Source organism: Stutzerimonas frequens, assembly GCF_024448335.1.
Classification (GTDB): domain Bacteria; phylum Pseudomonadota; class Gammaproteobacteria; order Pseudomonadales; family Pseudomonadaceae; genus Stutzerimonas; species Stutzerimonas frequens.
Map to the genome: position 1 here is coordinate 56,843 of NZ_JAMOHM010000002.1, position 226,585 is coordinate 283,427.

223 protein-coding genes, 2 tRNA genes, 1 other RNA gene and 3 pseudogenes (2 of these 229 cut by a window edge) are annotated in these 226,585 nt (G+C 62.1%); 68 read left to right on the top strand and 161 right to left on the bottom strand.

The window, feature by feature from the left end; all coding sequences use genetic code 11:
- The 9 genes from NAO55_RS03000 to NAO55_RS03040 all read right to left on the bottom strand — a co-directional run.
- A protein-coding gene (locus NAO55_RS03000) for an ATP-binding protein (RefSeq protein ID WP_011913556.1) crosses the window boundary here: on the bottom strand, positions 1-747 show its 5' portion. The gene continues 705 nt to the left of window position 1, outside the view; the window shows 747 of its 1,452 coding nt (coding positions 1-747); its start codon is at positions 745-747; its stop codon lies off the left edge, out of view.
- Positions 731-1,465, bottom strand: a complete 735-nt coding sequence (locus NAO55_RS03005; RefSeq protein ID WP_063540451.1) for a response regulator — start codon at positions 1,463-1,465, stop codon at positions 731-733. The genes NAO55_RS03000 and NAO55_RS03005 overlap by 17 nt, the downstream gene beginning before the upstream one ends.
- Before the next feature lie 57 nt (positions 1,466-1,522).
- Positions 1,523-2,482 (bottom strand): glucokinase, encoded by a 960-nt coding sequence (locus NAO55_RS03010; protein WP_102840302.1) that lies wholly within the window; start codon positions 2,480-2,482, stop codon positions 1,523-1,525.
- Complete coding sequence (gene edd, locus NAO55_RS03015) at positions 2,479-4,308, bottom strand: phosphogluconate dehydratase (RefSeq protein WP_102840301.1); 1,830 nt, start codon at positions 4,306-4,308, stop codon at positions 2,479-2,481. Before edd ends, NAO55_RS03010 begins: the two co-directional genes overlap by 4 nt.
- A gap of 183 nt (positions 4,309-4,491) precedes the next feature.
- Positions 4,492-5,262, bottom strand: a complete 771-nt coding sequence (gene scpB, locus NAO55_RS03020) for an SMC-Scp complex subunit ScpB (protein WP_102840300.1) — start codon at positions 5,260-5,262, stop codon at positions 4,492-4,494.
- Between the two features lie 19 nt (positions 5,263-5,281).
- A complete protein-coding gene (locus NAO55_RS03025) occupies positions 5,282-6,100 on the bottom strand; it encodes a segregation and condensation protein A (protein ID WP_020307887.1) in 819 nt (272 codons plus the stop codon).
- Between the two features lie 27 nt (positions 6,101-6,127).
- Positions 6,128-7,333: a tryptophan--tRNA ligase gene (locus tag NAO55_RS03030; protein WP_180981645.1), complete on the bottom strand. Its 1,206-nt coding sequence runs from the start codon at positions 7,331-7,333 to the stop codon at positions 6,128-6,130.
- Positions 7,334-7,465: 132 nt separating this feature from the next.
- Positions 7,466-8,089, bottom strand: coding sequence for an L-threonylcarbamoyladenylate synthase (locus NAO55_RS03035; RefSeq protein WP_063540513.1), 624 nt, complete (start codon positions 8,087-8,089; stop codon positions 7,466-7,468).
- A 13-nt stretch (positions 8,090-8,102) separates the two neighbouring features.
- Positions 8,103-8,969: a PHP domain-containing protein gene (locus NAO55_RS03040; RefSeq protein ID WP_102840298.1), complete on the bottom strand. Its 867-nt coding sequence runs from the start codon at positions 8,967-8,969 to the stop codon at positions 8,103-8,105.
- Positions 8,970-9,312: 343 nt separating this feature from the next.
- Between NAO55_RS03040 and NAO55_RS03045 the strand changes: the two genes are divergently transcribed.
- The 5 genes from NAO55_RS03045 to NAO55_RS03065 all read left to right on the top strand — a co-directional run bounded on the left by NAO55_RS03045 (position 9,313) and on the right by NAO55_RS03065 (position 12,785).
- Positions 9,313-9,612, top strand: a complete 300-nt coding sequence (locus NAO55_RS03045) for a YciI family protein (protein ID WP_003294265.1) — start codon at positions 9,313-9,315, stop codon at positions 9,610-9,612.
- A gap of 73 nt (positions 9,613-9,685) precedes the next feature.
- On the top strand, positions 9,686-10,072 hold the full coding sequence (locus NAO55_RS03050; protein WP_102840297.1) for a hypothetical protein: 387 nt from the start codon (positions 9,686-9,688) through the stop codon (positions 10,070-10,072).
- Positions 10,073-10,084: 12 nt separating this feature from the next.
- Complete coding sequence (locus NAO55_RS03055; RefSeq protein WP_102840296.1) at positions 10,085-10,762, top strand: response regulator transcription factor; 678 nt, start codon at positions 10,085-10,087, stop codon at positions 10,760-10,762.
- Positions 10,763-10,920: 158 nt separating this feature from the next.
- Positions 10,921-11,334, top strand: coding sequence for a Spy/CpxP family protein refolding chaperone (locus NAO55_RS03060; protein WP_063540456.1), 414 nt, complete (start codon positions 10,921-10,923; stop codon positions 11,332-11,334).
- A 92-nt stretch (positions 11,335-11,426) separates the two neighbouring features.
- A complete protein-coding gene (locus NAO55_RS03065) occupies positions 11,427-12,785 on the top strand; it encodes a sensor histidine kinase (RefSeq protein ID WP_102840295.1) in 1,359 nt (452 codons plus the stop codon).
- Here the strand turns inward: NAO55_RS03065 and NAO55_RS03070 are convergent.
- Positions 12,779-13,342, bottom strand: coding sequence for an NAD(P)H nitroreductase (locus NAO55_RS03070; protein WP_102840294.1), 564 nt, complete (start codon positions 13,340-13,342; stop codon positions 12,779-12,781). The two genes, NAO55_RS03065 and NAO55_RS03070, sit on opposite strands and share 7 nt — an antisense overlap.
- 91 nt (positions 13,343-13,433) lie before the next feature.
- Positions 13,434-13,805 carry a YkgJ family cysteine cluster protein gene (locus NAO55_RS03075; protein ID WP_102840293.1) on the bottom strand — a complete coding sequence of 124 codons (372 nt, stop codon included), beginning with the start codon at positions 13,803-13,805 and terminating at the stop codon, positions 13,434-13,436.
- A 188-nt stretch (positions 13,806-13,993) separates the two neighbouring features.
- Here NAO55_RS03075 and NAO55_RS03080 point away from each other — a divergent pair, with 188 nt between their 5' ends.
- Positions 13,994-15,445, top strand: a complete 1,452-nt coding sequence (locus tag NAO55_RS03080; protein WP_063540460.1) for a TrkH family potassium uptake protein — start codon at positions 13,994-13,996, stop codon at positions 15,443-15,445.
- Here NAO55_RS03080 and NAO55_RS03085 read toward each other — a convergent pair whose 3' ends face one another.
- On the bottom strand, positions 15,446-16,369 hold the full coding sequence (locus tag NAO55_RS03085; protein ID WP_102840292.1) for a DUF808 domain-containing protein: 924 nt from the start codon (positions 16,367-16,369) through the stop codon (positions 15,446-15,448).
- An 80-nt stretch (positions 16,370-16,449) separates the two neighbouring features.
- Positions 16,450-17,463 (bottom strand): AraC family transcriptional regulator, encoded by a 1,014-nt coding sequence (locus NAO55_RS03090; RefSeq protein WP_102840291.1) that lies wholly within the window; start codon positions 17,461-17,463, stop codon positions 16,450-16,452.
- Between the two features lie 125 nt (positions 17,464-17,588).
- Between NAO55_RS03090 and NAO55_RS03095 the strand changes: the two genes are divergently transcribed.
- The 4 genes from NAO55_RS03095 (at position 17,589) to NAO55_RS03110 (ending at position 21,399) form a co-directional block, all read left to right on the top strand.
- On the top strand, positions 17,589-17,906 hold the full coding sequence (locus tag NAO55_RS03095) for an Mpo1-like protein (RefSeq protein ID WP_102840290.1): 318 nt from the start codon (positions 17,589-17,591) through the stop codon (positions 17,904-17,906).
- Positions 17,907-18,157: 251 nt separating this feature from the next.
- Positions 18,158-19,546, top strand: a complete 1,389-nt coding sequence (locus NAO55_RS03100; protein WP_102840289.1) for an adenylate/guanylate cyclase domain-containing protein — start codon at positions 18,158-18,160, stop codon at positions 19,544-19,546.
- Positions 19,547-19,622: 76 nt separating this feature from the next.
- A complete protein-coding gene (locus tag NAO55_RS03105) occupies positions 19,623-20,381 on the top strand; it encodes a helix-turn-helix domain-containing protein (RefSeq protein ID WP_102840288.1) in 759 nt (252 codons plus the stop codon).
- Positions 20,382-20,520: 139 nt separating this feature from the next.
- Positions 20,521-21,399 (top strand): DMT family transporter, encoded by an 879-nt coding sequence (locus NAO55_RS03110; protein ID WP_102840410.1) that lies wholly within the window; start codon positions 20,521-20,523, stop codon positions 21,397-21,399.
- A 5-nt stretch (positions 21,400-21,404) separates the two neighbouring features.
- Here the strand turns inward: NAO55_RS03110 and NAO55_RS03115 are convergent, their stop codons facing one another.
- The gene (locus NAO55_RS03115; RefSeq protein WP_102840287.1) at positions 21,405-21,686 is read right to left on the bottom strand and encodes an Rdx family protein; all 282 of its coding nucleotides are present in this window, start codon (positions 21,684-21,686) and stop codon (positions 21,405-21,407) included.
- Positions 21,687-21,756: 70 nt separating this feature from the next.
- Here NAO55_RS03115 and NAO55_RS03120 point away from each other — a divergent pair, with 70 nt between their 5' ends.
- The gene (locus NAO55_RS03120; protein ID WP_102840286.1) at positions 21,757-23,946 is read left to right on the top strand and encodes a patatin-like phospholipase family protein; all 2,190 of its coding nucleotides are present in this window, start codon (positions 21,757-21,759) and stop codon (positions 23,944-23,946) included.
- Here the strand turns inward: NAO55_RS03120 and NAO55_RS03125 are convergent.
- Both NAO55_RS03125 and recQ read right to left on the bottom strand, forming a co-directional pair.
- Positions 23,943-24,374 (bottom strand): MarR family transcriptional regulator, encoded by a 432-nt coding sequence (locus NAO55_RS03125; protein ID WP_013983076.1) that lies wholly within the window; start codon positions 24,372-24,374, stop codon positions 23,943-23,945. The genes NAO55_RS03120 and NAO55_RS03125 overlap by 4 nt on opposite strands.
- Before the next feature lie 181 nt (positions 24,375-24,555).
- A complete protein-coding gene (recQ, locus tag NAO55_RS03130) occupies positions 24,556-26,679 on the bottom strand; it encodes a DNA helicase RecQ (RefSeq protein ID WP_102840285.1) in 2,124 nt (707 codons plus the stop codon).
- A 174-nt stretch (positions 26,680-26,853) separates the two neighbouring features.
- Here recQ and NAO55_RS03135 point away from each other — a divergent pair, with 174 nt between their 5' ends.
- On the top strand, positions 26,854-27,441 hold the full coding sequence (locus NAO55_RS03135; RefSeq protein WP_102840284.1) for a UPF0149 family protein: 588 nt from the start codon (positions 26,854-26,856) through the stop codon (positions 27,439-27,441).
- Between the two features lie 215 nt (positions 27,442-27,656).
- Positions 27,657-28,076, top strand: a complete 420-nt coding sequence (locus tag NAO55_RS03140) for a YbaN family protein (protein WP_063540470.1) — start codon at positions 27,657-27,659, stop codon at positions 28,074-28,076.
- Between the two features lie 37 nt (positions 28,077-28,113).
- On the opposite strand, the gene NAO55_RS03145 is transcribed toward NAO55_RS03140, so the two are convergent.
- Entirely contained in the window at positions 28,114-28,698 is a 585-nt protein-coding gene (locus NAO55_RS03145; RefSeq protein ID WP_102840283.1) for a tRNA-uridine aminocarboxypropyltransferase, read from the bottom strand.
- Positions 28,699-28,784: 86 nt separating this feature from the next.
- On the opposite strand from NAO55_RS03145, the gene NAO55_RS03150 reads away from it, so the two are divergent.
- Entirely contained in the window at positions 28,785-29,453 is a 669-nt protein-coding gene (locus NAO55_RS03150; RefSeq protein WP_102840282.1) for a glutathione S-transferase, read from the top strand.
- Between the two features lie 9 nt (positions 29,454-29,462).
- Here the strand turns inward: NAO55_RS03150 and NAO55_RS03155 are convergent, their stop codons facing one another.
- Together NAO55_RS03155 and aceK are read right to left on the bottom strand one after the other, a co-directional pair.
- Positions 29,463-29,588 carry a PA1414 family protein gene (locus tag NAO55_RS03155; RefSeq protein ID WP_256070032.1) on the bottom strand — a complete coding sequence of 42 codons (126 nt, stop codon included), beginning with the start codon at positions 29,586-29,588 and terminating at the stop codon, positions 29,463-29,465.
- A gap of 208 nt (positions 29,589-29,796) precedes the next feature.
- Positions 29,797-31,518 carry a bifunctional isocitrate dehydrogenase kinase/phosphatase gene (gene aceK / locus NAO55_RS03160; RefSeq protein ID WP_063540473.1) on the bottom strand — a complete coding sequence of 574 codons (1,722 nt, stop codon included), beginning with the start codon at positions 31,516-31,518 and terminating at the stop codon, positions 29,797-29,799.
- Positions 31,519-31,642: 124 nt separating this feature from the next.
- Here aceK and NAO55_RS03165 point away from each other — a divergent pair, with 124 nt between their 5' ends.
- The gene (locus NAO55_RS03165; RefSeq protein WP_102840281.1) at positions 31,643-32,560 is read left to right on the top strand and encodes a DMT family transporter; all 918 of its coding nucleotides are present in this window, start codon (positions 31,643-31,645) and stop codon (positions 32,558-32,560) included.
- Positions 32,561-32,584: 24 nt separating this feature from the next.
- Here NAO55_RS03165 and cysK read toward each other — a convergent pair whose 3' ends face one another.
- Positions 32,585-33,559, bottom strand: coding sequence for a cysteine synthase A (gene cysK / locus NAO55_RS03170; RefSeq protein WP_102840280.1), 975 nt, complete (start codon positions 33,557-33,559; stop codon positions 32,585-32,587).
- 124 nt (positions 33,560-33,683) lie between these two features.
- Here cysK and NAO55_RS03175 point away from each other — a divergent pair, with 124 nt between their 5' ends.
- The 4 genes from NAO55_RS03175 to NAO55_RS03190 all read left to right on the top strand — a co-directional run bounded on the left by NAO55_RS03175 (position 33,684) and on the right by NAO55_RS03190 (position 37,426).
- Positions 33,684-34,754, top strand: a complete 1,071-nt coding sequence (locus tag NAO55_RS03175; protein WP_102840279.1) for a DUF748 domain-containing protein — start codon at positions 33,684-33,686, stop codon at positions 34,752-34,754.
- Between the two features lie 144 nt (positions 34,755-34,898).
- Entirely contained in the window at positions 34,899-35,747 is an 849-nt protein-coding gene (locus tag NAO55_RS03180; protein WP_063540477.1) for an AAA family ATPase, read from the top strand.
- Positions 35,748-35,800: 53 nt separating this feature from the next.
- Positions 35,801-36,205, top strand: coding sequence for a GFA family protein (locus NAO55_RS03185; RefSeq protein WP_102840278.1), 405 nt, complete (start codon positions 35,801-35,803; stop codon positions 36,203-36,205).
- A 42-nt stretch (positions 36,206-36,247) separates the two neighbouring features.
- Positions 36,248-37,426 carry a vWA domain-containing protein gene (locus tag NAO55_RS03190; RefSeq protein WP_102840277.1) on the top strand — a complete coding sequence of 393 codons (1,179 nt, stop codon included), beginning with the start codon at positions 36,248-36,250 and terminating at the stop codon, positions 37,424-37,426.
- 60 nt (positions 37,427-37,486) lie between these two features.
- Here the strand turns inward: NAO55_RS03190 and NAO55_RS03195 are convergent, their stop codons facing one another.
- The 3 genes from NAO55_RS03195 to NAO55_RS03205 are packed head-to-tail and all read right to left on the bottom strand — an operon-like array spanning position 37,487 to position 39,293.
- Positions 37,487-38,002, bottom strand: a complete 516-nt coding sequence (locus tag NAO55_RS03195; protein ID WP_102840276.1) for a DUF2937 family protein — start codon at positions 38,000-38,002, stop codon at positions 37,487-37,489.
- Complete coding sequence (locus NAO55_RS03200) at positions 38,002-38,778, bottom strand: class II glutamine amidotransferase (protein WP_102840275.1); 777 nt, start codon at positions 38,776-38,778, stop codon at positions 38,002-38,004. The genes NAO55_RS03195 and NAO55_RS03200 overlap by 1 nt, the downstream gene beginning before the upstream one ends.
- A 38-nt stretch (positions 38,779-38,816) precedes the next feature.
- On the bottom strand, positions 38,817-39,293 hold the full coding sequence (locus NAO55_RS03205) for a hypothetical protein (protein ID WP_063540481.1): 477 nt from the start codon (positions 39,291-39,293) through the stop codon (positions 38,817-38,819).
- A gap of 272 nt (positions 39,294-39,565) precedes the next feature.
- Here NAO55_RS03205 and NAO55_RS03210 point away from each other — a divergent pair, with 272 nt between their 5' ends.
- Entirely contained in the window at positions 39,566-40,006 is a 441-nt protein-coding gene (locus tag NAO55_RS03210; RefSeq protein WP_063540482.1) for a universal stress protein, read from the top strand.
- A gap of 45 nt (positions 40,007-40,051) precedes the next feature.
- Here NAO55_RS03210 and NAO55_RS03215 read toward each other — a convergent pair whose 3' ends face one another.
- Complete coding sequence (locus NAO55_RS03215) at positions 40,052-40,744, bottom strand: DUF6901 family protein (protein WP_102840274.1); 693 nt, start codon at positions 40,742-40,744, stop codon at positions 40,052-40,054.
- Between the two features lie 132 nt (positions 40,745-40,876).
- Positions 40,877-42,787, bottom strand: coding sequence for an ATP-binding cassette domain-containing protein (locus NAO55_RS03220; protein ID WP_102840273.1), 1,911 nt, complete (start codon positions 42,785-42,787; stop codon positions 40,877-40,879).
- A 294-nt stretch (positions 42,788-43,081) separates the two neighbouring features.
- Between NAO55_RS03220 and NAO55_RS03225 the strand changes: the two genes are divergently transcribed.
- On the top strand, positions 43,082-45,004 hold the full coding sequence (locus NAO55_RS03225; RefSeq protein ID WP_102840272.1) for a transglycosylase SLT domain-containing protein: 1,923 nt from the start codon (positions 43,082-43,084) through the stop codon (positions 45,002-45,004).
- Between the two features lie 35 nt (positions 45,005-45,039).
- Here the strand turns inward: NAO55_RS03225 and NAO55_RS03230 are convergent, their stop codons facing one another.
- From NAO55_RS03230 to yegS, 3 genes are all read right to left on the bottom strand, one after another.
- Positions 45,040-45,840 (bottom strand): MOSC domain-containing protein, encoded by an 801-nt coding sequence (locus NAO55_RS03230; protein WP_102840271.1) that lies wholly within the window; start codon positions 45,838-45,840, stop codon positions 45,040-45,042.
- Positions 45,841-45,918: 78 nt separating this feature from the next.
- Positions 45,919-46,851: a chemotaxis protein CheV gene (locus NAO55_RS03235; protein ID WP_102840270.1), complete on the bottom strand. Its 933-nt coding sequence runs from the start codon at positions 46,849-46,851 to the stop codon at positions 45,919-45,921.
- A 99-nt stretch (positions 46,852-46,950) separates the two neighbouring features.
- A complete protein-coding gene (gene yegS / locus NAO55_RS03240) occupies positions 46,951-47,865 on the bottom strand; it encodes a lipid kinase YegS (RefSeq protein WP_102840269.1) in 915 nt (304 codons plus the stop codon).
- 376 nt (positions 47,866-48,241) lie between these two features.
- Here yegS and NAO55_RS03245 point away from each other — a divergent pair, with 376 nt between their 5' ends.
- From NAO55_RS03245 to NAO55_RS03295, 11 genes are all read left to right on the top strand, one after another.
- Positions 48,242-49,669, top strand: coding sequence for an undecaprenyl-phosphate glucose phosphotransferase (locus NAO55_RS03245; protein WP_102840268.1), 1,428 nt, complete (start codon positions 48,242-48,244; stop codon positions 49,667-49,669).
- Between the two features lie 157 nt (positions 49,670-49,826).
- Positions 49,827-50,264: a low molecular weight protein-tyrosine-phosphatase gene (locus NAO55_RS03250; RefSeq protein ID WP_063540490.1), complete on the top strand. Its 438-nt coding sequence runs from the start codon at positions 49,827-49,829 to the stop codon at positions 50,262-50,264.
- A gap of 13 nt (positions 50,265-50,277) precedes the next feature.
- Entirely contained in the window at positions 50,278-52,491 is a 2,214-nt protein-coding gene (locus NAO55_RS03255) for a polysaccharide biosynthesis tyrosine autokinase (RefSeq protein WP_063540491.1), read from the top strand.
- A gap of 129 nt (positions 52,492-52,620) precedes the next feature.
- Positions 52,621-53,700 carry a glycoside hydrolase family 5 protein gene (locus NAO55_RS03260; protein ID WP_102840267.1) on the top strand — a complete coding sequence of 360 codons (1,080 nt, stop codon included), beginning with the start codon at positions 52,621-52,623 and terminating at the stop codon, positions 53,698-53,700.
- 18 nt (positions 53,701-53,718) lie between these two features.
- Positions 53,719-54,906, top strand: a complete 1,188-nt coding sequence (locus tag NAO55_RS03265) for a polysaccharide pyruvyl transferase family protein (RefSeq protein ID WP_063540493.1) — start codon at positions 53,719-53,721, stop codon at positions 54,904-54,906.
- 2 nt (positions 54,907-54,908) lie between these two features.
- Positions 54,909-56,141, top strand: a complete 1,233-nt coding sequence (locus tag NAO55_RS03270) for an oligosaccharide flippase family protein (protein ID WP_102840266.1) — start codon at positions 54,909-54,911, stop codon at positions 56,139-56,141.
- A gap of 64 nt (positions 56,142-56,205) precedes the next feature.
- Positions 56,206-57,456, top strand: coding sequence for a Coenzyme F420 hydrogenase/dehydrogenase, beta subunit C-terminal domain (locus NAO55_RS03275; RefSeq protein ID WP_102840265.1), 1,251 nt, complete (start codon positions 56,206-56,208; stop codon positions 57,454-57,456).
- 44 nt (positions 57,457-57,500) lie between these two features.
- Positions 57,501-58,754, top strand: a complete 1,254-nt coding sequence (locus NAO55_RS03280; protein WP_102840264.1) for a hypothetical protein — start codon at positions 57,501-57,503, stop codon at positions 58,752-58,754.
- Positions 58,714-59,589 (top strand): glycosyltransferase family 2 protein, encoded by an 876-nt coding sequence (locus tag NAO55_RS03285; protein ID WP_102840263.1) that lies wholly within the window; start codon positions 58,714-58,716, stop codon positions 59,587-59,589. The genes NAO55_RS03280 and NAO55_RS03285 overlap by 41 nt, the downstream gene beginning before the upstream one ends.
- Positions 59,582-60,349 carry a WecB/TagA/CpsF family glycosyltransferase gene (locus NAO55_RS03290; protein ID WP_063540498.1) on the top strand — a complete coding sequence of 256 codons (768 nt, stop codon included), beginning with the start codon at positions 59,582-59,584 and terminating at the stop codon, positions 60,347-60,349. The genes NAO55_RS03285 and NAO55_RS03290 overlap by 8 nt, the downstream gene beginning before the upstream one ends.
- Before the next feature lie 449 nt (positions 60,350-60,798).
- Positions 60,799-61,899: a polysaccharide biosynthesis/export family protein gene (locus NAO55_RS03295; RefSeq protein WP_102840262.1), complete on the top strand. Its 1,101-nt coding sequence runs from the start codon at positions 60,799-60,801 to the stop codon at positions 61,897-61,899.
- A gap of 286 nt (positions 61,900-62,185) precedes the next feature.
- On the opposite strand, the gene NAO55_RS03300 is transcribed toward NAO55_RS03295, so the two are convergent.
- Together NAO55_RS03300 and pap are read right to left on the bottom strand one after the other, a co-directional pair.
- Complete coding sequence (locus tag NAO55_RS03300) at positions 62,186-63,370, bottom strand: thiolase family protein (RefSeq protein ID WP_102840261.1); 1,185 nt, start codon at positions 63,368-63,370, stop codon at positions 62,186-62,188.
- Positions 63,371-63,791: 421 nt separating this feature from the next.
- Positions 63,792-65,291, bottom strand: a complete 1,500-nt coding sequence (pap, locus tag NAO55_RS03305; protein WP_102840260.1) for a polyphosphate:AMP phosphotransferase — start codon at positions 65,289-65,291, stop codon at positions 63,792-63,794.
- 337 nt (positions 65,292-65,628) lie between these two features.
- Here pap and NAO55_RS03310 point away from each other — a divergent pair, with 337 nt between their 5' ends.
- Both NAO55_RS03310 and NAO55_RS03315 read left to right on the top strand, forming a co-directional pair.
- Entirely contained in the window at positions 65,629-66,366 is a 738-nt protein-coding gene (locus NAO55_RS03310; protein ID WP_102840259.1) for a 4'-phosphopantetheinyl transferase family protein, read from the top strand.
- 179 nt (positions 66,367-66,545) lie between these two features.
- Entirely contained in the window at positions 66,546-66,953 is a 408-nt protein-coding gene (locus NAO55_RS03315; RefSeq protein WP_046619785.1) for a PA2817 family protein, read from the top strand.
- A gap of 211 nt (positions 66,954-67,164) precedes the next feature.
- Here NAO55_RS03315 and NAO55_RS03320 read toward each other — a convergent pair whose 3' ends face one another.
- The 25 genes and pseudogenes from NAO55_RS03320 to NAO55_RS03440 all read right to left on the bottom strand — a co-directional run bounded on the left by NAO55_RS03320 (position 67,165) and on the right by NAO55_RS03440 (position 99,468).
- Positions 67,165-69,174 (bottom strand): polysaccharide biosynthesis protein, encoded by a 2,010-nt coding sequence (locus NAO55_RS03320; protein WP_102840258.1) that lies wholly within the window; start codon positions 69,172-69,174, stop codon positions 67,165-67,167.
- A gap of 62 nt (positions 69,175-69,236) precedes the next feature.
- Positions 69,237-69,788 carry a sugar transferase gene (locus NAO55_RS03325; protein ID WP_102840257.1) on the bottom strand — a complete coding sequence of 184 codons (552 nt, stop codon included), beginning with the start codon at positions 69,786-69,788 and terminating at the stop codon, positions 69,237-69,239.
- Positions 69,785-70,774 carry a UDP-glucose 4-epimerase family protein gene (locus tag NAO55_RS03330; protein ID WP_102840256.1) on the bottom strand — a complete coding sequence of 330 codons (990 nt, stop codon included), beginning with the start codon at positions 70,772-70,774 and terminating at the stop codon, positions 69,785-69,787. The genes NAO55_RS03325 and NAO55_RS03330 overlap by 4 nt, the downstream gene beginning before the upstream one ends.
- Positions 70,774-71,964: a glycosyltransferase family 4 protein gene (locus NAO55_RS03335; RefSeq protein WP_102840255.1), complete on the bottom strand. Its 1,191-nt coding sequence runs from the start codon at positions 71,962-71,964 to the stop codon at positions 70,774-70,776. Before NAO55_RS03335 ends, NAO55_RS03330 begins: the two co-directional genes overlap by 1 nt.
- 51 nt (positions 71,965-72,015) lie before the next feature.
- Positions 72,016-73,791 (bottom strand): SLC13 family permease, encoded by a 1,776-nt coding sequence (locus tag NAO55_RS03340; protein ID WP_197932474.1) that lies wholly within the window; start codon positions 73,789-73,791, stop codon positions 72,016-72,018.
- A 274-nt stretch (positions 73,792-74,065) separates the two neighbouring features.
- Positions 74,066-74,668 carry an adenylyl-sulfate kinase gene (gene cysC, locus NAO55_RS03345; RefSeq protein ID WP_102840254.1) on the bottom strand — a complete coding sequence of 201 codons (603 nt, stop codon included), beginning with the start codon at positions 74,666-74,668 and terminating at the stop codon, positions 74,066-74,068.
- Positions 74,658-75,317, bottom strand: a complete 660-nt coding sequence (locus tag NAO55_RS03350) for a glycosyltransferase family 2 protein (RefSeq protein WP_197932475.1) — start codon at positions 75,315-75,317, stop codon at positions 74,658-74,660. The genes cysC and NAO55_RS03350 overlap by 11 nt, the downstream gene beginning before the upstream one ends.
- A gap of 157 nt (positions 75,318-75,474) precedes the next feature.
- A pseudogene (locus NAO55_RS03355) lies at positions 75,475-75,720 on the bottom strand (acyltransferase family protein); the annotation flags it as partial.
- A 41-nt stretch (positions 75,721-75,761) separates the two neighbouring features.
- Positions 75,762-76,868: a glycosyltransferase gene (locus tag NAO55_RS03360; protein WP_102840252.1), complete on the bottom strand. Its 1,107-nt coding sequence runs from the start codon at positions 76,866-76,868 to the stop codon at positions 75,762-75,764.
- Between the two features lie 23 nt (positions 76,869-76,891).
- The gene (locus NAO55_RS03365; protein ID WP_180981642.1) at positions 76,892-78,769 is read right to left on the bottom strand and encodes an ABC transporter ATP-binding protein; all 1,878 of its coding nucleotides are present in this window, start codon (positions 78,767-78,769) and stop codon (positions 76,892-76,894) included.
- 8 nt (positions 78,770-78,777) lie between these two features.
- Positions 78,778-79,563: an ABC transporter permease gene (locus NAO55_RS03370; protein ID WP_102840250.1), complete on the bottom strand. Its 786-nt coding sequence runs from the start codon at positions 79,561-79,563 to the stop codon at positions 78,778-78,780.
- A gap of 31 nt (positions 79,564-79,594) precedes the next feature.
- Positions 79,595-81,934, bottom strand: coding sequence for a bifunctional glycosyltransferase/CDP-glycerol:glycerophosphate glycerophosphotransferase (locus tag NAO55_RS03375; protein WP_102840249.1), 2,340 nt, complete (start codon positions 81,932-81,934; stop codon positions 79,595-79,597).
- Entirely contained in the window at positions 81,935-83,242 is a 1,308-nt protein-coding gene (locus NAO55_RS03380) for a sulfotransferase family protein (protein ID WP_146030730.1), read from the bottom strand. It lies immediately after the preceding gene.
- A 61-nt stretch (positions 83,243-83,303) separates the two neighbouring features.
- Positions 83,304-84,278 (bottom strand): NAD-dependent epimerase/dehydratase family protein, encoded by a 975-nt coding sequence (locus tag NAO55_RS03385; protein ID WP_102840247.1) that lies wholly within the window; start codon positions 84,276-84,278, stop codon positions 83,304-83,306.
- A complete protein-coding gene (locus NAO55_RS03390) occupies positions 84,271-85,371 on the bottom strand; it encodes a glycosyltransferase family 4 protein (protein ID WP_102840246.1) in 1,101 nt (366 codons plus the stop codon). The genes NAO55_RS03385 and NAO55_RS03390 overlap by 8 nt, the downstream gene beginning before the upstream one ends.
- The gene (locus NAO55_RS03395) at positions 85,368-87,155 is read right to left on the bottom strand and encodes a CgeB family protein (protein WP_102840245.1); all 1,788 of its coding nucleotides are present in this window, start codon (positions 87,153-87,155) and stop codon (positions 85,368-85,370) included. The genes NAO55_RS03390 and NAO55_RS03395 overlap by 4 nt, the downstream gene beginning before the upstream one ends.
- A 50-nt stretch (positions 87,156-87,205) precedes the next feature.
- The gene (locus tag NAO55_RS03400) at positions 87,206-88,390 is read right to left on the bottom strand and encodes an NAD-dependent epimerase/dehydratase family protein (protein WP_102840244.1); all 1,185 of its coding nucleotides are present in this window, start codon (positions 88,388-88,390) and stop codon (positions 87,206-87,208) included.
- 59 nt (positions 88,391-88,449) lie between these two features.
- Positions 88,450-89,481: an SDR family NAD(P)-dependent oxidoreductase gene (locus NAO55_RS03405; protein ID WP_102840243.1), complete on the bottom strand. Its 1,032-nt coding sequence runs from the start codon at positions 89,479-89,481 to the stop codon at positions 88,450-88,452.
- A gap of 42 nt (positions 89,482-89,523) precedes the next feature.
- A complete protein-coding gene (wecC, locus tag NAO55_RS03410; protein ID WP_102840242.1) occupies positions 89,524-90,792 on the bottom strand; it encodes a UDP-N-acetyl-D-mannosamine dehydrogenase in 1,269 nt (422 codons plus the stop codon).
- Positions 90,793-91,926 carry a non-hydrolyzing UDP-N-acetylglucosamine 2-epimerase gene (gene wecB, locus NAO55_RS03415; protein WP_102840241.1) on the bottom strand — a complete coding sequence of 378 codons (1,134 nt, stop codon included), beginning with the start codon at positions 91,924-91,926 and terminating at the stop codon, positions 90,793-90,795.
- A 33-nt stretch (positions 91,927-91,959) separates the two neighbouring features.
- Positions 91,960-93,440 (bottom strand): annotated as a pseudogene (locus tag NAO55_RS03420) (MBL fold metallo-hydrolase RNA specificity domain-containing protein).
- Between the two features lie 232 nt (positions 93,441-93,672).
- Positions 93,673-93,957: an integration host factor subunit beta gene (gene ihfB / locus NAO55_RS03425; RefSeq protein ID WP_013983116.1), complete on the bottom strand. Its 285-nt coding sequence runs from the start codon at positions 93,955-93,957 to the stop codon at positions 93,673-93,675.
- Positions 93,958-94,215: 258 nt separating this feature from the next.
- Positions 94,216-95,877, bottom strand: a complete 1,662-nt coding sequence (locus NAO55_RS03430) for a DEAD/DEAH box helicase (RefSeq protein WP_102840240.1) — start codon at positions 95,875-95,877, stop codon at positions 94,216-94,218.
- A 332-nt stretch (positions 95,878-96,209) separates the two neighbouring features.
- Entirely contained in the window at positions 96,210-98,372 is a 2,163-nt protein-coding gene (locus NAO55_RS03435) for a methyl-accepting chemotaxis protein (RefSeq protein WP_102840239.1), read from the bottom strand.
- A gap of 346 nt (positions 98,373-98,718) precedes the next feature.
- Complete coding sequence (locus NAO55_RS03440) at positions 98,719-99,468, bottom strand: spermidine synthase (RefSeq protein WP_102840238.1); 750 nt, start codon at positions 99,466-99,468, stop codon at positions 98,719-98,721.
- 134 nt (positions 99,469-99,602) lie between these two features.
- Between NAO55_RS03440 and NAO55_RS03445 the strand changes: the two genes are divergently transcribed.
- Both NAO55_RS03445 and NAO55_RS03450 read left to right on the top strand, forming a co-directional pair.
- Positions 99,603-100,952 (top strand): class II 3-deoxy-7-phosphoheptulonate synthase, encoded by a 1,350-nt coding sequence (locus NAO55_RS03445; RefSeq protein ID WP_102840237.1) that lies wholly within the window; start codon positions 99,603-99,605, stop codon positions 100,950-100,952.
- Between the two features lie 273 nt (positions 100,953-101,225).
- Positions 101,226-102,675, top strand: a pseudogene (locus NAO55_RS03450) (SLC13 family permease).
- Between the two features lie 66 nt (positions 102,676-102,741).
- On the opposite strand, the gene efp reads toward NAO55_RS03450, so the two are convergent.
- From efp to ffs, 3 genes are all read right to left on the bottom strand, one after another.
- Positions 102,742-103,308: an elongation factor P gene (gene efp / locus NAO55_RS03455; RefSeq protein WP_011913626.1), complete on the bottom strand. Its 567-nt coding sequence runs from the start codon at positions 103,306-103,308 to the stop codon at positions 102,742-102,744.
- 97 nt (positions 103,309-103,405) lie between these two features.
- Entirely contained in the window at positions 103,406-104,560 is a 1,155-nt protein-coding gene (earP, locus tag NAO55_RS03460; RefSeq protein WP_102840236.1) for an elongation factor P maturation arginine rhamnosyltransferase EarP, read from the bottom strand.
- A 201-nt stretch (positions 104,561-104,761) separates the two neighbouring features.
- Positions 104,762-104,858, bottom strand: an RNA gene (gene ffs / locus NAO55_RS03465) — signal recognition particle sRNA small type.
- 297 nt (positions 104,859-105,155) lie between these two features.
- Between ffs and NAO55_RS03470 the strand changes: the two genes are divergently transcribed.
- From NAO55_RS03470 to NAO55_RS03480, 3 genes are all read left to right on the top strand, one after another.
- Positions 105,156-106,142, top strand: a complete 987-nt coding sequence (locus NAO55_RS03470) for an NAD(P)/FAD-dependent oxidoreductase (protein ID WP_063539794.1) — start codon at positions 105,156-105,158, stop codon at positions 106,140-106,142.
- A gap of 110 nt (positions 106,143-106,252) precedes the next feature.
- Positions 106,253-107,068, top strand: a complete 816-nt coding sequence (locus NAO55_RS03475) for a motility protein A (protein WP_102840235.1) — start codon at positions 106,253-106,255, stop codon at positions 107,066-107,068.
- Complete coding sequence (locus NAO55_RS03480; protein ID WP_102840234.1) at positions 107,065-107,808, top strand: OmpA/MotB family protein; 744 nt, start codon at positions 107,065-107,067, stop codon at positions 107,806-107,808. The genes NAO55_RS03475 and NAO55_RS03480 overlap by 4 nt, the downstream gene beginning before the upstream one ends.
- A 4-nt stretch (positions 107,809-107,812) precedes the next feature.
- Here NAO55_RS03480 and NAO55_RS03485 read toward each other — a convergent pair whose 3' ends face one another.
- The gene (locus NAO55_RS03485) at positions 107,813-108,745 is read right to left on the bottom strand and encodes a ZIP family metal transporter (RefSeq protein ID WP_102840233.1); all 933 of its coding nucleotides are present in this window, start codon (positions 108,743-108,745) and stop codon (positions 107,813-107,815) included.
- Positions 108,746-108,957: 212 nt separating this feature from the next.
- On the opposite strand from NAO55_RS03485, the gene NAO55_RS03490 reads away from it, so the two are divergent.
- From NAO55_RS03490 to NAO55_RS03520, 7 genes are all read left to right on the top strand, one after another.
- Entirely contained in the window at positions 108,958-110,142 is a 1,185-nt protein-coding gene (locus NAO55_RS03490; protein ID WP_232244555.1) for an efflux RND transporter periplasmic adaptor subunit, read from the top strand.
- A 5-nt stretch (positions 110,143-110,147) separates the two neighbouring features.
- Positions 110,148-111,368, top strand: coding sequence for an ABC transporter permease (locus NAO55_RS03495; protein ID WP_102840231.1), 1,221 nt, complete (start codon positions 110,148-110,150; stop codon positions 111,366-111,368).
- Entirely contained in the window at positions 111,361-112,092 is a 732-nt protein-coding gene (locus tag NAO55_RS03500) for an ABC transporter ATP-binding protein (RefSeq protein WP_102840230.1), read from the top strand. Before NAO55_RS03495 ends, NAO55_RS03500 begins: the two co-directional genes overlap by 8 nt.
- 161 nt (positions 112,093-112,253) lie before the next feature.
- A complete protein-coding gene (locus NAO55_RS03505; RefSeq protein ID WP_102840229.1) occupies positions 112,254-113,117 on the top strand; it encodes an MBL fold metallo-hydrolase in 864 nt (287 codons plus the stop codon).
- Positions 113,118-113,138: 21 nt separating this feature from the next.
- Positions 113,139-114,887 (top strand): bifunctional protein tyrosine phosphatase family protein/NAD(P)/FAD-dependent oxidoreductase, encoded by a 1,749-nt coding sequence (locus NAO55_RS03510; protein WP_102840228.1) that lies wholly within the window; start codon positions 113,139-113,141, stop codon positions 114,885-114,887.
- Positions 114,884-116,659, top strand: a complete 1,776-nt coding sequence (locus tag NAO55_RS03515; RefSeq protein ID WP_102840227.1) for a SulP family inorganic anion transporter — start codon at positions 114,884-114,886, stop codon at positions 116,657-116,659. Before NAO55_RS03510 ends, NAO55_RS03515 begins: the two co-directional genes overlap by 4 nt.
- Positions 116,656-117,036 (top strand): rhodanese-like domain-containing protein, encoded by a 381-nt coding sequence (locus tag NAO55_RS03520; protein WP_063539802.1) that lies wholly within the window; start codon positions 116,656-116,658, stop codon positions 117,034-117,036. The genes NAO55_RS03515 and NAO55_RS03520 overlap by 4 nt, the downstream gene beginning before the upstream one ends.
- A gap of 73 nt (positions 117,037-117,109) precedes the next feature.
- Here the strand turns inward: NAO55_RS03520 and NAO55_RS03525 are convergent, their stop codons facing one another.
- The 4 genes from NAO55_RS03525 to NAO55_RS03540 are packed head-to-tail and all read right to left on the bottom strand — an operon-like array spanning position 117,110 to position 118,491.
- Positions 117,110-117,307: a YgaP family membrane protein gene (locus tag NAO55_RS03525; RefSeq protein WP_063539803.1), complete on the bottom strand. Its 198-nt coding sequence runs from the start codon at positions 117,305-117,307 to the stop codon at positions 117,110-117,112.
- Positions 117,308-117,320: 13 nt separating this feature from the next.
- Positions 117,321-117,740 carry a YeeE/YedE family protein gene (locus NAO55_RS03530; protein ID WP_102840226.1) on the bottom strand — a complete coding sequence of 140 codons (420 nt, stop codon included), beginning with the start codon at positions 117,738-117,740 and terminating at the stop codon, positions 117,321-117,323.
- A 2-nt stretch (positions 117,741-117,742) separates the two neighbouring features.
- Entirely contained in the window at positions 117,743-118,177 is a 435-nt protein-coding gene (locus NAO55_RS03535) for a YeeE/YedE family protein (RefSeq protein ID WP_102840225.1), read from the bottom strand.
- Positions 118,174-118,491 (bottom strand): ArsR/SmtB family transcription factor, encoded by a 318-nt coding sequence (locus tag NAO55_RS03540; protein ID WP_063539806.1) that lies wholly within the window; start codon positions 118,489-118,491, stop codon positions 118,174-118,176. Before NAO55_RS03540 ends, NAO55_RS03535 begins: the two co-directional genes overlap by 4 nt.
- 186 nt (positions 118,492-118,677) lie before the next feature.
- Between NAO55_RS03540 and NAO55_RS03545 the strand changes: the two genes are divergently transcribed.
- Positions 118,678-118,968 carry a metal-sensing transcriptional repressor gene (locus tag NAO55_RS03545; RefSeq protein ID WP_063539807.1) on the top strand — a complete coding sequence of 97 codons (291 nt, stop codon included), beginning with the start codon at positions 118,678-118,680 and terminating at the stop codon, positions 118,966-118,968.
- A gap of 177 nt (positions 118,969-119,145) precedes the next feature.
- Here NAO55_RS03545 and NAO55_RS03550 read toward each other — a convergent pair.
- Positions 119,146-119,221: transfer RNA gene (locus NAO55_RS03550), tRNA-Gly, on the bottom strand.
- A 17-nt stretch (positions 119,222-119,238) separates the two neighbouring features.
- Positions 119,239-119,314, bottom strand: a tRNA-Glu gene (locus tag NAO55_RS03555).
- Positions 119,315-119,544: 230 nt separating this feature from the next.
- On the opposite strand from NAO55_RS03555, the gene NAO55_RS03560 reads away from it, so the two are divergent.
- Together NAO55_RS03560 and NAO55_RS03565 are read left to right on the top strand one after the other, a co-directional pair.
- A complete protein-coding gene (locus NAO55_RS03560) occupies positions 119,545-120,300 on the top strand; it encodes a VHS/ENTH/ANTH domain-containing protein (RefSeq protein WP_063539808.1) in 756 nt (251 codons plus the stop codon).
- 60 nt (positions 120,301-120,360) lie between these two features.
- Positions 120,361-121,041 carry a glutathione S-transferase family protein gene (locus NAO55_RS03565; protein ID WP_102840224.1) on the top strand — a complete coding sequence of 227 codons (681 nt, stop codon included), beginning with the start codon at positions 120,361-120,363 and terminating at the stop codon, positions 121,039-121,041.
- A gap of 70 nt (positions 121,042-121,111) precedes the next feature.
- On the opposite strand, the gene NAO55_RS03570 is transcribed toward NAO55_RS03565, so the two are convergent.
- From NAO55_RS03570 to msrB, 3 genes are all read right to left on the bottom strand, one after another.
- Entirely contained in the window at positions 121,112-122,002 is an 891-nt protein-coding gene (locus tag NAO55_RS03570; protein WP_102840223.1) for an ATP-binding protein, read from the bottom strand.
- 86 nt (positions 122,003-122,088) lie between these two features.
- A complete protein-coding gene (locus tag NAO55_RS03575) occupies positions 122,089-122,571 on the bottom strand; it encodes a glutathione peroxidase (protein WP_011913647.1) in 483 nt (160 codons plus the stop codon).
- A gap of 16 nt (positions 122,572-122,587) precedes the next feature.
- Positions 122,588-122,986 (bottom strand): peptide-methionine (R)-S-oxide reductase MsrB, encoded by a 399-nt coding sequence (msrB, locus tag NAO55_RS03580; protein WP_013983197.1) that lies wholly within the window; start codon positions 122,984-122,986, stop codon positions 122,588-122,590.
- A gap of 270 nt (positions 122,987-123,256) precedes the next feature.
- On the opposite strand from msrB, the gene NAO55_RS03585 reads away from it, so the two are divergent.
- From NAO55_RS03585 to NAO55_RS03600, 4 genes are all read left to right on the top strand, one after another.
- Positions 123,257-124,468, top strand: coding sequence for a pyridoxal phosphate-dependent aminotransferase (locus NAO55_RS03585; protein ID WP_102840222.1), 1,212 nt, complete (start codon positions 123,257-123,259; stop codon positions 124,466-124,468).
- Between the two features lie 3 nt (positions 124,469-124,471).
- A complete protein-coding gene (locus NAO55_RS03590; protein ID WP_102840221.1) occupies positions 124,472-124,933 on the top strand; it encodes a hypothetical protein in 462 nt (153 codons plus the stop codon).
- 97 nt (positions 124,934-125,030) lie between these two features.
- Positions 125,031-125,903: a protease HtpX gene (gene htpX / locus NAO55_RS03595; protein WP_102840220.1), complete on the top strand. Its 873-nt coding sequence runs from the start codon at positions 125,031-125,033 to the stop codon at positions 125,901-125,903.
- An 83-nt stretch (positions 125,904-125,986) separates the two neighbouring features.
- The gene (locus tag NAO55_RS03600; RefSeq protein ID WP_063539815.1) at positions 125,987-126,631 is read left to right on the top strand and encodes a DUF2959 domain-containing protein; all 645 of its coding nucleotides are present in this window, start codon (positions 125,987-125,989) and stop codon (positions 126,629-126,631) included.
- Positions 126,632-126,650: 19 nt separating this feature from the next.
- Here the strand turns inward: NAO55_RS03600 and NAO55_RS03605 are convergent, their stop codons facing one another.
- From NAO55_RS03605 to ccmA, 15 genes are all read right to left on the bottom strand, one after another.
- Entirely contained in the window at positions 126,651-127,310 is a 660-nt protein-coding gene (locus tag NAO55_RS03605; protein WP_102840219.1) for a thiopurine S-methyltransferase, read from the bottom strand.
- Between the two features lie 53 nt (positions 127,311-127,363).
- The gene (locus tag NAO55_RS03610; RefSeq protein ID WP_102840218.1) at positions 127,364-128,758 is read right to left on the bottom strand and encodes a sigma-54-dependent transcriptional regulator; all 1,395 of its coding nucleotides are present in this window, start codon (positions 128,756-128,758) and stop codon (positions 127,364-127,366) included.
- A 2-nt stretch (positions 128,759-128,760) separates the two neighbouring features.
- The gene (locus tag NAO55_RS03615; RefSeq protein ID WP_305123816.1) at positions 128,761-129,888 is read right to left on the bottom strand and encodes a sensor histidine kinase; all 1,128 of its coding nucleotides are present in this window, start codon (positions 129,886-129,888) and stop codon (positions 128,761-128,763) included.
- Positions 129,889-130,081: 193 nt separating this feature from the next.
- Positions 130,082-131,548 (bottom strand): sigma-54 dependent transcriptional regulator, encoded by a 1,467-nt coding sequence (locus NAO55_RS03620; protein ID WP_102840216.1) that lies wholly within the window; start codon positions 131,546-131,548, stop codon positions 130,082-130,084.
- 387 nt (positions 131,549-131,935) lie between these two features.
- Complete coding sequence (gene fliT, locus NAO55_RS03625; protein WP_102840215.1) at positions 131,936-132,232, bottom strand: flagellar protein FliT; 297 nt, start codon at positions 132,230-132,232, stop codon at positions 131,936-131,938.
- Between the two features lie 152 nt (positions 132,233-132,384).
- Complete coding sequence (locus tag NAO55_RS03630; protein WP_102840214.1) at positions 132,385-132,825, bottom strand: hypothetical protein; 441 nt, start codon at positions 132,823-132,825, stop codon at positions 132,385-132,387.
- Positions 132,826-132,841: 16 nt separating this feature from the next.
- Positions 132,842-134,044 (bottom strand): c-type cytochrome biogenesis protein CcmI, encoded by a 1,203-nt coding sequence (gene ccmI, locus NAO55_RS03635; RefSeq protein ID WP_102840213.1) that lies wholly within the window; start codon positions 134,042-134,044, stop codon positions 132,842-132,844.
- Positions 134,041-134,514, bottom strand: coding sequence for a cytochrome c-type biogenesis protein (locus NAO55_RS03640; RefSeq protein WP_102840212.1), 474 nt, complete (start codon positions 134,512-134,514; stop codon positions 134,041-134,043). The genes ccmI and NAO55_RS03640 overlap by 4 nt, the downstream gene beginning before the upstream one ends.
- Positions 134,511-135,041, bottom strand: a complete 531-nt coding sequence (locus NAO55_RS03645; RefSeq protein ID WP_063539823.1) for a DsbE family thiol:disulfide interchange protein — start codon at positions 135,039-135,041, stop codon at positions 134,511-134,513. The genes NAO55_RS03640 and NAO55_RS03645 overlap by 4 nt, the downstream gene beginning before the upstream one ends.
- Position 135,042: 1 nt before the next feature.
- Positions 135,043-137,016 carry a heme lyase CcmF/NrfE family subunit gene (locus tag NAO55_RS03650; RefSeq protein WP_102840211.1) on the bottom strand — a complete coding sequence of 658 codons (1,974 nt, stop codon included), beginning with the start codon at positions 137,014-137,016 and terminating at the stop codon, positions 135,043-135,045.
- Entirely contained in the window at positions 137,013-137,480 is a 468-nt protein-coding gene (ccmE, locus tag NAO55_RS03655; RefSeq protein WP_063539825.1) for a cytochrome c maturation protein CcmE, read from the bottom strand. Before ccmE ends, NAO55_RS03650 begins: the two co-directional genes overlap by 4 nt.
- Positions 137,477-137,653: a heme exporter protein CcmD gene (gene ccmD, locus NAO55_RS03660; RefSeq protein ID WP_063539826.1), complete on the bottom strand. Its 177-nt coding sequence runs from the start codon at positions 137,651-137,653 to the stop codon at positions 137,477-137,479. Before ccmD ends, ccmE begins: the two co-directional genes overlap by 4 nt.
- The gene (locus tag NAO55_RS03665) at positions 137,650-138,405 is read right to left on the bottom strand and encodes a heme ABC transporter permease (protein WP_102840210.1); all 756 of its coding nucleotides are present in this window, start codon (positions 138,403-138,405) and stop codon (positions 137,650-137,652) included. The genes ccmD and NAO55_RS03665 overlap by 4 nt, the downstream gene beginning before the upstream one ends.
- 90 nt (positions 138,406-138,495) lie before the next feature.
- Positions 138,496-139,167: a heme exporter protein CcmB gene (gene ccmB, locus NAO55_RS03670; RefSeq protein WP_063539828.1), complete on the bottom strand. Its 672-nt coding sequence runs from the start codon at positions 139,165-139,167 to the stop codon at positions 138,496-138,498.
- Positions 139,164-139,799 (bottom strand): cytochrome c biogenesis heme-transporting ATPase CcmA, encoded by a 636-nt coding sequence (ccmA, locus tag NAO55_RS03675; RefSeq protein WP_063539829.1) that lies wholly within the window; start codon positions 139,797-139,799, stop codon positions 139,164-139,166. Before ccmA ends, ccmB begins: the two co-directional genes overlap by 4 nt.
- 135 nt (positions 139,800-139,934) lie before the next feature.
- Here ccmA and fliK point away from each other — a divergent pair, with 135 nt between their 5' ends.
- A complete protein-coding gene (gene fliK, locus NAO55_RS03680) occupies positions 139,935-141,464 on the top strand; it encodes a flagellar hook-length control protein FliK (protein WP_102840209.1) in 1,530 nt (509 codons plus the stop codon).
- Complete coding sequence (locus NAO55_RS03685; RefSeq protein ID WP_102840208.1) at positions 141,461-141,793, top strand: EscU/YscU/HrcU family type III secretion system export apparatus switch protein; 333 nt, start codon at positions 141,461-141,463, stop codon at positions 141,791-141,793. Before fliK ends, NAO55_RS03685 begins: the two co-directional genes overlap by 4 nt.
- On the opposite strand, the gene NAO55_RS03690 is transcribed toward NAO55_RS03685, so the two are convergent.
- From NAO55_RS03690 to flhA, 15 genes are all read right to left on the bottom strand, one after another.
- The gene (locus tag NAO55_RS03690; RefSeq protein WP_102840207.1) at positions 141,774-142,217 is read right to left on the bottom strand and encodes a rhodanese-like domain-containing protein; all 444 of its coding nucleotides are present in this window, start codon (positions 142,215-142,217) and stop codon (positions 141,774-141,776) included. The genes NAO55_RS03685 and NAO55_RS03690 overlap by 20 nt on opposite strands.
- Before the next feature lie 130 nt (positions 142,218-142,347).
- The gene (locus tag NAO55_RS03695) at positions 142,348-142,761 is read right to left on the bottom strand and encodes a DUF2802 domain-containing protein (protein WP_063539833.1); all 414 of its coding nucleotides are present in this window, start codon (positions 142,759-142,761) and stop codon (positions 142,348-142,350) included.
- Between the two features lie 3 nt (positions 142,762-142,764).
- Positions 142,765-143,244, bottom strand: a complete 480-nt coding sequence (locus tag NAO55_RS03700; protein WP_063539834.1) for a chemotaxis protein CheW — start codon at positions 143,242-143,244, stop codon at positions 142,765-142,767.
- Between the two features lie 82 nt (positions 143,245-143,326).
- A complete protein-coding gene (locus tag NAO55_RS03705) occupies positions 143,327-144,148 on the bottom strand; it encodes a CheW domain-containing protein (RefSeq protein ID WP_102840206.1) in 822 nt (273 codons plus the stop codon).
- 89 nt (positions 144,149-144,237) lie between these two features.
- A complete protein-coding gene (locus NAO55_RS03710; protein WP_063539836.1) occupies positions 144,238-145,026 on the bottom strand; it encodes a ParA family protein in 789 nt (262 codons plus the stop codon).
- An 84-nt stretch (positions 145,027-145,110) separates the two neighbouring features.
- Positions 145,111-145,953: a flagellar motor protein MotD gene (motD, locus tag NAO55_RS03715; protein ID WP_063539837.1), complete on the bottom strand. Its 843-nt coding sequence runs from the start codon at positions 145,951-145,953 to the stop codon at positions 145,111-145,113.
- 5 nt (positions 145,954-145,958) lie between these two features.
- Entirely contained in the window at positions 145,959-146,699 is a 741-nt protein-coding gene (locus NAO55_RS03720; RefSeq protein ID WP_063539838.1) for a flagellar motor protein, read from the bottom strand.
- Positions 146,700-146,715: 16 nt separating this feature from the next.
- On the bottom strand, positions 146,716-147,822 hold the full coding sequence (locus NAO55_RS03725) for a protein-glutamate methylesterase/protein-glutamine glutaminase (RefSeq protein WP_102840205.1): 1,107 nt from the start codon (positions 147,820-147,822) through the stop codon (positions 146,716-146,718).
- A 53-nt stretch (positions 147,823-147,875) separates the two neighbouring features.
- Entirely contained in the window at positions 147,876-150,110 is a 2,235-nt protein-coding gene (locus NAO55_RS03730) for a chemotaxis protein CheA (RefSeq protein ID WP_102840204.1), read from the bottom strand.
- Positions 150,111-150,121: 11 nt separating this feature from the next.
- Positions 150,122-150,916 carry a protein phosphatase CheZ gene (locus NAO55_RS03735; RefSeq protein ID WP_063539841.1) on the bottom strand — a complete coding sequence of 265 codons (795 nt, stop codon included), beginning with the start codon at positions 150,914-150,916 and terminating at the stop codon, positions 150,122-150,124.
- A gap of 23 nt (positions 150,917-150,939) precedes the next feature.
- Positions 150,940-151,314, bottom strand: a complete 375-nt coding sequence (locus NAO55_RS03740; RefSeq protein ID WP_180981641.1) for a chemotaxis response regulator CheY — start codon at positions 151,312-151,314, stop codon at positions 150,940-150,942.
- A gap of 74 nt (positions 151,315-151,388) precedes the next feature.
- Complete coding sequence (gene fliA / locus NAO55_RS03745) at positions 151,389-152,114, bottom strand: RNA polymerase sigma factor FliA (RefSeq protein WP_102840202.1); 726 nt, start codon at positions 152,112-152,114, stop codon at positions 151,389-151,391.
- A 17-nt stretch (positions 152,115-152,131) separates the two neighbouring features.
- Positions 152,132-152,959, bottom strand: a complete 828-nt coding sequence (gene fleN, locus NAO55_RS03750; protein ID WP_063539843.1) for a flagellar synthesis regulator FleN — start codon at positions 152,957-152,959, stop codon at positions 152,132-152,134.
- Between the two features lie 91 nt (positions 152,960-153,050).
- A complete protein-coding gene (flhF, locus tag NAO55_RS03755; RefSeq protein ID WP_102840201.1) occupies positions 153,051-154,343 on the bottom strand; it encodes a flagellar biosynthesis GTPase FlhF in 1,293 nt (430 codons plus the stop codon).
- 15 nt (positions 154,344-154,358) lie between these two features.
- Positions 154,359-156,479 carry a flagellar biosynthesis protein FlhA gene (gene flhA, locus NAO55_RS03760; protein WP_063539845.1) on the bottom strand — a complete coding sequence of 707 codons (2,121 nt, stop codon included), beginning with the start codon at positions 156,477-156,479 and terminating at the stop codon, positions 154,359-154,361.
- 199 nt (positions 156,480-156,678) lie between these two features.
- On the opposite strand from flhA, the gene sodC reads away from it, so the two are divergent.
- A complete protein-coding gene (gene sodC, locus NAO55_RS03765) occupies positions 156,679-157,200 on the top strand; it encodes a superoxide dismutase family protein (RefSeq protein WP_102840200.1) in 522 nt (173 codons plus the stop codon).
- 39 nt (positions 157,201-157,239) lie between these two features.
- Here the strand turns inward: sodC and flhB are convergent, their stop codons facing one another.
- From flhB to fliE, 18 genes are all read right to left on the bottom strand, one after another.
- The gene (gene flhB, locus NAO55_RS03770) at positions 157,240-158,376 is read right to left on the bottom strand and encodes a flagellar biosynthesis protein FlhB (RefSeq protein WP_102840199.1); all 1,137 of its coding nucleotides are present in this window, start codon (positions 158,374-158,376) and stop codon (positions 157,240-157,242) included.
- Between the two features lie 33 nt (positions 158,377-158,409).
- Complete coding sequence (gene fliR / locus NAO55_RS03775) at positions 158,410-159,186, bottom strand: flagellar biosynthetic protein FliR (RefSeq protein ID WP_102840198.1); 777 nt, start codon at positions 159,184-159,186, stop codon at positions 158,410-158,412.
- 4 nt (positions 159,187-159,190) lie between these two features.
- The gene (fliQ, locus tag NAO55_RS03780) at positions 159,191-159,460 is read right to left on the bottom strand and encodes a flagellar biosynthesis protein FliQ (RefSeq protein WP_003296594.1); all 270 of its coding nucleotides are present in this window, start codon (positions 159,458-159,460) and stop codon (positions 159,191-159,193) included.
- Between the two features lie 11 nt (positions 159,461-159,471).
- On the bottom strand, positions 159,472-160,248 hold the full coding sequence (gene fliP / locus NAO55_RS03785; protein ID WP_063539849.1) for a flagellar type III secretion system pore protein FliP: 777 nt from the start codon (positions 160,246-160,248) through the stop codon (positions 159,472-159,474).
- A complete protein-coding gene (gene fliO, locus NAO55_RS03790; protein ID WP_063539850.1) occupies positions 160,248-160,667 on the bottom strand; it encodes a flagellar biosynthetic protein FliO in 420 nt (139 codons plus the stop codon). Before fliO ends, fliP begins: the two co-directional genes overlap by 1 nt.
- A gap of 1 nt (position 160,668) precedes the next feature.
- Positions 160,669-161,154 carry a flagellar motor switch protein FliN gene (gene fliN / locus NAO55_RS03795; protein ID WP_063539851.1) on the bottom strand — a complete coding sequence of 162 codons (486 nt, stop codon included), beginning with the start codon at positions 161,152-161,154 and terminating at the stop codon, positions 160,669-160,671.
- Positions 161,155-161,194: 40 nt separating this feature from the next.
- Positions 161,195-162,166: a flagellar motor switch protein FliM gene (fliM, locus tag NAO55_RS03800; RefSeq protein WP_013983226.1), complete on the bottom strand. Its 972-nt coding sequence runs from the start codon at positions 162,164-162,166 to the stop codon at positions 161,195-161,197.
- A 13-nt stretch (positions 162,167-162,179) separates the two neighbouring features.
- Complete coding sequence (gene fliL / locus NAO55_RS03805; RefSeq protein ID WP_063539852.1) at positions 162,180-162,713, bottom strand: flagellar basal body-associated protein FliL; 534 nt, start codon at positions 162,711-162,713, stop codon at positions 162,180-162,182.
- Positions 162,714-162,946: 233 nt separating this feature from the next.
- Positions 162,947-164,182 carry a flagellar hook-length control protein FliK gene (locus NAO55_RS03810; RefSeq protein ID WP_102840197.1) on the bottom strand — a complete coding sequence of 412 codons (1,236 nt, stop codon included), beginning with the start codon at positions 164,180-164,182 and terminating at the stop codon, positions 162,947-162,949.
- A 172-nt stretch (positions 164,183-164,354) separates the two neighbouring features.
- Positions 164,355-164,705, bottom strand: coding sequence for an Hpt domain-containing protein (locus NAO55_RS03815; RefSeq protein WP_102840196.1), 351 nt, complete (start codon positions 164,703-164,705; stop codon positions 164,355-164,357).
- Between the two features lie 28 nt (positions 164,706-164,733).
- Positions 164,734-166,425, bottom strand: a complete 1,692-nt coding sequence (locus tag NAO55_RS03820; protein WP_180981640.1) for an ATP-binding SpoIIE family protein phosphatase — start codon at positions 166,423-166,425, stop codon at positions 164,734-164,736.
- A gap of 1 nt (position 166,426) precedes the next feature.
- Positions 166,427-166,732 carry an STAS domain-containing protein gene (locus NAO55_RS03825; RefSeq protein ID WP_102840194.1) on the bottom strand — a complete coding sequence of 102 codons (306 nt, stop codon included), beginning with the start codon at positions 166,730-166,732 and terminating at the stop codon, positions 166,427-166,429.
- A gap of 214 nt (positions 166,733-166,946) precedes the next feature.
- The gene (gene fliJ, locus NAO55_RS03830; protein WP_063539856.1) at positions 166,947-167,399 is read right to left on the bottom strand and encodes a flagellar export protein FliJ; all 453 of its coding nucleotides are present in this window, start codon (positions 167,397-167,399) and stop codon (positions 166,947-166,949) included.
- A 3-nt stretch (positions 167,400-167,402) separates the two neighbouring features.
- Positions 167,403-168,761, bottom strand: a complete 1,359-nt coding sequence (gene fliI / locus NAO55_RS03835) for a flagellar protein export ATPase FliI (protein ID WP_102840193.1) — start codon at positions 168,759-168,761, stop codon at positions 167,403-167,405.
- Positions 168,751-169,524 (bottom strand): flagellar assembly protein FliH, encoded by a 774-nt coding sequence (fliH, locus tag NAO55_RS03840; RefSeq protein WP_102840192.1) that lies wholly within the window; start codon positions 169,522-169,524, stop codon positions 168,751-168,753. Before fliH ends, fliI begins: the two co-directional genes overlap by 11 nt.
- 18 nt (positions 169,525-169,542) lie before the next feature.
- Positions 169,543-170,559 (bottom strand): flagellar motor switch protein FliG, encoded by a 1,017-nt coding sequence (fliG, locus tag NAO55_RS03845; RefSeq protein WP_063539859.1) that lies wholly within the window; start codon positions 170,557-170,559, stop codon positions 169,543-169,545.
- Complete coding sequence (gene fliF / locus NAO55_RS03850) at positions 170,552-172,336, bottom strand: flagellar basal-body MS-ring/collar protein FliF (RefSeq protein ID WP_063539860.1); 1,785 nt, start codon at positions 172,334-172,336, stop codon at positions 170,552-170,554. The genes fliG and fliF overlap by 8 nt, the downstream gene beginning before the upstream one ends.
- 13 nt (positions 172,337-172,349) lie before the next feature.
- A complete protein-coding gene (gene fliE, locus NAO55_RS03855; RefSeq protein ID WP_063539861.1) occupies positions 172,350-172,679 on the bottom strand; it encodes a flagellar hook-basal body complex protein FliE in 330 nt (109 codons plus the stop codon).
- Positions 172,680-172,921: 242 nt separating this feature from the next.
- Here fliE and NAO55_RS03860 point away from each other — a divergent pair, with 242 nt between their 5' ends.
- A complete protein-coding gene (locus NAO55_RS03860; RefSeq protein WP_102840191.1) occupies positions 172,922-174,109 on the top strand; it encodes a benzoate/H(+) symporter BenE family transporter in 1,188 nt (395 codons plus the stop codon).
- A gap of 44 nt (positions 174,110-174,153) precedes the next feature.
- On the opposite strand, the gene NAO55_RS03865 is transcribed toward NAO55_RS03860, so the two are convergent.
- Positions 174,154-174,915, bottom strand: a complete 762-nt coding sequence (locus NAO55_RS03865; protein WP_102840190.1) for an SDR family oxidoreductase — start codon at positions 174,913-174,915, stop codon at positions 174,154-174,156.
- Between the two features lie 218 nt (positions 174,916-175,133).
- Between NAO55_RS03865 and NAO55_RS03870 the strand changes: the two genes are divergently transcribed.
- Entirely contained in the window at positions 175,134-176,138 is a 1,005-nt protein-coding gene (locus NAO55_RS03870; RefSeq protein ID WP_102840189.1) for an NADP-dependent oxidoreductase, read from the top strand.
- 62 nt (positions 176,139-176,200) lie between these two features.
- Here NAO55_RS03870 and pyrF read toward each other — a convergent pair whose 3' ends face one another.
- Positions 176,201-176,896, bottom strand: coding sequence for an orotidine-5'-phosphate decarboxylase (gene pyrF, locus NAO55_RS03875; protein WP_102840188.1), 696 nt, complete (start codon positions 176,894-176,896; stop codon positions 176,201-176,203).
- Between the two features lie 166 nt (positions 176,897-177,062).
- On the opposite strand from pyrF, the gene NAO55_RS03880 reads away from it, so the two are divergent.
- Together NAO55_RS03880 and NAO55_RS03885 are read left to right on the top strand one after the other, a co-directional pair.
- Positions 177,063-177,230: a DUF2897 family protein gene (locus NAO55_RS03880; protein WP_011913707.1), complete on the top strand. Its 168-nt coding sequence runs from the start codon at positions 177,063-177,065 to the stop codon at positions 177,228-177,230.
- Between the two features lie 118 nt (positions 177,231-177,348).
- The gene (locus tag NAO55_RS03885) at positions 177,349-179,916 is read left to right on the top strand and encodes a bifunctional diguanylate cyclase/phosphodiesterase (RefSeq protein WP_102840187.1); all 2,568 of its coding nucleotides are present in this window, start codon (positions 177,349-177,351) and stop codon (positions 179,914-179,916) included.
- A 19-nt stretch (positions 179,917-179,935) separates the two neighbouring features.
- Here NAO55_RS03885 and NAO55_RS03890 read toward each other — a convergent pair whose 3' ends face one another.
- The 7 genes from NAO55_RS03890 to NAO55_RS03920 form a co-directional block, all read right to left on the bottom strand.
- Positions 179,936-180,445 carry a hypothetical protein gene (locus tag NAO55_RS03890; protein ID WP_102840186.1) on the bottom strand — a complete coding sequence of 170 codons (510 nt, stop codon included), beginning with the start codon at positions 180,443-180,445 and terminating at the stop codon, positions 179,936-179,938.
- A 36-nt stretch (positions 180,446-180,481) separates the two neighbouring features.
- The gene (locus tag NAO55_RS03895) at positions 180,482-181,912 is read right to left on the bottom strand and encodes an aminotransferase-like domain-containing protein (protein ID WP_102840185.1); all 1,431 of its coding nucleotides are present in this window, start codon (positions 181,910-181,912) and stop codon (positions 180,482-180,484) included.
- A 110-nt stretch (positions 181,913-182,022) separates the two neighbouring features.
- A complete protein-coding gene (locus tag NAO55_RS03900; RefSeq protein ID WP_305123818.1) occupies positions 182,023-182,802 on the bottom strand; it encodes an OmpA family protein in 780 nt (259 codons plus the stop codon).
- A 14-nt stretch (positions 182,803-182,816) separates the two neighbouring features.
- Positions 182,817-183,173 (bottom strand): DUF4398 domain-containing protein, encoded by a 357-nt coding sequence (locus NAO55_RS03905; protein ID WP_102840183.1) that lies wholly within the window; start codon positions 183,171-183,173, stop codon positions 182,817-182,819.
- Between the two features lie 8 nt (positions 183,174-183,181).
- Positions 183,182-184,006 carry a substrate-binding periplasmic protein gene (locus NAO55_RS03910; protein ID WP_102840182.1) on the bottom strand — a complete coding sequence of 275 codons (825 nt, stop codon included), beginning with the start codon at positions 184,004-184,006 and terminating at the stop codon, positions 183,182-183,184.
- Positions 184,007-184,129: 123 nt separating this feature from the next.
- Positions 184,130-185,059, bottom strand: coding sequence for an electron transfer flavoprotein subunit alpha/FixB family protein (locus NAO55_RS03915; RefSeq protein ID WP_102840181.1), 930 nt, complete (start codon positions 185,057-185,059; stop codon positions 184,130-184,132).
- Positions 185,060-185,809, bottom strand: a complete 750-nt coding sequence (locus NAO55_RS03920) for an electron transfer flavoprotein subunit beta/FixA family protein (RefSeq protein WP_003299612.1) — start codon at positions 185,807-185,809, stop codon at positions 185,060-185,062. It abuts the gene before it with no gap.
- A gap of 330 nt (positions 185,810-186,139) precedes the next feature.
- On the opposite strand from NAO55_RS03920, the gene NAO55_RS03925 reads away from it, so the two are divergent.
- The gene (locus tag NAO55_RS03925; RefSeq protein ID WP_102840180.1) at positions 186,140-187,795 is read left to right on the top strand and encodes an electron transfer flavoprotein-ubiquinone oxidoreductase; all 1,656 of its coding nucleotides are present in this window, start codon (positions 186,140-186,142) and stop codon (positions 187,793-187,795) included.
- 64 nt (positions 187,796-187,859) lie between these two features.
- Here NAO55_RS03925 and NAO55_RS03930 read toward each other — a convergent pair whose 3' ends face one another.
- From NAO55_RS03930 to NAO55_RS03945, 4 genes are all read right to left on the bottom strand, one after another.
- Positions 187,860-188,426, bottom strand: a complete 567-nt coding sequence (locus NAO55_RS03930; RefSeq protein WP_102840179.1) for a DUF1285 domain-containing protein — start codon at positions 188,424-188,426, stop codon at positions 187,860-187,862.
- 50 nt (positions 188,427-188,476) lie between these two features.
- The gene (locus NAO55_RS03935) at positions 188,477-189,088 is read right to left on the bottom strand and encodes a DUF4823 domain-containing protein (protein WP_102840178.1); all 612 of its coding nucleotides are present in this window, start codon (positions 189,086-189,088) and stop codon (positions 188,477-188,479) included.
- Between the two features lie 111 nt (positions 189,089-189,199).
- The gene (locus NAO55_RS03940; RefSeq protein ID WP_102840177.1) at positions 189,200-190,096 is read right to left on the bottom strand and encodes a radical SAM protein; all 897 of its coding nucleotides are present in this window, start codon (positions 190,094-190,096) and stop codon (positions 189,200-189,202) included.
- 21 nt (positions 190,097-190,117) lie between these two features.
- Complete coding sequence (locus NAO55_RS03945; protein ID WP_003299617.1) at positions 190,118-190,738, bottom strand: TetR/AcrR family transcriptional regulator; 621 nt, start codon at positions 190,736-190,738, stop codon at positions 190,118-190,120.
- Positions 190,739-190,814: 76 nt separating this feature from the next.
- On the opposite strand from NAO55_RS03945, the gene NAO55_RS03950 reads away from it, so the two are divergent.
- Positions 190,815-191,948: an aminotransferase class V-fold PLP-dependent enzyme gene (locus NAO55_RS03950; RefSeq protein WP_102840176.1), complete on the top strand. Its 1,134-nt coding sequence runs from the start codon at positions 190,815-190,817 to the stop codon at positions 191,946-191,948.
- 219 nt (positions 191,949-192,167) lie between these two features.
- On the opposite strand, the gene NAO55_RS03955 is transcribed toward NAO55_RS03950, so the two are convergent.
- The 14 genes from NAO55_RS03955 to NAO55_RS04020 form a co-directional block, all read right to left on the bottom strand.
- A complete protein-coding gene (locus NAO55_RS03955) occupies positions 192,168-193,562 on the bottom strand; it encodes an amino acid permease (protein ID WP_102840175.1) in 1,395 nt (464 codons plus the stop codon).
- 85 nt (positions 193,563-193,647) lie between these two features.
- Positions 193,648-194,433, bottom strand: a complete 786-nt coding sequence (locus NAO55_RS03960) for a TatD family hydrolase (RefSeq protein ID WP_063539879.1) — start codon at positions 194,431-194,433, stop codon at positions 193,648-193,650.
- A 114-nt stretch (positions 194,434-194,547) separates the two neighbouring features.
- Positions 194,548-194,904 carry a PilZ domain-containing protein gene (locus NAO55_RS03965; protein WP_037043113.1) on the bottom strand — a complete coding sequence of 119 codons (357 nt, stop codon included), beginning with the start codon at positions 194,902-194,904 and terminating at the stop codon, positions 194,548-194,550.
- A gap of 30 nt (positions 194,905-194,934) precedes the next feature.
- Positions 194,935-195,921 (bottom strand): DNA polymerase III subunit delta', encoded by a 987-nt coding sequence (locus NAO55_RS03970; RefSeq protein ID WP_102840174.1) that lies wholly within the window; start codon positions 195,919-195,921, stop codon positions 194,935-194,937.
- Positions 195,914-196,546 carry a dTMP kinase gene (gene tmk, locus NAO55_RS03975; protein ID WP_102840173.1) on the bottom strand — a complete coding sequence of 211 codons (633 nt, stop codon included), beginning with the start codon at positions 196,544-196,546 and terminating at the stop codon, positions 195,914-195,916. Before tmk ends, NAO55_RS03970 begins: the two co-directional genes overlap by 8 nt.
- Positions 196,543-197,613, bottom strand: a complete 1,071-nt coding sequence (gene mltG / locus NAO55_RS03980; protein WP_102840172.1) for an endolytic transglycosylase MltG — start codon at positions 197,611-197,613, stop codon at positions 196,543-196,545. The genes tmk and mltG overlap by 4 nt, the downstream gene beginning before the upstream one ends.
- On the bottom strand, positions 197,610-198,425 hold the full coding sequence (pabC, locus tag NAO55_RS03985; protein WP_102840171.1) for an aminodeoxychorismate lyase: 816 nt from the start codon (positions 198,423-198,425) through the stop codon (positions 197,610-197,612). Before pabC ends, mltG begins: the two co-directional genes overlap by 4 nt.
- A 2-nt stretch (positions 198,426-198,427) precedes the next feature.
- On the bottom strand, positions 198,428-199,672 hold the full coding sequence (gene fabF / locus NAO55_RS03990) for a beta-ketoacyl-ACP synthase II (protein ID WP_102840170.1): 1,245 nt from the start codon (positions 199,670-199,672) through the stop codon (positions 198,428-198,430).
- 164 nt (positions 199,673-199,836) lie between these two features.
- Complete coding sequence (acpP, locus tag NAO55_RS03995; RefSeq protein ID WP_003283670.1) at positions 199,837-200,073, bottom strand: acyl carrier protein; 237 nt, start codon at positions 200,071-200,073, stop codon at positions 199,837-199,839.
- Positions 200,074-200,267: 194 nt separating this feature from the next.
- Entirely contained in the window at positions 200,268-201,011 is a 744-nt protein-coding gene (fabG, locus tag NAO55_RS04000) for a 3-oxoacyl-ACP reductase FabG (protein ID WP_063539885.1), read from the bottom strand.
- Between the two features lie 14 nt (positions 201,012-201,025).
- Positions 201,026-201,964: an ACP S-malonyltransferase gene (gene fabD / locus NAO55_RS04005; RefSeq protein ID WP_102840169.1), complete on the bottom strand. Its 939-nt coding sequence runs from the start codon at positions 201,962-201,964 to the stop codon at positions 201,026-201,028.
- Positions 201,965-202,027: 63 nt separating this feature from the next.
- On the bottom strand, positions 202,028-203,098 hold the full coding sequence (plsX, locus tag NAO55_RS04010; RefSeq protein WP_102840168.1) for a phosphate acyltransferase PlsX: 1,071 nt from the start codon (positions 203,096-203,098) through the stop codon (positions 202,028-202,030).
- Between the two features lie 3 nt (positions 203,099-203,101).
- A complete protein-coding gene (rpmF, locus tag NAO55_RS04015; protein ID WP_003293518.1) occupies positions 203,102-203,284 on the bottom strand; it encodes a 50S ribosomal protein L32 in 183 nt (60 codons plus the stop codon).
- 12 nt (positions 203,285-203,296) lie between these two features.
- Complete coding sequence (locus NAO55_RS04020; RefSeq protein WP_063539888.1) at positions 203,297-203,824, bottom strand: YceD family protein; 528 nt, start codon at positions 203,822-203,824, stop codon at positions 203,297-203,299.
- Positions 203,825-203,927: 103 nt separating this feature from the next.
- Between NAO55_RS04020 and NAO55_RS04025 the strand changes: the two genes are divergently transcribed.
- Positions 203,928-204,506: a Maf family protein gene (locus tag NAO55_RS04025; RefSeq protein ID WP_063539889.1), complete on the top strand. Its 579-nt coding sequence runs from the start codon at positions 203,928-203,930 to the stop codon at positions 204,504-204,506.
- 2 nt (positions 204,507-204,508) lie between these two features.
- Here the strand turns inward: NAO55_RS04025 and sppA are convergent, their stop codons facing one another.
- The 3 genes from sppA to rluC are packed head-to-tail and all read right to left on the bottom strand — an operon-like array spanning position 204,509 to position 207,114.
- Entirely contained in the window at positions 204,509-205,492 is a 984-nt protein-coding gene (gene sppA / locus NAO55_RS04030) for a signal peptide peptidase SppA (protein WP_102840167.1), read from the bottom strand.
- Positions 205,482-206,168, bottom strand: a complete 687-nt coding sequence (locus NAO55_RS04035) for an HAD-IA family hydrolase (protein WP_102840166.1) — start codon at positions 206,166-206,168, stop codon at positions 205,482-205,484. Before NAO55_RS04035 ends, sppA begins: the two co-directional genes overlap by 11 nt.
- Positions 206,161-207,114 (bottom strand): 23S rRNA pseudouridine(955/2504/2580) synthase RluC, encoded by a 954-nt coding sequence (gene rluC / locus NAO55_RS04040; RefSeq protein WP_063539892.1) that lies wholly within the window; start codon positions 207,112-207,114, stop codon positions 206,161-206,163. Before rluC ends, NAO55_RS04035 begins: the two co-directional genes overlap by 8 nt.
- 556 nt (positions 207,115-207,670) lie before the next feature.
- Here rluC and rne point away from each other — a divergent pair.
- Positions 207,671-210,817: a ribonuclease E gene (rne, locus tag NAO55_RS04045; protein WP_197932477.1), complete on the top strand. Its 3,147-nt coding sequence runs from the start codon at positions 207,671-207,673 to the stop codon at positions 210,815-210,817.
- A 205-nt stretch (positions 210,818-211,022) separates the two neighbouring features.
- Here the strand turns inward: rne and murB are convergent, their stop codons facing one another.
- The 8 genes from murB to NAO55_RS04085 all read right to left on the bottom strand — a co-directional run bounded on the left by murB (position 211,023) and on the right by NAO55_RS04085 (position 217,858).
- Positions 211,023-212,042 (bottom strand): UDP-N-acetylmuramate dehydrogenase, encoded by a 1,020-nt coding sequence (gene murB, locus NAO55_RS04050; RefSeq protein ID WP_102840164.1) that lies wholly within the window; start codon positions 212,040-212,042, stop codon positions 211,023-211,025.
- Positions 212,039-212,506 carry a low molecular weight protein-tyrosine-phosphatase gene (locus NAO55_RS04055; RefSeq protein WP_014597103.1) on the bottom strand — a complete coding sequence of 156 codons (468 nt, stop codon included), beginning with the start codon at positions 212,504-212,506 and terminating at the stop codon, positions 212,039-212,041. Before NAO55_RS04055 ends, murB begins: the two co-directional genes overlap by 4 nt.
- 1 nt (position 212,507) lies before the next feature.
- Positions 212,508-213,272 (bottom strand): 3-deoxy-manno-octulosonate cytidylyltransferase, encoded by a 765-nt coding sequence (gene kdsB, locus NAO55_RS04060; RefSeq protein ID WP_102840163.1) that lies wholly within the window; start codon positions 213,270-213,272, stop codon positions 212,508-212,510.
- A complete protein-coding gene (locus NAO55_RS04065; protein WP_011913743.1) occupies positions 213,269-213,454 on the bottom strand; it encodes a Trm112 family protein in 186 nt (61 codons plus the stop codon). Before NAO55_RS04065 ends, kdsB begins: the two co-directional genes overlap by 4 nt.
- 45 nt (positions 213,455-213,499) lie before the next feature.
- Complete coding sequence (gene lpxK / locus NAO55_RS04070; RefSeq protein ID WP_102840162.1) at positions 213,500-214,504, bottom strand: tetraacyldisaccharide 4'-kinase; 1,005 nt, start codon at positions 214,502-214,504, stop codon at positions 213,500-213,502.
- The gene (gene pocB / locus NAO55_RS04075) at positions 214,504-214,932 is read right to left on the bottom strand and encodes a flagellar polar localization protein PocB (protein WP_063539898.1); all 429 of its coding nucleotides are present in this window, start codon (positions 214,930-214,932) and stop codon (positions 214,504-214,506) included. Before pocB ends, lpxK begins: the two co-directional genes overlap by 1 nt.
- The gene (gene pocA, locus NAO55_RS04080; protein WP_063539899.1) at positions 214,929-215,561 is read right to left on the bottom strand and encodes a flagellar polar localization protein PocA; all 633 of its coding nucleotides are present in this window, start codon (positions 215,559-215,561) and stop codon (positions 214,929-214,931) included. The genes pocB and pocA overlap by 4 nt, the downstream gene beginning before the upstream one ends.
- Positions 215,562-215,632: 71 nt before the next feature.
- On the bottom strand, positions 215,633-217,858 hold the full coding sequence (locus NAO55_RS04085) for a DNA internalization-related competence protein ComEC/Rec2 (protein WP_102840161.1): 2,226 nt from the start codon (positions 217,856-217,858) through the stop codon (positions 215,633-215,635).
- Between the two features lie 146 nt (positions 217,859-218,004).
- Here NAO55_RS04085 and NAO55_RS04090 point away from each other — a divergent pair, with 146 nt between their 5' ends.
- Positions 218,005-218,520: a DUF2062 domain-containing protein gene (locus NAO55_RS04090; protein WP_063539900.1), complete on the top strand. Its 516-nt coding sequence runs from the start codon at positions 218,005-218,007 to the stop codon at positions 218,518-218,520.
- 12 nt (positions 218,521-218,532) lie between these two features.
- Here the strand turns inward: NAO55_RS04090 and NAO55_RS04095 are convergent, their stop codons facing one another.
- From NAO55_RS04095 to NAO55_RS04105, 3 genes are read right to left on the bottom strand one after another with little or no spacing between them, the layout of a single operon-like run.
- Positions 218,533-219,777 (bottom strand): lipoprotein-releasing ABC transporter permease subunit, encoded by a 1,245-nt coding sequence (locus NAO55_RS04095; RefSeq protein ID WP_102840160.1) that lies wholly within the window; start codon positions 219,775-219,777, stop codon positions 218,533-218,535.
- Positions 219,777-220,466, bottom strand: coding sequence for a lipoprotein-releasing ABC transporter ATP-binding protein LolD (gene lolD, locus NAO55_RS04100; protein WP_063539901.1), 690 nt, complete (start codon positions 220,464-220,466; stop codon positions 219,777-219,779). Before lolD ends, NAO55_RS04095 begins: the two co-directional genes overlap by 1 nt.
- 7 nt (positions 220,467-220,473) lie before the next feature.
- The gene (locus NAO55_RS04105; protein ID WP_102840158.1) at positions 220,474-221,721 is read right to left on the bottom strand and encodes a lipoprotein-releasing ABC transporter permease subunit; all 1,248 of its coding nucleotides are present in this window, start codon (positions 221,719-221,721) and stop codon (positions 220,474-220,476) included.
- 33 nt (positions 221,722-221,754) lie between these two features.
- Here NAO55_RS04105 and NAO55_RS04110 point away from each other — a divergent pair, with 33 nt between their 5' ends.
- From NAO55_RS04110 to NAO55_RS04120, 3 genes are read left to right on the top strand one after another with little or no spacing between them, the layout of a single operon-like run.
- Entirely contained in the window at positions 221,755-222,390 is a 636-nt protein-coding gene (locus NAO55_RS04110; RefSeq protein ID WP_102840157.1) for a PilZ domain-containing protein, read from the top strand.
- A 3-nt stretch (positions 222,391-222,393) separates the two neighbouring features.
- Complete coding sequence (locus NAO55_RS04115; protein ID WP_102840156.1) at positions 222,394-222,702, top strand: phosphodiesterase; 309 nt, start codon at positions 222,394-222,396, stop codon at positions 222,700-222,702.
- Positions 222,699-223,421: a glycerophosphodiester phosphodiesterase gene (locus NAO55_RS04120; protein ID WP_102840155.1), complete on the top strand. Its 723-nt coding sequence runs from the start codon at positions 222,699-222,701 to the stop codon at positions 223,419-223,421. The genes NAO55_RS04115 and NAO55_RS04120 overlap by 4 nt, the downstream gene beginning before the upstream one ends.
- Positions 223,422-223,568: 147 nt before the next feature.
- On the opposite strand, the gene sthA is transcribed toward NAO55_RS04120, so the two are convergent.
- The 4 genes from sthA to nqrF form a co-directional block, all read right to left on the bottom strand.
- Entirely contained in the window at positions 223,569-224,963 is a 1,395-nt protein-coding gene (sthA, locus tag NAO55_RS04125) for a Si-specific NAD(P)(+) transhydrogenase (protein WP_003299651.1), read from the bottom strand.
- 150 nt (positions 224,964-225,113) lie between these two features.
- Complete coding sequence (nqrM, locus tag NAO55_RS04130; RefSeq protein WP_063539905.1) at positions 225,114-225,341, bottom strand: (Na+)-NQR maturation NqrM; 228 nt, start codon at positions 225,339-225,341, stop codon at positions 225,114-225,116.
- Entirely contained in the window at positions 225,338-226,261 is a 924-nt protein-coding gene (locus NAO55_RS04135; RefSeq protein WP_102840408.1) for an FAD:protein FMN transferase, read from the bottom strand. Before NAO55_RS04135 ends, nqrM begins: the two co-directional genes overlap by 4 nt.
- A gap of 127 nt (positions 226,262-226,388) precedes the next feature.
- Positions 226,389-226,585, bottom strand: partial view of an NADH:ubiquinone reductase (Na(+)-transporting) subunit F gene (gene nqrF, locus NAO55_RS04140; protein ID WP_174214587.1) — the 3' end only. It continues 1,030 nt past the right edge of the window; the window shows 197 of its 1,227 coding nt (coding positions 1,031-1,227); its start codon lies beyond the right edge, outside the window — the gene reads right to left on this strand; it ends in the stop codon at positions 226,389-226,391.

Below are 226,585 nucleotides of genomic sequence, written 5' to 3' on the forward strand. Positions count from 1 at the left end.
GCCTCCCACCGACAGCTCTCGCGCCGCCTTGGCCAGGCGCTTCAATGGCCGGCTCTGCCAGCGCACCAGCAGGCCGATGAACAGCAGCAGGAAGGCACTGGTCAGCACGATGAACCACAGCTGCTGCACCGGCAGCCCCTCGTCTTCCAGGCTGACGTAGGGTGCCGGCATCAGCGAGGCGAGATAGAGCCATTCCTGCGGCGCGATCTGGATCTGCGTGACCAGCACCGGTGGCGCCAGGGGTTCGAAACCCAGCGCGTAGTGGGCCCAGGAGCGCGGCAGTTCCTCGAGCTTGATGCCACTGTTGAAGATGCGCAGATCGTCGGGGCTGACGAACTCGATGGTCAGGTCCACCGCGCCGCCCAGGCGCTGGCGCAGCACCTGCTCCACCTCGTGCAGCACCGCACGCTTGCGTGGCGTCTCCGGCAGGATCTTCATCTCCAGCGGCTTGTCGTTGAGCGAGACGAAGAAGCGCGTGCCGCCCATGCTGCGCAGCTGGTCCAGCACCAGTGGTCGGTAGCCCAGCGGCAGCGAACGGAAGTAGCTGACGCTTGCCCCCATCGACTGCGCCAGGCTACGGGCGCTGGCCAGCAGCCCCTCCATCTGGCTGGCGCGCAGCTGCGATAGCCAGATCAGGCTCGACAGCCCTTGCGCCAGCAGCACCGCGAGCAGGGTCAGCAACAGCATGCGTCCGAGCAGCGAGCGCGGCACCAGCCGCAGGCGCCGCCGCTCAGTGCGCAGATTCATGGTGCGGCGTCACCTGGGTAGCCAACAAGTAACCGCTGCCACGTACCGTGCGGATCAGCCGCGGCGACTTGCCGGTGTCACGCAGGCGCTGGCGCAGACGGCTCACCGCCATGTCGACGATGCGCTCCAGCGGCATCACCTCGCGCCCGCGGGTGGCGTTGGCGATGGTGTCGCGGTCGAGGATCTGCTGCGGATGATCGAGAAACAGCTTGAGCAGGGCGAAATCGGCACCGGACAGAAAGACTTCCTCGCCATCGGCGTGAAACAGGCGGTGGCTGATCATGTCCAGCCGCCATTCATCGAAGGCCAGCACGTCGCTGCCGCGCTCCTGGGCGAAGCTGACCCGCCGCAGCAAGGCCTTGATCCGCGCCAGCAGCTCGCGTGGGCTGAACGGCTTGCCGAGGTAATCGTCGGCGCCCAGCTCAAGACCGACCACCCGGTCGGCCTCGTCGGAACTGGCGGTGAGCATGATGATCGGCATCGAGGCCAGCCGCTCGTGCTGGCGAATCCAGCGGCAGAGGCTGAAGCCGTCCTCGTCGGGCAGCATCACGTCGAGTATCACCAGATCGGCCGGTTCGGCGCACAGCGCGCTGCGAAACTGCGCGCCGTCCGGCACGCCGCGGACCTGAAAGCCCGAGCGGCTGAGATAGGTCTGCAGCAGTTCGCGGATTTCCTGATCGTCGTCGACCAGAAGGATGTTCTTACCTGCTTGGCTCACGTCACGTCCCTTTTCTTGTTGTTATCCGATCGCCCGTCGCCTTTCCCTGCCAGCCGCCTAGACGCCCTCCAGCAGCGATTGCAACGCCACGCCGGCGCCTTCCAGGCCCGGATAAGGCGCGGTCACCAGCCATACCGGCAGGCGATCGAAATAGCCACTCATTTGGCCCTTCTCGCACAGGGCATCGCAAAAGCCGCTGTGCATGAAGAACTCGGCGAAGCGCGGTACCACGCCGCCGACGATATATACCCCGCCGCGTGCACCGAGCGTCAGCACGTTGTCGCCGACGATGCGCCCAAGCCAGCGGCAGAACTGCTCCAGCACGGCCACGGCGTACGGCTCGCCAGCCAGCGCAGCCTTGGTGATCTCAGCCGGGGAGTCGTGTTCGGCCGCTCGGCCATCCAGCGCGCAACAGGCACGATAGAGCGTCAGCAAACCCGGCCCGCTGAGCACGGCTTCGGCATTCACGTGGCCCTGTGCGCGGTGCAGTTGCGTCCAGATCGCCGCCTCGCGCTCGCTGCCGATCGGCAGACAGATATGCCCGCCCTCGCCCGGCAACGCGCGCCAGCCGCCGACCAGCGGCAGCAGCCCGGCGACCCCCAACCCGGTGCCGGGGCCTATGACCAGACGCGGCCGGCCGGGTTCAGGCTCGCCCTCGCGGACCGTGACGCGCTCGTCATCGCGCAGCCGGGTCATACCGAGAGCCATGGCGGTGAAGTCGTTGATCAGCAGCAGATCCTTCAGGCCCAGTTCGCGGCAGAACGCCTGTCGACTCAGCTGCCAGTGGTTGTTGGTGAAGCGGAAGTGATCGCCGCTCACCGGCCCGGCACAGGCCAGGCATACTGCTTCCAGCGCATCCAGCGGCTGGCCCACTTCGTCGAGGTAGGCGCGGATTGCCAGCTCCGGACGCGCATGGTCTGCCGTGGGCAGCACGCGAATCTGCTCGATCCGCTGATCGCGCCACAGCGCGAAGCGTGCATTGGTACCACCGATGTCGCCAACCAGCGCGGTCTTCACTTGAGCGCCTCCAGACTCTCGGTGAACGCGCTGGCGCCCTGCTCTGCCGTGCTGAAGGACGCGCGCATGAAGGCGAACAGCTCGCGACCGCAACCGATACCCATGTCTTCCGGGCGGATGGCCGCCTGCCGCATCGCCCACTCGTCCGGATCGACCAGCGCGCACAGCTCGCCGGTCTCGCCATCGACGCGGATGATGTCGCCATCGCGCACTCGCGCCAGCGGGCCACCATCCAGCGCCTCGGGGCAGACATGGATCGCCGCCGGCACCTTGCCGGAGGCGCCGGACATGCGCCCGTCGGTGACCAGCGCCACCTTGTAACCGCGGTCCTGCAGCACGCCGAGGAACGGCGTGAGTTTGTGCAACTCCGGCATGCCATTGGCCTTCGGCCCCTGGAAACGCACCACGGCGATGAAATCGCGCTCCAGCTCGCCGGCCTTGAAAGCGGCTGCCAGCTCGCTCTGGTCGATGAACACCCGCGCCGGCGCCTCGACCACACGATGTTCCGGCGCCACGGCCGAGATTTTGGTCACGCCGCGCCCCAGGTTGCCTTCCAGCACACGCAGGCCGCCCTCCGGGGAGAAGGGCCGCTCTGCCGGACGCAGGATGGTTTCGTCCAGGCTCTGAGCGGGCCCATCGCGCCAGACCAGCTTGTCACCGTCGAGGAACGGCTCCTGGATATAGCGGCGCAGGCCCTTGCCGACCACCGTGTGCACATCCTCATGCAGCAAGCCGGCGTCGAGCAGCGTGCGCACCATGAAGGGCACGCCGCCGCAGGCATGGAAATGGTTCACATCGGCCTGACCGTTGGGGTAGACCTTGGCCAGGGTCGGCACCACCTCGGAAAGGTCGGCCATGTCCTGCCAGGTCAGCTGGATGCCGGCGGCGCGGGCGAATGCCGGAATATGCAGGGTGTGGTTGGTCGAACCGCCGGTGGCGTTGAGCGCGACCACCGAATTGACGATGGACTTCTCGTCGACCACCTGGCACAGCGGCGTGTAATTACCGGCCTGATGGGTCAGGCGGGTGACCTGCTGCGCGGCTTCGCGGGTCAGCGCATCGCGCAGCGGCGTGTAGGGATTTACGAACGAGGAGCCCGGCAGGTGCAGACCCATGATCTCCATCACCACCTGATTGGTGTTGGCGGTGCCGTAGAAGGTGCAGGTGCCCGGGCTGTGGTAGGACTTCATTTCCGATTCCAGCAACTCCTCGCGGCTCGCCTTGCCTTCGGCGTAGCGCTGGCGCACCGCGGCCTTTTCCTTGTTGGGGATGCCCGAGGGCATCGGCCCGCCCGGTACGAAGATGGTCGGCAGATGACCGAAGCGCAGCGCGCCGATCATCAGGCCTGGGACGATCTTGTCGCAGATGCCGAGCATCAGCGCGGCGTCGAACATGTTGTGCGACAGCGCGACCGCCGTGCTCATGGCGATCACTTCGCGACTGGCCAGGCTCATCTCCATGCCCGCCTCGCCTTGGGTCACGCCGTCGCACATTGCCGGCACGCCGCCGGCGAACTGGCCGACCGAACCAATCTCGCGCAGCGCCTGGCGGATCATCTCCGGAAAATGCTCGTAGGGCTGATGCGCCGAAAGCATGTCGTTGTACGCGGAAACGATTGCGACGTTCGCCGCGTTCATCAGGCGCAGGCTCTGCTTGTCCTGAGTGGAATTGCAGCCGGCGACGCCATGGGCGAAGTTGGCGCATTGCAGCCCGCCTCGCTGAGGGCCCTCGCTGGCAGCGGCGGCCATCATCGCGAGGTAACGCTCACGCGTCTTGCGGCTGCGCTCGACCAGGCGCTCGGTGACTTCCAGAACTCGCGGGTGCATGCGTCTCTCCTGCTGCGGAATTTTGTTCTTCGACAACCATAAACCATCCGGAGTCGGTTGGCGTTCGGACAGGACGCAAGGCCAATGGTTGCGCGCGCAGCCTAGCAACATGAGCGTTTCGCCGGCAGCGAGCGCTCGACGGGCTCGAGACGGCCGTTATCCGGGTGTCACACGGAACCGCGGCTATGGCGCCGGTGGTTCCTCGTCCGGGTCGATGTCCGCCGCTTGCGCTTCGAGCAAGTCGTCGAAGTCGGTCTTGAGCCCCTGCTCCATGCCATCGAGTTCCGCCAGCAGGCTGCGGAAACTGGTCTGCTCGCGCACAGGCGCCTGCGGCTCGTCCAGGGCCTCGTCGGCGCGGGCCTGCAGCGCGACTGGCACCGCGGCATCCTCGTCGTCCAGCACCGGACGCAGCTCCGGTTCCATCTCGCGCAATACGGCGAGTGGCGGAAGTTCATCTAGGTTCTTCAGGTTGAAGTGGTCGAGAAACTGGCGGGTGGTGGCGAACATTGCCGGCCGACCCGGCACGTCACGATGACCGACCACGCGAATCCACTCGCGCTCCTGCAACGTCTTGACGATCTGGCTGTTGACCGCAACGCCGCGAATGTCCTCGATCTCGCCGCGGGTGATGGGCTGGCGGTAGGCGATCAGCGCCAGGGTTTCCAGCAATGCACGGGAGTAGCGCTGCGGCCGCTCTTCCCAAAGCCGGCCGACCCATGACGAGAAACGCTGGCGCACCTGCAGACGATAACCACTGGCCACCTCCTTGAGTTCGAAGGCGTGCCCCTTGCAGGACTTGTCCAGGACTTCGAGGGCCTTCTTCAGCTGCGCCGACGAGGGTCGTTCATGCTCCTCGAACAGCTCGCCGAGGCGCTCCAGGGAGAGCGGCTTGCCGGACGCGAGCAGAAAGGCTTCGAGCAGCGAAGCGAGATCCTTGGGATCGGACAGGTCCACGGTTGACTCCTGCAAATATCTATTCGGTTCGACTGCGCACATGGATAGGCGCGAAGGGCTCGTTCTGCACCAGCTCGACCAGCGATTCCTTGATCAGCTCGAGTACGGCCATGAAGGTCACCACCACGCCAAGGCGCCCTTCCTCCACATGGAACAGCGCAACGAACGGGACGAAACCACCACCCTTCAGCCGCTCGAGCACCTCGCTCATGCGCTCGCGCGTCGACAGCGCCTCACGGGTCACCTGGTGGCTCTCGAACATGTCGGCACGGCGCAGCACCTCGGCCATGGATACCAGCAGTTCCTCCAGGCTGACATCCGGCAGCAGCTTGCGCGCCCTGGCATCCGGGGCGTCGAGGCGTGGCACCTGCAGGTCGCGACCGACCCGCGGCAGCTCGTCCAGATCCTCGGCGGCGGCCTTGAAGCGCTCGTACTCCTGCAGCCGGCGGATCAGCTCGGCGCGCGGGTCGTCTTCCTCTTCGGCGGCTTCGGCCGAGCGCGGCAACAGCATGCGCGACTTGATCTCGGCGAGCATGGCGGCCATCACCAGGTACTCGGCGGCCAGTTCCAGACGCACCGACTTCATCAGCTCGACGTAGCCCATGTACTGGCGGGTGATTTCCGCCACCGGGATATCGAGGATGTCGATGTTCTGCTTGCGGATCAGATAGAGCAACAGGTCAAGTGGGCCTTCGAACGCTTCGAGAAAGACTTCCAGCGCATCCGGCGGTATGTACAGGTCCAGCGGCAGCTCGGTCACCGCCTCGCCATAGACCAGCGCCAGGCGCAGCTGCTCGCCGGGCTGAGTCGATTCGGGGCTCTGGAGTTCGGTCTGCATGGTCTTCCTCGAAGCTGCGCGGGCGCGTCAGCGGTAATTCAGGCCCATCGCCTGACGCACGTCGATCAGCGTCTCGCGGGCTTCGTCGCGTGCGTGCTCCGCCCCCTCGGCGAGGATGCTGCGCACCAGATCCGGATTCTGCTCGTAATCCAACGCGCGTTCCTGCAGCGGCGCCAGGTCCGCCTTGATCGAATCGATCAGCGGCGCCTTGCATTCCAGGCAGCCGATGCCGGCGCTGCGACAGCCCTGCTCGGCCCACTGGCACACCGCCTCCTCGGAATGCGCCTGATGCATCTGCCACACCGGGCAGCGCGTCGGCTCACCGGGGTCGCTACGATGTACGCGCGCCGGGTCGGTGGGCATGCGGCGGATTTTCTCCTCGATCTCGTTCGGCGTGTCGCGCAGATAGATCGCATTGCTGTTGGATTTGGCCATCTTGCCGCCGTCGAGCCCGGACAGCTTCGGTGACTCGCCAAGCAGTGCCTGCGGCTCCGGCAACAGCAGCTTGCCGCAGCCTTCCAGGTAGCCGAACAACCGCTCCTGGTCGCCGATGGTGATGGTCTGTTGCTCCTTGATCAGCGCACGGGCAGTGTTCAGCGCCTCGACGTCGCCCTGCTCCTGATAGCTCTTGCGCAGGCTGACGTAGAGCTTGGAGGTCTTCTTGCCGAGCTTGCGGATCGCCGCTTCGGCCTTGTCCTCGAAATCCGCTTCGCGCCCATAGAGGTGATTGAAGCGCCGCGCCACGTCGCGGGCGAATTCGATATGCGGCAGCTGGTCTGCTCCCACCGGCACCAGCCCGGCACGGTAGAGCAGGATGTCGGCCGCCTGCAGCAGCGGGTAGCCGAGAAAGCCATAGGTGTCCAGGTTCTTGTCCTGCAGGCTCTGTTGCAGCTCCTTGTAGGACGGCACCCGCTCCAGCCAACCCAGCGGGCAGATCATCGACAGCAAGAGATGCAGCTCGGCGTGCTCGGGAACCTGGGACTGGATGAACAGCGTCGCCGAACTCGGACTGACCCCGGCCGCCAACCAATCCACCGCCATGTCCATCACGTTCTGCGAGATTTCGCCGGAGCATTCGTAGTCGGTGGTCAGCGCGTGCCAGTCAACGATACAGAAGAAGCACTCGTACTCGTGCTGCAGCCTGACCCAGTTCTTCAATACACCGTGGTAGTGACCGAGGTGAAGTCGGCCCGTGGGACGCATGCCGGAAACCACGCGCCGCTGTGAATCCATGGAGCTCAAAAGGGTGTCCTTGGTTAATTGGCTTGCTTGGTAAGTTCAGTTGGTCAACGTTGGCATCCGAACTTGGCTCAACCCACTCACCGCACAGGCCGGATGTTGTACGGGCTCACTCGCCATCCAGGCTCAGGCCATGAAGGGTTCGGGATCGCCGCAGCCGACCCGCACCACCTCGGGCTGGTCATCGACCAGGCTGATTACGGTCGAGGCCTCCAGACCACCGTACCCGCCATCGATGATCAGGTCTACCTGATGCTCCAGCGCGTCGCGCATCTCGTACGGATCGCTCATTGGCAGCTCTTCGCCCGGCAGGATCAGGCTAACGCTCATCAACGGCTCACCGAGTTCCTCCAGCAGCGCCTGGGCGATCGGCTGCGCGGGCACACGCAGGCCGATGGTGCGGCGCTTGGGATGCAGCAACATGCGCGGCACTTCGCGGGTGGCCGACAGGATGATCGTGTAGGGCCCGGGCAGATGCGCCTTGAGCAGGCGGAAGGCAGCGGTATCGACCTTGGCGAACAGGCCCAGCTGCGACAGGTCGCGGCAGGCCAGGGTGAAGTTGTGCTTGTCGTCGAGCTGGCGCAGCCGGCGGATGCGCTCGATGCCGGCCTTGTTGCCCATCGAACAACCGATGGCGTAACTGGAATCGGTGGGATACACCACCACCCCGCCCTTGCGGATGATCTCCACGGCCTGCTTGATCAGGCGTGGCTGCGGGTTGTCCGGATGGATCTGAAAGAACTGGCTCATGGGAACTCCCTGTTCAGCTGGCAGCAGGTAGGCGGCGCTCATGGTCGAAATGTCTCCAGAGTGGTGACAGATCCTCCGGCAGGTTGCGGTACAGCCCCAACTCGGACCAGTCGCCCGGCGCATGGAAGTCGCTGCCCACGGTGGCCATCAGGCCGAACTCGCGCGCCAGGATCGACAATCCGCCAACCTGCTCCAGCGGCTGCATGCCATTGACCACCTCCAGCGCATGACCGCCGGCCTGGGCGAAGTCGATCACCAACCGACGCCGCTTGCTGCGGGTGAAGTCGTATTGCCACGGGTGCGCCAGGCTGATCCAGGCGCCCGCCTCGCGCAAGGTCCGAACCGTCTGCTCGAGGCTCGGCCAATGCTGCTTGACGTCGCCGAGCTTGCCCGAGCCGAGCCACTTGCGAAACGCTTCGGCACGGTCGCGCACATGGCCGGCACGCACCAGAAACTCCGCAAAATGTGGGCGGGCCGGCGCGTTGCCGCTGTCACCCAGCTCCTGCTGGATCGCCCGAGCGCCTTCCAAAGCGCCCGGCATGTCCTTCGCTTCGAGCCGTTGAGCAATCTGCTCGGCCCGGCGCCAGCGCCCTTCGTGCAGCTGCGCGATCGCCTGCTGCAGTGCCGGCGCATCGGTGGTAAACCCATAGCCCAATACATGAATGGTAGCCCCGTTCCACAGGCACGAGAGCTCGATGCCATTGACCAGCTGCATACCCAGCGCCTGCGCGGCAGTCCGCGCCTCGGCGAGGCCGTCGACGGTGTCGTGGTCGGTGAGCGCCAGCAGCTGGACGCCGCGCCCGTGGGCGCGCTCCACCAGCTTGGCGGGCGCCAGCACGCCATCGGAGGCGGTGCTGTGGCAATGCAGATCGACGATCATCAGGTAACGCACTCCAGTGAGGTGCTGGCACCTCGAAAAAAACTGTCCGAAAACCCAGCTCGAGCAAGACAGAGCGGGCGAACGGCTGGCTAGTCTAACGCCGCGCCGGGGCTTTGGCTCGCGCCAACGGTGCCCGCCGCGGCAAACCTTCTGCTTCGACAGCCGATGGCGCTTGCCGTGCGATGCCTCGTAGGTCTCGGCAGTTTCCCGCCAGGCGCCGTTTGCTATGATGCCGCGCTGCCGGCCTGCGGACGTCAACGCCGGGCCCGGCACACGCCCGCGCTGCCCGGCGTGGATGCAAATTTCCCTTTACCGCCGCAACCCACGCGAACGAGGAACGACCATGCTGTACGCCGTTATCGCCACCGACGCACCGAACTCCCTGCAGGACCGCCTCGCCACCCGTCCGGCCCACTTGGCGCGTCTGGAACAGCTGAAGAACGAGGGCCGCCTGGTGCTCGCCGGCCCGCACCCTGCGATCGACAGCAACGACCCGGGCGAAGCCGGTTTCAGCGGCAGCCTGGTGGTCGCCGAGTTCGATTCGCTGGAAGCCGCGCAGCAGTGGGCGGACGCCGATCCATACAAGGCCGCCGGCGTTTACGTGAATGTGGTGGTCAAGCCCTTCAAGAAAGTGCTGCCCTGAGCCGACACAGCGGGGATAGCGAATCCGCCCGGCCGTTGGGCTTCCACGGCCTCGTAAGGAAATAGGAGTTCCGATGCGTCAACGACCGCTTTCCCTGCTGCTTGCCCTGATCCTGCTGGCGCCAGCGCTGCAGGCTGAAGAAGTGCCAACCGAGCCCGCGCCTCCGGTTCTGGAAACCACCGAGCCCGACGAGTCCGCGCCGGCCGAGGCGCAGCAAACCGACCCCGCTCCCCAGGCGGCACGCCTGGCCAGCGATACCACCGAAGCACTGCTGCTGCGCCTGCGCGAGGAAAACCGCCGACTGCGCATGCAGCTGCAGGCCGAGCAGTCGAAGGTTCTGCCGGCGCTGCTGAACGAGCAGCAGCAATGGTTCGCAGTAGGTGGAGCCGTCGGTGTCAGCAGTTTCGTTCTGGGTCTGCTGGTGACGCGCAGCCGGCGTCGGCGCCAGTGGCTCAACTGAGTACAGGCAAACATGAGCGAATTACTGCTTATCGATGACGACCAGGAACTGTGCGAGCTGCTGATCAGCTGGCTCGCACAGGAGGGCTTCGTCGCCCGCGCCTGCCATGACGGGCAGAGCGCGAAGCAGGCGTTGGCGCAGCACCAGCCCGCCGCGGTGGTGCTGGACGTGATGCTGCCGGACGGCAGCGGTCTCGAATTGCTCAAGCAGCTGCGTAGCGAACATCCGGAACTGCCGGTACTGATGCTTTCCGGCCGGGGCGAACCGCTGGACCGTATCCTCGGACTCGAGCTCGGTGCCGACGACTATCTGGCCAAGCCCTGCGACCCGCGCGAACTGACTGCGCGCCTGCGCGCCGTGCTGCGCCGCAGCCAACCGGCGGCGCAGCCCAGCCAACTCGAGCTTGGCGACCTCAGCTACAGCCCAGCCCGCGGCGTTGCCAACATCGGAGGGCATGACATCAGTCTGACGCTGTCCGAGGGCCGCATCCTCGAGGCGCTGCTGGCCCAGGCCGGCGAGCCGATCGACAAGCAGGCCCTTGCCCAGCACGCCTTGGGTCGCAAGCTCACTCTCTACGATCGCAGCCTGGACATGCATGTCAGCAACCTGCGGCGCAAGCTGGGCCCACACGCCGACGGGCGCCCGCGGATCGTTGCCCTGCGCAGCCGTGGCTATCTTTACTCGGCCTGATCGGCATCGGCTGATCGTCTTTACCGAGGCTTTACCCAGGCCTGACCGCCCTTGACCTTGCGCTACGTAGACTGAACTCATCCGGTCACCGAACAGCCACCAGCTTCTTCAATACCGCTGCGGCACGACCGGTTTCCCGACATAGGAGAGTTTCCATCATGCGCAAGTCAGTCGTAGCCCTGTTCATCGCCACCGCCCTGCCCGCCCTCGCCTTCGCCATGCCCGGCGGTATGCACGACGGCCCCCATGGCGGCAAAAGAGCCCCGCACATGTTCCAGGACCTGGACCTGACCAGGGAACAGCAGCGCGAAATGCGCAAGCTGATGGGCGAACAGATGAAGCAGCGCCAGGCGATCACCCAGCGATACCTCGACAAACTGCCGGAAGCCGAGCGTCAGGCCATGCAGAAGGATCTGGACGCCAGCCGCGAAAAGACCCACCAGAGCATGCGCGCGCTGCTCAAACCGGAACAGCAGAAAGCCTTCGATGAAGGCCTGAAGAAAATGGAAGACAAGCGCGCCGAACGCGCCGAGTTCCTCAAATGGAAGGCCGAGCGCGATCAGAAGAACTGATCCGCGGTCCATTGAAGCCCGCCCGGCAGTTTCTGCCCATCAATCAAAAGTGATGGGCGGAAACTGCCGGGCTTTCGCCGTGGAGAGACCCGGTGCGATCACTGTTCTGGCGCATATTCGCAACCTTCTGGCTGGCCATTGCCCTGGTCGCCGGCCTGGCGATGCTGCTCGGCCACGCGTTGAACCAGGATGCCTGGATTCTAAGCCGCCACCCGGGCTTGCAGGGCCTGGCCGAGACCTGGACCGAAGTCTACGAACGACAGGGCCCGCAGGCCGCACAGCGGCTGCTCGAGCAGCACCGCCATCGCGCGCGGGTCGATGTGCAGGTGTTGGCGGAGAATGGCCAGCCGATCATCCGTGGCACCTTTCCGGCCCGGGCTGCGGCCTTCGAGGCCCGTCATCAGAACCGTGACCGACAGCTGCCCTGGCGACGCCTGACGGCCGACTATACGAGCCCAACCAGCGGCGAAACCTACCTGTTCATCTACCGCATCCCGCATCCGGAATTGCAGGCCTGGCATCGTGGCAGCCTGGCCTGGCCGCTCAGCGCACTGGGCATCGCACTGGTGGTACTGACAGGTTTCAGTCTGCTGCTGACGCTCTCCATCACCCGTCCGCTGGATCGCCTGCGCCGGGCGGTACACGACCTTGGCCAGACGACCTATCAGCAGCAATCCTTGGCTCGGCTGGCCAAACGCCGCGACGAACTCGGCGTGCTGGCCAGCGATTTCAACCGCATGGGTGCGCGCCTGCAGGCGCTGATCGGCAGCCAGCGCCAGCTGCTGCGCGACGTGTCCCACGAGCTTCGCTCGCCACTGGCGCGGCTGCGCATTGCCCTGGGACTGGCCGAACGCGCCACCCCGAGCGAACGCGAGGTGATCTGGCCACGTCTGGCCAAGGAATGTGACCGGCTGGAAGCATTGATCAGCGAGATTCTCGAACTCTCACGCCTGGATGCCGAGCCAGGTGCAGCAAGCGCCATCGACCTGCCCGAAATGTTCGAGCAATTGAAGGACAACGCCCGAATCATTGCCCCGGCGCAACGCATCGACAGTCGTGTCGAGCCCGGCGTCTCGTACACCGGCTGGCCGGATATGCTCGAGCGTGCGCTGGACAATCTGCTGCGCAATGCCCTGCGCTTCAATCCCGAGGGGGAGCCGGTAGAGCTTTGCGCGCAGCGCGACGGTATGAATCTGGTGATCAGCATTCGCGACCATGGCCCCGGTGTCGCTAACGAGCATCTGTCCCAGCTTAGCGAACCCTTCTTTCGCGCTCCGGGCCAGACCGCGGCCGGGCATGGCCTTGGACTGGCCATCGCCAGGCGCGCTGCCGAGCGCCACGGCGGCCGCCTGCAACTGGCCAATCACCCCGACGGCGGCTTCGTCGCCAGCCTGCATCTACCGCTGACTGGCGTGGCGAGCAGGACTTCAGAGGACCTGGCGTCTCACTGACCGGTCCAACGCTGGACGAACTCTTCGGGTGCGAGAACCGGCGCGCTGCGCACGCGCCCTTCCGGTGTACCCAGATAGAGGAAGCCCAGCAGGCGCTCCTGCTCGGTCAACCCGAGCCCCTCGAGCACCCGCGGATCGTAGGAAAACTCCCCGGTGCGCCACACCGCTCCGATGCCCTGGGCATGCGCGGCGAGCAGCAGACCATGCGCCGCGCAGCCGGCAGCGAGTACCTGCTCGCCTTCAGGCACCTTTGGATGCGGCTTCACGCTGGCGATCACCAGCACCAGCATCGGTGCTCGCAACGGCATGTTGCGCGCTTTCTGCAGCGCCTCCTCGGCAGCATCGACATTACGCACACGCAGGGCCTCGGCAAACAGCTCGCCGAGCTTGTGGCGGGCATCACCTTCGATGATCAGGAAGCGCCACGGGTGCAGTTGACCATGGTCCGGAGCGCGCAGTCCGGCACGGAACATCAGGTCGAGCTGGTCGGCGGTGGGGGCCGGTTCGCACAGGCGGGTGACCGAAACGCGGTTGAGCAGCAGATCCAGAGCGTCCATCCATTACCTCCTAAGGCGGTCGGACATTCTAGAGGCAGTTGCCGCCTTGTCGCGAGTGATGGCTGGCCGACAGTTCAGTCGATCTCCCGATTCAGGCCACCCGATCCGGCGCCAGATGTGGCTGCAGCGGCGGCACCAGCGGTGGCAGGCCATGGGCAGCACGGGCGGCATCGCAGTGCGGATTGTGCTCGCCGTTCTCCCAGGAGGCCTCGAACTCGCGGCAGGTGCTCGAACGCTGCTCGTACATGCTGCAACGGACCCCACAGCCGACGTCACCGAGCAGGCCGACGCAGCGCGCAGGTTTGCTGTCGGTGCCGAGCATGGCGGCATGGAACGGCGATACCTGGACGGTCAGATGGTCGGGCACCGCGCCGCCCGCCGACACGCATTCACCAAAATAGAAGGACACACGAAAGTACGCGCAGCAGGCGCCGCACGTGAGGCAGGGATTGTCGATGGACATGAGAGGTGAACACCCAGAGACCGGAATGGGCCGGCGCCCGGGCGGCTATTCTATTCATGCCAATGCGCTTGGGAAGAGGCCTCGAGCGCGCCGCGAAAACATTTTTCGCGCAACCGCCGAGCGGTTTACTGCGGCAACGACGCGGGTAGAATGTCCGCCCTCTTCCCCACCGTGCCGAGCACCCCTACATGGCTTTGCCGACCCTGCGCATCATCGGTTTCATACTCGGCATTTTCCTGATCACGCTGGCCGTGAGCATGATCATTCCCATGCTGACCTTGCTCGTATTCGAACGCACCGATGATCTGCAGGCGTTCATCTGGGGTAGCCTGATCACCTTTTCCTGTGGTTTCGCGCTGGTCGCCCCGGGCAGGCCGGCCAATACCCAGCTGCGACCGCGCGACATGTACTTCCTGACCACCATCAGCTGGGTGGTGGTGTGCTGCTTCGCCGCACTACCGCTGATGTTGATCCAGCATGTCAGCTACTCCGACGCGTTCTTCGAAACCATGTCCGGCATCACCACCACCGGCGCCACGGTAATTTCCGGGCTGGACAACGCTTCGCCCGGCCTGCTCATGTGGCGGTCGCTGCTGCACTGGCTGGGCGGCATCGGCTTCATCGGTATGGCCATCGCGATCCTGCCGTTGCTGCGGGTTGGTGGCATGAGGCTGTTTCAGACCGAATCCTCCGACTGGTCGGAAAAGGTCATGCCGCGTTCGCATATTGCTGGCCAGTACCTGCTGATGATCTACGTGGCCTTCACGCTTGCGGCTTTCATCGCCTTCCTGCTGACCGGCATGAGCGCCTTCGATGCCATCAACCATGCGATGTCCACCGTCGCCACCGGCGGTTTCTCCACCTCGGACGCCTCGATGGGCAAGTTCGGCCCCTCCGCCCACTGGGTCGCAGTCTTCTTCATGATCCTCGGCAGCCTGCCGTTCACGCTGTACGTCATGACCTTGCGCGGCCATCGCACTGCGCTGCTCAAGGACCAACAGGTGCGCGGGTTCGTGCTCATGCTGGCCATCACGAGCCTGCTGTTCAGCGGCTGGTACTGGCTGAACAACGATGTGCCGGCACTGGATGCGCTGCGCATCGTCACCTTCAGCGTGGTATCGGTGGTCACCACCACCGGCTTCGCCGTGGATGACTACACCCAGTGGGGCGGTTTCGCGGTGATGGCGTTCTTCTACCTGACCTTCATCGGCGGCTGCTCGGGCTCGACGTCGGGCGGCTTGAAGATGTTCCGCTTCCAGGTGGCCTACTCGCTGCTACGCGCCAACTTCAAGCAACTGATCCACCCCCGCGCGGTCATCCGCCAGCAATACAACGGGCACAACCTGGACGAGGAAATCGTTCGCTCGATCCTCACATTCTCCTTTTTCATCACCATGACCATTGGCGTGCTGGCGCTGTGCCTGGCGCTGCTCGGACTCGACCCCATCACGGCGCTGACCGGCGCAGCAACCGCCGTCTGCAACGTCGGTCCGGGCCTGGGCGAGATCATCGGCCCGGCCGGCAACTTCTCGACGCTGCCGGACACCGCGAAATGGCTACTGTCGATTGGCATGCTGCTCGGACGGCTGGAAATCATCACCGTCCTGGTGCTGCTGACGCCCGCGTTCTGGCGGCACTGATCAGCTGCTGCGCCTGAACAGCCGCCCGCCGAGGCTTACCAGCGCAAGCACCACACCGCCGGCCAGAATGCCGAACGCCGCATCGAGCAGCGTCGGCAGCAGTCCGCCGAGCACCACGCCGACATAGGGCAGCCCGAGCGCATCATGGGCGCTGCTTTCGATGAAATGATGAACAGCGCCGATGCCGTGGGTGAGAATGCCCCCGCCGACCATGAACATCGCGGCCGTACCAACCACTGACAAGGCCTTCATCAACCAGGGCGCGACCACGAGGATGCCGCGCCCGAAGGCGCTCGCCGCGCCGCTGGATTTCCTGCTCAGTGCCAGTCCGAGATCGTCCAGCTTGACGATCGCGGCCACTAACCCGTACACCCCTACGGTCATGACGATGGCGATGCCCACTAGCACCAGCACCTGCTGCGTAAAAGTCGCAGCCGCGACCGTTCCGAGGGTGATCGCAATGATCTCGGCCGAGAGGATGAAATCAGTACGCACAGCGCCACTGATCTTGCGTTTTTCGAACGCGACGATATCCACCGAGGGGTCCGCAAGGGCCTTTACCGTTTCGGCATGCTCCCTGGCGTCATCGTGATGCAGGAAACGATGCGCGAGCTTCTCGAAACCCTCATAGCAGAGGAACGCGCCGCCCAGCATCAACAGTGGCGTGATCGCCCAGGGGATGAACGCGCTGATCAGTAGCGCCGCAGGCACCAGAATCGCTTTGTTGCGAAACGAACCCTTGGCCACTGCCCAGACCACCGGCAACTCGCGATCGGCCTTGACGCCAGTGACTTGCTGGGCGTTGAGCGCAAGGTCATCGCCCAGTACCCCCACGGTTTTTTTCGCCGCGACCTTGGTCATTACCGACACATCGTCGAGCACGGTCGCGATATCGTCGATCAGTGCGAGCAGGCTGCTGGCCAATTGCATGTCTCCATCGGTTGAAATGTTTCGCAGCCGTAGCCGCCCGTCGTAGATAAGGCTATGTACGCCAGAACAGGTTCCTAGGCATGCCCTCGCAGAGCCAGACGGTATTCGCCGGGCGTCACCCCGAACCAGCGCTTGAAGGCGCGATAGAAGTTGCTCGGATCGGCGAAGCCGAGCAGATAGGCGATCGCCAGAGGCGCCAGATCCGGTTGGCAAAGGTACTGTACCGCCAGATCGCGGCGCGTATCGTCGAGCAACTTCTGGAAGCTGCTGCCTTCCTCCTGCAAGCGGCGCTGCAGGGTCCTCTCGGACAGGCACAGCGCCTGCGCCACTGTCTCGCGCCGGGGTTCTCCTTGCGGCAGCATCCGGCACAGCATCTGCCGAGCCTGGTGCATCACCCTCGTATCGACGAAACGCGAGAGGTATTCGCCGGCAAAGCGGTCATGCAGTTGCGCCAGGGCTTCGTTGGCCGTCGGCAGCGGGGCTTCGACATCAGCCTGGCGAAACAGCAGCGCGTAGCGTGCTGCGCCGAAACGAAGCGGGGCCTGGAACAGCTGCCGATAGGGCTCCAGATCATCGGGCGCCGGGCCCTGGAAGCTGACTTCCAGCGGCCGCAAAGCCGTACCGGTCAACCAGCGGCAAAACGTCAGGCAGCCGGCCAGCGAGCCCTCGGCGCTTTGCCGGGCAGGCGGCAGGCAATCGCCGTGGATGGTCAGACTGAGGCGGTAGCCCTGGGCGCAGGGCTGGAAGTCCAGATCAGCCCCCTCGGCGATGATTCTCTGATAGCGCACCAGACGGGCGAACCCGTCCTGCAGATTGCGACTGGACATCAGGGCGTAGCCCACCACGTTCAACGCAGCCGGGCGGGCCTGGCGGGCCATGTCCAGGCCGATCGCCGGGTTGCCGGAAACCTCCACGGCGCGCTGCCACAGGCGAGTCATGTCGTCCTGGGCGAAACGGGCGTCGGCATCGTTGAGGGCCGCGTAGTCCAGGCCTAGCTCTGTGAACAGCTGCCGGCAGTCTACGCCTGCCGACTCCAGCGCCTGGACGATGCCCTGCGCCCAACTGGATGAAGTGGTGCGTTCGCTCATGAGGCTTCTTGTTCTTCGAATGATCGGGCTACGAAGCCCAAGGCTACTAAACTGGCCCTGATTGTCACTGACCGGCCGGACAAGGCAAGGCTAAGCTGGCCGACGACAATAACAGGAGGTACGCCATGAAAACGCAAACCGCCGAACGCTTCACCCGCTTTGCCGATTTCTACCCGTTCTACCTGGCCGAGCACAGCAACCCGACCTGTCGCCGGCTGCACTTCGTCGGCAGCCTGCTGGTACTGACGATCCTCGGCTACGCCCTATTCACCGGACAATGGGCATGGCTGCTGGCGATGCCGCTGGCCGGCTATGGCTTCGCCTGGGTCGGCCACTTCATATTCGAGAAGAACCGCCCGGCCACCTTCCAGTACCCGCTGTACAGTTTTCTCGGCGACTGGGTCATGTTCAGGGACATGCTGACCGGCCGAATCCGCTTCTGAGTGCGACGGTGGCAGCATATCCGACCGATGCCACCATTCTTTTCAACCTCTGGTTTGGCGATGCAGCGCCGCTTGGTTATGATCACCCGGCTATCGCGCAGCCGCTGACCGCCGAGCGGGCTGCGCAATGGCAAGGCTGAGCGCAGCTCGACAACCGTCTCACAGCAGATCGTGCGTGCGACGACCCCCGCCTCAGCCTGCAAGACGCATAGAAAAAGGCGTCGAATCATTACCAGGGATCGTAAGCACACATGACTTCCAGCACGGTTGAGCGCCGCAATGGCCTCGCTACTCGCCCGTTACGCGAGTACTACTCTCGTGTGCTCGCCTACCTGGCCTGCGCCGCCACGCTTGCAGCCGGAACCTACACCCAGTACTTCTCGATAGACCTGCTGTGGATGGTGCCGTACGCACTGCTCTACCCACACCTGGCCTATCACCTGAGCTACCGCTTCAAGCGCGACCATCCCGAGCGGACCTCGCAGGCATTGCTTTGCCTGGATGCGCTGAACGCCGGGGCCGGCATTTACCTGCTCGGTTTCTCGGTCGTACCCAGTCTGATGTTCCTGCTCACCCTCAGTTTCAGTGCGCTGGTCATCGGCAGCCTGCGCAACCTGACGCTGGCACTGGTGTGCGTCGTGATCGGACTCGGGGCCGGTTACCTGCTGCTGCCATTGACCTACCAGGGCACCACACCGCCACTGGTCTCGCTGGTCAGCATCCTCTTCACCACCTTCTACGTCTGCGCCACGGCCTATTTCGTTCATCAACAGGGCCAACGCCTGGCCCAGGCACGCAAGGAGATCGAGACGGAACAGGCCAAGGCCGCTCGCCTCGCCCGCAACCTCGCCAAGTACCTCTCACCGCAGGTATGGGAATCGATCTTTACCGGCAAGCGCAGCGTGCGCCTCGAGACCCAACGCAAACGCCTCACCGTATTCTTCTCCGACATCAAGGGCTTCACCGAACTGTCCGAAGAGCTGGAAGCCGAAGCCCTCACCGACCTGCTCAACAACTACCTCAACGAAATGTCGAAGATCGCCCTCAAGTACGGCGGCACCATCGACAAATTCGTCGGCGACTGCGTCATGGTGTTCTTCGGCGACCCAACCAGCCAGGGCGCGAAGAAGGATGCAGTGGCCGCGGTATCCATGGCCATCGCCATGCGCAAGCACATGAAGGTGCTGCGCCAGCAATGGCGCGCGCAGGGCATCACGCGCCCGATGGAGATCCGCATGGGCATCAATACCGGTTACTGCACGGTGGGCAACTTCGGCGCCGATACGCGCATGGACTACACCATCATTGGCCGCGAAGTGAACCTTGCCAGCCGTCTGGAAAGCGCTGCCGAGGCCAGCGAGATTCTGGTCTCGCACGAGACCTATTCGCTGATCAAGGACGTGATCATGTGCCGCGACAAGGGCCAGATCGCGGTCAAGGGCTTCTCCCGCCCGGTACAGATCTATGAGGTGGTCGACTTCCGCCGCGACCTGGGCGCCACCTGCAGTTTCGTCGAACACGAACTGCCGGGCTTTTCCATGTATCTCGACACCAATGGCGTGCAGAACTTCGACAAGGAGCGAGTCATCCAGGCCCTGCAGCAGGCTGCCGAAAAACTTCGCGACAAGGTCATCCTCTGATTACCTGAGACAAGCTTCTGGCCGTTTTCCGCAGGCTCCGCATTCTGCGATGCCTGCCCCCACGAGAACCAGCTTCATGCTTTCGCTGCGCAACTATCGCCATGATCTCATCGCGCATACCCATGACCATCCGCAACTGGTATTCGGCCTGGATGGCTTGCTGGAATTCGAGATTGCCGGGCGCGGTAGCTGCGTCGGCGAACAGCGCCTGGCAGTGATTCCCTCAGCAGTGCATCACGCCTGCTCGAGCACCAAGGGCAGTCTCTGCCTGGTGCTGGACGTTCCATCCGAGCGCTGGGTGAGTGAACACCTGGGCCGCCACACCGAGCACAGCCTGCGCCTGCTGGACCGACCGAACACCCTGCAGCTGACACCCGCTCAGTGCAACCTCATTACCTGGCTGGCCAACGGCCCGATCAACGATCCACTGGTGGCCGAACAGGGTGGCGTCCTCTTGCTGGCCAGCCTGGCCGGGGAGCCAGTGCAGCCGCGTGGCGGCCGAACGCTCGGGCTGGCGGCGATCGATGCCTTTATCGACCGACATCTGGCGCATCCGCTGCAAGTCACTGACCTTGTACGGGTCGCTGGCCTTTCGGCTGCACGTCTGCACGCACGGCTGCTCGAGGAAACCGGGCGCACACCGATCGACTACGTACGTCAACGCCGCCTGCTCCACGCCGAGAAGCTGTTGCACGAAACCCACCTGCCGATCGGCGAGATCGCCGCGCGGGTGGGCTATAGCTCGCAAAGCGCCTTCACCGCCGCGCTGGTCCGAGAACGGGGCTGTACGCCACGAGCGTTGCGACGCGAGTTTCGCGATAAAACCCGGCAGTAACGCGACAGACTGGCACACCGTCGCGGTCTAGCATGGGGCCTTCAACGGCAATTGCAGGCAACGGCAACCCCATGAACATTTCGCGTTCGATCCATCCACAATCTGGCCGGTGCGCAGCGCCCGGACGCTCGTGCCGGTCATGACACCACGCAACGCCCTGCTGGCGATCCATCTCGGCGCACTGATGTTCGGCCTCTCCGGCGTGCTCGGAAAACTGGCCGACAGTCCGGCGCTGATCATTACCTTCGGCCGCGCGCTGTTCGCCGTACTGGCCCTGCTGCTCGTCGCCCAATTACTCAAGCCCAGCGGTGCGCTGCCGGATTGGCGACAGCGCGGCAGACTGGCGCTCGGTGGCCTGCTGCTCGGCGCACACTGGCTGACGTTCTTCATCGCGGTAAAGATCGCCGGGGTCGGCATCGCCACGCTCGGTTTCGCCAGCTTCCCAGCCTTCACCGTGCTGCTCGAAGGCGTTCTGTTTCGCGAACGCACCCGTGCCGTCGAATTCACAATGGTCGGCCTTGTATGCGCGGGTCTGCTACTGGTAGCACCTACGTTCGACCTCGACAGCGCCCCGACTGCGGGCCTCCTCTACGGCGTGCTCTCGGGACTGCTGTTCGCGTTGCTGTCGCTGCTCAACCGAGCGGTCACCCGCGGTCTGGATCCGGTGCACTCGGCGCTCTGGCAGAATCTCGCGGTCTTCGCCTGCCTGCTGCCGTGGAGCTGGCGAGGCCTTCCCGCCGTGCCAGCACCGGACTGGCTCTGGCTGGCCCTGCTCGGGATACTCTGCACGGGACTGGCCCATAGCCTGTTCGTCGCCAGCTTGCGCGTCCTGAAGGCACGCACCACGTCGGTGATCTTTGCTCTGGAGCCGGTCTACGGTATCGCCTTTGCCTGGTGGCTGTTCAACGAGCAGCCGACTCTGCGCATGCTGCTGGGCGGAGCGATGATCATCGTCGCCAGCATCGTCACCAGCCGGCTGAAGAGCCCGCCTGGCGCCGTTCCGAAGCTGGTCAGCTGATCCGCTCAGCGGTCGTTGTGGCCCAACGACCGCTGCGGGTCGATGCGGTCACGTACCCGCTGCTTCAGCTCCTTGGCCTCGGAAAAGCCACCATCGCGCTTGCGCTCCCAAATCTGCTCGCCGTCGCAGGTGATGTGAAAGGTGCCGCCGGTAGCCGGGACCAGGCACACGCGACCGAGATCGTCGGCAAAGGTCGAAAGTAGCTCCTGGGCCAGCCAGGCCGCGCGCAGCAGCCATTGGCATTGCGTGCAGTAGGTAATGGCGATCTCGGGCTTGGCATGGGTCATGGTGGCGTCTCTGATCGGTGTATGGCGGCCTATAATAGCCGCCCCGCCAAGCTCACCCCGGTCCCAAGCCATGTTCCGCCTGCTCTCTGCCCTGCTATTGCTCGTCGCCCTGCCACTTGCCGCAGCCGAGCCGGCCCAGCCGAAGGTTGGCCTGGTTCTGTCCGGCGGCGCGGCGCGCGGCCTCGCCCACGTCGGCGTACTCAAGGCGCTGGAGGAGCAAGGCGTGCGTGTCGATGCGATCGCCGGCACCAGCATGGGCGCTGTAGTCGGTGGGCTGTACGCGGCCGGCTACAGCGTGGCCGAGCTGGAGCGCCTGGCCCTGACCCTCGACTGGCAACAGGTGCTGTCCGACGATCCGCCACGCCAGGACATCCCTTACCGCCGCAAGCAGGATGATCGCGACTTTCTGATCAAACAGAAGCTCAGCTTTCGCGACGACGGTAGCCTCGGCCTGCCGCTGGGCGTGATCCAGGGCCAGAATCTCGCCCTGCTGCTCGAGCGCCTGCTGGTCCTCCATGCCAGCGATACCCGCAACTTCGACCAGCTGCCGATACCGTTCCGCGCCGTGGCCACCGACATTGCCAACGATGAGAAGGTGGTCTTCCGCAGCGGCCACCTGCCGCAGGTCATTCGCGCCAGCATGTCGATCCCGGCGGTGTTCGCACCGGTGGAAATCGAAGACCGGCTGCTGGTCGACGGCGGCATGGTAGACAACATCCCAATGGACGTGGCGCGCGACATGGGCGTCGATCGGCTCATCGTGGTCGACATCGGTACGCCGCTCAAGCCGCGCAAGGAACTGCTGACCGTGGTCGATGTACTGAACCAGACCACGACGATGATGACGCGGCGCAACTCCGAGGCGCAGCTGGCGACGCTGCAGCCTCAGGACCTGCTCATCCAACCCCCACTGGCGGCTTATGGCTCGACCGACTTCGACCGCGCCGAGCAGCTGGTCGATGCCGGTTACCGCGCCACGCTCGCCCTCGAGGGGCGCCTGGCCGAGCTGCGTACCACAACCGGCGGCAACCCCGCGCTCAGCCTGGCACGCTCAAGCGACCCGCGCACACCCGTGATCACCGCGATCCGGGTGGACAACGATTCCAAGGTGGGCGACGCAGTTATCCGCCGGCACATCCGCCAGCGGCTGGGCGAGCCGCTCGATCTGGAAGACCTGCAGAAGGATATGGGCACGCTCTACGGACTGGATTACTTCGAGCGGGTCGAATACCGCGTCCAGCGCGGCAAGCTGGGCAATACGCTGGTCATCAGTGCGCGCGAGAAGCGCAGCGGCACCGATTACTTGCGCCTGGGACTCAGCCTGTCCGACGACTTCCAGGGCGACAGCGTATTCAACCTGGGCGCCAGCTACCGGAAGAACGGCATCAACCAACTGGGTGCCGAATGGCTCACGCGCTTGCAGCTGGGCGACCGTCAGGAGCTATACAGCGAGTTCTACCAGCCGTTGGATGCAGGCTCACGCTGGTTCGTCGCGCCGAATCTGTTCATCGAAGCGCAGAACATCGAGGCCATTCTCGACAACGATCCGATCGCCGAATATCGCCTGCAGCGCTACGGCTACGGTATGAATCTGGGTCGCCAGATTGCCAACAATGGCGAGATCCGCTTCGGTATCGGCCAGGCCTGGGGCGAGGCAGACGTTCGGATCGGTGAGCGCGACCTGCCGGACTTCAGCTTCACCGAAGGCTACTACGAGCTGCAGTACTCGTTCGACACGCTGGACGATGTCGATTTTCCGCGCGAAGGCGAAGACATTCGCCTGACCCTGCGCCAGTACGACCCCAGCCTGAGCTCGGATCAGCGCTACCGGCAATGGCAGCTCAAGCTGGACAAGGCGCTTAGCCAGGATGCCAATACCTGGGTGCTCGGCGGGCGCTACGGTCGCACACTGGACGATGCCGAGGTCGTGACGTCGAGTTTTCTCCTCGGCGGAGCGCGGCAGTTATCAGGCTTCCGTCAGGACGCGCTGGCCGGGCAGAACATCAGCCTGGGGCGGGTGGTTTACTACCGTCGCATGACGCAACGCAGCTTCCTGCCGCTGGATTTCCCGGTGTATCTGGGAGCATCACTGGAGCGCGGGCGTGCCTGGAACAACGGCAACGACTTCGACAGTGGCTACATCAACGCAGCCAGCGTATTCCTTGGCTACGACACGCCGCTGGGCCCGTTGAACTTCGGCTACGGCGTCAATGACGAGGACGAGCAGGCGCTCTACATGAACCTGGGACGCAGCTTCTAGCGCTTGTCCAGATTGGCGAGAATTCGCGCATGCACCTGCTGGCACTTGCGCAGATCCTCCTCGTCGATGCCGGCAAATGCTTCCTGGCGGACCTGGGTGGAAATCGCCTCGATTTTCTCGATCAGCGGCAGTGCCGGTGCGCCCAGCGATATTCGTTTGGCACGCCGATCTTCCGCCGAAGCCTTGCGGTGCACGAGCCCCTGCGCTTCGAGGCTATCGAGCAGACGCGCCAGCGTTGGGCCTTCCACCGCCACGCTCTGCGCCAGCTCGCGCTGAGTAGGTTCGTGATCGAAACGAGCAAGGTGCAGCAGCACCAGCCAACGTGCCTGTGACAGCCCCAGATCGGCCAGGCGGCGGTCCAGTTCCGCGCGCCAGCCACGCGAGAGTTGTGCCAGTTGCATGGCGAAGCGATGTTGCTCGGCGTACATGTACGACTTTTCCTGCAAAAACTAATTATTAGTGAGCTAATCACAGCTCTGAAATGCAGGCAAGACGACCTTTTGCCGTTGATAGCCCGACAGAAGTCGAAATGAAGGCACTACGCGCCCAGATATAGCCGTGCAATGCCCTCAGCGCTGCGCCTTGCGGCGTTGAATGCGATGCACCCGGTTACAATTCGAACTCGACCTGCAGTGCGGCGCGCACGCAGTAGAGCACCTGCTCCGGCACACGATCGGCGAACTGGGCGGCCACGGCGCTGACCGGCGGCAGCTCGCCCTCGCCATCAAGGAAGGCTTCCTGAATCTCGCCGAGTAGTTCTTCGGGCAGGTCGAGTGCCTGCTCAAGACTCAACTGCTGCTGCCCGATCGCCTCGGCCAGCATGGCGTAGACGTTCTTCTCGCTGCAGTCCAGCTGACGCGCGATTTGCATGGGCGTCATGCCGGCCCGCGCCAGGCTGATCAACTCATGCCGCAGGTCGGCTGGCGACCTCGCCGCCTGCGCAGTTCCTTGCAGCACTTCGAGGAACGCCTGGCCGTAGCGCTCCAGCTTGCGAGCACCGACACCACTGATACGCGCCATGTCCGCGAGCGATGCCGGCTGGCTGCGCAGCATCTCCAGCAGGGTGGCGTCCGGGAAGATCACGTACGGTGGCACGCTGTGCTCTTCGGCCAGCTTGCGGCGCAGTGCGCGCAGCGCCTCCCAGGTCTCCCGCTCTTCGCCGCGCACCAACTGGCTGGCAGCACTGGCAGCCGGTTTCGGCGCCTTGCTGGATAGATCCCGGCGCAGCTCGAGGGTGACTTCACCACGCAGCAGCGGGCGGCAGCTATCGCTCAACCGCAGGCCGCCGAAGCCTTCGAGATCGACATCGGCCAAACCGCGGGCGACCAGCTGGCGGAACAGGGAGCGCCATTCACCCTCGGACAACGCCTTGCCGACGCCGAACACTGACAGATGCTGATGGCCGAGGCCGCGTACCTTGTCGTTGTCGCGCCCAAGCAGCAGGTCGACCAGATGGCCAACGCCGTAGCGCTGGCCACTGCGATAGATCGCCGAAAGCGCCTGGCGTGCCGGCTCGGTAGCGTCCCAGGTCTGCACGCCGTCGACGCAGTTGTCGCAGTGCCCGCATGGGTTGGGCAGTTCTTCGTCGAAGTAGGCCAGCAGCGCCTGACGTCGGCAACGAGTCTCCTCACATAGCGCCAGCATGGCGTCGAGCTTGTGCTGCTCGACGCGCTTATGCCGCTCGTCTCCTTCCGAGTTGTTGAGCATTTGCTTGAGAAAGATCACGTCCTGCAGGCCATAGGCCATCCAGGCGTCCGCCGGCAGGCCATCACGCCCTGCTCGCCCGGTCTCCTGGTAATACGCCTCGAGCGACTTTGGCAGGTCGAGATGAGCGACGAAGCGCACGTTGGGCTTGTCGATGCCCATGCCGAAGGCGATGGTCGCGACCATGATCAGGCCTTCCTCATTGAGGAAGCGCTTCTGGTGATAGGCGCGCAGATCGCTGGACAACCCGGCATGGTAAGGCAGCGCCGGAAAGCCCTGCTCGGTCAGGAATGCGGCGAGATCATCGACCTTCTTGCGCGACATGCAGTAGACGATGCCGGCATCGCCACGGCGCTCGGCGAGAAAGCCGAGCAGCTGCTTGCGTGGCTGCTCCTTCGGCACGATGCGATAGAAGATGTTCGGGCGGTCGAAGCTGGAGAGAAAGCGCTCGGCGTTCTCCAGGTGCAGGCGCTGAACGATCTCTTCCCGGGTACGCTTGTCTGCCGTGGCGGTCAGGGCGATGCGCGGCACCTCGGGAAACAACTCGGCCAGCTGCCCGAGCTGCATGTATTCGGGACGGAAGTCGTGCCCCCACTGCGAGACGCAGTGAGCCTCATCGATGGCGAACAGCGCAATATCCAGCCGCTGCAGAAACGCCAGCATGCGCGGCTGGACCAGCCGCTCGGGCGCCAGGTAGAGCATCTTGATCTCGCCGCGCCGGATGCGCTCGGCGATGTCGCGCTGCTCCTCGGCGCCAAGCGTGGAGTTGAGCGCAACAGCCGCGACACCCAATTCCTCAAGCGTGGCAACCTGATCATCCATCAAGGCGATCAATGGCGACACCACCACTGCCAGGCCTTCGCGCAACAGCGCCGGGACCTGATAGCACAGCGACTTGCCGCCGCCCGTCGGCATCAGCACCAGCGCATCGCCGCCACCGCCGACCCGCTCGATGATCGCGCCCTGGTTGCCACGAAAGGCGTCATAGCCGAATACGTCTTTGAGGATGCGCTGTGCCTGGTCGAGCATGCCGGTCTCCGAAACAAGGCGCGCAGTATACGCCAGCGGGACCGCGAGTTCAGGACCGCGGCCCGCTAACGGACGAGTCGCCCCTGCCCAGGCGGCGCTCCGCAGGCTTGAGTAGCCTGCGCCCCGCGCCTCGTCTAGAATCCGGGTTGTCTTCCCACCCCAAGGTAGTTCCCGATGTCATTCGCCGAGCAACTCGCCCGCCTGCAAGTCTTCCTGGATGCAGATGACCTGCACGAGGAAGCACTGGATTACATCGCCGCCCATGGCTACCTGACGGCTCTGTGCATCTGTTCCGAACAGGTGCCCGAGCGCGAATGGATCGATGCGCTGTTCTCCGAGCCCCCCAAGTACAAGGATGACACCGAGCGCGAGGCCATCGAGGCCACGCTTGTCCAGCTCAAGGCCCATATCGCTCGTCAGCTGGCTAGCGACGAGGACATGGAACTGCCCTGCGAGCTTGACCTGGGTGAGGAGCCCGACGAATCCGACTTGCGAGGCTGGTGCATCGGCTTCATGGAAGGCGTATTCATGCGCGAGGCGGTCTGGTTCGAAGACGCCGAGGAAGAAGTCAGCGAGCTGCTGCTACCGATCATGGTGGGTTCGGGCCTGTTCGATGAACAGCCGGAGTTCGCCGATATCGCCGACAACCCCGATCTGGTCGACGAAATGGTCGCGCAGATTCCGGAACTGCTGACGGCGCTGTACCTCATCTGCCATGCGCCTGAGGAAAAACCGGCCCTGCTCAAGCCGCGTCGCCACTGACCCCGACGACCTCAACAAAGCGCAGATCGAGTTCAGCCGGCGCGGTGCCACCGCGCGCGGCACCGGCCCGCGGCAGCGGGCTTACCAGAGGAGGCTCGTTCAGCATGTCCGTGCATTCTGATTGCCCGCCGCGGCATGGCAGAAACCGATCGAGCAACGGCTGCCATATCCAGAGACTTCACAGCGGACCGGCAAACGGCGAGAGGTAGCCCGGCATGAGCCACCGCGACGTTCGCCAGCATCGTAACCCCCTTATCCGCTCGCTTCTGCTGGCGGCGGGCTGGCTCGCCGTCGCCCTTGGGGTCATCGGCATCTTCCTGCCGGTGCTTCCCACCACCCCGTTCCTGTTGCTGGCCGCTGCCTGCTTCGTGCGCAGCTCGCAACGTTTCTACGACTGGCTGGTTGGTCACCCGCGCCTGGGCCCATGGTTTCGCGACTATCTGGAAGGACACGGCATACCGCTCAAGGGCAAGGTCTACACCATAGCGACCATGTGGCTCAGCATTGGCGTGTCCTGCTGGCTGGTCCCGTTGTTCTGGGCCCGCGTGGGCATGTTGCTCAGCGCCACCCTGGTGACCCTCTACATCCTCCGGCAGAAGACCCTGTCGATCGCCAAGCAACCTGAAGCCAGATAGCACCAGCTTCCGCAGCCTGCCGAATAGGACCAGGTCGCTATCGACTGCCGTGGTTGCGCTGGAAGACCTCCGAGCCCATCGCGCTGATCTGACCTTCGATCAATGCCTCGAACGGGCGTAACAGCTCGTCGTAACGTCGCGGGCTTTCGAGAATATCGAGCGCCGCTACGATCGCCTCGATGGTCGACAACGCGCCGGGCATCGGCGCTTTGCGCAAGCGATAGCGCGACGTCAGCCCCGCTGGTAGCTCAACCCGCGGCAGCGCCGCGAGCCACGGATTGACGTGCAGCAGCTTGCGCGCCTTTCGCCAGGTGCCATCCGGCACGATCAGCCGTAGCGAGCTCCCTGCATCGGCGAGGCTGCTCACCGGCAAGGCGCCCTCCCCGGGAAATAGCAGGTAACTCGGCCGATCGGCATCGACATCCTCTTCGAAGCGCTCGGCGATCTTCAATTGCGCATTGCGAAGCCCGAGCGCCGCCAGCCGCGCAGTATTCAGCGCATGCCCCGCCTCGCTGGGGTGCTGCAGGATGAGCAACCGGGTACGGCTGTCCAACGCCGGGATCAATTCGCACAGGCAATGGGCTAACGGGCGCTGACAGCGCGAACAACATGGACGGGACATGATTCACCTCGGCCGCGGAGTCTGCCATACCGAGCAGCGCTCTGCAGAGCGGCTATGCTTGGGCCGACCCACCAAGAGGAGCCGGCATGATCACCGTCCATCACTTGAACCACTCACGCTCGCATCGCGTGCTCTGGCTGCTGGAAGAACTGGAACTGCTCTACGAACTCAAGCGCTACCCACGTGACCCGAAGACGATGCTCGCGCCTGCTGAACTGAGAGCGATTCATCCGCTTGGAAAATCCCCGGTCATCACCGACGACGACCTAACGCTGGCCGAGTCGGGGGCCATCTTGGAGTATCTGCTGGAGCGCTACGGCAACGGACGTTTGAGGCCGCACGATGCGGCAGACCATCGTCGGTTTCGCTACTGGATGCATTACGCGGAAGGTTCGGCGATGCCGCCTTTGTTGCTGAAACTGGTTTTCGACCGAGTCGCCGACGGCCCTATGCCGTTCTTCGTCAGGCCGGTGGCGCGGGCCATTGCCAAGGGCGCCCAGCGCGCCTTCATCGGGCCGCAACTGAAGACTCATCTCGATTACATGGAGTCGGAACTCGCCCGCTCGGCCTGGTTCGCTGGCGAGAGCTTCAGCGCAGCGGATATTCAGATGAGCTTTCCGATCGAGGCGGTGCGCGCCAGAGGCGGCCTGGACGATAGCCGCCCACGCCTGATGGACTTCCTGCATCGCATAAAGCAGCGGCCCGCTTATCAACGAGCCGTGGAGCGCGGAGGTCCCGCGCTGCCGAACGCCTAGAGCCCGGCCTCAACGAGACTGGCGACGCTCCTGCTCGCGACGGGCGCGTACCGGAATAGGCTGCATGCGCGGCGGCTGGATCAGCCCAAGCGTGACCGCCAACTTCCAGAACGTTTCATAGAGCCTTGCTTTCATGGTCACACCCTCCTGCGAGATAACGGGTTACATCGGAGCCATGCAGGCTTCGTCACCAGCATAATTCAACTTCCACACAAGCGCTCGTGCATGTCGCCAGCGGCAGCCCCGGAGCCGTCAGCGCTTTGTTACGGCGCTTTACAACTGCGACCCAACCCGGCAGGAGGCGTTCAGGATTCGCCGACGGCCGGGACGGCCGCGCAGCCAATCAGTTGCGGTCCGCCTTGCGCCGATAGGGAAACACGTCGATGACCTTCCCATCACGGATCGCATCCTGCAGACCTTTCCAGTAATCCGCGTCGTAGAGTTCACCGTGCAGGCTGGCGAAGAGCCGTCGCTGCCCATGATCGGCGAACAAAAAGCGCGGAAACTCCTCCGGGAAGACATCGTTCGGCCCTACCGAGTACCAGGGCTCGGACGCCATCTCGTCTTCGGGGTAACGCGGCGGCGGGATGTGGCGGAAATTCACCTCAGTAAGAAAGCTGATCTCATCGTAGTCGTAGAACACCACCCGGCCATGGCGCGTGACGCCGAAGTTCTTCAGCAGCATGTCCCCAGGAAAGATATTGGCCGCCGCCAGTTGCTTGATGGCCAGGCCGTAATCTTCCAGCACCTCGCGCACCTGCTGCTCGCTGGCGTGCTCCAGATAGATGTTCAAGGGCGTCATGCGCCGCTCGGTCCAGCAATGGCGCACCAGCACCGTATCGCCCTGCACCTCGACCGTCGACGGCGCGACCTCCAGTAGTTCGGCCAGGCATTCGGGCTCGAACTTCGACTTGGGAAAGCGGAAGTCGGCGAACTCCTGGGTATCGGCCATGCGCCCTACCCGATCGACGCTCTTGACCAGGCGATACTTCTCGATGACGTTGGCTCGATTGACGCTCTTGACCGGTGAGAAGCGGTCCTTGATCAACTTGAACACCGTGTTGAAGCCCGGCAGGGTGAACACCGTCATCACCATGCCACGCACACCGGGCGCCATGACGAAGCGGTCATCGGTGTTGGCCAGATGGTCGATCAGCGCGCGGTAGAACTCGGACTTGCCGTGCTTGTAGAAGCCGATCGAGGTATAGAGTTCGGCGATGTGCTTGCCCGGCAGGATGCGTTTGAGAAAACCAACGAACTCGGCAGGAATCGGCACTTCGACCATGAAATAGGAGCGAGTGAAGGAGAAGATGATCGACACCTCCGCCTCGTCGGTTATCAGGGCGTCGGCGACGATTCCATCGTCCTCGCGGTGCAGCAGCGGTATCACCAGCGGCCATTGTTCGTCGCGCGTGAAGATCCGTCCGAGCAGGTATGCGCCCTTGTTGCGATAGAGGACCGAGACGAACAGCTCGACCATCAACTCGGGATCCTTGCACACCCAGTCGGGCAGGGTTTCCTGCAACTGCGTCTGCAGCCGCCGCAGATCGCCCGACAGATCGCAGTAAGGTACCGAAAACGCATAGTCGCGCAGGATCTGCTCCAGCATGCCCGCCAGATCACCATTGGGTTGGTAGGTGCGGGTTTGTGCCATGCGCTCATGGGCACGCACCGCCGGCCGGGTGGTCTGGATGAACATGGTGCGGTCGCTGATGCAGTCGTGGCTGAACAAGCCGCAGAAGATCGAGTTGTACCAGGTCTCCGACAGCTCATCGTCGAAGCGCGGATTGATCAGATCGATGTAGGCGCTCTTGATCTGCGGCCAGGCCTCGACCTCTAGCAAATCGGCATGATCGAAACTGTCCAGCAAGCGGCGCCGGGTTTCGCCGACCTTTTCTTCGTAGAGATTGATCCGCGCCGCCGAAGCGCGCTGCGCCTCCTGCCACTGGGCCTGCTCGAAGCGTGCCCGCGCACCCTCGGTAATCAGACGGAACTGCTCACGGTAGTCGTCGAAGCCGAGAAGGATCTGCCGCGCTATATCCACGGCCAGTTCATGCTGCACCATGCTGCCCTCGCTGCAGGGTCTGGAAGTCCGCCGAGCTTAGCAGCCCGCGGTTTGAAAGTCGGTTTCGGATTGCCAGTTGCGCCAAGGGCGACAACACTTGCCGCTCCATCGATGGAGCCCCGTCATGCGCCCGCTCGATCTGCTTCGACTGCTCGCCCTTGCTGCCATCTGGGGCGCGAGCTTCCTCTTTCTGCGCATCATCGCGCCGGTACTTGGCACCTTTCCCACGGCGTTTTTCCGTGTGTTGCTGGGCACCGCCGGCCTGCTGGTGATTCTTGTGTTGATGCGCACCCGCTGGGACTTCCGAGGTAAGTTCGGCCTATGCCTGGTGCTTGGCATGATCAATTCGGGACTGCCGTTCGCCCTGTATTCGGTAGCGGCCCAACTGGTGCCGGCGGGCTATTCGGCCATCTTCAATGCGACGACGCCGATGATGGGGGTACTGATCGGCGCGCTGTTCTTCGCCGAGGAGCTGGCTCTGGCGAAGATCGTCGGAGTGCTCAGCGGGCTCGGCGGCGTCGCGCTGTTGATGCGCATTGGTCCGGTGCCACTGGATGCCGATCTGCTACTCGGCGCGCTGGCCTGCCTGGGTGCTACGGCCTGTTATGGCCTGGGTGGATTTCTTACCCGCCGCTGGATCAATCAGCGGGGCGATGGACTGAACAGCGAGATGGTGGCCTTTGCCAGCCAGGCCGGCGCCATGCTGTGTCTGCTGCCCCTGTTCGGCCTCTCGCTGCTGCAGGCACCGCCGCGCAGCTGGGGCGATCAGACCGTATGGCTCAGCCTGCTGGGGCTCGGGCTGGTCTGCACGGCCTTCGCCTACATCCTGTATTTCCGCCTGCTGGCGGACATCGGCCCGGTGAGAACCCTGACCGTGACGTTCCTGATCCCGCCATTCGGCGTGCTGTGGGGCGTGCTGTTGCTCGATGAGCCGCTGTCCTGGGCCTATGTCCAGGGCGGTGCGCTGATCGCGCTGGCCTTGTGGCTGATTCTGCGTCCGGGAACGCCGCTCCAGCCACGAACCGATCTGCGCCGCGGCTGATCCGGCAGCCGCGACGCAAGCGCCTTACTGCACCAGCTCCTGCTCGCTGAACATGTCACTGAACAGCATGCTGGACAGGTAGCGTTCACCCGAGTCGGGCAGGATCACCACGATGTTCTTGCCTTGCATTTCCGGACGCTCGGCCAGCCGCACCGCCGCGGCCATCGCCGCGCCACAGGAAATACCGCAGAGGATGCCTTCCTCGCGCATCAGGCGAAGCGCCATCTGCTTGGCCTCTTCGTCATCGACCAGTTCAACGCGATCGACCATCGACAGGTCGAGGTTCTTCGGCACAAAGCCAGCGCCGATGCCCTGGATCTTGTGCGGACTTGGCTTGACCTCGTCGCCGGCCAGGGTCTGGCTGATCACCGGGGAACTGCTCGGTTCCACGGCAACGCTGAGGATCTGCTTGCCCTTGGTGTTCTTGATGTAGCGCGACACCCCGGTAATGGTGCCACCAGTACCGACACCGGCGACCAGCACGTCGATGCCGCCATCGGTGTCATTCCAGATTTCCGGCCCGGTGGTCTTTTCGTGAATTGCCGGGTTGGACGGATTCTCGAACTGCTGCGGCATGTAGTACTGCTCCGGGTTCGAGGCGGCGATCTCGGCGGCTTTCTCGATAGCGCCCTTCATGCCCTTGGCAGGCTCGGTGAGCACCAGCTCGGCGCCGAGCGCCTTGAGCACCTTGCGCCGTTCCAGGCTCATCGAGGCCGGCATGGTCAGCATCAGCTTGTAACCGCGTGCCGCGGCGACGAACGCCAGGCCGATCCCGGTGTTTCCGGAGGTGGGCTCGACCAGCGTCATGCCGGGCTTGATCCGGCCGCTGTCTTCGGCGTCCCAGATCATGCCGGCGCCGATCCGGCACTTCACCGAATACGCCGGATTGCGCCCTTCGATCTTGGCCATGATGCTGACGCCCTTCGGGCCGAGACGGTTGATCATGACCAACGGAGTGTTGCCGATGGAGCGTGCGTTGTCTGCGTATATGCGACTCATGGGAATGCCCTGTCCGAGGTGTACCAGACCGATCAGACTATGCGCAGTCCAGGCGACAGTCCAGCCGAACTCAAGGGTGCCGGGCGGGGTCCATCGTCAACACCCAGTCATCCTCCGGAATGCCATGACTCGTCGCCTGTTTCCTCTGTGGATCCTGCTCGCGCTCGGCCTGCTGCTGCTCTTGCTGCACCTTGCCCTGCCGCATCTGGTACGCAACTACCTGAACGACAAGATGGCTGACATGGGGGATTACCAGGGCCATGTCGAAGATGTCGATCTGGCCTGGTGGCGCGGGGCCTATCGTATCGAAGGGCTGCTGATCGAGAAGAAGGACAAGCGCGTGCAGGCACCGCTGTTCAAGGCACCGGGTATCGATATCGCCATCAGCTGGAACGCCATCCTGGACCACCAGGAGATCGTCGGCGAAGTGACCTTCGAGCAACCGCACCTGAACTTCGTCGACGGTGGCGACAGTGGCGACTCGCAGAGCGGCGAAGGCGTCGATTGGCGCGATCAGCTCGAGGCCCTGGTACCGATCACGCTGAACGAAATCCGCGTCATCGATGGCCAACTGTCGTTCCGCAACTTTTCCTCCGACCCGCAAGTGCATGTCTATGCCAGCGATATCCAGGCGACCCTGTACAACCTGACCAACACCGACGATGCCGACGGCACCCGTACCGCGACCTTCGAAGGCACTGGCAAGCTGTTCGATCAGGCACCGATCGAAGCCAGCGCCCGCTTCGATCCTTTCACCGACTGGGAAGATTTCGAGGTCGATCTTCGGGTGACGGACGTTCCACTCAAGCAGCTGAACGACTTCAGCCGTGCCTATGGCAACTTCGATTTCGCCGGCGGCACCGGCGACCTGGTGCTCGAAGTGGCAGCCAAAGACAGCCAGCTCGACGGCTACATCAAGCCGCTGCTGCGCGACGTCGACGTCTTCGATTACGAACAGGATGTCGAAAATGATGACAAGGGCTTCCTGCGCGGACTGTGGGAGGCTGTCGTCGGCGGCGGTCAGGAAGTGCTGCAGAATCAGCGTAAGGACCAATTCGCTACCCGCGTCGAGCTGTCGGGTACCACCAAGGACACCGAAGTCAGCCCGTTCCAGGCGTTCATCGCCATATTGCGCAACGGATTCGTCGAGGCCTTCACGGCCCGCTTCGAGCGCGCCATGGGCGACGATGAGTGAATGGCAGCGTCACCAGAAACTCCAAGCCAGCCATTCAGTGACTGAATGATGCGCTCGCGTTCACAGTCGCCTGGCCTTCCCTTATAGTCGACCCCCTGACTACAACGAGCGCCTGCGTGCCAGGCCCCGCCGAAGGAATCCGCAATGAAATTCGAAGGCACCCAGTCCTACGTCGCCACCGACGACCTGAAACTCGCGGTCAATGCCGCCATCACCCTGCAGCGTCCGCTGCTGGTGAAGGGCGAACCGGGCACCGGCAAGACCATGCTGGCCGAGCAGCTGGCCGAATCCTTCGGCGCCAAGCTCATCACCTGGCACATCAAGTCCACCACCAAGGCGCACCAGGGCCTCTACGAATACGACGCAGTGAGCCGCCTGCGTGATTCGCAGCTGGGCGTGGACAAGGTCCACGATGTGAAGAACTACATCAAGAAAGGCAAGCTGTGGGAGGCCTTCGAGAGCGAGCAGCGGGTCATCCTGCTGATCGACGAGATCGACAAGGCCGACATCGAGTTCCCCAACGACCTGCTGCAGGAACTCGACAAGATGGAGTTCTACGTCTACGAGACCAACGAAACCATCAAGGCGACCCAGCGCCCGATCATCATCATCACCTCGAACAACGAGAAGGAACTGCCGGACGCCTTCTTGCGTCGCTGCTTCTTCCACTACATCGCCTTCCCGGATCGCGAGACGCTGCAGAAGATCGTCGATGTGCACTACCCCGGTATCAAGCAGTCGCTGGTCAGCGAGGCGCTGGACGTATTCTTCGACGTGCGCAAGGTGCCGGGTCTGAAGAAGAAACCCTCGACCTCCGAGCTGGTCGACTGGCTGAAGCTGCTGATGGCCGACAACATCGGCGAAGCCGTGCTGCGCGAGCGCGACCCGACTCGTGCCATCCCGCCGCTGGCCGGCGCGCTGGTGAAGAACGAGCAGGACGTGATGCTGCTCGAGCGTCTAGCCTTCATGAGTCGGCGCGCCAACAGCCGCTGATCGGCACCGGGTTCCCGGTGGAGCCGGCCGTGCACTCACTGGAGGAACGAAACATGCAAACGCATACCGGTAGTTGCCTGTGCGGCGTCGTGCGCTATCGCATCGACGCCCCAATCGATGCGCTGACCCATTGCCACTGCAAGATGTGCCGCAAGGCTCACGGCGCCGCATTCGCCACTTACGCGAGCGTGCCGCTGGATGCCTTCCACTTCATGTCCGGCAAGGATCAGCTCGGCGTCTACCACTCCTCTGAACACGTGACCCGCACGTTCTGCATCCGCTGCGGCGCCAATCTGCTGTTCGTCGACAATCGCGAGCACGAGGTCGGCGTTGCCGCCGGCACCCTGGATTCGCCGCTGCCGGTGCCACCGCAATCGCATATCTACGTCGGATCCAAGGCTGACTGGTACGAGATCCGCGACGGACTGCCCCAACACAACGGCGACAGCCCCCGCTGAGCGCCACGTACAGCGCGCCACTCCGGCGCCAGAGGTTTTGCCATGCTGCTTGGCCTGTTCAACGAAATGCGCGCCGCCAAGGTTCCGGTTTCGGTGCGCGAACTGCTGGATCTGATCGACGCGCTCAAACATCGTGTCGTGTTCGCCGACATGGACGAGTTCTATTTCCTTGCCCGTACGGTGATGGTCAAGGACGAGCGCCACTTCGACAAGTTCGACCGGGCCTTCGGTGCCTACTTCAAGGGCCTGGAAAATCTCGACCAGCATCTCGAGGCTCTGATCCCCGAAGAGTGGCTGCGCAAGGAGTTCGAGCGCAGCCTGACGGACGAGGAGCGTGCGCAGATCCAGTCCCTCGGCGGGCTGGATAAGCTGATCGAGGAGTTCAAGAAGCGTCTCGAAGAGCAGAAGGAACGCCATGCCGGCGGCAACAAGTGGATCGGTACCGGCGGCACCAGCCCGTTCGGCTCCGGCGGCTACAACCCCGAAGGCATCCGCATCGGCGATGCCGGCAAACGCCAGGGCAAGGCGGTGAAGGTCTGGGACCAACGCGAATACAAGAACCTCGACGACCAGGTCGAACTCGGTACGCGCAACATCAAGATCGCCCTGCGCCGCCTGCGCAAGTTCGCTCGCCAGGGCGCGGCGGATGAGCTCGATATCGACGGCACCATCGACCATACCGCGCGGGATGCCGGCCTGCTCAACATCCAGATGCGGCCGGAGCGGCGCAATGCCGTGAAGCTGCTGATCCTGTTCGATATCGGCGGCTCGATGGACGCCCACGTCAAGGTCTGCGAGGAGCTGTTCTCGGCCTGCAAGACCGAGTTCAAGCACCTCGAGTACTTCTACTTCCACAACTTCATCTACGAATCGGTGTGGAAGAACAACTTCCGCCGCACCTCGGAGCGCACCTCCACCCTCGACGTGCTGCACAAGTACGGTGCGGACTACAAGGTGGTGTTCGTTGGCGATGCCGCGATGGCGCCCTACGAGATCACCCAGCCGGGCGGCAGCGTCGAGCACTGGAACGAGGAAGCCGGCTACGTGTGGATGCAGCGCTTCATGGAGAAGTACAAGAAGCTCATCTGGATCAACCCCTACCCCAAGGACACCTGGGGCTATACCACCTCCACCGGCATCGTTCGCGAACTGGTGGAGGATCGCATGTATCCGTTGACCCTCAGCGGGCTCGAAGAAGGGATGAAGTTTCTCGCCAAGTGATCGGACCGGCACAGGGACGCGCCGACACCAGGTCCGCGAACACCAATACCGCTGCGGTACTCAGCGAAACGAGCGGTAGCGCCGCACGCGAGAACGAAAGGGAAAGCTCGCCGCCAGCAGCAGGCTTTCCACCAGCCAGGCCAGCAGAACCGCGCAGCTCAGCCCCCAGGCGATGGCTTCGGGCGCCAGCAGTACCTGGAAGCGGTAGCTGTCCCAGACCTGCTGCCGCAGGCTGCGCTCCGCTCCGAACAGGACGTGCACGGCGCGCGCATACCAGGGCCGCTGCATGGCTTGCCACTCACGCTCTAGCATACGGGCACGGCTCACCAGCTGTTCGACGCTCTGCGCATCGCTCTGGAAAACCGGGTCGGTGCTGTCGCGGTAGTGCCGCACGAGCGCATCCAGATCGCCCTCGAAGAAGCGTCGCGCGGTCTCCTGAAAGCCCCGCAAGCCCTGCTCCGCCTCCAGCCGTCGGGCCTCGACATGCTGCGCATAAGCTTCGATGAAGCCAGGTACCTGGATGCCGACCAGCAGACCGAAGGTGAACAGCGTGAGCCGCAGGTAACTTCTCAGCATCAAGCCATCCTGCCCGTCGCCACACGCTCGCCCAGTCGCCACAGGCTCCATTGCCCGGGTTCGTGCAGCGTCCACTGCTCGTTGTCGGTCAGGGGCTCGGTCGCCAGTACGGTGACCACGTCGTCCGGCGTGGTCTCGGCGTGGAAGTTCACCATCAACTCGGCATCCTTGAGCTGGGCCGGACCGAACGGGGCGCGCCGGGTGATCTCGGCCAGCTTGCTGCTACAGAAGCTGAACAGCCATTCACCGTTGCTTAGCAAGCAGTTGAACACGCCCTTGCGACGGTACTCCTGGCAGGCACCCAGCAGAACCGGCAGCAGATCCTCGGCAGCGCAACGATCTGGGAAGTCCAGACGAATGCGATTCAACAGATCGCAGAATGCACGCTCGCTGTCGGTATCACCGACCGGGCGATAGATACCCCGAGGCGGCTCGAAATCGGACAGCTGGCCGTTGTGCGCGAAGCACCAGTGCTGGCCCCACAGCTCGCGAACGAAGGGGTGAGTATTGACCAGGGCGACCTTGCCAACATTGGCGTGGCGGATATGGCCGATCACCACCTCGCTCTTGATCAGGTAGCGCTGCACCATCTTCGCCACTTCGGATTCACAGCTGGCGACCGGGTCCTGAAACAGGCGCAGGCCTCGCCCCTCGTAGAAGGCAATGCCCCAGCCGTCCTTGTGCGGTCCGGTCTTGCCACCCCGCTGCATGAGCCCGGTAAAGCTGAACACGATATCGGTGGGCACGTTGGCGCTCATGCCAAGCAGCTCGCACATGCGTCATCTCCCGATGATTGACTTGAAGCGTCGAGGCCCTAGATACGGGGCTCGGTACGGACACGCCCGCGCGCTGGCGCATAGTCCGGCTCGTAGTGGTCGTCGTCATCCTGCTCGAGGCGCTCACGCAGCGTGCGCGGATCCTCACCGTCATCCGCCGCCTCGCCACGGCGGCCAAAACGCCGTTCGAGCGGCCAGCGGATCGCCACGAGCACCAGATAGAGCGCAAAGGCGATCAAGCCGTACAGGGCCAGATCGGCCACCGCCCGCCAAGCGTTGTTGCCGACCTGGAACAAGATATCCATGGCTGTAATGGCCACAGCCGGGGCAAACAGTTCCTTGGCAGGATCGACGATCGTCGGCGTGAACAACAGCACAGCGGCAGCCAGACGCAGCGATTCGCGCAGCCAGCGCCACATCCAACGTGTCACGCGGAACCAGAACAGCAGGCAGCCCAGCGCAGCGATGCCGTACAGGGCCCAGGCGAGCGAATAGTCGGAGTCGAACATCAGCATGGTGTTTTCTCGATCACAAGCCGTTCACGGAAGCCGCGCGGCAACAGGTCCGACGTCACATGATCGTGCAACGGCTCGACGAGCCGGGACAGTGACGCGGCGCAAGGGCCGCCATCATAACAGCCCGTACCCTGTCGACGTCATCGCTAGTGACAACAAGCCACTGGCACAGCTCGAAGCAAGGTCGTATAAACCCGTTAAACAAAAGGGTACTTACCCATATGAAGCCGGAAAGCCAGCCACAGCCGACCGGTACGCAAGGAGAAAAAACCATGCCCTATCAGCACATTCTGGTCGCCGTCGATCTGACGGAAGAGTGCCACCCGGTCGTCGCGCGTGCCCAGGCACTGGCCAGCACCAGCGGCGCCAAGCTCAGCCTGGTGCACATCATCGAACCCATGGCCATGGCCTTCGGCGGCGACGTTCCGATGGACCTGTCCATGCTGCAGCAGCAACAGTTCGACCAGGCGCGCGAGCGCATGAACGGTTTCGCCGACAGCTACCCGAGCCTGGCGCCCGAACAGCGCCACCTCGCCTACGGCCAGCCGCGCCAGGAAGTGCACCGCCTGGCCAAGGAACAACACTGCGATCTCATCGTGGTCGGCAGCCACGGCCGTCATGGCCTGGCATTGTTGCTGGGCTCAACGGCCAACGACATCCTGCACGGTGCCCCGTGCGACGTGCTGGCCGTACGCCTCAAGAAAGCCGAGTAAGGACAGCTGCAGGCTTGCGCGGATGCCGGCCGCGCAAGCCGTCGCTCAGACGGCTTCGACCCCTTCGCCGGCACACATGACCAGCGGCCGGATCTTCTGCAGCTGGGTCTCCAGCGAGTAAGTTAGGCTCGACGCCATCGAAAAGAAGGTCAGGAAGGCCTTGAGGTTGGAGTCGGCGTGACAGGTATCGTGGATGCGCTGCCAGAACGCCTGATTGACCAGCTGCAGCTGCTGGAAGGAACGCACCAGCCCGCGCAGCTCCCAGTCGGCATGCCGACCTTCGCGCAAGTTGAAGTACTGCCGCGCCAGGTAGAGCGACACTGCGCGCAGAACGAACTCATGATTGCTGGCGAACGGCAGATGTTGCTGGGCCATGGGCTTGAGCCGGCCGAGCACCGGACAGGCACTGGTCGCCATGATTACCCCGAGCAACGCGCGTAGACCTTCGTCCAACCCCACCAGCTTGGTGTACTCGCGTTCCGGCGTGCGCACCCAGACGAGGGCCTTCTTCACCGCCGGCAGGCCCTGAAAGTCCTCGATCACCCGGTGCAGATCCACCGCGGCCGGGCAATGACTGAACTGATCCTTGCTGAGCGGGCAATTCGAGCAACGTTGATGTTCGAGGCGAGTCCATTTCGGCGCCTGTGCGGCGACCTCCCGGTCATAGTCACGATCCAGTTCGATCCGGTAACTGAAATCGTGTTCATCATCCAGGGTGATGCGGTATTCGATTGCCATTGACGCTCCATCATGACTGCATGATCCAATGCGGCTACTTAACTACGCGTCAGCGCGCATGGCATTGATCCATCTCATAAGCCGTGACCGCAGCCTGCCGTGCTCGCTCGAATCGCCTGCGAACGTATCGCCTTACTCCTCCAGCTCGGCCCAGCGCTCCAGCAACCCGTCCAGTTCCTGTTGCAGCGCTTCGAGACGAGCCAGCGCGGCGGCAGTCACGTCAGCCGGCTGCTGGTAGAAGGCCGGCTCGGACACTTCGGCCTGCAGTACCTCGATCCGCTTTTCCAGCTCATCGATCTGCCCTGGCAGCGCTTCCAGCTCGCGCTGCAGCTTGTAGCTGAGCTTCTTCTTCGCTGGCGCGGCCTCGGTCGCGACCGGCGCGACCGGAGCCGGCTGAGGCTTGCTCGCCTCTTTCGTCTCGCCGCCGGATTCGGCAACGCCGAGCAGGCGCGGCGATCCCCCCTGGCGCAACCAGTCCTGATAGCCACCGACGTACTCGCGCACCTCACCCCCGCCCTGAAACACCAGGGTGCTGGTGACCACGTTATCGAGGAAGGCACGATCGTGGCTGACCATCAGCACCGTGCCTTGGAAGCCGAGCAGCACTTCCTCGAGCAGCTCGAGGGTTTCCACATCGAGATCGTTGGTCGGTTCGTCCAGCACCAGCAGGTTGGCCGGCTTACTGAACAGCTTGGCGAGCAAGAGCCGTGCCCGCTCCCCACCAGACAGCGCCTTGACTGGCGTGCGCGCCCGTTGCGGGCTGAACAGGAAGTCGCCGAGATAGCTCAGCACATGGCGATTCTGGCCATCGATACTGATGAACTCGCGCCCTTCGGCGAGGTTGTCCACCACGGTCTTCTCCAGCTCCAGCTGGTGACGCAATTGGTCGAAATACGCCACTTCCAGCTTGGTGCCGAACTCGATCGCACCGCTGCTGGGTTGCAGCTCGCCCAGCAGCAGCTTGAGCAGGGTGGTCTTGCCGGTGCCGTTGGCACCGAGCAGCCCGATGCGGTCGCCGCGCTGAATAACGATGGAGAAGTCGCGAATCAGCGGCTCGCCACCTGGATGGGCGAAGCTGATGTGCTCCGCGACAACCACCTGTTTGCCCGATTTTTCCGCGACTTCCACTTGAAAGCTGGCCTTGCCCTGCCGATCACGCCGCTCGCCGCGCTCGGCACGCAGCGCCTTGAGCGCACGCACCCGACCTTCGTTGCGGGTGCGTCGAGCCTTGATGCCCTGGCGAATCCAGACTTCTTCCTGAGCGAGCTTCTTGTCGAACAGCGCGTTGGCGGTTTCCTCGGCGGCGAGCTGCTGCTCCTTGTGCACCAGGAAGCTGGCGTAATCGCCGTTCCAGTCGATCAGGTGGCCGCGGTCCAGCTCCAGAATGCGAGTGGCGAGGTTCTGCAGGAAAGCACGATCGTGGGTGATGAACAGCACGGCACCGTTGAAGCCGGTCAGCGCCTCTTCCAACCAGGCGATGGCACCGATGTCCAGATGGTTGGTGGGCTCGTCGAGCAGCAACAGGTCGGGCTCGGAGACCAGCGCCTGTGCCAGCAGCACGCGGCGGCGCCAGCCACCGGACAGCTCGGCCAGAGTCCGGTCGGCCGGCAGCTGCAGGCGGCTCAGCGTGCTTTCCACCAGCTGCTGCAGGCGCCAGCCGTCCTTGGCTTCCAGTGCCTGCTGCACATGCATGAGCTTGTCCAGGTCGTCCTGATCCTGAATGTTCATGCTCAGATGATGGTACTCGGCGAGCAGCTCACCCACGCCCGCCAGCCCCTCGGCGACCACGTCGAAAACCGTGCGGTCGTCGGCGCGCGGGAGCTCCTGCGGTAGCTCGCCGATCTTCAGCCCCGGCGCGCGCCAGATCTCGCCGTCATCTGCCGAGCGGTCGCCCTTGACCAGGCGCAGCATGCTGGATTTGCCCGTCCCGTTGCGGCCGATGATGCAGACCCGCTCGCCCCGTGCGATCTGCCAGGACACGCCATCGAGCAGCGGCGTGGTGCCGTACGCGAGAGATACATCGGTGAACTTGAGCAGGGTCATGACTACCTCCGGAAAACAGGGCGCGCATTCTAGCAGATGCCGCTCGCTGGGCCCCGATCACATTGGCTGCTCCCCCTTCGACGACGCGTGTGTGCGCCCCCAGCGAAACGGCGATTTCGCTGTTTGGGAGCTACGCTCGTCGGAAGTCCGCCATTGTTTGTTTCCAGAGCTTAAACCGCGTTTAACTGGCCGATCCGGCACGCTAAGCTAGTTGCTGCAGCAGGCCGTTCCTGAGCCCCCCCCCCGGCGCAGCAAGCCGCCTGTTATCCAAAGCCCCCGTTTTACGGATGTACCATGCGCGGCCGACTCTCCAGTTTGTGTTTCTGCCTGTTCGTTGCAGCTCTTGGCCTGGACGCGTCCGCCGCCACCCTCAGCCAGCAGCGCCAGTATTACGATGAGGCCAAGCAGGCCCTGGCCAAAGGCGACAGTGGACCCTATCGCCGCCACCTCAATGCCCTGCGCGACTATCCCCTGACGCCGTACCTCGCCTACGACGAGCTGACCAACCGCCTCAAAAGCGCCAGCAATCAGGAAGTCGAGAAATTCCTTGCCGAGCACGGCGACCTGCCGCAGATCAGCTGGATGAAGTTGCGCTGGCTGCGGCTGCTGGCCGCCCGCGGCGACTGGCAGACCTACGTCCGCCACTACGACCCAAAGATGAACTTCACGGAACTGGACTGCCTGTTCGCCGGATACCAGCTGCGCAACGACCTGCCGGGCGCCGATGCTGCCGTGGAGCGTCTCTGGCTGGTCGGCAAGTCCCAGCACAACTCCTGCGACCCGGCGTTCGAGCTCTGGCAGGCAAAGGGATTGCTGACCGAGGAGCGGCGCTGGAAGCGCACCAAGCTCGCGGTCGAGAGTGGCAACTACGGCGTCGCCAGCTATCTGGTCAAGCGGCTGCCGACGTTGCAGGCGCAAGGCCAGCTGATGATCGATGTCGCGCAGAAACCGCAGATGCTTCGCCAGCCGGAACGTTTCGCCTCGACCAGTGCGACCATGGCCGATGTCGTCTCGATCGGACTGCGCCGGCTGGCGCGACAGGACCCGGAACAGGCGCTGACCCTGCTCGACAGTTATGCGCGTCGCTTCGCCTTCTCGAGCGACGAGAAGGTCGCGATCGCCCGGCAGGTCGGACTGACTCTCGCCAAGCGCTTCGATAGTCGCGCCCTGAAGGTCATGGCCGAGTACGATCCGGAGCTTCGCGACAATACCGTCAGCGAATGGCGTGCACGCCTGCTCCTGCGCCTGGGCCAGTGGGACGAAGCCTACCGGCTGACTCAACGCTTCCCCGACGAACTGGCCAACACCAATCGCTGGCGTTACTGGCAGGCGCGTAGCCTGCAACTCGCCAAGCCGGAGAGCAAGCAGACTGCCCTGCTCTACAAGCCGGTGGCACAGGAGCGCGACTTCTACGGTTTCCTCTCGGCCGATCGCATCCAGGCGCCTTACAAACTCAACCACCAGCCGCTGGCGCTCGACGCTAAAGTCGTGCAGAAGGTACGCAACACCGCAGGCATCCGCCGCGCGCTGGAGTTTCACGATCGCGGCCAGATCGTCGATGGCCGTCGCGAGTGGTATCACGTCAGCCGACTGTTCAGTCGCGACGAACTGGTGGCCCAGGCGCGGCTTGCCTATGAAAAGGAATGGTATTTCCCGGCCATCCGCACCATCAGCCAGGCCCAGTACTGGGACGACCTGGACATCCGCTTCCCCATGGCTCATCGCAGCGCGCTGGTCCAGGCCGCCCGTACCCGGCAGATTCATCCGAGCTGGGCGTTCGCCATCACCCGCCAGGAAAGCGCATTCATGTCCGATGCGCGCTCGCACGTCGGCGCCACCGGCCTGATGCAACTGATGCCCGCCACAGCCAAGGAGACCGCCAGGCGTTTCGGCATCCCGCTGTCCTCAACGCAGCAGGTGCTCAATCCGCACACCAACATCCAGCTGGGCACCGCCTACCTGAGTCAGATCTACGGTCAGTTCAACGGCAACCGCGTCCTGGCTTCGGCGGCATACAACGCCGGACCCGGGCGTGTCCGGCAATGGCTGCGTAACGCCGAACATCTGTCGTTCGATGTCTGGGTGGAAAACATCCCGTTCGACGAAACCCGCCAATACGTGCAGAACGTGCTGACCTACTCGGTGATCTACGGACAGAAGCTGAACTCACCACAGCCACTGGTGGAATGGCACGAACGCTTCTTCGAGTCGCAATGAGCGCGCAGGCCTGCGCTGCACGCAGGTCAGGCGTGCTACTCCAGCACCTCCAGCGGCATGCCGACCGCCAGCTCGCCACAGCCCTCGGTGATCAGGTTCTGCCCGAAGAAGACGCCACCCGGTCCCTTGCGATAGCTCAACAGCGTGGTCAGCGGTTCCCGATCGGCCGCCCGCTCGGCGGTCAGCGGGTCGAGGGTGGGAATGACGCATCGCGAGCAGGGCTTGACCACGCGAAACGTGAGTGCACCGATGCGAATGCGCTTCCAGCTGTCCTCAGCGTAGGGCTCGGCACCGCTGACCACCAGGTTTGGCCGAAAACGCAGCATCTCCAGCGAACGGCCGACGCGGCGGCTCAGATCGTCGAGTGACGCCTGCCCGATCAGCAAAAAAGGAAAACCATCACTGAACGCCGTGCGCTCGCCCAGCCGCGCGTAATCCAGATCGACCTGGATGCCATCGTCGATAGGCAGATGCACCAGCCGACAGGCCTGGCCAAGCGCTTCTGACAGCCAGGCCGCCGCGGCCTCGCCGGCATCGGGGACCACCGGGTTGGAGTTCCAGATCTGTACACAGCGTAGCGTCGTATCGTCCGGCACCGGCACGAGCAACTCCGGCATCCCCGGCGCGCCCAGACGCAGGGTCATTTCGTCCTGCCAGTGCGCTTGCAGCAGTGCCATGCGTGGCACCGCGCGCTGCGTCAGGAACCGACCAGTCCCGGCCGCGACGACCATCCAGCGGCGATCACCGAGCAGACCCAGAGCATCGCTCGGGCACTGCTGCAACGATTCGCCAGCGGCAGATTTCAGAGGAAAGCGATAAAGCGAGGAGAGATGCATGCTGCGCCTCCTGGACCAAAGCACAGCAGCATACAGCGCAGCCCGGCGGATTTCAGCCGCCGGGCCGGTGTCGATCGGTCAGGCGTCTTTGCCCTGCTGCAAGCGATCCTGAATGACGTCGACGAGCTTTTCCGGCTGGAACTTGGAAAGGAAGTTGTCACAACCAACCTTCTGCACCATCGCCAGGTTGAAGCTGCCGGACAGCGAGGTATGCAGCACTACGTAGAGATCGCGCAGGCGCGGATCGTGGCGGATCTCGGTGGTCAACCGGTAGCCGTCCATCTCCGGCATCTCGGCATCGGTAAAGACCATCAGCAGCTTGTCGGTCAGCACCTCACCGGCGTCGGCCCAAGCCTTGAGCATGTTCAGGCCCTTCAGACCGTCACTGGCGGTGTGAACTTTCAGGCCGAGCTGGCTCAGGGTCTCGCGCAACTGCGCCAGGGCGACGGTAGAGTCGTCCACACAGAGCACTTCACGGCCGCGGGCTCGCTCGAGAATAGGGTCGGCCAGGCGCTCGGCGGAGATACTGGTGTCGTACGGCACGATCTCGGCCAGCACCTTCTCCACATCGATCACTTCCACCAGCTCGTCGTCGACCTTGGTGATGGAGGTCAGGTAATGCTGGCGGCCGGCGGTGCTCGGCGGCGGCATCACCTCATCCCAGTTCAGGTTGACGATGCGGTCCACACCGCCGACCAGGAATGCCTGCACGGTGCGGTTGTATTCGGTGACGATGATGGTGCTGCGCTCATCCGGTACCAGCGGTCGCAGGCCGATGGCACGGGACAGGTCGATGACCGGCAGTGTCTGGCCGCGCAGATTGACCACGCCACAGACCGAGCCGTGTCGATGCGGCATGAGAGTCATCTTCGGTAGCTGGACGACTTCCTGCACCTTGAACACATTGATGGCGAACTTCTGCCGTCCGCCGAGCCGGAACATGAGAATTTCCAGGCGATTCTGCCCCACCAGTCGGGTGCGCTGATCGACTGAATCGAGTATGCCGGCCATATCCAGGCTCCTTGGGAAAACATCGTAAAGCACATATCGGCCGTATCCGGCCTGGCTTTAAGCGCCAAGGACAATAATTCAGCCAGCCAACCGCAGCCCTCACGCCGGGCCGGCATCGGGGCGCACCAGCAGCGGCGAATCCGCCGGCAGGTGCATGCGCAACGCACCGGCGCGCACGCCGAAATGCAAAGTGGCGCCGGAAAACGGTTCGCCGTCGAGGTTGATGTCGATTGCCTTCGGCGCCTCGACGTTCAGCCAAGGGACGCGCGCACTGACCGACACGGCATCGACGCCCAGCAGCCCCCCGCTTAGCAGGGTGCCGAGGGTGCCGACGGTATCCGCCGGAGCAGGCACGATGCACAGATCGAGCAGACCGTCGTTGATGGTCGCCTGCGGACAGAGCAGCTGACCGCCGCCGGCCTGCCGACCGTTGCCGATACCAAGGGCGAGGAAGTCGCCTTCCCAGTCGAAACCCGGACCGCTGAAGCGACCTCGCGCCGAATGGATTTCCGAAAAGCGGGTGAGGCCAGTCAGCAGATAGGCGCCGCCACCGAGGAAGCGCTTGAGCTCCTCGGACGTGCTGGCCGTGACCTGCGAACCGAAGCCGCCGGTGGCCATGTTGACGAATGGTTGGCCATCCATCTCGCCAACATCGACCGCCTGCGGCGGCTCACCCAGCAATGCCAGCGCCTCGAACGGATCGAGGGAAATGCCCGCAGCCCTGGCGAAATCATTGGCACTGCCGAGCGGCATCAGCGCCAGGCTGGCATCGGTGTTGGCCTCGAGCATCGCCTCGGTGACCTCACGCAACGTGCCGTCACCGCCTCCTGCGATCACGATAGGGTATCCGGCGGCCAGCGCCTCACGGACCAGCCGCTGTGCATCACCCGCCTCCCATGTCACGCGCACCGCCAGCTCCCAGCCGAGCTCACGCTGCTGCCGTACAGCCTCACGCACCTCATCATTGAGCGCCTGTTTCCCATGCAATATCAGCAGCGCCTTGGCGTCACTCATGACAGTAGTTCCCTTCGCAGATACACCGCTGCTTCAGACACGGCACACGGGCCGAAGTTGTATGTGCCAAACGCAGCGGTATTAATCCAAATGTTCGATCAATCGTGCCGCCGGTCAGCCGCTCAACACCGCCACGCCAGCCCTAGCCCGCCTCCCGCCTTCGATAAAACCTTTGCAAAACAGCTGTTTGCGCCGCTCGAGTGAAAAGCGTCCTTTTTCTGGTAGCCGGCTGGCTAGTACTGAACTCATTCTGAGAGGCACGGTCGGAGCAGGAGTCCCGATCACGGTTGCGATGGCGGCCTGCTATCAAACCCCCGCGTACCGCGGCGATTAATTCGAGATTTGAGCCAGCTTTGAGCTGAGGATGGAGCCTTGTATGCGCGTACAGTCTGTTGGAACCCTTGAATATGCTCACCCGAGTTTCGTCGATTACTTCCTGGCCAGTGTCCGCCTGATCCATGGCCTGACAGCCATCCTGCCCGGCCTGTTGCTGCTGGCGTTTCTGGAGCTTCCCGCGAGCGGTCCGTTCAGTGCGTTTCTCGGGTTCTTCGCGGTACTCAGCATCATCATCTTCCAGACGGTAGGCATCTATAGCGAAGAGGTGTTCAGCACCCTGCTGCGCTTCCGCGTGATGTTCGTCGCCTGGGCGGCGGCCTTCAGCTTCCTCATCTTCATGCACCAGGGCATGGGGCTGTTCAGCTACCTGAACGCCCAGCACCTGGCTTTCTGGTTCTTCACCAGCGCCGTCCTGTTCGGCGCCGAGCGCCTGGCCATGCTTGCGCTGTTCCGCCGGCTGATGGCCCGCGGCATGTTCCTGCAGAACGCGGTGATCCTCGGCGGTACGGAGAACGGCATGCGCGTTGCGGAATACCTGCAGCACAACCGCGACATCCGCACCGGCGTGCTCGGTTTCATCGATGATCGCCTGGAGCGCCTGCCGAACCAGCTCGCCAACCTGCCGCTGCTGGGCAACACCCGCGACCTCGAACAGATGATTCGTGAAGAGAAGGTTACCCAGGTGCTGGTCGCCCTGCCCTGGTTTGCCGACAGCCGCATCGGCCAGCTGATCGCCGAGCTGCGCAAGCTGCCGGTCAACGTCCTGCTGGTGCCGGACATGGTCGCCTTCCGTCACGCCGACAAGCGCATCACCGAGGTCGGCGGCCTGCCGACGCTGATCGCCTCCGATCTGCCGCTGCGTGGCTGGTCGCCGTTCTTCAAGCGTCTGGAAGACATCGTCATCTCCAGCATTGCGCTGCTCGCCGCAGCCCCGGTCATGCTGCTGATCGCTCTGGCCATCAAGCTCGATTCGCCCGGTCCGGTGCTGTTCAAGCAGAAACGCTACGGCTACAACAACCGCCTCATCGAGGTTTTCAAGTTCCGCTCGATGTACCACGAAAAATCCGATGCCAATGCCGACCGCCAGACCACCCGCGGCGACGACCGCATCACCCGCGTCGGTCGCTTCATCCGCAAGACCAGCCTGGACGAGCTGCCGCAACTGCTGAACGTCTTCCTCGGCAGCATGTCGATGGTCGGCCCACGCCCCCATGCGACCGCGACCAAGGCCGCCGGCGTGCTGTTCGAAGACGCCGTGGCCGAGTACTCGGCACGCCACCGGGTCAAGCCGGGCATCACTGGCTGGGCCCAGATCAACGGCTATCGTGGCGAAACCGACACCCTGGAGAAGATCGAGAAGCGGGTCGAGTTCGACCTCGACTATATCGAGCGCTGGTCGGTCTGGTTCGACCTCTACATCCTCGTGCGCACCCCGCCAGCCCTGCTGCTCAACAAGGACGTGTACTGATCGGCGAGCGCACCCGCGCAGCGCTGAAAAGACTGGAACAAGTCACGTTCAAGGCGCGTGACAGGACGGAACTAATGATGCTCCCAAAAATCTCATTTTCGTTCACCCCGGGGGGTTTCCCGGAGGCTGCGAATACGCGGCCGCGAGGGTGAACAGCATGTTCAAGAACATCTTGATCGTCTGTGTCGGAAACATCTGCCGAAGCCCCACGGCCGAGGCGTTGTTCCTGCACAGACTCGGCGACCAGGGCCTGACGATCAGTTCGGCAGGCATTGGTGCACTAGTAGGTAACCCCATGGACAAAACCGCTCATGAAGTATTGCAGGACCATGGACTGGAATTTCCGGCCCACTGCGCGCGCCAGGTCGACAGCCACATGTTGCACGAGGCGGACCTGATCCTGGCAATGGAGCATAGCCATATACAGCATCTTCGCCAGATCGCACCCGAGGTGCATGGCAAAACGTTTCTCATCGGCAAATGGCAAGACGATCTGGAGATTCCGGACCCCTACCGTCAATCCAAACCCGCTTTTGAACACGTCCACAATCTCCTGACGAAATCCGTCGAGAGCTGGCTTCCTTACCTGAAATGAAGAAGGAACTTCGATGACAACCATGCCCCGCCCAATCTATGAAACCAAAGAGGACAAGGACATCGATCTGGCCCACCTCTTTGACACCTTCATCAATAACCGCGTGCTCATTCTCGGGATCACCGGCTTCTTCGCCGCGCTCGGGATCGCCTATGCGCTGCTCGCGACGCCGGTTTACCTGGCCAGCGCGATGATCCAGATCGAGCCCAAGAACGGGTTGCCGAGCCTGACCGACGTGGTCAACACCAACCCGCCGGTTTCGCCCGCACAGACGGAAATCGCCCTGCTCAAGTCGCGCTCGGTGGTGGGTGGCGCGGTGAGCAACCTGAACCTCGACATCATCATCAAGCCGCATCACTTCCCGATCATTGGCGGTTTCATGGCGCGCCGTTTCGAGCCGAGCGAGGAAGGTGAGCTGGGCTGGCATCCGGCCGGGCTGGGCGGCTACGCCTGGGGTGGCGAGACACTTAAGGTCACTCAGCTGGAAGTGCCGGACAAGATGCACGGCAAGGAGCTGACCCTGGAGGCGGCCGAGAACAACGGATTCATCCTGCGTGACGAAGATGGCGAAGTGCTCATCCAGGGCATCGTTGGCGAGCCGGTCGAGAACGAAGACTATCGGGCTACCGTGGCCGAGCTGAACGCACGCCCCGGCACCACCTTCACCGTGATCAAGAACCGGACCTACAACACCACCGAGAGCTATCAGCAGCGTCTCTCGGCCGCCGAGCGCGGCAAGCAGTCCGGCATCGTCAACGTGACGCTCGAGGATCAGGACCCGGCCCATGCCATTCGTGTGCTGGAGGAAGTCGCCAACCTCTATGTCGAGCAGAACGTTGCTCGCAATGCCGCCGAAGCCACGCAGAGCCTGGAATTCCTCAACGAGCAGGTTCCGGCGGTACGCAAGAAGCTGGAAGCCGCACAGACCGCTCTCAACAAGTACCAGACCGGGTCCGGCTCGGTGGACATCACCGCCGAGACCCAGTCGGTGCTCGACCGCATCGTCGATCTGGAGAAGCAGATCTCCGAGCAGAACCTCAAGCGCACCGAGATGGAGCGCCGCTTCACCCGTCAGCACCCGAACTTCCAGGCCCTGATGAACCAGATCAACCAGCTGCAGATGCAGAAGGAAGAGCTGGAGAAGCAGATTGGCACCCTGCCCTCCACCCAGCAGGAACTGCTGCGCCTGAACCGTGATGTCGAGGTCTCCTCGGAAACCTACTCCATGCTGCTGAACAAGACCCAGGAGCTGGACATCATCCGCGCCGGCACCGTGGGCAACGTGCGCATCATCGACCATGCCGCAGCTGACCTGGAGAACCCGGTCAAGCCGAACAAGCCGCTAGTGGTGATCGTCTTCACCCTGCTCGGCGCCCTGCTCGCCACGGCCTTCGTCTACGTACGTGAAGCCCTGAAGCGCGGCGTGGAGAATCCGGAAGACATCGAGCGTACCGGCACCCCGGTGTATGCCTCGATTCCGTTCACCGACAAGCAGGCCGCGCTGGAAAAACGTCTGGCCAACTTCAAGCGGGACAAGAGCACCGCCTCCTACCTGCTGACCATCAACGAGCCCGCCGACCTGGCCACCGAAGCGATGCGCAGCCTGCGTACCAGCCTGCACTTCGCCATGATCGAGGCCAAGAACAACGTGCTGATGATCACCGGCCCGAGCCCGGCGGTGGGCAAGTCGTTCGTCACCACCAACCTGGCTGCCGTGGTCGCGCAGTCCGGCAAGCGCGTGCTGCTGATCGACGCCGACATGCGCAAGGGCTACCTGCACAAGGTCATGCGTTGCGATGGCGACAAGGGTCTGTCGGATATCCTCTCCGGCCGCATCACCCTGTTCGATGCCATCCAGAAGACCCAGCTCAACAACCTGCATGTGATCACCCATGGCCAGCTGCCGCCGAACCCGTCGGAACTGCTGATGCACGAGAACTTCTCGCGCTTCGTCAAGGAGATCAGCCACATGTACGACCTGGTGATCTTCGATACCCCGCCGATCCTGGCCGTCACCGACGCCGCTCTGGTCGGCAGCCAGGCCGGCACCACGCTGATGGTCACCCGCTATGGCCTCAACGGCCTGAAGGAAATCGAAGCGGCCAAGCGTCGTCTCGAGCAGAACGGCCTGCTGGTCAAGGGCGTGATATTCAACGCCGTGGTACGCAAGGCCTCCACCTATGGCGAGTACGGCTACTACCAGTACGAATACGCCAGCACCAAATAACAGGTGAGCCGCATGGCGACGGTTATCCCGTCGCCTTGCCGAACCCACCGGTTCGCATTCTTCCTCTGCCTTTGCAACTGACCAAGCGCGTCAGTAGACGTTTTTTTGCCTGAAGATAGGTGTTAGCTAATGATCAGACACCCCAACCGGCCCGCCAGACGTTCTACGCGACTGGCCCTGGGATTGACGGCCGCGCTGTCGGCCATGGGCGTCTGCGCCGCCGATTGGCCGAAGGGCGATGACGGCCTCGCGTTATTGGGGGTCAATCTGTCCGGTGCCGGCTTCGCGCCCCATATCACCCCCGGAAAGAACGGTACCCATTACTTCTATCCGCAAAAGAAGCATTTCAAGTACTACGCCGATCAGGGGATCAAGCTGATCCGTTTCCCCTTCATCTGGGAGCGGGTTCAACATTCCTTGGATGATGGATTGAACTTCGACCAGATCCGGTTGTTGAAGAAGACCCTGGATCTGGCCGCGATGAATGGCCAGAAGGTCATTCTCGATATGCACAACTACGGTCGTTACCACGGCGAGCTGATCGGCTCGAGCAAGGTGCCCTACGAAGCCTATGCCTCGGTCTGGCGACAGCTGGCCGAACGCTTCAAAGGCCATCGCGGCCTGCTCGGCTACGACATCATGAACGAGCCGTACGGCACCGTCGGGCTCTGGCCAGGCGCGGCGCAGGCGGCGGTCGATGCGATTCGCGAAGTCGATGATCAGACGCTGATCTTCGTCGAGGGCGAGCGCTGGTCGAGTGCGTATCACTGGCCACAGGTGAACGCCAACTTCCTGATCAACGACCCGGCCGAGCGCATCGTCTACGAAGCGCACCTGTATTTCGACCAGGACTTCTCCGGCAAATACATGGCGCAGACCAGCCGCGACATCGACCCGATGATCGGCGTCGAGCGCGCTCGCCCGTTTATCGAGTGGCTGAAGAAACACGGCCAGCGAGGCTTCCTCGGCGAATACGGCATTCCCGACGACCTGCCCGAAGCGGCCGTCGCCATGGACAACCTGCTCGCCTACCTCAATGACAACTGCGTACCCAGCGCCTACTGGGCCGGCGGCCCCGGCTGGGGCACCTACAAGCTTGCAATCGAGCCGCGCAAGGGCGAGGACCGTCCTCAGATGGAGCTCATGCGCAAACACCTGGCGAACGACTGCACTGCCATTGGCCCTACCCCCGCGCACACCGCTGACTGATTCTGGAGTGACTCGAACATGAAATTCGGACTGCTATGGCACTCGTTCTCATCCGGCAACCTCGGGGTTGGCGCCCTGAGCATTTCCAACATGCTGCTGATCGACGAGGCCGCGCGCAAATGCGGGATCACCCCGGAGTTCCTGATCATCGGTTCGTCCGGCCCCTGCGACTACCCGCCGTCCACCGAGCGTTTCAAGTACGAATTCATCGAGTTCAACGAGAAGGCGCTGCTGAAGAATCCCCACGGCCTGTACCAGGCGATCAGCTCCTGTGATGCGGTCTTCGACATCGGCGAGGGCGACAGCTTTTCCGACATCTATGGCGCCAAGCGCCTGATCAAGCTGCTGGTCAGCAAGGGCATGGCACTGGGTGGCCGCGTGCCGCTGATCCTGTCGCCGCAGACCATCGGCCCGTTCAAGTCCGATTGGGGTACCAAGGCCTCGGCCTGGGCGATGAAGAAGAGCACCATGGTCTTCGCCCGCGATCACCAGTCCTTCGATGTGCTCAAGCAGCTCAACATCCCCAATCGCGACGAAGTCATCGACGTCGCCTTCGCCCTGCCCTTCGAGCGCCAGAGCGAACAGCGCGATCCGAGCAAGCTGGCTGTCGGCCTCAGCGTCTCGGCACTGCTGCATCACGGCGGATACGAAGGCACGGCCAATCAGTTCGGCCTGCGTGCCGACTACAAGGCGCTGACCGACCGGCTGATCCGCACGCTGCTCGAGCGCGGCCACGAAGTACACCTGGTACCCCACGTGATCCCGATCGGCTTCCCGGCCGAGGATGACTACACCGTGTCCCAGCAACTGCAGCAGCAGTATCCCGAGCTCAAGCTGGCGCCACGCTTCAAGGGGCCGATCGAGGCCAAGTCCTACATCAGCGGCATGGACTTCTTCGTCGGCGCACGCATGCACGCAACCATCGGCGCGTTCTCCGCCGGCGTACCGGTCGTGCCGCTGGCCTACAGCCGCAAGTTCGCCGGGCTCTATCAGTCGCTCGACTACCACCGTGTGGTGGACCTCAAGACCGAGGACACCGAGAGCGCACTGGAACTGGTTCTGTCGCACCTGGACAACCGCGAACAGCTCAAGACTGAAGTCGCCGCCAGCGGTGCGATCATCCGCCGCAAGCTGGACGCCTACAGCGTGGCGCTGGAACAGATCCTCGCCAGCCTGCACCAGCCCCAGGCCGCGTATCAGAGATAATCATGCGCGATCACGCCCTGATGGGGGTTACCACGGCGGCTCGCACCGCCGTGCAGCTCGGCACCCTGCTGATCCTCGCGCGAACGCTGGGGCCGAGCGATTTCGGCTTCATTTCGATCGTGATCACCTGGTCGACCATCGTCGCCCTGGTGACCGACTACGGCTTCGGCATGCGCGCGCTGCGCGACATCGGCGCCGAGCGCCATCGCGCGGGCGAGATCATGTCCGCCAGCCTGGCGGCGAAGTCCGTACTGGTAGGGCCGGCCTGCATCGTGCTGCTGCCGATCATCCTGTTCGTCCTCGACCTGCACACCACCGAGCGCTTTGCCGCGGTGTTGTTCCTGCTCGGCACCCTGGCCTCGTCCTACGGCGACCTCGGCCTGACGGTGTTTCGCAGCATCGGCCAGTTCCATCGCGAAACGAAGATCGTGGCCGCGACGGCACTGGTGCACTTCATTTTGATCGGCGCCGCGATCCTGCTGCGCAACGACGTGCTGGCCATCGGCCTCGCTTTCCTGGTTTCGCGCCTGATCTACGCCACCTTCGCTCTGCGCGCGCTGTCGAAGATCCTCGAACTGGGCGGCATCCTGCGCAACTCCTGGCAGGTGCTGGGCGAGCGCTTCAAGTCTTCCACCAGCTTTGCGGTGGACAGCGGCGCGACCAACATCTTCGCCCAGCTCGACGTCATCCTGGTCAACCACCTCGCCGGGCGCGAAGCGGCGGGCATCTACTTCGCCGGCTCGCGGTTGATTCAAGGCGCGGTGCCGTTCAGCGTGCTGCTGGCCAGCGTGCACATCCCGCGCTTCGCCTACCAGCTGCACAACAAGACCGCCGGGCTGGCCCGCTACGGCCTGCGCATCCTTGGCGAGTACGCCGGCATGGGACTGATCTTCGCCCTGGCGTTCTTCTTCATCGGCCCGCTGTTCACCGACTACTTCCTCGGCGCCGAGTACGCCGAGCTGAACACCCTGTGGCTGGCTTTCGCCTGCTTCACCGCGGCGCGCTTCATCGCCGCCGGCCTGGGTGTGCAGCTGATGGCCATGGGCACGGGCTTCTTGCGTACCTTCGGGATCATCGCCTCGGGCGTGATCACGGTGCTCTGTTACTGGATTTTCATTCCGTCGCACGGAATACAGGCGGCCCCCTGGGTGTCCACTCTGGGCATGGTCGTCCTGACAGTTATCTACGGTTATGCGGTGCTCGCCATCTACCGCAAGCGGCGCCAGCCCGCATGACCGGACTCGTCAAATACTGCCGGTCACGCCATGCGCTCGACCGGCCGCTCAAGGGAAGGCAGGTATGAAAGCTCTACTGAACCGCGTACTGAACAACGACCTGTGCAGTGGCTGCGGCATGTGCAGCTCGGTCGCCGAGGACGATGCCATCAAGATTCGCCTGACCGGTGATGGTTATCACCGCCCGGTGCTCAACAGCCAGTACCAGGACAAGCCGGTGGCCAGCGAACAGACCAGCGCGGCCTTCGCCAAGTCCTGCCCGGCACTGAACCTGGACATCCGCCCGTACAAGTCGGCGAACTATCACCCGATCTGGGGCGAGATTCTCGACACGCTCAAGGGCTACGCCGCTGATGACGAGATCCGCCAGGCCGGCTCCTCCGGCGGCGTGATCTCTGCTCTTGCACAGTACTGTCTGGAACACAAGCTGGTCGATGGCGTGATCCAGATCCAGGCTTCGACCACCGATCCGCTGGAGAACGTCGCGACCATCAGCCGCTCGCGGCAGAACGTCATCGCCTCCTCCGGCTCGCGCTATGCGCCGGCCAGCCCGGGTGAAGCGCTGAAATGGGTCGCCATGTCCACCGAGAAATACCTGTTCATCGGCAAGCCCTGCGACGTGGCCGCGGTGCGCCAGATACAGCAACACAACCCGCGGCTGAAGGAAAACATTCCCTACATCGTCTCCTTCATGTGCGCCGGCACGCCGAGCCTGCAGGGCACCGAGCAGGTGCTGGACAAACTGGAAGTCGAGCGCAAGGACGTCACCGCCTTCCGTTACCGCGGCGACGGCTGGCCGGGGCTGACCAAGGCCACGCTGAAGAACGGCGACGAGCGCACCATGACCTACAACGATTCCTGGGGAAAGGTGCTCAACCGGCACCTGCAGACCCGCTGCAAGATCTGCCCGGACGGCATCGGTGAGTTCGCCGACATCGTCTGCGCCGATGGCTGGGAAGGCGACGAGAAAGGCTATCCGTCGTTCGAAGAGCGCGAGGGCAACTCGCTGATTCTGGTACGCACTGCAAAAGGTCGCGAACTTTTTCGCAACGCGGAGGCTGCTGGCGTTGTCAAAGCCGAGGCTTTCGATACCGGCAGCATCTTTGCCATCCAGCCGTTTCAGTACTACCGCCGCACGACGATCCTGCCGCGGTTGCTGGCAATGAAGCTGCTGATGCTCAAGACCCCGGCGTACAAAGGCTTCGAGCTTGGCAAAGGGGCAAGGGAAATCGGGTTCTACCAGAGCTTCAAGGCGTTCACCGGCCTGCTGGTGCGGCGCAAGAAGATCAAGAAGCGAGCGCTGGAGACGGCATGAAAGGCCGTAGCGCTCAGGGAACCAATACCTAAGGACTCAGGTTGATGACGAATTTCACCTCACGCTTCTTCTTTTTTCCGCTGCTGATCCTGGCGATCGTGCTGCATTTTTCCGTGTTCGGTGACAGCCCGCACAACCCCTACGGCATCAAGGGGCTGAACGAGGCGTATCTCGCGGTCTGCATCATCTTCACCATTTTGCTGTTGCTGGCCTCGGCGGAAGACGCCCCGCGTGAGTTTCGCATCCTGATGTACTACTGCCTGTACAGCACAGTGGTCTTCCTGCTGATGCCGGCGGTGTTCGCCTACTTCACCTATGGCCAACCGATCGTCTTCGGACTCATCGAAGAGCGAAGGGTACTGTTCTGCCTGGGCTTCGCGCCCCTGTTGTTCCTCGGCAAACGTGTCAGCACCCTGCAGTTCGAGCGCGCCCTGCTCTATGCGGCACTGGCCGCTGCGTTCTTCTCCTGGTGCTTCAAGTTCGGTGTAATTCCCGACATGCGCCCGGAAGTTCGTTCGGATGACCGCCCGGACCGCTCGTCGATCGGCCCTTACCTGCTCTGCCTGGGCTACTTCTACTGCATCCAGATCTGGTCGAAGGGCGCCTCGCCCATTAACGGCGCTGCTCGCAGCAAGACCTTCTACCTGGTGATCGCCGCACTGTTGCTGCTAACTCTCGTGTTCGCCACCCAGACCCGCCAGCTGATCGTGCTGTGCCTGGCCTTCACCCTGTTCTGCCTGCGCGCCAAGGCAGTCATCTGGGCCGCCTCGCTGGCGATCCTGCTATCGCCGTTCTATTTCTATCCGAGCCTGCTGGAGATTCTCGGCCTCAACGTCGAGTTCTATGACAGCTCCCTGGAAAGTGTGGAAGACGGCGCTCGCTCCCATACCATCGCCGCGATCTTCGCTCACCTCGACCAGGTCAACTGGCTGCCCAGCGGTTCGCTGTCGCTGATGTGGCAGGACGGCTTCATTCCCTATTTCGGAGAGCATTTCTTCCTCTCGGACGTCGGCATTATCGGCACGCTGTTCCGCTTCGGCTTCCTCACCTTCCTGATCGTACCGATGACGCTGTTCGTCTATCACCGCATTGCCAAGAACATCGCCAGCGACATGACCTTCATCTACGCGACCATGCTGGCGTTCTTCGTCATCTGGCCGCTCAACGGCTTCTTCGAATACGGCCAACCGGTTTTCGCATTGCTGTTCGTCATTCATGCCCTAAGGGCCCGTCATCTTCGCAGCCAGGAACGTATCCATGAACGTCGCGCTTATCCTCAACTACAAGGCAGCTACTGAAACCATCAGTTGCGTTGAGAGCCTGCTCGCTCATTGCCCGGCTCTCGACCATGTGGTGGTCATCGACAACGACTCCCAGGACGGCTCCGTGGTGGCGCTCCACCAGTGGCTGGAGGCACAGCCACGACACAACGTGACCGTACTGGCCAATCCGGAAAATAACGGCTACGCCGGTGGCAACAACTACGGGCTGCGCTGGGCGCTGGATAACCTGCCAGTGACCAATTTCTGGATCGTCAACAACGACACCTATGTCGACAGCGACGCGCTCTCTCCGCTGCTGGCAGCCTTGGCGGAGAACGACCGCCAGTTCGTTGGCTCGGTCATCCTCAGCGCCGATACCGGGCGCCTGGAGTGCTACGGCGGCGGCAAGCTCTACCCGCTGCTGGGCAAGGCCAAGCTGCTGGGCAAGGACCAGTCGCTCGAAGCCATGGCAAACAACAGCGAGCAGCCCGACTACCTGATGGGCTGCAGCCTGGCGTTCTCGGCCAAGCTGATCGACCGCATCGGCATGATGGACGAGGCGTACTTCATGTATTCCGAGGAAGTCGACTGGCAGTTTCAGGCGAAGAAGAAAGGCGTGTCGATCCGCGTCGTGCCCGAGAGTCGCCTGTTCCATTACGGCTCGCTCAGCTCGGGCGGCCGTTCGGCCTTCTACCACTACTACCGCAACCGCGCGGCGACCCGTTTCAACAAGCGCTTTTACGGCCAGGGTTTCGCACTGGCGTCGGCCTGTTTCCTGTCGGCGATCACCGTCATCAAGGAGTACAACCACCCCAGCCTCGCCTGGTCCGGCATCAAGGGCGCATTCAAGGGAGTAACGATGAGTGTCTAACCAGACTAACCACGCGTTCGGTGTGAACTTCTATACCGGCAGCAAGGCAGCCCTGCTGGACTGCATTCGCGAAGGGGTCAGGCAGCCCTACTCGTTCGTGGTGACACCCAACGTCGATCACCTGGCACAGCTGCAGGATAACCCTGCCCTGCGCGAGGCTTACGCCAAGGCTCGCCTGCGCCTTTGCGACAGCCGGATCCTGCAGCCGCTGCTGCAGCGGCTCGGTGTGCAGATCGAGGAAGTCATTCCCGGCAGCGACCTGACCATGGACCTGCTCGACTGGGCCAATCGCGAGCATCTGCGCATCGTACTGATCGGCGCCACCGAACAGGAATGCAGCAAGTTGCGCGCGCTCTATCCTGGCATCACGGTGTACCACCATAACCCACCCATGGGTTTCATCAACAAACCGGAAGAAGTGCAGCGAGCCCTGCAGTTCGTTCGCGAACATCCTTCCGAACTGGTGTTCTATGCGGTCGGCGCGCCGCGTCAGGAAATACTCGCCAGTTCCATCGAAGGTCACGAACGAACCGGCATGGGCTTCTGTATCGGCGCATCCATCTCGTTTGCCACCGGCAGTATTAAGCGTGCACCCGTATGGATGCAGAACTGCAAACTCGAGTGGCTGCACAGGATGCTTTCCGAGCCCAAACGATTGGTAAAACGTTACGCCCATGATGCGCTGTTCATAGTTCCGGCATTCATGCGGGAGAAGAGCTACCGGATGGACAAGGCCAAACCGGCCAAGCAGGACAGTTGAGTCATTCATCGAAAAAATGGCTGCAATTGCACTGAAACACGATGAACCCCGCCTGACCGGGACGGTCTATCCCTACTGTGAAAAGTGCGACGCGATGGCAATTCAACATCGAACTAACCACGCGCGTCGCGCGTCCCAGGCAGAAGGCAGCGGTGCTTACTCTCAACGAATAAAGGATTAAACCCTGCCGAATTAAACCGCAGTCTTACTGCCAGGAGGAAAAGCAATAACGCTTCCGCGTAGCTGAAATAAAAAAGCTGCAGGAGATGAACATTCAGGAAGGAGAGAAACTTTGGCTACCGATCCGATTTGGTCGCTGAGGAGTATGGAGTAATGACTCCGATCCTCTTGGAAAGGCGAAACAACAACTCGAATGCCTCAGGCAGAACAGTGAATCCAGCCGTCTCACTCTTTGAACAACAACCACTCCGTCAAGGATGAACAACCCCATGAAACCATTTATTGCTCTTGCTTTTACTTCCGCACTGGCGCTGCAGGGTTGCGCCTTCGCCCCTGGCCAGTATCTCGATCCCGATGAATTCAAGGATGGCGCCGAAGCCGAGCACGGCACGGTCCAGCTGATCCGCATCACGCCGGAGATGCTCAAGGGCGACCTGGCCTCCGACATGGGTACCTCCAGCAAGCAGGAACTGCTCAACTACAAGCCCAGCGCCTACCGCATCGGCGCCAATGACCTGCTCTACATAACCGTATGGGATCACCCGGAATTGACTGCACCCTCCGGCCCGCAGCAGCAGCTAGACGCCAACGGTCGTCTGGTGCGCCCTGACGGCACCCTCTTCTATCCGTACATCGGCAACGTCGAGGCCGCTGGCAAGACCATCGAAGAGCTGCGCTCCACCATCGCCCGTCGCCTGACCAACTACATCGACAGCCCGCAGGTCGACGTCTCGATCCTGCGCTTCGGCAGCCAGCGCGTGGTGGTCTCCGGTGCGTTCGATACCGCCGGTGAAGTACCGATCACCACCGCGCCGATGACCATCACCCAGGCCATCGGCCAGGCCGGCGTGGACACCGAAACGGCCGACCTCACTGGCCTGACCCTCAAGCGTGACGGCCGCGAGTACATGCTCGACGTCGACTCGCTGAACCGCCCGGACTCCTGGCTGCATCAGGTTTACCTGAAGGACGGCGACCAACTGCACCTGCCGTACAACGACCAGCGCAAGATCTACGTGTTGGGCGAGGTAAACCTGCCGCAGGCTCTGTCCTTCAAGGCCACCAGCATGAACCTGATGGATGCAGTGGGCACCGCTGGCGGCATTCGTCAGGAGACCGCCGATGGTGAGGCGCTGTACGTGATTCGTGGCGCGGAAGACATGATGACCGAGCCGGCCAAGGTCTTTCAGCTGAACGCCAAGTCGCCGACTGCCTTTGCCCTGGCCAAGCACTTCCCGCTACAGCCGCAGGACGTCGTGTTCGTCGGGCCGGCCAACATCACCCGCTGGAACCGCTTCATCAGCCAGCTGCTGCCGTCGGCCAACGTCATCGGCATCGGTGCCGCAGCGGACTACAACCTGAACCGTTAAGCAGCATCGCTTGATCGCCTGACGATCAGGCAATAAAGAAGCCGCAGAGTCATCGCCGATGCTCTGCGGCTTTTTCGTATGTCAGCGGTAGCCATTGCAACAAGCTGCCTGCACGGCAATGCATCCAATGGCAACCGGATGCAAAGCCGCCATCGGCGGCGGCACTCGCCCCACCGCCCCCGCCAGTCCGCAGCGGCTGAGCAAGCACACGGGACTCACCCCGAACGAAAAACGGGCCTGCTACAACTCGGTATCAGGCCCGTTTCGCTAAACGGTTTCGATGGCGTTAACGCACCGCCTCGAACAACCCGGCAGCGCCCATGCCACCGCCCACGCACATGGTCACTACGCCGTAACGCAGATTGCGCCGCTGCAGTTCGCGCACGATGTGCCCCGCCGTACGCGAGCCGGTCATGCCGAACGGATGACCGATGGAGATCGAGCCGCCGTTGACGTTGTACTTCTCGTTGTCGATGCCCAGCGCGTCGCGGCAGTACAGGCACTGCGATGCAAAGGCCTCGTTGAGTTCCCACAGGTCGATGTCGTCGATCTGCAGCCCCTTGGCCTTGAGCAGACGCGGCACGGCGTATACCGGCCCGATGCCCATCTCTTCCGGCTCACAGCCTGCCACGGTGAAACCACGGAAAAAGGCGCGCGGCTTGAGGCCAAGTTCGATGGCCTTGTCCAGGCTCATCACCAGCGTCATCGAGGCGCCGTCCGACAGTTGCGACGCGTTACCGGCGGTGACCGAACCATCCTCGGCGAAGGCCGGCTTGAGCCCGGCCAGGCTTTCCAGCGTGGTATCCGGACGGTTGCAGTCGTCACGGTCGACCACGCCCTGGTGCAGCATACGTTCGCCGGTGTTCTTGTCCTCGGTGAAGTACTGCACGTTCATCGGCACGATCTCGTCGCCGAACAGCCCATCGACCTGAGCGCGCGCGGTGCGCTGCTGGCTCTGCAGGGCATAGAGGTCCTGCTGCTCGCGGGTGACGTTGTAGCGCCGCGCCACCAGCTCGGCCGTCTGCCCCATGGTGTGGTAGATACCTGGCACGCGCTCCTGGATGATCGGGTTGAACAGGTGATCAGTGTTGCGGCTCTTCAGCGTCAGGGTGATGGACTCGACCCCGCCGGCGACGATGATGTCACTGCAGCCCGAAGCGATCTGGTTGGCCGCGACCGCGATGGCCTGCAGGCCCGACGAGCAGTAACGGTTCAGCGTCATCCCCGAGCAGGCGATGCCCAGGCGTGACAGCACGGCCACGTTGCGGCCGATGTTGTAGCCCTGCGCACCTTCATTCGAGCCGGCACCGACGATGCAATCCTCGACCAGCGCCGGATCGAGGTCGTTGCGCGACAGCAGCGCATCGACGCAATGCGCCGCCATGTCGTCGGGACGGGTCATGTTGAACTTGCCGCGGAAGGACTTGGCCAGGCCGGTCCGCACGCTATCGACGATCACTACTTCACGCATGGGATACCTCAGTTATCGAGGCGGTCGCGGGGATGTTATGACGGCGCCGGGCGCACGGATTGTTCCACGACCGCTGGGTGGACGGTGATCCGAGCATAGTTCCGGCGTCGCGAGCATGGCGACGACCATTCAGCAAGCATATGCACGGCCATCGCCTCGCCGGCCGGCCCCCTTTTGCGCAGGCTTGCCGGCAATCCCGAAGGTGAGCGCATAGCGCCTGACCAGCGGCCTCGCTGATTCGCGGGCAAGTCCGCCCCCACAGAGGCGTGGTGCGCCGGACCAGGGATCGTTCCTAACGCTTAACAGGGCAGCGGAATTACCCTTGCCCACAGGAACGATACGAACGACAGAAGCAGGCCCGGCGTGGGAGCGGTCTTGACCGCGAACAACCCACCGGCAGCTCGGCGGTCACAGGGCGCGGTCAACGCCCCTTCTCGATCGCCGCCTCCAGCGCCTCGTTCAACGTCCGCAGTACCTTCACCCTGGCGAAGCGCTTGTCGTTCGCCTCCACCAGCGTCCAGGGCGCGATCTCGGTACTGGTGCGGTCGACCATGTCCGCCACAGCGTGGCCGTACTCATCCCAGCGCTCGCGGTTGCGCCAGTCTTCATCAGTGATCTTGAAGCGCTTGAAGGCGGTCTCTTCCCGCTCCTTGAAGCGCTTGAGCTGGGTCTTCTTGTCGATGCTCAGCCAGAACTTCACCAGCACCACATCCCCGTCCACCAGCTGCTCTTCGAAATCATTGATCTCAGAATAGGCACGCAACCACTCGTCCGGCGTGCAGAAGCCTTCGACGCGCTCGACCAGCACACGCCCGTACCAGGAACGGTCGAAGATGGTGAACTTGCCGCGTTCCGGCACATTGCGCCAGAAGCGCCAGAGCCAGGGCTGCGCCAGCTCTTCATCGGTTGGCGCAGCGATCTGCACGGTGCGGTAAAGGCGTGGGTCGAGCGCCCCGGTGACGCGCCGGATCGCACTGCCCTTGCCCGCCGCATCGTGTCCTTCGAACAGCGCGAGCACCCCGCGTTTGCGCAAGCGGCGGTCGCGCAGCAGTTGCGACAGGCGCGCCTGCTCCGTCACCAGCTGCTGCTGGTAGTCGTCCTTGGTGAGCTTCTGGCTCAGATCCAGGCTGTCCAGCAGGCTCAAATGATCCAGATCGATCTGTAGCGGCGCCGAATGCGGCTGCGACGCCGCCTGCCCAGGCTGCTCCGCAGCGGCCAGCGCGGCCTGCAGACCTTCAAGCAGGATGCGGCCGACGGTCAGGCTGCGGTAACGCTCGTCCGCACCCTCGATCACATACCAAGGCGCAAAATCCCGGCTGCTGAGGCGCAGGATTTTCTCACCATGGCGCACGAACTTGTCGTAAGTCTTCGACTGTTGCCAATCCAACGGGCTGATGCGCCAGCTGTGCAGCGGGTCATTCTTCAGCGAATCGAGCCGGGCGTTCATACGCTCCTTGGACAGATGGAACCAGAACTTGAAGATCAGCGCGCCCTCGTCACAGAGCATCCGCTCCAGGCGCTGCGCCCGCGCGGTGGCGAGTTTCAGCTCGGCACCATCGATGCGCCCGTGCACACGATCCTCGAGCATCTTGCTGTACCAGTTGCCGAAGAAAATCCCGGTGTGGCCCTTCGGCGGCAGGCGTCGCCAGAAACGCCATGCCGGTGGATGCGCGAGCTCTTCGTCGCTGGGCACATCGAAGCTGTCGACACGTATCAGCCGCGGATCCATCCACTCGTTGAGCAGCTTGATGGTTTCCCCTTTGCCGGCGCCCTCGATGCCATTGATCAGTATGAGGACCGGGAACCGCGCCTGGGCCTTGAGCCGGTACTGCGCCTGCAGCAGCGCTTCACGCAACTCGGGCACCGCCGCATCGTAGGCCTCCTTGCCGATGGAGTGACCAATTTCGGCTGATTCGAACATCGCTTTCTCCGTCCAGGTGATGCGCTCAACCCTAGCAGGCACCCTGAAGGCATAGCGAGCAGCGCGTGAAAAAATAACCGCAGCCTTGATACGGTTTATTCCTCCTGAAGCGAAGCTGCAGCCGTTATCGAAGATGGCGTGCTGTTGAATTTGCACACCCCTCTCCCTGCGGGAGAGAGACGGCGGGAAGCAGTCCAGATGCCCAAGCATCAACCTGGAGCGGGACCGATGCCGGCGAAACAGCGCGAGGAGCAACGGGTAATTCGCCGTGCGAAGTACGGCGCGTCCGCCGCAGCGCGATGACATTCACCGCCTGCCTTGAGGCAGAATAGCGACCATGAACGATCTGCCTTCCTACCCGAGCTGCTGCACGCCACTCACCGACCACTGGCCGCTACCGCAAGCCTTGGCGGGTGTCAGCCTGATGAGCACACGCTTCGACCCGGCATTGCTCGACCCCGAGGATTTTGGCCGCTGGGAGATTCCCGCACAGAAAGGCGTCAGCAAGCGGCGGGCCGAGTTTCTCGCTGGACGCTTGTGCGCTCGGGAGGCCCTGCGAGGCCTGACCGGCACTGCATTCGTGCCGCCAGTGGGTGAAGACCGCGCGCCGCAGTGGCCGCGCGGCGTCGTTGGTTCCATTACCCACGGCGCAGGATGGGCAGGCGTGGTGGTGGGTTCCAGTCAGCAATGGAGCGGACTGGGACTGGATATCGAGCGCATTCTTGCTCCCGAACGAGCCGACCGCCTGGCTGCCGAAATCCTCACACCCCGTGAACTGGAACTCTACTCTCCGCTAAACGAAGACGAGCGCTCCAAACTGGTTACCCGAACCTTCTCGTTAAAGGAAAGCCTGTTCAAAGCACTGTATCCGCTGGTGAAGCGACGCTTCTACTTCCAGGATGCCGAAGTGCTGGACGCCACTCGTCAAGGCGTGGCGCGCCTGCGTTTGTTGATCGATCTGTCCGCAAACTGGCGCAACGGCATCGAGCTTGGCGGCCAGTTCACTACCTTCGAAGGCTACCTGCTCAGCTTGATCAGCATTCCAGCCCAGCCCGGCGAGATCGAGCCAAGCTAGTCGCGCTGTCGACAAAGCGATAGACGACCCCGTTTTTCAGCGCTGGCAAGCCGACGAGCCAACCATCACCTCATCCGAAAAACCGAACCTGCGAGCTATAAGCGAGTCAACCAGACACCCCAATTCACCGGCGCGCACGCCTATAATCGCGCCTTTCAGAAACCGACACAGGTGAACACATGGCCAATCCATACCACGATCACAACCTGGCCCTGCTGGCCCATCTGCGCGGCATCCTGCTCGCCATGGGCGAGGCCGAACAAGTCTCGGAAGAAAGCCACGCATTGTTTCTCGAACGCTTCGACGAACTGATCATGAACCTGCAGAACGTCCCGGAAGAGCGCCACATGGGCCAGGACCTGATCTGCCAGGTCTTCCACCGCTATCCCCAGATCGCCCACCTGGTTCCGCGCGATTTACTGTGGTACTTCGGCGGCGACTGCCTGCACTTCATGCCGGATGACGAGATTGCCGTCTTCCAGCAACTCGAAGAGCGCCGCTACGAAGCCGAGCAGAACGACGAACCGTTCGACTGGAACCGTGAAAAGCAGCTGTTGAGCATGTCGGATGAGGGCGCACGGCACTGATATCCGACACCAGCCAGCCGAATGGCGAGGAGTATTTGACCAACAGAGAGGCAATCAACAACCGCTAATGGTGGGGGCTGAAGCCCCCTTGGGAAGGGAGGTACTCTCACGGTGGAGGCTGTTGCAGAGGAGATTTAAAATCGCGCCTTCCCAACCAGCAGGGCTGTTCAGAAGCAGCCAGAAGACTAGGCCACCCCTGACGTAACTCTACTTACTCAGGCTCTACCCGCCGCTGCTGGTAGATCCAATCGACGATCTCACCCTCCGGCACATACCCGCTCACCACTTCACGAAGCAGTTGCCGCACCTGGGGGTAATCGTCGCTCTCCACCGCCTTGAGCAATTTCGCCAGCCGGTCCTTGAGCACATCCCAATCAAGATGCTCCTCATCGGCGCGCATGATCATAGGATGCTCGGTAGGGCTCACGTTGTCGCCGATCAGCAGCTCTTCATACAGCTTCTCGCCGGGGCGCAAGCCGGTGTACTCGATCTTGATATCCCCATGCGTGCACCTCTCGGATCGCACGCTCAAGCCGGAAAGATGAATCAGCTTTTCGGCCAGCTCGGCAATACGCACCGGCTGCCCCATGTCCAGCACAAACACGTCACCGCCCTGCCCCATCGACCCCGCCTGGACAACCAGCTGCGCCGCCTCGGGAATGGTCATGAAATAACGGGTGATCTTCGGATGCGTCACCGTCACCGGCCCGCCCGCGCGAATTTGTTGATAGAAGCGCGGAATCACCGACCCGGAAGAACCCAGTACATTACCGAACCGCACCATCGTGAAACGGGTCTTGTTGACGTGATGCACGGCGTTCGCAATGCCGAACAGGCTTGGCGCCGGTTCACGGCTGAGCGCCTGCAGGATCAACTCCGCGACACGCTTGGTACTGCCCATGACATTGGTCGGCCTAACGGCCTTGTCAGTGGAAATCAGCACGAAATTGCTGACACCCGCCTGCACTGCCGCCTGGGCAGTGTTCAATGTACCCACCACATTGTTCAGCACACCCTCAGCAACGTTGTGCTCGACCATGGGTACATGCTTGTACGCAGCAGCGTGATAAACCGTCTGCACGCCCCAGGTGCGCATTACATCCAGCACACGGTCGGCGTTACGTATCGAACCGAGAATCGGCACCAGGCGAGTCGAGATAGCCTCCCGCTCAACACGTCGTTCCAGCTCAAGATGAATGCTGTAAAGGTTGTACTCACTGTGCTCGAACAACAACAACACCGCGGGCTGGCTCGCAATTATCTGCCTGCACAGCTCGGAGCCAATGGAACCACCAGCCCCGGTAACCATCACAGCCTGGCTGCGGATGCACTTTTCCAGTAGCTCTTGGACTGGGGGAACGGCGTCACGTCCAAGAAGGTCGGCAATGTCCACTTCTTGAATGTCATCAACCTGGACCTTGCCACTCGCCAAGTCCATAAACCCCGGAACAGATCTGACGTGGAGCGGATAATGTTCAAGCATTTCAAGTATCTGCCGCCGCCTGGCTCGGGTAGCCGACGGAATGGCGAGAAGTATTTCAACCGCGCCGGTGTCTTCGACCATCTGTTCAATATGTTTGGCTGAATAGACGTGAAGACCGGCGATGGAACGGTTGTACAGATTCGGGTCGTCGTCGATAAAAGCGACCGGCCGCATCGCGCGCCCCATCCGAAGCGCAGCCACCAACTGATTTCCTGCCGCACCAGCACCGTAGATCGCAACTTTAGCCAGCCCGGCATCTCGAGCTTTGAATTTGCTCAACGACGCAGGTGTGAACCAATTACCCATGAAGTAATGGCGCATTACGAGCCGCAGCCCGCCAATGAGCACAAGACTCACCCACCAGTAATTAAATACCATGGACCGGGGGATAAGTTTGGGCGCATCGGTATACCAATAAATGGCAAGCGATAACGACAAAGCTGAAAGTGAGACAGCTTTAACGATGGTCATCAGCGCGTCATTACCGAAATAGCGCATGACGGCACGGTACATACCCAAGCGTACAAAAAAGGGAATCGAAACGACCGGGGCTATAGCGAACAACCAGGAGTGGCCGCCAAATGGTTCTGCAAACTCGGCATTACCAAGGCGGACATAGAAAGCCAGCCATAGCGCCAACCAGACCAGCAGAACGTCCACAGCAACCTGAATCAGGCGTTTCTGCCGCCGCGGCAAACGAACCAGATGGGTTCTCACTTTCTCAGCGAACCTAAGCATAAAAGTCTTGTTCTTCGGCGAATGGGGCGGCACTGGAATTGGATACAAGCCAGGCCAATAGGTTAGTCGAAAATGCGATCTCCAGAGCCCCCACCAGTTAATGTCTGGACGATATATTTCACGTAAGTCGCCAGCGTAAGGCTGGAAATCATTTTCTGATCCATTTCCGCAAGCAACGCCGGGGTCGACATATCTACCCCTCGCACTTGCGCGAGCCCGGTGATGCCGGGCCGAACGGCAAACACACCACGCTTGGCGCGCTCATTAGTGAGTTCCTCCTGATTGAACAAACCCGGTCGAGGCCCTACCAAACTCATTTCGCCCTTGAGCACGTTCCACAGCTGAGGCAATTCATCCAGCTTCGTCCGGCGCAGGAAACTACCAAATCGAGTGACCGAGGCGCTGCTGGCAAGATGAGTTGGTACGGAGGCGGTGCCTTGCGCCATGGTGCGAAATTTGACCAAGGTAAAAGGCTGCTGGTGCCTCCCTACACGGACCTGCCGAAATATCGGTGAGCCTGTATCAAACATACCGATGATCGCCAGCGCTATAAGCACCGGCGCACCAACAACCAGCCCTAGAAGGGAAAGCACTATATCGAACGTCCGAATCACACGCGGCCTCCCTGGCTTGAGGTAACGAAACAGCGGCGGAGGCCATCCTCGACCGAATGGCGCGGCTGCCATTCGAGCAGCTCGCGCGTCTTGGTGATATCCACCTGGAGCGAGCCCAACAGTCGGTGGGCCAAAGCACGTTTGCCCAGCAGCGTAGCAGCGAACTTGAGAATTCCGGCCGGAAGGGGAATCAGCCGCGCGCGCTTGCCCATCGCTATGGCCAGCCCGCGGATCAACTCAGGGGTCGACAGATCCTGTCCGTCGCCGGCAAGGAATATCTGATTGGCGGCAGCGGGATGATCAATGCAGCGAACGATCAGATCGACGAGATTGTCGATGCCCACCAGCGAGCGCTTATTGTGGATTGCACCGAACGGAAGCGGAACCTCTTTCTCGACCAACTTGATCAGGCTCCCGAAATTGCCTTTGACGCCGCTCCCATACACAAGCGGAGGACGGATAATTACCACTTCCATGCCGGTTTCGGCGGCCAGCAGCTTCAACCCTTGCTCAGCCTCCAGCTTGGAAAGCCCGTATGCATCCTCCGGCGCAGGCAAGTCATCCGCGAGGAAAGGCTCGCCCGATACTGTCGCTTCACCATTGACCTTGATGGTGCTGATAAAGACGAATCGCTTCACACCTACAGATGAAGCCTGTTTTGCCAGATTGAGCGTGCCAACAACATTTACCGCCCGGAAGGCAGAGAGCGGGTCCACGTCCGACTCGTTCATTACATGGACACGTGCGGCGCAGTGAACGACTGCATCAACCCCATTGAAAACGCAGGGATCGAACGCTCCGTTCGCCAGATCGCCAAGTTCGACGTATCTCACTGCTTTTCCAATACAAGCGCTGTTGGACAAAATCGGCTCAGTGGATGGAAGCGTTCGAACTGCAGCAATTGGTTGCCAGCCCTCCAATTCCGCCAAGCGAAGCAGCAAGGCCCCACCAACGAATCCATTCGCCCCGGTCACGAGTACGTCCATCAATCGGCCTCCCGGACGAGCTCAAGAACGTCTTCCGCCATGGCCCCCATGATTCGGCGACGGGAGAAACGCTCGACGAACTCCGGACGCGCCTTTGGCTCCAGGCTCAATTTTTCCATTGCGGCAATTGCACCCTCGACATCACAGGGCGCAAACACCTCTGCGTTTGTAACTTCCGTCCTGACAAAGTCCGCTGCAAAGCCGGCAACGCCCGCCAATACAGGCTTACCGGTCGCCGCGTACTCGAACAGTTTGGACGGCAATACTCGTCGAAATGCGCTGAAATCGTTCAAATGTAGAAAAAGCACATCCGCCTGTTTGTACATCTCGAGCAACCGCTCGCGCTGAACTGGCGGGATCAATTCCACGTTGGTCAGATCGCCTCCGGCCACAGCATCTCGCAGGGCCTGAGAGCGCCCTCCGGCACCAACGATACAAAAATGAGCCCGCGCGCCCAGACGTTGCGCGAGCGCCGGAATGATCAAATGCAGCCCCTGCCCATCGCCAATGTTTCCGGCATACAGAATACATAGACGCTTGTCGGGAGCGTTAACGGCAAGCCCAGTCCCCGGGAAGTTTAGAAAATCATCATCCACCCCATTCGAATACAACGAGAACCGTTGCTTCGGATATCTAGGCTGGAAATAGCCCAGGAAGCCAGCCGTAACCAGATTTACCTTCTCGGCCCGTCCAACCGCCCAGCGCTCGAGTGCAGCAAAAGCAACCGAAAAAAGCTTTCCAAGCGGAGCGGTAAACAGCTCTCTCAAGTTTTCAACGAAGATGTCACGGATATCCAAATACAACCGCGCCCGCTGGCGACGAGCGATCCAGCTTCCCAATACAGCCGTCATCAACCTCGATGACGTCGCCACCACAACGTCATAGTGACCTTCGCCAGCAATTCGATTGGCCTGCAAAGCAAAAGCTGCAAACGCCTTTGCCTGATCGACAAACCCGCTCTTATGCACTGGCAGCTGGACGCGCCGGATGCGTAAACAGCCTTGCTCCTCGACAGCTAGCGTCTCACTGGCGTGGGAGTGGTAGCGGTTGGGCTGTGTGGTCAGCACGTCGATATCTACTTGCCCACCGGCCTGCTCACAAAGCGCATCAACCAATGCCTTGGCGCGAAAAGAGCCTGCAGAGAGATCCGGCGGATAGAAAAAAGTAAGTAGCAGAATTCGTTTAGGCATTACATATCACTGATCCAACCGAGGCGGAATTTAATAAAAAGCCACACCCCATTAAAAATGCCAAATAAAAGGAATAACCAGAACCACCACAAACCCCGAAATCAAGCTCAGTGGGATACCAAGGCGGGCATAATCGGAAAACTTATAACGACCTGGCCCATAAACCATCATATTAGTTTGATAGCCCAGCGGCGTAATAAAGCTAGCGGAAGCAGCAAACATCGTCGCAATCACAAACGGCAGGAACGACACACCCAGCTTTTCTGCGACCGCCATCGCGATGGGAAACATTAAAATCGCCGCCGCATTATTGGTAATAACCTCAGTAAACGCCGCAGTGAGCAGATACACAAGAGCCAATGCTACCCATGGCGTTATTTTATCGGAGACAATCAAAAACTCTGCAATACTTTCCGCAGCGCCAGTCAACGTCATCGCGTTGCCAAGGGAAAATGACGCGGCGATCGCTACCAAAACGGGCAAATCGATATAACGCCGAGCCTTACTTGCCGTAATGCAACGAGTAACGAGCATAGCACCGGCAGCCAGGAACGCAGCCTCCATGATCGGCAACAGTCCGAACGCTGAGAGCAATACCATTAACAGCAATATTCCCAGAGCCAAGGGTGCCTTGTGGAAATTGGGCGGGGTTGAATCGTTCAACGCACTGACCAATAGAAAATCACGGCGAAAACGGTACTGCTCGACAAACTGGTGACTGGCCTCAAGCAACAACGTGTCACCCACACGCAACGAAATATCGCCCAGCTTTCCGGGAATCCGGTTGCCATTGCGAGATATCGATAGTATCACTGCATTGAAACGCGTACGGAATTGAGATTCACGCACGGTTTTGTTCAGCGCTGAAAACTCCGTCCCAAGCACCACCTCAACCAAGCAACGTTGATGATTAGCCAGCTCCAGCTTATGAATGCTGCCATTGGCCGGTTTTAAACCTTGGATTCGGCGCAGCTCGCTGGCGCACTCCGGCGCCCCGATAAAGTACAGCTTGTCTCCTGGCTGCAAGGTTCGGTCAGGCTCTGCCGCCGTGATCAGGCGCCCCTGCCGGTTGATCTCCGCTAGATAGCCATAGGACAAATGACGCAAACCTGCCTGCTCAATAGTCTTGCCAATTAGAGGGCCGGGGCTTACCACCTCCACCTCGACCCCATACTCTCGGACCTGCTCTAATTTCTCCCTTACTCCACCGCGGCTAGGAAGCAGCCTGTCAGCAAATAGTACGAGGAAGCTGATGCCAACAAGCAACAAGGCCCCCCCTACCCAAGCAAGCTCGAACAAGCCGAGGTGCGTGCCGGTTTTAGCCCGCAATAAACCGTCCACAACCAAATTAGTACTAGTTCCAATTAGCGTGCAAGTTCCGCCCAAGATGGTCGCATAACTAAGCGGCAGCAAGAGCTTAGACGCAGGTATCCGTAGACGCTGAGACCAGTCCTGAATTGCTGGAATAAACATCGCAACCACAGTGGTATTGTTCATAAAGGCGCTAAGCAGACTGGTTGGTACGAGCATTCGTACCTGCGCGCCACGCACAGATTGCGGCTGCCCAAGCAAGCGTGAAGCCACCCACTGCACCGCACCGGTTTCCTTCAAACCAGCGGCCACCACATACAAGGTGCCGATAGTAATAACCCCCATATTGGCAAAACCTGCCAACGCATCGTGAGGAGGCAGAATGCCGCTGATCACCAGAAAGGCCAGCGCAGCCATCAGGATCAGATCGGCAGGGATTCGAGTAGCGGCCAGTGACAACAAGACTCCGACCACCACCGCAAGGGTAAAAATGGCATCCAATTCCACAGGATTCATCCCAAGTCAGTATCACGCCTTCGCGCGACAATAATTGATATCGCTTGCAGCTTGGCAGCACTACCAAAGGAAATTAACATGCCAGTTCATCAGCTTCCCTACAGTCATTCAAGGATGCACGAATAGTGAAGAAAAATTTCTTTAGGAAATTTCAGATATAAAAAATTCTTGATCGAAACACGATTAAGCAATTTTCCATTGATACAATAGCATCCACACCAGCACTGGATATGATTTCAGCATAGCGTCGAAAACGCCACCAATCTGCATTCTATTAGATATACTTGAGAATGCCTCGCTTCCTTAGAAAAGCAACAATCTGTTCGACAGATTGATCTAGCGACTGCACTGATGTATCTATTTTCAACTCCGGGTTCTCCGGCAACTCATAATCAGAATCGATACCCGTAAAATTTTGAATTTCACCGGCGCGAGCCTTCTTATACAGACCTTTAGGATCACGCTGTTCGCAAGTGCTCAGCGGCGTAGCTACATGAATCTCGATAAACTCGCCGGGCTCTACTAGCCCACGCACCATTCGGCGCTCAGCCCGAAATGGTGAAATAAATGCCGCGAGAACCAGTAGACCCGAATCTACAAAAAGTGCAGCCAACTCACCTATACGACGAATATTTTCCTGACGGTCGGCATCCGAGAATCCAAGATCCTTATTCAATCCTTGCCTTACGTTATCGCCATCGAGCAGATACGTATGATGATTAAGCCCGAATAATTCCTGCTCCAGAGCATTGGCCAAGGTAGATTTTCCCGACCCGCTGTAGCCAGTAAACCAGAGGATGCATGGCTGCTGACGCTTCTGGGCTGAACGCTGTTGCTTAGTTATCAAGCTTTTGCTCCAAAGCAAATTATTTTTCATCTTGCATTCCCTGCCCTTTAAATGAACGAACCAACCAAGGAATAAGATAAAATAATTGCCTAACATGAAACCATGCAATTCGCCTGGGCTTGGCCACAGCTTTTAAAAAAATTGGTACTTCTTGGACCCGCCCTCCGTTGGCGAGCACCTCCAAAGTCAGAGTTCCACAGATGCAAGCGCCCTTCAACTCCAACCGCTTGGCAAGATCACTACGTATAGCCCTCATCCCGCTACCGGAATCGCCTACGGGTCCTTTCAAGGAAGCGAGCCACGTAAGGAAGCGCTCAGACGGTCTGACGATCTGTTGGCGATGCCCTTGCACCATGTCAGCTACGCCTTCACGAATGGGAGCAACCAAAGCGTCAATGCGTTCCAAAGGCATTTCACCATCTGCATCAATGGTGACGATAACTTCGGCGCGGGCAGCGGCAATACCATGGCGCAACGCCGCTATATAACCCTGATTTGAAGCCTGCCTCAGCACTCTTGCTCCGGCCGCCTCTGCAATAGCAGCCGTATCGTCGCAGCTGCCGTCGTCAACCACGATCACCTCGTCGACTCGGGACGTCAGCGCAGCAACCACCGCACCGATACGTTGCGCTTCGTTGAAAGCCGGCACTACCACTGTGACCCCATCAGAGTTCAACACTAAAGCCCCGCAACACGAGATTACTACCATCTCTAATTAAATGATCAGTATTTCTGTACAGCTTTCTATGTCCGATGGTCTCACGACATTTTTTCGCCCCACACAGGTAAACCACCAGATGGATAAAGCTCACTCCCAAAGTAACGCCTCGCTCGGACACTTTCGCGAAAAGCGCCGGGAACAGCCTGCGGGCACGTCGCGCGTAAAACTCGCCGAAGCTGAAACGCCCCTCCTCGATCTCATCCTTGATCAGGCGCGTGATTAGAAAACCACTGATCACGAAGAATACGTCCACCCCGACATAGCCGCCGGAAAAGGACGCGAACCCGGCGTGAAAGAGCAGCACGCTCATTACAGCGATAGCGCGAATGCCGTCAATATCCGGCCTGTAGTGTCTTTTCATCAACCTCACCAAAGTTGCAATCACATCGACCGCAGGACTATTCAGCCCATACGTCGACTCAATTTCTCGTATAACGACAGCAGATTCTGCTGCTCCTCGCCCCAGTTGAAGCCTGCGACGAACTCGCCTCCCTGCGCGGCCAGCTCTCGTCGCCAGGCATCGTCCTCGAGTAGCGCGAATAACGCCTCGAGCAACCCCGCAGGGTCATCCGCTCGAACCCAGAGGCCGCCACGGTCACCGACAAACTCGCGCCACAAGGGGAAGTCGCTGGCCACGAACGGCAAACCGCAGGCCATGTACTCGAACAACTTGGTGGGCCTGGCCGCTGCATGATCGCCTTCATCGGCGAGCACCGCCAGACCAACGTCGGCACGCATCATATGCGCCAGCACGGTTTCGTGCGCCTGCAGACCCAGGTAGTCCACATGCAACCAGGCCGGATGACGCATCGCCTGGTCAAGACAGGGCTCCAGCTCCGGGCCCAGCAACCACAGGCGGGTGGCCAGGCCCCGTGCATTGAGGCCCTGCAGTGCATCCAGCGCATTGAACAGCCCGCGAGCCCGGGACAGGCCGCCGGCATAGATCAGTCGATAGGGCCTAGCCTCGCGCGCCAGGGCCTCTGCCTGAGCGCGTACGCGCGCCATCAGCGTCGCGGACAGCACCGGGGCGTTGCGCAACAGCCGGCAGCGTTTGGAGAAACGCGGCAGCTGGCGCTCCTGCGTGACCAGCGTGGCATCCACACAATGGCTGAGCCCGCGCTCGGCCAGCGACAGCAGATACCCCATCGGCCAACGCAGCGGTTTCGGCAGCCAACTGCGCAGCAGCAGCCGCTGCGAATAATCCTCATGGGTGTCGTAGATCACCGTCTTGCCCAGCAGCTTGAGCAGCAGGGCCAGCGGGATCATATCGGGGTTGTGCAGGTGATAGATGTCGGCGCGCTGCGCCAGCGCCATGTGCAACACCCGCGGCAAATTGAGAAAGCGCTGCAGGCGGTTGCGATAAGCCGGAGCCGGCAGGAAGGTCACACCCTCGGCGACATGCTCCTGCTCGCAGCGCATCAGTGCCCTAACCCGGTAGCCCGCCTCGGCCAGGGATACGCATTCGCGTACAACCCGATTGCCCCAGGCCCGGTGGACCGGGGCAAGCATCAGCACGCTCGGCGGTTCGTGACTCACTCCTGCAGCCTCGCCGCGACATTGGGGTGACGCCGCAGCCACTTCTCAGGGCTCTGGCAAAACGCCTCGTACTCGGGCATAACCTGCTTCGGCCGGCCATCGAGTATCAGATGCCCCCGCTCCAGCCAGACCACCCGGCTGCAGAGCTTCTTGATCTGGTTGGCGCTATGAGAAACCATCACCACGCATTTCGCCTTGCCCTTCATCTCGCGCATGCGCGCCTCGGCCTTGTGCCGGAAGGAGTCGTCCCCGGTGGAGAGCACCTCGTCGAGAATCAGCACATCGGGCTGGATCACCGTGGCGATGGCGAACGCCAAGCGGCTGCGCATGCCGGCCGAGTAGGTGCGGATCGGCTCGTCGATGAACTCGCCGATCTCGGAGAACTCGATGATCTCGTCCAAGTGCTGCAGCACCTCGCGCCGCGATAGGCCCAGCAACGCCGCGTTGACGAACACGTTGTCGCGCCCCGACAACTCGTTGTTGAAGCCGATGCCGAGCGACAGCAACTGAATCCGCCCATGTCGCTCGATACTGCCCAGGTCGGGCTGCAGGATACCGGCCAGCAGCATGCCCATGGTGCTCTTGCCCGAACCGTTACGCCCGACCAGCCCCAGCACCTCGCCCTCGCGCAGGGTCAGCGACACGCCCTTGAGCGCTCTGAAATCTCGATCCTGGCGCTGGCGCAGCCAGGTATGCAGGCGCACCCCGCGCCGATAGGACAGGCTGACGTCGGCAACCTCGATCACCGGCTTGCCGAGCGGCTGTTCCTTGCGCACCGCTGCCGACTTCTGCACCGCGACGACCGGAGCCTTGACCACAGGTAGCGGAAGCTCTGCGCGCGGCGCCTCCACGACCGGCGAGGCCGGGCAGGACTGCGGCCGGGTGGCATCGACCAGCAGCGGTGAGTCGCCAACGACGCGGCAGATATCCGCCGCAAAGGGGCTCAGATAGAATGGCGCCGGGAAACGGAAACCCGCCACCTCCGGCAGCAGATAGAGTTTGTCCTGTGCACCGCTGCGCGGATCGAAGCGGACGATCTGCGACGCGACCTTCTTCTTCTCGTCCTTCTCGAAGTTGAAGAACCCCGCGTACAGGCCTTCGCTGTCGCCGGCCAGCCCGCGCAGATTGATCTTCAACCCACGCGCGGCGAAGCTCTGGTTCGTCGCCTTGGCCTGCAATGTCTCGCCACCGGCGGCCAACGGCAGGCCCAGCAGGCTGCCGCGCTGCACGTCCAGCACGAAGTAGCGACCATGGAGGAACAGACCCGAATGCGGCGTCTCCAGTTGGTCCAGCAGCAACTCGCCGGAGTCGTAGCCGATCACGCTGCCGGCATCCGACCAGTTGCGAAACGCCACGGTCAGGAACAGCTCCCCGGCGGGATTCTCGCAAATACCGCGGATATGCCCGAAACCACTCTTGCCCGAGGCCTGGGCCGGCACCTGAAAGTGCTTCGGGGCGATCTGCCAGAGGTGGCGACGACCGAGGAACTCGCCCTCCAGGTCAAACTCCTCGATGCTCGCCAGAGCATTGCAGGCCACCAACAAACGCCCCTTGCCGGCGGCGTAGTGCACGGCCAGCAGCCCGGCGTCGGGGCGCTTGTCCAGCACCCATTCCGGCAGCACCACCTCGCGCTGCAAGCGGAACCAGGCCTGGCCCGGCCCCGGGCTAGGGTCGATGGCGTAGATCCGCAGGCTCGACGGCGTCGTCACATACAGCCGGTTCCCCACGCAGCACAGGCCGCGTAGCTGGGGTTGGCTCAATGAATTGGAGAGATCCTCGATCTGCAGGTACTGCAGCCCCTGCTCGCTATCGAACACACCGATAGCCGACTTGTTGTCGAATTCCGAATGCAGCGAAAGAACCAAACGTGCCACATAAACCCCTAGAGCATCTTCACGATTCGATTGCTGCACAGCCGCAGATACAGCAGCCCCACCTGCACCAGCAGCAACGCCAGCGCCAACTGCACGCCGTACTGCAGCCAGTCGAACATCCCCCCGTCGAGAATCACCCGGCGAAACGCCTCGATGATCCAGCCAATGGGGTTGAGCTCGAACAGCAGCTTGGCAAAGGCGGGAATGTTATCCGCATCCAGCACCCGTGAAGTGGGGTACAGCACCGGGCTGAGGAAGAACCCGGCACGAATGCCATACGCCACCAGCTTCGCGGTATCCGCGAAGAACACCTGGGTCACCGCCACGAACAGGCTGACCGCATAGGCGATAAAGAACACCAGCAACAGCAGCGGCAGCACCGCCAGGGATTGCACGCCGAGGGTCGCATAGGACCAGCACATGACGATCAGCATGCCCACCGAGGCGAAAAACAGCTGCACCGTACAGGGCACGGCGATCAGCAGGCCCATTGGCGTGCTGGTCTGGCGGATGATACCGCGGTTCTTGCTGATCGCCGTGACCGCAGCGGTCAAGGAGCGCGCGAAGAACTGCCAGGCGACGATGCCGCACAACACGAACAGGTGGTAGTTCTCCCCCCCGCGCTGAAACACCACTCGGATGATGAAGAAGTAGATCGCCATCATGATCAATGGGTCGAGAAACCACCACAGCCAGCCTAGGCGGGCCGAGGCTACGGTGGTCTTAACATTGACCGAGAATAGCGTTACCAGGGCATGATGGTAGTGCCGCAGATCCTTAAGCAGTTGCAGCATCAGCGGCCCCTGCCCTGTTCGAGTGTGCTGTTCATGGCTGAGCCAGTTCCTCGACCACGGCCCGGTAGATACGCTCGCAATTGCCGCCGTCGCGGTGGCTGAACAGTTTGTCTAGACGACCGCGCTTGTCGGCAGACATCTCGCAGCCGCCCTCCAGGCACTGCTGCAGTTGCTGCAACAACGCGTCCTCGGTAGTGACCAGTTCCAGCGCCAGATCGCGCTCGTAGTCCAGGTGCGGCGGCCCCGGCGGCTGCACCTCCCACTCGTAGCGGTCGAACATGTAGCCCAGCACCGGCTTCTCCTGATAGAAGAAGTCGTACATCACGCTGGAGTAATCGGTGATCAGCAAATCCGCCTCGCGAATCAGATGATGCAGCGGCTGATCGAGATCGCGGATCACATGAACCCGCGGCGAACCTTTCTCGAACTCGTCGATGAAATGCATCATGTTGAAATGCGGACGGAAATACAGCTCCATCTGGTGCCGCTCCAGCAGTTCGGCCAGGCGCGCGCTGGTGAGGAAGCTGTTCCAGGCGTGGTAGTAGCGGCTGGCCTGAATCTGATTCTGCCCCTTGAGCCAGCGCCGCCAGGTGGGCGCCACCAGAATCTTGCGCGAACGCTCGGGGCCGCGCCGAGGCGCCAGGGCATCCAGCCGGGCGATGCCGGTAAGCTTCACCTGCTTTGGAGTGAAACCATAGTGACCACTGAAAAACGCCTGCTCGATGCCGTTGGAAACGATCACCTGCGAGAAGTAAGGATAGTTCTTCCGCGTGTAGGTCATGGTCTTGTTGCCGGCCACACCATGCTGCAGGAACACGTTCAAGGTCTTGCGACGCAGGCGCGGCAGTGACTCGCTCGCATAGTCCAGGCCTCGGAAACTGTCGGTTGACAGCATCACCCGCGCGCGCCACAGCAGATAGGCGTGCTTCCAGGAGTACTGCGCCACCACGTTGCCCAGCGGCGCCACGATGCTCCAGTGCGGCGAGCTGCGCTTGAGCACGTAGAAGACCGGCAGTTGCGGGTAGGTTTCGCGCAGGTACTTGAACAAGAAGTAGCCGTTGTCCTCGGCACTGCTGGCAATCCGCTCGTCCATCAGCCAGATGGCCTTGTTCGGCTGCAACGCCCCGGCCAGCTTGGCCACCGGCGCCGCCGCGAAGTACTTGAGCATCGGCAGGCCCTTGACCGTCGACGCCAGCTTCAGGCATTTCGCCGCCAACAGGCTGATACGCGAGGCCACGGCAAATACCCGGGAGTTCTGGATTTTCTGCACCCGCTCGAAACGGGCCAGGCCCTGGAACTGCATACGCATCATGGGTTCGAAAAGCTGCGCCTTAGCGGCATCGGACTTGAGCAGGGTCAAGTAGCGCGGTGAGCGCGGGGCATTTTCATAGGCCACCAGCGCGTCGTACTCCTGAGCGCTGAGCATGATGATGCGCACTTGCTCACGCAGCGCATAGTCTTCCGCGGAGCGCATATCTTCCGGTGACAACTTTTTCACCAGGCGGCCGATGATGCCAAATATCTGCAGTTGCTCGTCGTATGCAGACTGCTTGATCACTTTCAAGAAGCGATTGCCTACCAGCTTCCTGACTTCGGAACGCAGCAAGCGCTGGTAGATATCCAACGCGCCTTTCTCGGCAAAAGGCCGCTCAAGGCTTTCAGTGACCGCTACGCGATCCTCGAAGAACTGCGGAGATATTCGACTGGTGCGCGAATCATCACGCCCGCGATAGTTGTAAACCACCTCGGGCAAGATAGTGATCACATCGCACTTCAAATACATCCTGGCCATGAAATCCAGGTCTTCGCCAGCCGTCCCCTCGGGGAAACGCATCGCGTGTTTCTCAATGCTTTCCCGACGGATCAGGCGATTGCAGGCACTGATGTCCTGTATCAGCGTCGGCATCTCGCCGATGGTGGTGCACTCAATCAGACGATTGAACTCACGCTGATGGACAGGGACCCCGATCCATTTGCGCCATTGACTAAAAGACTGCTGAATGCCGCAGACCATGTCGCTGCCATATTGCTTGGCGACTGCCACCATCTTCTCGTAGGCATCGACAGGAATAGTGTCGTCGGAGTCCAGAAAAGAAACATATTCGCCATTGGCATGGGCAAGTGCCAGATTCCTTGCTGCGCCCTGCCGCTTACGCTCCTGACGCAGCAGTTTGACTTGCGGATATCGCGCGCAATATTGCTCAACCAGTTTGTCGCCGCCATCCGTAGAACCATCGTCGACGACGATAACTTCGACTTCTTTCAACGTCTGGGCCAATACCGAATCGAGACATTCGGCGATATAGTCCGCTGTATTGTAGAGCGGAACCACCACTGTAACTTTTATGCCTGCATCAACCAAAGCAGTCATCTACTTACGCCCCGCCAGAACAGCCACAATCAAACTCAAAGCCCTGAACGGCAACATGACAGTATTCTTTCCGGGCTGACGTATAGCCTTAACACATAGAAGGGAAAACTGATAAGAAGTAGAGGACTTAAGAGCAAACAGCCTCCGACTCAATTGATCATTTTTCTTACGCTGCGCCTGAAGTCGCTGGCGAACATCCGATATATCTTTGGACAACCTAGAACTCTGCGCTTCGACTTTCGCCAAACGCAAAGACTCGACGCGCAACTCGGAATTCTCTTTAACCAAGCCGTCACTTCGCTCCCTCGCACTCTGAAGGGACTTGCGAAACTCGATAACTGACTTCTCTCGTTCAGAGAATTCTATACGTAAAACTCGTAACTGCTCCTCTAGGGCTATCTGTTTTTGCAGAAAATTTGCATTTTCTGCCAATGCCTGCTCTAGGGCGCCAGTTATACGCTCATCCACCGCAGCCTGCGGCTCTCTTTTGCCTTGTGCGTCTACTGTAGCCCGCAACGCATTACTTTTTTTATAGAAGGTCAATGCCAGCTCTGCCCAACCACTAAATTGATGCATAGCTGATCGGCACTCGAGCACCACATTCATCAGCGCGGCCCTATCAAAATCGGCTCCTCTGCACTTAGAAAGCTCAAAATACAGCTTCCGCACTAACGGATTTTGAACTTGATATTCACTGTAGGCCGAACGATTGAGAGCGGGTTTTACCTTTGACGTCGAAACAAACTCAGAGCTAGCCAAGTGCCCTTCTGGGTATATGTAGCCTTGCAGTTCCCGGCACAAGGAATCCGCTTTACCAGAGAAAAAATCCTCGTAGTGAACAACCATACAATTACCGCCAGTATGGAACAAAGCGTCACAGACCCTGATCAACCACACCAACTCGGCCATAATAAATGAATCGTCATATTGACGATTCATTGAAACGGCTACCGCGGCAGGGTCCCGCACTGCGAGCAAATAAATTGGCGCAAGTTTTTCCGTGTTGAAAACGCGCACCCAAAGCGGCATCAGTGAAGCCGTCAAAGGATCCTTGAACGCCCATCGATCAACGCCGGCCAAGCGCGCCGAAACGATTTCCCGAATGCTTCCTATGTATCTCCTCGAATTGAACATATCGAGAAAACCATCTGGAACAGGTAAATAGGGGTGCCCACCTATCTTTTTCAGGATTTCATGGTTGATGGCTACCAACTCGCGATCTTCATAATCCCCTTCGGGATTCTGATCACCAGTAATGGTACTCGCACCGGAAACGGTAGACACTCCCATTTCCGCCAGAACGCTCATCAACATCGACGTGCCGGATCGGCCAGGCCCCAAAACTATTACTGGACGGCTTTGCATAAAATCAACTCAGCGAACGATTAACGAAGTATTCGACTGTTCTATCGAGGCCATGCTGCAAATCGAACTGCGGCTCCCAGCCCAGCACCTCTCTGGCCTTGCGAATATCGGCATAGTTTCGCAGCACATCACCAATACGCGAATCCGTATTGGTGACACGCATATCTATTCCGTATCGAAAGAGCGAAGCCCGGATCTTCTCCACCAACTCCAACAACGTAACCTCGGCTCCGACAGCAATCTGAAAGACCTCACCGCCTATAGGCCGTTGCATAGCGCAGATAATCGCAGAGACCAAGTCGTCAATATAGATGTAGTCTCGAGTTTGACCGCCGCTACCATAAATTTCGCAGGTTTCATCATTCATTGCCTGCCGAATGAATTTCGCAACAACACTGCTCTTTTTCGCTGAATTAGGGCCATACACATTGCCGAAGCGCAAAGCGATCGTATTAATACCAAAGCTGTGGTAATAGGCCGAACAATATCCTTCACCGGCCAGCTTGCTGGCCCCATAAGGTGACACCGGATGCGGAGCGATCTCTTCGTGAATCGGCGGCTCCACAGCACCCGCCGGGGCCCCAGAAGAAGCGAAGACGAACTTTTTTACGCCTGAATGCCTGGCAGCTTCAAGCATATTCAGAGTCCCAATTACATTACTCTCCATATCGAAGCGCGGCTCTTCGACCGAGGGTCCAACGCCTGTATTTGCCGCCAAGTGGACAATGCAACCCACATCTTCGGTAGCAGCTTGAACACAAGCGAAATCCCGAATATCACCTCTGACGACATGAACGCCTGCAGCAATGCCTCCGACCCAGTCCTGTACTGAGCACACACCTTGCAAATCTTCAGGAGAGCCGACCGAAAAATTGTCAAGAACTCGAATATGCAGACCGGGGTTCAACTCAAGAAGTCTGCAAATAAGAGAGCGCCCAATAAATCCGGCCCCGCCTGTAATCAAAACAGCATCAGTCATGCTGGGTCATTTCCTTATAAGCTGGCAGTAGCTGGTCTCGCACAATGCTGGACCAATCAAAACGTTCGACACATTGCAGGTTCACGGCAGGGTCGGAAAGCGACTCGGAGTCACAGTAGATACGATCCAACGCGGCGACAATTGATCGAATATCGTTGCGAAAAAAAGCAAACTGAAAACCAAATCGCTTCGCATAATCTCGGTGTCCCACGGTATCAGACGCCAAGATCCTGATGCCTGCCGCAGCATATTCAAGAGACTTTAGCGAGGGAGCCTTGGCAAATAGATCGTCAGGGACATAGGCCACTCCGACATCATAGCCAGGTAATTTCTCGAGCAGGCTTTGTTGATCAATCGCGCCATGAAACACAACGCAGCTCTCGCCTCCAGCCTGGCTGACCCGTGCGCGTAACTCATCCAGTGCGTTACCCGCCCCATATATATCCAAATGCACCGGCTTTCGTAACTGTCGCGACCATGTGACAAAAGCGTCCACTAATATATCCAATCGCCTAGACGCAGTAACGCTGCCAATATATACAAATCTTTCTGGGCTACCACCACAACTCTCATGTCGACCACCTATTGAAGCCAACTCTACCCCGGGGCAAACCTCCCGAACCCGCCTGATACGCAGCGGTAGATTTTGGCTGATCGTTCGATGCGAATGCGTGAAAATGTGGTCATACAGCATCTGGCACGCAAAGTATCTAAACCTAACCCTAAGTCTATCGCGCCAAGCTGGGATTATAGGTGGAGACCTGAAATCCAACACCCACTTAGCGCTAGGCAACACGCCCTTCAATTTTTGTACATAAAAAAGACAATTAGGGGAGTGAAAGACATGCACAACATCGGGCCTGAAGTCCGCAAGCAAACGATACACCTGATACAGCGCGTCTTCCCCTTGCCCGGCTGGCACGGAGCAAACCCGCACTCGACCAACAGGCATGATTACCTTCTCATTGCCTTTTTTGGGAGTAGGCGCAATAACCATAACCTCGGCAAACTGAGAAATTTTCTCGGGAAAAAAATAACTAGCTCCGCCACCAAGAACACCGTATGTCGTACGAGTAATATAGGCGACTCTCATATAATCCCCAACACATCAGAAATGCCGCCACGAACAAGCTCGGCTCCTCGCTTTAGCTTGTCATGCCCCATAGCCCAAGTATGGCTTGACAAATCTGCACGCCGACTAACCACGATGTTCATTACATCCATACACATAACCTTTAGGCCATAATCAGCTGCAACCAGAGCTAAAAATGTATCTGCAGTAGCTACGCTAGCGTCCGGATACCTGGGCATGTTAGCGGCGGACTTCCTCAGCCCTATTGTATTCCCAGCTAGCCACAAGCTTTCACCTCCCAACTTTTCTGAGGGAAAAACCTGCAAATCCCGCATTTGTACACTCCGCGCATACAACTGTCGGTCTTCTTCAAAATATACAAACTTTGGTGGCTTGCCGTACATATCGCAATCAACAATACCAAGATGCAACATACTATCAAATAGATAATAAGGCCCGTAGTAGTCATCATCATCCATTCGAAATGTATGAGTACCGATTGCCAGTTGATATGCCAGATTCAAGCATGCGCCAGCAGACATCTCGCCCGGCAACGCAACAATCCTCTCGTTAGCGGCCAAACCAAAATCCTGATTCGCCAGGTCTGCCATATCGCCGTTATAGACAATAACTAGCTCTTTCTTCTCGTACAGCTGCCCTCGAAAAGTTTCCAACACTCGCGGAATGAAATCCTTCCTGTAGGTTGGCGCCAACACAGACGCCATAAAATCCGGTCCATTTTTTTGTTCCAGACCAAGATCTTGGGCAATCGTAGCCAGCCGCATCGCGTAGGTATGTTGAGCATTTACCTCACGCCAGGCTAGATGCGCCTGATGCTGCCAGGAAAGGTAGTCCTCCGCATCACGTTCAAGCTTAAGCCCTAATTCATCGAGTGAGGACGTCGAATAGCAGAGCCCCCCCCTGATATCGTCGCTCGGAATTTCCCCCAAATGATAAAGAGGCACTCGACAGGCCGCCGCTTCAACCATCATCCATTGCTGCTCAGTCTTTGCGATCACGGACTGGCTTGAGCTTAAAACTCCTTTAGAAAATTTAATCAGGTCCGGCTTATGCGCAATATCGACACTACCAAGTACACGCCAGCCCTCGACAGACAAAGAATTTAGCTTGCCGGCAAACAGCTGATTATTAGAGTCGCACAAGCTAATTCCTGCGCGCCTGAGATAATCAAACTTCTCCGCAGACTTTATGATATCTATTAGACCGTCGTAGACCACCCCAATATCGTCTTGCTCAGAATGAGATGATCTGTAGGGATTGAAAATCCTAGGCTGAACGGCAGGCAGCAGCAACTTGGCTGAAATACCCTGCCGCTCAAGCAGTATAAGTTCTTCTGGATCAGCACAGTAAACATGGTCCGCCAGCGCCGCAAAGGCAGCATAATTACTGTGGTACTGGCTATCTTTGGTAAACCAGTAGACTGTTGGAATCTCGTTACCCCTAGCAAACCCCAGTAATTCTCGCAGCTCAGCATTGGCGTCATTCTGCGTCAACTGAGCCATATACCAGTCGCGCGTAACGGTCTCAAAACACGACTCAATCAGAATAAAATCAAGCTTGGAATGCTCAAGAACAAATTTCCAGTTACTTGGCGTCAGAAGATGCACATTCGACTCGTAACGAAGTGCAGCATTCAACCGACCCGTCACTAGAGCGCCAATACTAAGCTCACCGCCAATAGCGTCAGAGCCAATAACCTCATCATTTCGCGGCGGGCAGTAGAACTTAATTCGACTCAACAACGAATCGTTGAGATCGCCATAACGATCAACAACATCGGACATCTTCTTCGCCTTATTAGTTGGCGCGGCTCAAGGCCGCGCCTTTTCCTTGTTTACCACTTGATGCCTTTGAAGATCACATCCTTGCGGATGTTTTCCTTGAACTTGCCGACTACCTGGAACATCCCGGCCATGACCTCGTCGGTGAGGTAGTGCGGCTGCACGCCCAGGTCGATCAAGCCCTGGTAGGTCGGGTTGTAGTAGTGCTCTTCGGCTTCCTTGCGCGGGTTCTCCAGGTGGTTGACCTTGACGTCGTAACCCAGGGATTGGCCCACACGCTGCACCATATCGGCCAGTTGGTTGGCGGAGAAGGTTTCCATGATCTGGTTGAAGATGCGCAGCTCACCCTTGGCGGCCGGGGCCTTCTCGGAGTGGTGAACGCACTGCAGGGTGTCCTTGATATTGAGGTAGCCACGGGTCTGGCCGCCTTTGCCGTATACGGTCAGCGGGTAGTCGACCACGGCCTGGACGATGAAGCGGTTGACGATGGTGCCGAACACTTCGTCGTAGTTGAAGATGGTGTTTAGGCGCGGGTCGATGGCGGCTTCGTCGGTTTCGATGCCGTAGACCGGGCCCTGCATCAGGTCGGTTACGCGCAGGTCCCACATACGCACGCCGAACCACATCAGGTCGGTGTCCATCACCTTGGTGGTGTGGTAGATGGAGCCGGCGGCACGCGGGAACAGGAACTTGCCCTTGCGGCCCTTGTGCTCGATCTCGAGCCAGCCTTCTTCGATGTCGATATTCGGGGTGCCGTACTCGCCCATGGTGCCCAGCTTGATGATGTGGGTATCGCGGGAGAAGTCGCGCACGGCGAACATCAGGTTGTTGGTCACGCGCAGGTTGTTGACGATGGTCTGGTCAGCGTGTGCGTAGTCGATCAGCGAGTACGGCGCGGAAGGCTGCTCGGCATAGTGCACGACGGTTTCCGGAATGCCGGTGAACGCCGGGTTGACGCACCAGTTGTACTTGACGCTGCCATCGAACAGCGAGCGCATGACCTGCGGCTCGGCCAAGTCGCCGATCACCACCTTGATCTCGTAGCCGGTCTTTTCGTGCCAGATCTTGGCCCGCTCCATCAGGGTGGGGATCGGGTAGAGCATGCCGACGTCCAGGTCCTGGCAGTTGTTGCGGCGCAGGTAGTTGTCGACCACGGTGACTTGATAGCCGCGGGCCGAGAAGTACATGGCGGAGGGCCAACCCAAGTAGCCGTCGCCGCCGAGAATCAATACGTGCATGTTTCACTCCTGAAAAGTTTCCGGCGAGCGCTGCCCGCCGGCGGTTGCTGCGATCTTCTTCAGATCAGGTTGTTTTCGACGAGGAACACCGCCAGTTCGTCCTGGCTCAGCTTGGGCTCGTTCGCCGAGTTGTAGGGGTTCTCCACCTGTTCGGAGACCACGCCCTGGTAGCTGTAGTCGATGTCGGTGAAACGCTTCATGATCGCCGGCTTGACGACGAAGTAACGTTCGAGCTCCAGCGCGCGACCGGTTTCTTCGCCGGTCATCAGCTCTTCGTAGAGCTTCTCGCCCGGCTTGACGCCGATTTCCTTGATCTCGATCTTCGCCGGGTCCTGGCCGTACTCGGGGGCCAGCTTGCGGATCATCACTTCGGCGAGATCCTTGATGGCGATGACCGGCATCTTGGTGACGAACACTTCGCCGCCCTTGGCCAGCATGGCGGAGTCGACGATCAGCTGGACCGACTCTTCGACGCTCATGATGAAACGGGTCATTTCGCGGTGGGTCAGGGTCAGCGGGCCACCCTTGCGCAGCTGCTCGCGGAAGATCGGGATGACCGAACCACGCGAGCCGAGCACGTTGCCGAAACGGGTGGAGGCGAAGATGCAGCCGGACTTCTTGAACTCGACGTTGGCGGCGGTGATCAGACGCTCGCCCATCAGCTTGGAGGTGCCCATCACGTTGGTGGGGTTCACCGCCTTGTCGGAGCTGGTGAAGATGACCTTGCTCACGCCGGAGTTGACCGCGGCACGAACGATGTTGTCGACACCGAGGATGTTGGTCTGCACCGCCTCGTGCGGCACCTGTTCGCAGAGAATGACGTGCTTGAATGCCGCGGTGTGGAAGACGATATCGACGCCTTCCATCTTGCGGGTCAGCGCGCCTTCGTCGCGGATGTCGCACAGGTAGAAGTGCACGTTGTGATGATCGCGATAGGCCTCGGTCTGGTAGAACAACTCGCTTTCGTTGTTATCCAGAACGACAAGCTCCTTGACGCCATACTTGTACACCAGCTGATTGACCAATTCCTTGCCAACCGTGCCGCAACCGCCAGTGACCAGCACCTTCTTGTCTTCGAAAAACATCGTCATGTCGATTTCCTGTAATTTGCTCGCCTGGGGGGCTTACTTCGTTTAGATCGCAATACCTTTCCAGGCACCGCATGTATCCAATACCGCCTGGTTGGCGTTATTGCCTAGCTGTACCGACTGGAAGTCCTTGTGGGCTACCAGCAGTACGAGAATATCGGCCTTTTGTAGGGCCTCCTGCAGTTCCACGAACTGCGCGTTTGGATGCAGGGCGGCGGGCGCAGCCGTCAGGTGCGGCTCGACAGCAAGGACTGCGTCGAGATACTTCGCCGAAATCGTATTGACGATAGTAAGCGCTGGGCTGGAACGTAAATCATCAATATTCGCCTTATAACTCAGGCCAAGGAACGCTACTTTGGCCTGTCGCCCGCCATGTTGGGCTTGCCAACTTGTCAAAATATCCTCAACCTGTCTCACAATCTGCAGCGGACGCTCGTCGTTGATCGTGCGCGCCTGGCGGATGATTCGCGCCTGATCGGGGACGGCATCGACAATGAACCACGGATCGATGGCAATGCAATGGCCACCAACACCTGGGCCGGGCTGAAGGATATTGACGCGCGGGTGACGGTTGGCCAGAGCGATCAACTCCCAAGGGTTGATCCCCAGCCTCTCGCAGATGGCGGCCAGCTCATTGGCGAAGGCGATGTTTACGTCGCGAAAGCTGTTTTCCGTCAATTTGCACATCTCGGCAGTGCGCGCATTGGTGATCACGCACTCGCCTTCGACGAATATCTTGTACAGGCTCGTCGCCACTTCCGAACAGCGCGGCGTCATCCCGCCAATCACTCGGTCGTTATGCACCAGCTCGCTCAGTACGTGCCCAGGCAATACGCGCTCGGGGCAGTGAGCAATCCGAATGTCAGAGGCTTCGCCAGCCGTTTGAGGAAACGTCAGATCAGGGCGCGCTTCAGCGAGCCAGGCCGCCATCCGTTCAGTGGCTCCTACCGGAGACGTAGACTCAAGAACCACCAGATCCCCAGCTTTTAATACAGGGGCGATCGCCTTGCTGGCCGATTCGATGTAGGAAAGGTCAGGCTCGTGATTGGCGTTAAAAGGCGTAGGCACAGCAATTAGGAATGCATCTGCGGGTTCTACCACCGTAGTGGCGCGCAGATACCCTTCGGTCACGGCTGCGTGCACGAGGATGTCGAGGTCAGGCTCGACGATATGCACCTCTCCGCGGTTTATCGTCTCAACAGCGTGGGTGTTGATGTCGATGCCAATCACCTTGCGCTTGCGGGACGCAAATACAGCTGCCGTGGGCAGGCCGATGTAACCAAGCCCGACCACAGCAATGGTGCCAAAAGTCATTTATGGTCTCTTAATCACGGAATTGAGTGTGTCGATGATCCGCAAGCACGCCTTGCCATCCCCATACGGGTTATGAGCGTAGGCCATGGACTGGTATGTGCGCTCATCAGTCAGCAGGGTACTTAGCCCATTCCTGATCGCTGCTACATCCGTACCCACCAGCTTTACGGTACCGGCTTCGACCGCTTCGGGTCGTTCAGTGGTGTCACGCATGACCAGAACAGGCTTGCCCAGCGAAGGGGCTTCTTCTTGTATGCCACCTGAGTCGGTAAGAATCAGATAGGCGCGGTTCATCAGGTAGACGAAAGGCAGGTAATCCAGCGGCTCGATCAAATGGATATTGTCGATGCCTGCCAATAGACGATTGACGAGCTCGCTCACGTTCGGATTCAGGTGGACCGGGTAGACAATGTCGATATCCGGAAAAGCCTTCGCCGTTTCGGCCAGCGCTTGGCAGATTCGCTCAAACCCACCACCAAAGCTTTCGCGTCGGTGCCCGGTGACCAAAACCAATCGGCTGTCCGGGCGGATAAAGTTGAATTTCCGATCAAGGCTCTGCTGCAACGTCACCTCCTTCTGCAGCTTCGTCACCACTTGCAACAGCGCATCGATAACTGTGTTGCCTGTCACCTCGATGCCATTCTTGATGCCCTCGCGCAGCAGATTTTGGCGGGAGGTTTCGGTGGGTGCGAAATGCAGCGTGGCGAGCGCGCCTGTTAGCTTGCGGTTGCCCTCTTCCGGCCAGGGCGAATACATATTGCCGGTTCGCAGCCCTGCCTCGACATGAGCAACGGGTATCTGGTGATAGTAAGCGGCAAGCGTGCTGGCAAAAGTCGTGGCGGTATCACCATGAACCAGCACCACGTCGGGCCTGAAGTCGGAAAATACCTGCTTCATGCCCTTAAGAATTGCGCTAGTGATATCCGACAGGTCCTGACCGGGCTTCATGATGTTCAGATCGAAATCAGGGATCAGATCGAACAGGCCCAGTACCTGATCAAGCATCTGCCTATGCTGCCCGGTAACACAGACCTTAGCGTCGAAACGCGAGTCGGCATTCAGAGCGAGGGCCAGCGGGGCCATCTTGATCGCTTCCGGCCGTGTCCCGAAGACGCATAGGGTTTTGACTGTCATACCATATCCATAGCTTGAGCCGGCGCGAGGGCCTTATTGCGGGATTTCCAGCTGCAACGGTTGTTGCTTGTCCTGATAAATAGCGGCGAGCCTTGCGGCCAATGCTTGCTTTGCTTTTGATTCGCCGTGAACGATGCGTATGTGAGATGGCCGTCGCCGCATGCTGGTTACAAATTTCACCAACCATCCTGGTCTGCATGAGCAGAGTAGCCGCCAATGGTCGTCACACCGGCTCTGATTGCCAAACGCTCACCGTCGAGATCGACGTAACCGCCTTTTGGGCCAAAGCTTTGAATAGCATGACCAGGCGTGCCTGCCGCCTGGTAACCAACGAACAATACGTTGTGCCTCTGGTTGCCCAGCATCGCTTTCAGGTAATTGACGATACGCCCACTAGAGCACATGCCGTTACCGGCGATAACGATTGCCGGATGGGCGCTGCGTGCCAGATATCCAACCATTCGTAGATGTTCGGCATGGCTGTCGACTGTCAGTAGCTGCTCGAACCCCAGCGGGCGGCGGCCGGATTGTACACGCTTGATGGCCTCCTGATTCCAGAAGGGCTTCAGTTCCCGATAGGCTGCAGTGAAGCGATTTGCGAGCGGAGAGTCGAGGATGATGGGAAGCTCTGGCCAATTCTTTTCCAGACCAGACGCCTGAGCACCATCAGGCCCGCTGGCTTCAACCCCATCCCGGGATGATGCTGCGGACTTGGTTTGAGCGCGATGGATAATGTCTTCCAGCTCATATAGCAGCTCCTGGGTACGGCCAATGCTGAACGCAGGAATCAGTACTGTCCCGCCATCTTGCAAGGCCCGCTGGATAACATGCTCGAGGCGCTGACGGCGGGTGCAGCGATCCTCGTGCTGCCGATCACCGTAAGTGCTTTCGATAACGAGGATGTCTACACGATAAGGTGCTTTCGGGGCGGGCAGCATCGGTGCGTGCGGCGCACCAAGGTCTCCGGAAAACGCAACTCGCTTGTTTTCACCGGTCTTTGGATAAGTCAGATCTAGCTCGACGTACGCCAAGCCGAGAATATGCCTGGCTCTCTGCAAGCGTATACGACAGATGAGATCACTGGCCTCGCGCAAGTTGAACCAAGTGTTGTAGGGCAAGGCAATGATGCGCCGCTCAATCAGCTTGATATAGCGCTCGACCTGCTTCTGGTCTCGACTCACCCCAATCTTGAAAGCATCTTCGAGCACAATGGGCAGCAATTTGGCGGAGGGCTCGCTGCATAGAATAGGGCCCTTGAATCCAGCAGCGAGCAGATAGGGGATCCGGCCAACGTGATCAATATGTACGTGCGTTACGATGAGTGCCCGAATCGTATCGATCGGAAATGCAATACCTAGACTGCCCCCCCCCGTCTGTCCCTCATTGGCGGTGTCACCACCCTGAAATACACCGCAGTCGATCAGGTAGCTGTTGACGGCATCGGCATGCAATTCGTGGCACGAGCCGGTCACTCCGGTAGTCGATCCGTGGTGATTGATTAGGGGGGAAAGCATCGGTTAGTTCCTTTAACCTCGCGCTGTGACGGACATCGCAAAACGGCCGGCATTTTGCCATGCGGCTGCCCTTACACCAAGTGTGGCCACCGCAAATAACTGGCCAAGTGGGGAACCATCGATCTACAGCTTCGCAAACAAATCTGGCGCGACCAGCTCGAAGCTCTAGATGCCGGGGCAACTCGCTAACTTGCACATGCTGCACGGCCCGCCTTTTACAGAGGCCAGGGCTCTAGTCCTCCTCGTTCACCCGATCCCGCAATTCCTTCCCCGGCTTGAAATGCGGAACGAATTTGCCGTCGAGGCTGACGGACTGGCCGGTTTTGGGATTACGGCCGATGCGCGGGGCGCGGTAGTGCAGGGAGAAACTGCCGAAGCCGCGGATCTCGATCCTCTCGCCGGTGGCCAGGGCCTGAGCCATTTGCTCGAGCATGGTCTTGATGGCCAGCTCGACATCCTTGGATGAAAGCAGCCCCTGCTGGGTGACGATTCGCTCGATCAACTCCGACTTGGTCATGGTTTTCCCTTCGTTTTCAAGCGGCTAGATCATTCGGGTTGCGTTCGTTTGTAGCATGTTGTTCAGAGTTTGAACAGCCCGAACGGGATTGACGACGAATGAGTGCTTGGTTTAGGAGACCGTGACACAGATCGGAAATCTGGCTCGCCCGCCCGCTCATGGGCGGCGCCGGTCGAAGGCAGGATTTCTGCCAGATCTTTTTTAAGGGAATAAAAAAGGCGGGCTCTAGAGCCCGCCTTTCGTTTTGCCTACTGCAAATCAGTCTTCGCGATAACGGCGCAGCTTGAGCTGCTTGCCACCTACGCGGGTGTCCTTGAGTTTACCGAGCAGGCGATCGAGGCCATCTTCCGGCAGCTCGACCAGGCTGAAGCTGTCGCGCACCTGGATACGGCCGATGGCTTCACGGGCCAGGCCGCCCTCGTTGAGGATAGCGCCTAGCAGGTTACGGGCGGCGATGCCGTCACGCGCGCCCAGCGGGGTGCGGCAACGGGCGCGGCCTTCTGCCAGAGGCATCGGCGCACGACGCTCGCGGTCACCGCTACGCTCCGGACGATCGGAGCGTTCGCGCGGACCGCTGCTCGGGACCAGCGGTTGCTCTTTCTCCACTTCGGCCAGGGTCAGCGCCTGGCCATTGGTGGCCTTGCGCAGCAGCGCAGCGGCCAGTGCACGCGGACTGCAGCCGATGTCGGCAACCAGTTTGTCGAGCAGCTCGCCATGGGTGGCTTCGGCATCGGCGACCAGCGGCGCGAGGCTGTTGGTCAGCTTCTTGATGCGCGCGTCCAGCACCTGCTGCGCATTGGGCAGACGGGCTTCGGCGACCTTCTGGTTGGTCACACGCTCGATAACCTGCAGCATGCGACGCTCGCGCGGCGTGACCAGCAGCAGCGCGCGGCCTTCGCGACCGGCACGACCGGTACGGCCGATACGGTGAACGTAGGACTCAGGATCGTACGGCATGTCCACGTTGAACACGTGGGTGATGCGCGGTACGTCGATACCACGGGCGGCAACGTCGGTGGCGACGACGATGTCCAGACGGCCATCCTTGAGCGATTCGATGACGCGCTCACGCTGGTTCTGGGCGATGTCGCCGTTCAGCGCAGCGGCCCTGTAGCCCTTGGCTTCCAGCGCGGCGGCCAGGTCGAGGGTGGCCTGTTTGGTGCGCACGAAGGCGATCAGCGCGTCGAAATCCTCGACTTCCAGCAAGCGCAGCACGGCCTGGATCTTCTGATCGGCATGGACCATGAGGTGCGCCTGCTCGATGCGCGCGACGGTCTGGGTCTTGGCAGCGATCTTGATGTGCTGCGGCTCGCGCAGGTGCTTCTCGGCGATGGCACGGATGGAGTGCGGCAGCGTGGCGGAGAACAGCACGCTCTGGCGGCTTTCCGGCATGGCTTCGAAGATCACTTCCAGGTCGTCCATGAAGCCGAGCTTGAGCATCTCGTCGGCCTCATCGAGGACCAGGAAGCGGATGGTCGACAGCAGCTCGCTGTTGCGACTCAGGTGATCGACCAGGCGGCCAGGGGTAGCGACGATGATCTGCGCGCCCTGACGGATGGCCTTGAGCTGCGGGCCCATCGGGGCACCACCATAGATGGCGACGACGCTGACGCCCGGCATCTGCTTGGAATAGGTCTCGAACGCGGTGGCAACCTGCAGCGCCAGTTCGCGGGTCGGCGCGAGAATCAGCGCCTGCGGCTCACGCTTGGCCGGATCGATCTTGGACAGGATCGGCAGCGCGAAGGCGGCGGTCTTGCCGGTGCCGGTCTGGGCCTGACCGATCATGTCGTGACCACCGAGGATCACCGGGATCGCCTGGGCCTGGATGGGGGATGGTTCTTCGTAGCCGACTGCGCTGATGGCAGCCAGAACAGCGGAGTGAATACCGAGTGCGGCAAAGCCGCCGATTTCCTGGGTCATGGGTCTTGTCTCTGATGCTCCGCAAGACCCATTGCTCCGAAGCTGCGCATGCCGTGCAAAACCCGAAGGTCACCCTGGCAGCCTGGTCGGCGGGGTTGCGAAAACGTATGGATGATGAATCGTCAAGATAGTCCGCTCGAAGCGGACAGCAGCCGAAGCGGCGCTTCGTGTGTTGCAGTACCTGAACGCAGGCTGGGTTTCAGCCGGCGCGTACTATACCGGATTAACGTGAAGCTGTGCGGATATTTTACGGCGCAGCGGATAGCGCGATGCCTCGGGACTACCCGCGGCTGCGCCTCCCACCGGAACTGGTGGAAGGCGCGGCTTGGGGGTCAGGCCGCTTCGCTGTTGGCGGCACTGACACGGAAGCGGCCGACCAGCTGATGCAGTTTTCCGGCGGTGTGGCGCACGCGTTCGGCGCTGTCCTGCAGCACGCCCAACGTCTGCCCCATTTCGCTGGAGGCCTGGTCGACGCCACGAATGGTCTGACCGTAATGCAGGCTGCGCTCGTTCAGCCCCTTGATGATCTCGAACATGCGTTCCACGGTTTCGTGCAGATGGACGTTTTCCGATGTCGCCTCCTCCGTCAGTCGCAGGCTGCTGTCGACATCCTGCACGCCGCCCTGCATGAACGACACCGCCTGGCGCGTCTCGCCCTGCAGGCTCTCGACCTTCTCGCGGATGTCCTCCGCGGCCTTGGCCGTACGCAGCGCGAGCGAGCGCACCTCCCCCGCCACCACGGCAAAGCCGCGCCCGTGATCGCCGGCGCGAGCGGCTTCGATCGCGGCATTGAGCGCGAGCAGGTTGGTCTGGTTGGTGATATCGCTGATCAGGCGGACGATCTCGTCGATCTCGCCCATGCGGCTGTCGAGCAGCTGCACGCTCTGCGCCGAGCGCTGCACCACGTCGCGGATGGACTCGGTGCCCTCACGTACGGTCGCGAAGCGCGCGCGGGCACGACTCATCACCTCGTCCATCGCCGCCTTCATTTCCTCGGCGGTCATCGAGGCCTGCTGGATCTCGCCCAACTGCTCTTCGACCAGCAACAGCAGCTGATGTATGGATTCGGCGACGTCGCTGGTGGTCTGCCCGGCTTCGCTGCTGCGAGCAAGCATCAGCTCGTTGTCCTGGCGCACGTGTTTCGACACCTGGATCACCTGACCGACCACGCCATCCAGGCTGTCGATGAAGCTGTTGATCCAGCGCGCCATGTCGCCGCTCTCGTCGCGCGGCATGGCGCTGCTGTCGACGCGCTGACGCAGATTGCCCTCGCCCTCGGCCAGGGTGCGGATCACCCCGGTCATCGCCTGCATGCGCGCCGCCAGCCGACGCGGCCCGAATGAGGCGAACGCCCAGGCGCCGAGCACGAGCAGCACGCCGTTGAGCAGGTAGAGCGCCGTCTCGGACAGCCCGCTGAAGGCCTGCAGCAGGCTGCCCGTGACGAACAGCGTGATTACTGTGAGCAGGTACGTCTTCATAAGGCCAACGCTCAGCGAACGCCGGCGATACACCTCTTCCAGATCGGCCTCGCACATCATGCCCCAGCGATCCGGGGAGCCCGGCAGCTGGAAGGTGACGCCCTTGCCGATCACCGGAATGTGGCGGTAATCGGAATAGCCGGGATAGGTGACGAACAAGTTCGAACCCCTGGCGATGGTTTCCCGCACACCGGGGTGCAGCTGGCCGGTGGCCGGATCGGTGAAGCGCAGTTCCAGCTCGGTGTGCTGCTGTACACGGACCGTACCCCAGCGGGTGTGCACCCCGCTCTTGAGGTTTTCGCCGTGGCTGAAGGTGGCGTCCTCGAAGCGCGAGCGCGACAGGGCCGTGCCGGGCTGAATGCGACTGTCGAAGCGCGAATCGACCATGAACAGGTAGTTGTCGCCGGATTCCGGATAGACGTGCCCGGCTTCGCGTTGGATCAGATCCCCCAGCACATCGTTCGGCACACGCGCGCAAAGGCAGCCGAGGCGTTTACCTCCCACCTGCACTGGTTGGTAGAGCATCAGCGTCACCGCGTCATGAAAACGCGAGGTGGTCGGGCCCAGGCGCTCGGTCAGCGGATCACGATAAGGCCCATGCAGGAACGGCTCGCTCAGCCCCTGCGCCACGGCACGGGCATCGAGATCCTGCTGACCGACATGCGCGGCACAGGTCGAGGTCAGCACCCGCCCCTGCGGGTCGATGACGAACAGCTCGGACAGATCCGGCAACTGAGCGCGCTTCTTCTCCAGAGTCTGGACATCGACATGTGCCAGATCCTCGCCCAGGCTCGCGGCCAGGTCAGCCAGATGCTCCCAGTGGGTGTTCACCCAATTCTGCAGAATGCGCACCCGCGATTGCGCTACGCCCTCGAACACCTGCTCTATGGTCGCGTAGACGCCGCGGTTCAACCAGCAGGACCAGCGCATCGACAGCTTGCCAGTGCGCCCCAACCAGGGCAGCCAGTGACGTTCGCTAGGGGAAAGTTGCATCTGCAGGCTTTGAAGCTGGGGCACCGGGTGTTCCTTATTGCCGAGAAGACATACTGGCAAACTGCAATTAGCAGACCAGCATGCAGCTGCGCGACGGTACCGTCGCGCAGACTTGGGCCTTAGCCCACCACTGATGCTCGGCTATTCCAGTGGGCTGAAGCCCACCCTGCGGGCTGCTTACGCACCAGGAACGCCCATGATCGCCTCGGAAGCCGATGCAAGTAACGCTTGGGACAGCGCAGCGCTCTGCGCAGGGGGATGTGGCGAAACGCCGCGGGCTGATATCCCGGGGCGAGCGCGCTGCAAGCGCACCAATTCGGGTCCCGCAAACCATCACGGTGCATCGCCGCGCACCGCTTTGTCGCACTGCTCAGCTGGCTGGGCGCAGTGCCTCGATCAGCGAATCCAACGAATAGCCAAGACGCGGCGCGAGTGCCTCGGCGCGCTGGCGCAGATCGGCAACGTCCAGCATTTGCTCGAGGTCGGCCGGCACCAGCACGACCACATTGCCCTCCTTCACCGGACACTCCCAGTAATGCCGGTGGTACAGCCCGCGAATCAGCGCCGCACCGAGCGGACGATCATCATCGGTGCCCCACTGGTTGATCACTAGCCAGCCTCCCGGATTGAGCTTTTCCTGACAGCGCTTGAGGAACGTCCAGGCCAGGTGCGCGGCATCCGGGCCGGCATCGTTGTAGAGGTCGACAAAGATCAGATCGGCCGTTTCGGCGGTTTCCAGCAGCTCGGTTGCATCCCCGATGCGGATATACAAGCGCGGGTCGTCCTGCAGTCCGAGGTAACGCATGGCCAGTTCGGGCACCGCCGGGCGCAGCTCGATGACTTCGACATCCTCCAGCGGCAGGAACTTGAGGCACGCCTGGGTGAGATTGCCTGCACCCAGCCCAAGAAACAGCGCGGTCTCCGGCTGCGGATGACAGAGCGCCCCGAGCAGCATGGCGCGGGTGTAGTCGTACTCCAGCCAGGCCGGATCGGCAGTGAACACGCAGCTCTGCTCGACTGCGGCGCCGAATTCAAGAAAGCGGTAATCGCCCACCTCGAGCACCCGAATGAGGCCGAACGCGTCACGCACCTCTGCGAGCAAACGCTCCTCTTTTTCCATCGCTGCACTCCGCAAGGTCCGGCCCGCCGGCTGGCAATCGGCGCATATTACGCAGCCCGATAGGCCATCGCTATCTCCAGCGGCGAAGCGCTTCGGGTAACATCGGCGGACTTTCTGCGATAACTGGAACGATCATGAGCCAAGCCTGGAGCCCTTCGAGCTGGAGAGACAAGCCGATACAGCAACAGCCGGTGTATCCGGACGCCGAGCACCTCAAGCAGGTGGAAACGACGCTCGCCGGGTTGCCGCCGCTGGTCTTCGCCGGCGAAGCACGCGAGTTGCGTCGACAGTTCGCGGAGGTGACCCAGGGCCGGGCGTTCCTGCTGCAGGGTGGCGATTGTGCCGAAAGCTTCGCCGAATTCTCGGCGACCAAGATTCGCGACACATTCAAGGTGCTGCTGCAGATGGCCATCGTCATGACCTTTGCCGCCGGTTGCCCGGTGGTGAAGGTCGGACGCATGGCCGGTCAGTTCGCCAAGCCGCGCTCGGCAGGCGACGAAACCATCGACGGCGTGACGCTGCCGGCCTACCGCGGCGACATCGTCAATGGCATCGACTTCAACGCCAAGAGCCGCGTCCCTGATCCGGAGCGCCTGCTGCAGGCCTACCATCAGTCCACCGCCAGCCTGAACCTGCTACGCGCCTTCGCCCAGGGCGGTTTCGCCGACCTGCATCAGGTGCATCAGTGGAACCTGGATTTCATCGCCAACTCGCTGCTGGCCGAGAAATACCACCAGCTCGGCGCGCGCATCGATGAAACACTGAAATTCATGCGGGCCTGCGGCCTGGACGGCGCGCCGCAGTTGCGCGAGACCAACTTCTTCACCGCCCATGAGGCGCTGTTGCTCAACTACGAGCAGGCCTTCGTGCGCCAGGACAGCCTCAGCGGCGGCTGGTACGACTGTTCCGCACATATGCTGTGGATCGGCGACCGTACCCGTCAGCTGGACGGCGCGCACGTGGAGTTTCTGCGCGGCGTCGGCAACCCCATCGGGGTGAAGGTCGGCCCCAGCATGGACACGGATGAGCTGATCCGGCTGATCGACATCCTCAATCCGCAGAACGACCCCGGCCGCCTGAACCTGATCGTGCGCATGGGCGCCGACAAGGTCGAAGCCGGCCTGCCACGTCTGGTTCGCGCGGTGCAAAACGAGGGTCGCCAGGTGCTGTGGAGCTCCGACCCGATGCACGGCAATACCATGAAAGCATCCAGCGGCTACAAGACGCGCGACTTCGAGCGCGTACTCGCGGAGGTCCGCCAGTTCTTCGACGTGCACCGCGCCGAAGGCAGCTACCCGGGCGGCATCCATATCGAGATGACCGGGCAGAACGTCACCGAATGCATCGGCGGCTCGCGCCCGATCACCGAGGCCGGCCTCTGCGATCGCTACCACACCCATTGCGACCCGCGCCTGAATGCCGACCAGTCATTGGAAATGGCTTTCATGATCGCCGAGACGCTGAAGCAACTGCGCCCCAGCTGAGGTCCAATCCAACTGCGATACGGCGGCCCGCCGTCGCCGTAGTCGAACAGGTTGGCAAAACATGACGAGCTATCGACCGTCGCAGGGTGGCCGTTGGTCTCGAACGGCCCAGACTGGCTCGGCATCCGGATACGTATGCCTCATGCAGTTCATAGCACACTAATAATTAGCAACACCGTTTATTCGGCAGCTATCTATTGGCTGCTAGAATCCGCGACGTTTTGACCCAGGCCGGCGCCCTGGCAGCCGGGTCAGCTGATTGAAGGGAACTGCATGACCGATTCATCCCAGAACAAGGGGGCCGTTATCGCGGCCTCCATCGGCCTGTTCCTCGGGCCTCTGCTCTTGCTGCTGTGCATTCTCACCGAGCCACCGGCCGGCCTTTCGGAAACCGCCTGGCTCACCGTCGGCATGGCCGCGCTGATGGCGGTGTGGTGGTCCACCGAAGCCATCCCGATTCCCGCCACCTCGCTGCTGCCGATCCTGCTGATTCCGGTGCTGGACATCGACACACTGGCCAAGGCCACTGCGCCTTACGCCAACCCCACCATCTTCCTGTTCCTGGGTGGCTTCCTGCTGGGTCTGGCGATGCAGCGCTGGAACCTGCACAAGCGCATCGCGCTGGCCACGCTGCTGGCGGTCGGCAACGCGCCGAGTCGACAGATCGCCGGCTTCATGATCGCCACAGCGTTCATCAGCATGTGGGTCAGCAACACGGCCACCAGCATCATGATGCTGCCGATCGGCCTGTCGGTGATCGGTTTGCTGGTTGCCGGCAGCGACAAGCGCGATGGCGAGCGCTTCGCCGTGGCCTTGCTACTCGGGATCGCCTATGCCGCCAGTGTCGGCGGCATCGCCACGCTGATCGGCACGCCGCCCAATGCCTTGCTCGCCGCCTTTCTGCGCGAGAACTATGACGTGCACATCGGTTTCGGCCAGTGGATGCTACTGGGGCTGCCGGTGAGCCTCGGCATGCTGCTGTTCATCTGGTGGTGGCTGACCCGCGGCGGCGTCAAGCTGTCCGGTGGCGACAGCCGCGCCATGCTGGAACAGGAGATGGCTGCACTGGGACCGATGAGCAGGGCCGAGAAGCTGGTCGCCGTGGTGTTCACCCTGGCGGCACTGGCCTGGATCTTCCAGCCGCTGCTGGCCGAGTACGTCGATGGCGTGAACGACACCAGCATCGCCATGGCCGCCGCGCTTTCGCTGTTTCTGATTCCTGTGAATCCGCACCAGCGCGTATTCCTGATGGACTGGGAACAGGCCAACAAGGCGCCGTGGGGCGTGCTGCTGCTGTTCGGTGGCGGCCTGTCGCTGGCCGGAGTGATCGGTGCGTCCGGGCTGGCGCAATGGATTGCGCAGAGCCTCGGCGGCTTCGGCACCCTGCCGCTGATCCTGATGATCGGCCTGGTGGCGCTGGTCATCACCTTTCTGACCGAGATCACTTCCAACACCGCCACGGCCGGGGCCTTCCTGCCAGCTGCTGGGCGCCCTGGCGGTGGCTCAGGGGCTGCCGCCAGAGATGCTGGCAATTCCGGCCGCGATCGCCGCCAGCTGCGCCTTCATGATGCCGGTAGCCACGCCACCCAATGCCATCGTGTTCGGTACGGGGCAGATGCACATCCAGTCGATGATCAAGGCCGGCTTTGCCATCAACCTGTTCGGCGTGATGCTGGTTACCCTGCTCTGCTACGGCCTGGTCGGCTGGATCTGGGCAAGCTGACACACGCACAGAAACGAAAAAGCCCAGCATCGAGCTGGGCTTTTTTTGTCCACCGCAGGCCGAGGATCAGGCCTTGACGCGGGACTTGTACTCACCGGTGCGGGTGTCGATCTCGATCGAGTCGCCGATTTCGCAGAAGGCGGAAACCTGCAGCTCGGCACCGTTCTTCAGGCGGGCGGTCTTCATGACCTTGCCGGAGGTGTCGCCACGTACGGACGGCTCGGTGTAGGCGATTTCACGAACGATGGTGGTCGGCAGTTCGACGGAGATCACCTTGTCGTTGTAGAAAACGGCTTCGCAGACGTCGGTCATGCCGTCTTCGATGAAGGTCATCACGCCTTCGAGGTCGTCTTTTTCGATTTCGTACTGGTTGAACTCGTTGTCCATGAAGACGTACAGCGGGTCGGCGAAATAGGAGTAGGTCACTTCCTTGCGCTCGAGGATGACCGGCTCCAGCTTGTCGTCAGCCTTGTACACGGTCTCGGTAGCCGAACCGTTGAGCAGGTTCTTCAGCTTCATCTTGACCACGGCACTGTTACGACCGGACTTGTTGAACTCGGCTTTCTGGATGACCCAGGGTGCGCCGTTGATGATGGCCACCTGGCCGGCACGGAACTCTTGTGCGGTTTTCATAGAAATATCCGAAGGAATTAGAGACAAAAAACAGGCCGCGTATCATAGGGTCTGTTCCCATATCGTCGCAAGCCGCGTGACGGCGCGCGGCCCTGCGTCAACCGTGAACAGCCTCCAGCCAGTCGGTGAAGAAGAACATCAGCTTGCCGGCCAGATCGCCGTTGGCGACCTGCGCGTGCGTCCAGGTCTCGGCATGCTCGAGCAGCGCCGGGTACTCCCGCAGCAGATCAGCCCAGGCTTGCGCGGCGCCCTCCCCGGCGTTCCAGGCGTGCCAGAACGCGCGCAACGCCGAGTCGGCCGCCGGCGCAAGGCCGTTCGCATAGAGGTCGAGAAACGCGTTGAGCTTGTCCCAGTGCGCGTCGTCTTCCTGCGGGTAGATGTGCCACACCAGCGGGCGCCCGGCCCACTGCGCACGAATGAAGGATTCCTCGCCACGCACGGCATTGAAATCACAGCTCCACAACAGCAAGTCGTATTCGTCCTGCGTCATGAACGGCACGATGCAGATCTGCAGGCTGCCGCGCTGATAACGCTCCCCCGCTTTCAGCCCGGGCACGCCGAGCCAGGCCGCGACATCACCCAGCACCCGCCCTTCCGGAACCAGCAGCTGATTGGTCCGCACGTCAGCCGCCAGCGCGTCCAGCCAGCCCGCAACTGCCGGGTTTTCGTAGGCGAACAACGACAGCAAGCGCGCATCCGCCTGCCGCACCACGCCAAGCGTGGCGAGAAAATCGGCCTGCTGCTTCCGATCCCGCTGGAAGCTGGCCCGACGCAGCATCAGATCGGCTTCGCGGATCAGGCCGCCAGTGGCAGCCTCGAATCCTGGAAAGAAGAAGTACTTTTGCACACCGTTGGGCTGCAGCGACGGCAGCGCATGACAGCCGACGATCCAGTCCTCGGCGCTCAGGTACTCCAGATTCAGCCAGAGAATCCGCCGCCCGCTGCCGGCCATGGCATTTATATATTGCTGCGGCAGGTTGCAGGCGAACGCCTCGATGACCACATCGGCCGGCTCGACTCCCGGCCACTGGCGGGACCAGCGCCTGACATCCACGCCCTCATGGAGCTGCTGGTCGGCATCGGCACTGGCGGCCGGACAGAGCCGTGCAAAGGTTTCCAGATCGTCGACCCACAGCCTGACGCGCTGGCCATGCTCGGCCGCCAGCTGTCGCGCCAGGCGCCAGGTAACGCCAATGTCGCCGAAGTTGTCCACGACCGCACAGAAGATGTCCCAACTCGCCTTGACCGACAAACCCATGCTCCTCGAACCGATACGGCGTTTTCGTGCCACTGAAATAGCCGCGCAGCATACATGAGCCGCAGCCACGGCCAAACGGACTCGCCGACTACGAGGCAGCCGAGTGAACGTAGAGTAGACATGCGAAAGAGCCCCGACGCATGAGCGCTCGGAACTGAAAATCTGGAGGGAAAAAGAGAGCGTTATGGAGGTGAACCCTACCAGCCACACCCCGGCACACAATGTCACCGCTGCGGCTGCTCCCTTCCGGGCCTGACCGGGTTCACGGCTGATCGTTGCGAGGGGACCGGCAGGGCCCACCATAACGAAACCCGCCTGGCGGCGAGCGGCGCCATTGTACCGGCTTATCAGCAACTTACAACCAAAGACTGCGGCAAGCGCTTTTGCTATGGCCGGGACAGCCCGGTACCGCCGGTCAGCAAGCCACGAAAGCGCGTGCTCGTTTGCCGCATTGCGTCGAAACCCTCTAGCCAAAGGACGATCTCTGTCCGAGGATGGGGAGGCTCAAGCGGTATCGAACGCTTGTCATGAAAACATGCTACGCAGCACTTCCACTGCGTGGCCGATGGCACCAGCACACGAGGTAATCATGAGCAAGGCTCCAATCGCCATCATCGGAACCGGAATAGCGGGACTGTCGGCCGCTCGCGCGCTTCACGAAGCCGGGCAAGCCGTACACCTGTTCGACAAGAGCCGCGGCAGCGGCGGCCGCATGGCGAGCAAACGCAGCGATGCCGGCACGCTAGACCTCGGCGCGCAATACTTCACGGCGCGTGATCGCCGCTTCAGCGAGATCGTGCGCCAGTGGCAGGAAAGCGGCTGGGTAGAGCAATGGGCCCCTACCCTGTTCCAGTCCCGCGAAGGCCAGTTGAAGCCTTCGGCCGACGAGCAGCTGCGCTGGGTCGGCACACCGACCATGAGCGCGATTACCCGAGGCTTGCTGGGTGAACTGCCGGTGACCTTCAGCTGCCGCATCACCGAAGTATTCCGCGGCGAACGCTTCTGGACGCTGGTCGACGCTACGGGCGCCAGCCATGGCCCGTTCAGTCATGTGATCATCGCCGCCCCTGCTCCGCAGGCCGCCGCATTGCTGTCCGGTGCGCCAAAACTGGCTGCCGTGGCCGCGAGTGTAGCGATGGAGCCGACCTGGGCGGTGGCCCTGGGTTTCGCCAATCCGCTGGATACCGCGCTGGAAGGCTGTTTCGTCCAGGACGATGCGCTGGATTGGGTGGCACGCAACCGCAGCAAGCCAGGCCGGGACGGCGCGCTCGATACCTGGGTGCTGCATGCCACCAGCAACTGGAGCCGCCAGCATCTGGACCTGCCCAAGGAGGCGGTCATCGAATGCCTGCACGGCGCCTTCGCCGAGCTGATCGACTGCGTGGTCCCGGCGCCGGAATTGACCGTGGCGCATCGCTGGCTCTACGCCCGCCCGGCACAGGCACACGAATGGGCCGCACTGGCCGATGCCGGGCTGGGCCTATACGCCTGTGGCGACTGGTGCCTCTCCGGTCGGGTGGAAGGCGCCTGGCTCAGCGGCCAGGAAGCCGCGCGCAGGCTACTGGAAAACCTCTGATCCTCCTTGCCCGCATGAGTGGCTGACCGGGCTCTGATCCAGGTCAGCCGAGCGCGCGGGCCAGCTGCTATCATCGCGCGCTTTCTGAACGCCCCTTCAGCGGAGTCCCGATGAATCCCTCCACTCTGATCGGCATCGTCGCGAGCATCGGCCTGCTGGCCGTGGTTGTGCTGTTCGCCGCGAAAGAACCTGCGCTGTTCATCGATTTTCCCAGTCTCGGCATCGTTCTGGTCGGCACGCTGGCCGCCACCTTCATCAGCTATCCGCTGCGCGAGGTGACACGGGTGTTCGGGCTGCTGTGGACGGTCATGCGCAACGAGCGGCTGTACACCCGCCAGGACCTCGAGGAACTGGTGCAGATCTCGCGGCTGTGGATCAGCGGCGACCTGCCGGCGGTGGAAAAGGCCGTAGAACAGGTCAGCAACCCGTTCCTGCGCACCGGCGTGCAGCTGGTGATCGACAACACCCCCGAGGAAGACATCCTGGAGGTGCTGCAATGGCGCATCGCCCGCCTGCGCGCACGCGAGAACGCGGAAGCACAGCTGTTTCGTGCCATGTCCAGCTACGCCCCGGCATTCGGCATGATCGGCACCTTGGTTGGGTTGATCAACCTGATGTTCATGCTCGGCAGCGGTGACATGGAACAGATCGGCCGCAGTCTCGCCGTGGCACTGATGACCACCTTTTATGGCGTGCTGCTGGCCAACCTGGTGCTCAAGCCGGTCGCGGTCAAGCTCGAGCGGCGCACCGAGCAGCGGGTCGCCCTGATGAACCTGGTCATGCAGGGCATCTCGATGATGTGCAACCGCCGCAGCCCGGCGTACATGCGCGAGACGTTGAAATCGTTCATCGCCCATCACGATGACGAGATCCGCGACGGTGGCCCCGGCGTGCCGCGCAGCAAGCCGCAGGACGCGGCATCTTGAACGGCGCGACGTCCTCGGGCAGCCGTTTCTCGAAATGGCACATCGATCCACAGCGCGACGAAGAACAGGAAGCCTGGCTGATCACCTACCTGGACATGCTGACGCTGTTGCTGGTCATGCTGGTGATCATGCTGAGCATGGCCGGCAAGGCTGACGGCGAAGGCGACAGCCGGGCCGCCATCGCGACACCCACCGCAATGGCGACACCCGAGCCGCTGGCCATCGAGGCGCAGCCGACCAGCGCACCGATTCCGGCCATTGCTCCGCTGCCGGAGCCGGCGATCGACGCCCCCGTATCCGATGCGCAAAGCGGCGATACTGCAGAGGCGCTGGCGCTTGGCGAGGACATTGAAGTGATCGTCAACGACGGCAGCATCAGCTTCCGCATCAGCAGCGAAATTCTGTTCGGCTCAGGCCAGGCGGAGCTCGAAAATACCGGACTGGACGTCATCGATCGGCTGATTCCGACGCTGGCCGCGAGCCCGCACCGGATCATCGTCGAGGGCCACACCGACAATCTGCCGATCCAGACCGAGCGTTTCCCCTCAAACTGGGAGCTTTCCGCCAGCCGTGCCAGCAGCGTGGTGCGCTACCTGCAGCTGGCGGGCATCGAGGCGACCCGCCTGAGCGCAACCGGCTATGCCGACACCCGGCCGATTGCCGACAACGGTAGCGGGCCTGGCCGCGCCAGCAACCGGCGTGTCGAGCTGGTGATGCAGACCGAGCCGGATAAACCCTGACGCGTCAGCCCAGGGCGGTGTCGAGGAACATCATCACCGCGAACCCGACCATCAGCCCCAGCGTGGCGGGCGTCTGGTGGCCGTTGCGGTGGGTCTCGGGAATCACCTCATGGGACACCACGAAAATCATCGCCCCTGCGGCAAGGCCGAGGCTGATCGGATAGGCGATGGCAAAGCCACTGGACATGCCGATGCCCACCAGCGCACCGATCGGCTCCATCAAGCCCGATGCCGCGGCCACCAGCACCGAGCCCAGTGCCGACAGGCCGGTGGTGCGCAGCGCCAGCGCCACCGCCAGGCCTTCGGGAATGTCCTGAATGGATATCGCCGTGGTCAGCGGCAGACCGACGCTCATGTCGCCATTGGCGAAACTCACGCCGATGGCCATGCCTTCGGGGATGTTGTGCAGGGCAATGGCGAGTACGAACAGCCAGACTCGATTCAGACGCTCGCACTCGGGGCCGCAAGGCCCGGTGCTCTCGTGCTCGTGCGGGGTGAAGTAATCCAGCCCGAGCATCAGCAACACGCCGAGCCCAAGGCCCACCACCACGGTCAGCGCAGCCGCCGGCCCGCTGCCGAACAGCTCACGACCGGCCTCCAGTCCCGGAAGGATCAACGAGAACGCACTGGCGGCAAGCATCATCCCCGCTGCGAAGCCGAGCATGCTGTCCTGCGTTCGGGTCGAGATGTCGCGCAGACCGATCGCCAGAAACGCACCGACCGCCGTTGCGACGAAGCCCGCGCTGCCGCCAAGCAGGGCGTAGCGCACATTGATCGCCTCGCCGCTCTGCAACGCATTGACGGCGCCGGCAACCAACAGGAGCAGAACCGCGGCTGCGGTCGCGGCGAGGCCAAAGGTTATCCAGGGGTTGGCCTGGGCCTGTGCGAGCCAGGCGGCGCGCAGGGTGGCGGCGGGGTTTTGAACGGTAGTGGCCATATCGCGGATCCTGGGAGCGGGCCGCCATTGTACGCCGTCCATCGCCGCAGCGAGGCTATGGCCTCGATAGACGCGGCCATTGGCTTCGCCCGTACCGGACCTCGCCAGGCAGCACGAACGCGACACTCCGGGCAGTATTCATGCAAGTCGTTTGGCCGTAAGCTTGTGGCGTTTCGATGGCCGTCTCGGGCCGTATCAGGGAGAGGTCCGTCTTGCCTGTCGCCAAAAACTTCCGCCGCGCTTGGCCACTGCTCGTCGTGCTCGCGCTGGCTGCCGGCTGGTTGATCCGCAGCCAGCTGCAAGGGCCGCAAGTGCCGGCCTATCGGCTGGAAACGCGACCGCTGGTGCAACGGGTGGTAGCCAGTGGCGAAGTGGACAGTCAGTCGCTGGCTCAGGTGGGGAGCGAGATTACCGGTGTGGTTGCCGCTCGCCATGTGCGCGAGGGCGATGAAGTAAAGGCCGGCGACCTGCTGCTGGAGCTGCGCGACGATGAACAGCGTGCCCGCCTGCGCGAGGCGGAAGCGGCCCTGCAGCAACTGATCGATTCCACCCGCCCGCAGGCACAGGCCACCCTGCGCGAAGCACAGCACAATCTGGAACAGGCCAGCCGCGAGCTGAAGCGACGCGAAACATTATTCGAGCGCAAGCTGCTCGCCTCCGAACCGCTGGAGCAGGCACGCCGCGCGGAACTCACGGCCCGCGTGATTCGTGACCGCGCGCGTTTTGCCGCCGCGGCACTCGCCGAAGGCGGCAGCGAGGAACAAGTCCTCCGGCAACGCCTTGAGGCCGCGCGCGCGACACTTGCCAAGACACGCATCCACGCACAGGTAACGGGGATCGTGCAGACCCGCGATGTGGAACCGGGTGATCTGGTCCAGCCTGGACGTACGCTGCTCAGTATCGCCCGCTCGGGCAGCAGCGAGATTCTGCTGCCGCTGGATGAAAAGAACCTGGCTCCTGTGCGGCTCGGCCAGGCCGCGAGCATCATTGCCGACGCCTACCCGGAGCGTGTGCTGCCGGCGCGGGTCAGCTTCATCGCCCCTGCGGTCGATACGGCACGCGGCACCATCGATGTTCATCTCGACCTGTTGGAACCCGCCGATTTCCTACGCCAGGGCATGACCGTATCGGTCAATATCGAAACCGGTCGCCGCGATCAGGCCCTGGTACTGCCCAACGATGCCCTGCGCGCCCGCAGCGGCCCGCGCGCCCAGGTGCTGCGGGTTCGGGACGGTGTGGTCGAGCGGGTCGACGTTCGTCTTGGCCTGCTGGGTACTGCCCTCAGCGAGGTCGTCGAGGGGCTCACCACCGGCGACCTGGTTCTACTCGACGATGCCGAAGAGGGAAAGCGCGTGCGGGTGACTGAACGGCCGATTCCCAGCAGCATCCGGGACTGACGACCGTGCGCCTGAGCGAGTCGCTATGGATCGAATGGAAGATCGCGCTGCGCTTCCTGCTCGACAACCGGATGCAGACGCTGCTGATCGTCTTCGGGATCGCCGTCGGGTCTGCGGTGATCGTGTTCATCACGGCGCTGATCACCGGCCTGCAAGCCAATGTCATAGAGCGCACCCTCGGCACTCAGGCCCATATTCGTATCCTCCCGCCGGACGAGGCCAACCGGACCCTGCCTGTCACTCCCGACAGCTGGTCCCTGGTACTGGAAAGTCCGCGGGCGCAGCGTCTGCGCTCGATCATCAACTGGCAGGACATTCGCGACGTGCTCGACCAGGACGCGCAGGTGCTGGCAGTGTCACCGGTCATCAGCGGCCCGGCCATCGCCCGGCGCGGCGTGGCGCGCGCTTCGGTGGCGCTGCTCGGCATCGATCCGCCGCGCTATCAGCGCATCATCCCCCTGGCCAACGATCTGATTGCCGGACGATTCATGGTTGGCGCAGGCAATGCGGTGATCGGCAAGGAGCTGGCCAAGGACCTCGGCCTCGGTATCGGCGACAAGCTACGGCTGGACGCCGGTGAAGGCCGTGAGGCAGTTATCGATATCGCTGGCATCTTCGAACTTGGCGTGCGCGAGCTGGATTCGCGCTACGTTTACCTGGACCTCAAGCAGGCGCAGACACTGCTCGACCTGCCCGGCGGCATCACGGTCATCGATACGACGGTCGCTGACATTTTCCAGGCCGATCGGGTGGCCGAGCGTCTGGCGCGTCTCACCGGGCTGCGTGCCGAAAGCTGGATGGAAACCAACGGGCAACTGCTCAATGCGCTCAGCTCGCAGAGCATGACCACCGAGATGATCCGCGTGTTCGTCGGTATCTCGGTGGCATTCGGCATCGCCAGCGTGCTGGCGGTCAGCGTGGTCCAGCGTACCCGCGAAATCGGCATCCTGCGGGCGATGGGCAGCCCGCGCGGACAGATCCTGCGGGTCTTCCTGCTTCAGGGCGGCGTGCTCGGCCTGTTTGGCTCGGCCTGTGGCGGGGCAGTCGGCTGGGGGCTGGTGCAGGTATTCAACATCGCCGGCCCGCGCCTGTTCGAGATTCCCGTCGATCCTACGCTGGTGCCGCTGGCCATGCTTGTCGCCACTATCACCGGTGTGCTGGCCGCGGCGATGCCGGCCCGGCGCGCGGCACGTTACGACCCCGCCGTGGCGATCCGCTATGTCTGAAGCGCTGCTGACGAGCCATGCCGCCGAGGTCCTGCGCCTGGAGCAGGTACGCAAGGCATTCAATGTGGGCACTGCGCTGGAAACCGAGGTGCTGCATGGCATCGATCTGCGATTGTGTCGCGGTGAGCTGACCGCCCTGATCGGACCGTCGGGATCGGGCAAGAGCACGCTGCTGAACCTGATCGGCCTGCTCGACGCGCCCAGCTCAGGCGAGCTGTACCTGCTCGGCCAGGCGACACGGGATAGCGACGACGAGGCGCGCACCCACCTGCGCAACCAGGCGATTGGCTTCGTCTTCCAGTTCCATCACCTGATTTCGGCGTTCAGCGTGCTGGAAAACGTGCTGATGCCTCTGATGATCCGCCACGGCAAGCCATCGAGCGCGGACATCGACCTCGCCCGTACCTTACTCGACGAAGTTGGGCTGGGAGCGTTCGCCGACAAGAAACCTACGCAGATATCCGGCGGCCAGCAGCAGCGGGTCGCCATCGCCCGGGCGCTGGTGACACGCCCGCCGCTGCTGCTGGCCGATGAGCCGACCGGCAACCTCGATACGCGAACCGCGCAAAGCGTGTTCGAGCTGTTCCATCGCATCAACGCCCAATTCGGCTGCGCGGTGCTGGTGGTGACGCATGATCCACGCCTGGCCGCGGACTGCGCGCGGACGATTCAGCTGGTCGATGGACGCATCGTCAGCGATCAGGCCAACCCGGCGACCAGCTGAGCCTGTCGATCAGGCGACCTGAGCCGCTTCAGCTATACACACCACGGATGGCGCTCGCCCCTCTAATAACAATTAATTCTATGCATATAACTTAATGCAGGACTAAGATCAGCCCAGAGAACATACCCCTACCGGTATCGAGCACAGAGAGGAGAAGCACCATGAATGCCCACGTCGAACCCTTCTTCGATCCCGCCACTTTCACCTACAGCTACGTGGTCAGTGACCCCGAGACCCGGCAGTGTGCCGTGATCGATTCGGTACTGGATTACGACCCGGCATCCGGGCGCACCTCCCATGCGACGGCTCAGCGCCTGGTCGACTATGTTCGGGAACAGGACCTCAAGGTGCAGTGGCTGCTGGAAACCCATGTGCATGCCGATCACCTCAGCGCCGCGCCCTATCTGAAACAGCAGCTGGGCGGTCGTATGGCGATCGGTGACCGGATCACCGTGGTACAGAACACTTTCGGCAAGCTGTTCAATGCCGGTACCGAGTTCGCCACCGATGGCCGCCAGTTCGACCACCTGTTTCAGGACGAGGAAACCTTTCAGGTCGGCAACGTGCCAGCTCGCGCCATACACACGCCCGGCCACACACCCGCCTGCATGACCTACGTCATCGGCGATGCCGCATTCGTCGGCGATACGCTGTTCATGCCCGATTACGGTACGGCCCGGTGCGATTTTCCGGGTGGCGATGCGCGGACGCTGTACCGCTCGATCCAGAAGCTGTTCGCCCTCCCGGGCGAGACACGGGTGTTCATGTGTCACGACTACAAGGCCCCCGGGCGCGACGAGTTTCTCTACGAAACCACCATCGCTGCCGAGCGTGAGCACAACGTGCACGTTCACAGCGGCATCAGCGAGCAGCAGTTCGTCGACATGCGCACCGCGCGCGATGCGACCCTGACGATGCCCACGCTGATTCTGCCCTCGGTGCAGATCAACATGCGTGGCGGCGAGCTGCCGGCGCCCGAAAGCAACGGCACACGCTATCTGAAGATCCCCCTGGACGTGCTGTGACCCCAAGCGGAGGACGTCGACATGCAAACCATAAAGCGACTGACCCCTTTTCTCTCCGTCGCCGCCCAGCTGCAACCGACGGACATGGCGTTGCTGGCCGGCAGCGGCTTTCGCTGCGTGATCAACAACCGTCCGGACAACGAGGGTGAAGGCCAGCCCAATAGCGAAGCGATACGGCAGGCCGCCGAGGCCTCTGGCCTGGAGTACCACCATCTGCCGGTGATATCCGGGCAGATAGGTGACGCCGATGTCGATGCCTTTCGCGCGCTGCTCGGGCGGATCAAGGGGCCGGCATTGGCATTCTGCCGGACCGGCACACGCTCCGCGTCGCTCTGGGCGCTGGCCGAAGCGCATCATCTGGATCCCCAGGTGCTGCTGCAGACCGCACGACAGGCGGACTACGACCTGAGCGGGCTATTGCCACGCCTGGAGCAGTACTGGCAATCCACTGCGGATGAACCGCTGAACACCTCGTCACGGCTCGCGGCAACGCCCCGCTACGATGTCCTGGTCATCGGCGGCGGCGCCGCCGGGTGCGCGGTGACCGCAAGCCTGCTCAAGCGCGACCCGAACCTGCGCATCGCGGTCATCGAGCCGCGCGAGCAGCACTACTACCAGCCCGGCTGGACGCTGGTCGGCGCTGGCGTGTTCGACCGGGCCAATACCGAACGTGCCATGAGCCGCTGCATTCCGTCCAAGGCACAGTGGATTCATGCCGCTGCTGAGGCCTTCGAACCGGAACACCAGCAAGTGGTGCTGGAGGATGGCAGTCGCATCGGCTATCGCGCGCTGGTGGTGTGTCCGGGTCTGGCGCTCGACTGGGACGCCATCGAAGGCGCACGTGACAGTCTCGGCAAATACGGCGTGACCTCCAACTACGCCTTCGAACTCGCTCCTTACACCTGGCAGCTGGTGCAGCAGTTACGCCATGGTCGGGCGCTCTTTACCCAGCCGCCCATGCCGATCAAATGCGCCGGCGCACCGCAGAAGGCCATGTACCTGTCCTGCGATCACTGGCTCAGACAGGGCGTGCTGAAGGACATCCAGGTCGACTTCTGCTCGGCCGGCGCCGTGCTGTTCGGCGTGGCGGATTTCGTGCCCGGCCTCATGGCCTATGTCGAACGCTACGGCGCTGAGCTCAACTTCAACAACCGGCTGACCGCTGTCGATGGCCCGGCTCGCAAGGCCTGGTTCGACGTCGTCGACAGCAATGGCCAGAGTCGGCGCGTCGTGCGCGAGTTCGACATGCTGCACCTGGTTCCACCCCAGCACGCGCCGGATTTCATCCGCCAGAGTGCGCTGAGCACCGCAGACGGCTGGTTCGAAGCCGAACACGAGACCCTGCGCCATCCACGCTTCGGCAACATTTTCAGCCTTGGCGACGTGTGCTCCGCGCCGAACGCCAAGACGGCCGCAGCGGTGCGCAAGCAGGCACCGGTCGTGGCCGAGAACGTGCTGAGCGTGCTCAGCGGCGCCGGGCCTCGGGCGATCTACGATGGTTACGGCTCCTGTCCGCTGACCGTCGAGCGGGGCAAGGTGATCCTTGCCGAGTTTGGCTATGGCGGAAAACTGCTGCCCACCTTTCCGCTCGATCCGAAGGTACCGCGCCGGCTGGCCTGGAAACTGAAGACCAGATGGATGCCGTCGATCTATTTCGACATGATGCTCAAGGGCCATGAGTGGCTGGCCGAACCGAAACACCTGGACTTCGAGCCGCGCCCCGCCGAAGCCCCCAACGCCTGCGATTTCGGCCAGGAGAAGAAAGGATGAAACAGCGGCTGGCCAGCTACCTGCCGTTCCTGACGTGGGCTAAGCACTACGACCGGACGGCGGCAGCCAAGGATGGCCTCGCAGCGCTGATCGTGACGCTGATGCTGATCCCGCAGAGCCTGGCCTACGCCATGCTGGCGGGGCTGCCGCCGGTGACAGGTCTGTACGCCAGCATGCTGCCGCTGATTGCCTATACGCTTTTCGGTACCAGTCGCACGCTCGCGGTGGGGCCGGTAGCGGTGGTATCGCTGATGACGGCGGCGGCACTGGGGCCGCTGTTCGCCGTCGGTAGCGCCGAATACGCTGGGGCTGCAATGCTGCTGGCCATGCTTTCCGGTGCCGTACTGTTGGCAATGGCGGTGCTGCGGCTGGGTTTTCTCGCCAATTTCCTGAGCCACCCGGTCATCTCCGGATTCATCAGCGCCTCGGGCATTCTCATCGCCCTGGGGCAGCTCAAGCACATCCTTGGCATCCCGGTAACCGGCGAGAATGCCCTGGAGCTTGCCCATGGACTGATCCTGGGCCTGCCAAGCACGCATCTGCCGACGTTCATCATTGGCACCCTGAGCCTGCTGTTTCTCTTTCTGGTGCGCAGCCGACTCGGCGGCTGGCTGCAGAAACTGGGCATGAGCGTACATATCGCCGGCACGCTCACCAAGATCGGGCCGGTCGTGGCGCTCCTTTTGGCAATAGCAGCGGTCGGCGGGCTCGGGCTGGCCGACACCGGCGTCAGGGTCGTTGGCGCAGTGCCGCGTGGCTTGCCGTCGCTGAGCCTGCCGACGCTGGACCTGGAGCTGGCGATGGCCCTGCTCCCGGCCGCCGTGCTCATCAGCCTGGTCGGCTTCGTCGAATCGGTCTCGGTGGCGCAAACCCTGGCGGCCAAGCGCCGTGAACAGATCGAGCCGAATCAGGAACTGGTCGCGCTCGGTGGCGCCAACATCGCTGCCGCCATGAGCGGTGGTTTTCCGGTAACGGGAGGCTTCGCCCGCTCCGTGGTCAATTTCGATGCCGGTGCCCAGACCCCATTGGCTGGAGCCCTGACCGCAGCGGGAATCGGCATCACCGTGCTGCTGTTCACCCCGCTCTTCCACAACCTTCCGCACGCGGTGCTGGCGGCGACCATTATTGTCGCCTTGCTCAGCCTGGTGGATCTGGCTGCACTCAAGCGGACCTGGCGCTATTCGCGCCAGGACGCCGCTGCCATGGCGGCCACCATGCTCGGCGTTCTGCTGGTCGGCGTGGAAAGTGGGATCATGCTGGGCGTCGGCCTCTCGTTGCTGTTGTTTCTCTGGCGTACCAGCCAACCGCATGTCGCGGTGGTCGGCCAGCTGCCGGGCAGCGAGCACTTTCGCAACATCGAACGCTTCGCCGTAGTACAGAGCCCCAAGGTGCTTTCGGTGCGCGTCGACGAGAGCCTTTACTTTCCCAATGCACGCTACCTGGAAGATCGGATTGCCGAGCTGATCGGCCGCTATCCACAGGCCGAGCACCTGGTGCTGATGTGCCCTGGCGTGAACCTGATCGACGCCAGCGCGCTGGAGAGCCTCGAGGCGATCAGCGCCCGGCTACATACGGCAGGTATCCAGTTGCACCTGTCGGAAGTGAAGGGCCCGGTAATGGATCGGTTGCGACGCAGCGACTTCCTGGAGCACTTCGGCGGGCAGGTTTTCATCAGCCAGTACGAAGCCCTGCGAGCCCTGGATCCGCAAACCACTCACCACGCGCTTGAACGGCAGCGTGATCATTTATGCAGCAAGGAGAAAGCGGGATGAAGAACGCACACGACCTCGTCGAACAGGCCAGAACCCGAATTCAGGAGGTGTCCATTGCCGACGCCGACGCGGCGATCCAGGCCGCGGATGTGCTGATCGACGTACGCGAGGCGGACGAGTTTCACGAAGGCCATATCAATGGCGCCCTCAACATTCCCCGCGGGCTGCTGGAATTCAAGCTCAGCGGCACACCGGAGCTAGGGCCGCGCGACCTGAACCTGGTGTTGTACTGCAAGACGAGCGGCCGGGCTGCCCTGGCCGCGGCATCGCTGCAAGACATGGGCTATCTGAACGTCAGATCGATCGCCGGCGGTTTCGATGCCTGGACCGCCGCCAACAAACCCGTCGTGAAGCCGAGCCTGCCCAGTTTCGAGTAAGCGAACCGGGCAGATGCAAGAAGGCCGACATCAATGTCGGCCTTCTTGCGTTGCAGCGTCGTTTGGTGTGATTTCAGGCCTTGTTGCAGCTCTTGCACGTTTTGATGCCAAGCAGCGTGTACGCTGGGCAGAAACGGAAGACGCCCGTAGCCAGCGGCAGCAGGCCAATCCAACCCCAAACACCGATTACGCCTGCCAAGGTCAGGCCGATAAGCACAAGGCCGACGATGATGCGCAGGGTCCGATCAATGGTTCCAACGTTGGCTTTCATAATGACCTCCCGGTCAGCAAGTGCGCCGGCGTTCCAGCGCAGAGAACAAAAGCATTCCGCCCAGCATGGCGAGTACGAACAGCACGACCTGCCAGTGCCCGCTGAGCAGTACGGCGATCGCCGGCCCCGGACAGATGCCGGCTACCCCCCAACCAATCCCGAACACCAGGCTGCCGCCAATCAGTCGTCCGTCGAGATCGCGCTTGCTCGGTAGCTGCATCGGCGCGTCGAGCAAGGAGCGCTCTCGCCGCTTCGCCCAGGTGAAGGGGACCAGGGCCGTGGCTATGGCACCAACCATCACCAGCGCCAGCGAGGGGTCCCACGCGCCCGCAAAATCGAGAAAGCCAATGACCTTGGCTGGGTTGGCCATCCCGGAAAGCAGCAGACCCAGCCCGAACAGCAAACCAGCGGCAAACGAAGTCAGTTTGCGCATATTCAGCCTCCGAGCAGATGACGCAGGACATAAACGGTGCCGAAGCCGGCCCCCATGAACGCCAAAGTCGCGACGATGGAGCGTGCCGATAGCCGCGAAATCCCGCACACCCCATGGCCGCTGGTGCAGCCTGAGCCGTATCGGGTTCCTACGCCTACCAGCAAGCCGGCAATCAACAATCCGAACCAGCCGGATTGGAATTCCAGCACCGGCAACCTGCCGAACAGCACCCACAGGAGCGGCGCCAGCAGAAGACCGAGCAGAAACAACAGCTTTTCGCCTCGACCTTCAGCACCCGGTTCCAGAAGACTTGCCAGCAGGCCGCTGATACCGGCGATACGGCCATTGAGCAATACGAACAGGCTGGCAGCGGCACCAATCAGCACACCGCCTGCAAGCGCCGTCCACGGCGTGAAGTTCGCCCAATCGACAGTCATTGCTGCCCCCTCTCGCAAAATAATTGGTAGAGCGTGGCGATTACCGCCAGCGCCTCCGGACTGCTGATCCGGTAATGGATCAACTTACCCTCGCGTCTTGTCGCCACCAGCCCTTCGCGACGCAGCACGCCCAGCTGCTGTGACAGCGTTGGCTGCTGGATACCCAGGAGCTGCTCGAGCTCGCTCACGCTACGCTCGCCCTGGGAAAGCTGGCACAGCAGTAACAGGCGATCCGGGTTGGCCAACGCTTTCAGCAAAGCGCTTGCGGAAGCCGCGTTGGCTTTCAGGCTGTCTATATCCAGGTCGGGAGTCATGGCCAGAGCGATTAGTTAAGACAAAAACAATATATTTTTTTATATATCGTCATGCAAGCACTGTACGAAAAGAAGTTGGCCATGTGGTTGCGGGCCGCTAGCATGCCCCTACCCGTATGCGAGTCGGTGCGCTCCGCTTCAGCTGCCCCGCTGCAGTTACCCCTTTTGTGACTTTCGAGGTATCTCATGAACGACCAGACGACTGCCGTCGTATCGGCAGACCTGCAGGATCAGCAGCAGGCCATGCTGAAACGACTGGCGCGAGTCGAAGGCCAGGTCCGGGGCATTCAGGCAATGATTCGGCGTGGCGAGGATTGCGAGGCGATTGCCCAGCAGTTTTCAGCCGCGCGCAGCGCGTTGGACAAGGCGTATCGGTTGATGCTGACCTGCCTGATCGAGGAAGCCCTTCACGACCAGGCGCAGGATACGTCTGAAACGCTGGAGCGGGTACGCGGCATTTTCACCAAGTACACCTGACTGGCCGCGGCCAGCCGCCGCCGAGCCACTAACGGCCGGAGCGGACGCGCATTCCGCGCCCCATGCCAGTCACCGCAGCGACGGCGGGGCTGGTTTTGCCGCCGCAGAAACGAAAAAAGCGACCCTAGGGTCGCTTTTTTCAAACCAGAAATTCCGTATGGAACCTCATGGCAAATTTGGAGCGGGAAACGAGACTCGAACTCGCGACCCCGACCTTGGCAAGGTCGTGCTCTACCAACTGAGCTATTCCCGCATTACTTGCAGCAAAAGTGGCGTCCCCTAGGGGACTCGAACCCCTGTTACCGCCGTGAAAGGGCGGTGTCCTAGGCCACTAGACGAAGGGGACGCTGCCCGGAAGCTACTGCTTTACTCCGGCTTTCAGCGTGTTGCGTTTGGCGCTTCACGCTGCAAGTGGCGCGCATTCTATGGAGGCCTCGAATAGCCGTCAAGCATTGTTTTCAAAAAAAATTTCATCTCATCCTCGACCAACAACCAGAGCTATCGGCCACACCGTCAAGCCACTACACTCAGGCAAAAAGCCAGCGGCTCGAGAGGTACAGTCAAGTGTCTCCATTAATGATCACAGGGTTAGTCCTGGCCGGTCTGCTCGTTCTAGTCTTCATCGTCTACTCCATCCAGATCGTCGAGAAGAACAATCTGGAAAAAGCCCGGAAACGCGCAGACCTCACTGACCGTTGTCGCCGCTGCGCCAACCTGTCCGAAGGTCTGCCTGGCCAGATGGTTACCCCCGCGTTGAAGCTGCTGCTGACTCGGATGGAGCTGAGCCTTAGCGAGCGCCTGCTACCGCTGGACAAGGGCAACGACAAACTGGCTGCGCGTATCCAGGCCCTGCGCGCCGACGTGGCCAAGGGTGATGCGCTCGAGGTCCGCAACCCGCCAAGACAGATACTCACCGAAGCGCAGGCCAAGGAAAGCCGTTTCATGCTTGAGGATCTGCATGCCCAGATCGTTCACGCGACCAAGGAAGGGCTGCTTGAGCAGGCAGAAGCCAAGCGCTGGGTGCAGGATATCCAGCGCATGTTGGCCATTCTGCACATCGAGTTCTTCACCGGACTGGGCAAGCTGGCGCTACAACAGAACCAGCCCCAACGTGCACGCCTGGCATTCGAACGAGGGATTCAGCATATCCGCCGTCAGGCAGTACCGGCTCCCTATCAGGCCCAACTGAAACAGTTGGAGGCGCTGCTCGAGCACGCCAATGCGCTGGTGCTGAAGAACGAAGTACCCAAAGCAGACGAATCCAGTGAGCTGGCCGAAGGCATGAAAGCCTTCGACGATGAAGACCTGTGGAAGAAGAACAATGTCTACTGATTGCGCCTGTGCAGCCCAGCCCGCCAGATCGCACGCAAACAACCACAGCGGAGTGTAATGATGTCCTTGACCGTGTTTGGCGCCCCCCTCTCCCCATTCGTTCGCAAAGTGCGCGTTTGCCTGAACGAGAAAGGCCTCGATTACCGGCTCGAAACGGTGATGCCTTTCACGCCACCCCAGTGGTACTACGAACTCAATCCCCTGGGCCGTATTCCAGCGCTCAAGGACGGCGAAGACTGCACACTCGCCGACTCCAGCGTCATCTGCCAGTACCTGGAGGAGGCCTATTCCGATACGCCGTCCCTGTATGGCGATGAGGCCCAGCAACGTGGTCAGATACGCTGGCTCGAGAAATACGCGGACTACGAACTGGCACCACTGACCACGTTCACCGTGTTCCGTAACCGCATCCTTAAACCGATGTCAGGCCAAGCCTGTAATGAAGAAGCGGTGCAGGCGGCATTGCAGCAAAAATTGCCGCCGCATTTCGACTATCTCGAGCGGCAGCTGGGTCAGCGGGATTTCTTCGTTGGCGACGAGCTATCGATGGCGGATATCGCCATAACCTGTCAGTTGATCAACATGGCACATGGCGGCGAGAGCCTTGATGGCCAACGCTGGCCGGGCCTGACTGCACACCATGCACGCATGCTCGAGCGGCAGTCGGTCAGTAGCCTGTTGCCGGACGAGCAGCGCATGAACAACAAGCTCAAGGAGATGGGCAAGGCCGCTGCGACCTGAGTCGCCACGCCACGACCGGTGCCTGCAGCGGACGCGGCAGGCACCGCAGAGCGTTCAGACAATCGCCTGTTCAGTCCCGCCTTTCCAGCAGCTTGCTGCCGACCCATTGCCGAGCATACTGATAGGCGCAGCGCCCGTTGCGATTGCCGCGCCCGGTGGCCCAGCGAATCGCGTCCTTTTCCAGCGCTTCGTCCCAATCCCACTGCAAGCACGCCCTGCCCGCCAGCGAATCGATCCAGTGGCGCACCACACTGAGGTAGTGCTGCTGGCTGAAGGGATAGAACGACAACCAGAGGCCGAAACGATCGGACAAGGCAATCTTGTCCTCCACCGCCTCGTTCGGGTGCAGCTCGCCGTCCACCATCTGCCAGTTCTCGTTGTCGCTCTGGCGCTCCGGCACCAGGTGACGGCGGTTCGACGTGGCATACAGCAGCACATTCTCCGGCGCACGCTCCAGGGAACCGTCGAGCACGCTCTTGAGCACCCGGTAGTCACCCTCGCCCGCCTCGAAGGACAGGTCGTCGCAGAACAGCACGAAGGCCTGGCGCTGCCCTGAAAGCAGCTCCACCACGCGCGGCACATCCGCCAGGTGGTCGCGCTCGATCTCGATCAGGCGCAGCCCACGGCCGGCATACTCGGCCAACAGAGCGCGAATCAGCGACGATTTTCCAGTACCACGGGCGCCCCAGAGCAAGACGTGATTGGCGGGCAGGCCATCGACGAACTGCTGGGTATTGGCAGCCAGCAGATCACGCTGCCGGTCGATGCCGATCAGGTCGTTCAGACGCAGATCGAGATTGACCTCGAGCGGCGCCAGATAGCCGCTTCGGCCGTCACGCTGCCAGCGCGCCGCCAGCGTATGCTCCCAATCGATAACGGGCGGCTGCGCGGGCAGCAACGGCTCGATACGCGCCAACAGGCCTTCGGCACGCTGCAGGAAGGCTTTCAACTCGACATCCATGATTGACTCCAAACAGAAAAAGTCCGGCCGAAGCCGGACCAGACATCAACGCCTGCAAAAGCTATCGATCCCGCGCCGCTCGTGTTTCAGAGCAGCGCCTCGATATCCGCCGCCAGCGCCTGCGGCGCGGTACGCGAGGAATAGCGCCGCACCGTGCGGCCCTGATCGGCGATGAGGAACTTAGTGAAATTCCACTTGATCGCCTTGCTGCCCAGCAGGCCGGGCGCGCGCTTCTTCAGCTCGATGAACAGCGGATGGGCGTCGCCGCCATTGACCTCGACCTTGGCGAACAAGGGGAAGGACACGCCGAACCGGCGCTCGCAGAAGGTGGCGATCTGCGCCTCGCTATCCGGCTCCTGTCCGCCGAACTGGTTGCACGGAAAACCGAGCACGACCAGGCCGCGCTCGCCGTAGCGCTGCCAGAGTTCCTCCAATCCCTTGTACTGGGGGGTGAAACCACATTGGCTGGCGGTGTTCACCACGAGCAGCACCTTGGCATCGAAATCGGCGAGCGTCTTGTGCTCGCCGTCGATGGTGACGCAGGGAATATCTAACAGAGGATCGCGCATGCTGGTTCCTTGCGGCTCAGGCTTCGCGGGGCTTCAAGTCGAGCGAGGCCGAATTGATGCAATAGCGCAGACCGGTCGGTTTAGGGCCATCGGGGAACACATGCCCCAGGTGGGCGTCGCAGCGAGCGCACCTGACCTCGATCCGATGCATGCCATGACTGAAGTCATCCAGGCTGGCAATGGCCGTATCGCTTACCGGCTGGAAATAGCTGGGCCAGCCACAGCCGGAGTCGAACTTGGCATCGGCATCGAACAGTGGCGCATCACAGCAGACGCAATGGTAGACGCCCGGCGTCCGGGTATCGTTGTACTTGCCGGTGAAGGGGCGCTCGGTGGCGCCGAGCCGGCAGATCTGGAACTGCTCATCGGACAGCTCCTCACGCCAGGCGTCGAGCGGTTTTTCCAGCTTGTCCATCGGTAGCCTCCTCGGGGTCTGTTCGCGTTTCGTCCCATGGCCACGACCTGGCGCACCGGTTGTTTGGAACGCACACGAAGCGCAACAGCACGCTATATAAAAAAGGCCGATCTGTACCTTTTCCGGTGGTCGGGCCGCACGTATCATGCCTCCCTCTTCGACGCCTAGTCTGGCAGCGGGGTTTCCGACTGCCAAGGCGCCCGGGTTCATGCCAAACGTGACCAGCCATTTCCGGAACTGGCACGTTTTCACTTCGGGACACTCAGGATCATGCAGGTCAGCAAATCGAACAAGCTCGCCAATGTCTGTTACGACATCCGTGGGCCAGTGCTCAAGCACGCCAAACGCCTGGAAGAGGAAGGCCATCGCATCCTCAAGCTGAACATCGGCAACCCGGCGCCGTTCGGTTTCGAAGCACCGGAGGAAATTCTCCAGGACGTGATCCGCAACCTGCCCACGGCCCAAGGCTACAGCGACTCGAAAGGCCTGTTCAGCGCCCGCAAGGCGATCATGCAGTACTACCAGCAGAAGCAGGTGGAAGGCATCGGCATCGAGGACATCTATCTCGGCAACGGCGTGTCCGAGCTGATCGTGATGTCCATGCAGGCGCTGCTCAACAACGGCGACGAAGTGCTGATCCCGGCACCGGACTATCCACTGTGGACTGCTGCCGTGAGCCTGGCCGGCGGCAAACCGGTGCACTATCTCTGCGACGAGCAGGCTAACTGGTGGCCAGACCTGGCCGATATCAAGGCCAAGATCACGCCGAACACCAAGGCCCTGGTGCTGATCAACCCGAACAACCCGACCGGCGCGGTCTATCCGAAGGAAGTGCTGGAAGGCATGGTGGAGCTGGCACGCCAGCACAAGCTGGTGCTGTTCTCCGACGAGATCTACGACAAGATTCTCTACGACGACGCGGTGCATATTTCCACCGCCTCGCTCGCGCCGGACGTGCTCTGCCTGACCTTCAACGGCCTGTCCAAGTCCTATCGCGTCGCCGGCTTCCGTTCGGGCTGGGTGGCGATTTCCGGCCCCAAACACAAGGCACAAAGCTATATCGAAGGCCTGGATATCCTCGCCAACATGCGCCTGTGCGCCAATGTGCCGTCGCAGCACGCCATCCAGACCGCACTCGGCGGTTACCAGAGCATCAATGATCTGGTACTGCCGCCGGGTCGCCTGCTCGAACAGCGCAACCGTACCTGGGAGCTGCTCAACGACATTCCGGGGATCAGCTGCGTCAAGCCCATGGGCGCGCTGTACGCGTTCCCGCGTATCGACCCGAAGATCTGTCCGATCCATAACGACGAGAAGTTCGTGCTCGACCTGTTGCTCGCCGAGAAGCTGCTGATCGTTCAGGGGACGGCGTTCAACTGGCCGTGGCCTGACCACTTCCGCGTGGTCACCCTGCCCCGAGTCGATGATCTGGAGCAGGCCATCGGGCGCATCGGCAACTTCCTCAAGACGTACCAGCAGTAACCGATGGATCTGCAGATCGACGACTTCTACAGGGACGCCGCAGGCGGCCTGCTCGCGTTGTACCAGGCGTTTCCGCGCAAGATTGCGCTTTACGTGGAAGACCTGATCGGGCGGGAAGAGCCGGATGAATTCGGCCTTCCCTCCAAACGCCATCAAAGCTGTCTGGGCGCCCTGCTCTGGCTCGCCGACGAAGGTTATCTGCGCTTCGAAAGTACCATCCAGTTCCAGGCTCTGGACCAGGCCGTGCTTACCGAGAAGGGCTTCATCCGGCTCACGCGCGCCGTTCCCAGGCAGTCACCGGACGACCGCACCCTGCCTCCCAGCGTATTGCGCATCCAGGCCAGCCTCGCCCACCAGCTTCGCGACGCGCTGAAAAGCGGACACAGCGAACGCATCGCCCATCTAGCCCGCTTGTTGTTCGAGAACGATCCCGGCTCGCCGCAGCACTCCAGCCTTGGCACGTAAGCGACATAGCTTGAAATAGTCGTTCGGTTGAATAGCTCAAGGGCGCGCCTTATATAGCCTATCGTTCTTCCATTCCTACCCTGGAGTCTGCCGCAACATGATGCGCATTTTCTTGTTCCTGGCCACCAACCTTGCGGTCCTGGTCATTGCCAGCATCACCCTGAAGTTGCTCGGGGTCGATCGCTATACGGGGCAGAACTACGGCAGCCTGCTGGTTTTCTGTGCAGTGTTCGGCTTCGCCGGATCGCTCATATCGCTGTTCATCTCGAAGTGGATGGCCAAGATGAGCACCGGCACCGAGATCATCAGCCAGCCGCGCACCCGTCATGAGCAGTGGCTACTGCAGACTGTCGAGCAGCTTTCCCGCGATGCCGGCATCAAGATGCCCGAAGTCGGTATTTTCCCGGCCTATGAGGCCAACGCGTTCGCCACCGGCTGGAACCGTAACGATGCGCTGGTCGCCGTGAGTCAGGGCCTGCTCGAGCGGTTCTCTCCTGACGAAGTGAAGGCCGTGCTGGCCCATGAAATCGGCCACGTTGCCAATGGCGACATGGTCACCCTGGCGCTGATCCAGGGCGTGGTAAACACCTTCGTGATGTTCTTCGCACGCATCTTCGGCAACTTCGTCGACAAGGCGATCCTGAAGAACGAAGACGGCCATGGTATCGGCTACTTCGTCGCGACGATTTTCGCCGAACTGGTACTCGGCCTGCTCGCCAGCATCATCGTTATGTGGTTCTCGCGCAAACGCGAGTATCGCGCCGATGAGGCAGGGGCTGAGCTGGCCGGCACGACTGCGATGATAGGCGCCCTGCAGCGCCTGCGCGCCGAGCAGGGCCTGCCGGTGCATATGCCCGATACACTCAAAGCGTTCGGCATCAACGGTTCGCTAAAGCATGGCCTGGCCGGTCTGTTCATGACCCACCCGCCACTTGAAGACCGTATCGAAGCCTTGCGTCAGCGCGGCTGACAGCACATCGACATACCAAGGGCGACGTAAGTCGCCCTTTTCATTGGTCCCATGCAGACCGTCACCGCATACAAGGAATCGCCATGCGCCGTCTTATGTTCATCTGTTGTGCCCTGCTCGCGCTTGCCGGCTGCCAGAGCGCCTACTACTCGGCAATGGAAAAGGCGGGCATCCACAAGCGCGACATCCTCGTCGACCGGGTCGAGGATGCAAGAGACTCGCAACAACAGGCCAAGGAGCAATTCAAGGACGCGCTGGAGCGCTACCGCAGTGTTGTTGAGGTCAAAGGCGGCGACCTGGAGAAACGTTACGACGCGCTGAATCGCGAGTACGAGGCTAGCGTGGCGAGTGCCCAAGATGTGCGCACGCGCATCGAAGACATCGAGGACGTCGCCGAAGCGCTGTTCAAGGAATGGGAAAGCGAGCTCAAGCAGTACAGCAATGCCAGCCTGAAGGCTGCCAGTGCCAAGGAGCTCAGCCGGACCCGAGCCGAGTACCGAAGCCTGATACAGCGCATGAAGGCAGCTGAGCAGCGTATCGAGCCGGTCTTGAGCGTATTGCGCGATCAGGTGCTGTTTCTCAAGCACAACCTCAACGCGCGCGCCATCAGCTCATTGCACGGCGAGTACCGAACGCTGCAGGGCAATGTCGATCAGCTCATGAATGACATGCAGCGCGCGATCGACGAAGCCGACAGCTTCATCCGCCGCCTGCAGGCCGAAGGCTGATCGGCCTGCGGCGGGCGGCTCACTTGCGCCGCTGCAACCGATAGAACTGCTCTTCGAGGCGCTGCAGACCCCGCTCACGCATGCGCGGATTGTTCTGCAGCACTTCCTTGGCTTCCAGTTGCTCGACCTCCCAGGCCGAAGCATAGAGTGCATTCACTTCACGATGATTGACCGCGAACGGCGGGCCATCCATCTCGGATTGTTCATAATCCAACGTGACCAGCAGTTGTTGGCAGCCTGCTGGCAGGATAGCGGTCAACTGCTCGGCATAGCGCTGTCGCATGGGAGGCGGCAGCGCAATCAGTGCGGCGCGATCATAGACAGCTCGACACGCCGCAACGTCGTCAGACGCAAGCGCGAAAAAGTCTCCGCAGCGGATCTCGAGTGCGCCGCAGCGATAGACCTTGAAGGCTCCCTCGCAGGATACGCTGGGCTCCAACCGCTGCTCGCTGAAGAATGCCTGGACAGCCTTCTCGCTCAGCTCCACGCCCAGAACCCGATGCCCCTGACCGGCCAGCCAGGCGAGATCCAGACTCTTGCCGCACAGCGGCACCAGGACTGTCGCCCCTGCCGGAAGCGCGAGCGCAGGCCAGTGGCGCCGCAGACCTGGATGCACATCGTCGAGGTGGAAACCGATCTCGTTGCGAGCCCAACGCTCCTGCCAGAATTGTTCGTGCACCAGCCATTCTCCATTGCGTGATGGCGGCAGCTTACCAGAGCGATGCAGGAGGCTCAGCCGGTGTAGAGCTCTGCCTCGACGTCGACCCCGGCATCGCGCATCTGCGCGAGCTTGTAGCGCAAGGTGCGCGCGCTGATGCCTAGCCGATCGGCGGTTTCCTTGCGGCGCCCACGTTCGGCACGCAATGTATCGATGATCAGCTGAAACTCCCGGCGGCGCAGGTCATCGCCCAGAGCCGAGGCGACTTCGGCGATCGGCGGGACGGACTCCGCGCATGCCGGCAGTGAGACTGGAGCCGCGACGCCGCCTGACGGCATGCCTGGCGCCGTCAGACACAGGTCCTGAGGCTGGATCAGGCCACCCTGCTGAAGTATCAGCGCGCGCTGGACGGCGTTGTCCAGCTCGCGCACATTGCCCGGCCAGGCGTACTCGATCAGGCAACGCTGCGCAGCCGCGGACAGCCTCGCCGGCGGCTGGCGCATCTTGCGCGCATGATTGGCCAGCAAGCGCTCCGCCAGCGGCAGGATGTCCGCCGGCCGCTGACGCAGCGGCGGCCAGGCCAGCGGGAACACCGACAGTCGATAGAACAGATCTTCACGGAAGCGACCCGCTGCCACCTCGCCGGCCAGGTCGCGGTTGGTAGTCGCCAGTACGCGGATATCCAGGGCGATGGCCTTGCGTGCACCGACCCGTTCAACCTCGCGCTCCTGCAGCACACGCAGCAGCTTGGCCTGCAGTGCCAGGGGCATCTCGGAAATCTCGTCAAGCAGCAGCGTGCCGCCATCGGCCTGCTCGAACTTCCCCGGCTGGCTGGCGATGGCGCCGGTGAATGCGCCTTTCTCATGCCCGAACAAGGTCGCCTCCAGCATGTTGTCGGGGATCGCCGCACAGTTGATCGCGACAAAAGGTTTGCCGGCACGTGGCGAATGCTGGTGGATGTAGCGCGCCAGCACCTCCTTGCCGGTCCCTGATTCACCGGAGATCAGTACCGTCGAATCGCTCTGCGCAACCCGCGAAGCAAGGCCTAGCAACTGCTGGCTGGCTGGCTCGCATGCCACCGGCCCGTCAGCCTGCCCGGACCCGCACACACCGGCGACGTGCCGATCGACCAACTCAAGCAGAATCTGCGGCTCGAACGGCTTGACCAGATAGTCCGCCGCACCCTGCCGCATGGCATCGACGGCCCGCGCAACAGCCCCGAAGGCGGTCATCAACAGCACCGGAACCTGCGGGTGATACTGCCGGATCAAGGCCAGCAACTCGTGGCCATCCATACCCGGCATATTCACGTCACTCATCACCAGGCCGAATGGTTCCTGCTGCAGGGCAGCTAACGCAGCCTCGGCACAATCGACCGCGCGATATGGATGGCCAGCCAGCTCAAGCGTATCGCCCAGCGCTTCGCGCAGCGCGTGATCATCCTCGACCAGCAGAATCTTGGCAGTCATGATCACTCCGTTCCGACTCGTGGGAGCAAAGGCAGCGTCAGCAAGGCACAAGTGCCCCGATCCGGGCGTGATCGGAGCTGCAGCCCCCCCCGATGCGCTCGGGCAACCGCCTGTGCCACCGCCAGCCCCAGGCCGGTTCCGGTCGCGCGAGTAGTGAAAAAGGGTTCGCCGAGGCGCGCCAGGACATCGGCGGCTATTCCGCAGCCGTTGTCGCTGATACAGATGCGCAACGTCGAGGCGCGGCGATAGAAGTGGACTTTCAGGCGAAGGTCGCCGTTGCTGGCCTGTCGCGCGTTCTCGATCAGATTCAGCAGCGCGCCAACCAGCGTGTCACGATTGCAGAGCAGCTCACCGTCACGTACTTCGCACTGCCAACGCACCGCAGCACCCTGAACCTGGGTATCGGCCGCCGAGCGCAGGGCAGCCATCAACGCAAACGGGCTCAGCCGATCATTCAGCGGAAGGTCCCCTCGCGCGAACACCAGCATGTCGCGGACCTGATGCTCAAGCTCGTGCAACCGCGCCTTGATATTTCCAGCGAAGCGCTGCTGCAACTCCTCGCTGAGTCCGCCCTGCTCCAGGTGACTGGCATACAGCAGGGCACTGGACAGCGGCGTGCGTACCTGATGCGCAAGCGACGCAACCATCCGCCCGAGCGCAGACAACCGCTCATGACGAGCCAACTGATCCTGCAGACGACGAGTTTCAGTGAGATCGGTCAGCAGCACCAGCTGTCCCGGCTCGCCACTAAGCGAGCGCGTGGCGATGGAAAGCCGGCGCCCGCTGCGCAAGGAAATCTCGTGGCCGTCGTCGCGACGCGGTGCGAAGCTGCGCGCGATCACCTCACGCCACAAGGCGCCCGTTAGCGGCTCCCCAAGCAACTCCAACGCCACCGGATTGGCATCGCATACCACGCCTTGGCCGTCGATCACGACTACACCGCCCGGCAGCAGGTCGAGCACGTTCCGTAGCCGCTGCGCCAGTCGTTCCTTCTCTTCGAATTCCTGGCGTCGCAGCTCGCCAGCTTCGGCCAGCCTCCCCTGAAGCTCGGCGACCCGCGTATGCAACAGCCCCTCGGATTCGCTCAGTTGGCCAGATATCCGATCGAACAGCCTCAAAGACTGCGCCAGGGTACGCTCGTCGTTGCGCTCGCACGGCCCGTTGGAAGGCTCAGTGACAGCTTTCAAGATTCACTCACGCCTGTCAAAAGATGGTCGGTGAGTGGAGGCGAGCAATCTTCGTGCCCACCAGAGATCAGCGGACAGCTAACGTTGCAATGAAAAAGGCCGCCCGATCAGGCGGCCTTGACTGGCTTTGCAGGTGCTATTCGGCCTCGTCATCCCGACGATTCATGCCGTACTTGCGCATCTTTTCCACCAGCGTGGTTCGCCGAATACGCAGGCGTTCGGCAGCCCGCGCCACAACGCCGCCAGCGTCTTCCAACGCCTGATGGATCAAACCCTGCTCGAGATTGCCGAGGTATTCCTTGAGATCCAGTCCCTCCACCGGCAGCATCGCCTGAGCTTCCGGGACGACCATAGGTGCGCTGATGGCCGCGCGCTCCTCCATTTCCTCGTTGAGGCTGGTGGCGTATTGCTCGTCATCATCGTCGACATGGCGAAATTTCTTCGGCAGTTCCATCACACCGATAACGCCATAGGGATGCATGATTGCCATGCGCTCAACGAGGTTGGCCAGCTCACGAACATTGCCCGGCCAGTCATGTCGGCACAACGACATGATCGCAGCCGAATTGAAGCGGATGGAACCGCGCTTCTCATGCTCCATGCGCGAGATCAGCTCGTTCATCAACAGGGGGATATCTTCGACACGCTCGCGCAGAGGCGCCATCTCGATCGGGAAAACGTTGAGTCGATAGTAGAGATCCTCGCGAAAGGTCCCCTCCTCGATCATTTTTTCCAGGTTCTTGTGGGTGGCTGCGATGATGCGCACATCCGCGCTCTGAGTACGGTTGCTGCCCACCCGCTCGAAGGTGCGCTCCTGCAGAACGCGCAGCAGCTTGACCTGCATCGGCAGCGGCATGTCACCGATCTCATCGAGGAACAGGGTTCCGCCCTCGGCCAGCTCGAAACGCCCTGAACGAGCCGTAATGGCTCCGGTAAAGGCGCCTTTTTCGTGACCGAACAGTTCGCTCTCGAGAAGCTCCGCGGGAATCGCACCACAGTTGACGGGAACGAACGGGCCCTGCCGGCGCTTGGAGTGGTAATGCAGATTGCGCGCGACGACTTCCTTGCCGGTTCCTGACTCACCGAGGATGAGCACGCTTGCCTCGGTGTCGGCGACCTGCTGCATCATTTGCCGGACATGCTGTACCGCACGACTGGTGCCGACCAGGCTACGAAACAGATTCGGCTCACGCTGCCGGCCTCGGGATTTGGCCTGATCGTACATCTCCCGATAGATCTGCGCGCGATGCAGGGAATCGAGCAGCTTGTTATAGCTGGGTGGCATCTCCAGGCTGGTCAGCACCCGACGGCGTATCTCTTCCGGCCAGTCAGCCGGTGCTGGCTCGCCAATGAGCATCAAGGGAACATTCTCGTCCCACTTGCCCATCTGTTTGATCAGCTCGACCGCCCCCCCACGAGCACTGACATCGCCGAGCAAGACGCCGATGACAGCGCGACTGGACTCTAGGCCAGCAACCGCCTCCTGCCACTCGCTACTGGAACAAGCCAGATGATCTTCGCTGAGGAAGTTCAGGATGACCGCAAGGTCTCGGCGGCGGTCTTGATCATCGTCTATCAACAAAATTTTGGTTTCACGCCACATCTTGTTTATAGGGCTCTAAGAGGCTGAAAAGAAAGCCTGCGCTCGCATCCATGGGAAATAAAGGCGATCACATTTATGGCAGATGGAAGCTAGATTAATGAAAAAATGAACTGAGTCAAATTTATGGCGTGAAATAGCGACCAAAGAACAAGCGGAAAATCAGCGCTTTGTGCGAAGAGTTAAAGCAGGGAGGGAATGTTAGACACACGTTAGCGTGATTAGACGTCAACTACGCGACAGTAGCCGACAGAACTGCGCTATGCAGAAAAGGCGTGGCGACATAATGCCACACACTTTGTAATGCTTTGATGAGGCCGATATTGGCATCACAGGCACCTGGACGCGTCGCCAGCAGGCATGCGCCCCAGCAAAGACTTATGCCGCGACTCAGCCGAACAGCTGATACACCTTCGCCCCTTGCTGCGATTGGTTCAGCTGCCGCAGCTCGCCGGCAATCCGCCGCTGCTCGACCTGACAGGTGCTGACCATTTCGCGGTAGAGCTCAAGTAGCTCCTGGAGGCGCTGGCGAAGCACAACGTTGTCGCGCTCCGAGTCCCTCATCACGTCGTCGACGGCATTGCGGCATTCACGGTCGAGCATACTGATCGCCGCCCAATCCTGCTGGCTAAGCGCGTCGCGCAAAGCAGAACCAGTTTCTTCAAGGCGTTTGACGGAAGCGTTCATGCTCGACTCCGGGGGCTGTGCCCGATACGACGGCTTATGCCGAACCAGCTGAGAGGTATTCACCAACGGTGCTCCAGCTATATCGGCCACCCCTCGACGGCCTTTAGACCGGGTCGCCAAAAACTATACCGACGCTACCGCGACCGAGAGATTCAGTGGCGGTTGCGCAAGCCCGGCGGGACACTTGGCGGCGCCACTGGCTCCCAGGGTCCATCAGGCTGACCGGCACAGAACCAATCGCCGTCCCAGCGATAGTAAAGACGCTCCCGATAGTACAGCTCGCGTCCTTCGACGACATACACCCCGAGCCGGTTATCCCAGTGCGCCGCAACATGCGGCGGCGGCGCATAACGAGGATGGCTTTTCTGGGTCGCCGGCGCGCGCGGTGCAGGCGGCGCCTTGATCGGTGGCGGCGAAATGACCGGAGCACTCGGCTCGGGGGCTCGCGGTACCGGCTTCGCCGCGGGCGGCTGAGGGCTCGACTCGTAGGGGGTTCCCGCGCAAGCGCCGAGCAACACGCTCAACCCCACCAGCACGGCGTGTCGCCAGGTAGTCCGGAACGCGCGGCGACCGGGGGCTAGCTTCGCAGTCATTTGTATCTCTTGGGCGTCAGGGAGTGTCGGCACGATCGATGACGAGTCGTACGCTCCGCTCGTCACCCTTGGTGTCGAGCGCCACGCTTCGACCCATCCACTCGCCTTTGGTTGCATCACCTGTGCTGGAAATCCTGGCCATCAGCACCACCTGCTCGACACTGGATATCTTCAGGGACGGGATCATCGCATCGGCATCGCTCAGGCTGATCGACGTCGGTAGATCGGCGACCGTCAGGCGCTTGGCCGCGAGTGGAGCAGGCGGGCCGGCGACGGCACGTGCGAAAACGAATACGCTGTCCTGCGGCGAAACAGCCTTGGCCACCTCAGGATCGAGCTGGACCTCGACCTGCAGCGTGATGCCCGCTACCTCAGGCTGTGACGCCGTTTCGGCAGGTTCACCAAGCTGCTCACGAGCGCGGTTGATTCCTCCCCGAATCGCCTCCCGCGACGGATCGTTCTCCGGAAGCGCAGCGACCAGCTGCTCCCAGAAGCGTACCGCATCGGCATAACGCGCCTCTTCGAACGCCGCAATTCCGAGTAGCCCAAGGCTGGTTACCTCCTGAGGATCTCCCCGCAGCGCTTCGTCGGTCAGCGCCTGCAGGTCAGGAGTCCATTGCCGATCCCGCGCGAAATACAACGCCTGCGCCCACTGACCGAGCAGCTCCGGCTGACGCCCGGCAAGCTCGACAACCTGGGCAAAAGCCTTCGCCGCATCCGCTGGACGCTCCTGGTTCATGTAGGTGCGGCCAAGGAAGTACCAGGCCTCGGCCGAGTCCGGCTGCGCCTTCACTGCCTGTTCGAGGCGTGCGGTCATTTCCTCGACGGTGCGCGGCTGCTCGCTGAACTGTCGCGCCAGCTGCACCTTGTCGCTGGCGCCCCAATGCAGGTATAGGCCATAGCCCATCAGCGGCACCAGAAGCGCCGCGACCAACGGGACGCTGCGACCAAGCCTGGCGGTGCGCGGTGCACCGCTCTCTTCGGTATCCTCAAGCAACTCACGAGCGGCATCCGCTCGCCCCGCCTCCAGCTGCTCGGCACTCAACGTGCCGGCCTCGTGCTGGGCGGTGAGCTCTGCCATGCGCTCCTCATACAACGCCACATTGAGCGCGGTGCGGTCTTCTTCTGCCTGGGCACGGCGGCCGCGCAGAATCGGAAGCAGGAGAAAGGCCAGCGCCACCAGCAGCAAGCCGGCGGCGGCAATCCAGAAATCGATCATGGTTCTTTTTTATCCAACAGCTTGGCGAGACGTTCGCGTTCTGTCTCGGAGAGAGTGTGCGATGCGGGGGCGTTCTCGAACCGGCGACGACGAACCAGAATGACCGCCAGTACGCCAAAACCCAGCACCAGCAGCGCGACGGGCCCATACCAGAGCAGCATGGTCTTCGCATTCATCGGCGGCTTGTATCGAACGAAATCGCCATAGCGCTCGACCAGGTAATCCACGATCTGCTCGTTGCTCTGCCCCTCTTCGAGCATGCGGAAGATTTCCTGGCGCAGGTCCATGGCAATGGGTGCGTTCGAGTCAGCGATGTTCTGGTTCTGGCACTTCGGGCAGCGCAGCTCTTCGGTCAGGGTGCGATAACGCTCGCGCTCGGCCTCGTCACGAAACTCATAGGTATCGATTGCGCCCTGCGCACTGGTCACCAGCGCAAGCCCGAGAAGCGCGGCGTGGATCAGTCGTTTCATTCGTCCACCAGCTCCTGATAGAGCGCCGCCAGCTGCTCACGCCAGACCTGATCGTCGATGACCCCTACGAACTTGTGGCGAATGACACCCTGCTTGTCGATCAGGAAAGTCTCCGGCGCGCCGTAGACGCCCAGGTCCAGCCCCAGGCTGCCCTGCTCGTCGCGAATGTTCAGTTGATAGGGGTCGTGGAACTCGTTCAGCCACTTCTGCGCCGCCGCGTTGTCGTCCTTGTAGTTGACGCCATGGATCACCACGCCCTGCGCTGCGAGACGGTTGAGCACAGGGTGCTCGACCTTGCACGCGACGCACCAGGTCGCCCACACGTTGAGCAACGCCGGCTTGCCCTTGAGGTCGTCCTGGCTGATCAGACGCTGCTCATCCTCCACCGAAGGAAGCGAGAACGAAGGTACCGGCTTGCCGATCAACGCCGAAGGCAGCTCCGACGGATCGAGAAACAAGCCGCGATAGAGAAACACCGCGATGATCAGAAAGACCACCAGTGGCAGCAGCATCAACAGTCTTTTCACATCAGGCTCCTTGTGCCGCCATGCCGAGGGCTTCGCGCACCCGGGTCTTGACCTTCACTCGATAGCGGCGGTCGCTGGCTGCCAGCACACCGCCGAACGCCATCATCAGACCGCCGAGCCAGATCCAGCGCACGAACGGCTTGATATGCACCCGTACCGCCCAGGCGCCGCCATCCAATGGCTCACCCAGCGCCACATAGAGGTCACGGGTGAAGCCGGCATCGATGCCCGCCTCGGTCATCGGCATCTGCTGCACGGTATAGAGACGTTTCTCGGGATGCAGCGTGGCAACCTGCTTGTCGCCATCGAGCACACGGATAGTCGCCTTGTCCGAAGTGAAATTCGGCCCCTCATGATGCACGGCGCCTTCGAAGACGAACCGATAGCCACCCAGCTCCAGCGATTCGCCGGGCGCCAGCCGCAGATCCCGCTCAGCGCTCTGGTGGCTGGTCAACACAACACCGATGGCACAGACGACCAGGCCAATATGCGCCAGGTGCATGCCCCAATAGCTCGGCGACAGACTGCGCATGCCCTTGACCAGCCCCTTGTGACGGGTCTTGTCGAGCAGATCGCGAACACTGGCCAGTACCACCCAGGCCCCAAGCAGACACACCGCCAGTACCGCCCAATTGAAATCGCCGAACAACAGCGAACCCAGGCCGCCGAGGATCACGCTGGCGATCAACACCGGCGTGAGCATGCCGAGCAGCCACTTGAATGGGGTGTCTTTCCAACGGACGAGGATACCTACGGCCAGGGCCAACATCAGCGCCGCCACCAACGGAACGAACATCGCGTTGAAGTACGGCGGGCCGACCGAAAGCTTGGCGCCGGACAGCGCGTCGAGCAGCAGCGGATACAGCGTGCCCAGGAGAATCATGGCGGTCGCAACGACCAGCAGCAGGTTGTTCACCAACAGCAGCGTTTCCCGGGACCAAAGGCCGAAACCGACCTGGCTCTTGACCACCGGGGCGCGCATGGCGAACAGGGTCAGGGAACCCCCCACGACCATTAGCAGGAAAACCAGAATGAATACGCCGCGCTCCGGATCGGTAGCGAATGCATGTACCGATGTCAGCACGCCGGAGCGGACCAGGAAGGTGCCGAGCAGACTCAGGGAGAACGCGGCAATGGCCAGCAGCACCGTCCAGCTCTTGAATACGCCGCGCTTCTCGGTGACTGCCAGCGAGTGGATCAGCGCGGTGCCGACCAGCCACGGCATGAAGGAGGCGTTTTCCACCGGATCCCAGAACCACCAGCCACCCCAGCCCAGCTCGTAGTACGCCCACCAGGACCCCAACGCGATACCCAGCCCGAGGAAGGCCCAGGCCACCAGGGTCCAGGGACGCGACCAGCGCGCCCAGGCGGCGTCGAGCCGCCCGCCCAGCAGCGCGGCGATGGCGAACGCGAATGCCACGGAAAAGCCGACATAGCCCATGTACAGCATCGGCGGATGGACGATCAGACCGAAGTCCTGCAGCAGCGGGTTGAGATCCCGACCGTCCATCGGCGATTGCGGCAGCAGCCGCTCGAACGGGTTGGACGTGACGATCAGGAACAACAGAAAGCCGATGCTGATCAGCCCCATTACACCAAGCACCCGGGCGAGCATGTCTTCCGGCAGCTGGCGGGAGAAGATCGACACGGCGAAGGTCCAGCCGGCCAGGATTAATGCCCAGAGCAGCAACGAGCCTTCGTGGGCGCCCCAGACCGCGCTGAACTTGTAGTACCAGGGCAGCGCACTATTCGAGTTCTGAGCGACATAGGCGACCGAGAAATCATCGACCATGAAGGCATAGGTCAGGCAGATGAAGGCGAATGCGAGAAACGCGAATTGCCCCCAGGCCGCCGGCTGCGCAAGCCCCATCCACTGCCGGTCACCCCGCCAGGCACCGATCAGTGGCAGCGTCGCCTGCACGACCGCCAGGCACAGCGCAAGAATCATCGCCAGGTGGCCGAGCTCGGGAATCATTTCGCGTACTCCTTCTTGCCGCCTTCGTAGTGTTTCATCATGCCGCTCTGCTCCAGCGCCTGGGTCACTTCGGGCGGCATGTAATTTTCGTCGTGCTTGGCCAGCACCTCATCGGCGACCAGGACACCATCGGCATTGACCCGGCCCAATGCGACGATGCCCTGTCCTTCGCGGAACAGATCGGGGAGGATGCCCTGATAGCTGATGGTCACCGTCTCCACTCCGTCGGTCACTCGGAACGATACGCTGAGTGAATCGTTGGTGCGCTGTACCGAGCCTTCCTCGACCAGCCCGCCGGCGCGAATACGAGTGCCTTCCGGCGCCTCTCCCGCCGCGATCTGGGTCGGTGTGTAGAACAGGTTGATGTTCTGCTGCAGAGCGGACAACGCCAGCGCCACGGCAATACCGACACCGGCGAGAATCGCCAGGACGATGAAAAGACGCTTCTTGCGCACCGGATTCACTTCGACTCCTCCCGGCGCAAACGACGCGCCTCATCTTGCAGATAGCGCCGGCGCGAGAGGGCCGGCAGCACGACATTGAGAATCAGGACCGCCAGGCTTATGCCGTAGGAAGTCCAGACATACACGCCATGATTGCCCATGGCGATGAATTCGGCGAAGGACGAAAAGTTCACGAGTTGTTTCCCACCAGAGCCTTGACCTCGGTCTTCACCCAGCTCGCACGCGATTCACGGCGAAGGACTTCCAGGCGCATGCGCATGAGCAAAACCGCGGCAAAGAAGCAGTAGAAACCGATCACCATGATCAGCAACGGCAGCCACATCTCTACCGGCATCGCAGGCTTCTCGGTGACCTTGAAGGTGGCCGGTTGATGAAGCGTATTCCACCACTCGACCGAGTACTTGATGATCGGGATGTTCACCACGCCGACGATCGCCAGCACGGCGCAGGCCTTGGCAGCACTGTCGCGGTTGCTGATCGCCTGGCCCAGCGCGATGACACCGAAGTACAGGAACAGCAGAATCAGCATCGAGGTGAGTCGTGCATCCCAGACCCACCAGGCGCCCCAGGTCGGCTTGCCCCAGACCGCGCCGGTCAGCAGTGCAATAAAGGTCATCCAGGCGCCAATGGGGGCCGCCTGCTGCAGCGCAACGTCGGCGAGCTTCATCTTCCAGACCAGCCCGACCACGCCGGCGACGGCAAGCATCACGTAGATGGACTGGGCCAGAAATGCTGCGGGAACATGAATGTAGATGATCCTGAAGCTATTGCCCTGCTGATAATCCTCCGGTGCGAACGCCAGCCCCCAGACCGTTCCGACGCCGATCAGCAATACCGCAGCCCACCCCAGCCAGGGCAGCCAGCGCCCGCTGATCTCGTAGAACCACTTGGGTGAACCCAGCTTGTGAAACCATGTCCAGTTCATCGGATGACTCGTCGTTCTGCGAGTGCCTGATCTCAGGCCTCGACATTCGCTATGTCGACCGGGCACAGGCGCCGGCCATCAGGTGTACCGCTACTCGCCAACGCTGATCTTCAGCCCGGCGGCTATCGCAAAGGGTGTAAGAGTAACCGCCAACGCGGTCAGACTGGCCAGCCACAGCAGGTGCCCGACCGCCGGAAGCCCCTGCAAAGCGGCCTGCAACGCGCCGCTGCCCAGAATCAGCACGGGGATGTAGAGCGGCAGAATGAGCAGAGCAAGCAGCAACCCGCCTCTTTTGAGCCCCACCGTCAGGGCCGCACCGACCGCGCCGAGCAGGCTGAGAATGGGCGTACCCAGCAGCAGCGAGATCAACAGTACCGGCATGGTGTCGAGCGGCAATCCCAGCATCAGCCCAAGCAAGGGTGCCAACAAGACCAGCGCCAGACCTGAAAACGCCCAGTGTGCCAGCACCTTGGCGAGCACCAGAAGCGCAAGCGGGTGCGGCGAAACGACCCACTGCTCGAGCGAGCCATCCTCGAAGTCACTGCGAAAAAGGCCATCCAGCGAGAGCAGCACGGCCAGAAGCGCGGCGACCCAGACCAGCCCCGGAGAAATCGTTTGCAACAGTTGCGTCTCGGGCCCGACCGCCAGCGGAAACAGCGCGATGACGATTGCGAAGAACACCAGGGGATTGGCCAGCTCGGCCGGACGACGAAACAGCAGGCGCGCCTCGCGAGCCAGCAGAAGCGTGAAGACGCTGCTCATGCGGCTCGCTGCCCCAGATCCAGTTCACGGTAGCCAGCAGGCATCTCGGTGAGACTGTGGTGAGTGGTCAGCACGACCAGTCCGCCCTGCTCGCAATGGGCCGCCAGGTGTCGCTCCAGTTGCGCCACACCATGCTTGTCAAGCGCCGTGAACGGCTCGTCGAGAATCCACAGCGGCGGCGGGGAAAGGTAGAGTCGCGCAAGCCCGACACGACGCTGCTGCCCTGCCGAAAGGGTGTGGCAGGGCACGTCTTCGAAACCGCGCAGTCCTACGGCAGCAAGCGCCTGCCAGATCGCTTCGCGACTTGCCGGTTGATGCAGCGCGCACAGCCAGGTCAGGTTTTCTTCTGCGGTAAGCAGGCCCTTGATGCCGGCAGCGTGCCCGATCCACAACAGGTTGCGGGCCAGCTCGCCACGTTGCGCGTCGAGTGGCAGCCCCTTGAGCCTGACCTCGCCGGCGGTGGGCTGCATGAGGCCGGACAGCAGGCGCAGCAGGCTGGTCTTGCCGCTACCGTTGGGGCCGGAAATCTGCAGCATTTCGCCGTTCTCGAGGCGCAGATCGAGCTTGTCGAACAACAGCCGCCAATCCCGCTCGCAGGCGAGCGCCACAGCTTCGAGGAAGGGAGTTGACACGCTGGCGACACCTCAAGATGAAAAAGGCCTGGCCGCTATACTCAGGTGGGTAGGCCAGGCGGGCGGAATTATACATGGCAACCTTGAGTGCCAAAGGCCGCAAGCACGAAAGGTTGTAAGAGCATTTGAGGAAAGATGACCGAGATCAAGAGTACCACCGCTCTGCCCCAGGCCGGCATGCCACGCCAGAGCGCAGCCTCCAGCGAGCTCGCACTGAAGCTTCTGCAACCGATGCAGGGTCTGCTGGCAGCCGGCGAGCAGGCCGAGGCCGAGGTGGTCGGCATCAGGGAGGCAGCGCAGGCCTTTCGCCTGGTGCTGCGTCTGACCATGACCGGGGGACGCCAGGCCACTGTCGAGGTCAGTAGCAACAAGGCGCCAGCTCTCGGCGCGGCCTATGTCATCACCGCGCTCTCGGACACCCGCCTGCTGGCGTCGCAACAGGCAGCCGGACGCCAACCCGCCTCCTCGCTCGATCTCGAGCAGTTGCCGGTCGGCAGTGTGATCCAGGGCCGCGTCGTCGCCAGCAGCGAACATCGGCTGGACGACGGACAGAAGCTGTTCAAGGTGGTGATCAGCCTGCTCAACTCACCACTCAGCGGCCAGAAGCTGAACATCGAATCGAGCACCCCGCTGGCGCTAGGCAGCCTGCTGACAGCCCAGGTAAAGGGGAGTCAGGCATTGAGCTTCTTGCCGTTGAGTGGCCGGCTCGATCAGCTGCATCTAGGCGAGCAGCTCAGCGCGCAGCAGCAGCGCCAGGCTTCGCTCGAAGGTTTGTTCAAGGCGCTGCAAGGTGCCTCGGGCACGCTGCCCGGCGGCCTGAAGGGCGCGGCCGAAGCCTTGCTTGGCCAGGTTCCCGACATGCAGCAGCTGACCGATGCCAAGGCACTGGCTGCGGCACTGGCCAAGAGTGGCGTCTTTCTCGAGGCGCGACTGCTGGCGGGACAAACCGAGGGCCTGCAGGGAGATCTCAAAGCTGCCCTACTGCGTCTGCTTGCGCAAATGCCGAGTCTCCCTGGCAGCACACCGCTGACTGGAGCCCACGCCGGCGCCGCCATGGGACAAGTGCTGCCGGCGTTCGCACGCCAGGCCCTGGGCGCGTTGACCCAAGGCAGCACCCGCCAGCTCGCGATCGGCTTCCCCCTGCCCAGCAAGCTTCCACCGGGCATGGAAGAGGAAGCCGACCTGGAGCTGCTGCTCAAGCTTGCCGCGGCAGCAGTCTCGAGACTGCAAACGCACCAGCTTTCCAGCCTGGCGCAAACACAGGTCGGGCCAGACGGTGCCCTGCTCACGACGTGGCAACTGGAACTGCCGATGCGTGACGGCCGGGACTTCGTGCCGTTGCAAATCAAGCTGCAGCGCGAAGACCCGCCAAGACGGCAGGAGAAAGAACGCGGCGAGGCAGTTTGGAAGATCGAACTGGCATTCGATATCGCGCCGCTGGGCCCGCTGCAGGTTCAGGCACAGCTGATGCGCGGCACCCTGGCGAGCCAGCTCTGGGCCGAACGCAGCGCCACCGCACAGCTGATCGCTACCGAACTCACGCACTTACGCGAACGCTTGCAAGCCGCGGGATTGAGCGTGGGCGAGCTGACTTGCCGTCAGGGCGTGCCGCCGCAAGGGCCAAGTACCACACTCGAACAGCGCTTCGTGGATGAAACTGCATGACCGACAAGCAACCGCCGCGCCAGGCCATAGCGCTCAGCTACGATGGCATCAACGCCCCGAGCCTTACGGCCAAGGGCGACGATGAACTGGCCGAGGCCATTCTGGCCATCGCGCGCGAACACGAGGTACCGATCTACGAAAACGCCGATCTGGTGCGCCTGCTTGCGAAACTGGAACTGGGCGACGAAATCCCCGAGGCGCTCTATCGCACCATCGCCGAGATCATCGCCTTCGCCTGGTACCTGAAGGGTAAGTGCCCACCTGGTTTCCGCGAACCGGTCAATGACACGACCCAGACGCCGCCACTGCTCAGTGGGCCTGGGCGTTGAGCACAACGGCTGCTCGGTCCTCGCCGGTCACCTGAGGCAGGTCGTGCAGCTGCCAGGCAAAGTAGCCGGCTCGAAAATAGAAAACACGCTGATAGCCCCAGGCGACGGCCATGCGTGCGGCTTCCGCACTGCGGGGGCAGATCTCACTGTCGCAGTAGATGACCAGAGGCAGCTCCCGCGGCCATTCGGGGCCTGCCAAGCTAACGAAATCGCTGGCCAGCTCGAAGTGCACCGCCCCCTCCACATGGCCCCATAGCCACTCGCGATCCGAGCGCACGTCGATGAACACCGCACCCAGTTCGTGCAAGCGCTTGGCCTGGAAGACATTGATGGTCATGGCGCCATCCACTTCGTCCGGTGCTTCAACGGCGTGAACCGTGCCCAGGGAGGCCATCAACAATAGAAAAACGAGCACGCAGCGCATCACCGCCCTCCTCGTTCCGAAAAACGGAACCGCACCCTGCCTGGTCGGACCAGGCCGATACGAGTTGGAATGCAGTGGCTGGAGGAGGTTCCGATCACCCGGGAGGAACCGATGGGCGATGTGCGCCAGCTCAGGGTTTTTGACGCGCCTGATGCAGCTTGCTCATCAGCTCGGCCTCGGACTGGGAGAGACCGCAGGATTGGGTGAGATCATCGATGCTTGCCCCCATGCCGACCAGCTTGGCGGCCTGAGAGAAGGAAAAATTGTTGGGATCACGCAGTTCCAGCTGGTTGAGCTTGTCCGGCAACGGCGCAACGACGCGCGCCAGCTCACGCAGCTCGTCACCAATGCGCATGTTGCCTTCGAGATAGGCATCCAGACGATTGCTCAGCTCCTTGATGCGCTTGTCCCGCGCCGCGTCACGCTGGCGCTGCTGCTCAGCCAGCAACCGCTGTCGCTTGAGCAGCCAAAGGCAGAACCCCAGCAGGCCCAGACAGCAGAATGCCAGCGCGATCAGCGATGCGACCAGCGACGCGATCAGCATGTATCAGATGCTCTCAAGCTCGGCCCACTCTTCTTCGCTCATCATCTTGTCGAGTTCGACCAGAATCAGCAGCTCGCCGTTCTTGTTGCACACGCCCTGAATGAACTTGGCCGATTCATCGTTGCCGACGTTGGGGGCGGTTTCGATTTCCGACTGACGCAGGTAAACCACCTCAGCGACGCTGTCGACCATGATGCCGATCACCTGCCGATCCGCTTCGATGATCACGATACGGGTATTGTCCGAAACCGGGGCCGGGGCCAGACCGAAACGCTGGCGCGTATCGATTACCGTGACCACGTTGCCTCGCAGATTGATGATGCCCAGCACGTAGCTCGGCGCCCCGGGTACCGGCGCAATCTCGGTGTAGCGCAACACTTCCTGAACCTGCATCACGTTGATGCCGTACGTCTCGTTATCCAGACGGAAGGTTACCCATTGCAGAACAGGATCTTCGGAGCCCTGCGCAGACGTCATCTTCATAATCCCACCTTCTTCAATTACCGCTCGCGGCGGTCGATTCTATCGCCAGGCCGCACACCGCGTGCGACCGTCATTCATTCTTTCAGCGCTTGTGCGGCTTTGCCGTGTCGTGCATCTGCTTGACCGCACCACTGGCGATCAGCTCGGCCAGTGCCGTGACATCGACCAGCGCACACATGTGTTCGATAACCGTACCGGCCAACCAAGGGCGCTGGCTGCGCTGTGTACGCCACTTCACTTCGCTGGGGTCGAGACGGATCGACCGGCTGACCTGATGTACCGCCAGCCCCCATTCATAACCCTGCACCGAAATCACGTACTGCAGGCCCTGGCGAAAATCGTCGCGATAGCGATCAGGCATCACCCAGCGCGCCGTGTCCAGCACCTTCAGATTGCCCGCCTGGCTCGGCAGTATGCCAAGAAACCAGTCGGGCTGGCCGAACAGCGGCGTAAGCTCCTGTCCCGCCAGCGGGTAGATGGACCCCAGGCAGACCAGAGGCACCGCCAGCGTCAGCCCGGCGACATCGAACAGCAGACACTCGAAGGGCTCGTCGCCCCAGCCCGGATGCCGATCAGCGACGATAGCTGTCAGTTCATCGACAGGCTGCGCAGCGGCCGCCAAGGCAATGATTGGCGCTGCGGCATGCACTGGCGCGGGCGCAGGTATTTCAGGGGCTTCAGGCGCGACGACCACAGGCGGCGCGGGCGGCGTGGGCTGTACGATCTCCAGGCGCGGCGGCTGGCTGATTCGCGCATCGCGCAGCTGTTCCTCGAGCACGGCAGCCTGGAATTCGTCCTGACTGACCGAGTCCGCCAGTTCGATGGCCGCATCCTGCAGCAGCCCGTCGAGATAAGACTGCAGCGCTTGCTGGGATCGGGTTTCGGTAAGGACGGTGCGACTCATGGAAAGACTCGTAAGGAGAAGCTGAACAGGCTATCGGCTGCCGACGCAACAAACTTGAGGCGCCAAGCGCCGAGCGGTTGTCCCTTTTGTCAAGCCACCTGCGGCGACGGTTGCAGCGCCAGCAGGTGCTTCAGCAAGGCACGATAGGCAAGAACGGCGCGGCTGGCGGGATCGAACTGCGAAGGTGTCAGACCGGCACGACTGGCGTCGCGCAGCCGCGTATCGATTGGAATGAAAGCCGGCCAGAGATGGTCGGCGTAGCCGGCACGCAAGACCTTGAGCGTGTTCATCGAGGCCTGGGTACGACGGTCGAACAGCGTCGGCACGATGGTGTACGGCAGCGCCTGCTTGCGCGAGCGGTTGATCATCGACAGCGTGCTGACCATGCGCTCGAGGCCCTTCATCGCGAGAAACTCGGTTTGTACCGGGATCACCAGTTGCTGGCTGGCAGCAAGTGCATTGACCATCAGCACGCCGAGCAGCGGCGGGCTGTCGATGACCGCGTAATCGAAGTCCTGCCAGAGCTGCGACAGACTCTTGGCGATCACCAGTCCCAGACCGTTCTGCCCTGGCGACTGACGCTCCAGCGTCGCGAGCACCGTGCTCGACGGCATCAGCGAGATTCGCTCATGACTGGTGGAGAGTAGAAGCTGCCAGGGCAGACCTTCTGGCACGGTACCCTGGTGCTGGAACAGGTCGAAGACGCTGTGCTCTAGGTTGTCCGGATCGTGACCAAAATAGCTGGTCATCGACCCGTGCGGATCCAGGTCCAGCACCACGACACGCTTGCCGGAGTCGGCCAGCAAGCCCGCCAGCGCGATCGACGTGGTGGTTTTGCCCACCCCACCCTTTTGATTGGCAACAGCCCAGACTCTCATGGTTCCCCACCCGGCGAAGCTGACCGGCAGTTCCCACCTGAAACGGCGGGGCGACGGTGTTTTGACGATTGCACCCTCAGGCGCTCACATGGCTGCAGCCGGTGCAGATTGTGTGCCAGCCCGACGCAGTGCCTCGTTGGGCCTGGCATTTGCGCTACCGACGCCGGAAACGCTGCGGCGCACATCGAGATTGCGCGATACCACGAGGATCACCCGTCGGTTACGCGCGCGCCCCTCGGCCGTCGAATTGTCAGCCACCGGCTGAAACTCGCCGTAGCCTACGGCCGCAAGCCGGGACGGGGCGACTCCTTGCGCGGCGAGCATGCGTACGACGCTGCCGGCTCGCGCTGCGGACAGCTCCCAGTTGGTCGGGAACTGGCTCGTGCTGATGGGCAGATTGTCGGTAAAGCCTTCGACATGGATGGGGTTGTCGTAAGGCGCCAGGATGGCCGCGACCTTGTCGATCAACTGGAACGCCTGATCATTGGGCAGCGCGTCACCGCTGGGAAACAGCAGACTGGAGTTGAGCTCGATCTCGATCCACAGCTCATTGCCGCGAATGGTCAGCTGCTCGTTGGCAATCAGTTCGCCGAAGGTCTCGCGCATGCTTTGCGCGATACGCTCCAGCGGATCGAACGTCGGCGCCCCGGATGTCGAGGACGGGCCGGAAAGGTCTTGCACCTGCGAAACATCCGACTCGGTGGTCCGCGGCCGCTCGTCACCAATCGGGATTGGTTTCACGGCCCGATCGACCTGGTTGAACACGCCGACCAGCGAGTCGGAGAGAATCTTGTACTTGCCCTCGTTAATCGAGGAAATCGAGTACATCACCACGAAGAAGGCGAACAGCAGCGTGATGAAATCGGCGTACGAAACCAGCCAACGCTCGTGATTCTCGTGCTCTTCCGGCGCTCTGCGTCTGGCCATGGCGATCAGTCCATGAAGCCTTGCAGCTTCATCTCGATGGAGCGTGGATTTTCGCCTTCGGCGATGGATAGCACACCTTCGAGCAGCATCTCGCGATAGGCCGTCTGGCGCTGAACGACACTCTTCAGCTTGTTGCCCACTGGCAGGACCAGCAGGTTGGCGAAGGCGACCCCATAGATCGTTGCGACGAAGGCCACGGCGATGCCGCTGCCGAGCTGGCTGGGATCGGCCAGATTGCCCATTACGTGGATCAGACCCATCACCGCACCGATGATGCCGATGGTCGGAGAATAGCCACCCATGCTCTCGTAGACCTTGGCGGCCCGAAGATCGCGGCCTTCCTGGGTGTAGAGGTCAACTTCGAGAATACTGCGGATGACTTCCGGCTCGGCGCCGTCGACCAGCAGCTGCAGCCCCTTGCGTGCGTAGGGATCGGGTTCAGTCTCGGCAACCGGCTCGAGGCCGAGCAGTCCTTCCTTGCGCGCCGTATTGCTCCAGGCGGTGACCATGGCGATGCCGCGAGCCAGATCGATGCGCGGCGGAAAGAAGATCCAGCGACCGATGCTCATGGCACGCATGAACACCGCGATGGGTGTTTGCAGCAGTACCGCGCCGAGCGTGCCGCCCAGCACGATCAACGCGGCAGGTCCGTTGAGCAGCGCCGATATGTGGCCACCCTCGAGAAAGTTGCCGCCGACGATGGCGACGAACGCCAGCAGCAACCCGATGAGGCTGAGAACATCCATCAGCGGCCAGCCTTCATCAGATGCAGGCCTCGGCCAGATTGCGCCCGATGTCGTCCAACCCATAAACGGCGTCACTCAGATTGGCTTTGACCACCGCCATCGGCATTCCGTAGATCACGCAACTGGCCTCGTCCTGAGCCCATACCTGACTGCCGCTCTGTTTGAGCAGCCGCGCGCCCTCGCGGCCATCGGCACCCATACCGGTGAGCACCACTGCAAGCACCTTGTCGTGAAACGACTTGGCCGCCGAACCGAAGGTGACATCGACACAGGGCTTGTAGTTGAGGCGATCGTCGCCGGGCAGAATGCGCACCGCGCCGCGCCCGTCGATCATCATCTGCTTGCCGCCGGGCGCGAGCAGCGCCAGGCCGGGTCGCAGCACATCACCATCCTCCGCCTCCTTGACGCGAATGCGGCAGAGCTTGTCCAGGCGGTCGGCGAATGCCTTGGTGAACGCCGCAGGCATGTGCTGAATAAGCACGATGGGTGCCGGGAAATTGGCAGGCAGTTGAGTCAGCACCCGCTGCAGCGCCACCGGGCCGCCGGTCGAGGTACCGATGGCCACCAGCTTGTAGGCCTTGCGCTTGGGCGCCGGCGCACGCGCGGGTGCTGCCGGGGTCGCGCCAGCACCGGTGCTACGGGCAGTGGCCAATGCGGCGGGTGTTCCGCGGACAGAGGGTGCCGGGGCGCTGACGCTGGAACTGCAGAAAGTGCTGTAGCGTCGGTTGCTGCGCGAAACGGTGTGCACCTTCTCGCACAGCAGCTGCTTGACCTTGTCCGGGTTGCGCGAGATGTCCTCGAAATTCTTCGGCAGGTAGTCGACGGCACCGGCGTCGAGCGCATCGAGAGTGACCCGCGCACCTTCGTGCGTCAGCGAGGAGAACATCAACACCGGCGTCGGACAGCGCTGCATGATCTGCCGCACCGCAGTGATGCCGTCCATCATCGGCATCTCGTAATCCATGGTGATGACGTCCGGTTTCAGCGCCAGCACCTGGTCGATCGCCTCGCGCCCGTTGGTAGCGGTGCCGACGACTTGAATATTGGGATCAGAGGAAAGGATTTCCGAGACACGCCGGCGAAAGAAACCGGAATCGTCGACGACCAGGACCTTGACTGCCATACATCACTCCTAGCGGCAGCGCGCCCCTCCCGGAACGGCGCTGCCTGACCGAATCAAATCCTGCGTGCGTAGCGCTTGAGCATGCTGGGAACGTCGAGAATCAGAGCGATGCGGCCATCACCGGTGATGGTCGCGCCGGACATGCCGGGCGTACCCTGCAGCATCTTGCCCAGCGGCTTGATGACCACCTCCTCCTGCCCAACCAGTTGATCGACGACGAAGCCGATGCTCTGGTTGCCGACGCTGAGAATCACCACATGACCTTCGCGCTGCTCTTCCTGAGCAGCATCGTGAACCAGCCAACGCTTGAGGTAGAACAGCGGCAGCGCCTTGTCGCGCACGATCACCACTTCCTGGCCATCGACGACATTGGTCCGCGACAGGTCCAGGTGGAAGATTTCGTTGACGTTGACCAGCGGGAAGGCGAAAGCCTGGCTGCCGAGCATGACCATCAGGGTCGGCATGATCGCCAGAGTCAGCGGTACCTTGATCACCACCTTCGAGCCCTGTCCCTTGGTGGAGAACACGTTCACCGTACCGTTGAGCTGGGAAATCTTGGTCTTGACCACATCCATGCCGACGCCACGACCGGACACGTCGGAAATCTCGGTCTTGGTCGAGAAGCCCGGCGCGAAGATCAGGTTGTAGCACTCCAGATCGCTCAGGCGATCGGCGGCATCCTTCTCCAGCATGCCTTTCTCGACAGCCTTGGCGCGCAGGACGTTGGCATCCATGCCCTTGCCGTCATCGCTGATGATCAGCAGGATGTGGTCGCCTTCCTGCTCGGCCGACAGCACCACACGGCCGGTACGCGGTTTGCCGGCCGCCTCGCGCTCCTCGGGCATCTCGATGCCATGGTCGACGGCATTGCGCACCAGGTGCACCAGCGGGTCGGCCAGGGCTTCGACGAGGTTCTTGTCGAGGTCGGTTTCTTCGCCTACCAGTTCCAGATTGATCTCTTTCTTCAGGCTGCGCGCCAGATCGCGTACCAGCCGCGGGAAACGGCCGAACACCTTCTTGATCGGCTGCATGCGGGTCTTCATCACCGCGCTCTGCAGGTCGGCGGTGACCACATCGAGGTTGGAAACGGCCTTGGCCATTGCCTCGTCGCCGCTATTGGAGCCCAGGCGCACCAGACGGTTACGCACCAGCACCAGCTCGCCGACCATGTTCATGATCTCGTCCAGCCGCGCGGTATCGACGCGCACCGTGGTCTCGGCCTCGGCCGGAGCCTTCTCGGCCGCGGCTGGCACGGCGGGCTTGCTCGCTGCGGCAGCCACCGGCTTGGCAGCAGCCGGACGAGCCGGCTCAGCCTTCGCGGGAGTCGGTTTGGTCGGCGCCTTTTCTACTGATGCAGCCGCGGCGGATTCGCTGACGCCGGCCGGACTGGCGCCAACGACTGGGGGTTCGAACTTGCCTTTGCCATGCAGCTGATCGAGCAGTGCTTCGAACTCGTCATCGGTGATCTCGTCGCTTGCGCCTGCCCCACTACTGGCCGTTGCAGGCTCGGCAGCCGCCGGCGCGGTCGCTGCGGTGGTTGCCGGCTCGAACTTGCCCTTGCCGTGCAGCTGATCGAGCAGTGCTTCGAACTCGTCATCGGTGATCTCGTCGCTTGCGCCTGCCCCGCTACTAGCAATCGCAGGCTCGGCAGCCGCCGGCGTGGTCGCTGCGGTAGTTGCCGGTTCGAACTTGCCCTTGCCATGCAGCTGATCGAGCAACGACTCGAACTCATCATCGGTGATTTCGTCAGCCACGGTGCCTGTATCGGCGGATGCCAGGGGCTCGACAACGGGCGGTTCGATCGCGTCCAGCAGCTGCTCGAAATCGCTGTCGACGCCTTCGCTCACAGGCTCGGCGATGGCCTGGGGCGCTGCGGCGGCAGGTGCTTCGTCGTCGGATGCAGGCTCGGCCAGACGGGCCAATGCGGCCAGCAGTTCCGGCGAGGCAGGAGTAGGTTCGACGCGTTCACGGACCTGGCTGAACATCGCGTTCACGGCGTCGAGCGCCTGCAGAACGACGTCCATCAGTTCGGAATCGACTCGACGCTCACCCTTGCGCAGGATGTCGAAGACGTTTTCGGCAATGTGGCAGCATTCCACCAACTCATGAAGCTGGAGAAAGCCCGCACCGCCCTTGACCGTATGGAACCCGCGAAAAATCGCATTGAGCAACGCCATGTCATCGGGGCTGCTTTCCAGCTCCACGAGTTGCTCGGACAATAATTCGAGAATCTCGCCGGCCTCTACCAGGAAGTCCTGGAGAATTTCTTCATCGGCGTCGAAGCTCATATTCACTTCCCCTAAAAGCCCAGGCTTGAAAGCAGATCATCGACATCGTCCTGGCCGGAAACGACGTCTTCACGCATATCGGCATGCATCTGCGGACCTTCACCATTGGAAGGCGATTTTTCTTGTTTTTTCTTCTCTTGCTCGGCGCGCATGGCATCGCGGTCGTGCTGGATGCCAGCCACGCGGTCGACCTGCCCCGCCATCAGGACGAGATTGAGCAGATTGCTTTCAAGCTCGGTGATCAGTCGGGTGACACGCTTGATGACCTGACCGGTCAGGTCCTGGAAATCTTGGGCCAGCATGATTTCGCTGAGGTTCTGCGACAGCTGGCTGCCATCGTTCATGCTGCGCTTGAGGTACTGGTCGATGCGCTTGACCAGCCCACGGAACTGTTCAGCATCCATTTCGCGGCGCATGAATCGCTGCCAGTCAGCCGTCAGGCTCTGGGCCTCGTAGCTAACGTAGTTGACCAGCGGCGCCGATTCCTCCACCAGATCCATGGTGCGGTTGGCGGCCTTCTCGGTCATCTCCACCACATAGGACAGGCGATCGGTCGCGTCGGTGATCGGTGACGGATCGCCGCCGGTGGCACAGGTATCCATCTCGAGTTTGACGATGGCGTTGTGCAGCTCGCGGGTGAGCTTGCCGACTTCCTGATAGAGGCTGTGATTACGCGCCTGGCTGAGTTCATTGAACATCTGCGTCGCTTCATCGAAGCGGCCCTGCTGCAGGCTTTCAATCAACTTCGGGGCGTTGGCCTTCAGAGTCGCTTCGAACTCTGCCAGGCTCTGATCTGCTTGCGTCATAGTGCCCTCGCGGCGTTGCTGCTTCAGCCGTTGACGCGCTCGAAGATCTTCTCGATCTTCTCCTTGAGCACCTGGGCAGTGAAAGGCTTGACCACATAGCCGTTTACGCCGGCCTGTGCCGCCTCGATGATCTGGTCGCGCTTGGCTTCGGCAGTGACCATCAGCACCGGCAGGTGCTTGAGGCGCTCGTCGGCACGCACGGTACGCAGCAGATCGATACCGCTCATGCCCGGCATGTTCCAGTCGGTGACGAGAAAGTCGAAGCTGCCGCTTTTCAGCATCGGCAGCGCGGTGTTGCCATCGTCCGCTTCGGCGGTGTTGGTGAACCCCAGGTCACGCAAGAGGTTCTTGATGATTCGTCTCATCGTCGAGAAGTCATCGACGATGAGGATTTTCATGTTCTTGTCCAAGTCGACCTCCGTAAGTCCCAAAATGCCTCAGCAAACCGAGCACGTCATACCGCAAACAATCGTCAATTGGCGCGCCATTCACCGAGGCGCGCACGCAGGCGCGCCGCACATTGGCTATGCAACTGGCTCACACGCGACTCGCTGACTCCCAGCACCTGACCGATTTCCTTCAAGTTCAGCTCTTCGTCGTAATACAACGACAGCACCAGCTTCTCGCGCTCCGGCAGGTTGGCGATGGCTTCTGCCAGCGCCAACTGGAAACGTTCGTCCTCCAGATCGCGGAAAGGCTCGGGGTGCGTACTGCCGGCATCCTCCTGCAGCTCGCCATGCTCGCCTTCCTGCAGCAGGTCGTCGAAGCTGAACAGTCGGCTGCCGAGGGTATCGCCGAGGATGCTGTAATACTCATCGAGACTAAGCTTAAGTTCGGCCGCAACTTCATGATCTTTAGCGTCACGACCGGTTTTCGCTTCGATGGCGCGGATCGCCTCGCTGACCATGCGCGAGTTGCGATGCACCGAGCGTGGCGCCCAGTCGCCCTTGCGCACCTCGTCGAGCATGGTGCCGCGGATGCGGATGCCGGCGTAGGTTTCGAAACTGGCGCCCTTGCCGGCGTCGTATTTCTTCGCTGCTTCCAGCAGTCCGATCATTCCAGCCTGGATCAGGTCGTCCACCTGCACGCTTGCAGGCAGACGCGCCAGAAGGTGGTAAGCGATACGCTTGACCAACGGCGCGTACTGATCGATCAGGCGATATTGAGCATCCTTTGCCTGAGCCTTGCTGTAATACATAGCGGATCCGGCACCTGTCATTCGTGGCTTTCTGAAGCGGGACTGATGAGGCGCTCGACGAAGAATTCGAGATGGCCGCGCGGGGTAGCAGGCAACGGCCAGGTATCGATCTTCTGCGCAATGGCCTTGAAGGCCAGCGCGCATTTGGAGCGCGGATAGGCTTCATAGACGGCACGCTGCTTTTGTACCGCTTTGCGTACGGCCTCGTCGTAGGGCACGGCGCCGACATACTGCAGCGCCACATCGAGAAAACGCTCGGTGACCTTGGTCAGCTTGGCGAACAGGTTGCGACCTTCCTGGGGTGCATGCGCCATGTTGGCCAACACCCGGAAACGACTGATGCCGTAGTCACGGTTGAGCAACTTGATCAGAGCATAGGCATCGGTGATGGACGTGGGTTCATCTGTGACGACCAGCAGCACTTCCTGCGCGGCACGCACGAAGCTGACCACCGAATCACCAATACCGGCCGCGGTATCGATGATCAGCACGTCCAGCTCATCGCCCAGTTCACTGAATGCCTGGATCAGACCGGCATGCTGCAGGGACGACAGCTGTACCATGCTCTGCGTCCCGGATGCCGCGGGCACGATACGGATACCGCCGGGACCCTGGATCAGCACATCGCGCAGATCGCACTCACCGGCGATCACATCGGCCAGGGTTCGCTTGCTGGTCAGGCCAAGCAGGACGTCGACGTTGGCCAGACCCAGGTCGGCGTCGAGCAGCACCACACGCCGGCCCAGATCGGCCAGCGCCAGCGCCAGATTGACCGACACGTTGGTCTTGCCGACGCCACCCTTGCCGCCGGTCACCGCAATCACCTGTACGGGATGCATACCCATGTTCACACGCCTATATCTTGCTGGGGCCATACGGCCGGCGATGCGCCCGCATGGCACGCATCTGGTTCATTCTGGTACCGCACTCGCTTGATCATCCGGCCCGCCGTGACGAGCCGTTGTACAACCCGGCGAACATGTCGGCCATGGCCTCTTCGCTCGGCTCCTCGCCTGATTGCAGGCTTACCGCACGGCTGACCAGCTGGTGGCTACGGGGCAGATGCAGGTCATCCGGAATCCGCGGACCATCGGCGAGGTAGGCTATCGGCAAATGCTGGCTGATCGTGAGGCCGAGCACATCGCCGAGGCTGCCTGCCTCGTCCAGCTTGGTCAGGATACAACCCGCCAGGCCACAGCGACGATAGTTGTGCCATGCCGCCTTGAGTACCTGACTCTGGCTGGTCGCCGCCAACACCAGATAGTTCTTGGATTTCACACCGCGATCCGACAGCGCTTCGAGCTGCTTGCGCAAGGTCGGATCGCTGGCCGGCAGGCCGGCGGTGTCGATCAGGATCACCCGCTTGCGGGCCAGCGGCGCCAGCGTCTTGCTCAATGGCTGGCTCGGGTCGATCTGCAGCACCGGAACGTCGAGGATACGCCCAAGCGTCTTGAGCTGCTCCTGCGCGCCGATCCGGTAGTTGTCCATGCTCGCCACGGCGATGTTCTGTGCGCCGTACTTGAGTACGTAACGGGCCGCGAGCTTGGCCAGGGTGGTGGTCTTGCCAACACCGGCCGGGCCGACCAGCGCGATCACTCCACCCTCTTCCAGCGGCTCCTGCTTGCTGACCTTGATCGCCTGCGCCATATAGGCCAGCACCATGCGCCAGGCCTGACGCGGATCGTTGATGGTCGCGACCTTTTCCAGCAGGCTGCGCGACAGTTCGGCCGGCAGGCCGAGGCGCTGGAGCCGGCGCCAGAGGCTGGCCTGCTGTGGACGGCGGCTCTGCTCCTGCCCCCAGGCGATCGAGCCGAGCTGCACCTCGATCAGCTCACGCAGACCGTGCAGCTCCGAGTACATCGCCTCGATCGCGCGCGGATCGACGGCAGCAGATGGCGCGGCAGCCGGCTCGGGCTGAGCGCTCGGCGCCACGGCGGCCGGCTTCTCGTCAAGCAGTTGACGATCCTGCATCTTCGCCTGCGGCGTGGCGCTCAGTTCGGCATGGGCACTGGCCAGGCGCGATTGGGTCTTGCGCAGCTCAGCTTCAAGCGCAGGATTGGGCTTGGTCGCTGCCGGCGCGGACTGCATCGGGTAGTCGAGTACGGCCGTCAGCTCGACGCCACCGGCCACCCGGCGATTGCCGATGATCACGGCATCGGCGCCCAGCTCGTCACGCACCATCTTCATGGCGATGCGCATATCGGCGGCGAAGAAACGTTTGACCTGCATGGCCTGTACCCTCGGTTAATTCTGACCCACCGTCGAGACGATGGTGACCTGCTTGTTGTCCGGTATTTCCTGGTAGGCCAGAACATGGATATTCGGCACTGCCAGCCTTGCGAACCGCGACAGCATCGCCCTGACCGGGCCGGCGACCAGCAGAACCGCCGGTTTGCCGAGCATTTCTTGACGCTGTGCCGCTTCTACCAGAGACCGTTGCAACTTTTCGGCCATTCCCGGCTCCAGCAGGATGCCGTCATCGGAGCCCTGCCCAGCCTTCTGCAGGCTATTGAGCAAGATCTGTTCCAATCGGGGCTCGAGGGTGATCACAGGCAGCTCCGGCTCTAGTCCCACAACGTTTTGCACGATTGCGCGGGATAGCGCAACGCGCACCGCAGCCACCATCGCGGCGGGATCTTGACTCTTGGCGGCCACGTTGGCGATAGCCTCGGCGATGGTGCGGATGTCGCGCACGGGAACCTGCTCCTGCAACAGCGCCTGCAAGACCTTGAGCAGCGTGGAGAGCGACACCATGCCTGGCACCAGCTCCTCGGCGAGCTTGGGCGAGCTCTTGGCCAGCAGCTGCAGTAGCTGCTGCACTTCCTCGTGCCCCAGCAGCTCGTGCGCATGCTTGTACAGCACTTGGTTGAGGTGCGTGGCGACGACAGTGCTGGCATCCACCACCGTATAACCCAGCGACTGTGCCTGATCGCGCTGGCTGGTCTCGATCCACACCGCCTCGAGCCCGAATGCCGGATCCTTGGCGGCAATGCCGTTGAGTGGGCCGAACACCTGGCCCGGATTGATCGCCAGCTCACGATCCGGATAGACCTCCGCCTCGGCCAGGCTCACGCCCATCAGCGTCAAGCGATAGGCGTTGGGCAACAGGTCGAGGTTGTCGCGGATATGGACCGAAGGCATGAGAAAACCCAGGTCCTGCGAGAGCTTCTTGCGCACACCCTTGATTCGCGCCAGCAGCTGCCCCCCCTGATTACGATCGACCAGCGGGATCAGACGATAACCGACCTCCAGGCCGACCATATCGACCGGAGTCACGTCGTCCCAGCCCAGCTCCTTGGTTTCGGCGGCTCGTTGCGCGGGCAGCATCTCCTGCTGCTTCTGCACCTCCTGCTCGGTCTTCTTGACGGACTGCTTCTGGCGGTGCCAGATCCAGTAGGCACCCGCTGCAGCCGCGGCACCAAGGCCGAGGAAGGACATATGCGGCATGCCCGGGACCAGCCCCATGGCAATCATGATCGCTGCCGACACCGCCAGCGCCTTGGGCGAGGCGAACATCTGCCGCTGCACCTGCTGCCCCATATCCTCCGAACTGGTGACACGGGTCACCATGATGGCTGCTGCGGTGGACAGCAGAAGGGAAGGAATCTGTGCGACCAGACCATCACCAATGGTCAGCAATGCATAGACCTGGCCTGCCTCACTGAAGCTCATGCCGTGCTGCGCCATGCCGATGCCGACGCCGCCGATCAGGTTGATGAAGAGAATCAGCAGGCCGGCAATGGCATCACCGCGCACGAATTTCGAAGCACCGTCCATAGAACCGTAGAAGTCGGCCTCCGAGGAAACCTCGCTGCGGCGCTTCTTGGCTTCTTCCTGGTCGATCAGGCCGGCGTTGAGGTCGGCGTCGATCGCCATCTGCTTGCCGGGCATGGCGTCGAGGGTGAAGCGGGCGCTGACTTCCGAGATGCGTCCGGCGCCCTTGGTGACCACGACGAAGTTGATGATCATCAGAATCGCGAAGACGACGATACCGACGACGTAATTGCCGCCGATCACCACGTTGCCGAAGGCCTCGATCACATGGCCAGCGGCCGAGCCGCCTTCATGGCCGTTGATCAGCACCACCCGGGTCGAGGCAACGTTAAGCGCCAGACGCATCAGGGTCGCGACCAGCAGGATCGTCGGGAAAACGGCGAAGTCCAGCGGCCGCAGCGCATAGACGCTGACCAGCAGTACGACAATCGACAGCGCGATGTTGAAGGTGAACAGCAGATCCAGGAGGAGCGGCGGCACCGACAGCATCATCATGCCCATCATCACGAGCAACAGCAGCGGTACGCCGAGATTGCCGCGCCCCGCGCCTGCCAGGCCGTTGCGAATATTGACGAGTTGCGTGCGATCCACAGAAACCCCGGAAATACAGAACGAATTCTTGACGCGAAATGCGCCCTGCCGGAGCTATAGCAAGAAGGGGTCCAACTCTTTGCCGCATTGGCTACCAGCGCGCTCTATACCGCGGGGCGGTGCGAACGCCATGCAGCGTCGGCAGTCACAGTTGCTACCGGCGGCACTCCGTCGCCGTCTGCGCAAAAGGAGCTTTCAGATGAAACAGTGGATCATCGCCGCCCTAGCCGGCTGCACCGCCTTCGCCGCCCAGGCGGAAACGCTGAACGTCGAGATCAACGCCGTCACCGCCCAGGGCATCGGAGAATCCGTGGGCAGCGTGAAGATCGAAAGCAATGAGTACGGTCTGGTATTCCGCCCCGAGCTTGCCGACCTGCAGCCCGGCATCCATGGCTTTCATATTCATGCCAAAGGCAGCTGCGAGCCGGCCGAAGTCGACGGCAAGCCAACCGCGGCGGCTGCTGCGACCGGACACTGGGACCCGAAGAACAGCGGCAAGCACGGCGAACCCTGGGGCGACGGGCATATGGGCGACCTGCCCGCGCTCTACGTCGACAGCGACGGCAAGGCCAGCCAACCGGTACTGGCGCCGCGCCTGAAGAGCCTGGGTGACATCAAGGGCCTGGCGCTGATGGTCCATCAGGGCGGCGACAATCACTCCGACCATCCGCAGCCCCTGGGCGGTGGCGGCGCACGTGTCGCCTGCGGCGTAATCGAATAAGCGCTGCGGCCGGGCGACGCAACCCGTCACCCGGCCGGATCACTCGTCGCGCCGCAGGTCCGGCGGAATCGGCAGATTGTTCAACGGCTCGGGTCGGCGCCCCTTGCCCGCGCGGTACTGACGCAACTGATAGACGTAGGCCAGCACCTGTGCCACGGCCAGATAAAGGCCAGCCGGGATCTCATGATCCAGCTCGGTGGAGTAGTACACCGCCCGCGCCAGCGCCGGCGACTCCAGCACCGTCACCTTGTGCTCCTGGGCGATCTCACGAATCTTCAACGCCACGAAGTCACCGCCCTTGGCAACCAGCCTTGGCGCGCCGCCCTTGTCGCCGTCGTACTTCAGCGCAACGGCGAAGTGCGTCGGGTTGGTGATGACCACATCGGCTTCCGGCACCGCCTGCATCATCCGCCGCTGCGCGGCCTCACGCTGCAGCTGGCGGATGCGCGACTTGACCTCCGGCTTGCCCTCGGAATCCTTGTATTCGTCCTTGACCTCCTGCTTGGTCATCATCAGCTTCTGCTTGTTGCTCCAGAGCTGAAACGGCACGTCCACCGCAGCAATGATGATCAGCCCACAGGCCATCCACAGGGCGCACCAGCCGACGATCTCGACGCTGTGCATGATGGCGAGGTCCAGCGGCTGCTTGGCGATGGACAGCAGGTCGTCCTGATACGCCGACAACACCAGCAGCGCAACGCTGAGCACGACGAGGAACTTGCCCAGCGCCTTCAGCAGCTCGACCAACGCTTGAGTGGAAAACATGCGTTTGAGGCCGGCCGCGGGATTCATCCTGCTGACCTTGGGCGCCATCGCCTTGGCCGAGAACAGCCAGCCGCCCAGCGCCACCGGGCCGACGATCGATGCGATCAGCAATGCGATCAGCAGGGGCATGATCGCCTCCAGCGCCATCAGACCGCTGCCCATCAACAGGCTCGCCATGGAGCCCTCGTCCAGCAGCGCTTCGCGGCTGAGCTCGAACGTGCCCTGCATCATGGCCATCAGGGTTTGTGCCAGGCCGCCACCGGACGCCAGCAACCCGCCGATACCTCCCAGCGTTACCGCCACCGTGCTGAGTTCGCGGGAACGTGCCAGCTGCCCTTTTTCGCGCGATTCGCGCAGGCGTTTCTCTGTGGGTTCCTCGCTTTTGTCGGCGCCGCTTTCGCTCTCAGCCATGCGCGACCTCCGTCAGGTACAGGGCACACTTCATCAGCGTGCCCCCGCCAGCTCGCGCAGCATCATCAGTGCCTCGCTGACGAATATCTGGTATTGGGCGAAGATATCGGCCATGCCGATCCAGACGATGATCAGGCCGAGCACAAGGGTCAGCGGAAAGCCGATGGAGAAGATGTTCAACTGCGGCGCCGCACGGGTCATCAGGCCAAACGCGAGGTTGACCACCAAAAGTGCGGTGATCGCCGGCAGCACCAGCAGCAAGCCGGCACCCAGTACCCAGCCCAACTTGCCGGCCACTTCCCAGAAGTGATTGATCGACAGGCCAGCCCCCACCGGCAGGGTGACGAAGCTCTCGGCGAGGATTTCCAGCACCACCAGGTGGCCATTGACCGAGAGGAACAGCAGGATCACCAGCATGTTGAAGAACTGGCCGAGTACGGGCACCGAGATGCCGTTGGCCGGGTCGACCATCGAGGCGAAACCGAGGCCCATCTGCATCGCCAGCAGCTGGCCCGAGACGATGAACACATGAAAGAACAGCTGCAGAACGAAGCCGAGCATTACGCCAATCACCAGTTGCTCGGCAATCAGCAGCAAAGACCCCAGGCTGAGCGAATCGACCGCGGGCATCGGCGGCAGCGTCGGCACCAGGACCAGCGCGATCGCCAGAGCCAGATACAGGCGTATACGCATCGGCACCAGCTGGGTACCGATCAGCGGCATGCTCATCAGCAATGCGGCTATGCGAAACAGCGGCAGCAGAAACTGCGCCACCCAGCCGCCGATCTGTGCATTGCTCAGCTCCAGCATCGGGCTAACCGATCAGCAACGGGATGTTCTGCACGAGGTTCTGCGTGTACTCCATCAGCTCACGCACCAGCCAGGGGCCGGCCCAGATCAGCGTCAGCAGCATCACCAGCAGGCGCGGCAGGAAGCTCAGGGTCTGCTCGTTGATCTGCGTTGCGGCCTGAAACATCGCCACCACCAGACCGACCAGCAGGCTCGGCACCACCAGCACGCCGACGATCATCGCGGTCATCCACAGCCCTTCGCGAAACAGGTCCACCGCCACTTCCGGTGTCATTCGCGTCCCTCCTACAGGGTGCCGAAGCTGCCGGCCAGGGTGCCGATGATCAGCCCCCAGCCATCGACCAGCACGAACAGCATGATCTTGAACGGCAGCGAGATGATCAGCGGCGAGAGCATCATCATGCCCATCGCCATCAGTACGCTGGCCACCACCATGTCGATGATCAGAAACGGGATGAAGATCATGAAACCGATCTGAAACGCCGTTTTCAGCTCGGAGGTGACGAACGCCGGCACCAGGATGGTCATCGGTGCCGCCTCGGGCGAGGTGATGTCGGTACGCCGTGACAAGCGCACGAACAGCTCCAGATCGCTCTCGCGGGTCTGCGCCAGCATGAAGTTCTTCAGCGGCACCTCGGCGCGGCTGATCGCTTCCTGTGCCGGAATCTGCTCGCTCAGGTAAGGCTGCAGCGCCTCCTGGTTAATCCGGTCGAACACCGGGGCCATGATGAACAGCGTGAGAAACAGCGTCAGGCCGACGAGGATCTGATTCGACGGCGTCTGCTGCAGACCCAGGGCCTGACGCAGGATGGAAAACACGATGATGATCCGAGTGAAGCTGGTCATCAGCATGACGAACGCAGGGATGAAGCTCAGCGCCGTCATGATCAGCAGGATCTGCAGGCTGACCGAATACTCCTGTTGCCCCTCGGCATCGGTAGTCAGGGTGATCGCGGGGATCGACAGCGGATTGTCGCCCTGCGCCAGGATGCCGGACGACTCCTGCGCGACAGCGAGAGGGCCGACCAGCATAAGCGCGGCCAGCAGCAGAATGCGCAACATCAAGGCTTGTCCTTGTGGTCCTTGCCGAGCAGCTCCATCAGACGCTGGGCGAATTCGGGATTGGCCGGCTCGGCATCCGGCAGGTGCACGGGCTCCTTCATCACGTGCAGCGGCGTGATGCGGCCGCCGCTCAGGCCGATGAGGATCTGTTCGCCGCCGACCTGCACCAGCACCAGCCGCTCGCGCGGACCCAGCGCCTGGCTGGAGATCAGCTTGATCACCTGGGTGCCACGTGGGTTCAGCTGCTGCACGCGACGCAGCAGCCAGGCGAGCAGGAATATCAACCCGATCACCAGCAACAGGCCGAGCAGCAGCTTGCTCAGCTGTGCGCCCATGGCGCTGCTGTTCATGCTCGCAGTCGGCTCCGCCGCCCACACCGGGAACGCCAAGAGCGCCGCCAGCAATGCCAGGCCGCGCATGTCAACGCAACTTCTTGATGCGTTCGGTGGGGCTGATCACATCGGTCAACCGGATCCCGAACTTCTCGTTGACCACTACCACCTCGCCATGAGCGATGAGCGTACCGTTGACCAGCACATCCAGCGGCTCGCCGGCCAGGCGGTCGAGCTCGACCACCGAGCCCTGATTGAGCTGCAGCAGGTTGCGGATGCTGATTTCCGTGCTGCCCACTTCCATCGAAATGGAAACCGGAATATCCAGAATGACATCCAGGTTCGGCCCCTCAAGCCCCAGCTGAACACCTCCGGAGGACTTCGGCGCACTGGCGAAATCCTCCAGCGGTGCGCGCGGCGCAGTCGGTGCGGCAGGCGCCGCCGCTGCCGGCCCCTGGTTCAGCAGCGCATCGATATCGTCCTGGCTGGCATCGCCGGCTTCGGCCAGGGCCGCGGCCCACTCGTCGGCCAGCGCCTGCTCCTCGGGGGATGTATTGTCGTGTTCGTCTGCCATCGCTAGTCCTCGAACGGCTCGAATTGAGTAAAGGGCGGAGTCAGCGTGGGCGAACCACGGGCTCCAGCACCTGCAGCGCCAGGTTGCCCTTGTGGGCGCCCAGCTTGACCTTGAAGGCCGGCATGCCATTGGCACGCATGATCATGTCTTCCGGCATTTCCACGGGAATAACGTCCCCTGGCTGCATGTTGAGGATGTCGCGCAACTTGAGCTGGCGGCGCACGACGGTGGCCCCCAGCGGCACGTTGACGTCGAGAATGTCCTCGCGCAGCGCCTTGACCCAGCGCTCGTCCTGGTCGCTGACATCCGACTGGAAGCCGGCGTCGAGCATCTCGCGAATAGGCTCGATCATCGAATAAGGCATGGTCACGTGCAGATCGCCGCCGCCACTGTCCAGCTCGATATGGAAGGTGGAAACAACCACCACCTCGCTGGGGCTGACGATGTTGGCCAGCGCCGGGTTCACTTCCGAGTTGACGTACTCGAAGTTGACGTCCAGCACCGCGTGCCAGGCTTCTTTCAGGTCGGCGAAGGCCTGATCCAGCACCATGCGCACCACGCGCAGCTCGGTCGGGGTAAATTCGCGACCCTCGATCTTGGCGTGGCGGCCGTCGCCACCGAAGAAGTTGTCCACCAGCTTGAACACCAGCTTGGCGTCGAGAATGAACAGCGCCGTGCCACGCAACGGCTTCATCTTCACCAGGTTGAGGCTGGTCGGCACGTACAGCGAGTGCACGTACTCGCCGAACTTCATCACCTGGACGCCACCGACCGAGACATCGGCCGAACGCCGCAGCAGGTTGAACATGCTGATGCGGGTATAACGGGCGAAACGTTCGTTGATCATTTCCAGCGTGGGCATGCGCCCGCGCACGATGCGATCCTGACTGGTCAGGTCGTAGCTCTTGATGGACCCCGGCTCGGAATCGCTTTCGGTATCCACCAGACCGTCGTCGACCCCATGCAGGAGCGCATCGATCTCGTCTTGCGAGAGCAGGTCTTGAACAGCCATCTGCGGCAGCCTTCTATTGCAATACGAAGTTGGTGAACAGCACTTGCTCGACGGCAAGTTTGCCGATTTCCTTCTGCGCCAGTTCCTGCACGCTGGCAGTGGCCTGCTGACGCAGCATTTCCTTGCCTACCGGCGTTTTCAGCGCCTCGAAATCCTGACTCGAGAACAGCATCACCAGCCGGTTACGCAACAACGGCATATGCACCTTCAGCGCATCCAGAGCGGCCTGGTCACGCGACATCAGCGCAATGCTCACCTGCATATACCGCTGCCGCCCCTTGTGGCTGTAGTTGACCACGAAGGCCGGCATCAGCACCTCATAGATCGCCGGCTGCTTACCCGAAGCGGTGGCTGGGGCTTCTTCCGCCTTGTCACTGTCCAGGCCATCACCCTTGCTCATGAAGTAAAGCGTACCGCCGATCGAAAGCCCCACAGCCACCAACATGGCGACCACGATCACCAGAATGAGTTTCAGCTTCCCTTTGCTTGCCTGAGGCGCTTCCGGCCCGGTTGGCGGCACTACCGGTGGAGCCTGTTTCTTAGCCATGCCAAATATCCGTCATCAACAGCGTTTCAACCCGATTGTGCGAAGTTAGGAGCAACAGCTGTGCCAACGTGCCGACGCCAGCGCGCTAGGGTATGTCGTTCGCCATTAGCGAAAAGGTATCAGGAAAAGGCTGCAGTCACGGCGACCGCAACGGGCCGCGACGGCTATCCAGACAGACGGCGGAAAACCGACGCACCCCGATGCTGGACGCGCCAGAGTGGAGGCAAAAAGACTCAGGCGTAGTAGTCGACCAGGCCGCGATCGCCACCGGTGCGGGTACTCGAAATCTCGCTGATACCGTTCTGCTGATCGTCCTCGCTAGCCATATCGGACGCACCGGAGGATCCGCCCCTCGACGAACCGCCGTCCGCCCCGCCCTGCCAGCCGCGCGCCAGCGACTGATCGGAGACATTGACGTCCATCAGGCTCATGCCCTGCTGGTTGAACATTTCGCGCAAACGCTGCATCTGTCCTTCAAGCGCGTCACGTACGCCAGCGTGAGGACTGAGGAAGGTGACCTGCGCCTGGTCCTTGGTCATTTCGATGCGCACTTCCATGCGTCCAAGTTCCGCGGGGTCGAGCTGAATCTCAGCCGATTTCAGGTTCTGGCTGGACATCCACATCACCCGATCCACCACGGCCTCGCTCCAGCCGGATTGCTGCACCTGGACCGGCTGTCCCGGCACCAGCGCCGGTCGCTGGGCCTGCTGAATCTGCTGCGTGATCGCCTGGCTCAACGGATTGACCCGGGCGGCGGCAGACTCGCCAAGGCTCGAGGCACGACTCTCCTTGGGCGCATCAACCGTTTCCAGCAGCTCCTCGGCTGTCAGCTTCAGCTCTGTCTCCGCATCTTCGAGCGACTCGCTGCCAGCCAGCAACGCATTGGCGAAGCCATCATCGTTGTCGGCCTTGAGCTGTGCCTGGGCCAGCGGATCGCGCAGTTGCGCGGCCGCTTTCTGCATCCCCACCGGCTCATCGCTCACCAAGCCCGTGCTGGTCATGGACGGCTCGGCGAGCTCGCCGTCATGACTGACCAGCCCCTGCACGGCCGGCAATCCGGAGAGCAGGGTCTCTGGCTGAACTTCGCCGATTGGCTGAATCTCGCTCGGCGCGACGGACTGGCCGCCAAGGCCAAGCATCAGCAGCGGATCCAGTTCGGCCTCCGGCACCTCGTCCGATTCGCTTGCGGCAGGCAAGGCATTGCCGCTTTCGGCAACCGCCGGCTTTTCGTCACCGCTCGCCTCTGCCGCTTTTGCCTCGCCTTTTTCATCGACAGGTTTGTCGCGAGACGAATCGCCACGTTCGGCGCGCTCGGTCGGCCGGGTCTGGCGCTCCCGTGCGTAGACGTCGGAAAAGCTCGCTGCGCCGCCGTCGCGGCTCTCGCGCGGCGTGTCCGGCGCTTTTGCCGAAGCCTTGGGACGCACATCGACGGTGGGGGTCTTGAGCAGCAGGTCGGGGGTAACAGCCATGGAATGAGTCCGCCACGAATGATCGTGAGCGTGACAGAGCAATTTCTGGGCCATAACTTGAAGAAGGCGCCTAGAGCGCGACAGGGTCCACCGGCAGCGCGACTTACCCTACCGCGCGAGATGAGAGTCCTTCGACCGTCACTTGACCGAACTGCGCCAGAAAGTCGTCTGCTCAGCCGTAACGCTGTCGCTCCGCGCGGAACAGGATACCGATGATGGCGAACTCGCGCTCGATGGACGCTAGCAGCGCAGGCGCATCCTCCAGCCGCTCATTGCGGGCGGCACTCTCCAATTGCTGGCAAAGCTCGGCGAGCAAAGTCGCGCCCATGTTGCTGCAGCTACCCTTGAAGCTATGCGCGGCACGCCGCAGTGACTCGCTCTGATCCGAATGCAGCGCCTGGCGAAGCAGCCGGACGCGCTCCTCGGAATCTCTCAAGAAGGTATCCAGCAGCGCCGGGTACTCACCCTCCATCACGTCCTGCAGCGTGGCGAGCACGGCACTATCGAGATGAGTGTTGGTCACCGGGACACTCCTGCTTCAAAGGGCCGGATTATGCCTCAGGCGGCCAGCTGAACTCTACGCTCAGACCTCGCCCGTCCGGCCGCCACTCGAACCCATCGCTCAGCTCGCGTACCAGATGCAAGCCGCGCCCGCTGAACTGGTCTCGGCCGAGCCCTAGCCGCAATGCCCGGGCCACATCGAACCCGCTGCCGCTGTCGCTGATAGCGACCCGCAATCGCCCGCCCTGCGGGCCGGTCTTGATGCTCAGCTCGAGGTGCACATGGCCCTCGGCTAGCGTCTGCAAACGCTGCTGACGCAACTCGTAGTAGCGCTTGAAGCCGTCCCCATCGCACTTGAGGGTCGAATCGAGCCCGAGCACGCCGTGCTCCAGCGCATTGGAATAGAGTTCGCCAAGCACTGTATAGATCTGACCGGCTCGCGGACGCAGCTGGTTGACCTGCAAGAGAACCTGCAGCACGGAGGGCAGCGGATTGCCGCCGCGCAGGCTGTCGGCGCGCAGTTCGATCCGAAACGACCAGTCCATCGGACGTACACGACTTGCCGAAGCCGGCGCCGCCAGCGGCATCGGCACCGCTTCGTCGCTGACCACGACCTCGACCAGGCTCAAATCGTCGTGGGGCTGGCCATGAAAGTCGAGCAGCGCCTGCTCGATCTCGTCGAACAACCGCGACGGATCGCGGTTGGCAGCCAGGACGGCCAGCAGACGCTGCTCGCCGAACAGCTCGTCCTCGGCATTGCGGCTCTCCACGACCCCATCGGAAAGCAGCAGAAGCCGATCGCCCGGCGCCACAGGATAGTGTTCGAACTTGTCATCCAGCTTCGCAGCCGAGACGACGCCCAGCGGTAGATGCCGGGACACCAGCGGGGTCTGCCGACCATCCGCCGAAATCAGGTAGCCATCAGGAAGACCGCCGTTCCACACGCGTAAACGCCCCTGCTTGGGGTCGATGTCCAGCAGCGTTGCGCAGCAGAACATCTCCACCGGCAGGATCTGTTTGAGCTTGGCATTCATCTCGCGAAGGATGTCGTTGCTCGAATGGCCCTTGGCGGTCATGCCATAGAAGGTTTCCGCCAGCGGCATGGCGCCGATCGCCGCTGGCAGTCCATGGCCGGTGAAATCACCGAGCAGAACGAACATCTGGCCTGCCGGCGCCTGCGCGGCCAGCAGCAGATCGCCGTTGAACAGCGCCTGGGGTGATTGTCGGTAACGGATGTTAGGCGCGCTGAGACAGCCAGCGTGGGCAACCTTGTCGAAGATCGCCTTGGCCGCGCGATGCTCGTCGAGCAGCTGCTGGTTGCGCCGGACGATCAGATCGCGCTGCTCGAGCACGGTCGCCTGCAGACGGCGCAGGCGATGCATGGCCTGGATCTTGGCTTCGAGAATGATCGGGTTGTAGGGCTTGGCGATGAAGTCGTCACCCCCTGCCTCGAGGCAACTGACCAGCGCCTGATGCTCGGTCAGCGACGTCAGGAAGATGATCGGCACCAGCTCGTCGCCGGCCAACTGCTTGATGCGCCGGGCCGCCTCGAAGCCATCCATCACCGGCATCAGCGCGTCCATGAGCACCAGCTGCGGTTTCTCCCGCTCGAACAGCTGTACCGCTTCAAGTCCATCGGCGGCGGTCAGCACGCGATGCCCCTGCTTGGCGACGATGGTCGAAAGCAGCATCCGATCGACCGGGCTGTCCTCGGCGATCAGGATTGACAGCCCCATGGGCATTTCAGGCGATCACGAACAGCTGTTCGAAGTTGGATACCGAGAGGATCTTGCGCACGTCGGGGCTGCAGTTGAGCAGGCGAATGTCCGCTTCGTCGCCCCCGGCATGGTCACGCAGCAGCAGCAGCATGCCCAGCGCCGAACTGTCCATGTAGGTCGCGCCCTGTAGGTTCACCACGTAGCGCTGCGGATGGACGTCCTGACGCTGATAAGCATCGCGGAAGGCCTGATGCGCATTGAAGTCGAAGCGTCCACTGATGGAAATGGTCAGCTCCTGGCCATCCGCCGAAGGCTGCGAAGTGATGGTCATGTGGCACTCCTGATCCGGTACGTCGTGAAGCTCGCTTGCGAGCGGTTGCCGCTAAGGCGAAATGAAACAGCCGTGTACCGGCTGAAAACGACGAACCGCCATCAGGACCTCGCCTGGCAAGGCCGCAGGCCCGACCGGGGTCGCCGCGCTGAAACACCGCCAAGATTTAACATTCACGCCGCGGTACGGCAAGCGTGAATCCGGCCGGTTCGGGTCAATGCTCACGCCCTCTTCCGGCCAGCCGCTGGGCAAACTCGTCGAGCAACTTCTGCTCACGCTTGTCGGCAGCGATACGGGCCTCACGCTGATAGCTCTCGACCAGCTTGCTCAGCCCCTCGACACGCGCATGGCGCTGCTGCCACTGCTCACGCAGTTTGCGCAGATTGTCGCGGTACCAGTTGACGCTACGCTGTTGCTGAGCGATGGCCGACTCGAGCTGGGACAGAAAGCGCTGGTAGTTCATCAGCCACTGGCCGGAAACGCCCTGGCTGCCCTGCTGCATCCATTGCTCCTGGTAGTCCCTGAAGTATTGCTCCAGCTCTCCCAACTTGGCTTCGGCCTGATTCAGTTGCGTCTGGCCCTGCCCGAGCAGGCGCGCGGCATCCTGCTCGGCCTTCTCGGCCATCTCGATCACCGGCGCCAGGCGTGCCGCTCGGCTGGCCGCCATCGATTAGCCGCCTTGCCGCGCGGCGAAGACCGCTGCGAGATGCGCCGAGCTGCGCGCCAGATCCTCGCTTTCGTCGAGTCCCTGGCGCAGGTAGCTGACCATCTCGGCCTGCCGCGCGATAGCCATATCCGTTTCCGGATCGCCACCCGGCACATAGGCGCCGACACTGATCAGGTCGCGACTCTGCTGATAACGAGACCAGAGCTGCTTGAAGCGCTGCGAGGCGCGAACGTGCTCGGCGCCCACCACCTGTGGCATTACACGGCTGATGGAAGCCTCGATGTCGATAGCCGGATAGTGGCCTTCCTCGGCCAGGCGGCGCGACAACACGATGTGCCCATCGAGCACACCGCGAGCAGCATCAGCGATCGGATCCTGTTGGTCATCGCCTTCGGACAGCACCGTGTAGAACGCCGTGATCGAGCCGCCACCCTGCTCGGCATTGCCGGCGCGCTCAACCAGGCTGGGCAGCTTGGCGAACACCGATGGTGGGTAGCCCTTGGTAGCCGGTGGCTCGCCGATGGCCAGGGCGATCTCGCGCTGGGCCTGGGCATAGCGGGTCAGCGAATCCATCAGCAGCAGTACGTTCTTGCCCTTGTCGCGGAAATACTCGGCGATACGCGTGCAGTACTGCGCGGCACGCAGGCGCATCAGCGGCGCTTCGTCGGCCGGCGACGCGACCACTACCGAACGTTTGATGCTCTCTTCACCGAGGATATTCTCGATGAACTCCTTGACCTCGCGACCGCGTTCGCCGATCAGCCCGACCACGATGATGTCGGCTTCGGTGAAGCGGGTCATCATGCCCAGCAATACCGACTTGCCGACACCGGTACCGGCGAACAGACCGAGACGCTGGCCGCGCCCCACCGTGAGCAGCCCGTTGATACTGCGGATGCCGACATCCAGCGGCTCGCTGATCGGGTGACGCTTGAGCGGATTGATCACCGGGCCGTCCATCGGTACCCAGTCCTCGGCTTTCATGCCGCCCTTGCCGTCCAGGGCACGCCCTGCTCCGTCCAGCACCCGGCCGAGCATGGACATGCCCATGGGCAGACGTCCGGTGTTGACCAGAGGCACTACACGCGCGCCAGGGGCGATGCCTGCCAGGCTGCCGACCGGCATCAGATACAGCTTGCCACTGGAAAAACCCATCACCTCGGCCTCGACCTCGGTGGGGTGATAGCTGTCGTCGTTGATCACCAGGCAGCGGCTGCCGACCGCCGCACGCAGCCCCTCGGCCTCGAGGGTCAGGCCGACCATGCGCAGCAGGCGGCCCTCAAGCAGCGGTTGGCTGGGCAGCTTGATCGCCGCTTCATAGGTTTCGAAACGTTTGGCGAAACTGACCCGCTCAAGGCGCATCGGACACGTCCAGATCGACATTCAGGTCGGCAGCCGGCGGATGGGTGGCGTTCTCCCGCTGCTGCTCGAACAGTTGCTTGATGGCCTGGGTCAGACGCGTTTCGATGCTGGCATCGATGCGGCTGTGCTCGGTTTCGATGTGGCAGCCGCCCGGCAACAGGCTGCTGTCCTCGAGAATCCGCCAGCTCTCCTCATGGCGTTCGCGCAACGCCTTGATCAGTTCGAAGTCCTGCGGGTTGACATGGATACGCACGTTACTGGCACCCATGGGCAGCAACTTCAGCGCCTCGCGCAGCACCTGACGAATCTGGCTGGAATCGATCAGCAGATCACGCTGGATCACTTCACGGGCCATGTGGCTGACCAAGGTCGCCATGGCGTGCTCGAGATTGCGATCCTGATCGGCGATCGGATCGAGCAAGTGCGTCATCAACCGCTCAAGGCTTTCCAGGCGTGGCGCCAAAGCGGCTTCGGCTTCCTGACGAGCCTTGAGCTGGCCCGCGTGGAAACCATCCTTTTCACCGGTGGCAAAGCCTTCGTTATAAGCCTGCTGGCGAATCGCCTCGAGTTCGTCGAGCGTCAGCGGTTTGACTTCCTCGACCGGCACATCCTCACTGTGCGCCAACTCTTCGACTGGCTCGTCGACGTTCGGCTCCGCAGGCGGTTCCTCTTCGCCCTGCGGGTCGAAGCTGGGCAATGACCAGCGATCGAACAGACTGACGTCTTTTGCGCGAATGAGGTCGCTGGGGTTGTCCTTCGCCATCTATGCAGTGTTGTCCTGTTAGATCATCTCTTCGCCGCCCTTGGAGCCGAGAACGATTTCCCCGGCTTCGGCCATGCGACGAGCAATGGTGAGAATTTCCTTCTGGGCGTTTTCCACGTCGCTGACGCGCACCGGCCCCTTGGCTTCGAGATCGTCGCGCAGCAGTTCACCAGCGCGCTTGGACATGTTCTTGAAGACCTTTTCCTTGATGCCGTCGTCGGCGCCCTTGAGCGCCATCACCAGCACGTCGGAGGATACCTCACGCAGCAGCACCTGGATGCCACGGTCGTCGACGTCGGCCAGGTTGTCGAAGACGAACATCAGGTCCTCGATCTGGCTGGACAGGTCCTCGTCCACATCGCGAATCGCATCCATCAGCTGGCCTTCGATGGAGCTGTCCAGGTAGTTCATGATATCGGCCGCACGCTTCACGCCGCCCAGGCTGGCGCGACTGGTGTTGGTGTTGCCGGAGAACTGCTTCTCCAGGATCAGGTTCAGCTCTTTCAATGCCGCGGGCTGAACGGTATTGAGCGACGACACGCGCAGGACGATGTCCAGCCGCACCTTGTGATCGAAGTGCGAGAGCACCTCGCCGGCCTGGTCCGGGTCGAGATAGGCCACCACAATGGCCTGGATCTGCGGATGCTCGTAGCGGATCACATCGGCCACGGCGCGCGGCTCCATCCACTTCAGGCTGTCCAGACCACTGGTATTGCCGCCCAGAAGGATGCGGTCGATCAGCCCGCCGGCCTTGTCCTCGCCCAACGCCTGAGTGAGCATCTTGCGGATATAGCCATCGGAGCCGACGCCGAGACTGGTCTGGTCGCCGACGATTTCGACGAACTCGCTCATCACCTGTTCGATCTGCGCCTTCTGCACGTTGCGCATCTGCGCCATGGCCGTACCGACGCGCTGCACTTCTTTCGGACCGAGGTGGCGCAGCACCTGGGCCGCGTCGGTCTCACCCAGCGAGAGCAGAAGGATGGCGGCCTTGTCGACCTTGTTGAGCTTGGCTTGAACTCGATTGTCATTCATCGGCGTTGATCCACTCTTTCACCACCTGGGCTACCCGTCCCGGGTCATCGGCCACAAGGTTCTTGATCGCGTTCAGCTGGGCTTCATATCCCTCGCTGGGGCTCGGCAGCAGAATGTTCTGCGGGCCGCTCAGGCTGACCCGGTCGCTGGCCAGGCCGGAATCCAGTCCATCATCGTCACCCAGTTCGCCCGGACCGCTGGCGACCTGCAGCTCCTTGCCAGCCGAGGGGTTGGTCAGGCTCTTGAGCACCGGGCGCAGTACGCCGAACACCAACACCAGGATGAACAGCACGCCGAGCACCTGCTTGACCACATCCCAGAACCAGGGCTGCGAGTAGAACGGTATCTCTTCGAAGGTCTCTCCGGCGCTGTCGGCGACGAACGCGGTGTTGATCACGCTGACGCTGTCGCCGCGGCTGGCATCGAAGCCCACCGCGTCCTGCACCAGACGGGTGAAGCGCGCCAGATCATCGGCGTTCCAGGGCACGCGAACCATCTCGCCGGCCGCATTGAGCGTCATCTGGTCATCGACCACGACGGCAACCGACAGCCGACGCAGGCGGCCCTGCTGCTGCTTGGTGTAGCTGATGGAGCGATCGAGCTCGTAGTTGCGGGTGGCCTGCTCGCGTTTGTCGGCCGGGAACGGCGCCAGCATCGGCTGTCCGGTTACCGGATCCATGATCTGTTGGCCATTGGCGTCGAGCAGCGGCTGGCCAGGGGCGACGGCACCAGCGGCGGCAGCGGCCTGGTTGGCCTGCTCCGGTGCTGTCGCCGGACCCGGTGGCTGGTTGCTCAGGGCACCGGGTACGCCCTGTGGCGGCAGGCTGCTCTGGCGTTGTTCGTTGACGCTTTGCTCGCTGCGCAGCGCCGGCTGGTCCGGATTGAAGGTTTCCGATGTGGACTCGACCGCACTGAAATCCACGTCCGCCGAAACCTCGGCCTTGTAGCGACCGCTACCGAGCACCGGCTGCAGAATGTTGTGCACGCGCTGGGTATAGAGACTCTCCATGCGGCGGCTATAGTCGAACTGCTTGCCCGCCATGGTCAGCTCGGACAGCTCCTGCTGGTCGGACAGCAGGTTGCCCTTCTGATCCACCACAGTGATCTGCGACTTGCTGAGCTCCGGCACGCTGGTGGCGACCAGGTTGATGATTGCCATCACCTGGCTCGGCTCCAGTGCACGCCCCGGATAGAGTTCCACCAGTACCGAGGCGCTGGGCTTGCGCTCGTCGCGCACGAATACCGAGCTCTTCGGGATGGCCAGGTGCACGCGGGCACCCTTGACATTGTTCAGGCTGGAAATGGTGCGCCCCAGTTCGCCCTCGAGGCCGCGCCGGTAGCGGGTCGCCTCCATGAACTGGCTGGTACCCAGCCCCTGGTCCTTGTCGAGGATTTCGAAGCCGATGTTGCTATCGGCCGGAGCGATGCCGGCGCCTGCAAGTTTCAGGCGCGCGCGCGCCAGGTCATTGGCCTTGACCAGCAACGCGCCGGAATTGGGTTCGACGGTATAGGCGATGTCCGCCGCGGCAAGCGTCTCCATCACCTGATTCGCGTCCATCCCGGCCAGACTGCCGAGCAATGGGCGGTAATCGGGCTGCTGCGACCAGAGCACCACGGCAAAACCGATGGCCACGCTGGCCGCCAGTCCGACCAACAGGCCGACCTGCCGCAGCATGGACATTTCCGAGAGATTCTCCAGGAACGACAGTCCCAGCAAGGGCTTCTTGCCAGCTTCGGGGGTTGCTGGTACCGGAACGTTGCTCACCGCTTCAGCCATGATTCAATCCGCCTCACACCGGCATCTGCATGATGTCTTGGTAGGCCTGAACCAGTTTGTTACGCACCTGGGTCATGGCCTGAAAGGAAACGCTGGCCTTTTGCGAGGCGATCATCACTTCGGTCAGGTCGACGCCGCCCTGCCCCATCTCGAAGGCTGACGCGAGCTGGCTCGAAGCCTGCTGGGTTTCGTGTACCTTGTTCACCGCCTGGCCGAGCATGTCGGAAAAGCTCGGCGCGCCGACCTCCTGGGTCTGCACCTCCGGCTTGGTACGCGCCATGGCATCGGTCTGCATGGCTCGCATTTCCAGCATCAAGCGATTGAATTGGACACCCTGACTCATCTAATCCTCCAACAGCCGCGGTTTTTTTGACGCATCGCGGCGAGCACTGACTAGATAGCAACAAGGGTGCCAGAACCCCATGCGCCATTCCGCGTGGCGATGGGTTGCATGGACACGGGCGACGACTGTTACGTCCAATGCACCCGTGGCTGTACCGGGACGCCCACCAGTACTGCCCAATAGGCTAGCGATGAGCCGGATGGCAGCGTCCCTTTGCAATCTCGATAAATAGAAGAGCAAGAATGAATGAAACCAGCCGCATCGCCCTGCGCCCTCTGAGCGACAGCTCGCCCTCCACCGTCGTTGCCGGCTTCGTCGCCATGCTCACCGGCTATACCAGCTCGCTGGTGCTGATGTTCCAGGCAGGCCAGGCGGCCGGGCTGAGCGAGGCGCAGATCTCGTCATGGATCTGGGCACTGTCGATCGGCATGGCCATCTGCAGCATCGGCCTGTCGCTGCGCTATCGAACGCCAGTGGTGGTCGCCTGGTCGACGCCGGGCGCGGCGCTGCTGATTACCAGCCTGCCTGGGGTTCCCTATGCCGAAGCCATTGGCGCGTTCATTTTCGCCTCGGTGCTGATCGCATTGAGCGGCCTGACTGGCAGCTTCGATCGCCTGATGCGTCGAGTGCCGGCTTCCCTGGCCGCCGCTCTGCTGGCTGGGGTGCTGTTCAATATCGGCAGCGAAATATTCCGCGCGGTTGGCGTTCAACCGGTGCTAGTGCTCGGGATGTTCTTCACTTACCTGCTGGCCAAGCGGATGCAGCCGCGCTTCGCCGTACTGGCCGCCCTGGTAGTCGGCTGCCTAATCGCCGGCGTCTCTGGCCTGCTGGATTTCCAGCGCTTCAGCCTGCAGGTAGCCGTGCCGGTGTGGACCACGCCGGCGTTTTCCTTCGCCGCCATCTTCAGCATCGGCATTCCGCTGTTCGTCATCGCCATGGCCTCGCAGAACATGCCGGGGCTGGCCCTGCTGCGCGCCGAAGGCTATCAGGTGCCGGCCTCCCCGCTGATCTCCACGACCGGCATCGCCTCGGTATTACTGGCCCCGTTCGGCTCCCATGGCATCCACCTGGCAGCAATCACCATGGCCATCTGTGCCGGCCCCGAAGCACATCCCGATTCACAAAAACGCTACACCGCCGCGGCCTGGTGCGGCGTGTTCTACGGCATTGCCGGCATCTTCGGCGCGACGCTGGCGGCATTGTTCGCGGCGTTTCCGGCGGCGCTGGTGTTGTCCATCGCGGCGCTTGCCCTGCTCGGCTCGATCGGCTCAGGGCTGACCCAGGCGATGCAGCAGCCCGACGAGCGGGAGGCGGCGCTGATCACCTTTATGGTCACGGCTTCGGGACTGACGCTGTTTGGCATCGGAGCTGCGTTGTGGGGGTTGATTGCAGGGGTAATCGCCCTGCTGATTCTACGCCGCCGCAGCTGAGCGGCGCAGAATAAAGGGTGCCCGGCGAGACACCGGGCGCGCCCTCAGATCGCCGTCGCCCCGCCATCCACCGCCAACGCGTGGCCGGTGGTGAACGCGGCGCCGTCACTGCATAGGTAGAGCACGGCCGCGGCGATTTCGTCGACCTTGCCGATGCGCCCGACCGGATGCATGGCGGCCGCGAACTCGGCCTTGCGCGGGTCCGCCTCGTAGGCGCGGCGGAACATGTCGGTATCGATCACCGCTGGGCAGACGGCGTTCACGCGAATCTGCTTCTTGGCGTACTCGATCGCCGCCGACTTGGTCAGGCCAATCACCGCATGCTTGGACGCGGCGTAGATGCTCATCTTCGGCGCAGCGCCGAGCCCGGCGACCGATGCGGTATTGACGATCGCGCCGCCGCCTTGGGCCAGCATCACCGGCAACTGATGCTTCATGCATAGCCAGACGCCCTTGACGTTGACGCCCATGATCGCGTCGAACTCAGCCTCGCTGCCCTCGGCCAGACGGCCCTGCTCGATCTCGATGCCGGCGTTGTTGAACGCGTAATCGAGCCGGCCGAACTGCGTCAGCGTCTGCTCGATCAGCGCCTTGACCTGCTCGTCGCGGGTCACATCACAACGAACGGCGATCGCCTCGCCACCGGCAGCGCGGATGGTTTCGGCACCGTCGCGGATGCCCGCTTCGTCGATGTCCGCCAGCACCACCTTGAGGCCCTGCTGGGCGAAAGCCAGTGCCGTGGCGCGACCGATACCGGCCGCCGCGCCCGTCACCAGGGCGACCTGACCGGAGAATGTCATGCTCATGATTGTTCTTCCCGAAGATTTCGACTCGCCTCGTGACTGTGAAATGACCACTGAAGGCGTCCCGGTCAGACTTATACCCTCATGCGCTCGCGTATTTCATCGCCGCCGCGGTCATATCACCGAACTGGATGCCAGTGCATTCCAGCGCTCCGACGTTCCTTGCAGCTGTGCGCCGGGCGAGCTACACCAAACCTTTCGCATACACGAGGCAAACGTTCATGACCCTGCTAAACCAGCAATTTCTGCTCGCCCAGCGACCCGTCGGCGCACCGACCCGGGATACCTTCGAGTTCGTCGAGAAACCGGTGGGCGAACCCGGGCCGAATCAGATTCTGGTCAAGGTCGAGTACCTCTCCATCGACCCGGCCATGCGTGGCTGGATGAACGACGCCAAGTCCTACATTCCGCCGGTGGGCATCGGCGAAGTGATGCGCGCGCTGGGCGTCGGCAAGGTGATCGCCTCGCAGCATCCCGATTACAAGGAAGGTGATTACGTCAACGGGGCCCTGGGCGTGCAGGCGTACTACCTTGGCGAGCCGAAGGGCTTCTACAAGGTCGATCCGCAACAGGCACCACTGCCGCGCTATCTCTCGGCGTTGGGCATGACCGGCATGACCGCCTACTTCGCGCTGCTCTCGGTCGGCCAGCCCAAAGCCGGCGAGACCGTGGTGATCTCCGGGGCTGCGGGCGCGGTCGGCAGCATTGCCGGGCAGATCGCGAAGATCAAAGGCTGCCGCGTGGTCGGCATCGCCGGCGGTGCGGATAAGTGCCGCTTCCTCACGGAAAAGCTCGGCTTCGATGGCGCCATCGATTACAAGAACGAAGACCTGGCGGCGGGCTTGAAGCGCGAATGCCCGAAAGGAGTGGACGTGTATTTCGACAACGTCGGCGGCGACATCCTCAACACGGTGCTGCAACGCATCAGCGTCGGCGCACGGGTGGTGATCTGCGGCGCCATCAGCCAGTACAACAACAAGGAGGCGGTCAAGGGCCCGTCCAACTACCTGTCGCTGCTGGTCAATCGCGCACGGATGGAAGGCATGGTGGTGACCGATTATGTGTCGCGCTACCCGGAAGCGATGCGCGATATGGCCGAGTGGCTCGCCAGCGGCCAACTGAAGAGCAAGGAAGACGTGATCGAGGGTCTGCAGACTTTCCCGGAAACGCTGATGAAGCTGTTCACCGGCGGCAACTTCGGCAAGCTTGTACTCAAGGTCAGCTAAGCATAGACCCCGGAGGTTAAAAAGGCTGAGCCTGCATGGGTCTCAGCCTTTTTCGTGTGCGCTTAACTCAGCTCAGCGACCACATTGGCCAGCGCGCTCGCCGGGTCCGCGGCCTGGCTGATCGGGCGACCGATCACCAGATAATCGGAGCCCGCCGCCATGGCCTGAGCCGGAGTCAGGATGCGGCGCTGATCGTCCTGGGCACTGCCGGCCGGCCGAATGCCCGGGGTGACCAGTTGCAGCTCCGGGAACTGCGCTTTCAGCGGCACAGCCTCCTGCGCCGAACAGACCAAGCCATCCAGGCCTGCCTGCGAGGCCAGACCGGCCAGACGCAGCACCTGCTCCTGCGGGGCGATATCCAGGCCGATGCCGGCGAGATCGGCCTGTTCCATGCTGGTCAGCACCGTGACGCCGATCAGCAGCGGCGCGGGCTCGGCCATGCCAGCCAGGGTTTCGCGACAGGCTGCCATCATCCGCAGGCCACCGGAACAATGCACGTTGACCATCCATACGCCGAGCTCGGCGGCCGCTTTTACCGCCATGGCCGTGGTGTTGGGGATGTCGTGAAACTTGAGATCGAGGAACACTTCGAAACCCATCGCCTGCAACGCCTCGACGATCGCAGGCCCGCAACGGGTGAACAGCTCCTTGCCGACCTTGACTCGGCACAGTCGCGGGTCGAGCTGCCTGGCCAGTGCCAATGCGGCATCGCGGGATGGGAAATCGAGCGCTACGATAATCGGAGTCTGGCAGGTCATGACACGTCCTCGGAAAAGTCGGCGCGCATTGTGGCAGAAAACACATTGCGCGACGAAAGCCAAGCCTTACGGTCCAAGTAGATGCCGGCTTTCAGGTCTCGGCGCTCCGACGTAAAGTGCAGGCCAATTGCCTACAAGTTATCGAACACCCACCTGGAGAGAACTCATGCCCTGGTATTTCTGGCTGATTCTGGTCGTCGCACTAGGCTCGATCGTCGGCAGTCTGTTGATGCTGCGTTCCACTGCCCGGAAAATTCCGCTGACCGACGAGCAGAAAAAGCGTATTGCCCAGCGCAATGCCGAAGCCGATGCGCAGGAGTCGCGCGATCGCTGACCGATGCTGAACGCAGCTGCCGGTTGGCTACCGGCTGACGTTTGCAGATGCCCGCCGCCCTCAATAGTGGCACTATGCCCACTTGCCGCGATCATGCAGTTCTGGCAGGACTCCCCTCATGCAATCCTCCCTCTCCGTTGACGGCCCGACCAAACCGAAGGCCAAGGCGATCTTTGCCCGGCGCATTCTCCCCGGCATGGTCGCGCTATTGGTGGCAGCGATCGTCGCAGCGGCCTATGCCGTTATCCATATCGCCCGCGAAATCGACCAGGATGCCCTGCAGCAGAGTCGTTTCCTGTCTGGCAAGGCGCTACAGGCACAGCACGACTGGATGAACCGCTCCATCGTCGACTACGCCTTCTGGGGCGACGCCTACGTACACCTGAGCAAGCAGGTCGATGTTGATTGGGCCTATGCCCAGGCCAATCTCGGCCCCTCGCTGTACAAAGACTTCGGCTACGACGCAGTGCTGGTGATCACCCCGGCGGGCACTACCTCGTATGCAGTCATCCGGGGCAAGCTGCAGCCGGTAGATGCTTTCCAGTATCTGCAACACGGCTTGCCCGAACTGCTGGCACGGGCCCGCGAGGCCGCCGAAGACGACGCAGGCGCCTCGACCCTGCTCTGGGCTGAAGGGCAGCCTGCTCTGGTTGCCGCTGCCTCGCTGACCACTGGCGGCACGAATATCGAAGAACACGAAGGGCCGCCATCCATTCTGGTCTTCGTCGATCTGCTCGACGCCGCACGACTGGAGGCAATCGGCGAGCAGTACGCCGTGCACAAACTGCAGCTGCTTGCCGATCCATCGGCCCAGGCCGGACCGATCATCAGCCAGGCGCTGGAGGATGGAACGCCCGTTCACTTCACCTGGACGGCGGCAAAGCCGGGGCGCCTGCTGCTTCTGGTCACCCTGCCCGTTCTCACCGCCGTGGCGCTCGGTCTTGGGCTGCTCGCCTGGCTGCTGGTACGCCATGCGCTGCGTGTCGTGCACCTGCTCGACGTCAGCTATGCACGGCTCGCCTCCAGCCGCAGTGCGCTGGCCGAGAGCGAGGAGCGCTTCCGCGATGTGGCCGAAGCGGCCTCCGACTGGATCTGGGAAACCGACGAACAGGCCCGCCTGACCTTTCTCTCAAACCGATTCCAGCAGATCACCGGCTATCAACCGAAGCAGTGGCTGGGCCGACCCCTGCTGGAGCTGCTGATCACCGACAGCGCCGCGCTGCAGAGCTGGCTCGAGGCGCCCCACAGCGCACCGCTGCGCAGCAGCTACCGCGCCGCCGATGGCTGCGAGCGCTATTGCCGGCTGGCTGCACGGACCATCCGGCACGATGGCAAGCTGCTCGGCTACCGCGGGACCGCCAGCGACGTCACCGAGGAGACCCGGGCACAGGCGCGGGTTCAATACCTGTCGCAGCATGATGCGTTGACCGGGCTGCCCAACCGCAGCCGCCTGCGCGACTACCTCGAGCAGAACCTCGCCTCGCTGCGCAGCGGCTCGACCCTGACGCTGCTGTATATCGACCTCGACCGCTTCAAACCGGTGAACGACACCCTTGGCCATGCCGCCGGCGACGAGGTGCTGATCGGCGTCGCGTCACGTCTGCGCGAGCGCACCCGCGACGGCGACTTGGTGGCGCGCCTGGGCGGCGACGAGTTCGTCGTCGTGCTCCATCGCATGGGCGAGGACGACGATATCGATCGGCTGTGCAACCGCATCATCGATGCGCTGAGCGCTCCATTCACCTACGAGGATCAGCAAATCAGCATCGGCGCCAGCATTGGCGTGGCTCTGGCACCGAGCGACGCCAGCCAGGCCAACGAACTGTTGCGCTGTGCCGACATCGCTCTCTACCAGGCCAAGGACGCCGGCAGAGGCACATGGCGCGCCTACGGCCAAGAGATGGATCAGCGCCTGCACGAACGGCTGCGCCGCGAAGAGGAACTGCGCGTAGCGATCGCCGAACAGCAGCTTGAGGTGCATTATCAGCCGCGCTACCAGAGCCACGATCTGCACATCATCGGCGCCGAGGCACTGGTGCGCTGGGAACACCCACAGCGCGGCATGCTGCTGCCCGAGCAGTTCATCCCGCTAGCCGAGGAAACCGGGTTGATCATCCAACTCGGGCGCTGGGTGCTGCGCCAGGCCTGCCAGCAGGCGGCGCGCTGGCCGGGCAACACGGTGGTATCGGTCAATCTCTCACCGCTGCAGCTGCATGATGATCGTCTGCTGGAGGAAATCACCCAGGCTCTGGCGGACAATGGTCTTGCCGGCGACCGACTAGAACTGGAAGTGACCGAAAGCGCACTGCTGCGCGAAACCCAGAATACCCTAGAGCTGCTCAAGCGCATCAAGACGCTGGGTGTTCGCCTCGCGGTGGACGACTTCGGCACCGGCTATTCGTCGCTGACCACCTTGCGGCACTACCCCTTCGACGTGATCAAGATCGACAACAGCTTCGTCGCCGGCATCGGCCAGTCTATCGAAGATCACTCCATTGTCCGCGCCCTGATCGAGCTGGGCCGTGGCCTGCAGATGCGGGTGACGGCCGAGGGCGTGGAAACCGAAGAACAGCTGCGCCTGCTGACCGACGACGGCTGCACCGAGGTGCAAGGCTTCCACATGAGTCATCCATTGCCCGCCGAAGAGCTGCACAGGATGCTGTACACAGCGGAGCGCCAGCGCTAGTCGCGGCGCCCGGACAGCTTCAGCGCTTGAGTTCGAACTGGATTTCAGCACCTTCGATCAGCGATTCGTCTTCGGCTTCGCCCGATATCAGGCGGCCGCCGATCTGCATCGATCGCGACGGCTCCCCCTTATCGAAAAGCGGTGGCAAAAGGCGGATGGATTCGCTGCTAGGCGCCGGTTTCAGCTCTTCGGCCAGTTCTTCCGGCAAGCGCAGATCAAGCACCGGCTCGACAAGCTCGACCTCGGCCGGCTTCTCCGGCTGCTTTGGCGGCGCAGGGCGCGATCGCGCGGCAGGCTGAGCTTCAGGCTCAGGAATGTCGATCTGTACAGGCGGCGGCTCAGCTTCCGCCGCCTGATTCACAGGCGCCACCTCGATCTCCAGATCAGGTGGCGCCTCTGTCGCGTCAACGGGCTCCGATATCGACTGCTGCGGCGTTTGCGCTGCTCGTTCGGCTTCCCGAGCCTGCTCCTCGCGCTCGCATCCACTCAGCAAGGCCAACAACAGCAACAAAAACAGCGGCCTCGACATCGGCATCATTCCTCGCAGCGAAGGACTCAGGAGCGCCTATTGTGCGTCCCGGCACAGCTCCGACGCCAGTTGCCCGAGCGTACGCAAGGCGCGTTCGGTCTCGTGGTTCCAGGGCAAACCGCAGTTGAGCCGTATGCAGTGGTTGAACTGCTCGGTGTTGCTGAAGATCAGCCCCGGCGCAATGCTGATGCCCTGCGCCAGCGCCCGCACGTGCAGCTCCTGGGTATTGACCCGCACCGGCAGACTGACCCAGAGGATGAAGTTGCCCTTGGGCCGCGTCATCTGCGTGCCTTCCGGGAAATAGCGCTGCACCGCCAGCTGGAAGGCGCTGAGGTTCTTGCGATACTCCTGGCGGATCGCCCGCAGGTGCCGGTCATAGCCGCCATTCTCCAGGTACGCCGCCACGGCCATCTGCGTCACGCTGCAGGCGGAGTGTGTACTGAACGTCTGCAGGCGCTCGATCTCCGGTTGATGGCGACCAGCGATGACCCAACCGATACGCACGCCCGGCGACAGCGTCTTGGAAAAGCTCGAGCAGTAGATGACCCGCCCCTCCCGGTCATTGGACTTGAGCGCCTTGTACTGGTCCTGCTCGAACATCAACTCGCCGTAGATATCGTCCTCGACGATCTGGATGTCGAACCGTGCTGCCAGGCTCAGCAGCTGTTTCTGTCGATGGTCGGGCATGCTCACGCCCAGCGGATTGCTCAGCCGCGCCGTGAGCACCAACGCCTTGATCGGCCATTGCCCGGCTGCAAGCTGCAGCGCCTCGAGGCTCATGCCGGTATCCGGGTCGCTGGGAATCTCGATGACCTTGAGCCCCAGCAGATCCGCCAGTTGCAGCAGACCGTAATAGCTCGGCGACTCGGCGGCAATCAGATCCCCTGGCCGCGTCAGCACCCGCAGCGACATCTGCAGCGCATCGACGCAACCATGAGTGATGACGATCTCGCCGGGATCGACCACCACACCGGCGTCGCGCATACGGATCGCCACCTGACGGCGCAACGGCTCATAGCCAGGACTGAACATGTAGCTGAACGCCCGCGGGCTCTGGAAGCGCGTGACCTTGGCCAGCTGCTGGTGCAGCGCCCTGACCGGCAGGTAATCCACATGCGGCACGGCGGCGCCCAGCGGAATCAGCCCTTCACGGCGGGACTCGCTGAGTACCTGGTTGATGATGCTGCTGCGCGTGACCAGCGTGGGCCGCTCGACCCGCGCGATATCGGGTGTCGGCGCGGTGAGCACCGGGGTCTGGTGGACATAAAAGCCGGACTGCGGGCGCGCCCTGATCATGCCCTGATCTTCGAGATTGGCGTAGGCCTGGAGCACGGTCGCATGGCTGACGCTCAGCTGCCGGCTCATCTTGCGTACCGAAGGCACACGTTCGCCGGGTCGATACACCCCGCGCCGGATATCCTCGGCGAGCTGCTGGGCAATGCGCTGATAGAGCAACAGATTGGTCATCTCACCGGTCTCCCGCCAACTGAACCGTAACAGTAGCTCAGCGAAACATCAGCAGACCAATACAGTTGCGCAGCATGTGGGCGAAACAGTCCAGCCTCTAGCCCACGATTTCAGCGATCGGGCGCGAGATTACCTTCCCCGTCGGAAAACAGGATCTCGACCCGGCGATTCTGCGCACGGCCACGTGCCGAAGCGTTTTCCGCCAGCGGAAACTGCTCACCGTAACCGCGAACTTCGATACGCTCGGCGCTGATTCCCAAGCTAACCAACAGATCAGCCACCATCTGCGCCCGCGCGCGCGACAGTTCCAGATTCGCCTGCGGGTCGCCACGGCTGTCGCTATAGCCCTCGATACGTACCTTGCGCTGCGGGTTGCGCTGCAGGAACTGGACGAGCTTGAGCAGGGTTCGGTTCGCCGTATGGCTCAGCTCCGCACTGTCCGGACTGAAAAGCACGTCACCGAGCGTCATGACCTGGCCACGGTCGGTCTCGCTCGCCGCCAGGCTCATCAGCTGGTCTTCGAGCCAGCGCCCCTGCTGTTCATCGGTCATCAGCCTGGCGTCCTGCAACATCCGCCGCAGTCGGTCCCGCTCCATTTCCAACCGCGCCACCCGCTCCTGCTGTTGCAGCAGCTTGCCCTGCAGCCCGGCGATCTCGCTGTAGCGCCTACTGAGATAGGCATAATGGCGAGCATCCTCGGCACCGCCCCAATACTCTTTGAAGCGCTCGGATCGCTGCAGGGTTTCAACCGCGCGCTGCAAATCCTTTGGCGCACTGCGATGGACGGCAGGATCGGCCTCAATCCGCTGCAATGCCGCAGAGGCCTCGCCGATCTCCCGCTCGGTTTCCTGGCTGGCGCAGCCGACCAGCGCCAGCCCAGCCAGCAGCATTGCGAATCGCCGTGTCACCGTACGTCTCCTAACTGCTGCCGTAGACGCTGAATGCGCCGATTGAGATCGCCGACCTGCGCCTCACGCTGATCACTGAGCACGCGCAGCTCCGCCAGCCGGGCGTCCAGCTCGGCCTGCTCGGCCAACAGGCGCGCCTCACGGTTCTCGCCGGCCTCAAGCGCCGAGCGGGCAGCAGCCAACTTGGTTTCGGCCTGCACCAGTTCCTCGTAGACCAGAGCGGTTTCGATCGAGCGGGCCTGGGCAACAGCCGCCTCCGTCAGGCGCAACTGCGCCACAGGAGCAGGATCACTTGCACACCCCAGCAGAACCAGCAACGGCAACGAAAGGGCACAGGGAAGTAGTCGTCTCACGGTGGATCCTATTTTTTCGAAGCGCTGCCACGGCCAGTCTGCTGGTTCTTCCACACCGTCAGGTTGTGCACCAGCAACTGCTCTGGCACGCCGGCGGCGCGCAATTCTGTCATTTTCCGCGCCAGTTGTCCGCGCAACCAGGGATCGTTGCACGCCGAATCATGGGAAATCGCCAAATGCATGTCACGGCCAATAACCGGAGGATCCAGGCGTTGCACCTTGTCCAGCAGTCCCAGCGCGTCAGCCACAGCAATCGTGCTGTAACGCTCATGCAACAGGTACTGGCGATCGCCCTCGATCAACTGCAGCAGCCCCTGCTCGAGTCCGGGCGCCTGCTGCAATTGCAGATTTGCCTTGGCGAAGGCGTCGAACTCGCTGCCATAACGGCTGCCAGCGACAACCACGCCCGGATGACCTCGCAGGTCTTCGCGGCTGGAGTAGAAGAAACCGGGTTCATTACGCACCCATGCAACTGTTTGCAGCTGGACGATGGCCGGATGTATGAAGTCCAGTTCTTCCAGTCGCTGGATGGTCAGCGTCGCATCGGCAAGAACATCCACGCGTCCACTGCGTACCTCATCGAGCGCCTTGGCGCGATCGCCGGTGTAGAGCAGCTCCAGCTTCAAGCCGAGGGACTCGGCGATCTGCCCCAGCAGATCGGCGTTGGCACCCACCAGGCGCTTGGGGTTCTGCGGATCGCGCCAGAGAAACGGCGGGTTATCTGCCGCACCGGTTGCCACCAGGCGATCACATTTTCCCGCTGCCGTTGCCGTGAACGGCGCCGCCAGGGCCAGCGCGATCAACGCAGATTTCAACGCAAAGGCGAAACGCATGAATATCCTCTTAGTGCGGTAAAGCTGGTGCGAAACGGTTGCGCCGATGGTACACCGACGAGCCCACTGATCGCCCATGAAAAAACCCGCTACATGAGCGGGTTTCTTCAACAGCGATCAGCTTCAGACCAGCTTTTCCAGCTCCGGCACGATCTCGAACAGATCGCCCACCAGGCCGTAGTCGGCAACCTGGAAGATCGGCGCTTCCTCGTCCTTGTTGATCGCGACGATCACCTTGGAGTCCTTCATGCCGGCCAGGTGCTGGATGGCACCGGAGATACCGACCGCGATGTACAGCTGCGGTGCAACGATCTTGCCGGTCTGGCCGACCTGCATGTCGTTCGGCACGAAGCCGGCATCGACCGCGGCACGGGAGGCACCGACTGCGGCGCCGAGCTTGTCGGCCAGCGAGTACAGGTGCTTGAAGTTCTCGCCGTTCTGCATGCCGCGACCGCCGGAAACGACGATCTTAGCAGCGGTCAGCTCAGGACGATCCGACTTGGCCAGCTCTTCGCCAACGAAAGCGGACTTGCCGGCATCGCCAGTCCCGGACACTTGCTCAACCGCAGCCGAGCCGCCGGTGGCATTCACCGCATCGAAGCCGGTCGCACGCACGGTGATGACCTTGATGGCAGCGCTGGACTGCACGGTAGCGATGGCGTTACCGGCATAGATCGGGCGCTTGAAGGTATCGGCACTTTCAACCGCGATGATCTCGGAGATCTGATCGACATCCAGTTGAGCGGCAACGCGCGGCAGGAAGTTCTTGCCGTTGGTGGTCGCTGCAGCCAGCACGTGGCTGTAGTTCTTCGCCAGGTCGGCGATCAGCGGCGCGACGTTTTCCGGCAGCTGATTGGCGTAAGCTGCGTCGTCAGCGACCAGGACCTTGGCCACGCCTTCGATCTGCGCGGCGGCTTCGCCGATGGCACCGCAGCCGCTGCCGGCAACCAGTACGTGGATGTCACCACCGATGGCCTTTGCTGCAGCAACGGTGTTCAGGGTAGCGGCCGCGAGGACGGCGTTGTTGTGTTCAGCGATAACCAGGATAGTCATTTAGATTACCTTCGCCTCGTTCTTCAGTTTCTCGACCAGTTCAGCCACGGACTTGACCTTGATACCGGCGCTGCGGGCTGCCGGCGCTTCGACTTTCAGGGTCTTCACGGTGGAAGTGGTGGTGACACCCAGTGCATCCGGAGTCAGCGTTTCCAGCGGCTTCTTCTTGGCCTTCATGATGTTCGGCAGCGACGCGTAGCGCGGCTCGTTCAGACGCAGGTCGGTGGTGACGATCGCCGGCAGGTTCAGCGCGACGGTCTGCAGGCCGCCGTCAATTTCGCGGGTGACGTTGACCTTGTCGCCAGCCACTTCCACCTTGGAGGCGAAAGTGCCCTGGGCATAGCCGGTCAGCGCGCCGAGCATCTGGCCGGTCTGGTTGTTGTCGCTGTCGATCGCCTGCTTGCCGAGGATGACCAGCTGCGGCTGCTCCTTGTCGACCACGGCCTTGAGCAGCTTGGCAACCGCCAGGGAGTTCAGTTCGTCGTTGGACTCGACCAGCACGGCGCGGTCGGCGCCCAGCGCCAGCGCGGTGCGCAGCTGCTCCTGGGCAGCGGTCGGACCGATGGAGACGACAACGATTTCGCTCGCCACGCCTTTCTCTTTCAGGCGTACTGCCTCTTCCACGGCAATTTCGCAGAAGGGGTTCATCGACATCTTGACGTTGGCCAGGTCAACGCCGGAATTGTCCGCCTTGACGCGAACCTTGACGTTGTAATCGACCACTCGTTTGACAGCTACAAGAACCTTCATGGATTCCTCGTTACTCTCCGGTGAATAGAATTCCGCCGAGGCGAACCGAGCCTTGCTCGTGGCTTGGGTTTTGATAGCCGCTGCCCTGTTCGGCGAGTGCAAACCGTCCGTATCTTGACCGCAGGCCGCGGACGGGGTCAACAACGCATATGACCCGTCATAACGACGCGGTTCGAGCGATTCTAACAGGCTTCCAGAAAATTCAAACAAACGTTTGTATTGGACCGATTCGAGCGTCTATATATAATGCGCCGGCCCGGCTCGGTCAGGGGCCGATCACAGCCCTCCACCACTTATATAACAACCAAGCCCTGAGTAGGAGAAAGCCTAATGGAACGCGAATACATGGAATTCGACGTTGTCATCGTCGGCGCCGGCCCTGCAGGCCTATCCGCAGCCTGCCGCCTGAAGCAAAAAGCCGCCGACGCTGGTCAGGAAATCAGTGTATGCGTCGTCGAGAAAGGCTCCGAAGTAGGTGCCCATATCCTCTCCGGCGCGGTCTTCGAACCTCGCGCGCTGAACGAACTGTTCCCCGATTGGAAAGAACTCGGCGCCCCGCTCAACACGCCGGTCAAGCGTGACGACATCTACCTGCTGAAGACCGCCGAAGCGGCCAGCAAGCTGCCCAATGCGCTGGTCCCCAAGACCATGCACAACGAAGGCAATTACATCATCTCCCTGGGCAACCTGTGCCGCTGGCTCGCCCAGCAGGCCGAGAACCTGGGTGTCGAGATCTACCCGGGCTTCGCCGCTCAGGAAGCGCTGATCGACGAGAACGGCATTGTGCGCGGTATCGTCACCGGTGACCTGGGCGTCGACCGCGAAGGCAATCCCAAGGAAGGCATGTACACCCCAGGCATGGAGCTGCGCGCCAAGTACACGCTGTTCGCCGAGGGCTGCCGCGGTCATATCGGCAAGCAGCTGATCAACCGCTTCCAGCTCAACGCCAACGTCGACCCACAGCACTACGCCATCGGCATCAAGGAACTCTGGGACATCGACCCGGCCAAGCACGAGCAGGGTCTGGTGGTGCACACCGCGGGCTGGCCGCTGAACGACGATAACACCGGCGGCTCCTTCCTTTATCACCTGGAAAACAACCAGGTGGTCGTCGGCCTGATCGTCGACCTGTCGTACAGCAACCCGTATCTGTCGCCGTTCGACGAATTCCAGCGCTACAAGCACCATCCGGTGATCAAGCAGTACCTGGAAGGCGGCAAGCGCGTTTCCTATGGCGCACGTGCGATCGCCAAGGGCGGCATCAACTGCCTGCCGAAAATGGTATTCAACGGCGGTGCACTGATCGGCTGCGACGCCGGCACCCTGAACTTCGCCAAGATCAAGGGCAGCCACACGGCGATGAAGTCCGGCATGCTGGCTGCCGAAGCCGCTGCGGACGCACTGCTGGCCGGACGCGAAGGTGGCGACGAACTGACCGCGTACGAAGAGGGCTTCAAGTCCAGCTGGCTGTACGATGAGCTGTACAAGAGCCGCAACTTCGGCGCTGCCATTCACAAGTGGGGCGCAATCAAGGGTGGCGCCTTCAACTTCATCGATCAGAACATTTTCGGTGGCAAGATCCCCTTCACCTTGCACGACACCAAGCCGGACTACGCCTGCCTCAAGACGGCTGCAGAGTCGAAGAAAATCGACTATCCCAAGCCGGACGGCAAGCTGAGCTTCGACAAGCTCTCCTCGGTATTCCTCTCCAACACCAACCACGAGGAAGAGCAGCCGGTTCACCTGAAGCTGGCCGACCCGAGCATTCCGATCGAGAAGAACCTGCCGATGTACGACGAGCCGGCACAGCGTTACTGCCCGGCCGGCGTCTACGAAGTGGTCAGCAACGACGATGGCAGCAAGCGCTTCCAGATCAATGCGCAGAACTGCGTGCACTGCAAGACCTGCGACATCAAGGACCCGGCGCAGAACATCACCTGGGTGGCGCCGGAAGGTACCGGCGGGCCGAACTACCCCAACATGTAAGCAACGAAAAAGGCTCCCTCGGGAGCCTTTTTTTATCGGTGCTGACAGTGAAATACAGCGATCACTATTCGGCACGGCCGATGGGAAAGAACACGCCGCCGCTCCATACGCCGAGCCAGCTCTCACCCTCCACATCACCGGGCACAGCCAGGTCCACCAATTGATAGAAGACGTTGCGATGAATCAGCGCCTCGAGATTGGCGCGCACATGAATGTACGGCGACGGCTCTTGGGTTTGCGGATCGAGGCTGACGCGCAGCGGGTGCTCCTGGCCGGCCTCCACCACATCGTCGACGTTGGTGACGAAACGGAGCAGCTGCGCTTCGCCCTCCCCACTCACGTCCAGCCGCACCGCGACGAAGGGCGCATCCTCGACCTGGATGCCGACCTTTTCCACCGGCGTGACCAAGAAGTAATCGTCGCCGTCGCGTCGAATCACCGTGGAGAACAGACGAACCATCGCCGGCCGCCCGATCGGCGTGCCCTGGTAAAACCAGGTACCGTCACGCGCGATACGCATGTCGAGATCGCCGCAGAACGGTGGATTCCACAAATGCACCGGCGGCAGCCCCTTCTTCTCGTTGGCCGAGAGCTGAGCCAGCAAGTCGCCCGCCTTGCCTGTATCGTTCATCCAGATCTCCTCGCTTCGCAGCTATGTCCGCTTCGATACTGCCACATCGCTCAGCGTGACAGGCCCAGCAACCGACGAGCATAGTCCTCAAGCGGCGGCCGCAGAAGATGCTCGGGCCGGGCGTCATAGATCCCTAGCAGTCCTCCGCGGCTGCGAATACGCGCGGTGTCGACCAAATAGCGGGTCCCCGTCTCGATCAGCATCAGTTGCACCACGCCGGAGTCCACGCCGAGTCGATCCAGCGCGCGCTGCTCATTCAGTTCGTCGAAGCTACCGATACGATCATCTGCGGCCGCATAGCGCAGATAGAGAAGGTAATGGGCGCCGACCGCCGAGGCCTGTGCCATGGCTTCCTCCAATCCGGCCGGCTCGCGAGCACGGCGTACCAGCGGGAAGTATTCGACGAAACCGTTGAAGGCTTCCTCCGCCACCACATTCGGCCGTGGATAGACATCACCCGACGGGACGAAATGGCCCTGCGCGATATAGATGAAGGAATCCGGTTGCAGACGCCATGAGCTGGAGCGACGCGTGTCGCTGTGGTCAAGAACGCCAGCGTCACGAAGGTGATAGCGGGTACCCTCGGCCATATCACTGACCTTCATGCAGCCAGCCAGGACAAGCAGCGCCAGCAAACCTGGCACGCCTAACAGGAAACGCATGGACTCATCCTCCAGGAGGCCGGCGACGGAAAACCGGCAATCGCACCGGCAATGCAGCATCCACGCCATATTGCCTCTTCGGCAGTTCACGGCGACCATGCGCATCTGCGGTCATAGTCCGCGCTGCCACTCCTGGCGCAAAGGCGCGTTGCGGGGGTCGTCGATCGCCTCGCGTAGCTGGCTCATCAGCCGCAGCTTGTCGGCACCCAGGGTGCCCTTGAGCACCAAGTAATTAGAGGCGTGATCGCTGCGGAAAACCGTGTCGCGCAATTCGAGATCGCCCAGTAGCCACTCCAGTTCGACGAGCAGGCCAGTCAACGTCAGCGGCTCGAAGTTTTCGTATCCCTCGCGAAAGCGCGCATCGCCCTGCGGGAAGCTGACCACCAGGGTAGAAAGAAACTCTGGCTGCGCCGCATTCATCAGACGTGCGGAATTGCGTGCATGCTGCCGGCTCAGCGCCCTTCCACCGAGACCGTTGAGAATCATCACCGAACGGGCAATTCCCGCCTGGCCGAGCTTGGCCAGCGCACTCAGGGTCGAGTTGTAGGTTTCGCCCTTGTTGACCCGCGCCAGAACCTCGTCGTCGCCGGATTCGGCGCCGACGTAGGCCATGCCAAGCCCGGCGTCCGCCAGCTCGCGCAACTCCTCGACCGACTTCTTGCGCAGGTTTCTCGGCAGGCAGTAGCTGGAGACCCGCTGCACCTCCGGCAGGCACTGACGAATCTGCTCGAGGATCGTCAGCAGCCTTCGGGTCGGCAACACCAGCGCGTCGCCGTCGGCCAGAAATACCCGCTGAACGATCAGCTGTTCACCGCAGCGGCGGATCTCCTCGAGCACCTCGGCTTCATCGCGGGCGCGAAATTTCTTCTGCGGCGAGGTGTACATCTCGCAGAACGTGCAGGCGTTCCAGGAGCAGCCATTGGTCACCGGCAGGATCAGCGAGTGCGCCTCGCTGGGTGGTCGGAAAACCGGCTCGATGTAGCGGATGGGGAAATCGCGCATGCTCATCGGTTCTTGCCCGTCGCCCAATCAATCGCGCTTGCGCTTGTTGCCCATGCGCACACCGATATCCATCAGGAACTGGAAGAAGCCGTCCTGATCTTCCAGCACATTGCTCCAGAACGGCGAGTGGTACAGCGCCACGGCTCCGTGCACCAAGGCCCAGGCGGCGCAATAGTGGAAGTACGGCGGGACGTCTTCCAGCTTGCCCTCGGCGATGCGGCCCTTGATCAGCTGGGTCAGGTGTTCGAAGTTGGAGGCGCGGATGCTGTGCAACTGCTCGACCATCTCCGGCACCTGGTTGCCCTTGACCACTTTCTCCTCGAGGCGGTCGAACAGCCGATAACGTTGTGGATCGCGCATGCGAAACTCGAAGTAGGCGCGCGACAGCGCTTCCTTGTCGCGGTCCAGGTCAGGAGAGTGGAGGATCTGGTTCAGGTCGCGCTCGTAGTCGAGCATCAGGCGCAGGTAGATTTCGGCCTTGGACTTGAAATGCTTGTAGATCGTGCCTTTGCCGATGCCGACCGCATCGGCAATCATCTCAACCGTAACGCTGTCCTCTCCCTGATCGAGAAAAAGCTGCAACGCGGTATCGAGGATTTCCTGTTCGCGGCGACGAAATTCGCGGACCTTACGAGGTTCATTCTGCATAGGAAGGCTGCTTTGAGGTGAAAAACGAGGCAGCCATTATGCCTAACCGGTCATCAAATGCACGGGGCATCCAGCGATGATTCACATAAATGACGAATTTCCACAAATAGTCGATTTGCGATATCTGAACCATGCTGCCGTCGCACCGTGGCCCCGTCGAGCTGCCCGAGCCGTCAGCGCCTTCGCCGAGCAGAACGCCACTCTCGGTGCACGGGACTATCCGCAATGGCTTACGGTGGAGCGCAGCCTGCGTCAGCGCCTCAAGCGCCTGCTCAACGCGCCGAGCAGTGGCGACGTAGCACTGGTCAAGAACACTTCCGAAGCGCTGTCGTTCGTCGCCTTCGGCCTGGACTGGAAACGCGGCGATCGCATCGTCATCAGCGATGAGGAGTTCCCGTCCAACCGTGTCGTCTGGGAGGCGCTGCGCCCACTCGGTGTGGAAGTCGTCCAGGTCAGCCTGAAGGGCGACGATCCGGAAGGCGACCTGTTGGCGGCCTGCGGACCACGGGTGCGGCTCATGGCAATCAGCGCCGTGCAGTACGCCAGTGGTCTGCGCCTGGATCTTGCGCGCTTGGGCGAAGGCTGCGAGCAACGTGATGTGCTGCTGTGCATCGATGCGATCCAGCAGCTCGGCGCCCTGCCCTTCGACGTTCAGCACAATCGCTGCGCCTTCGCCATGGCCGACGGCCATAAATGGATGCTCGGTCCGGAAGGACTGGGTGTCTTCTATTGCCGCAGCGATCTGCGCGACCAGCTGAAACTGCACGAGTACGGTTGGCACATGCTGGAGCATACCGGCGATTACGATCGCACGGACTGGGAGCCGGCGCGCAGCGCGCGGCGCTTCGAATGCGGCAGTCCCAATCTGCTCGGCGCAATGGCCCTCGAGGCAAGCCTGTCGTTGCTGGAGGAGGTTGGCATGGAGCGGGTCGCAGCCGAGCTCGATGAGCGAATCGAGTGGCTGTGTCGGGGGCTGGGCGATCTGGACGGCGTCGACATCCTGTCGCCGACAACGCCTGACCGCCGGGCCGGTATCCTCACGTTCCGCCTGCAAGGCTGGGACAACGCGGCGCTATTCGAGCGGCTGAAGGCAGAGCAGGTCGTCTGCGCCCTACGCAGCGGCGGCATTCGCTTCTCGCCGCACTTTTACACACCGCAGCGCGTCATCGATGAAACCGTGGCACTCCTGCAGGAGCTGGCAAGGCACTGACGGCGATCAGTCAGCGAGACATGTATTCCAAAAGCGTTTAAAAAGCGCGGAAATCCGCCAGCAGATAACTAATGCAGCGTTAATACTTGAGTCACTGGCTAGGCAATCCCCCCACTGCCTGGCCAGATGAGGTCGCCTGGATTGCGATTTCATACTCCTAATGGTCTTGGCCCGGCTTCTCAGGAATCCGGGTTTTTTTTGCGCCCCTGAAAGACCTCATCATGCCGACGCATCGCGTAAATGCGCTCGCAATCGGAAACACAGCCAGAGGAAGCCAATCCAGAACGGGATGGCGAAAACCGACAGGCGAATACCGGGAATCCACAACATGATCACCAGAATACCGCTGACAAAAGCCAGGCACAGGTAATTGCTAAATGGGAACCAGAACGCCTTGAAGCTCGGCACCACGCCCTGGCGCTGCATTGCCCGCCGGAACTTCAGGTGGGCCAGGCTAATCATCGCCCAGTTGATCACCAGCGCGGCCACCACCAGTGACATCAACAGCTCCAGTGCGCCCCGTGGCAGCAGATAGTTCACCAGCACACAGAGCAGCGTCACCAGCGCCGAGACCGCAATGGCGAGCACCGGCACACCGCGAGCATTGACCTTCATCAGGCTGCGCGGCGCATCCCCCTGTTCGGCCAGGCCGTAAAGCATGCGGCTGTTGCAGTACACACCGCTGTTGTAGACCGACAGAGCGGCGGTGAGCACGACGAAATTGAGCAGGTGAGCTGCGGTTTCACTGCCGATCAGCGAGAAGATCTGCACGAAGGGGCTACCACTGTAGGGATCGCCCGCTGCCCCCAATGTCTGCAGCAGCCCATCCCACGGATAGAGCGCAAGCAGCACGGTCAGTGCGCCGATATAGAAGATCAGGATGCGGTAGACGACCTGATTGATCGCCCTGGGAATCACCGTCTTCGGATCGGACGCCTCTGCCGCTGTGATGCCGACCAGCTCCAGGCCGCCGAAGGAGAACATGATGATCGCCAGCGCCAGCACCATGCCGCTGAAACCATTGGGGAAGAAGCCGCCATGGCTCCAGAGATTGCTGATGCTCGCCTGCTCGCCGCCCTGCCCGCTCACCAGCAGGAACAATCCGAGCAGGATCATGCCGATGATGGCGGCGACCTTGATGATGGCGAACCAGAACTCGGTTTCGCCGAAGGCCTTCACGTTGCTCAGGTTGATCAGATTGATCAGCACGAAGAAGGCGGCGGCGGTTGCCCAGGTCGGCACCTCCGGCCACCAAAACTGCACGTACTTGCCCACCGCGGTCAGCTCTGCCATGCCCACCAGCACGTAAAGCACCCAGTAGTTCCAGCCGGACAGAAAGCCCGCATAGCCTCCCCAGTACTTGTGCGCGAAGTGGCTGAAGGAACCGGCTACCGGTTCTTCGACGATCATTTCCCCGAGCTGACGCATGATCAGAAAGGCGATGAAGCCGCCGATGGCGTAGCCCAGGATCATGGACGGACCGGCGCTCTTCAGCACCCCGGCGGAGCCCAGGAACAAGCCGGTGCCGATCGCCCCGCCCAGGGCAATCAGCTGGATATGGCGGTTTTTCAGGCCACGTTGCAACGGGCCGGTGTGCAGCGTCTCAGCGGTCATTACGCCACCTTGCGGATAAAGTACGGAGTGCGCAGTGCGCGCAGCAGATCAGGCAGGGTGCACAGCACGGAAATAGCGGTCGTCGTCAGCCGCGAACCCGCGCCAGCGGAAACAGGGATCTGAAGTTGGCGGTGGTCTGCTCCGCGAGATGTTCGAAGGAAACACCACGCAACTGCGCAAGGAACTCCGCCACCTCGCGCACGTACTGCGGCAGGTTGGCCTTGCCACGGTACGGAATCGGCGCGAGATATGGGGCGTCGGTCTCCACCAGCAGCCGATCGGCAGGGACTTGCCGAGCGACCTCGCGCAAGGCATCGGCATTACGGAAGGTGACGATGCCCGAAAGCGAGATGTAGAAACCGAGGTCCAGCGCGGCCTTGGCCATCTCCCAATCCTCGGTGAAGCAATGCAGCACACCGGCCTGGGGTAGCTGAGCTTCGCGCAAAAGGGCCAAGGTGTCTGCGCGCGCGGCGCGGGTATGCACGATGACCGGCTTGCCGGTGACCCGAGCAGCTTCCAGATGCAGGCGGAACGACTGTTGCTGCAGCTCGGCCGCTTCGGGCTCGTAGTGATAGTCCAGCCCCGTCTCGCCGATGGCAACGGCATGCGGATGCTGCAGCTCACTCAGCAGCCAGTCCAATGCCGGCTGACTGGTCGGCTCCAGGTCGAGCGGATGAACGCCAATCGAACAGTCGACATCGGCATAACGCTCGGCCAGCGATTTGACCGCCGACGCGTTGTCGGCGCTGACCCCGATGCACAGGAAGTGCCCGACTCCGCGCGCGCGGGCTGCATCGAGCGCTGCATCGAGCGAGCCGTCATGGGCGGTCAGGTCGAGTCGGTCAAGGTGACAGTGGGAATCTACCAGCATGGAGGGGCGCAACTTGCTATCGCGGAAAAGAGGCGATTGTAGAGCAAATGGCTGGGAAGCAGAAAAGGCAGGCGGCACAATGGCGCCTGACGTACGGCACCGGGACGCCGCCGATCACATGGTATGGGTCGGCCGATCGGATTTCAGCGCGCCGGCCAGATAGGTTTCGATCTTGTTGCGCGCGGTGTTGTCACCCTCGTTGAACTGCACGCCGATGCCTGCGGCACGACTGCCCTGGGCACCCTTGGGGGTGATCCAGACCACCTTGCCAGCCACCGGAATCTTCTCCGGCTCGTCCATCAGGTTCAGCAGCATGAACACTTCGTCGCCGAGTTTGTAGCTCTTGTTGGTCGGGATGAACAGCCCGCCATGCTTGATGAATGGCATGAACGCGGCATAGAGCACCGATTTGTCCTTGATGGTCAGAGACAGGATGCCGTTACGCGGACCAAGGTTTGCTGGCAGGCTCATGCGGTGTTCCTAACGAAAAGTCGGTCGATTCTAGCCCGCGCCTGGCAGCGTTGCCCACTGCACCAGCAGCGCTTCGAGAAGCAACACACGGTTGAGGTTGGCTTTGCCCAGCACTTTTTGTCGATGCTCGAGCAACCAGTCCTGCAGCGCGATCACTTTTTGCTGCGAGGATTTCTGTGCAAGATACTGCAGCACCTTCTGCATATCGGCCGCGCCGAGCTCCGCTTCATCGCCGGCCATCTGGTAACGCAGGATCAGATGCGCCCATTCGCAGAACCAGTCGAAAAGCAGGATCAGTGGCAGCGCGTTCCAACCTTCGGCGAGTTGGCTGGCCGATTGCTGTTCCTTGAGCAGCTTCTTCACACCGTCGACCACCTGCGCACGCAGCTCCAGAACCTTCTGCTCGTGCAGTTTGAGTGCCGCCAGCGGCGACCCAGCGGCAAGGGTCAGCAACTGCTCACGAAGCTCGGGAGCAAGATCAGGTAGCTGCGCGGCGAGCCAGTCGAGGCACTGCTGTCGCCCCGGCAATGGGCAGGCCTGCTGCACGCAGCGGCTCTTGATCGTCGGCAACAGGCGGCTGGGCTGATGGCTGATCAGCAGTAGCACCGTATCGCCCGATGGCTCCTCGAGGCTCTTGAGCAGCGCATTGGCAGCATTCAGGTTCATGGCCTCGGCGGGTTCCAGCAGGATCACCTTGCGCCCACCCAGCTGCGCCGTCTGGCTGACGAAGCCGACCAGATCACGGACCTGATCGACCCGGATAGCCTTGTCGACCTCCTCGGGCTCGAGGATGTAATGATCCGGGTGGGTCTGCGCGGCAAGCAACTGGCAGGACTTGCATTCACCACATGCGCGGGCATCGACCGGCCGTTGGCAGAGCAACAGCGCCATCAGCTGCTCGGCCAGCAGGCGTTTGCCGATACCTGCCGGGCCATGCAGCAGATAGGCGTGCGCATGCTGAGCACGCCCCGCCAGCTGCCGCCAAAGATCAAGCTGCCAGGGAAGCACGTCAGTCATCGAGACGCACCAACAGCTCAGGGATCAGCGCCTCCACATCGCGCTGAACCGCATTGAGCGCTTGGCCCGCATCGATCACCCGATAGCGCGAAGGTGCCGCTTCCGCGCGCTGCAGATAGGCGCTGCGTACCGCTTCGAAGAAGCGCATGCCTTCCTGCTCGAAACGATCCAGACGTCCTCGCGCAGCGGCTCGGGCCAACCCCACGTCCACCGGAAGATCGAAGATCAGGGTCAGATCAGGGCGCAGATCGCCCTGCACGAAGGTCTCCAGCTGAGCGATCCGCTCGAGCGACAGCCCGCGACCGCCACCCTGATAGGCATAGGTGGCATCAGTGAAGCGATCGCACAACACCACCGCCCCTCGTGCCAGCGCAGGACGGATGACCTGCGCCAAGTGTTGCGCACGCGCGGCGAACACCAGCAACAGCTCGGTATCCACTGCCATCGGCTCGTCCGCTGGCGTCAGCAACAGTTCACGAATGCGCTCGGCCAGTGGCGTGCCCCCGGGCTCTCGGGTCAGCACCACATCCAGCCCCCGTGCCCGCAGGCGTTCGGCGAGGTACTCGCGATTGGTACTCTTACCCGCGCCTTCGGGGCCTTCGAGAGTGACGAAGAGTCCTTTCATTGAGCGTTCTCGCTATTGACCGGGGCCTGCCGGCGCGGCGGACTGGAGCGGTAGTCGGCGCGGCGCTTGAGCTGATACTCGCGCACCGCACGGTTATGTTGCTCGAGGGTGTCGCTGAAGACGTGGCTACCATCGCCACGGGCGACGAAATAAAGACTGGAGCCGTCGACCGGATGCAGTGCGGCCCGGATAGCCTCACGTCCGACCATGGCGATCGGCGTCGGCGGCAGGCCAGCGTTGGTGTAGGTGTTGTATGGCGTCGGCGTCCGCAGATCGTTGCGAGTGATGCGCCCCCGGTAGGCTTCGCCCATGCCGTAGATCACCGTCGGGTCTGTCTGCAGAAGCATGCCGCGCGCCAGTCGGCGCACGAAGACGCCGGATATCTCGCCCCGCTCTTCCGGCACACCGGTTTCCTTTTCAATGATCGAGGCCATGATCAATGCCTGATAGGCATCGTTGTATGGCAACCCCTGCGCACGCTGTTGCCATTCCTCCTCAAGCACCTGTTCGAGGCGCGCGAAGGCACGGCGCAACAGGTCCAGGTCGGACGTTCCGCGAGTGAAACGGTAGGTATCCGGGAAGAAACGCCCTTCAGGATGCAGCTCCGGCGCGTCAAGTTTCGCCATGATCTCCGCATCGGATAGGCCACCCAGGGTCTGCTCCAGCTTTGGCTGGTTCTGCAACGCAATACGCAGTTGGCGGAAATTCCAACCCTCCACCAGGGTCAGGCTGTACTGCACAACCTCGCCCCGCTGCCAGAGTCCGATCATGTCCCGCGCAGTCATGCCTGGCGCGAGGCGATACTCACCGCTGTGCAGGCTCTGCCCGGACAGGTTCAGGCGCCAGTACAGACGCAGCCAGAACGCATCTTCCAGCACGCCGTCGGCCTCCAGCCGTTGAAATACGCCGCTGGGCGTATCGCCTGGCCGCACATCGAGCAGCAAAGGCTCGTCAGTCACAGCCAAGGGCTGCTCCAGCGCAGCATGTTGCTTCCAGGCGATCAGCCCGAGCGCAATTGCTGCCAACACGAACAGCGTCAGCAGCAAGACAAGAAGTTTACGGATCACGAATCACTCAACAGGTTGGCAACAACGGTCTGCAGTTTACGGGTCAGCGGACCGACCGGCCAGACGCACTCGGCCAAACCTGTGACCGGCCAGATGCCGTAGAGGCTGTTGCAGAGAAAAACCTCGTCGGCCTGCATCAGTTCGGCATAGCTGACGTCGCACTCGCTGAGCGGCAGCGCCAGTCCGGCGGCGCGAGCCATGATTTCAGCGCGCATCACGCCGGCAACGCCACACCGGGAAAGCGAAGGTGTCCGCAGCTGGCCATCGGCAACCAGGAAGAGATTGCTGAACACGCCCTCGATCACCCGGCCGGACAGATCCCGCATCAGCCCTTCAGCAAAAGCCGGATCCTGCCACTCAGCACGCGCCAGCACCTGTTCGAGTCGATTCAGATGCTTGATCCCCGCGAGCCTCGGCTGCTCCGCCAGGCGCGTGTCACAAGGAAAGAGCCGAACACCGTCTTCGGCATGCTGCGCTGGGTACGCGGGAAGCGGCGATCCCAGCAGCAGGCGCCGCGGTTGACAGGGCTGTGGAAGTGCATAGCCGCGCTGACCGGTGCCGCGTGTGACGATCAGCTTGGCGACACCCTGGCCGAGCGCCTGGCAGAACTGCAGTAGCTCATTGCGCAACTCATCGATGTCGACGGGAATGGCGAGGCGTCGCGTGCCTTCACCCAGACGCTGGAGATGCCGGTCCAGCAGATGCGCCCGGCCGCCCGTCACGCGGATCGTTTCGAACAACCCATCGCCATAGGCCAGTCCGCGATCGTGAACGGGCAACCCTTCTGCGGGCCGCCCGTTCAACCAGCTCAACGTCACTCGGCGAACCGGCGGAACACCAGCGAGCCGTTGGTTCCACCGAACCCGAAAGAGTTGGACACGACGACGTCGATCGGCCGCGGCTTGGCCTGATTCGGCACAAAGTCGAGGTCACAGCCCTCGTCCGGCTCCTCCAGGTTGATCGTCGGCGGCGCCACCTGATCCCGGATGGCCAGAACGCTGAAGATCGCCTCCACGGCACCGGCCGCACCGAGCAGGTGACCGACCATGGACTTGGTCGAACTCACCGACAGCTCGTAGGCGTGGTCACCGAATACGCTGCGAATGGCGGCAGCCTCGGCCTTGTCGCCAGCCGGCGTCGAGGTTCCGTGAGCGTTGATGTACTGCACCTGCTCGACGTTCAGCTGGGCGTCGTTCAGCGCATTGCGAATGCAGCGCGCCGCACCGGCTCCGTCGTCGGGTGGCGAGGTCATGTGGAAGGCGTCTGCGCTCATGCCGAAGCCGATCAGCTCGGCATAGATATGCGCACCGCGTGCCTTGGCATGTTCGAGCTCTTCGAGCACCAGCGCCCCGGCTCCGTCGGAGAGCACGAAGCCATCGCGCCCCTTGTCCCACGGCCGGCTCGCCCCTGCCGGGTCATCGTTGCGCGTGGAAAGCGCGCGCGCCGCGGCGAAGCCGCCAATGCCGAGCCCGCAGGCCGCCATCTCGGAACCGCCGGCAACCATCACGTCGGCCTCGCCGTAGGCAATGTTGCGCGCGGCCATGCCGATGCAATGGGTGCCTGTGGTGCACGCTGTGGCGATCGCATAGTTGGGGCCTTGCAGGCCAAGGTGAATCGACAGGAAACCGGACACCATGTTGATGATCGAGCCAGGCACGAAGAACGGCGAAATACGCCGCGGCCCCTGCTCCATCAGTGCCTTGCAGCTGTTCTCGATGTTGGTCAGGCCACCGATACCCGAGCCCATTGCCACGCCGATTCGCTCGCGATTGGCATCGGTGATCTCCAGACCCGAGTCACGCACAGCCTGAAAACTCGCAGCGAGGCCATACTGAATGAAAAGGTCGAGCTTGCGAGCTTCTTTCGCTGGCAGGTACTGCTCGACATCGAAGCCTTTGATCGACCCGCCAAAACGAGTGGAGTAGGCCGAAAGATCCATGTGCTCGATCAGGCCGATACCACTGCGACCAGCAAGAATACCCTGCCAGCTGCTCGGCACATCGTTACCCAGAGGCGAAAGCATGCCCATCCCGGTGACTACGACGCGTCTACGCGACACAGCGATTACTCCTATACCTAAACGTACTTGGCTCACTCCTGCCGCGACAGGAACGGTTCGAGCGCAAGGCAAGCGCCCGCAGTCTCGATAAAACCCCTCTCAAAGAAAAGCCGCACTACCCGATCAAGGCAGTGCGGCTTTCTTGATTCCGAGCGGATTACAACTTACTGCGCGTGCGCGTTGATGTAATCGATGGCTTCCTGAACGGTGGTGATCTTCTCAGCCTGCTCGTCCGGGATCTCGGTCTCGAATTCCTCTTCCAGAGCCATCACCAGCTCAACGGTGTCAAGAGAGTCGGCACCCAGGTCTTCGACGAAGGAAGCGCTGTTGGTTACTTCCTCTTCTTTAACGCCAAGTTGCTCGGCAACGATTTTCTTGACGCGTTCTTCGATGGTGCTCATACCTTGTTTTCACTCCTATGGAAAAATCAGGCAGCTGGTTTGCGCGGTAGTGTATAGAAAGCGTTTTCCGCATTTCAAGCTGGAAGCAGGCAAGCATGACGCCGCCTTCAACCATCTATCTATAAATCAGCTGCAGTTTTATAGCTAATTTAAAGACAGCCGTTATGACTGTCCTCCTGCGTTTGGCGTCACACTCAGCTCATGTACATGCCGCCATTCACCGGCACCGTGGCACCGGTAACATAGGCAGCGCCGTCAGAAGCAAGGAAAGCAACGACCTTGGCAATCTCTTCGGCCTGACCGAGACGCCCCAGGGGAATCTGCCCCAAGAGCGCATCACGCTGGGCTTCCGGCAACTCGCGAGTCATGTCGGTGTCGATGAAACCAGGCGCCACGGAGTTCACCGTAATGCCACGCGAACCGACTTCCCGCGCCAATGCACGGCTGAAACCCTCCAGTCCGGCCTTGGCTGCGGCGTAGTTTACCTGCCCGGCGTTACCCATGGCACCAACCACCGAACCGATATTGATGATCCGCCCCCAGCGCGCTTTGGTCATGCCACGCAGCACGGCCTTGGAAAGGCGATACAGACTGTTCAGATTGGTATTGATGACGTCATACCATTCGTCATCCTTCATGCGCAGCATCAGGTTATCGCGGGTGATCCCGGCGTTGTTGACCAGAATCGCCGGCTGCCCGAGGTGCTGCTGAATGTGCTCCAGCGTGCTGCTGACCGATTCGTCATTACCGACATCGAGCACCAGACCTGCACCTTCGATACCGTTTTCCTTCAGCGTTTCGGCGATGCGCTCGGCGCCTGAAGACGTGGTCGCCGTCCCGATCACGATGGCACCCTGACGGCCCAGCTCAAGGGCAATGGCCTGGCCGATGCCGCGGCTCGCACCGGTTACCAGTGCCACCTTACCTTGCAGATTCATAGCGTTCTCCTTGTTCATGCCAATGCACCACGGGTCGCGGCAAAGGCTTCGGGGGTGTCGAGATTGTAGGTGCTGACGCCCTTGACGCAGCGCTTGTTGAGACCGGACAGCACCTTACCGGGGCCGCACTCGACCAGCGAAGTCACGCCGCGATCACCCAGGACCACCATGGATTCGACCCAGCGCACCGGGCTGTACAGCTGAGCCAGCAGATCGCGCTTGAGCGTATCCAGATCGGCCACCACCGCGGCACTGACGTTCTGCACCAGCGGGATCTGCGGCGCCTGCCAGGCGATCGCCTCGACCGATGCGGCGAAGCGCTCGGCTGCGGGGCGCATCAGATCACAGTGCGATGGCACGCTGACCGGCAGCGCCATCGCGCGCTTCGCGCCTTTGGCCTTGCAGGTCTCGATGGCGCGCTCCACGGCCGCAGCACTACCGGCGATGACTACCTGACCCGGTGCATTGAAATTGACCGCACTGACCACCTCACCCTGAGCGGCCTCGGTGCAGGCAGCCAACACATCGGCATCTTCGAGACCGAGGATAGCCGCCATGCCACCCTGGCCGGCCGGCACCGCCTGTTGCATCAGCTGACCACGCAGCTCGACCAGCTTGACTGCATCGGCGAACGGCAGGCTACCAGCGGCAACGAGTGCGGAATACTCGCCGAGGCTATGTCCGGCAACGAAAGCAGGCCGCGCACCACCCTCCGCTTGCCACAGGCGCCAGAGCGCAACAGAAGCAGCGAGAATGGCCGGCTGGGTCTTGTCAGTCTGATTCAATTGCTCTTCCGGGCCCTGCTGAGTCAGTGCCCACAGGTCGTAACCCAACGCAGCGGAAGCCTCGGCAAAGGTATCGATTATCACGCTCTGCTGAGCACCAAGCTCGGCCAGCATGCCGAGCGATTGCGATCCTTGGCCAGGAAAGACGAAAGCGAGTGATGCAGACATGAAAACGACTCTCTTATAGGTTCTGTTCGTCTGAAGAACACGCCCGTGCAGGCGTACCGAATTTCAGTTGGATGACCAGCCATCTCCAGCGGTCACATCATCCGCCCCACTGGATAGCCTATCGCCAGAGAGAAATTGCCCCAGACGACTGCGCAGCTGCTCCGGAAGATCATGCTCGACATCCTGCGTCGCACGACGAATGGCCGCCTTGAATCCATCCGCGCCGGCGCTACCGTGACTCTTGACCAAAATTCCCTGCAACCCAAGAAAACTAGCACCGTTGTATTGCGCCGGGTTGAGTTCCGCACGCAATCTACGCAACAGCGGCAACGCAGCTGCGCCGACGATGCGCGCCGCGACCGAGCGACGGAACAGCGCCTCAACCTTGGCGACCAGCATCCCGGCCAGTCCCTCACTGGATTTGAGCAACACGTTACCTACGAACCCATCGCACACCACGACATCCGCTTCGCCGCGATACAACCCATCACCCTCGATGAAGCCACGGTAGTTGAGACCAGGAGCCTGCTGCAGCAGCGCAGCGGCCAGCTTGACCTGCTGGTTGCCCTTTATCTCTTCCGTACCGACGTTCAACAGCGCAACGCGCGGCTGCTCTGTCCCGAGGGACTCCGCGGCCACAGCGCCCATTATCGCGAACTGGTAGAGCTGCGCGGCCGGGCAATCGACGTTGGCGCCGAGATCCAGTAGCAGGCAAGGCGCGCCTTGCGTCGGAAGCGCGGTCACCATAGCCGGCCGATCGATCCCGGGAAGGGTTTTCAGCACCTGACGCGCCAGCGCCATCAGCGCACCGGTATTACCGGCGCTCACACAGGCTTGCGCATTACCGTCACGCACCTGCTCGAGCGCCAAACGCATCGACGAACGAGGCTTGCCGCGTAACGCTTGAGCAGGACGCTCGTCCATCGCGACCATCTCAGGTGCATCGACGATTTTCAGGCGCGAGTGATCGACGCCGGAATGCTTGGCAACCAGCTGTTCAAGAAGAGAGGATTGGCCGACGAGGACCAGATGCAGCGAGGAGTTTTCAGCCAGACAAGAAAGACTGGCCGGAACAATGCAGTGGGGACCGAAGTCCCCACCCATTGCATCGATCGCGATGACCGGAGCGGACAAGGATTACTCGTCAGCGCCCTTGTCGATCACCTTGCGACCACGGTAGAAACCGTCCGGGGAAACGTGGTGACGCAGGTGAACTTCACCGGTGCTCTTTTCCACGGACAGAGCGTTCGGCTCGAGCGCGTCGTGAGAACGACGCATGTCACGGGCGGAACGGGATTTTTTGTTCTGCTGAACAGCCATTTGGATCAACTCCTAAACGTTTGGGTCACGCTTTAACTGCGCCAGTACGCTGAACGGGTTGGACCGCGTTACCTCGTCCTCACTCGGCTCAGGCTCATCTGGCCCAACCGGCGGCTGGCAAATTTCAGGGTCATGGAGTGGAACAATGGGCAGAGCGAGCAACAACTCGTCTTCGACCAGCGCCAGCAGATCCAGAGGATCCTCTCCCACTTCCAGCACGTCGTAGCCCTTGGGCAGGTGCTGACTGCTCGCCCCTTCATTCACAACGGCATAATCGCACTCGCTATGAATTGGCAGAACAACCGGCTCCAGACAGCGCTGGCAGATCATCTTGACCTCAACGTCGAGCTGACTGTGGATCACCACAGTACGCTGCTCGTCGCGCCCAAAGGCAAAACTGGCGCGCACCACACCCTGATCATCTTCGAGAGGATCGGCGAGCCGCTTGAGCTGCGACAGCTGCAGCTCACCCTCAAGAGTGGCCGCTCGGTCAGCGAGCTTGCGCGGATCAACGTGCGGAGGTATCGGTCCTTTCAACATAAGCGCGGCATTCTAGGGAGGAGCCTTTCGGCTGTCAAAGGAATTCCGCCCATACGCGCCGCCCACTTACAATTGCCGACCCATGCATATAAAGGAAGGACTCATGCGCCATCTGCTGCTTGCCTCCAGCTCCCGCTACCGCCAGCAATTGCTTTCGCGCCTGCAGGTTCCATTCGACAGCTGCTCTCCCGATATCGACGAAACCCCCATGCCAGGAGAAGGTGCGGAGCAACTGGTGCGTCGACTGGCCGAACATAAAGCCCGAGCCCTGGCAACCAGCCACCCGAACCACCTGATCATCGGATCCGACCAAGTGGCCGTGCTGGATCAAAAGATTCTCGGCAAGCCCGGGTCGACAGAGCGCGCAAAGGAGCAATTGCAGGCTGCCAGCGGCAAAAGCGTTCGATTCCTGACCGGCCTGGCCGTGCTCGATAGCGCAACCGGCCGAATCCAGGTGGACTGCGTACCATTCACCGTGCACTTTCGAACGCTGGACGAGGCACTGATCGAACGCTATATCAGCATTGACCAACCCTTCGACTGCGCCGGCAGCTTCAAAGCAGAAGGGCTGGGCATCAGGCTGTTTAGGGCAACAGAAGGAACAGACCCGACCAGCCTGATTGGACTACCACTGATTCGCCTGACGGACATGCTGCTGAACGAGGGGATCGAAATCCCCTGACACTACCTCAGCATTGGCCCCTGCACACCGACCAGCATTGCCAGACGCTCGGCGACGCCCGCCCCGAGCTTCTTGGTGAACCGATCGAGCGGCGATTCCTTGACCGTATAGTCGACCATTTCCGGCTCACCGATCACTTCGCGCGCGACGTGAGCGGTACTTCCCAGGCCATCAACAAGCCCCAGCTCGAGAGCCTGCTCGCCCGACCAGATGAGCCCCGAGAACAGTTCGGGGTGCTCGGCATCCTGAAGCCGCTCACCCCGACCGCGCTTGACGCTATCAATGAACTGCTGGTGAGTAGTGGCCAGCACCTCACGCCAGAACTCGGTCTCCTCGGGATTTTCCGGCTGAAACGGATCCAGGAATGCCTTGTGCTCGCCTGCCGTGTAGACCCGACGCTCGACACCCAGCTTCTGCATGGTATCGACAAAGCCGAAAGTGGCTGCCGTAACGCCGATCGACCCCACCAGACTGGACTTGTCGGCATAGATCTCATCTGCCGCACTGGCGATGTAATAGGCACCCGAGGCACCCAGATCGGTGATCACGGCATAGACCTTGATGGCCGGGTACTCGCCGCGCAAACGGCGAATTTCGTCATAGATGTATCCCGACTGCACCGGACTGCCGCCGGGGCTGTTGATGCGCAGGATCACGCCTTTTGTATTCGCATCTTCAAACGCTGCCTGCAAGGCCCCGACGACGTTGTCGGCACTAGCCGACTCTTCATCAGCAATCATGCCTCGCACATTGATGACCGCGGTGTGACTCTCCCGCACAGCCTTGTCTTTTCCGAACTGCAGTGCAGGCAAAAACAGCGCCAGCGCCCCGAACAAATAGATAAAGGTCAACAACTTGAAGAATATGCCCCAACGCCGAGCACGCCGCTGCTCCTGAACACCCGCAAGCAGGGTCTTCTCCAGCAACTTCCAACTGTTGCGATCGTCCTTGGACTCATCCACCGGAGCTTTCCATTCATCCGACATACGTATTCACCTCGGAACCAGCCATGGAGCGCAGCCAACTGCCGAGCCCCGAAAAACAATCGATCACCAGGCGCGGCTCGAACTGCTGCAGGACATGCAGCGGCTGCGCGCCGTAGCCAACCGCAACACTGTCCACCCCAGCGCGATTAGCCATCTGCAGATCGAACACCGAATCCCCGATCATCAGCGCCCGCTCCGGCCGAACACCGCAGTGCGCGAGGATCTCTTGAACCATCAGTGGATCAGGCTTGCTAGCCGTTTCATCCGCGCAACGCGTGATGTCGAACAGATCCTCCCACCCCTGCCCCGCCAGCACACGGTCAAGCCCACGGCGCCCCTTGCCGGTCGCAACCGCGAGCAAATAGCCAGCCTCGCGAAACTCCGAAAGCGCCTCGGTGACACCGGGGTATGGCATCGAAGGCTGAGCTTCCAATCCCAAGTAATGGTCGGCGTAGTGCTGACGAAACGCCTCGACCAGCGCCGTATCGACCTGATTCGGGTACAGCATCTCGATAGCTTCAGGGAGCGCCAGCCCAATGATGCCCTTGACCGCCGCATCGTCGACCTGCGGCAGACCACAGATCCGAGCAGCAACATGGATCGATTCGACGATACGCCCGATCGAGTCGACCAGCGTGCCATCCCAGTCGAATATCAGCAGCTGGTAGTTACTCACCAAGTCGCTCCAGCGTCCTCGCCCACATTTCATCCACCGGGGCCTCCAGCGACAGCTCGCCACCATCAGGGAGCGGCACCTTCAAGGCATAGGCGTGCAGAAACAGCCGTTTGCCGCCCAGATCGCGGATCTCACGAGTGAACTCTTCATCGCCGTACTTGCTGTCACCGGCGATACTGTGGCCTGCATGACGAGCATGGACTCGTATCTGATGGGTACGCCCCGTCACCGGCTTGGCCTCGACCAGAGTGGCAAATTCGCCAAAGCGACGAAGTACGCGAAACAGCGTCAGCGCCTCCTTGCCGTCGTCGGTCACTTCGACCATCCGCTCGCCGGAGCGCAGGGTGTTCTTCAACAGCGGCGCACTGACCTGCTTCTTCGATGTCTCCCAACGCCCGCGCACCAGCGCCATGTAGCGCTTGTCGACACCATCCCCTCGCAGGGCCTGGTGCAGATGGCGAAGCATGCTGCGTTTCTTGGCCACCATAAGCAGGCCGGACGTATCCCGATCCAGACGATGGACCAGTTCGAGCTCCTTGGCGTCAGGACGGAGCTGACGCAAGGCCTCGATCACTCCATAGCTCAGCCCACTGCCGCCATGCACGGCGATACCGGCGGGCTTGTTCAGCACGATAAGCGACTTGTCCTCATAGACGATGGCGTTTTCCAGCCGCTCCAGCAGTCCCTGCGCAAGCGGCTCCGGCTCATCGCGCTCCGCCAGCCGCAACGGCGGAACGCGCACGAGATCGCCCGCCTGGAGCTTGTACTCAGGCTTGATCCGCCCCTTATTCACCCGCACCTCGCCTTTACGCAGAATGCGGTAGATCAGCGTTTTGGGGACCCCTCTGAGCTGGGTTCGAAGGAAGTTGTCGATGCGCTGGCCGGCAAGTTCCGGCGCGACCTCGAGTATTTGCACACCGGAGGTCTGGGAGGGGGTATTGGTCATCGCGGCATGATACCAATTTTCATGGAATTGAAGCACTTAAACATTGCTGTTATAGTCGCGAACGCCGCCAAAAGCGGTCAGGTCACAGGATGCCAGCGATATCGCCATCCGTGACCGGCAAACAATGTTCGAGGACGTGAGGCCGTCCGACGGAGCTTCCCTCAAGTAGCGGTGAAGTTGCGAAACAAGCCTTGAAGACATGATGCGTGCCCCTTAGGGGAATCGCGATAATCGACAACCCGCTCCCCGGATTCTGCGAGCGGCACCCGATTTTCAAAGTATGCGTGTTGGGTGGAGATGCACAGCATCGGATTGCGTAGCAAAGGCTTTCACAGACGTTTCATTCCGTCCGCTACCGATGCCTGATTCCTCCTCCCGAACCATTGCTTCTGTTCCGACAGCAAGCAGGAGACGTCGTCGCGACGCCGGCCCATTTGGCCGCACATCGCTGGACACTGGAGTGCCTTACAACCATTCCTGACTCACCTGACACCGACCGCGAGAGTCGTGTGTGCCGAACGCCGTTTCCGGATGCCACGGAAACCGACGGTACTACATGAAAAGAATGCTAATTAACGCAACTCAGCCTGAAGAGTTGCGTGTTGCACTGGTCGACGGCCAACGCCTGTTCGATCTGGACATCGAATCCGGTGCCCGCGAACAGAAAAAAGCCAACATCTACAAGGGCAAGATCACCCGCGTCGAGCCCAGCCTCGAAGCCGCTTTCGTGGACTTTGGTGCAGAACGCCACGGCTTTCTTCCTCTCAAGGAAATCTCCCGCGAGTACTTCAGCAAGGCACCTGAAGGCCGTGTGAACATCAAGGACGTCCTGCGCGAAGGCCAGGAGGTCATTGTTCAGGTCGAGAAAGAGGAACGCGGCAACAAGGGCGCCGCCCTTACCACCTTCATCAGCCTTGCCGGCCGCTACCTGGTGCTGATGCCGAACAACCCCCGTGCGGGCGGCATTTCGCGCCGCATCGAGGGCGAAGAGCGCAACGAGCTGCGCGAAGCGCTGAATGGCCTCAATGTCCCTGCCGATATGGGCCTCATCGTACGCACCGCCGGCCTGGGTCGTTCCAGCGAAGAGCTGCAATCGGATCTGGACTACCTGCTGCAACTCTGGACCGCGGTCAAGGAGGCGTCCCAAGACCGTGCTGCCCCGTTCCTGATCTATCAGGAATCCAACGTCATCATTCGCGCCATCCGCGACTATCTGCGCCAGGATATCGGCGAAGTGCTGATCGACAGCGTCGAGGCACAGGACGAAGCACTGAGCTTCATCCAACAAGTGATGCCGCAGTACGCCAGCAAGATCAAGCTCTACGAAGACTCCGTTCCACTGTTCAACCGTTTCCAGATCGAAAGCCAGATCGAAACAGCCTTCCAGCGTGAAGTGAAGCTGCCTTCCGGCGGTTCCATCGTTATCGACCCGACCGAAGCCCTGGTGTCCATCGACATCAACTCGGCGCGAGCTACCAAGGGTGGCGACATCGAAGAAACGGCGCTGCAGACCAATCTGGAAGCGGCCGAGGAAATCGCACGCCAGCTGCGCCTGCGCGACATCGGCGGCCTGATCGTGATCGACTTCATCGACATGACGCCAGCCAAGAACCAGCGCGCCGTCGAAGAAAAGATGCGCGAAGCCCTGGAAGCCGACCGCGCACGCATCCAGGTCGGCCGCATCTCGCGTTTCGGCCTGTTGGAGATGTCGCGCCAGCGCCTGCGCCCATCCCTGGGCGAAACCAGCGGCATCGTCTGCCCACGCTGCAATGGCCAGGGCATCATCCGCGACGTCGAATCGCTGTCATTGGCAATCCTGCGCCTGATCGAAGAAGAAGCCCTCAAGGATCGCACCGCCGAGGTTCGCGCCCGCGTGCCCTTCCAGGTCGCAGCATTCCTGCTCAATGAAAAGCGCAACGCGATCACCAAGATCGAACTGCGCACCCGCGCACGTATTTTCATCCTGCCGGACGACCATCTGGAGACGCCGCATTTCGAAGTGCAGCGCCTGCGTGACGACAGTCCCGAGGTCGTTGCCGGTCAGGCCAGCTACGAGATGAGCCAGAGCGAAGCCGAAGAAGTCCAGCCGGTCAGCTCGACTCGCACCCTGGTTCGCCAGGAGGCCGCGGTCAAGACCGCACCGCAGCGCAGCGCCCCCGCCAGTGCCGCTCAGGCACCTGCCGAAGCACCCGTGGCCACGCCTGCACAAGAACCGAGTCTGTTCAAGGGCCTGATCAAATCACTGGTCGGCCTGTTCGCAGGCAAAGCCGAGGAGCCACAGGCCGCTGCGCAAGTGGAGAAGAAGCCGGCATCCGCCCGCCCGCAGCGTAACGACGAGCGCCGTAGCGGTCGCCAGCAGAACCGCCGGCGCGACTCGCGTGGCGGACGTGATGACGAGCGCAAATCGCGTGAAGAACGCCAGCCGCGCGAAGAGCGCCAATCCCGCGAGGAACGCCAGCCTCGTGAAGAGCGGCAAGAGCGCCAGCCGCGCCCACCTCGCGAGGAGCGCAAGCCCCGCGAGCAGGCAGAGGCCGGCGAAGCCCAGCCACGTCGCGAACGTGCCCCGCGTGAAGAACGCAAGCCCCGTGAAGAGCGCAAGCGTGAGCTGCGTGCACCGATCGACGAGGCACCGACAGTAGCGCAGGAAGAGCAGGCCGAGCGCCAGCCTCGCCCCCCGCGTGAAGAGCGCAAACCGCGTGCCGAGCAGCCGGCCGCAGCTGCGGACGAGCTGCTGCAGCAGGCCGTCGAAGCGGGCGAAACCGAAGACGCTCAGGAAGCCAATGAAGGCGCCGAAGGCAACGAGAGCGAGCGCCCACGTCGTCGCTCCCGTGGCCAGCGCCGTCGCAGCAACCGCCGTGAACGCCAGCGCGATGCCAACGGCAATGAGATCGAGGAAGTCGATGAGCGCAATGCCCCGGTGAAAACCGAAGAAATCGCCATCGCTGCAACTGCTGCCGCTCTGGCCGCCAACACCGCCGATACCGAGGCTGCGCCGCAGGCAACGCTGGCCGAAGACTCAGTGATTCAGACCAGCAGCGAAGGCGTCGCGACGATCGTCGAGCACGCACCGGCCACCGAGGCCCCTGTTACCCAGGAAATGGACGAGCGCAAGGTTCTCGAGGAGCCGACCGCGCCCGAGGCCACGGTCGAGGCTCCGGTACAACCGGCTGAAGAAGCGCCGAAAGAGGTAGCGCAGCCCGCTCAGCAGGCAGCGGCTCCGCAGCCTACGCCCGAGCCGGTGGTCGAGAAGACCGAAGCGGCACCGGTTGCCACCCCGGCGTTGACGCCGAGTGGTCGCGCGCCCAACGATCCGCGTGAGGTCCGTCGCCGTCAGCGTGAAGCCGAGCGCCTGGCCAAGGAAGCGGCTGAAGCCGAAGCCAAGGCCGCTGCGGAACAACCGCTCGCTAGCCCGGAAATCGTCGCCAGTGAACCTGTCGTCGAAGCCCAGCCGGAACAGCCAGCCGCTGAGCAGGTAGCCGACGTCCAGCCCGAGCAGACAGTAGAGCCGGTGCTTGCCGAGGAACAGCCTGCGGCTGAAGAGAAGCCGATCGAACCGACCACCGAGCAGGCACCATCTGCCGATGCAAGCGAGCGTGATCCGCTGGCATCGCTGACCGGCGAGACGCCTCAGCCTGCTACCGATGAATCGGAGCAGCCTGCTCAAGGAACCGAGCCGGACAGTCGTGAGAAGCCGCAAGGCTAAAACGACACTGCTGTTGAAAGGGGATGCTTCGGCATCCCTTTTTTATTTCTGTTGTCCCGTCCTGAACAAGGTCTACACCTCGCTCGAGCACAGCGGAGCGGGCGAACGGAACAGCACATACGAAAACGCCCAATGCATCGCATCGGGCGTCAGGTACGGGGGCTGTCATTGGAACCAGGCTGCCGCCCAGGCCATCGAACGACCATCAGAGCACGTTCGGCTCGATCTCCAGGGAGACACCGAAGCGCTCGATCAGGTCGGCCTGAATTCGTCGCGCCAGCTGCAGCAGCTGCTCACCGGTGGCCTGTCCATAGTTCACCAGCACCAGCGCCTGCAGCCGATGCACACCGGCGTCGCCATCACGAAACCCCTTCCAGCCCGCCCTTTCGATCAGCCAGCCGGCCGCCAGCTTCACCAGGCCGTCATCCTGTGGATAAGCCACCAGATCGGGATACGTCTCGCGAAGTGCATGCGCCGTCTCGGCGGACACCAGCGGATTCTTGAAGAAGCTTCCGGCATTGCCCAGCTCTCGTGGGTCCGGCAGCTTTTCACTGCGAATGGCGCAGACCGCACGACTCACATCCATTGCCGTAGGCTCGACGATCCCCTGCTCCGCCAGCCGCTGGCGGATCGGGCCGTACTCGAGATGCAAGGAGGCCTGGCGGCGCAGAGCGAAACGCACCCGCAGGATCAGATAGCGCCCCGGCCGCTGCTTGAAAACGCTGTCGCGATAGGCGAATGCGCAGTCGGCCAGCGCGAAGTCCCGAAGCGCCCCGGTTTCGATATCCAGTGCCGTGAGACCGGAGAATACATCCTTGATCTCGACGCCATAGGCGCCGATGTTCTGAATCGGTGAAGCGCCCACGGTCCCGGGGATCAGGCTCAGGTTCTCCAGCCCGATCAGGCCCTGCTCCAGACTCCAGAGCACAAAGGGATGCCAGGGCTCCCCGGCTTCCACCTCGACGATCACCTGACCGGTCGACTCGTCGATGATCCGCTTGCCTCGACTGGCCATGTGCAGCACCAGGGCCGACACATCGCGAGTCAGTAGCAGGTTGCTTCCGCCACCGAGCGGCAGAAGCGGCACCCCGAGCTGGCGCGCACGGGCAATCGCCTCATGCACATCGGCATCACTGTGGGCCTCGGCGAAGTACCGGGCGCGCTGGTCGACGGCAAAGGTGTTGAACGGCTTGAGGGAGCGGTTGGCTTCTATGGTGAGGCTCACAGTCGTCCCTTTATCTCGGCGAGCAGCGCATCACTGGCTTCTTCGATGAGATTCAGCACGTTGTCGAAACCGTCTGCTTCGCCATAGTAAGGATCGGGCACTACATCGCAGCCAAGCCCGTAGCGACGCAGCAGCAGGTCGACTTCCGCCTTGGCGCCGTGCTTCGGGCGCAGAGCCTGCAGCCGTGCCAGATTGTCGTGATCCATTGCCAGGATGAGATCGAAGCGCTGGAAGTCCGCAATGGAAACCTGCCGGGCGCGCAAGGCGTCGAGCGTGTAACCACGCCGTCTCGCCGCCTCGCACGCGCGCTGGTCTGGCGCCTTGCCGACATGCCAGTCGCCGGTTCCGGCCGAATCGATTTCGACTCGCGCGCCAAGGCCGGCCTGCTCGATCCGCTGGCGGAACACACCCTCGGCCGTGGGCGAACGGCAGATATTGCCCATGCAGACGAACAGCACCTTCATGTCAGCCACCCAGCAAACGGCGAACCCGATCCAGGTCCTCAGCCGTATCGACCCCGGCGGGAGGAGCTTCGACGGCATCGGCGACATGGATGCGCCGCCCATGCCAGAGCGCACGCAGCTGCTCCAGACACTCCGTATCCTCCAGCCAGCACGGCCCCCAGGACACGAAGTCGGCCAGGAAGCCGGCGCGATAGGCATAGATGCCGATGTGCCGCCGGTAAGGGACTGCGGGCGGTAGCTGGCTGCGGTCCACGGCAAAGCTGTCACGCGCCCAGGGCAGCGGCGCGCGGCTGAAGGTCAGCGCCAGGCCGTTGATATCCGAGAGCACCTTGACCACGTTGGGATTGAACAGCGCCTGCGCATCTGCCAGCGGTTCGGCCAGCGTAGCGATGGCCGCCTCCGGATGCTCTGCAAGGTTGGCGGCGACCTGGTCGATCACCGCTGGAGGAATCATCGGCTCGTCGCCCTGCACGTTGACCACGATGGCATCGCCAGGCAGCCCGAGCTGCTCGGCCACCTCGGCCAAACGATCGGTGCCGGAGTTATGCTCGGCGCGGGTCAGCACGACCTCTGCGCCAAACGCTGTGCAGGCATCGACGATGCGCTGATCATCGGTGGCAATCACTACACGCTGGGCCGCGCTCTTGCTCGCCTGCTCCCAGACGTGCTGAATCATCGGCTTGCCGGCGATGTCCTGCAGCGGCTTGCCGGGCAATCGGGTCGATGCGTAGCGGGCCGGAATGACGACGGTATAGGCGGTGCTCATTTGTCCAGACGCTCATCCACATCCAGAGTACGCGCTTCGCTCTCGAGCATTACCGGGATGCCGTCACGCACGGGAAAGGCCAGGCCATCGGCCTTGCAGATCAGTTCCGACTTGTCCTCGGCGAGCTTCAACGGCCCCTTGCATAGTGGGCAGGCCAGAATGTCGAGCAGTTTGGTATCCATGCGCAGTCCTTGGAAGCGATCGACCGCGGCAGCAGGTCGAGCGGCTTAAGAGAGATCGGGCAGCAATCGCGCCAGCTGATCGTCGAACCAGGTAACGAACGCCGTGGAGGGCACGGCCTGCACCTGCAGATACGACCAACCCGGGGGTGCGAACGCCCGGCATTTCACCGCGTCCTTCTCGGTCATCACCAGTGGCAGCTCGGGGCTGAACTTCAGCTGCTCCAGGCTGTAATCGGCGTGATCGGCGAAGGCGTGCGGAATCGGTCGCCAGTGTAGCGTCTCGAGCGTGTCGAAGAAACGCTGCGGGTTGCCGATACCCGCCACCGCATGCAACTGCTGGCCGGCCGGGTAACGACTGAGCGGCCAACACTCGCCGGAGCTCAACTCCACCAGCGCCACCGGGCGGAGGTTGAATGCATATCCATCATCGGAATCAGCCGTGGCGCCGTTGAACAGTACGGCATCCACCTCGTTCAACCGCACAGGCGGCTCACGCAGTGGACCGGCCGGTAGGCAGCGCCCGTTACCCAGCCCACGCGCGGCATCGATCAGCACCAATTCGAGATCGCGCGCCAGCCGGTAGTGCTGCAAGCCGTCGTCGGAGAGGATCAGATCGAGCGGCTCCTGCTCCAGCAAAGCGCGGACGGCGCGCGCGCGATCAGGATCGACCATCAGCGGCACACCAGTGCGCTGGACAATCAGCAAGGGCTCGTCACCGCAGTACTGCGCCGGATGCCCGGCGCGGACCCGCCACGGCAGCTCCGGCGGCTTGGCACCGTAGCCGCGGCTAACGACGCCGACACGCAGCCCGCGACGTTGACAGTGTTCGATCAACCAGAGGATCAGCGGCGTCTTGCCGGTTCCGCCGACGGTGATATTGCCTACGACGACAACCGGAACAGGAGCGCGATAGGCGGTGTTCGGATCTTCGAGGAAACGCCGGCGCCTGGCTCCGACCACGCGCCGGTACAGCAGCTCCAAGGGCGCCAACAGACGCAATGCCGGATGCCCCTGATACCAGGCACGTTGCAGGCGCTCGGCAAAGGACATCAGGGCGACGCCTGCGCCTCGACCGTGGTGATCCGCAGTTGGCCGAAGCCAAGCTTGCCAGCGGCATCCATCGCGGTGATGACAGCCTGATGCGGCGTCTTGCCGTCGGCGCTGATGATTATCGGCAACCGGTTGTCGCCGCCGGACTCCTTGCTCAGCGCAGCCATCAGCGAGTTCAGATCGCTCTTGAGCAGCGCCTTGCCGTTGAGCGAATAATTGCCAGCCACATCGATCAGCACCTCCAGCTGGCGGACCTCAGCATCCTGCGGTGGTGTGCCGCTGGCCGCTTCCGGCAGATCGACCTTGAGCTGCGTTTCACGGGTAAAGGTGGTGGTGACCACGAAGAACAGCAGCAGGATGAACACCACATCGATCAGTGGTGCCAGCCCGATCTCCACGTTCTCCCGGGGTTTGCGACGGAATTTCACGCCTTGTCCTCACCCAGATCGACATCGCGGTCGCCCTGTACCACTTCCACCAGCTTGATCGCCTCCTGTTCCATGCCCACCACCAGTTCGTCGACGCGACGCTGCAGGAAACGATGGAAGAACAGCGCGGGGATACCGACCATCAAGCCCGCAGCGGTGGTGATCAGCGCCTTGGCGATGCCTCCTGCGAGAAGCGGTGCGTTGGCCATGCCCGAGCCCATGAAGGCGCTGAAGATCTCGATCATGCCCAGCACGGTCCCCAGCAGACCGAGCAAGGGTGCAATGCCGGCGATGGTGCCCAGGGCGTTGAGATAGCGCTCCAGATCGTGAACGACGCGGGCGGCGGCCTCCTCGATGCATTCTTTCATGATCTCACGGCCACGCTTGGAATTGCTCAGGCCGGCGGCGAGGATCTCACCCAGCGGGGAGTCGGCACGCAACTCCTTGAGTTTCTGGTTGCTGAGCTTCTTCTCCTTGATCCACTTCCATACCTGGCCCAGCAGATGCGGAGGCGTGACACGGCTGGGACGCAGCGTCCAGAGGCGTTCAGCAACGATACCGGCGGCTGCGATGGAACACAGGATGATTGGCAGCATTATCCAGCCGCCTGCTTTGACCAGCTCCCACACGAGATGAATCCCCCTCGAAAAAGTGGCGCCACTCTAGCATAGGGTCGCTGGGTCGCCGACGGCCGCCGTTCTCATTTTTCCCGCCAGAATCGTCGCTGCGAGCGTTGCAGCTCTGGCGGCGAAAAACCGCCCAGATCGATCCGGATGGCGCCATGCAACGCGGTGTCGTAGGCCTTGATATCGAACGCCTCGAGCCGCGCGGTCACGCTCGGGTGCGGGTGGCCGAACGGATTGTGCAGACTTCGCGAGATCAGCGCGGCTTGCGCGGCCACGCCACGCAGAAACGGCTCCGACGAGGAGCTGCGGCTGCCGTGATGGGGCAGCAGCAGCCAGTGCGATGACATCTGCTGCTCACTTGCCAGCCAAGCCTGCTCGGCGGACTGGTCGATGTCGCCGGTGAGCAGGATTCGCTCACCGTTGGCCTCGACTTGCAGCACGCAGGACTGCTGGTTGCTGTCCTGCGCCGCCTGCCATTGCCACAGACTGAAGCGCACATCGTTCCATTGCCAAGCGCTGCCGCTTTCGCAACGTTCGGCGCCCAGATCCGGCGCGTGGCGAGACGGCTCGCCACTGACCACCCGCTCGACCCGGAGCAGCCGCTGGACCGCCTCCGCACCGCCCGAATGATCATTATCGGCATGGCTAAGCAACAGCAGGTCCAACCGGCTCGCGCCAAGGGTGCGGAGCGATGGGACCACCACCCGCTCGCCTGTGTCGAACTCGCCCTGCTTCGGCCCGGCATCGTAAAGCAGTGCATGCTCGCGGGTGCGCACCAGCACCGCCAGGCCCTGGCCCACATCCAGCACCCAGACCTGCGCTCGGCCCTCCGGGACCTCGACACGAGGCGGGAATGCCAGCGGCAACAACAGCACAAAGCCCAGCGAACGCAGCGGAATACCGGCTGGCAGCAACAGCAACAGCACACCCAGCCCGATCATCGCCAGAGCCCAGGGCGGCAGGCCGACCGCAATCCAGGCGGGCTGCCACGACGCAATCGCTGCCAGCACATCGAAAAGTAGTGCCAGCGAAAAGCCCACCATCGACAGCAACGCTTCGCCAGCCCCACCCAGCGGCAGCAGCAGCGTACCAAGCAACGCAAAGGGCACGGCGAGACTCACCCAAGGCACGGCAAGCAGATTGGCCAGCGGCCCGCTCGCGCTTATCGGCAGCCCCAGGGCGAGCAACAGCGGAAGCAGGCCGAGGGTGGCCGCCCACTGCGCCCGGGTCAGGGCCTTCCACCAGCGCCATGAACCGAGCCGCCCCGAGAACGCCAATGCCAGAACCGCCACCGCTCCAAACGACAGCCAGAACCCGGGCTGCAATGTCACCAGGGGATCGATCAGCAGGACGCCATCGAGCGCCAGCAGCAGCGGCAACCAGACGCCCAGATGGCGAAAGCGCAACCGCCAGACAAGCACCACCGTCACCATCAGGCAGGCACGACGCACCGGCACCTCGAAACCGGCCAGCCAGCCATAGGCCAGCGCACCGCTTAACGCCAGCCCGCACGCCCAAGGCAACCATGGCAACCACCGCGGCCACACGCCCAGGCGAGCCAGCAATGCGACCAGACCATAGAGCAGCCCCGCCAACATGCCGATGTGCTGCCCGGAGATGACCATCAGGTGGACGGTGCCGGTGTCCTGCAGCACCTGCCAGTCGCCGCGGCTCAAACCGGAATCGTCACCCACCACCAGTGCCGCGATGGCGCCCTGCCGATCGGATGCCGGAACGGCCATGAGCCGCGCCCGAAGCCGATCGCGCCATCCGTCGCTTGCCCTCGACGCCGTTAGGCGCTCACCCGCCTTGATCGTGCCGGTGGCGCCGATACGTCGCGCCAGCAACCAGGCTTCGTAATCGAAGGAATGCGGGTTGACCATGCCATGTGGCCGTTTCAGTCGCGCCGCCAGCCGCCAGCGCTCGCCGGCTTGTAGCAGCGGACCGTCATACCAGGACAGCCGCACCTTCGATGGCAACCCGGCATGGCGCGATTGGATGTCGTCGAGCTCGAAGCGCACCACATTGCCGATACGGCTGGGCAACCCCACTACCCGCCCCTCAATCCAGAACGTGCGACCGTCCATGGGCGCTGGCAACCGGTCGTCGATGGCGCTCTGGCTCTGGTAGCAGGCCCAGCTCAAGCCCAGCAGAAACAGGCCTGGCGCCACCCAGCGGACGCGCAGCAGCAGCAACAGTCCGACAGCCGCCAGCGCCGCACAGAACCATTGCGCGGGCAAGGCTGGAAGGAAGCGTGGCAGGACCAGGCCCGCGGCGAGCGCAAGCATCCATGTGCGCATTTTTTCAGACTCCAGAAATCCTTTCCGGACCGTTATCGAAGCGGGGCAATCTGTCGCAGGCGCAGATGTAATGTCACAAAACTACTGTCAGCGTCGCACCGCGATTCAAGGCATAATCGCCGGGCTGCTGCCTTCAGAGAACCTTCATGCCGCGTCGTTTTTTCAAACGCTACATGCCGCACCCCGATCGCATCAAGACTAACAAGTCTCTGCGTTTTCTCGGCGCGCTGATTCACGATCCCAATCTCTGGCATCTCAATCGACACTCGGTATCCCGCGCGATGGCGATCGGCGTGTTCTGGGCCATGATCCCGATGCCGATGCAGATGCTTGCAGCGGCCGTCTGCGCCCTGCCCTCCAGAGCCAATCTGCCGATCGCAGTGGGGCTGGTCTGGCTGACCAATCCGCTGACCATGCCGCCGGTCTTCTATTGCAACTACAAGATCGGCACCTGGCTGCTGGATACTCCGGCCTCCAGCATGCCGGCCGAACTGAGCCTGGCCTGGGTGCGCTACATGCTGCAGCACAACTGGCAACCGCTGTACCTGGGTTCCCTGGTCAGCGGGCTGGTGCTGGCCGTGCTCGGCTATGTATTGACTCAGGCCTACTGGCGCTGGTGGGTCGGCCGCAGCTGGCGGCGGCGGCAGAACGGCCGTCGTTGACGGCCGAGCCGGTCATTCGTAGCGTAGGGCCTCGGCAGGCTGGGTCTGCGCGGCGCGCCAGGCCGGGTAGATCGTGGCGAGAAAACTCAGGGTAAGCGCCGCGACCGACACCAGCACCACGTCATCCAGACGCAGCTCCGAAGGCAGCGTACTGATGAAATAGACGTCGGAGCTGAAGATGTGCTGGCCGGAGACCCTTTCCAGCCAGGCTACCAGCTCGCTGACGTTCAGCGCGCCGAGCACGCCCAGGACTACGCCGATCACGGTGCCGCTGAAGCCGATGATGCTGCCCTGGACCATGAAGATCGCCATGACCTGCCGCGGCGTCGCCCCCAGGGTCCGCAGGATGGCGATGTCGGCGCGCTTGTCGGCGACCACCATGATCAGGGTGGCGATGATATTGAACGCCGCTACCGCGACGATCAGCATCAGGAGCAGGCCAATCATGGTCTTTTCCATCTTCATCGCGCTGAACAGACTGCCCTGGGTGTAAGACCAGTCCTCCACGCGGTAGCCTTCGCCCAGCGTGGCCTGTACCTGTGCCGCCACCTCCGGCGCACGGTAGAGGTCATCCAGCTTGAGTCGTACGCCCTGGACCTGTTGCGGCGTCCAGCGATGGATCTGCGCGGCGTCGGCGCGATGGATCATCCCCAGGCTGCCGTCCAGGTCGGCACCCACCTTGAACACCCCGACCACATTCAGCCGCTGCATACGCGGCGTGACGCCACCGGGAGACGAACTGACCTCAGGGACGATCAACGTCAGCTTGTCGCCCAGCTTCAGCCCGAATCGCCGCGCGGTCATAAGACCGATGATCACACCGTACTCGCCGGGCTTGAGCGCATCCAGGCTGCCGCCGACCAGGCGCTCGCCGACGATGGAAACCTGCGCCTCGGCCTCTGGATCGATGCCGCTGATCTGGATCGGCTGCATGCTGCCCTTGAACGACAGCATGCCTTCGAGCTGCGTCACCGGCGCCATGCCGACGATCTGCGGGTATGTCGACAGACGCGCGGCAACCGCCTGCCAGTCATCCAGCGGCTGCTCGCCGATGACCGTCGCATGCGGCACCATGCCGAGAATCCGCGCGCTCATCTCGCGCTGGAAACCGTTCATCACCGAAAGGACCATGATCATCGCCAGCACGCCCAGCGCCAGGCCGATCAGCGAGGTCAGGGAAATGAACGAGATGAAATGGTTGCGCCGCTTGGCACGGGTGTAGCGGCTGCCGATGAAAACGCTGACGGGCCTGAACATCATTCGACCACCAGGCGCCCGTCTTCCAGCCGCAGCACCTGATCCATCTGGGCGGCGAGCTGGCGGTCGTGAGTGACTACCAGAAAGGCGGTATGCAGCGAGGTGCTGAGTTCGAGCATCAGATCCTGAATGCCCTGCGCGGTGTGATGGTCCAGGTTGCCGGTTGGCTCATCGAGCAATACCAGTGCCGGCTCGTTGACCAATGCCCGAGCGATGGCCACGCGCTGTCGCTCACCACCGGACAGCTCTGCAGGCTTGTGCTCCAGGCGATGGCCGAGGCCGACCCGCTGCAGCAGAGCCGACGCTCGCTGCCGCGCTTCCGGGATCGGCGTGCGCCCGATCAGCAGCGGCATGCAGACGTTTTCCAGCGCGGTGAACTCGGCAAGCAGGTGATGGAACTGATAGACGAAGCCCAGAGCCCGGTTGCGCAGCAGCCCACGGTCCTTCTCGTTGAGCGCCGACAACTCCTCACCGGCCAGCCAGACGCTGCCTTCGCTCGGCGTATCGAGCCCACCGAGCAGGTTCAGCAGTGTGCTCTTGCCCGAGCCGGAGCTGCCGACGATGGCCACGCGCTGACCGGGGAACAATTCCAGCTGGAGCCCGGACAGGACCTCCACCGATTCGGGGCCCTGCTCGTAGCGCTTGCCCAGGTTGCGGCAACTCAGCACCGCCTGCTTTTGCTCGTTCATTACCCGCTCACTCATAACGTAGCGCCTCTGCCGGCTGGGTGCGTGCGGCACGCCAAGCCGGATACAGGGTCGCGAGGAAACTCAGGATCAACGCGGCGACGCAGACCTGGATCACATCGGCTGCCATCAGCTGGGACGGCAGGTAGTCGATGAAATACACGTCGGCACTCAGGAACTTGTGTCCGATCAGCCGCTCCAGCGCGGCGATCCAGCTGCTGACATTGACGGCGGCAAACATACCAAGCAATGCGCCGACCAAGGTGCCGACCACGCCGATCACGGTGCCCTGGACCATGAAAATCGCCATGATCTGCTTCGGCGTAGCACCCAGCGTGCGCAGGATGGCGATGTCGCCGCGCTTGTCGGTCACCACCATCACCAGCGTGGAGATAATGTTGAACGCGGCGACCGCGACGATCAGCAGCAACAGCAGACCGATCATGGCCTTCTCCATGCGGATCGCCTGATAGAGGTTGCCGTGGGTGCGGGTCCAGTCGCGGGAATAGAAGTCGTCGCCGAGCTGACCGGCCAGCTCCCAAGCGATACGCGGCGCCTGGAACAGATCGGCGAAACGCAGACGCAGCCCCTGCACCTGATCCGGCTGCCAGCGTTGCAAACGCGCCATGTCGGCAATGTTGGCCAACGCGACGTAACCGTCGATCTCGCCAGCACCGACATGAAAGATTCCGGTCACGGTGAAACGCTTCATGCGCGGGAACATCCCCGCTGGAGTCACGGTGACCTCGGGCGCCACGAAGGTAATCTTGTCGCCGACGCCGACACCGAGCTTGGCAGCTGCCTTGTCACCGATGACGATGCCGAACTCGCCGGCCTTGAGATCATCCAGCGAGCCCTCGCGGAAGAACTGATCGATGATCGAAACCTGGCGCTCCGCCTGAGGCTCCACCGCATTGATCAGGATCTTGGTCACCTGGCCCTGATGGGTCAGCAGCCCCTGGCTCTGGATGAACGGCGCAGAGGCCAACACCTGCGCGTGCTGCTCGACGCGCGAGCCCAGCGCCTGCCAATCGTTGATCGGCGTCGGGCTTTCGATGGTCGCGTGGGGCACCATGCCCAGCACGCGGGTGCGCATTTCATGATCGAAGCCATTCATCACCGACAGCACGACGATCATCACCAGCACGCCGAGAGCGAGCCCAATCATGGAAGTCAGGGAGATGAAGGAGACGAAGAGACTGCGACGTCTGGCGCGTGTGTAGCGCGCCCCGATGTACACGGACAGCGGTCTGAACATAGATCGACGGGTTCGCTGGCGGGGGAAAACAACATGCAGCTGACGCCACCGCGGGGCCTGATACACTCTGGCCATCAACGCTACCCGGGTATCGCCATGCCGACACAAGACACTGAAGAACGCCGCGAATACTACCGTATCGAGGATCGCGTGGCACTGGAAATCATCCCGGCGAGCCAGGACCACCCCGCCGCCAGCGAGCCTCTGCCCGCGCTGTTCAACCTGCTTGGCGAGCTTCATCAGCTGGACTTCGAGGCGCAGCATTTGTTACGCCAGATTGCCGAGAGCAACCGCACGCTGGCCAATTACCTCAAGGTACAGAACAAGCGAATCGAGCTGCTGGGGCAGGCATTGGCGCAGGACCTGCTGAAGGATCAGAGCGCACCGCAGCCGGTGGTGCTTTCCGAAGGTGGCATCAGCTTTGTCAGCGAACAGCCATTGGCGGAAGGCGAGGTCATCACGCTGAAGCTGGTCCTGCTGCCGCAAGGGCTCGGCCTGCTGTTGCCGGCACGGGTGATCTACAGCACCGCGATGCAGGACGGCCGCTACGACATCGGCACCGAGTTCGAAGCGTTGACTGATGCACAGCGACAATTGCTTGCTCGGCATATCCTGCAGAAACAGGCGCTGGAGAGGCGCCTGGCCCTGGAAAACCTGCAAGGAGAGTGACCAATGCGCCGCCTGGCGACCCTGCTGTTCACACTGACATTCAGCCCGTCGGTGTTCGCCGAAGAAATTCGCATACCCGTCGGCCAGCAAGGCCAGCCCGAGATGGCGATGCCCGCGCGTGGCGACTCCAAGATCAAGGTTCTGGACCGTTTCGGGCTCGCCGACGAGGAGCACCCGGCCGTTGGCCAGCCGCCGATCACCCGCTGGGATTATCGGGAATTCTCCGTATATTTCGAACGCGACCGAGTCATCAACAGCGTCCGTCACCACCAGCGCGCTCAACCACCCATGAAGGAAGATCAACAACCGTGACACTCATCTACGGCCACCGCGGCGCCAAGGGCGAAGCTCCGGAGAACACCCTGGCGAGCTTCGAGCAATGCCTGCAGCATGGCGTACGCCGCTGCGAGCTGGACCTGCACCTATCCCGCGATGGCGAGTTGATGGTCATCCATGATCCGACGCTCAAGCGCACCACCGGCCGCCGAGGCAAGGTTGCCCAGCACGATGCCGAAGAGCTGGTAAAGTACGACGCCCGCCAGGGTGGCCCGGGCTGGAAGACACCCTGCCCCATCCCGCGCCTCAGCGAACTGTTCGAGAAGTGCGACTTCGAGCACTGGCAACTGGAAGTCAAGAGTGCTTCGCGCGATCGAGCAGCGCGCACGGTGCTGGCAATCAAGGCGCTGGCCGAGCGTTATCAGCTCATGGAACGAATCACCGTCACCTCCAGCTCACGGGAGGTTCTGCGGGCTCTGAATCGGCTGGCGCCGGAAATCTCGCGTGGCCTGGTAGCCGAATACAACTGGCTCGACCCGCTCAAGGTGGCCCGTCAGTACGGTTGCGATCTGCTGGCGCTGAAATGGACGCTGTGCACCCCGGAGCGCCTGGAGAAGGCAAAAAAACAGGGGCTGCATGTTTCGGTGTGGACCGTGAACGAGCCGGCGCTGATGCGGCGCCTGGCGGACTTCGGCGTGGACAGCCTGATCACCGATTATCCGGGCATCGCCGTCAGTACACTGGCTCAGGGCTGACCTACAGGCCTTGCACCCATGCGACGATTCGACAGCGCTGGCGCTGCCGAACCGTCTCACCTGATCAGAAGCTCTCCCGGTTCGGCCAGTGCCAATCCCGGGAGTCCCAACCCTCTCCAGCCGGCTCAGGCCGCCGGCCGGAGCCGCTCAAAAAAGCCGGTTGAGCCCGTCGAACGCTGCCACCCGATAGGCTTCCGCCATGGTCGGGTAGTTGAAGGTGGTGTTGACGAAGTACTTGATGCTGTTCGCCGGCCCCTTCTGGTTCATGATCGCCTGGCCAATGTGGACGATCTCGGAGGCCTGATAACCGAAGCAGTGCACACCGAGCACCTCCAGGGTTTCGCGATGGAACAGGATCTTCAGCATGCCCACCGGCTCAAAGGAGATCTGCGCCCGCGCCATGCTCTTGAAGAACGCCTTGCCCACTTCATAGGGAATCTTCGCCTGGGTCAGTTCGCGCTCATTCTTGCCGATCGAGCTGATCTCCGGAATGGTGTAGATGCCCGTCGGCACGTCATCGACGAAACGCCAGGAGTCGTTCTCGACGATGCTGCCCGCAGCCGAGCGACCCTGGTCATAGGCGGCGCTGGCCAGCGATGGCCAGCCGATCACGTCGCCGGCTGCGTAGATGTTGCCGATCTCGGTGCGGTAGTGCTCATCGACCTGCACCTGACCACGGCTGTTGGCCTTGAGGCCGATGTTCTCCAAGCCGAGCTTGTCGGTATTGCCGGTACGCCCGTTGCTCCAGAGGAATGCGTCGGCCTTGATCTTCTTGCCGGACTTTAGATGCAGGATCACTCCGTTCTCCAGCCCCTCGACCCGCTCGTACTCTTCGTTGTGGCGAATCAGCACGTTGTTGTTGCGCAGGTGATAGCTCAACGCATCGGAAATCTCGTCGTCGAGGAAGCTGAGCAGTTGCTCGCGGTTGTCGATCAGGTCGACCAACACGCCCAACCCGCTGAAGATCGAAGCGTACTCGCAGCCGATGACGCCGGCTCCGTAGATGATCATCCGACGCGGCGTGTGGCTCAGGGTCAAGATGGTATCGCTGTCGTAAATGCGCGGGTGGTTGAAGTCGATATCGGCCGGCCGATAAGGACGGGAGCCCGTGGCGATGACGAACTGGCTGGCAACCAGCTTTTCCACCATGCCGTTAAGGCAGACCACTTCAACGCTCTGCTCGTCGGAGAAGCTGGCGGTACCGAAAAAGGTGTCGATGCGGTTGCGGGCGTAATAGCTGGTACGGGAGGTGACCTGCTTGCTGATGACCTTCTCGGCGCTTTTCAGCACGTCGGGAAAGGAGAACCAGCGCGGCTCACCGATCTGGCGGAACAGCGGATTGGTGTTGTACTGCATGATCTGCCGCACCGAATGGCGCAGCGCCTTGGACGGGATGGTCCCCAGATGCGTGCAGTTACCTCCTACGAGCGGACGATTGTCAACCACGGCGACCTTGCGCCCCGCCTTCACGGCGTTGATGGCCGCGCCCTCCCCGGCGGGACCGGAACCCAGTACAACCAAATCGTAGTTATAGACCGCCATATACACTCCTGAAAACGCAGCGGAAGACGCCGCCGCTGTCAACGAATTCGCCGATGTCCAAGGACGCAAACCAGCATTGCCCGCACGCCTTCTCAGCGGGACCGACCAGACATCTCCGCTCACGGCTGCCTGGGCGCGCGAAGGGTTACATCAACGCTTTGTCGCGTCGTAGGCGAGATCGGTATTGCCCGCGTTCTTCGCCTCGTTCACTTCTTCGCATTTCTCGCGGCTACCGCCACAGATGGAGCATTCCTTCTCGATGCCCAGATTGGCAATGCCCCCACAGGAGCCCGCGATGGGCTTGCGCCCCATGATCACACCGATGGCCATGCCGAGTACCACAAGCAGCATCACCAGAAAAACCAGTAACCAAGTCATTGCTCTACTCCCGCACCAAACAGCTCGTCGAAAGCCTTGGTGCTCGTTGTTGCGAAGCCTTGTCCCTCGCGCACGACGAAGAACGCGGCGATCGCATTACGCTCAGCCAGTGCCAGTCCCCGCTCGGGTCCCAGTACCATCAGCGCGGTAGACAACCCGTCGGCGCGCAAAGTCGATTTATCGACGACCGTCACCGCAGCCAGGTGATGCTCGATCGGCTTGCCGCTTTGCGGGTCCAGGGTATGTGAATAGCGGCGGCCGTCCTGCTCGAAGTAGTTCCGATAGTCGCCGGAGGTGGATACGCCCAGGCCATCGAGTTCGACGATCTTTTGCGCAACCCGCTGGTCATCCCTGGGCGCTTCAATGGCTATGCGCCACGGCGCACCATCAGGCTTTCGGCCCTCAGCCTTGAGCTCCCCGGTGATTTCCACCAGGTAACTCTGAACGCCCAGCGCCTTCAAACGATCGACAACGCGATCCACCGCATAGCCAGCAGCGATGCTGTTGAAGTCCAGCTGTACCGCCACCGCCTTGCACAACTGATCGCCATCGATGCGCAGATGCCGATGACCGGTCAACGCCCGTGCGGCCTCGATATCGTCCGCCGACGGAACCTGTGTGGCGCGACCTTGCGGACCAAAGCCCCACAGGTTGAGCAGAGGCTCGAGTGTAAGATCGAATGCGCCATCGCTGTCGGTCGATAGCTGATCGCCCGCTGCGACTAATTCGCGCACCATATCCGGCATCGGCTCACAGCTACCGCCCGGCAGGGCATTGAAGCGCTCGACGTCGGAATCGCTGCGATAGGTGGACAGCTGCTTGTCGAGGTCGGCGAGGATGGCCTCGACCTCACCCTGCAGCACGTCCTTGGCCGGAACATCGCTGCTGCGCACGTACTTGACCGTATAGGTACTGCCCATGGTCGGCCCGGTGAAGGCTTCGACCTTGTCCTGAAACAGACAGCCCGTCAGGGCTGTCGCGAAAGCGACAGCGATGACGGGCTGGAGAGACGCGACAGCAGTGGACCAGAGTGAAGCTCGGATCATGCTAGCCGCCGAAGTCGTCGAGCAGGATGTTTTCCGGCTCCACACCCAGGTCGGTGAGCATCTTGATGACCGAGGCATTCATCATGGGCGGGCCGCACATGTAGAACTCGCAGTCCTCCGGAGCCGGGTGGTCCTTCAGATAGTTCTCATACAGCACGTTGTGGATGAAGCCGGTCGGGCCGTCCCAGTTGTCTTCCG

Coding starts and splice junctions, on each gene's coding strand:
- fliF (WP_063539860.1), bottom strand. CDS start 172,336: ATGGCTGAAGCGGTGAGCAACGTTCCGGTACCAGCAACCCCCGAAGCT.
- nqrM (WP_063539905.1), bottom strand. CDS start 225,341: ATGACTTGGTTACTGGTTTTTCTGGTGATGCTGCTTGTGGTACTCGGC.
- yegS (WP_102840269.1), bottom strand. CDS start 47,865: ATGAGTGACGCCAAGGCGCTGCTGATATTGCATGGGAAACAGGCGCTC.
- NAO55_RS03370 (WP_102840250.1), bottom strand. CDS start 79,563: ATGCTGCAACTGCTTAAGGATCTGCGGCACTACCATCATGCCCTGGTA.
- NAO55_RS04110 (WP_102840157.1), top strand. CDS start 221,755: ATGCAGCTGACGCCACCGCGGGGCCTGATACACTCTGGCCATCAACGC.
- NAO55_RS03565 (WP_102840224.1), top strand. CDS start 120,361: ATGTCCTTGACCGTGTTTGGCGCCCCCCTCTCCCCATTCGTTCGCAAA.
- NAO55_RS03275 (WP_102840265.1), top strand. CDS start 56,206: ATGAAAGCTCTACTGAACCGCGTACTGAACAACGACCTGTGCAGTGGC.
- NAO55_RS03600 (WP_063539815.1), top strand. CDS start 125,987: ATGCGCCGTCTTATGTTCATCTGTTGTGCCCTGCTCGCGCTTGCCGGC.
- NAO55_RS03590 (WP_102840221.1), top strand. CDS start 124,472: ATGGATCTGCAGATCGACGACTTCTACAGGGACGCCGCAGGCGGCCTG.
- NAO55_RS03575 (WP_011913647.1), bottom strand. CDS start 122,571: ATGCGCGATCCTCTGTTAGATATTCCCTGCGTCACCATCGACGGCGAG.
- htpX (WP_102840220.1), top strand. CDS start 125,031: ATGATGCGCATTTTCTTGTTCCTGGCCACCAACCTTGCGGTCCTGGTC.
- NAO55_RS03315 (WP_046619785.1), top strand. CDS start 66,546: ATGGCCAATCCATACCACGATCACAACCTGGCCCTGCTGGCCCATCTG.
- NAO55_RS03125 (WP_013983076.1), bottom strand. CDS start 24,374: ATGTACGCCGAGCAACATCGCTTCGCCATGCAACTGGCACAACTCTCG.
- NAO55_RS03400 (WP_102840244.1), bottom strand. CDS start 88,390: ATGCACGTATTGATTCTCGGCGGCGACGGCTACTTGGGTTGGCCCTCC.
- NAO55_RS03965 (WP_037043113.1), bottom strand. CDS start 194,904: ATGAGCCTGCCAGCAAACCTTGGTCCGCGTAACGGCATCCTGTCTCTG.
- NAO55_RS03960 (WP_063539879.1), bottom strand. CDS start 194,433: ATGCTGGTAGATTCCCACTGTCACCTTGACCGACTCGACCTGACCGCC.
- NAO55_RS03445 (WP_102840237.1), top strand. CDS start 99,603: ATGAGCCAAGCCTGGAGCCCTTCGAGCTGGAGAGACAAGCCGATACAG.
- NAO55_RS03155 (WP_256070032.1), bottom strand. CDS start 29,588: ATGAAAGCAAGGCTCTATGAAACGTTCTGGAAGTTGGCGGTCACGCTT.
- NAO55_RS03940 (WP_102840177.1), bottom strand. CDS start 190,096: ATGAGCATGCGCGATTTCCCCATCCGCTACATCGAGCCGGTTTTCCGA.
- NAO55_RS03620 (WP_102840216.1), bottom strand. CDS start 131,548: ATGTGGCGTGAAACCAAAATTTTGTTGATAGACGATGATCAAGACCGC.
- NAO55_RS03250 (WP_063540490.1), top strand. CDS start 49,827: ATGTTCAAGAACATCTTGATCGTCTGTGTCGGAAACATCTGCCGAAGC.
- rluC (WP_063539892.1), bottom strand. CDS start 207,114: ATGACCAATACCCCCTCCCAGACCTCCGGTGTGCAAATACTCGAGGTC.
- NAO55_RS03230 (WP_102840271.1), bottom strand. CDS start 45,840: ATGCATCTCTCCTCGCTTTATCGCTTTCCTCTGAAATCTGCCGCTGGC.
- NAO55_RS03075 (WP_102840293.1), bottom strand. CDS start 13,805: ATGTCCATCGACAATCCCTGCCTCACGTGCGGCGCCTGCTGCGCGTAC.
- NAO55_RS03280 (WP_102840264.1), top strand. CDS start 57,501: ATGACGAATTTCACCTCACGCTTCTTCTTTTTTCCGCTGCTGATCCTG.
- NAO55_RS03150 (WP_102840282.1), top strand. CDS start 28,785: ATGATCACCGTCCATCACTTGAACCACTCACGCTCGCATCGCGTGCTC.
- NAO55_RS03825 (WP_102840194.1), bottom strand. CDS start 166,732: ATGACCATCACTTCGCAGCCTTCGGCGGATGGCCAGGAGCTGACCATT.
- NAO55_RS03925 (WP_102840180.1), top strand. CDS start 186,140: ATGGAACGCGAATACATGGAATTCGACGTTGTCATCGTCGGCGCCGGC.
- fliN (WP_063539851.1), bottom strand. CDS start 161,154: ATGGCAGACGAACACGACAATACATCCCCCGAGGAGCAGGCGCTGGCC.
- ccmB (WP_063539828.1), bottom strand. CDS start 139,167: ATGAGCAGCGTCTTCACGCTTCTGCTGGCTCGCGAGGCGCGCCTGCTG.
- NAO55_RS03650 (WP_102840211.1), bottom strand. CDS start 137,016: ATGATTCCCGAGCTCGGCCACCTGGCGATGATTCTTGCGCTGTGCCTG.
- fliL (WP_063539852.1), bottom strand. CDS start 162,713: ATGGCTAAGAAACAGGCTCCACCGGTAGTGCCGCCAACCGGGCCGGAA.
- NAO55_RS03140 (WP_063540470.1), top strand. CDS start 27,657: ATGAGCCACCGCGACGTTCGCCAGCATCGTAACCCCCTTATCCGCTCG.
- NAO55_RS03405 (WP_102840243.1), bottom strand. CDS start 89,481: ATGACGATGTTTTTCGAAGACAAGAAGGTGCTGGTCACTGGCGGTTGC.
- fabG (WP_063539885.1), bottom strand. CDS start 201,011: ATGAATCTGCAAGGTAAGGTGGCACTGGTAACCGGTGCGAGCCGCGGC.
- wecB (WP_102840241.1), bottom strand. CDS start 91,926: ATGACAGTCAAAACCCTATGCGTCTTCGGGACACGGCCGGAAGCGATC.
- NAO55_RS04095 (WP_102840160.1), bottom strand. CDS start 219,777: ATGTTCAGGCCCGTCAGCGTTTTCATCGGCAGCCGCTACACCCGTGCC.
- NAO55_RS03245 (WP_102840268.1), top strand. CDS start 48,242: ATGCGCGTACAGTCTGTTGGAACCCTTGAATATGCTCACCCGAGTTTC.
- fabD (WP_102840169.1), bottom strand. CDS start 201,964: ATGTCTGCATCACTCGCTTTCGTCTTTCCTGGCCAAGGATCGCAATCG.
- NAO55_RS03225 (WP_102840272.1), top strand. CDS start 43,082: ATGCGCGGCCGACTCTCCAGTTTGTGTTTCTGCCTGTTCGTTGCAGCT.
- NAO55_RS03200 (WP_102840275.1), bottom strand. CDS start 38,778: ATGTGCGAGCTGCTTGGCATGAGCGCCAACGTGCCCACCGATATCGTG.
- NAO55_RS03320 (WP_102840258.1), bottom strand. CDS start 69,174: ATGCTTAGGTTCGCTGAGAAAGTGAGAACCCATCTGGTTCGTTTGCCG.
- NAO55_RS03060 (WP_063540456.1), top strand. CDS start 10,921: ATGCGCAAGTCAGTCGTAGCCCTGTTCATCGCCACCGCCCTGCCCGCC.
- fliP (WP_063539849.1), bottom strand. CDS start 160,248: ATGTTGCGCATTCTGCTGCTGGCCGCGCTTATGCTGGTCGGCCCTCTC.
- NAO55_RS03040 (WP_102840298.1), bottom strand. CDS start 8,969: ATGATCGTCGATCTGCATTGCCACAGCACCGCCTCCGATGGCGTGCTG.
- NAO55_RS03705 (WP_102840206.1), bottom strand. CDS start 144,148: ATGAGTCGCACCGTCCTTACCGAAACCCGATCCCAGCAAGCGCTGCAG.
- NAO55_RS03505 (WP_102840229.1), top strand. CDS start 112,254: ATGAATGCCCACGTCGAACCCTTCTTCGATCCCGCCACTTTCACCTAC.
- NAO55_RS03730 (WP_102840204.1), bottom strand. CDS start 150,110: ATGAGCTTCGACGCCGATGAAGAAATTCTCCAGGACTTCCTGGTAGAG.
- NAO55_RS03335 (WP_102840255.1), bottom strand. CDS start 71,964: ATGCCTAAACGAATTCTGCTACTTACTTTTTTCTATCCGCCGGATCTC.
- kdsB (WP_102840163.1), bottom strand. CDS start 213,272: ATGAGCACCGCCTATACCGTCGTCATTCCGGCCCGCTACGCATCGACC.
- NAO55_RS04085 (WP_102840161.1), bottom strand. CDS start 217,858: ATGCGCACATGGATGCTTGCGCTCGCCGCGGGCCTGGTCCTGCCACGC.
- NAO55_RS03380 (WP_146030730.1), bottom strand. CDS start 83,242: ATGAGCGTTCTGGCGGAAATGGGAGTGTCTACCGTTTCCGGTGCGAGT.
- NAO55_RS03685 (WP_102840208.1), top strand. CDS start 141,461: ATGACCGACAAGCAACCGCCGCGCCAGGCCATAGCGCTCAGCTACGAT.
- fliR (WP_102840198.1), bottom strand. CDS start 159,186: ATGCTGGAGCTGAGCAATGCACAGATCGGCGGCTGGGTGGCGCAGTTT.
- NAO55_RS03720 (WP_063539838.1), bottom strand. CDS start 146,699: ATGGATGTTCTCAGCCTCATCGGGTTGCTGCTGGCGTTCGTCGCCATC.
- NAO55_RS03310 (WP_102840259.1), top strand. CDS start 65,629: ATGAACGATCTGCCTTCCTACCCGAGCTGCTGCACGCCACTCACCGAC.
- aceK (WP_063540473.1), bottom strand. CDS start 31,518: ATGGTGCAGCATGAACTGGCCGTGGATATAGCGCGGCAGATCCTTCTC.
- NAO55_RS03105 (WP_102840288.1), top strand. CDS start 19,623: ATGCTTTCGCTGCGCAACTATCGCCATGATCTCATCGCGCATACCCAT.
- NAO55_RS03810 (WP_102840197.1), bottom strand. CDS start 164,182: ATGGCTGTTACCCCCGACCTGCTGCTCAAGACCCCCACCGTCGATGTG.
- NAO55_RS03560 (WP_063539808.1), top strand. CDS start 119,545: ATGATCACAGGGTTAGTCCTGGCCGGTCTGCTCGTTCTAGTCTTCATC.
- NAO55_RS03205 (WP_063540481.1), bottom strand. CDS start 39,293: ATGCTGATGTTCGACTCCGACTATTCGCTCGCCTGGGCCCTGTACGGC.
- fliM (WP_013983226.1), bottom strand. CDS start 162,166: ATGGCTGTTCAAGACCTGCTCTCGCAAGACGAGATCGATGCGCTCCTG.
- NAO55_RS03880 (WP_011913707.1), top strand. CDS start 177,063: ATGCCCTGGTATTTCTGGCTGATTCTGGTCGTCGCACTAGGCTCGATC.
- NAO55_RS03045 (WP_003294265.1), top strand. CDS start 9,313: ATGCTGTACGCCGTTATCGCCACCGACGCACCGAACTCCCTGCAGGAC.
- NAO55_RS03570 (WP_102840223.1), bottom strand. CDS start 122,002: ATGGATGTCGAGTTGAAAGCCTTCCTGCAGCGTGCCGAAGGCCTGTTG.
- NAO55_RS04025 (WP_063539889.1), top strand. CDS start 203,928: ATGCGCCATCTGCTGCTTGCCTCCAGCTCCCGCTACCGCCAGCAATTG.
- NAO55_RS03330 (WP_102840256.1), bottom strand. CDS start 70,774: ATGGACGTACTCGTGACCGGGGCGAATGGATTCGTTGGTGGGGCCTTG.
- NAO55_RS03070 (WP_102840294.1), bottom strand. CDS start 13,342: ATGGACGCTCTGGATCTGCTGCTCAACCGCGTTTCGGTCACCCGCCTG.
- NAO55_RS03610 (WP_102840218.1), bottom strand. CDS start 128,758: ATGACTGCCAAGATTCTGCTGGTCGAGGATGATCACGCGCTGCGCGAA.
- NAO55_RS03860 (WP_102840191.1), top strand. CDS start 172,922: ATGAATGAAACCAGCCGCATCGCCCTGCGCCCTCTGAGCGACAGCTCG.
- NAO55_RS03390 (WP_102840246.1), bottom strand. CDS start 85,371: ATGAGAGTCGCCTATATTACTCGTACGACATACGGTGTTCTTGGTGGC.
- NAO55_RS03640 (WP_102840212.1), bottom strand. CDS start 134,514: ATGAAACGACTGATCCACGCCGCGCTTCTCGGGCTTGCGCTGGTGACC.
- NAO55_RS03920 (WP_003299612.1), bottom strand. CDS start 185,809: ATGAAGGTTCTTGTAGCTGTCAAACGAGTGGTCGATTACAACGTCAAG.
- NAO55_RS03175 (WP_102840279.1), top strand. CDS start 33,684: ATGACTCGTCGCCTGTTTCCTCTGTGGATCCTGCTCGCGCTCGGCCTG.
- motD (WP_063539837.1), bottom strand. CDS start 145,953: ATGGCCAGACGCAGAGCGCCGGAAGAGCACGAGAATCACGAGCGTTGG.
- rpmF (WP_003293518.1), bottom strand. CDS start 203,284: ATGGCTGTTCAGCAGAACAAAAAATCCCGTTCCGCCCGTGACATGCGT.
- NAO55_RS04105 (WP_102840158.1), bottom strand. CDS start 221,721: ATGTTCAGACCGCTGTCCGTGTACATCGGGGCGCGCTACACACGCGCC.
- NAO55_RS03725 (WP_102840205.1), bottom strand. CDS start 147,822: ATGGCAGTCAAGGTCCTGGTCGTCGACGATTCCGGTTTCTTTCGCCGG.
- NAO55_RS03235 (WP_102840270.1), bottom strand. CDS start 46,851: ATGGCCGGCATACTCGATTCAGTCGATCAGCGCACCCGACTGGTGGGG.
- NAO55_RS03080 (WP_063540460.1), top strand. CDS start 13,994: ATGGCTTTGCCGACCCTGCGCATCATCGGTTTCATACTCGGCATTTTC.
- fliA (WP_102840202.1), bottom strand. CDS start 152,114: ATGTATTACAGCAAGGCTCAGGCAAAGGATGCTCAATATCGCCTGATC.
- NAO55_RS03255 (WP_063540491.1), top strand. CDS start 50,278: ATGACAACCATGCCCCGCCCAATCTATGAAACCAAAGAGGACAAGGAC.
- NAO55_RS03545 (WP_063539807.1), top strand. CDS start 118,678: ATGAACGACCAGACGACTGCCGTCGTATCGGCAGACCTGCAGGATCAG.
- NAO55_RS03215 (WP_102840274.1), bottom strand. CDS start 40,744: ATGGCAATCGAATACCGCATCACCCTGGATGATGAACACGATTTCAGT.
- NAO55_RS03025 (WP_020307887.1), bottom strand. CDS start 6,100: ATGCAGACCGAACTCCAGAGCCCCGAATCGACTCAGCCCGGCGAGCAG.
- NAO55_RS04055 (WP_014597103.1), bottom strand. CDS start 212,506: ATGAAGGTGCTGTTCGTCTGCATGGGCAATATCTGCCGTTCGCCCACG.
- NAO55_RS04090 (WP_063539900.1), top strand. CDS start 218,005: ATGCCGCGTCGTTTTTTCAAACGCTACATGCCGCACCCCGATCGCATC.
- acpP (WP_003283670.1), bottom strand. CDS start 200,073: ATGAGCACCATCGAAGAACGCGTCAAGAAAATCGTTGCCGAGCAACTT.
- NAO55_RS03530 (WP_102840226.1), bottom strand. CDS start 117,740: ATGCGCAAACTGACTTCGTTTGCCGCTGGTTTGCTGTTCGGGCTGGGT.
- NAO55_RS03195 (WP_102840276.1), bottom strand. CDS start 38,002: ATGCTGAGAAGTTACCTGCGGCTCACGCTGTTCACCTTCGGTCTGCTG.
- sthA (WP_003299651.1), bottom strand. CDS start 224,963: ATGGCGGTCTATAACTACGATTTGGTTGTACTGGGTTCCGGTCCCGCC.
- NAO55_RS03030 (WP_180981645.1), bottom strand. CDS start 7,333: ATGGATTCACAGCGGCGCGTGGTTTCCGGCATGCGTCCCACGGGCCGA.
- flhB (WP_102840199.1), bottom strand. CDS start 158,376: ATGGCTGAGAGCGAAAGCGGCGCCGACAAAAGCGAGGAACCCACAGAG.
- NAO55_RS04065 (WP_011913743.1), bottom strand. CDS start 213,454: ATGGATACCAAACTGCTCGACATTCTGGCCTGCCCACTATGCAAGGGG.
- sodC (WP_102840200.1), top strand. CDS start 156,679: ATGAAACAGTGGATCATCGCCGCCCTAGCCGGCTGCACCGCCTTCGCC.
- NAO55_RS03165 (WP_102840281.1), top strand. CDS start 31,643: ATGCGCCCGCTCGATCTGCTTCGACTGCTCGCCCTTGCTGCCATCTGG.
- fliT (WP_102840215.1), bottom strand. CDS start 132,232: ATGAACGCTTCCGTCAAACGCCTTGAAGAAACTGGTTCTGCTTTGCGC.
- sppA (WP_102840167.1), bottom strand. CDS start 205,492: ATGTCGGATGAATGGAAAGCTCCGGTGGATGAGTCCAAGGACGATCGC.
- NAO55_RS03485 (WP_102840233.1), bottom strand. CDS start 108,745: ATGGCCACTACCGTTCAAAACCCCGCCGCCACCCTGCGCGCCGCCTGG.
- NAO55_RS03285 (WP_102840263.1), top strand. CDS start 58,714: ATGAACGTCGCGCTTATCCTCAACTACAAGGCAGCTACTGAAACCATC.
- NAO55_RS03190 (WP_102840277.1), top strand. CDS start 36,248: ATGCTGCTTGGCCTGTTCAACGAAATGCGCGCCGCCAAGGTTCCGGTT.
- NAO55_RS03090 (WP_102840291.1), bottom strand. CDS start 17,463: ATGAGCGAACGCACCACTTCATCCAGTTGGGCGCAGGGCATCGTCCAG.
- pyrF (WP_102840188.1), bottom strand. CDS start 176,896: ATGACCTGCCAGACTCCGATTATCGTAGCGCTCGATTTCCCATCCCGC.
- NAO55_RS03340 (WP_197932474.1), bottom strand. CDS start 73,791: ATGAATCCTGTGGAATTGGATGCCATTTTTACCCTTGCGGTGGTGGTC.
- NAO55_RS03110 (WP_102840410.1), top strand. CDS start 20,521: ATGACACCACGCAACGCCCTGCTGGCGATCCATCTCGGCGCACTGATG.
- fliI (WP_102840193.1), bottom strand. CDS start 168,761: ATGCGCCTTGAGCGGGTCAGTTTCGCCAAACGTTTCGAAACCTATGAA.
- pap (WP_102840260.1), bottom strand. CDS start 65,291: ATGTTCGAATCAGCCGAAATTGGTCACTCCATCGGCAAGGAGGCCTAC.
- fliO (WP_063539850.1), bottom strand. CDS start 160,667: ATGCGCGGCCTGGCATTGCTGGCGGCGCTCTTGGCGTTCCCGGTGTGG.
- tmk (WP_102840173.1), bottom strand. CDS start 196,546: ATGAAAGGACTCTTCGTCACTCTCGAAGGCCCCGAAGGCGCGGGTAAG.
- flhF (WP_102840201.1), bottom strand. CDS start 154,343: ATGCAGGTCAAACGTTTCTTCGCCGCCGATATGCGCATCGCCATGAAG.
- NAO55_RS03050 (WP_102840297.1), top strand. CDS start 9,686: ATGCGTCAACGACCGCTTTCCCTGCTGCTTGCCCTGATCCTGCTGGCG.
- fliK (WP_102840209.1), top strand. CDS start 139,935: ATGACCGAGATCAAGAGTACCACCGCTCTGCCCCAGGCCGGCATGCCA.
- fliH (WP_102840192.1), bottom strand. CDS start 169,524: ATGGCGAAGGACAACCCCAGCGACCTCATTCGCGCAAAAGACGTCAGT.
- lolD (WP_063539901.1), bottom strand. CDS start 220,466: ATGAACGAGCAAAAGCAGGCGGTGCTGAGTTGCCGCAACCTGGGCAAG.
- NAO55_RS03520 (WP_063539802.1), top strand. CDS start 116,656: ATGAAGAACGCACACGACCTCGTCGAACAGGCCAGAACCCGAATTCAG.
- NAO55_RS03265 (WP_063540493.1), top strand. CDS start 53,719: ATGAAATTCGGACTGCTATGGCACTCGTTCTCATCCGGCAACCTCGGG.
- NAO55_RS03740 (WP_180981641.1), bottom strand. CDS start 151,314: ATGAAAATCCTCATCGTCGATGACTTCTCGACGATGAGACGAATCATC.
- NAO55_RS03500 (WP_102840230.1), top strand. CDS start 111,361: ATGTCTGAAGCGCTGCTGACGAGCCATGCCGCCGAGGTCCTGCGCCTG.
- recQ (WP_102840285.1), bottom strand. CDS start 26,679: ATGCTCGACCAGGCACAGCGCATCCTCAAAGACGTATTCGGCTATGAC.
- fliQ (WP_003296594.1), bottom strand. CDS start 159,460: ATGACACCGGAAGTGGCGGTGGACCTGTTTCGCGAAGGGCTGTGGATG.
- NAO55_RS03700 (WP_063539834.1), bottom strand. CDS start 143,244: ATGAAGATGACGTCTGCGCAGGGCTCCGAAGATCCTGTTCTGCAATGG.
- fliE (WP_063539861.1), bottom strand. CDS start 172,679: ATGAGTCAGGGTGTCCAATTCAATCGCTTGATGCTGGAAATGCGAGCC.
- NAO55_RS03360 (WP_102840252.1), bottom strand. CDS start 76,868: ATGCTTGCCCCGGTCCACCGGGCCTGGGGCAATCGGGTTGTACGCGAA.
- NAO55_RS03900 (WP_305123818.1), bottom strand. CDS start 182,802: ATGCTGCTGGCTGGGCTGGCGCTGGTCGGCTGCGCCAGCCAGGAAACC.
- NAO55_RS03475 (WP_102840235.1), top strand. CDS start 106,253: ATGAATCCCTCCACTCTGATCGGCATCGTCGCGAGCATCGGCCTGCTG.
- NAO55_RS03690 (WP_102840207.1), bottom strand. CDS start 142,217: ATGCGCTGCGTGCTCGTTTTTCTATTGTTGATGGCCTCCCTGGGCACG.
- NAO55_RS03395 (WP_102840245.1), bottom strand. CDS start 87,155: ATGTCCGATGTTGTTGATCGTTATGGCGATCTCAACGATTCGTTGTTG.
- NAO55_RS03385 (WP_102840247.1), bottom strand. CDS start 84,278: ATGACTGATGCTGTTTTGATTACAGGCGGGGCCGGATTTATTGGGCGC.
- NAO55_RS03865 (WP_102840190.1), bottom strand. CDS start 174,915: ATGAGCATGACATTCTCCGGTCAGGTCGCCCTGGTGACGGGCGCGGCG.
- efp (WP_011913626.1), bottom strand. CDS start 103,308: ATGAAAACCGCACAAGAGTTCCGTGCCGGCCAGGTGGCCATCATCAAC.
- NAO55_RS03535 (WP_102840225.1), bottom strand. CDS start 118,177: ATGACTGTCGATTGGGCGAACTTCACGCCGTGGACGGCGCTTGCAGGC.
- rne (WP_197932477.1), top strand. CDS start 207,671: ATGAAAAGAATGCTAATTAACGCAACTCAGCCTGAAGAGTTGCGTGTT.
- NAO55_RS03820 (WP_180981640.1), bottom strand. CDS start 166,425: ATGCCCATGGGGCTGTCAATCCTGATCGCCGAGGACAGCCCGGTCGAT.
- NAO55_RS03210 (WP_063540482.1), top strand. CDS start 39,566: ATGCCCTATCAGCACATTCTGGTCGCCGTCGATCTGACGGAAGAGTGC.
- NAO55_RS03970 (WP_102840174.1), bottom strand. CDS start 195,921: ATGACTGACGTGCTTCCCTGGCAGCTTGATCTTTGGCGGCAGCTGGCG.
- NAO55_RS03375 (WP_102840249.1), bottom strand. CDS start 81,934: ATGACTGCTTTGGTTGATGCAGGCATAAAAGTTACAGTGGTGGTTCCG.
- ihfB (WP_013983116.1), bottom strand. CDS start 93,957: ATGACCAAGTCGGAGTTGATCGAGCGAATCGTCACCCAGCAGGGGCTG.
- NAO55_RS03220 (WP_102840273.1), bottom strand. CDS start 42,787: ATGACCCTGCTCAAGTTCACCGATGTATCTCTCGCGTACGGCACCACG.
- NAO55_RS03145 (WP_102840283.1), bottom strand. CDS start 28,698: ATGTCCCGTCCATGTTGTTCGCGCTGTCAGCGCCCGTTAGCCCATTGC.
- NAO55_RS03870 (WP_102840189.1), top strand. CDS start 175,134: ATGACCCTGCTAAACCAGCAATTTCTGCTCGCCCAGCGACCCGTCGGC.
- NAO55_RS03710 (WP_063539836.1), bottom strand. CDS start 145,026: ATGAGAGTCTGGGCTGTTGCCAATCAAAAGGGTGGGGTGGGCAAAACC.
- cysC (WP_102840254.1), bottom strand. CDS start 74,668: ATGAAAAATAATTTGCTTTGGAGCAAAAGCTTGATAACTAAGCAACAG.
- NAO55_RS03510 (WP_102840228.1), top strand. CDS start 113,139: ATGCAAACCATAAAGCGACTGACCCCTTTTCTCTCCGTCGCCGCCCAG.
- NAO55_RS03950 (WP_102840176.1), top strand. CDS start 190,815: ATGATTCACATAAATGACGAATTTCCACAAATAGTCGATTTGCGATAT.
- NAO55_RS03735 (WP_063539841.1), bottom strand. CDS start 150,916: ATGACGCAAGCAGATCAGAGCCTGGCAGAGTTCGAAGCGACTCTGAAG.
- NAO55_RS03895 (WP_102840185.1), bottom strand. CDS start 181,912: ATGACCAATCTGTTGCTCTATCAGCGCATTGCCCAGCAGCTCGCCGAG.
- NAO55_RS04115 (WP_102840156.1), top strand. CDS start 222,394: ATGCGCCGCCTGGCGACCCTGCTGTTCACACTGACATTCAGCCCGTCG.
- NAO55_RS03440 (WP_102840238.1), bottom strand. CDS start 99,468: ATGGAAAAAGAGGAGCGTTTGCTCGCAGAGGTGCGTGACGCGTTCGGC.
- NAO55_RS03945 (WP_003299617.1), bottom strand. CDS start 190,738: ATGCAGAATGAACCTCGTAAGGTCCGCGAATTTCGTCGCCGCGAACAG.
- NAO55_RS03185 (WP_102840278.1), top strand. CDS start 35,801: ATGCAAACGCATACCGGTAGTTGCCTGTGCGGCGTCGTGCGCTATCGC.
- NAO55_RS03100 (WP_102840289.1), top strand. CDS start 18,158: ATGACTTCCAGCACGGTTGAGCGCCGCAATGGCCTCGCTACTCGCCCG.
- NAO55_RS03910 (WP_102840182.1), bottom strand. CDS start 184,006: ATGCGTTTCGCCTTTGCGTTGAAATCTGCGTTGATCGCGCTGGCCCTG.
- NAO55_RS03585 (WP_102840222.1), top strand. CDS start 123,257: ATGCAGGTCAGCAAATCGAACAAGCTCGCCAATGTCTGTTACGACATC.
- NAO55_RS03935 (WP_102840178.1), bottom strand. CDS start 189,088: ATGCGTTTCCTGTTAGGCGTGCCAGGTTTGCTGGCGCTGCTTGTCCTG.
- cysK (WP_102840280.1), bottom strand. CDS start 33,559: ATGAGTCGCATATACGCAGACAACGCACGCTCCATCGGCAACACTCCG.
- NAO55_RS03540 (WP_063539806.1), bottom strand. CDS start 118,491: ATGACTCCCGACCTGGATATAGACAGCCTGAAAGCCAACGCGGCTTCC.
- edd (WP_102840301.1), bottom strand. CDS start 4,308: ATGCACCCGCGAGTTCTGGAAGTCACCGAGCGCCTGGTCGAGCGCAGC.
- NAO55_RS03270 (WP_102840266.1), top strand. CDS start 54,909: ATGCGCGATCACGCCCTGATGGGGGTTACCACGGCGGCTCGCACCGCC.
- NAO55_RS03035 (WP_063540513.1), bottom strand. CDS start 8,089: ATGAGCCAGTTCTTTCAGATCCATCCGGACAACCCGCAGCCACGCCTG.
- NAO55_RS03525 (WP_063539803.1), bottom strand. CDS start 117,307: ATGAAAGCCAACGTTGGAACCATTGATCGGACCCTGCGCATCATCGTC.
- ccmI (WP_102840213.1), bottom strand. CDS start 134,044: ATGATCGATTTCTGGATTGCCGCCGCCGGCTTGCTGCTGGTGGCGCTG.
- NAO55_RS04135 (WP_102840408.1), bottom strand. CDS start 226,261: ATGGGCAGTACCTATACGGTCAAGTACGTGCGCAGCAGCGATGTTCCG.
- NAO55_RS03120 (WP_102840286.1), top strand. CDS start 21,757: ATGTTCCGCCTGCTCTCTGCCCTGCTATTGCTCGTCGCCCTGCCACTT.
- NAO55_RS03180 (WP_063540477.1), top strand. CDS start 34,899: ATGAAATTCGAAGGCACCCAGTCCTACGTCGCCACCGACGACCTGAAA.
- wecC (WP_102840242.1), bottom strand. CDS start 90,792: ATGACTTTTGGCACCATTGCTGTGGTCGGGCTTGGTTACATCGGCCTG.
- msrB (WP_013983197.1), bottom strand. CDS start 122,986: ATGGACAAGCTGGAAAAACCGCTCGACGCCTGGCGTGAGGAGCTGTCC.
- NAO55_RS03470 (WP_063539794.1), top strand. CDS start 105,156: ATGAGCAAGGCTCCAATCGCCATCATCGGAACCGGAATAGCGGGACTG.
- NAO55_RS03300 (WP_102840261.1), bottom strand. CDS start 63,370: ATGCGTGAAGTAGTGATCGTCGATAGCGTGCGGACCGGCCTGGCCAAG.
- fliG (WP_063539859.1), bottom strand. CDS start 170,559: ATGAATGACAATCGAGTTCAAGCCAAGCTCAACAAGGTCGACAAGGCC.
- NAO55_RS03095 (WP_102840290.1), top strand. CDS start 17,589: ATGAAAACGCAAACCGCCGAACGCTTCACCCGCTTTGCCGATTTCTAC.
- NAO55_RS03885 (WP_102840187.1), top strand. CDS start 177,349: ATGCAATCCTCCCTCTCCGTTGACGGCCCGACCAAACCGAAGGCCAAG.
- NAO55_RS03115 (WP_102840287.1), bottom strand. CDS start 21,686: ATGACCCATGCCAAGCCCGAGATCGCCATTACCTACTGCACGCAATGC.
- NAO55_RS03430 (WP_102840240.1), bottom strand. CDS start 95,877: ATGACCCAGGAAATCGGCGGCTTTGCCGCACTCGGTATTCACTCCGCT.
- NAO55_RS04020 (WP_063539888.1), bottom strand. CDS start 203,824: ATGTTGAAAGGACCGATACCTCCGCACGTTGATCCGCGCAAGCTCGCT.
- NAO55_RS03135 (WP_102840284.1), top strand. CDS start 26,854: ATGTCATTCGCCGAGCAACTCGCCCGCCTGCAAGTCTTCCTGGATGCA.
- NAO55_RS03665 (WP_102840210.1), bottom strand. CDS start 138,405: ATGAACTGGACATGGTTTCACAAGCTGGGTTCACCCAAGTGGTTCTAC.
- NAO55_RS03695 (WP_063539833.1), bottom strand. CDS start 142,761: ATGCTGATCGCGTCGCTGGTCGCATCGCTGATCGCGCTGGCATTCTGC.
- NAO55_RS03630 (WP_102840214.1), bottom strand. CDS start 132,825: ATGACTGCGAAGCTAGCCCCCGGTCGCCGCGCGTTCCGGACTACCTGG.
- NAO55_RS03915 (WP_102840181.1), bottom strand. CDS start 185,059: ATGACTATCCTGGTTATCGCTGAACACAACAACGCCGTCCTCGCGGCC.
- NAO55_RS03955 (WP_102840175.1), bottom strand. CDS start 193,562: ATGACCGCTGAGACGCTGCACACCGGCCCGTTGCAACGTGGCCTGAAA.
- NAO55_RS03055 (WP_102840296.1), top strand. CDS start 10,085: ATGAGCGAATTACTGCTTATCGATGACGACCAGGAACTGTGCGAGCTG.
- NAO55_RS03260 (WP_102840267.1), top strand. CDS start 52,621: ATGATCAGACACCCCAACCGGCCCGCCAGACGTTCTACGCGACTGGCC.
- fleN (WP_063539843.1), bottom strand. CDS start 152,959: ATGGGTATGCATCCCGTACAGGTGATTGCGGTGACCGGCGGCAAGGGT.
- lpxK (WP_102840162.1), bottom strand. CDS start 214,504: ATGTCCTTTGCCGAGCGCCTGCAACGTGCCTGGTATCAGGGGCATCCG.
- NAO55_RS03515 (WP_102840227.1), top strand. CDS start 114,884: ATGAAACAGCGGCTGGCCAGCTACCTGCCGTTCCTGACGTGGGCTAAG.
- NAO55_RS03890 (WP_102840186.1), bottom strand. CDS start 180,445: ATGTCGAGGCCGCTGTTTTTGTTGCTGTTGTTGGCCTTGCTGAGTGGA.
- fliJ (WP_063539856.1), bottom strand. CDS start 167,399: ATGGCGGCCAGCCGAGCGGCACGCCTGGCGCCGGTGATCGAGATGGCC.
- NAO55_RS03295 (WP_102840262.1), top strand. CDS start 60,799: ATGAAACCATTTATTGCTCTTGCTTTTACTTCCGCACTGGCGCTGCAG.
- NAO55_RS03930 (WP_102840179.1), bottom strand. CDS start 188,426: ATGAACGATACAGGCAAGGCGGGCGACTTGCTGGCTCAGCTCTCGGCC.